The organism is Pradoshia sp. Z3_51, assembly GCF_058215915.1.
In genome coordinates this window covers 57672-288357 of the sequence record NZ_JBZAJC010000002.1, presented here as the reverse complement: position 1 = coordinate 288357, position 230686 = coordinate 57672, and the positions used below count along the sequence as shown (strand labels likewise).

General features: G+C 37.0%; 220 protein-coding genes, 1 tRNA gene, 4 pseudogenes and 2 riboswitches (2 of these 227 only partly in view). Of the genes and pseudogenes, 55 read left to right on the top strand and 170 right to left on the bottom strand.

What is annotated here, in order from left to right:
• The 22 genes from AC4BHA_RS05025 to AC4BHA_RS04920 form a co-directional block, all read right to left on the bottom strand.
• Nucleotides 1-106 carry the 5' end (the start) of a YggS family pyridoxal phosphate-dependent enzyme gene (locus AC4BHA_RS05025; RefSeq protein ID WP_066100674.1) on the bottom strand. 569 nt of this gene lie to the left of the window's left edge, so only the first 106 of its 675 coding nucleotides appear in the window; its start codon is at nt 104-106; the stop codon falls past the left edge of the window.
• Between the two features lie 4 nt (nt 107-110).
• Nucleotides 111-977: a peptidoglycan editing factor PgeF gene (pgeF, locus tag AC4BHA_RS05020; protein ID WP_490558239.1), complete on the bottom strand. Its 867-nt coding sequence runs from the start codon at nt 975-977 to the stop codon at nt 111-113.
• 12 nt (nt 978-989) lie between these two features.
• Nucleotides 990-1241: a YlmC/YmxH family sporulation protein gene (locus AC4BHA_RS05015; RefSeq protein WP_066100677.1), complete on the bottom strand. Its 252-nt coding sequence runs from the start codon at nt 1239-1241 to the stop codon at nt 990-992.
• A 320-nt stretch (nt 1242-1561) separates the two neighbouring features.
• Nucleotides 1562-2338 carry an RNA polymerase sporulation sigma factor SigG gene (gene sigG, locus AC4BHA_RS05010; protein WP_066100680.1) on the bottom strand — a complete coding sequence of 259 codons (777 nt, stop codon included), beginning with the start codon at nt 2336-2338 and terminating at the stop codon, nt 1562-1564.
• A 153-nt stretch (nt 2339-2491) separates the two neighbouring features.
• Complete coding sequence (sigE, locus tag AC4BHA_RS05005) at nt 2492-3211, bottom strand: RNA polymerase sporulation sigma factor SigE (RefSeq protein ID WP_066100683.1); 720 nt, start codon at nt 3209-3211, stop codon at nt 2492-2494.
• Nucleotides 3212-3278: 67 nt separating this feature from the next.
• Nucleotides 3279-4208: a sigma-E processing peptidase SpoIIGA gene (spoIIGA, locus tag AC4BHA_RS05000; RefSeq protein ID WP_490558238.1), complete on the bottom strand. Its 930-nt coding sequence runs from the start codon at nt 4206-4208 to the stop codon at nt 3279-3281.
• 381 nt (nt 4209-4589) lie between these two features.
• The gene (gene ftsZ, locus AC4BHA_RS04995; protein ID WP_066100689.1) at nt 4590-5741 is read right to left on the bottom strand and encodes a cell division protein FtsZ; all 1152 of its coding nucleotides are present in this window, start codon (nt 5739-5741) and stop codon (nt 4590-4592) included.
• A gap of 37 nt (nt 5742-5778) precedes the next feature.
• Nucleotides 5779-7068 (bottom strand): cell division protein FtsA, encoded by a 1290-nt coding sequence (gene ftsA / locus AC4BHA_RS04990; protein ID WP_490551844.1) that lies wholly within the window; start codon nt 7066-7068, stop codon nt 5779-5781.
• A 445-nt stretch (nt 7069-7513) separates the two neighbouring features.
• Nucleotides 7514-8251 carry a cell division protein FtsQ/DivIB gene (locus AC4BHA_RS04985; protein WP_139891297.1) on the bottom strand — a complete coding sequence of 246 codons (738 nt, stop codon included), beginning with the start codon at nt 8249-8251 and terminating at the stop codon, nt 7514-7516.
• A gap of 481 nt (nt 8252-8732) precedes the next feature.
• Entirely contained in the window at nt 8733-9821 is a 1089-nt protein-coding gene (gene murG / locus AC4BHA_RS04980; RefSeq protein WP_490558237.1) for an undecaprenyldiphospho-muramoylpentapeptide beta-N-acetylglucosaminyltransferase, read from the bottom strand.
• Nucleotides 9822-10004: 183 nt separating this feature from the next.
• Entirely contained in the window at nt 10005-11105 is a 1101-nt protein-coding gene (gene spoVE, locus AC4BHA_RS04975) for a stage V sporulation protein E (RefSeq protein ID WP_490551846.1), read from the bottom strand.
• A gap of 140 nt (nt 11106-11245) precedes the next feature.
• A complete protein-coding gene (murD, locus tag AC4BHA_RS04970) occupies nt 11246-12598 on the bottom strand; it encodes a UDP-N-acetylmuramoyl-L-alanine--D-glutamate ligase (protein WP_490558236.1) in 1353 nt (450 codons plus the stop codon).
• Nucleotide 12599: 1 nt separating this feature from the next.
• A complete protein-coding gene (mraY, locus tag AC4BHA_RS04965) occupies nt 12600-13574 on the bottom strand; it encodes a phospho-N-acetylmuramoyl-pentapeptide-transferase (protein WP_140461236.1) in 975 nt (324 codons plus the stop codon).
• A gap of 4 nt (nt 13575-13578) precedes the next feature.
• Nucleotides 13579-15069, bottom strand: a complete 1491-nt coding sequence (locus AC4BHA_RS04960; protein WP_139891300.1) for a UDP-N-acetylmuramoyl-L-alanyl-D-glutamate--2,6-diaminopimelate ligase — start codon at nt 15067-15069, stop codon at nt 13579-13581.
• 216 nt (nt 15070-15285) lie between these two features.
• A complete protein-coding gene (locus tag AC4BHA_RS04955; RefSeq protein WP_066100713.1) occupies nt 15286-17214 on the bottom strand; it encodes a stage V sporulation protein D in 1929 nt (642 codons plus the stop codon).
• A 124-nt stretch (nt 17215-17338) separates the two neighbouring features.
• Complete coding sequence (locus AC4BHA_RS04950; RefSeq protein ID WP_139891301.1) at nt 17339-19543, bottom strand: penicillin-binding protein; 2205 nt, start codon at nt 19541-19543, stop codon at nt 17339-17341.
• Complete coding sequence (gene ftsL, locus AC4BHA_RS04945; RefSeq protein WP_066100720.1) at nt 19543-19893, bottom strand: cell division protein FtsL; 351 nt, start codon at nt 19891-19893, stop codon at nt 19543-19545. Before ftsL ends, AC4BHA_RS04950 begins: the two co-directional genes overlap by 1 nt.
• A 38-nt stretch (nt 19894-19931) precedes the next feature.
• Nucleotides 19932-20864, bottom strand: coding sequence for a 16S rRNA (cytosine(1402)-N(4))-methyltransferase RsmH (gene rsmH / locus AC4BHA_RS04940; protein ID WP_066102300.1), 933 nt, complete (start codon nt 20862-20864; stop codon nt 19932-19934).
• Between the two features lie 31 nt (nt 20865-20895).
• Entirely contained in the window at nt 20896-21327 is a 432-nt protein-coding gene (gene mraZ / locus AC4BHA_RS04935; protein WP_066102303.1) for a division/cell wall cluster transcriptional repressor MraZ, read from the bottom strand.
• A 275-nt stretch (nt 21328-21602) separates the two neighbouring features.
• On the bottom strand, nt 21603-23228 hold the full coding sequence (gene bshC, locus AC4BHA_RS04930) for a bacillithiol biosynthesis cysteine-adding enzyme BshC (protein ID WP_490558235.1): 1626 nt from the start codon (nt 23226-23228) through the stop codon (nt 21603-21605).
• 80 nt (nt 23229-23308) lie between these two features.
• Nucleotides 23309-23698: a DUF3397 domain-containing protein gene (locus AC4BHA_RS04925; RefSeq protein WP_077247941.1), complete on the bottom strand. Its 390-nt coding sequence runs from the start codon at nt 23696-23698 to the stop codon at nt 23309-23311.
• The gene (locus AC4BHA_RS04920) at nt 23699-24598 is read right to left on the bottom strand and encodes a 2-dehydropantoate 2-reductase (RefSeq protein WP_490558234.1); all 900 of its coding nucleotides are present in this window, start codon (nt 24596-24598) and stop codon (nt 23699-23701) included.
• Between the two features lie 417 nt (nt 24599-25015).
• Here AC4BHA_RS04920 and AC4BHA_RS04915 point away from each other — a divergent pair, with 417 nt between their 5' ends.
• The gene (locus AC4BHA_RS04915) at nt 25016-25477 is read left to right on the top strand and encodes an N-acetyltransferase (RefSeq protein ID WP_066100726.1); all 462 of its coding nucleotides are present in this window, start codon (nt 25016-25018) and stop codon (nt 25475-25477) included.
• Between the two features lie 94 nt (nt 25478-25571).
• On the opposite strand, the gene AC4BHA_RS04910 is transcribed toward AC4BHA_RS04915, so the two are convergent.
• From AC4BHA_RS04910 to AC4BHA_RS04895, 4 genes are all read right to left on the bottom strand, one after another.
• Nucleotides 25572-26126, bottom strand: coding sequence for an RsfA family transcriptional regulator (locus AC4BHA_RS04910; protein WP_139891304.1), 555 nt, complete (start codon nt 26124-26126; stop codon nt 25572-25574).
• Nucleotides 26127-26223: 97 nt separating this feature from the next.
• Nucleotides 26224-26982 (bottom strand): enoyl-CoA hydratase/isomerase family protein, encoded by a 759-nt coding sequence (locus AC4BHA_RS04905; protein ID WP_066100732.1) that lies wholly within the window; start codon nt 26980-26982, stop codon nt 26224-26226.
• Between the two features lie 59 nt (nt 26983-27041).
• Nucleotides 27042-27215 (bottom strand): 50S ribosomal protein L32, encoded by a 174-nt coding sequence (rpmF, locus tag AC4BHA_RS04900; RefSeq protein WP_066100735.1) that lies wholly within the window; start codon nt 27213-27215, stop codon nt 27042-27044.
• A gap of 52 nt (nt 27216-27267) precedes the next feature.
• Complete coding sequence (locus tag AC4BHA_RS04895; protein ID WP_066100738.1) at nt 27268-27801, bottom strand: YceD family protein; 534 nt, start codon at nt 27799-27801, stop codon at nt 27268-27270.
• 242 nt (nt 27802-28043) lie between these two features.
• Between AC4BHA_RS04895 and AC4BHA_RS04890 the strand changes: the two genes are divergently transcribed.
• Nucleotides 28044-29255 (top strand): nucleotidyltransferase, encoded by a 1212-nt coding sequence (locus AC4BHA_RS04890; RefSeq protein WP_139891306.1) that lies wholly within the window; start codon nt 28044-28046, stop codon nt 29253-29255.
• A gap of 60 nt (nt 29256-29315) precedes the next feature.
• Here AC4BHA_RS04890 and AC4BHA_RS04885 read toward each other — a convergent pair whose 3' ends face one another.
• Nucleotides 29316-30335 (bottom strand): SepM family pheromone-processing serine protease, encoded by a 1020-nt coding sequence (locus AC4BHA_RS04885; protein ID WP_490558233.1) that lies wholly within the window; start codon nt 30333-30335, stop codon nt 29316-29318.
• Nucleotides 30325-31116 (bottom strand): patatin-like phospholipase family protein, encoded by a 792-nt coding sequence (locus AC4BHA_RS04880; protein WP_066100748.1) that lies wholly within the window; start codon nt 31114-31116, stop codon nt 30325-30327. Before AC4BHA_RS04880 ends, AC4BHA_RS04885 begins: the two co-directional genes overlap by 11 nt.
• A gap of 200 nt (nt 31117-31316) precedes the next feature.
• Here AC4BHA_RS04880 and ylbJ point away from each other — a divergent pair, with 200 nt between their 5' ends.
• On the top strand, nt 31317-32546 hold the full coding sequence (ylbJ, locus tag AC4BHA_RS04875) for a sporulation integral membrane protein YlbJ (protein WP_066100751.1): 1230 nt from the start codon (nt 31317-31319) through the stop codon (nt 32544-32546).
• 63 nt (nt 32547-32609) lie between these two features.
• Here ylbJ and coaD read toward each other — a convergent pair whose 3' ends face one another.
• Entirely contained in the window at nt 32610-33092 is a 483-nt protein-coding gene (coaD, locus tag AC4BHA_RS04870; RefSeq protein ID WP_066100752.1) for a pantetheine-phosphate adenylyltransferase, read from the bottom strand.
• A gap of 26 nt (nt 33093-33118) precedes the next feature.
• Nucleotides 33119-33670 carry a 16S rRNA (guanine(966)-N(2))-methyltransferase RsmD gene (rsmD, locus tag AC4BHA_RS04865; protein WP_066100754.1) on the bottom strand — a complete coding sequence of 184 codons (552 nt, stop codon included), beginning with the start codon at nt 33668-33670 and terminating at the stop codon, nt 33119-33121.
• Nucleotides 33671-34147: 477 nt separating this feature from the next.
• On the opposite strand from rsmD, the gene AC4BHA_RS04860 reads away from it, so the two are divergent.
• Nucleotides 34148-34537: a DUF7147 family protein gene (locus AC4BHA_RS04860; protein WP_066100755.1), complete on the top strand. Its 390-nt coding sequence runs from the start codon at nt 34148-34150 to the stop codon at nt 34535-34537.
• A gap of 33 nt (nt 34538-34570) precedes the next feature.
• Here AC4BHA_RS04860 and AC4BHA_RS04855 read toward each other — a convergent pair whose 3' ends face one another.
• The 5 genes from AC4BHA_RS04855 to AC4BHA_RS04835 form a co-directional block, all read right to left on the bottom strand.
• Nucleotides 34571-34843 (bottom strand): YlbG family protein, encoded by a 273-nt coding sequence (locus tag AC4BHA_RS04855; RefSeq protein WP_066100758.1) that lies wholly within the window; start codon nt 34841-34843, stop codon nt 34571-34573.
• A gap of 347 nt (nt 34844-35190) precedes the next feature.
• On the bottom strand, nt 35191-35628 hold the full coding sequence (locus AC4BHA_RS04850) for a YlbF/YmcA family competence regulator (protein ID WP_066100761.1): 438 nt from the start codon (nt 35626-35628) through the stop codon (nt 35191-35193).
• Nucleotides 35629-35818: 190 nt separating this feature from the next.
• Nucleotides 35819-36058 (bottom strand): YlbE-like family protein, encoded by a 240-nt coding sequence (locus AC4BHA_RS04845; RefSeq protein ID WP_490551851.1) that lies wholly within the window; start codon nt 36056-36058, stop codon nt 35819-35821.
• A gap of 18 nt (nt 36059-36076) precedes the next feature.
• Entirely contained in the window at nt 36077-36478 is a 402-nt protein-coding gene (gene ylbD / locus AC4BHA_RS04840) for a spore coat protein YlbD (protein ID WP_490551852.1), read from the bottom strand.
• Nucleotides 36479-36655: 177 nt separating this feature from the next.
• Nucleotides 36656-37720, bottom strand: coding sequence for a CAP domain-containing protein (locus tag AC4BHA_RS04835; RefSeq protein WP_139063788.1), 1065 nt, complete (start codon nt 37718-37720; stop codon nt 36656-36658).
• Between the two features lie 273 nt (nt 37721-37993).
• On the opposite strand from AC4BHA_RS04835, the gene AC4BHA_RS04830 reads away from it, so the two are divergent.
• Nucleotides 37994-38359, top strand: coding sequence for a YugN family protein (locus AC4BHA_RS04830; RefSeq protein ID WP_066100769.1), 366 nt, complete (start codon nt 37994-37996; stop codon nt 38357-38359).
• 43 nt (nt 38360-38402) lie between these two features.
• Here the strand turns inward: AC4BHA_RS04830 and AC4BHA_RS04825 are convergent, their stop codons facing one another.
• The 8 genes from AC4BHA_RS04825 to cyoE all read right to left on the bottom strand — a co-directional run bounded on the left by AC4BHA_RS04825 (nt 38403) and on the right by cyoE (nt 45646).
• Nucleotides 38403-38900: a hypothetical protein gene (locus tag AC4BHA_RS04825; RefSeq protein WP_490558232.1), complete on the bottom strand. Its 498-nt coding sequence runs from the start codon at nt 38898-38900 to the stop codon at nt 38403-38405.
• Nucleotides 38901-39060: 160 nt separating this feature from the next.
• A complete protein-coding gene (locus AC4BHA_RS04820; RefSeq protein ID WP_490558231.1) occupies nt 39061-39528 on the bottom strand; it encodes a DUF420 domain-containing protein in 468 nt (155 codons plus the stop codon).
• Between the two features lie 108 nt (nt 39529-39636).
• The gene (ctaG, locus tag AC4BHA_RS04815; protein ID WP_066100778.1) at nt 39637-40518 is read right to left on the bottom strand and encodes a cytochrome c oxidase assembly factor CtaG; all 882 of its coding nucleotides are present in this window, start codon (nt 40516-40518) and stop codon (nt 39637-39639) included.
• Between the two features lie 122 nt (nt 40519-40640).
• Nucleotides 40641-40973 carry a cytochrome c oxidase subunit IVB gene (ctaF, locus tag AC4BHA_RS04810; protein WP_066100781.1) on the bottom strand — a complete coding sequence of 111 codons (333 nt, stop codon included), beginning with the start codon at nt 40971-40973 and terminating at the stop codon, nt 40641-40643.
• Nucleotides 40974-40979: 6 nt separating this feature from the next.
• Nucleotides 40980-41612 (bottom strand): cytochrome (ubi)quinol oxidase subunit III, encoded by a 633-nt coding sequence (locus tag AC4BHA_RS04805; RefSeq protein ID WP_066100784.1) that lies wholly within the window; start codon nt 41610-41612, stop codon nt 40980-40982.
• Nucleotides 41612-43492 carry a cytochrome c oxidase subunit I gene (ctaD, locus tag AC4BHA_RS04800; protein ID WP_066100787.1) on the bottom strand — a complete coding sequence of 627 codons (1881 nt, stop codon included), beginning with the start codon at nt 43490-43492 and terminating at the stop codon, nt 41612-41614. The genes AC4BHA_RS04805 and ctaD overlap by 1 nt, the downstream gene beginning before the upstream one ends.
• Nucleotides 43493-43525: 33 nt before the next feature.
• On the bottom strand, nt 43526-44593 hold the full coding sequence (gene coxB, locus AC4BHA_RS04795) for a cytochrome c oxidase subunit II (protein ID WP_066100788.1): 1068 nt from the start codon (nt 44591-44593) through the stop codon (nt 43526-43528).
• A gap of 90 nt (nt 44594-44683) precedes the next feature.
• On the bottom strand, nt 44684-45646 hold the full coding sequence (gene cyoE, locus AC4BHA_RS04790; protein ID WP_175354215.1) for a heme o synthase: 963 nt from the start codon (nt 45644-45646) through the stop codon (nt 44684-44686).
• Between the two features lie 510 nt (nt 45647-46156).
• Between cyoE and AC4BHA_RS04785 the strand changes: the two genes are divergently transcribed.
• The gene (locus tag AC4BHA_RS04785) at nt 46157-47101 is read left to right on the top strand and encodes a COX15/CtaA family protein (RefSeq protein WP_066100791.1); all 945 of its coding nucleotides are present in this window, start codon (nt 46157-46159) and stop codon (nt 47099-47101) included.
• A gap of 115 nt (nt 47102-47216) precedes the next feature.
• On the opposite strand, the gene pyc is transcribed toward AC4BHA_RS04785, so the two are convergent.
• From pyc to AC4BHA_RS04770, 3 genes are all read right to left on the bottom strand, one after another.
• Nucleotides 47217-50654: a pyruvate carboxylase gene (gene pyc, locus AC4BHA_RS04780; protein WP_490558230.1), complete on the bottom strand. Its 3438-nt coding sequence runs from the start codon at nt 50652-50654 to the stop codon at nt 47217-47219.
• A 101-nt stretch (nt 50655-50755) separates the two neighbouring features.
• Nucleotides 50756-51943: an FtsW/RodA/SpoVE family cell cycle protein gene (locus tag AC4BHA_RS04775; protein WP_066100800.1), complete on the bottom strand. Its 1188-nt coding sequence runs from the start codon at nt 51941-51943 to the stop codon at nt 50756-50758.
• 112 nt (nt 51944-52055) lie between these two features.
• A complete protein-coding gene (locus AC4BHA_RS04770) occupies nt 52056-52352 on the bottom strand; it encodes an Fpa/YlaN family protein (protein ID WP_373925453.1) in 297 nt (98 codons plus the stop codon).
• 175 nt (nt 52353-52527) lie between these two features.
• On the opposite strand from AC4BHA_RS04770, the gene AC4BHA_RS04765 reads away from it, so the two are divergent.
• The gene (locus tag AC4BHA_RS04765) at nt 52528-53031 is read left to right on the top strand and encodes an immunoglobulin domain-containing protein (protein WP_490558229.1); all 504 of its coding nucleotides are present in this window, start codon (nt 52528-52530) and stop codon (nt 53029-53031) included.
• 133 nt (nt 53032-53164) lie between these two features.
• On the opposite strand, the gene AC4BHA_RS04760 is transcribed toward AC4BHA_RS04765, so the two are convergent.
• Nucleotides 53165-54496 (bottom strand): PhoH family protein, encoded by a 1332-nt coding sequence (locus tag AC4BHA_RS04760; RefSeq protein WP_175354235.1) that lies wholly within the window; start codon nt 54494-54496, stop codon nt 53165-53167.
• 355 nt (nt 54497-54851) lie between these two features.
• On the opposite strand from AC4BHA_RS04760, the gene AC4BHA_RS04755 reads away from it, so the two are divergent.
• Complete coding sequence (locus tag AC4BHA_RS04755; protein WP_066100812.1) at nt 54852-55052, top strand: YlaI family protein; 201 nt, start codon at nt 54852-54854, stop codon at nt 55050-55052.
• A gap of 98 nt (nt 55053-55150) precedes the next feature.
• Here the strand turns inward: AC4BHA_RS04755 and AC4BHA_RS04750 are convergent, their stop codons facing one another.
• The 3 genes from AC4BHA_RS04750 to typA are packed head-to-tail and all read right to left on the bottom strand — an operon-like array spanning nt 55151 to nt 57641.
• Entirely contained in the window at nt 55151-55438 is a 288-nt protein-coding gene (locus tag AC4BHA_RS04750) for a hypothetical protein (RefSeq protein WP_066100815.1), read from the bottom strand.
• Between the two features lie 11 nt (nt 55439-55449).
• Nucleotides 55450-55770, bottom strand: coding sequence for a YlaH-like family protein (locus tag AC4BHA_RS04745; protein ID WP_139891311.1), 321 nt, complete (start codon nt 55768-55770; stop codon nt 55450-55452).
• A 32-nt stretch (nt 55771-55802) separates the two neighbouring features.
• Nucleotides 55803-57641 (bottom strand): translational GTPase TypA, encoded by a 1839-nt coding sequence (gene typA, locus AC4BHA_RS04740; protein WP_066100821.1) that lies wholly within the window; start codon nt 57639-57641, stop codon nt 55803-55805.
• Between the two features lie 119 nt (nt 57642-57760).
• Here typA and AC4BHA_RS04735 point away from each other — a divergent pair, with 119 nt between their 5' ends.
• Entirely contained in the window at nt 57761-57937 is a 177-nt protein-coding gene (locus tag AC4BHA_RS04735) for a DUF5325 family protein (RefSeq protein ID WP_175354216.1), read from the top strand.
• 91 nt (nt 57938-58028) lie between these two features.
• On the opposite strand, the gene AC4BHA_RS04730 is transcribed toward AC4BHA_RS04735, so the two are convergent.
• The gene (locus AC4BHA_RS04730; protein WP_066100824.1) at nt 58029-58820 is read right to left on the bottom strand and encodes an inositol monophosphatase family protein; all 792 of its coding nucleotides are present in this window, start codon (nt 58818-58820) and stop codon (nt 58029-58031) included.
• Between the two features lie 152 nt (nt 58821-58972).
• Nucleotides 58973-59170 carry a YkzI domain-containing protein gene (locus tag AC4BHA_RS04725; RefSeq protein WP_490558228.1) on the bottom strand — a complete coding sequence of 66 codons (198 nt, stop codon included), beginning with the start codon at nt 59168-59170 and terminating at the stop codon, nt 58973-58975.
• A 180-nt stretch (nt 59171-59350) separates the two neighbouring features.
• On the opposite strand from AC4BHA_RS04725, the gene AC4BHA_RS04720 reads away from it, so the two are divergent.
• A complete protein-coding gene (locus tag AC4BHA_RS04720) occupies nt 59351-59968 on the top strand; it encodes a DUF1054 domain-containing protein (RefSeq protein WP_139891312.1) in 618 nt (205 codons plus the stop codon).
• 57 nt (nt 59969-60025) lie between these two features.
• Here the strand turns inward: AC4BHA_RS04720 and AC4BHA_RS04715 are convergent, their stop codons facing one another.
• The 3 genes from AC4BHA_RS04715 to AC4BHA_RS04705 form a co-directional block, all read right to left on the bottom strand.
• On the bottom strand, nt 60026-60301 hold the full coding sequence (locus tag AC4BHA_RS04715; RefSeq protein ID WP_066100834.1) for a UPF0223 family protein: 276 nt from the start codon (nt 60299-60301) through the stop codon (nt 60026-60028).
• Nucleotides 60302-60313: 12 nt separating this feature from the next.
• Nucleotides 60314-61279, bottom strand: coding sequence for an NAD(P)H-dependent flavin oxidoreductase (locus AC4BHA_RS04710; RefSeq protein ID WP_066100837.1), 966 nt, complete (start codon nt 61277-61279; stop codon nt 60314-60316).
• A 262-nt stretch (nt 61280-61541) separates the two neighbouring features.
• Nucleotides 61542-61655, bottom strand: a complete 114-nt coding sequence (locus AC4BHA_RS04705) for a GapA-binding peptide SR1P (RefSeq protein WP_077247942.1) — start codon at nt 61653-61655, stop codon at nt 61542-61544.
• A gap of 372 nt (nt 61656-62027) precedes the next feature.
• Here AC4BHA_RS04705 and AC4BHA_RS04700 point away from each other — a divergent pair, with 372 nt between their 5' ends.
• A complete protein-coding gene (locus AC4BHA_RS04700) occupies nt 62028-62459 on the top strand; it encodes a DUF1885 family protein (RefSeq protein ID WP_066100840.1) in 432 nt (143 codons plus the stop codon).
• A 313-nt stretch (nt 62460-62772) separates the two neighbouring features.
• On the opposite strand, the gene AC4BHA_RS04695 is transcribed toward AC4BHA_RS04700, so the two are convergent.
• From AC4BHA_RS04695 to AC4BHA_RS04670, 6 genes are all read right to left on the bottom strand, one after another.
• Complete coding sequence (locus AC4BHA_RS04695) at nt 62773-63600, bottom strand: polysaccharide deacetylase family protein (RefSeq protein ID WP_066100842.1); 828 nt, start codon at nt 63598-63600, stop codon at nt 62773-62775.
• A gap of 100 nt (nt 63601-63700) precedes the next feature.
• Nucleotides 63701-65110, bottom strand: coding sequence for a dihydrolipoyl dehydrogenase (lpdA, locus tag AC4BHA_RS04690; protein ID WP_490558227.1), 1410 nt, complete (start codon nt 65108-65110; stop codon nt 63701-63703).
• Between the two features lie 3 nt (nt 65111-65113).
• Nucleotides 65114-66439 carry a dihydrolipoamide acetyltransferase family protein gene (locus AC4BHA_RS04685; RefSeq protein WP_066100849.1) on the bottom strand — a complete coding sequence of 442 codons (1326 nt, stop codon included), beginning with the start codon at nt 66437-66439 and terminating at the stop codon, nt 65114-65116.
• A gap of 85 nt (nt 66440-66524) precedes the next feature.
• Nucleotides 66525-67502, bottom strand: a complete 978-nt coding sequence (locus AC4BHA_RS04680; protein WP_066100851.1) for an alpha-ketoacid dehydrogenase subunit beta — start codon at nt 67500-67502, stop codon at nt 66525-66527.
• Between the two features lie 3 nt (nt 67503-67505).
• Complete coding sequence (gene pdhA, locus AC4BHA_RS04675; RefSeq protein WP_490558226.1) at nt 67506-68621, bottom strand: pyruvate dehydrogenase (acetyl-transferring) E1 component subunit alpha; 1116 nt, start codon at nt 68619-68621, stop codon at nt 67506-67508.
• Between the two features lie 534 nt (nt 68622-69155).
• A complete protein-coding gene (locus tag AC4BHA_RS04670) occupies nt 69156-69821 on the bottom strand; it encodes a YkyA family protein (protein ID WP_066100857.1) in 666 nt (221 codons plus the stop codon).
• A 300-nt stretch (nt 69822-70121) separates the two neighbouring features.
• Here AC4BHA_RS04670 and def point away from each other — a divergent pair, with 300 nt between their 5' ends.
• Nucleotides 70122-70676: a peptide deformylase gene (gene def / locus AC4BHA_RS04665; RefSeq protein WP_066100859.1), complete on the top strand. Its 555-nt coding sequence runs from the start codon at nt 70122-70124 to the stop codon at nt 70674-70676.
• Between the two features lie 151 nt (nt 70677-70827).
• On the opposite strand, the gene AC4BHA_RS04660 is transcribed toward def, so the two are convergent.
• Complete coding sequence (locus tag AC4BHA_RS04660; RefSeq protein WP_066100860.1) at nt 70828-71598, bottom strand: Cof-type HAD-IIB family hydrolase; 771 nt, start codon at nt 71596-71598, stop codon at nt 70828-70830.
• A gap of 668 nt (nt 71599-72266) precedes the next feature.
• On the opposite strand from AC4BHA_RS04660, the gene AC4BHA_RS04655 reads away from it, so the two are divergent.
• Complete coding sequence (locus AC4BHA_RS04655; RefSeq protein ID WP_066100864.1) at nt 72267-72479, top strand: DNA-dependent RNA polymerase subunit epsilon; 213 nt, start codon at nt 72267-72269, stop codon at nt 72477-72479.
• A gap of 3 nt (nt 72480-72482) precedes the next feature.
• Nucleotides 72483-74150, top strand: coding sequence for a ribonuclease J1 (gene rnjA, locus AC4BHA_RS04650; protein ID WP_066100868.1), 1668 nt, complete (start codon nt 72483-72485; stop codon nt 74148-74150).
• A 40-nt stretch (nt 74151-74190) separates the two neighbouring features.
• Here rnjA and AC4BHA_RS04645 read toward each other — a convergent pair whose 3' ends face one another.
• Entirely contained in the window at nt 74191-75180 is a 990-nt protein-coding gene (locus AC4BHA_RS04645; RefSeq protein WP_066100870.1) for a cytochrome d ubiquinol oxidase subunit II, read from the bottom strand.
• A 613-nt stretch (nt 75181-75793) separates the two neighbouring features.
• On the opposite strand from AC4BHA_RS04645, the gene AC4BHA_RS04640 reads away from it, so the two are divergent.
• Entirely contained in the window at nt 75794-76612 is an 819-nt protein-coding gene (locus tag AC4BHA_RS04640; RefSeq protein WP_066100873.1) for a mechanosensitive ion channel family protein, read from the top strand.
• A gap of 42 nt (nt 76613-76654) precedes the next feature.
• On the opposite strand, the gene AC4BHA_RS04635 is transcribed toward AC4BHA_RS04640, so the two are convergent.
• From AC4BHA_RS04635 to AC4BHA_RS04610, 6 genes are all read right to left on the bottom strand, one after another.
• Nucleotides 76655-77773 (bottom strand): N-acetyldiaminopimelate deacetylase, encoded by a 1119-nt coding sequence (locus AC4BHA_RS04635; protein ID WP_066100876.1) that lies wholly within the window; start codon nt 77771-77773, stop codon nt 76655-76657.
• A 72-nt stretch (nt 77774-77845) separates the two neighbouring features.
• Nucleotides 77846-78556, bottom strand: a complete 711-nt coding sequence (gene dapD / locus AC4BHA_RS04630) for a 2,3,4,5-tetrahydropyridine-2,6-dicarboxylate N-acetyltransferase (RefSeq protein ID WP_066100880.1) — start codon at nt 78554-78556, stop codon at nt 77846-77848.
• A 79-nt stretch (nt 78557-78635) separates the two neighbouring features.
• Complete coding sequence (gene ccpC, locus AC4BHA_RS04625; RefSeq protein WP_066100883.1) at nt 78636-79508, bottom strand: transcriptional regulator CcpC; 873 nt, start codon at nt 79506-79508, stop codon at nt 78636-78638.
• 107 nt (nt 79509-79615) lie between these two features.
• Nucleotides 79616-81121, bottom strand: coding sequence for an MDR family MFS transporter (locus AC4BHA_RS04620; RefSeq protein WP_066100885.1), 1506 nt, complete (start codon nt 81119-81121; stop codon nt 79616-79618).
• Between the two features lie 259 nt (nt 81122-81380).
• Nucleotides 81381-81827 carry a cyclic-di-AMP-binding protein CbpB gene (cbpB, locus tag AC4BHA_RS04615; protein ID WP_066100889.1) on the bottom strand — a complete coding sequence of 149 codons (447 nt, stop codon included), beginning with the start codon at nt 81825-81827 and terminating at the stop codon, nt 81381-81383.
• Nucleotides 81828-82035: 208 nt separating this feature from the next.
• Nucleotides 82036-82275: a YkuJ family protein gene (locus AC4BHA_RS04610; protein WP_066100892.1), complete on the bottom strand. Its 240-nt coding sequence runs from the start codon at nt 82273-82275 to the stop codon at nt 82036-82038.
• Nucleotides 82276-82689: 414 nt separating this feature from the next.
• Here AC4BHA_RS04610 and AC4BHA_RS04605 point away from each other — a divergent pair, with 414 nt between their 5' ends.
• Nucleotides 82690-82929 (top strand): glutaredoxin family protein, encoded by a 240-nt coding sequence (locus AC4BHA_RS04605; protein ID WP_066100896.1) that lies wholly within the window; start codon nt 82690-82692, stop codon nt 82927-82929.
• A 59-nt stretch (nt 82930-82988) separates the two neighbouring features.
• Here AC4BHA_RS04605 and AC4BHA_RS04600 read toward each other — a convergent pair whose 3' ends face one another.
• From AC4BHA_RS04600 to AC4BHA_RS04590, 3 genes are all read right to left on the bottom strand, one after another.
• Nucleotides 82989-83627, bottom strand: a complete 639-nt coding sequence (locus AC4BHA_RS04600) for a DUF3993 domain-containing protein (RefSeq protein ID WP_180349914.1) — start codon at nt 83625-83627, stop codon at nt 82989-82991.
• A 228-nt stretch (nt 83628-83855) separates the two neighbouring features.
• Nucleotides 83856-84620, bottom strand: coding sequence for a 2,4-dienoyl-CoA reductase (fadH, locus tag AC4BHA_RS04595; RefSeq protein WP_066100902.1), 765 nt, complete (start codon nt 84618-84620; stop codon nt 83856-83858).
• A gap of 195 nt (nt 84621-84815) precedes the next feature.
• The gene (locus AC4BHA_RS04590; RefSeq protein ID WP_066100906.1) at nt 84816-85025 is read right to left on the bottom strand and encodes a hypothetical protein; all 210 of its coding nucleotides are present in this window, start codon (nt 85023-85025) and stop codon (nt 84816-84818) included.
• Nucleotides 85026-85351: 326 nt separating this feature from the next.
• Between AC4BHA_RS04590 and AC4BHA_RS04585 the strand changes: the two genes are divergently transcribed.
• The gene (locus tag AC4BHA_RS04585) at nt 85352-86140 is read left to right on the top strand and encodes a metallophosphoesterase (RefSeq protein WP_490558225.1); all 789 of its coding nucleotides are present in this window, start codon (nt 85352-85354) and stop codon (nt 86138-86140) included.
• Between the two features lie 64 nt (nt 86141-86204).
• On the opposite strand, the gene AC4BHA_RS04580 is transcribed toward AC4BHA_RS04585, so the two are convergent.
• The 3 genes from AC4BHA_RS04580 to AC4BHA_RS04570 form a co-directional block, all read right to left on the bottom strand.
• Complete coding sequence (locus AC4BHA_RS04580) at nt 86205-86360, bottom strand: hypothetical protein (protein ID WP_175354217.1); 156 nt, start codon at nt 86358-86360, stop codon at nt 86205-86207.
• Between the two features lie 93 nt (nt 86361-86453).
• A complete protein-coding gene (locus AC4BHA_RS04575; RefSeq protein WP_077247944.1) occupies nt 86454-86816 on the bottom strand; it encodes a fluoride efflux transporter FluC in 363 nt (120 codons plus the stop codon).
• Entirely contained in the window at nt 86813-87193 is a 381-nt protein-coding gene (locus AC4BHA_RS04570; RefSeq protein WP_140461227.1) for a fluoride efflux transporter FluC, read from the bottom strand. Before AC4BHA_RS04570 ends, AC4BHA_RS04575 begins: the two co-directional genes overlap by 4 nt.
• Before the next feature lie 180 nt (nt 87194-87373).
• Here AC4BHA_RS04570 and AC4BHA_RS04565 point away from each other — a divergent pair, with 180 nt between their 5' ends.
• The gene (locus AC4BHA_RS04565; RefSeq protein WP_066100915.1) at nt 87374-87868 is read left to right on the top strand and encodes a YkyB family protein; all 495 of its coding nucleotides are present in this window, start codon (nt 87374-87376) and stop codon (nt 87866-87868) included.
• Between the two features lie 27 nt (nt 87869-87895).
• Here the strand turns inward: AC4BHA_RS04565 and AC4BHA_RS04560 are convergent, their stop codons facing one another.
• Nucleotides 87896-88801 carry a chemotaxis protein gene (locus AC4BHA_RS04560; protein ID WP_490558224.1) on the bottom strand — a complete coding sequence of 302 codons (906 nt, stop codon included), beginning with the start codon at nt 88799-88801 and terminating at the stop codon, nt 87896-87898.
• A gap of 229 nt (nt 88802-89030) precedes the next feature.
• On the opposite strand from AC4BHA_RS04560, the gene AC4BHA_RS04555 reads away from it, so the two are divergent.
• Nucleotides 89031-89201 carry a hypothetical protein gene (locus AC4BHA_RS04555; protein WP_175354218.1) on the top strand — a complete coding sequence of 57 codons (171 nt, stop codon included), beginning with the start codon at nt 89031-89033 and terminating at the stop codon, nt 89199-89201.
• Between the two features lie 76 nt (nt 89202-89277).
• Here the strand turns inward: AC4BHA_RS04555 and corA are convergent, their stop codons facing one another.
• Nucleotides 89278-90234 (bottom strand): magnesium/cobalt transporter CorA, encoded by a 957-nt coding sequence (gene corA / locus AC4BHA_RS04550; RefSeq protein WP_077247945.1) that lies wholly within the window; start codon nt 90232-90234, stop codon nt 89278-89280.
• Nucleotides 90235-90401: 167 nt separating this feature from the next.
• On the opposite strand from corA, the gene AC4BHA_RS04545 reads away from it, so the two are divergent.
• Nucleotides 90402-91556, top strand: a complete 1155-nt coding sequence (locus AC4BHA_RS04545) for an aminotransferase A (protein WP_066100921.1) — start codon at nt 90402-90404, stop codon at nt 91554-91556.
• Nucleotides 91557-91620: 64 nt separating this feature from the next.
• On the opposite strand, the gene AC4BHA_RS04540 is transcribed toward AC4BHA_RS04545, so the two are convergent.
• The 4 genes from AC4BHA_RS04540 to AC4BHA_RS04525 all read right to left on the bottom strand — a co-directional run bounded on the left by AC4BHA_RS04540 (nt 91621) and on the right by AC4BHA_RS04525 (nt 95868).
• A complete protein-coding gene (locus tag AC4BHA_RS04540; RefSeq protein ID WP_066100924.1) occupies nt 91621-92502 on the bottom strand; it encodes an NAD(P)-dependent oxidoreductase in 882 nt (293 codons plus the stop codon).
• A gap of 159 nt (nt 92503-92661) precedes the next feature.
• On the bottom strand, nt 92662-94383 hold the full coding sequence (gene ptsP / locus AC4BHA_RS04535) for a phosphoenolpyruvate--protein phosphotransferase (protein ID WP_066100929.1): 1722 nt from the start codon (nt 94381-94383) through the stop codon (nt 92662-92664).
• Nucleotides 94383-94649: a phosphocarrier protein HPr gene (locus tag AC4BHA_RS04530; RefSeq protein WP_066100932.1), complete on the bottom strand. Its 267-nt coding sequence runs from the start codon at nt 94647-94649 to the stop codon at nt 94383-94385. The genes ptsP and AC4BHA_RS04530 overlap by 1 nt, the downstream gene beginning before the upstream one ends.
• Before the next feature lie 475 nt (nt 94650-95124).
• Nucleotides 95125-95868, bottom strand: coding sequence for an SDR family oxidoreductase (locus AC4BHA_RS04525; RefSeq protein ID WP_066100935.1), 744 nt, complete (start codon nt 95866-95868; stop codon nt 95125-95127).
• A gap of 216 nt (nt 95869-96084) precedes the next feature.
• Between AC4BHA_RS04525 and AC4BHA_RS04520 the strand changes: the two genes are divergently transcribed.
• Nucleotides 96085-96588: a sigma-70 family RNA polymerase sigma factor gene (locus AC4BHA_RS04520; RefSeq protein ID WP_066100938.1), complete on the top strand. Its 504-nt coding sequence runs from the start codon at nt 96085-96087 to the stop codon at nt 96586-96588.
• A 64-nt stretch (nt 96589-96652) separates the two neighbouring features.
• On the opposite strand, the gene ykzS is transcribed toward AC4BHA_RS04520, so the two are convergent.
• The gene (ykzS, locus tag AC4BHA_RS04515; RefSeq protein WP_066100941.1) at nt 96653-96847 is read right to left on the bottom strand and encodes a protein YkzS; all 195 of its coding nucleotides are present in this window, start codon (nt 96845-96847) and stop codon (nt 96653-96655) included.
• A 271-nt stretch (nt 96848-97118) separates the two neighbouring features.
• Here ykzS and AC4BHA_RS04510 point away from each other — a divergent pair, with 271 nt between their 5' ends.
• The gene (locus tag AC4BHA_RS04510; RefSeq protein ID WP_066100944.1) at nt 97119-97298 is read left to right on the top strand and encodes a YkvS family protein; all 180 of its coding nucleotides are present in this window, start codon (nt 97119-97121) and stop codon (nt 97296-97298) included.
• 166 nt (nt 97299-97464) lie between these two features.
• Nucleotides 97465-98208 (top strand): type I methionyl aminopeptidase, encoded by a 744-nt coding sequence (gene map / locus AC4BHA_RS04505; protein ID WP_066100948.1) that lies wholly within the window; start codon nt 97465-97467, stop codon nt 98206-98208.
• 104 nt (nt 98209-98312) lie between these two features.
• On the opposite strand, the gene AC4BHA_RS04500 is transcribed toward map, so the two are convergent.
• From AC4BHA_RS04500 to AC4BHA_RS04475, 6 genes are all read right to left on the bottom strand, one after another.
• Nucleotides 98313-99338 (bottom strand): YkvI family membrane protein, encoded by a 1026-nt coding sequence (locus AC4BHA_RS04500; RefSeq protein WP_066100949.1) that lies wholly within the window; start codon nt 99336-99338, stop codon nt 98313-98315.
• A gap of 230 nt (nt 99339-99568) precedes the next feature.
• Nucleotides 99569-100006, bottom strand: a complete 438-nt coding sequence (locus AC4BHA_RS04495; RefSeq protein ID WP_066100952.1) for a MarR family winged helix-turn-helix transcriptional regulator — start codon at nt 100004-100006, stop codon at nt 99569-99571.
• 780 nt (nt 100007-100786) lie between these two features.
• Nucleotides 100787-100960 (bottom strand): aspartyl-phosphate phosphatase Spo0E family protein, encoded by a 174-nt coding sequence (locus tag AC4BHA_RS04490; RefSeq protein ID WP_077247946.1) that lies wholly within the window; start codon nt 100958-100960, stop codon nt 100787-100789.
• 218 nt (nt 100961-101178) lie between these two features.
• Nucleotides 101179-103323 carry a PAS domain S-box protein gene (locus tag AC4BHA_RS04485; RefSeq protein WP_490558368.1) on the bottom strand — a complete coding sequence of 715 codons (2145 nt, stop codon included), beginning with the start codon at nt 103321-103323 and terminating at the stop codon, nt 101179-101181.
• A 179-nt stretch (nt 103324-103502) separates the two neighbouring features.
• Nucleotides 103503-105803 carry a thiamine pyrophosphate-dependent enzyme gene (locus AC4BHA_RS04480; RefSeq protein WP_490551858.1) on the bottom strand — a complete coding sequence of 767 codons (2301 nt, stop codon included), beginning with the start codon at nt 105801-105803 and terminating at the stop codon, nt 103503-103505.
• On the bottom strand, nt 105803-106816 hold the full coding sequence (locus AC4BHA_RS04475; RefSeq protein ID WP_066100961.1) for a 2-oxoacid:acceptor oxidoreductase family protein: 1014 nt from the start codon (nt 106814-106816) through the stop codon (nt 105803-105805). Before AC4BHA_RS04475 ends, AC4BHA_RS04480 begins: the two co-directional genes overlap by 1 nt.
• A gap of 319 nt (nt 106817-107135) precedes the next feature.
• Between AC4BHA_RS04475 and AC4BHA_RS04470 the strand changes: the two genes are divergently transcribed.
• Both AC4BHA_RS04470 and AC4BHA_RS04465 read left to right on the top strand, forming a co-directional pair.
• The gene (locus AC4BHA_RS04470) at nt 107136-108206 is read left to right on the top strand and encodes an acyltransferase family protein (protein ID WP_139891322.1); all 1071 of its coding nucleotides are present in this window, start codon (nt 107136-107138) and stop codon (nt 108204-108206) included.
• A 215-nt stretch (nt 108207-108421) separates the two neighbouring features.
• Nucleotides 108422-110176, top strand: a complete 1755-nt coding sequence (locus tag AC4BHA_RS04465) for a B12-binding domain-containing radical SAM protein (protein WP_066100969.1) — start codon at nt 108422-108424, stop codon at nt 110174-110176.
• A gap of 36 nt (nt 110177-110212) precedes the next feature.
• Here AC4BHA_RS04465 and AC4BHA_RS04460 read toward each other — a convergent pair whose 3' ends face one another.
• A complete protein-coding gene (locus AC4BHA_RS04460; protein ID WP_175354219.1) occupies nt 110213-110368 on the bottom strand; it encodes a protein YkzP in 156 nt (51 codons plus the stop codon).
• 186 nt (nt 110369-110554) lie between these two features.
• Between AC4BHA_RS04460 and AC4BHA_RS04455 the strand changes: the two genes are divergently transcribed.
• Nucleotides 110555-110749, top strand: a complete 195-nt coding sequence (locus AC4BHA_RS04455; RefSeq protein WP_066100972.1) for an alpha/beta-type small acid-soluble spore protein — start codon at nt 110555-110557, stop codon at nt 110747-110749.
• A gap of 70 nt (nt 110750-110819) precedes the next feature.
• On the opposite strand, the gene AC4BHA_RS04450 is transcribed toward AC4BHA_RS04455, so the two are convergent.
• The 6 genes from AC4BHA_RS04450 to AC4BHA_RS04425 all read right to left on the bottom strand — a co-directional run bounded on the left by AC4BHA_RS04450 (nt 110820) and on the right by AC4BHA_RS04425 (nt 118466).
• The gene (locus AC4BHA_RS04450) at nt 110820-112070 is read right to left on the bottom strand and encodes an anti-sigma factor domain-containing protein (RefSeq protein ID WP_490558223.1); all 1251 of its coding nucleotides are present in this window, start codon (nt 112068-112070) and stop codon (nt 110820-110822) included.
• On the bottom strand, nt 112067-112822 hold the full coding sequence (gene sigI / locus AC4BHA_RS04445) for an RNA polymerase sigma factor SigI (RefSeq protein ID WP_225983669.1): 756 nt from the start codon (nt 112820-112822) through the stop codon (nt 112067-112069). Before sigI ends, AC4BHA_RS04450 begins: the two co-directional genes overlap by 4 nt.
• Before the next feature lie 248 nt (nt 112823-113070).
• Nucleotides 113071-113847, bottom strand: coding sequence for a TerC family protein (locus AC4BHA_RS04440; protein ID WP_066100981.1), 777 nt, complete (start codon nt 113845-113847; stop codon nt 113071-113073).
• Nucleotides 113848-113928: 81 nt separating this feature from the next.
• Nucleotides 113929-114024, bottom strand: a riboswitch (yybP-ykoY riboswitch).
• 69 nt (nt 114025-114093) lie between these two features.
• Nucleotides 114094-115638 (bottom strand): aldehyde dehydrogenase family protein, encoded by a 1545-nt coding sequence (locus AC4BHA_RS04435; protein ID WP_490551863.1) that lies wholly within the window; start codon nt 115636-115638, stop codon nt 114094-114096.
• 17 nt (nt 115639-115655) lie between these two features.
• Nucleotides 115656-116753, bottom strand: a complete 1098-nt coding sequence (locus AC4BHA_RS04430; RefSeq protein ID WP_490551864.1) for an SDR family oxidoreductase — start codon at nt 116751-116753, stop codon at nt 115656-115658.
• 129 nt (nt 116754-116882) lie between these two features.
• Complete coding sequence (locus tag AC4BHA_RS04425; RefSeq protein ID WP_066100986.1) at nt 116883-118466, bottom strand: peptide chain release factor 3; 1584 nt, start codon at nt 118464-118466, stop codon at nt 116883-116885.
• Between the two features lie 602 nt (nt 118467-119068).
• On the opposite strand from AC4BHA_RS04425, the gene AC4BHA_RS04420 reads away from it, so the two are divergent.
• Entirely contained in the window at nt 119069-119905 is an 837-nt protein-coding gene (locus tag AC4BHA_RS04420) for a formate/nitrite transporter family protein (protein ID WP_066100989.1), read from the top strand.
• Between the two features lie 60 nt (nt 119906-119965).
• Here the strand turns inward: AC4BHA_RS04420 and AC4BHA_RS04415 are convergent, their stop codons facing one another.
• Together AC4BHA_RS04415 and AC4BHA_RS04410 are read right to left on the bottom strand one after the other, a co-directional pair.
• A complete protein-coding gene (locus AC4BHA_RS04415; protein WP_490558222.1) occupies nt 119966-123496 on the bottom strand; it encodes an AAA family ATPase in 3531 nt (1176 codons plus the stop codon).
• A gap of 3 nt (nt 123497-123499) precedes the next feature.
• Entirely contained in the window at nt 123500-124765 is a 1266-nt protein-coding gene (locus tag AC4BHA_RS04410; protein ID WP_066100993.1) for a metallophosphoesterase family protein, read from the bottom strand.
• Between the two features lie 259 nt (nt 124766-125024).
• On the opposite strand from AC4BHA_RS04410, the gene AC4BHA_RS04405 reads away from it, so the two are divergent.
• The 4 genes and pseudogenes from AC4BHA_RS04405 (at nt 125025) to AC4BHA_RS04390 (ending at nt 128515) form a co-directional block, all read left to right on the top strand.
• Complete coding sequence (locus AC4BHA_RS04405; RefSeq protein ID WP_066100995.1) at nt 125025-125666, top strand: Bax inhibitor-1/YccA family protein; 642 nt, start codon at nt 125025-125027, stop codon at nt 125664-125666.
• 153 nt (nt 125667-125819) lie between these two features.
• Nucleotides 125820-127040 carry an MFS transporter gene (locus AC4BHA_RS04400; protein WP_066100997.1) on the top strand — a complete coding sequence of 407 codons (1221 nt, stop codon included), beginning with the start codon at nt 125820-125822 and terminating at the stop codon, nt 127038-127040.
• 93 nt (nt 127041-127133) lie between these two features.
• A pseudogene (locus AC4BHA_RS04395) lies at nt 127134-127339 on the top strand (zinc ribbon domain-containing protein).
• A 225-nt stretch (nt 127340-127564) separates the two neighbouring features.
• Nucleotides 127565-128515 (top strand): NADP-dependent oxidoreductase, encoded by a 951-nt coding sequence (locus tag AC4BHA_RS04390; RefSeq protein WP_306821536.1) that lies wholly within the window; start codon nt 127565-127567, stop codon nt 128513-128515.
• A 178-nt stretch (nt 128516-128693) separates the two neighbouring features.
• On the opposite strand, the gene AC4BHA_RS04385 is transcribed toward AC4BHA_RS04390, so the two are convergent.
• The 8 genes from AC4BHA_RS04385 to AC4BHA_RS04350 form a co-directional block, all read right to left on the bottom strand.
• Entirely contained in the window at nt 128694-130232 is a 1539-nt protein-coding gene (locus AC4BHA_RS04385) for a solute symporter family protein (protein ID WP_139891326.1), read from the bottom strand.
• Entirely contained in the window at nt 130233-130568 is a 336-nt protein-coding gene (locus tag AC4BHA_RS04380) for a DUF485 domain-containing protein (protein WP_066101009.1), read from the bottom strand.
• Between the two features lie 288 nt (nt 130569-130856).
• On the bottom strand, nt 130857-131312 hold the full coding sequence (locus AC4BHA_RS04375; RefSeq protein ID WP_139891327.1) for a hypothetical protein: 456 nt from the start codon (nt 131310-131312) through the stop codon (nt 130857-130859).
• Between the two features lie 172 nt (nt 131313-131484).
• The gene (locus AC4BHA_RS04370; RefSeq protein ID WP_139891328.1) at nt 131485-132861 is read right to left on the bottom strand and encodes a murein hydrolase activator EnvC family protein; all 1377 of its coding nucleotides are present in this window, start codon (nt 132859-132861) and stop codon (nt 131485-131487) included.
• 426 nt (nt 132862-133287) lie between these two features.
• On the bottom strand, nt 133288-134115 hold the full coding sequence (ku, locus tag AC4BHA_RS04365; RefSeq protein ID WP_490558221.1) for a non-homologous end joining protein Ku: 828 nt from the start codon (nt 134113-134115) through the stop codon (nt 133288-133290).
• 70 nt (nt 134116-134185) lie between these two features.
• Nucleotides 134186-135394, bottom strand: coding sequence for a non-homologous end-joining DNA ligase (gene ligD, locus AC4BHA_RS04360; protein ID WP_490558220.1), 1209 nt, complete (start codon nt 135392-135394; stop codon nt 134186-134188).
• Entirely contained in the window at nt 135391-136332 is a 942-nt protein-coding gene (locus AC4BHA_RS04355; RefSeq protein WP_066101018.1) for an ATP-dependent DNA ligase, read from the bottom strand. Before AC4BHA_RS04355 ends, ligD begins: the two co-directional genes overlap by 4 nt.
• 391 nt (nt 136333-136723) lie before the next feature.
• Complete coding sequence (locus AC4BHA_RS04350; protein ID WP_490558219.1) at nt 136724-137512, bottom strand: SDR family oxidoreductase; 789 nt, start codon at nt 137510-137512, stop codon at nt 136724-136726.
• Between the two features lie 224 nt (nt 137513-137736).
• Between AC4BHA_RS04350 and AC4BHA_RS04345 the strand changes: the two genes are divergently transcribed.
• Nucleotides 137737-138777, top strand: a complete 1041-nt coding sequence (locus AC4BHA_RS04345; RefSeq protein WP_066101033.1) for an AI-2E family transporter — start codon at nt 137737-137739, stop codon at nt 138775-138777.
• Between the two features lie 110 nt (nt 138778-138887).
• On the opposite strand, the gene AC4BHA_RS04340 is transcribed toward AC4BHA_RS04345, so the two are convergent.
• From AC4BHA_RS04340 to AC4BHA_RS04320, 5 genes are all read right to left on the bottom strand, one after another.
• Complete coding sequence (locus AC4BHA_RS04340) at nt 138888-139592, bottom strand: ABC transporter ATP-binding protein (protein WP_490558218.1); 705 nt, start codon at nt 139590-139592, stop codon at nt 138888-138890.
• Nucleotides 139589-140401: an ABC transporter permease gene (locus AC4BHA_RS04335; RefSeq protein WP_066101040.1), complete on the bottom strand. Its 813-nt coding sequence runs from the start codon at nt 140399-140401 to the stop codon at nt 139589-139591. The genes AC4BHA_RS04340 and AC4BHA_RS04335 overlap by 4 nt, the downstream gene beginning before the upstream one ends.
• 69 nt (nt 140402-140470) lie before the next feature.
• Nucleotides 140471-140968: a nitrous oxide reductase accessory protein NosL gene (locus tag AC4BHA_RS04330; RefSeq protein WP_140461220.1), complete on the bottom strand. Its 498-nt coding sequence runs from the start codon at nt 140966-140968 to the stop codon at nt 140471-140473.
• A complete protein-coding gene (locus AC4BHA_RS04325; RefSeq protein WP_139891333.1) occupies nt 140965-142242 on the bottom strand; it encodes a right-handed parallel beta-helix repeat-containing protein in 1278 nt (425 codons plus the stop codon). The genes AC4BHA_RS04330 and AC4BHA_RS04325 overlap by 4 nt, the downstream gene beginning before the upstream one ends.
• A 519-nt stretch (nt 142243-142761) precedes the next feature.
• Nucleotides 142762-143967 carry a helix-turn-helix domain-containing protein gene (locus AC4BHA_RS04320; RefSeq protein ID WP_066101050.1) on the bottom strand — a complete coding sequence of 402 codons (1206 nt, stop codon included), beginning with the start codon at nt 143965-143967 and terminating at the stop codon, nt 142762-142764.
• Between the two features lie 152 nt (nt 143968-144119).
• Here AC4BHA_RS04320 and AC4BHA_RS04315 point away from each other — a divergent pair, with 152 nt between their 5' ends.
• Nucleotides 144120-145388, top strand: coding sequence for an MFS transporter (locus tag AC4BHA_RS04315; RefSeq protein ID WP_490558217.1), 1269 nt, complete (start codon nt 144120-144122; stop codon nt 145386-145388).
• 378 nt (nt 145389-145766) lie between these two features.
• On the opposite strand, the gene cdr is transcribed toward AC4BHA_RS04315, so the two are convergent.
• The 3 genes from cdr to gntK form a co-directional block, all read right to left on the bottom strand.
• Complete coding sequence (gene cdr / locus AC4BHA_RS04310; RefSeq protein ID WP_066101056.1) at nt 145767-147416, bottom strand: CoA-disulfide reductase; 1650 nt, start codon at nt 147414-147416, stop codon at nt 145767-145769.
• A 193-nt stretch (nt 147417-147609) separates the two neighbouring features.
• Nucleotides 147610-149049: an amino acid permease gene (locus AC4BHA_RS04305; protein ID WP_140461218.1), complete on the bottom strand. Its 1440-nt coding sequence runs from the start codon at nt 149047-149049 to the stop codon at nt 147610-147612.
• A 132-nt stretch (nt 149050-149181) separates the two neighbouring features.
• Nucleotides 149182-149382, bottom strand: a riboswitch (Lysine riboswitch).
• A 107-nt stretch (nt 149383-149489) separates the two neighbouring features.
• Nucleotides 149490-151028 (bottom strand): gluconokinase, encoded by a 1539-nt coding sequence (gene gntK, locus AC4BHA_RS04300; protein WP_140461217.1) that lies wholly within the window; start codon nt 151026-151028, stop codon nt 149490-149492.
• A gap of 160 nt (nt 151029-151188) precedes the next feature.
• Between gntK and AC4BHA_RS04295 the strand changes: the two genes are divergently transcribed.
• Nucleotides 151189-151737: a peroxiredoxin family protein gene (locus AC4BHA_RS04295; RefSeq protein WP_490558216.1), complete on the top strand. Its 549-nt coding sequence runs from the start codon at nt 151189-151191 to the stop codon at nt 151735-151737.
• Between the two features lie 84 nt (nt 151738-151821).
• Nucleotides 151822-152043, top strand: coding sequence for a hypothetical protein (locus tag AC4BHA_RS04290; protein ID WP_175354220.1), 222 nt, complete (start codon nt 151822-151824; stop codon nt 152041-152043).
• Between the two features lie 41 nt (nt 152044-152084).
• Here the strand turns inward: AC4BHA_RS04290 and AC4BHA_RS04285 are convergent, their stop codons facing one another.
• The 11 genes from AC4BHA_RS04285 to AC4BHA_RS04235 form a co-directional block, all read right to left on the bottom strand.
• Nucleotides 152085-153149: a lactonase family protein gene (locus tag AC4BHA_RS04285; RefSeq protein WP_181161982.1), complete on the bottom strand. Its 1065-nt coding sequence runs from the start codon at nt 153147-153149 to the stop codon at nt 152085-152087.
• Nucleotides 153150-153287: 138 nt separating this feature from the next.
• Nucleotides 153288-154958, bottom strand: coding sequence for a glycerol-3-phosphate dehydrogenase/oxidase (locus AC4BHA_RS04280; RefSeq protein WP_066101068.1), 1671 nt, complete (start codon nt 154956-154958; stop codon nt 153288-153290).
• A gap of 171 nt (nt 154959-155129) precedes the next feature.
• Nucleotides 155130-156620 (bottom strand): glycerol kinase GlpK, encoded by a 1491-nt coding sequence (glpK, locus tag AC4BHA_RS04275; protein ID WP_490558215.1) that lies wholly within the window; start codon nt 156618-156620, stop codon nt 155130-155132.
• A 60-nt stretch (nt 156621-156680) separates the two neighbouring features.
• The gene (locus AC4BHA_RS04270; RefSeq protein WP_066101072.1) at nt 156681-157520 is read right to left on the bottom strand and encodes an MIP/aquaporin family protein; all 840 of its coding nucleotides are present in this window, start codon (nt 157518-157520) and stop codon (nt 156681-156683) included.
• A 185-nt stretch (nt 157521-157705) separates the two neighbouring features.
• Nucleotides 157706-158257, bottom strand: a complete 552-nt coding sequence (locus tag AC4BHA_RS04265; protein WP_066102330.1) for a glycerol-3-phosphate responsive antiterminator — start codon at nt 158255-158257, stop codon at nt 157706-157708.
• A 108-nt stretch (nt 158258-158365) separates the two neighbouring features.
• On the bottom strand, nt 158366-161350 hold the full coding sequence (locus AC4BHA_RS04260; protein WP_139891341.1) for a YhgE/Pip domain-containing protein: 2985 nt from the start codon (nt 161348-161350) through the stop codon (nt 158366-158368).
• A 283-nt stretch (nt 161351-161633) separates the two neighbouring features.
• On the bottom strand, nt 161634-162248 hold the full coding sequence (locus AC4BHA_RS04255) for a flavin reductase family protein (RefSeq protein ID WP_066101077.1): 615 nt from the start codon (nt 162246-162248) through the stop codon (nt 161634-161636).
• 15 nt (nt 162249-162263) lie between these two features.
• A complete protein-coding gene (locus tag AC4BHA_RS04250) occupies nt 162264-162872 on the bottom strand; it encodes an alpha/beta hydrolase (protein ID WP_066101080.1) in 609 nt (202 codons plus the stop codon).
• 460 nt (nt 162873-163332) lie between these two features.
• Entirely contained in the window at nt 163333-164250 is a 918-nt protein-coding gene (locus AC4BHA_RS04245) for a C40 family peptidase (protein ID WP_490558214.1), read from the bottom strand.
• Nucleotides 164251-164265: 15 nt separating this feature from the next.
• Nucleotides 164266-165348 carry a dipeptide epimerase gene (locus AC4BHA_RS04240; RefSeq protein ID WP_066101083.1) on the bottom strand — a complete coding sequence of 361 codons (1083 nt, stop codon included), beginning with the start codon at nt 165346-165348 and terminating at the stop codon, nt 164266-164268.
• Complete coding sequence (locus AC4BHA_RS04235; protein ID WP_066101086.1) at nt 165338-166276, bottom strand: S66 peptidase family protein; 939 nt, start codon at nt 166274-166276, stop codon at nt 165338-165340. The genes AC4BHA_RS04240 and AC4BHA_RS04235 overlap by 11 nt, the downstream gene beginning before the upstream one ends.
• Before the next feature lie 599 nt (nt 166277-166875).
• Between AC4BHA_RS04235 and AC4BHA_RS04230 the strand changes: the two genes are divergently transcribed.
• Genes AC4BHA_RS04230 through AC4BHA_RS04215 form a run of 4 tightly spaced genes read left to right on the top strand, consistent with a single transcriptional unit; the run spans nt 166876 to nt 169871 of the window.
• Nucleotides 166876-168006: a helix-turn-helix domain-containing protein gene (locus AC4BHA_RS04230; RefSeq protein WP_148629519.1), complete on the top strand. Its 1131-nt coding sequence runs from the start codon at nt 166876-166878 to the stop codon at nt 168004-168006.
• The gene (locus tag AC4BHA_RS04225; RefSeq protein ID WP_490558213.1) at nt 167999-168202 is read left to right on the top strand and encodes a PLDc N-terminal domain-containing protein; all 204 of its coding nucleotides are present in this window, start codon (nt 167999-168001) and stop codon (nt 168200-168202) included. Before AC4BHA_RS04230 ends, AC4BHA_RS04225 begins: the two co-directional genes overlap by 8 nt.
• Entirely contained in the window at nt 168202-169104 is a 903-nt protein-coding gene (locus AC4BHA_RS04220; protein ID WP_148629517.1) for an ABC transporter ATP-binding protein, read from the top strand. Before AC4BHA_RS04225 ends, AC4BHA_RS04220 begins: the two co-directional genes overlap by 1 nt.
• Nucleotides 169101-169871 carry an ABC transporter permease gene (locus AC4BHA_RS04215; RefSeq protein WP_490551879.1) on the top strand — a complete coding sequence of 257 codons (771 nt, stop codon included), beginning with the start codon at nt 169101-169103 and terminating at the stop codon, nt 169869-169871. Before AC4BHA_RS04220 ends, AC4BHA_RS04215 begins: the two co-directional genes overlap by 4 nt.
• An 88-nt stretch (nt 169872-169959) precedes the next feature.
• On the opposite strand, the gene AC4BHA_RS04210 is transcribed toward AC4BHA_RS04215, so the two are convergent.
• The 5 genes from AC4BHA_RS04210 to AC4BHA_RS04190 all read right to left on the bottom strand — a co-directional run bounded on the left by AC4BHA_RS04210 (nt 169960) and on the right by AC4BHA_RS04190 (nt 175887).
• Nucleotides 169960-170556: a DedA family protein gene (locus tag AC4BHA_RS04210; RefSeq protein WP_490551880.1), complete on the bottom strand. Its 597-nt coding sequence runs from the start codon at nt 170554-170556 to the stop codon at nt 169960-169962.
• Nucleotides 170557-170600: 44 nt separating this feature from the next.
• Complete coding sequence (locus AC4BHA_RS04205; protein WP_490551881.1) at nt 170601-171599, bottom strand: glycosyltransferase family 2 protein; 999 nt, start codon at nt 171597-171599, stop codon at nt 170601-170603.
• A gap of 14 nt (nt 171600-171613) precedes the next feature.
• Nucleotides 171614-173302, bottom strand: coding sequence for a DUF6044 family protein (locus AC4BHA_RS04200; RefSeq protein WP_490551882.1), 1689 nt, complete (start codon nt 173300-173302; stop codon nt 171614-171616).
• 322 nt (nt 173303-173624) lie between these two features.
• Nucleotides 173625-174407, bottom strand: a complete 783-nt coding sequence (locus AC4BHA_RS04195) for an HAD family hydrolase (protein ID WP_490558212.1) — start codon at nt 174405-174407, stop codon at nt 173625-173627.
• Between the two features lie 118 nt (nt 174408-174525).
• Nucleotides 174526-175887: an aspartate kinase gene (locus tag AC4BHA_RS04190; protein ID WP_490551884.1), complete on the bottom strand. Its 1362-nt coding sequence runs from the start codon at nt 175885-175887 to the stop codon at nt 174526-174528.
• Nucleotides 175888-176232: 345 nt separating this feature from the next.
• Between AC4BHA_RS04190 and AC4BHA_RS04185 the strand changes: the two genes are divergently transcribed.
• Nucleotides 176233-176409 carry a hypothetical protein gene (locus AC4BHA_RS04185; protein ID WP_175354221.1) on the top strand — a complete coding sequence of 59 codons (177 nt, stop codon included), beginning with the start codon at nt 176233-176235 and terminating at the stop codon, nt 176407-176409.
• A gap of 97 nt (nt 176410-176506) precedes the next feature.
• Here the strand turns inward: AC4BHA_RS04185 and pnuC are convergent.
• From pnuC to AC4BHA_RS04160, 5 genes and pseudogenes are all read right to left on the bottom strand, one after another.
• A pseudogene (gene pnuC, locus AC4BHA_RS04180) lies at nt 176507-177061 on the bottom strand (nicotinamide riboside transporter PnuC).
• 118 nt (nt 177062-177179) lie between these two features.
• Nucleotides 177180-178301, bottom strand: a complete 1122-nt coding sequence (locus AC4BHA_RS04175; RefSeq protein WP_490558211.1) for an AAA family ATPase — start codon at nt 178299-178301, stop codon at nt 177180-177182.
• A 317-nt stretch (nt 178302-178618) separates the two neighbouring features.
• Nucleotides 178619-178969: pseudogene (locus AC4BHA_RS04170) on the bottom strand (tetratricopeptide repeat protein); the annotation flags it as partial.
• 12 nt (nt 178970-178981) lie between these two features.
• A complete protein-coding gene (locus tag AC4BHA_RS04165; RefSeq protein ID WP_490558210.1) occupies nt 178982-179149 on the bottom strand; it encodes a hypothetical protein in 168 nt (55 codons plus the stop codon).
• A gap of 231 nt (nt 179150-179380) precedes the next feature.
• Nucleotides 179381-179917 carry an RNA 2'-phosphotransferase gene (locus AC4BHA_RS04160; RefSeq protein ID WP_490558209.1) on the bottom strand — a complete coding sequence of 179 codons (537 nt, stop codon included), beginning with the start codon at nt 179915-179917 and terminating at the stop codon, nt 179381-179383.
• A gap of 209 nt (nt 179918-180126) precedes the next feature.
• On the opposite strand from AC4BHA_RS04160, the gene AC4BHA_RS04155 reads away from it, so the two are divergent.
• Complete coding sequence (locus AC4BHA_RS04155) at nt 180127-180855, top strand: NAD-dependent protein deacylase (RefSeq protein WP_066101123.1); 729 nt, start codon at nt 180127-180129, stop codon at nt 180853-180855.
• A 191-nt stretch (nt 180856-181046) separates the two neighbouring features.
• Nucleotides 181047-181382: a L,D-transpeptidase gene (locus AC4BHA_RS04150; RefSeq protein ID WP_140461203.1), complete on the top strand. Its 336-nt coding sequence runs from the start codon at nt 181047-181049 to the stop codon at nt 181380-181382.
• Between the two features lie 200 nt (nt 181383-181582).
• On the opposite strand, the gene AC4BHA_RS04145 is transcribed toward AC4BHA_RS04150, so the two are convergent.
• The 4 genes from AC4BHA_RS04145 to AC4BHA_RS04130 all read right to left on the bottom strand — a co-directional run bounded on the left by AC4BHA_RS04145 (nt 181583) and on the right by AC4BHA_RS04130 (nt 184546).
• Nucleotides 181583-182146 carry an NAD(P)/FAD-dependent oxidoreductase gene (locus tag AC4BHA_RS04145; RefSeq protein ID WP_148629509.1) on the bottom strand — a complete coding sequence of 188 codons (564 nt, stop codon included), beginning with the start codon at nt 182144-182146 and terminating at the stop codon, nt 181583-181585.
• 293 nt (nt 182147-182439) lie between these two features.
• Complete coding sequence (locus AC4BHA_RS04140) at nt 182440-182793, bottom strand: VOC family protein (protein ID WP_490551887.1); 354 nt, start codon at nt 182791-182793, stop codon at nt 182440-182442.
• Nucleotides 182790-183824 carry an S-adenosylmethionine:tRNA ribosyltransferase-isomerase gene (locus AC4BHA_RS04135; protein ID WP_139891354.1) on the bottom strand — a complete coding sequence of 345 codons (1035 nt, stop codon included), beginning with the start codon at nt 183822-183824 and terminating at the stop codon, nt 182790-182792. The genes AC4BHA_RS04140 and AC4BHA_RS04135 overlap by 4 nt, the downstream gene beginning before the upstream one ends.
• A complete protein-coding gene (locus AC4BHA_RS04130; protein ID WP_139891355.1) occupies nt 183824-184546 on the bottom strand; it encodes an SDR family NAD(P)-dependent oxidoreductase in 723 nt (240 codons plus the stop codon). Before AC4BHA_RS04130 ends, AC4BHA_RS04135 begins: the two co-directional genes overlap by 1 nt.
• Nucleotides 184547-184700: 154 nt before the next feature.
• Here AC4BHA_RS04130 and AC4BHA_RS04125 point away from each other — a divergent pair, with 154 nt between their 5' ends.
• Nucleotides 184701-185819 carry a GAF domain-containing sensor histidine kinase gene (locus tag AC4BHA_RS04125; RefSeq protein WP_490558208.1) on the top strand — a complete coding sequence of 373 codons (1119 nt, stop codon included), beginning with the start codon at nt 184701-184703 and terminating at the stop codon, nt 185817-185819.
• Between the two features lie 12 nt (nt 185820-185831).
• Entirely contained in the window at nt 185832-186464 is a 633-nt protein-coding gene (locus AC4BHA_RS04120) for a response regulator (protein ID WP_490551889.1), read from the top strand.
• A 142-nt stretch (nt 186465-186606) separates the two neighbouring features.
• Here the strand turns inward: AC4BHA_RS04120 and AC4BHA_RS04115 are convergent, their stop codons facing one another.
• A complete protein-coding gene (locus AC4BHA_RS04115) occupies nt 186607-187800 on the bottom strand; it encodes an MFS transporter (RefSeq protein WP_066101151.1) in 1194 nt (397 codons plus the stop codon).
• Between the two features lie 374 nt (nt 187801-188174).
• Between AC4BHA_RS04115 and AC4BHA_RS04110 the strand changes: the two genes are divergently transcribed.
• Complete coding sequence (locus AC4BHA_RS04110) at nt 188175-188477, top strand: DUF3139 domain-containing protein (RefSeq protein ID WP_066101154.1); 303 nt, start codon at nt 188175-188177, stop codon at nt 188475-188477.
• Nucleotides 188478-188681: 204 nt separating this feature from the next.
• Here the strand turns inward: AC4BHA_RS04110 and AC4BHA_RS04105 are convergent, their stop codons facing one another.
• The 5 genes from AC4BHA_RS04105 to AC4BHA_RS04085 all read right to left on the bottom strand — a co-directional run bounded on the left by AC4BHA_RS04105 (nt 188682) and on the right by AC4BHA_RS04085 (nt 192195).
• Nucleotides 188682-189314, bottom strand: coding sequence for a response regulator transcription factor (locus AC4BHA_RS04105; protein WP_140461195.1), 633 nt, complete (start codon nt 189312-189314; stop codon nt 188682-188684).
• Nucleotides 189311-190348 carry a sensor histidine kinase gene (locus AC4BHA_RS04100; RefSeq protein WP_490558207.1) on the bottom strand — a complete coding sequence of 346 codons (1038 nt, stop codon included), beginning with the start codon at nt 190346-190348 and terminating at the stop codon, nt 189311-189313. The genes AC4BHA_RS04105 and AC4BHA_RS04100 overlap by 4 nt, the downstream gene beginning before the upstream one ends.
• Nucleotides 190345-191076, bottom strand: a complete 732-nt coding sequence (gene liaF, locus AC4BHA_RS04095) for a cell wall-active antibiotics response protein LiaF (protein WP_490558206.1) — start codon at nt 191074-191076, stop codon at nt 190345-190347. Before liaF ends, AC4BHA_RS04100 begins: the two co-directional genes overlap by 4 nt.
• Before the next feature lie 107 nt (nt 191077-191183).
• On the bottom strand, nt 191184-191831 hold the full coding sequence (locus tag AC4BHA_RS04090; protein WP_066101162.1) for a PspA/IM30 family protein: 648 nt from the start codon (nt 191829-191831) through the stop codon (nt 191184-191186).
• Between the two features lie 16 nt (nt 191832-191847).
• Nucleotides 191848-192195, bottom strand: a complete 348-nt coding sequence (locus AC4BHA_RS04085; protein ID WP_066101165.1) for a lmo0954 family membrane protein — start codon at nt 192193-192195, stop codon at nt 191848-191850.
• 874 nt (nt 192196-193069) lie between these two features.
• Between AC4BHA_RS04085 and AC4BHA_RS04080 the strand changes: the two genes are divergently transcribed.
• Entirely contained in the window at nt 193070-197539 is a 4470-nt protein-coding gene (locus AC4BHA_RS04080) for an Ig-like domain-containing protein (protein WP_490558205.1), read from the top strand.
• Nucleotides 197540-197823: 284 nt separating this feature from the next.
• Here the strand turns inward: AC4BHA_RS04080 and AC4BHA_RS04075 are convergent, their stop codons facing one another.
• Complete coding sequence (locus tag AC4BHA_RS04075; protein ID WP_490558367.1) at nt 197824-198858, bottom strand: DUF3626 domain-containing protein; 1035 nt, start codon at nt 198856-198858, stop codon at nt 197824-197826.
• Nucleotides 198859-199082: 224 nt separating this feature from the next.
• Between AC4BHA_RS04075 and AC4BHA_RS04070 the strand changes: the two genes are divergently transcribed.
• Both AC4BHA_RS04070 and AC4BHA_RS04065 read left to right on the top strand, forming a co-directional pair.
• Complete coding sequence (locus AC4BHA_RS04070; RefSeq protein WP_139891366.1) at nt 199083-200306, top strand: NupC/NupG family nucleoside CNT transporter; 1224 nt, start codon at nt 199083-199085, stop codon at nt 200304-200306.
• A gap of 359 nt (nt 200307-200665) precedes the next feature.
• Nucleotides 200666-201634 carry an SMP-30/gluconolactonase/LRE family protein gene (locus tag AC4BHA_RS04065; protein ID WP_490558204.1) on the top strand — a complete coding sequence of 323 codons (969 nt, stop codon included), beginning with the start codon at nt 200666-200668 and terminating at the stop codon, nt 201632-201634.
• A 108-nt stretch (nt 201635-201742) separates the two neighbouring features.
• On the opposite strand, the gene AC4BHA_RS04060 is transcribed toward AC4BHA_RS04065, so the two are convergent.
• The 6 genes from AC4BHA_RS04060 to AC4BHA_RS04035 all read right to left on the bottom strand — a co-directional run bounded on the left by AC4BHA_RS04060 (nt 201743) and on the right by AC4BHA_RS04035 (nt 208199).
• Complete coding sequence (locus tag AC4BHA_RS04060) at nt 201743-203053, bottom strand: C40 family peptidase (RefSeq protein WP_257468963.1); 1311 nt, start codon at nt 203051-203053, stop codon at nt 201743-201745.
• Nucleotides 203054-203411: 358 nt separating this feature from the next.
• Entirely contained in the window at nt 203412-203921 is a 510-nt protein-coding gene (locus tag AC4BHA_RS04055; RefSeq protein WP_490558203.1) for a response regulator transcription factor, read from the bottom strand.
• Between the two features lie 467 nt (nt 203922-204388).
• Nucleotides 204389-204895 carry a DUF1643 domain-containing protein gene (locus AC4BHA_RS04050; protein WP_490558202.1) on the bottom strand — a complete coding sequence of 169 codons (507 nt, stop codon included), beginning with the start codon at nt 204893-204895 and terminating at the stop codon, nt 204389-204391.
• Nucleotides 204896-204993: 98 nt separating this feature from the next.
• The gene (locus AC4BHA_RS04045; protein ID WP_490558201.1) at nt 204994-206268 is read right to left on the bottom strand and encodes a DUF4179 domain-containing protein; all 1275 of its coding nucleotides are present in this window, start codon (nt 206266-206268) and stop codon (nt 204994-204996) included.
• The gene (locus AC4BHA_RS04040) at nt 206261-206779 is read right to left on the bottom strand and encodes a sigma-70 family RNA polymerase sigma factor (RefSeq protein ID WP_148629497.1); all 519 of its coding nucleotides are present in this window, start codon (nt 206777-206779) and stop codon (nt 206261-206263) included. Before AC4BHA_RS04040 ends, AC4BHA_RS04045 begins: the two co-directional genes overlap by 8 nt.
• Nucleotides 206780-207296: 517 nt before the next feature.
• Nucleotides 207297-208199 (bottom strand): AEC family transporter, encoded by a 903-nt coding sequence (locus AC4BHA_RS04035; RefSeq protein WP_140461186.1) that lies wholly within the window; start codon nt 208197-208199, stop codon nt 207297-207299.
• A 170-nt stretch (nt 208200-208369) separates the two neighbouring features.
• Between AC4BHA_RS04035 and AC4BHA_RS04030 the strand changes: the two genes are divergently transcribed.
• Entirely contained in the window at nt 208370-209626 is a 1257-nt protein-coding gene (locus AC4BHA_RS04030; protein ID WP_139891369.1) for an MDR family MFS transporter, read from the top strand.
• A gap of 240 nt (nt 209627-209866) precedes the next feature.
• On the opposite strand, the gene AC4BHA_RS04025 is transcribed toward AC4BHA_RS04030, so the two are convergent.
• Complete coding sequence (locus AC4BHA_RS04025; protein ID WP_066101207.1) at nt 209867-210202, bottom strand: hypothetical protein; 336 nt, start codon at nt 210200-210202, stop codon at nt 209867-209869.
• 106 nt (nt 210203-210308) lie between these two features.
• A complete protein-coding gene (locus tag AC4BHA_RS04020) occupies nt 210309-210584 on the bottom strand; it encodes a DUF2187 family protein (RefSeq protein ID WP_066101210.1) in 276 nt (91 codons plus the stop codon).
• Nucleotides 210585-210774: 190 nt separating this feature from the next.
• On the opposite strand from AC4BHA_RS04020, the gene AC4BHA_RS04015 reads away from it, so the two are divergent.
• Nucleotides 210775-211545: a DUF4931 domain-containing protein gene (locus tag AC4BHA_RS04015; RefSeq protein ID WP_066101215.1), complete on the top strand. Its 771-nt coding sequence runs from the start codon at nt 210775-210777 to the stop codon at nt 211543-211545.
• Nucleotides 211546-211914: 369 nt separating this feature from the next.
• Here the strand turns inward: AC4BHA_RS04015 and AC4BHA_RS04010 are convergent, their stop codons facing one another.
• The 3 genes and pseudogenes from AC4BHA_RS04010 to AC4BHA_RS04000 all read right to left on the bottom strand — a co-directional run bounded on the left by AC4BHA_RS04010 (nt 211915) and on the right by AC4BHA_RS04000 (nt 213156).
• Nucleotides 211915-212253: a helix-turn-helix domain-containing protein gene (locus tag AC4BHA_RS04010; RefSeq protein WP_066101217.1), complete on the bottom strand. Its 339-nt coding sequence runs from the start codon at nt 212251-212253 to the stop codon at nt 211915-211917.
• Between the two features lie 163 nt (nt 212254-212416).
• On the bottom strand, nt 212417-212887 hold the full coding sequence (locus tag AC4BHA_RS04005; RefSeq protein WP_066101218.1) for a lasso peptide biosynthesis B2 protein: 471 nt from the start codon (nt 212885-212887) through the stop codon (nt 212417-212419).
• 31 nt (nt 212888-212918) lie between these two features.
• Nucleotides 212919-213156: pseudogene (locus AC4BHA_RS04000) on the bottom strand (lasso peptide biosynthesis PqqD family chaperone).
• 798 nt (nt 213157-213954) lie between these two features.
• Between AC4BHA_RS04000 and AC4BHA_RS03995 the strand changes: the two are divergent.
• A tRNA-Val gene (locus AC4BHA_RS03995) sits at nt 213955-214027 on the top strand.
• 195 nt (nt 214028-214222) lie between these two features.
• Here the strand turns inward: AC4BHA_RS03995 and AC4BHA_RS03990 are convergent.
• The 6 genes from AC4BHA_RS03990 to AC4BHA_RS03965 all read right to left on the bottom strand — a co-directional run bounded on the left by AC4BHA_RS03990 (nt 214223) and on the right by AC4BHA_RS03965 (nt 220119).
• On the bottom strand, nt 214223-215986 hold the full coding sequence (locus AC4BHA_RS03990; RefSeq protein WP_490558200.1) for a UvrD-helicase domain-containing protein: 1764 nt from the start codon (nt 215984-215986) through the stop codon (nt 214223-214225).
• The gene (locus AC4BHA_RS03985; protein WP_490558199.1) at nt 215976-217979 is read right to left on the bottom strand and encodes an ATP-dependent nuclease; all 2004 of its coding nucleotides are present in this window, start codon (nt 217977-217979) and stop codon (nt 215976-215978) included. Before AC4BHA_RS03985 ends, AC4BHA_RS03990 begins: the two co-directional genes overlap by 11 nt.
• 596 nt (nt 217980-218575) lie before the next feature.
• Nucleotides 218576-218827, bottom strand: coding sequence for a hypothetical protein (locus tag AC4BHA_RS03980; protein WP_490558198.1), 252 nt, complete (start codon nt 218825-218827; stop codon nt 218576-218578).
• Between the two features lie 132 nt (nt 218828-218959).
• A complete protein-coding gene (locus tag AC4BHA_RS03975; protein ID WP_490558197.1) occupies nt 218960-219622 on the bottom strand; it encodes a hypothetical protein in 663 nt (220 codons plus the stop codon).
• A 30-nt stretch (nt 219623-219652) separates the two neighbouring features.
• Nucleotides 219653-219802 carry a hypothetical protein gene (locus tag AC4BHA_RS03970; RefSeq protein WP_490558196.1) on the bottom strand — a complete coding sequence of 50 codons (150 nt, stop codon included), beginning with the start codon at nt 219800-219802 and terminating at the stop codon, nt 219653-219655.
• On the bottom strand, nt 219802-220119 hold the full coding sequence (locus tag AC4BHA_RS03965) for a hypothetical protein (RefSeq protein WP_490558195.1): 318 nt from the start codon (nt 220117-220119) through the stop codon (nt 219802-219804). The genes AC4BHA_RS03970 and AC4BHA_RS03965 overlap by 1 nt, the downstream gene beginning before the upstream one ends.
• Before the next feature lie 336 nt (nt 220120-220455).
• Here AC4BHA_RS03965 and AC4BHA_RS03960 point away from each other — a divergent pair, with 336 nt between their 5' ends.
• Nucleotides 220456-221061: a hypothetical protein gene (locus tag AC4BHA_RS03960; RefSeq protein WP_140461181.1), complete on the top strand. Its 606-nt coding sequence runs from the start codon at nt 220456-220458 to the stop codon at nt 221059-221061.
• A 104-nt stretch (nt 221062-221165) separates the two neighbouring features.
• On the opposite strand, the gene ulaA is transcribed toward AC4BHA_RS03960, so the two are convergent.
• From ulaA to AC4BHA_RS03940, 4 genes are all read right to left on the bottom strand, one after another.
• Complete coding sequence (gene ulaA, locus AC4BHA_RS03955; protein ID WP_066101224.1) at nt 221166-222422, bottom strand: PTS ascorbate transporter subunit IIC; 1257 nt, start codon at nt 222420-222422, stop codon at nt 221166-221168.
• 1 nt (nt 222423) lies between these two features.
• The gene (locus AC4BHA_RS03950; RefSeq protein ID WP_066101225.1) at nt 222424-222696 is read right to left on the bottom strand and encodes a PTS sugar transporter subunit IIB; all 273 of its coding nucleotides are present in this window, start codon (nt 222694-222696) and stop codon (nt 222424-222426) included.
• A gap of 11 nt (nt 222697-222707) precedes the next feature.
• Nucleotides 222708-223157: a PTS sugar transporter subunit IIA gene (locus tag AC4BHA_RS03945; protein WP_181161978.1), complete on the bottom strand. Its 450-nt coding sequence runs from the start codon at nt 223155-223157 to the stop codon at nt 222708-222710.
• A 300-nt stretch (nt 223158-223457) separates the two neighbouring features.
• Entirely contained in the window at nt 223458-223892 is a 435-nt protein-coding gene (locus AC4BHA_RS03940; protein ID WP_066101231.1) for a nucleoside 2-deoxyribosyltransferase, read from the bottom strand.
• 804 nt (nt 223893-224696) lie between these two features.
• Here AC4BHA_RS03940 and AC4BHA_RS03935 point away from each other — a divergent pair.
• Nucleotides 224697-226325, top strand: a complete 1629-nt coding sequence (locus tag AC4BHA_RS03935) for an FAD-binding protein (RefSeq protein ID WP_175354222.1) — start codon at nt 224697-224699, stop codon at nt 226323-226325.
• Nucleotides 226326-226412: 87 nt separating this feature from the next.
• Nucleotides 226413-226868: an SRPBCC family protein gene (locus AC4BHA_RS03930; protein WP_066101234.1), complete on the top strand. Its 456-nt coding sequence runs from the start codon at nt 226413-226415 to the stop codon at nt 226866-226868.
• A gap of 189 nt (nt 226869-227057) precedes the next feature.
• Here the strand turns inward: AC4BHA_RS03930 and AC4BHA_RS03925 are convergent, their stop codons facing one another.
• A complete protein-coding gene (locus tag AC4BHA_RS03925; RefSeq protein WP_066101237.1) occupies nt 227058-227684 on the bottom strand; it encodes a TetR/AcrR family transcriptional regulator in 627 nt (208 codons plus the stop codon).
• A gap of 212 nt (nt 227685-227896) precedes the next feature.
• Between AC4BHA_RS03925 and AC4BHA_RS03920 the strand changes: the two genes are divergently transcribed.
• Nucleotides 227897-228475, top strand: coding sequence for a hypothetical protein (locus tag AC4BHA_RS03920; protein ID WP_139891394.1), 579 nt, complete (start codon nt 227897-227899; stop codon nt 228473-228475).
• A gap of 379 nt (nt 228476-228854) precedes the next feature.
• Here the strand turns inward: AC4BHA_RS03920 and AC4BHA_RS03915 are convergent, their stop codons facing one another.
• The 3 genes in view from AC4BHA_RS03915 to AC4BHA_RS03905 are tightly spaced (at most 17 nt apart) and all read right to left on the bottom strand, a layout consistent with a single transcriptional unit that may run on beyond the window.
• Nucleotides 228855-229625, bottom strand: coding sequence for an ATP-binding cassette domain-containing protein (locus AC4BHA_RS03915; RefSeq protein WP_490558194.1), 771 nt, complete (start codon nt 229623-229625; stop codon nt 228855-228857).
• 17 nt (nt 229626-229642) lie between these two features.
• Complete coding sequence (locus AC4BHA_RS03910; RefSeq protein WP_490558193.1) at nt 229643-230410, bottom strand: ABC transporter permease subunit; 768 nt, start codon at nt 230408-230410, stop codon at nt 229643-229645.
• A 15-nt stretch (nt 230411-230425) separates the two neighbouring features.
• On the bottom strand, nt 230426-230686 hold the end of the coding sequence (locus tag AC4BHA_RS03905; protein WP_066101248.1) for an aliphatic sulfonate ABC transporter substrate-binding protein. It continues 714 nt past the right edge of the window; 261 of the gene's 975 nt are visible here — the last part of the coding sequence; its start codon lies beyond the right edge, outside the window — the gene reads right to left on this strand; it ends in the stop codon at nt 230426-230428.

Here is a 230686-nt window from a genome sequence, read left to right as displayed (position 1 = left end):
ATTTTGTAACAGCAATTATTTGTATATCTTGTGGATTACGACCTGCACGTTTTGCAGCACTCTCAATTTTTTCATGAATGATCTGCAGGTTTTCCGTCACTTCCAATATCCTACTCCTCCTTCCAGCCGATTAACCCCAACATTCGACCAGTTTTCCCCTCATCACGTCGGTGAGAAAAAAAGTAAGAATCATCACAACTTGTACAAAAACCAGTTGTCATAATATTCTCTGGTAAAATACCGGCTTTCTGAAGAATTAAAGCATTCGCCAGCTTTAAATCAAGCTGATATTGATTCTCCGTAATTTGATTATAAGCGGTTTTTGTCTGTTCTTCTAGTATAACCTCTAAATAGTTAATTACTTTTTTGTCGACAGTATAACAGTTTTGGCAAATAGATGGCCCTATTGCAGCATATATCTCTTCAGGCTGTACGCCTTCAGCCTGTCTCCAGATATCAATCATAGATGAACCTATGCCGGCAACCGTCCCCTTCCAGCCCGCATGTACAATCCCAATCAAATGATGGTTTGGCGCCATAAAATATACGGGTACACAATCCGCAAAGCAAAGCGTCAGTAATATTCCGCTTTCTTTTGTATATAAACCATCCGTTGCTTTTAATGCTGTTTTATAATCTAAAGCTCCAAGCCCGGCATGACTTTTTTCAATTTTCATAATAGAAGCTTCATGCGTCTGCTCAGCTCCAACCCATCTTTCAACAGGAAAATGGAGCTGGTCAGCCAGAATACGCCTGTTTTCTATTACTTTTCCATCCAAATCAAAGACGTGAAAAGCTGTATTCATCGAATGAAACGGAAAATCGCTGATGCCTCCGTTCTTCGTAGTAAATCCCGCCAATAAATTTGGATGCCGATCCTTCCAATCTTTTATCGACAATAATGATTCGGAAAAACGAACAAATGGTTCCAAGCTAATACCCCTCGATTTTTCTTTCATTTTATCATAATCCCGCATAATTTTCTTCTTCTATTCATTAAAACTTCCGTATCCCTTGTATTCCACAAGAATCACATCTTCTCCAATCATTTTAATTTTATACCACGGAATGACAGTGTCTTCCTCTTTATTTAAAAACGAAAGCATTTTACTGTTTGCTACCGTTATACTTTCTATTTTCCCAGTACTTAGATTAATTTCAATATCTTCAACATTGCCCAATCGTTTTCCGTCGAATGTATTTACGATATCTTTGACTTGTAACTCAGAAATTTTAATCATACTCTATCTCCTCCACTCGGGATCTGTAGTTACAGGCATTATATGAATGGAAAGAACAATAAAGAACTTCTCTCTGGAACGCCCTCCTATCCATCAAATCTTGAACGTTATAAGAAAAGGATTTAGTTTCTTTCATATCTGGCTATCTACAAAACCATAAAAAACAGATGCTGGTGATGCAAGAATTTTGAGTTCCCCTCTTTTAAATAGGAATGAAGACTCTGCTATAATAAATTGGCCTAATATAAATAAAAACTATCCTGCAAATGAGGATAGCTTAAGGGCAATACATATTTAATTATAAGTTCATTAATCAGCAGCTAGATATTTTTATTCATTTGGCGAATAGCCGCTTTTTCCAAGCGGGATACCTGTGCCTGTGAAATTCCGATTTCCTCAGCAACTTCCATTTGCGTTTTCCCTTGGAAGAAACGTTTCTTAAGGATCATTTTCTCACGCTCATTTAACCTGCGCATGCCATCTTTTAATGCAATCTCATTAATCCATGTGCTATCTTTACTCTTCTCATCACTGAGCTGATCCATTACAAAAATTGGATCGCCTCCATCATTGTAGATAGGTTCAAATAATGACACTGGGTCCTGGATTGCATCTAGTGCGAATACTACCTCTTCATACGTAACATCAAGAGCTTTTGCAATTTCTTCAGATGTCGGTTCTCTCGATGTTTCACTCATCAGTCTCTCTCTGACCTGTAAAGCCTTGTATGCAATATCTCTCAACGATCTGGAAACCCTAATCGGGTTATTATCCCGTAAATAACGGCGAATTTCCCCAATAATCATTGGAACAGCATACGTAGAAAATTTTACATTCTGACTTAAGTCAAAGTTGTCAATCGATTTCATTAAACCAATGCATCCAACCTGGAAGAGGTCATCAACATACTCACCTCTGTTATTAAAGCGCTGAATGACACTTAGGACAAGTCTAAGATTACCGTTAACCAACTTCTCCCGTGCTGATGATGATTCTCCAGATTGCATCTGTTTAAACAACTCTCGCATTTCATCATTTTTTAAAACAGGTAATTTTGATGTATCCACACCACATATTTCTACTTTGTTTCGTGTCAATCCATTCCCTCCTAGCAGGAGCTGCTGTACAAAGTAAAGTATCTCCGCGGGAGGGAATTATATGCATATGAAAATTATTTCCGTATAGTGACTAAATGAAAAATCCCTGATTTCATAAAGCTTTTATACGACTAAATATTTTTTACACCTTCCTTAAACCATTTTATTAAATTCTTTTCTAAGCCTTTTTATAATTCGCTTCTCAAGACGGGAGATATAGGATTGCGATATCCCCAGTAAATCAGCAACATCCTTTTGTGTTTTTTCCTCCCCTCCAACCAAGCCAAATCTTAGTTCCATAATCTGCTTTTCCCGATCATTCAATTGTTCCAGTGCTTTAGCCAAAAGTTTTTTATCAATACTTGTCTCTAAGTTTTTTGTGATGATATCATCATCTGTGCCCAATACATCTGATAAAAGCAATTCATTCCCATCCCAATCAATATTCAGCGGTTCATCGAATGAGACTTCGGAACGTGTTTTACTATTCCGTCGTAAATACATTAAAATTTCGTTTTCTATACATCTTGATGCATATGTTGCCAGCTTTATTTTCTTTTCAGGATTAAAGGTATTTACTGCTTTAATAAGGCCGATTGTGCCAATACTGATTAAATCTTCAATGTTAATACCTGTATTCTCAAATTTACGTGCTATGTATACAACTAAACGAAGATTTCGTTCAATTAGCATAGATCTTGCTGTTTCATCTCCAGCAGGCAGTTTATGAATTAATATTTCTTCCTCTTCCTTACTGAGTGGCGGTGGAAGAGCCTCACTGCCGCCAATATAATACACTTCATCTGACTTAAGCTTTAATTTAACTAAAACTTTTGTCCAATAATAGGATAGTCTAAAGCGGAAATTTCTCAATTGTTTAACCCCTTTCCTAATCCTCAACGTCTATTTTCTTCCTGAAATGAGTATAGTGATTATTACATTAAGAGGCAGATGCTGAATCACCGGCCGGTACCATTTTTGGATGAACAATGGAATCGAAAAGCCCTTCTCCTGATAATTGCTGCATGGTAAAAGAAATTAAACATTTTTGAACCTCACGACATTCATTGGCTACTTTAATGGATAGGACATCTGGTTTAAATGCAATTAACAATTGACTGTCATTCCCAACAACCTTACACGGAATAATTCTCATTTTTTCTTGCCACTCATCAGGGAAATCAGCAAAATCGCCATGCAAATTCTGGATCCCTTTGTCAATTAACTTGGATACAGACGCAGGTATCATTGTTTCCCTTCCATAGAGTGAAATAATTGCTACAGGAGAACCGGATAATGGATCGAGTAATTGATTCCCTGTGTCAACAAGCCCTTCTGATTCAAATGAAACGCCATTAATTTCAACAATCATGGTAACCCTCTGCTCTTTATTCCACTTGGCTAGATCAAGGATGTTAATGTGTTTTTTTGAAAAATGCCATGCCAATGGAAATCCAATCATGACAAAAATCCAACTGACCGGGTCACCGAAGCTGCCTGCTCCACTTGTGAATCCGTTGAAATATTCAGTCACTTCAAAGCTAAAAAAATAGTGACTGCCTAAGAGGATTCCACCAATTGTAAAGGTTACAGCATATAAAGTTACAACTCTTTTAAAAAATGCTCGGATACTTCTAAAACCAAATGCGGTTAAAACCATCAAAATAGAAACCATGCTTTTCAGCCAAATTTGATCAGCTAAATAGGAATAGGGAGTGATATATAGCCAAACAACCATAGATCCCACTAAACCTCCAGCTAACATTCTAATCCATTTAATTTGGTTTTTTAGTAAAACCGCAGTCCACACTAATATACTTGTATCAAAGACCCAATTGAGAAACCAAATGGCATCAATATAAATAGTCATATTGTTTCCCCATACTTTTTTTAATAGAACATATGAGAAATTATAACCTGACATAATCCAAAAGGTTGTCACTTCATGTAAAGAGTGCAACCGTTTTTTATTTATATTTTCATCAGTATTTGTCGATGGTTTACTGCAAAAATTCCCCAGTCATATTTAATTTGAACTATTAGAACTATCGGGGTGGAAAAAGGAATTGAGATAATCAATCAGATTCTGAATTAAAATGTTTGAAATAGAAACTATCTGACTAAATCCATAGAACGAGCTATAAACCCTGCAGCGGGAATCTACAAATCAGCTCATTAAAAATATATACAAAAACAAAAAAAGATGATGAGTAATTTACTATTACATCATCATCTTCCTCTATGAAATATATTATCTACGACGATTACGATTTCTTAAGAATGTCGGAATATCAAGTGTATCATCAGTATTGCTGCTCACTTGATTATTTCTGCTAGGTTCTGAAGTATAAGATTCCTCACGCTTAGGTACTTCGCGCTTGATCGGATTCGTTTGAGGAGCAGGGCGTGATTGGCCAAAGTTCGGTCTTGCCGCCGGACGTTGTTGTTCAATTTCATTGAAGCCAGTCGCAATCACAGTTACTACAATTTCATCTTTCAGATTCTCATTAATTACAGAACCAAAAATCATATTTACTTCCTGATCGGAGGCTGATGCTACAATATCAGCGGCTTCCTGAACTTCGAATAAGCTTAAGTTCGTTCCTCCAGTGATGTTCATTAACACACCTTGAGCACCATCAATTGATGTTTCAAGCAATGGACTGGAGATAGCTTTTTTAGCCGCTTCAGCAGCACGGCTTTCACCTGATGCAACCCCGATTCCCATTAAAGCGGATCCTTTATTGGACATAATTGTTTTCACATCTGCAAAGTCAAGGTTAATTAATCCTGGTACTGCGATTAAATCAGAAATACCTTGTACACCTTGTCTTAAAACATTATCTGCTTCACGGAAAGCTTCAAGCATTGGTGTACTTTTATCAACGATTTCTAATAATCGATCATTTGGAATAACAATTAACGTATCAACAGATTCTTTCATAGCAGCAATTCCACCCTGAGCCTGCGTGGAACGCTTACGGCCTTCGAATGTAAATGGCCTTGTCACTACACCAACAGTCAGGGCACCCAACTCACGGGCAATCTGAGCTACAACTGGAGCAGCTCCTGTTCCGGTGCCACCGCCCATACCGGCCGTAACAAATACCATATCTGCTCCTTGAAGGGCTTGTTCAATTTGTTCTTTACTTTCTTCAGCAGCTTTTTTTCCAACATCCGGATTGGCGCCTGCACCAAGTCCACGTGTCAATTTACCGCCTATTTGCATTTTTATTTCAGCTTTTGATAGATTCAAAGCTTGGGCATCTGTGTTAACCGCAATAAATTCTACCCCTTGTAAGCCATGTTCAATCATTCGGTTAACGGCGTTATTTCCGCCGCCCCCTACTCCGATTACTTTTATCGTTGCTAACGAATCAATATTTGTATCAAATTCTAGCATGGAAAGTCCTCCTATTATTTTCGGTAAAGTGTTTCCCTTATTCGAAAAAAACTCCGAAGAATTTTTTCATTTTTGTACTCACTTTATCTTCCGGATTTTTTGGTGCTTTTTCTTTTGGAGCTGGTTTTTGAGCCGGACGCTTTTCTGTTGTTTCTCTGGTAGCAGCAACAGTATGCGCTCCTAACTTCAAGCCTTGCGATCTGGCTTTGTTACAAGCATATGTGATAAGACCAACAGAAGTTGTGTACTGAGGTTCTCTGACACCTATGTAATTTGGTTCCGCTCCACGAACGCGATTTTGCAGAATATTTTGTGCTAAATCCAGTATACCAGGGGTTTTTACTACTCCACCAGTGAGAACATATCCCCCAAGCAAATCAGTTACACCCATATTCACTATAGCATCTTCTACCATTTCAAAGATTTCTGTTAATCTATCTTCCATAATATCAGATACAATAAATTGATTGCAGGACTGTTGTTTTTCGCTGCCAATCACCGGTACTGTGAATGTTTCTTCTTCCGCATCATCATCAATAAATGCATGGCCATGTCTAACTTTAATTTGTTCGGAAACATCAGTTGGTGTTTTTAACACAATGCTGATATCTTTTGTAATAATATTTCCGCCAAGCGGGATAACTGTAGCTCCTTTTAACTCCCCATCTTCAAATACAGCGACTTGTGTAGAACCGCCGCCTATATCAACTAGGGCTATTCCAAGATTACGCTCATCCTTGGATAAAACAAGTGAGCCGGCCGCCATAGGCTGCAGTGCAATATCAGTTATTTCTAATCCTGCACGTTCTACAGCCCGAAGGGTATTATGTAAAATGGTTCTGAGTCCGGTAATTAATACGCCCCTCATTTCAAGGCGAACTCCAGTCATACCTTTTGGGTCGCTGATTTCATCTATTTCATCCACTTTGTAATGAACAGGAATAACATCAATAATTTCTCGATCAGAAGGAATTGTGACTAATTCCGCCTGTTCTCTAACACGAGTTTTATCCTCTTCTGTAATCTCTCGATTGTCATTGGATACAGCGACTACCCCATGGCATGGCTGAAGCATAATATGATTGGCGCTGATTCCGACAATCACTTTACGAATCTCCATACCTACCATTCTTTCAGCTTGTTCAACTGCTTTTCGAATGGATTTGACAGTTTCATCTATATCAACAATCTGACCTTTTTTCAAGCCTTCAGATGCTGCATTACCCACACCGATTATGTTCAAGGAGTCATTTTCCATTTCTCCTATTATCACTTTCACAGTGGATGTACCGATGTCAAGGCTAACATAAATTTCATTGTTGTGCACCCTTTGGCACCTCCTTTAATAGCTATCTATATTATGTTTGAGCTTTTTGAAACCCTACAAAACAACTATTCGCCAAAACCCTTTATTATCCTGTTATTTCCTGTAAAATATCAGAATGTATAAAGAATGTCTGTTTTTTAAAGATAAGAAATATTTCAGAAAAACAATTTGTTATTTCATATTACCTTATTAACTACAAGTCTACACCAATATGAACGCCTAGAAAAGTCAAATTTGTAGCATATATCATATAAAAAAAGAATTTTCTCACATCTGACCAATTCATTCTGTTTTATTTCAGAAAATTAAGCTACTAAAATAATACGGTATGTCCTAAAAATTCATTTTCTATATCAGTTGACTTAAAAATTACATTCAATGATTCTTTTAATGTTCCTAAATACAATTCTTGGAATTAGATTCATTTTTCACTCTTTGAATCTGACTAATAAGAATGAAAATATGAACCAACTTCGAGATCGATAACCCCTTTGCTGCCTTCCTCCAATTGACTCACAATTGCAGCATAATGCACCAGCTTCTCAGCAAGAGTTTCCCCACTCGCAGTTACTTCAAAACCGTCATTCATGTAAAGAGTTACTTTCGTTTTATCAGTCTTAGATGGATTATGGTGAATCTCAGATATTGAGTTCATCACATCCTCGGACATTTCTTCAAGCTGTCCAATAACGATTGACAATGGTTTCCCCTCTTTAAATGAAACAAGTAAAGGCCCTGAATCAGGAATATGGCTTAACTTCTTGTCCAATATCTTACCATTCGATAATATTGGATAATATTCCTTTCCCTTTTGTACATAGGCGGTGTATTTATATTCACTGACTTCTAATGTTATATGGTTCGGAAATCCTTTTTTTAATTTGACATCCTCAATCTCAGGATGTTTTTTGATCATTGTTTCAATTTTGTCACCTTTAATCTCCCAAATATTATCCTCTACTTCCAAACCGCTTTGCTCAATGATTTCTTTATCTGTCAAATACGCATTGCCTTCGACCTGTATAGATTGGATTCGACTTAATGGAGATTGCAAATAGATAATACTGAATATAAGTAAAAAGAAAATCGTCAACAGCCCGATTAGGCGCCTATTTGCTTTCTTTTTTCTCATCTGTTTCAATTTAGGAATTCGATCTTCAAGAGATACCAAATTCTTATCCAATACAAACACCTCATTTAACCAACAACTAAGAATCTGCATACCCTCGTCGTTTTACATATACATAATAAAATATTCTCACCATGATATATAGGTATTATTGCAAAATTATATCGATGGGTGAAGATTTTATTTTTAAATTTCAAAGAACTCATTTACCAAAAATTGATAGATAACGCATCAATTATGAGAAAATTATAACATATAATCTCTTATTTTTTTCTGCTTTTTTAAAGGAATGAATCAAGAAATCCACTTCCGATTCCAACGGTTAAAAAACAGGACGATTGGATTATCATGAATCGGAAGGGACGAGGTATTCATTTTTCATAGCAGGCCATCAGAAGGTAAAACCAACATATCTAATGAGTCCTTTAATCACAATAGAAAAGAACATAAGTATAAGTCATTAACCGTAAGTCCTGCTTGATATCTTTAGAATCAAGATTTTTATTCCTCTTTGATTTCATTTAGTCCTATTTATTTACTGCAGATCCTGCATCATTTTTAATAAACGCTCAGCCGAATCAGGTATACCCATTTGCTTCGCTGACTTCTTCATAGATTCAATCCTGTCTGTATCGAGCATTATTTCATCAATCGCTTTTATTAAGGTGCTACCATTCAATTCACTTTCTTTTATCATGGTTGCTGCCCCTTTTTGCACTAAAGCCTGTGCATTCTTTTCCTGATGATTATTCGTTACATAAGGACTTGGAATCAGGATACTGGCTATTCCCAATGCTGTTAATTCAGCCAAAGTGGTCGCTCCTGCTCGCGATACAACCAAATCAACTGAAGGCAGTATTTCCGGCATATTGTGTATAAATGGTTTTACAATTACATTATCTGGAGTTCCAACTAAATCAAGCTCTTCTTTTACAGATTGATAATGAACGTCACCAGTTATATATATTACTTGGTATGGTTTATCCTTTAATACTTCAATATTTTTTAAAACAGCTTCATTAATTGCTTTTGCTCCACGGCTTCCTCCAAATATGAGCACAGAAGGAATGCCTTTCTTAATGCCTAACTGCTGAATTGCATTTGAGCCAATATGTGAAACAACCTCTGAACCCCTCGGATTTCCAGTAAAGACCACTTTTTCCTTCGGGAAATATTGCCTAGCCTCTTCAAAGCTTATAGCCACTTTATTAACATATCGACTTAAAAATTTATTTGTTAAACCTGGCACGCTATTTTGTTCATGTATAATCGTTGGAATCTTCATTTTGGACGCTGCATAAACAACCGGTCCACATACATATCCACCGGTCCCAATGACGACATCCGGCTTAAACTCTTTTAATAGTTTTTTGCTGTTTGAAACACCTTTTAAGAAGCGCCATATTGTTTTAACATTTTCCAAGCTTAAAGATCGTTTAAATCCTGTAATCTCAATAGCTTTAAAATCAAGACCTTCTCGACTAACGAGGTCTTTTTCTAATCCTTTTTCGGTACCTATATATAAAAAAGATGCCTCCGGATTTAACTTCTTAATTTCTCTTGCCATGGCCAGTGCAGGATATATATGTCCTCCCGTACCTCCACCACTTAATACTATTTTCATGATTGATTCACCTTTCACTTAACATACATTGTTTCTAACTATATGATTTACCCATATTCTACTACACTCTAAACCAGGTTTACATAGGTTCTTCATTATATATATTACTTAAAAATACCATTATACTTAAATAATGATAATCTGTAAAAAAAAAGAAGCCAAATGGATCAGCTTCATTTCACTCTAATAATTAGAATACCTACTTATATTGAGCAATACACCAACCGCCATTAACATCAAGGTCAACGAAGAACCTCCATAGCTTAAAAACGGCAATGTAATCCCAGTAACTGGCATAAGTCCTGTCACAACACCAATATTGATCATCACCTGTATGGCAATCATAATGATGATTCCAACTGCTAAAAAGGCTCCAAATAAATCAGGTGCTCCAAGCGCGATTCTGATACCTCTCCATAACAGGAGAGAGAATAAGAGTATTACTAGTGAACCACCTATAAAACCCAGTTCTTCGGAGAGAATCGCAAAGATGAAATCTGTTTGCGGTTCAGGCAAATAAAAGAACTTTTGTCTGCTTTGGCCCAGTCCCAGCCCAAACAAACCGCCAGGTCCAATAGCATAGAGTGACTGAATGATTTGAAATCCGCTCCCGAGAGGGTCCTGCCAAGGGTCAAGAAATGATGTGATTCTCTTCATCCGGTAAGGTGCAGATATAACAAGTACAACAAAGCCTGCCACCCCAAGCATTCCAAGACCGACGAAGTGACTTATCCTGGCACCTGCAATAAAAATCATCGCTATACATGTTCCTACCATTACAGTTCCTGTTCCAAGATCAGGCTGCATCATAATTAACCCAAATGCTAAAAAGACAAGACCTAACGAGGGTGCTAAACCTTTCTTAAAAGAAGTTATGTACTTTTGTCTTTCAGATAAGAATTTAGCGAGGAAGACGATCATTGCCAGCTTCATAAATTCAGAAGGCTGAATGGAAAAAGCTCCTACTCCAATCCAACTCCTCGAACCATTTCTTAATGTTCCTATTCCCGGGATGAGCACCACCAACAATAAAATAAAACAAATGATGATTAAAGGTTTTGCCCATCTTCTCCAATTCCAATAATCAATATTCATAATAACCAGCATAGCTACAATTCCTACACCTGCAAATAATAATTGTCTCTTTGCAAAGAAAAAGGTGTCATCAAATTTATAGGTAGCCCATATTGCACTGGCGCTGTAGACCATGATTAGCCCTATTGAAAGCAAGGAAAACATTGCGATGATTAAAATAAAGTCAGGAGTGGTTTTTTTTGCAGGCACTTCCATGCACCTCTTTGTTTTAAATTAGGGAAGTATTTCTGGGCCTGATAAATGCTAACAAAAAGAGACGACTTCAAAATCGTCTCTATTGCATTTGGGCAGCGCCTTTCATGAGAAATACTGACTCTTGAACAAGCTCCCTATTTTAACTTATGCACGGCATCCATAAACATGTCTCCCCGGGCTTCAAAAGTTTTATATTGATCCCAACTCGCACATGCCGGTGAAAGTAAAATAGTATCGCCACTTTCTGAAAGTTTATATGCTTCATCGGCAGCTATAGCTACATTATCGACATGTTTGATTATAGATATCCCTGCTTTCTGTGCAGTTTTCGTTAATTTTTCAGCTGTTTCTCCAAAAACAATCATTGCCTTAACATGAGTGAGAAGCGGAATTAATTCATCAAATTCATTTCCTCGATCCAAGCCTCCAGCTAACAGGATTAATGGACTTTTAAACGAGGATATAGCGGCTGACGCAGCCAAAATATTTGTTGCTTTGGAATCGTTATAAAATTTTCGTCCATTTATTTCTGCAACAAATTGAGTACGATGCTTAACACCGCTGAATGTTTTTAGTACATCTTGAATCGCTTCATTAGCTACACCATATAATTTAACGGCAGCTACAGCGGATAAAATATTTTCCAGATTATGCTTACCAGGCAATACTACCTCATCTATAGCGATAATCTTTTCATTCTTGAACCAAATAAATCCGTCTTTCGTGTAAGCACCCGTTTCATCCACTGCTTCAGTACTAAATGGAACTGAAATAGCGCCTGAGCCCTCTGCAGCCTTTTTAGTAGGCTCCTGGTTGACATTATACACGATGAAGTCAGTTTCTTTTTGGTTTTTGGTTATTTGCGCTTTAGCGAATGCATATTCTTCTTTCGTCCCATGATAATCCAAATGGGCATCAAATAGATTTAAATAGACTGAAATATAAGGTCTGAACGTTTGAATTCCCATCAACTGAAACGAGGACAATTCAATTACTATAACATTCTCCGCCGTTGCTTCCTGAGCCACGCCGCTTGCTACCGTTCCTATATTCCCAGCAATAAGCGGCTTTTTCCCTCCGCGTTCAAGCATCTCATAGATCAATGTAGTCGTAGTTGTTTTTCCATTCGTACCTGTTATTCCAATAAAAGGAGCCTCAGATATTCGATAAGCAAGCTCTACTTCAGTAATAATTTCTATATTCTTTTTCAGTGCTTCCTGTATCATCGGATTCGTATACGGGATTCCAGGGTTCTTTACGATTAATTCAAATCCTTCATCCAATAATTCAATCGGGTGGCTTCCGCAAACGACCTTAATACCTTCTTCCAGTAAACCTTGAGCTTCTGGGTTTTCATTCAAAGGCTTAAAATCATTTACAGTTACAAAAGCACCAAGTTTATGCAAAAGTGAAGCCGCACTTACCCCGCTCTTTGCCAGCCCGAGGACAAGCACTTTTTTTCTTAAATAATCATTTATTTGCTTCATATTATAACCACACCTCTAAGTAGATTCCTAAAATAGCGAAAAGTAAGCCAACCGTCCAAAACGTTACAACTACACGCCACTCTGACCATCCGCTTAATTCATAATGATGGTGTAATGGACTCATTTTAAATACACGCTTACCTGTCGTTTTAAAAGAAGCTACCTGAATAATAACGGATAAAGTCTCAATAACAAAAACACCGCCAATAATAACAAGAAGTAATTCTAATTTTAGCAATATCGCCACTGTCGCAATAGCTCCACCTAAGGCAAGTGATCCCGTATCACCCATAAACACCTTCGCAGGATGAGCGTTAAAAACTAGGAATCCCAACACAGCCCCGACAACAGCTACACAGAATAAAGCAATATCATATTCTTTTAAATTCCAGGCTAATACAGCAAATGCTCCAAACGCGATAGCAGAAGCCCCAGATACCAACCCATCAAGACCATCAGTTAAATTGACAGCATTCGAAAACCCGACTAACCAGAAAATAATAATAAAGATGTAAAACCATCCAAAATCAATGCTGTAATCAGTCAATGGAATACTAATTTCAGTAGACATATTGCTCTGTCTCATAATGAAATAAAAGATACAAGATATAACTATTTGCCCAAGCAATTTTTGTCTAGATGTTAATCCAAGATTTCTCTTCATGACGATTTTAATAAAATCATCCAGGAAACCAAGTAAACCAAAACCGATGGTTACAAATAGCAGTAAATAGGTTTCAGTACCCGGATCTCTAAATTTACCAGTCATTACAAGGGTTGTAACAAGGATTGACAGTAAGAATACAACCCCTCCCATCGTAGGTGTACCTGTTTTTTTCTGATGGGATTTCGGTCCTTCTTCTCTAATACTCTGACCAAATTTCAAACGTCTTAGGAACGGTATAAAAATAGGGGAGAGAAGAACCGTAATTAAGAATGATACGAGTATAGTAAAAAATAAAACTTGCTCCAGCATGGTTCTACTCCCTTTCGTCTCTTCGGTTCAAATTTAATTTCTGTTCAATTGCTTCTAATGCGACTTCTTTATCGTCAAAATGAAGAACTTCCTTACCAATGATTTGATAATTTTCATGACCTTTTCCTGCAATCAGGACTACATCACCAGGTTCAGCACTAAACACGGCATCATAAATTGCTTCCTTACGATCAGCAATAACTTTGTAATCATAGCCGGCGACACCATTTTCCATATCAGAAAGAATGGATAAAGCATCTTCACTCCTCGGATTATCAGAGGTGAATATGGCATTTGAACTATATTCACATGCTACCCGAGCCATAATTGGACGTTTTGTACGATCACGATCACCACCGCAGCCAACGATCGTATATACTTTTTTAGAAGCAAACTCATTGATTGTCTTCAGAACATTTTCCAAGCTATCAGGTGTATGTGCATAATCTACTATAACTGTAAATTCCTGTCCTCCGAAGACCGGCTCAAAACGCCCCGTCACTCCTTTAATATTCTGTAAAGACGATAAGATCTGTTTGATATGAAGACCTGAAACAAGTCCAACAGCAATGGCAGCAAGACAATTGTATACGTTGAATTTTCCAATCATCGGGATTGTTATTGGACAGCTATGGTCTGGCGTTGTCAAAGTAAATTTTGTTCCTTCTGAAGTAATAATAATATCAGTTGCCCTAACATCTGCTTTTTGAATAATTCCATATGTTACCACACTAGCAGAAGTTGATTTTTCAAACATGATGGATGCTGAATCATCAGCGTTTAAAATGGCATACTTCGGCTTATTATCCTGATAAGTATTTCCTAAACGTGAGAATAATAAGCTTTTTGCATAACGGTAATTATCCATTGTTCCATGATAATCAAGATGGTCCTGTGTTAAGTTTGAAAAAACAGCAATATCGTAATCACAGCCAAATACACGCCCCATATCGAGTGCATGCGAAGATACTTCCATAACTGCAGTATGTACACGATTGTTCACCATATCTGCAAATGTTTTTTGTAAGGTTAGGCTATCAGGTGTTGTATTTTTTGTTTCGAACTTTTCAGATCCAATCTTCGTATACATGGTTCCGATTAAACCTGTTGTATAGTTTGCATCCTGAAATATTCTTTCTACCAGATGACTAATTGTTGTTTTTCCATTTGTTCCGGTAATTCCGATTAGATTAAGCTTTTGTGTAGGGTGGCCATAAAAGAAATCAGCCAGTAAAGCCATTAACTTTTGTGTGCTTTTAACAATTACGACAGGTACAGAGAGTGATAGAGGCTTCTCTGCAACAATAGCGACTGCTCCATTTCTAACCGCCTCTTCTGCAAGATCATGGCCGTCGACAGTATATCCCTTAATACAGATAAACAAGCTGCCTTCCTTTACCTTGCGGTGGTCATTCTCAATGGATGAAATAAGAGGGTTGCCATCTCCCTGTTTCTGTTTAAACGGTATTCTAGAGATTAATTCATCGAGTTTCATAAAACTGTTCCTTTCTTTTTAAAGCAATCTTCACTATTGTATCGTAATTTAAGCCGTTTAGAAATAATAAAGTATATAATCTTCTAGTCAGGTAAAAGAATAACCGCTTACACTTTTTTCAGATTACGAAGAGGCAGCTGAAAAGAACTTTTATCAGCTGCCAATTTGTTATTCTATGCAGAAATATCCTGAAAGCAGCACCACTTTTATAACCTATTATTCCTCTGTATCATCCTCTTCCAGATATATTCGGATGGAAGAACCCTCTTTCAATTTGACACCTGCTTGCGGTGATTGCTGCACAATCCGATTTCCGCTCCCAGACTTTTCTACTTTGAAGGTAGAATATTGCTCACCCAAATCCTTTAGTGTCATTCCAATCAAATCAGGAACTTCTTCCATTCTCGGATCTAAATAGTTTTTTTCTTTCTCTACTTGATTTTTACGCTGCTCAATACCAAGTGCCGGCAAACTATCCTTCATGATCCTTCCAACAATAGGAGCTGCTACGACCCCTCCAAATTGAACCGTTCCTTTTGGATTATCAATCGCTAAATAGACAACCAATTGCGGATCATCAGCTGGTGCAAACCCGATAAATGAGACAATGAAATTATTTTCTAGGTATCTGCCGTTTTGAGCCTTCTGAGCTGTACCGGTTTTCCCGCCAACTCGATAACCATCAACAAATGCACCTTTCCCTGAACCTTGTGCCACTACTGTTTCAAGAGCTTCACGAATTTCCTTTGAAGTTTCCTTTGAGATAACATTCCTTTTCGCCTTTGGAGTTTTCTTAATGATGGTATCACCTGTGACAGGATTTACAATTTCTTTTGCGATATAGGGGGTATAAAGTGTTCCGCCGTTAATCGCCGCCGACACAGCCATCACCTGTTGGATTGGTGTAACTGAGACTCCTTGGCCAAAAGCAGTTGTTGCCTGTTCAACCGGGCCAACTCGATTTATATTAAATAAAATCCCTTTCCCCTCTCCCTGTAAATCAATACCCGTTTTTTCTCCAAATCCAAAGTCATGAATATAATTAAATAATTTTTCTTTTCCGAGTCTTTGACCAAGCTCAACGAACCCAGGGTTACAGGAGTTCTGTACTACCTCAAGGAATGTTTCAGATCCATGTCCCCCCCGTTTCCAGCATCTTAAACTAGCTCCGCCTACCTTTGTATAGCCTGGATCATAAAAATGATCATTTTTCAAATCCACTTTTCCTTCTTCAAGCGCTGCGGCCAACGTAATAATCTTAAATGTAGAACCTGGCTCATAGGTACTCCATACAGGTAAGTTCCGATTATAAACCTCAGGTGCCACATTTCTAAAATTCGACGGATCAAATGTAGGCCTGCTCGACATTGCTAGTATTTCTCCTGTATTAGGATTAACGGCAATAGCAACAATACCATCGGGGTTATATGTTTCTTCGGCAATTTCCAGTTCTCTATCAATAATCGTTTGAATTCTGCTGTCAACTGTTAGCTTTAAATCATACCCATTTGCTGGAGCTTTATAGTCATCAGCCATATTCTCCATCCGTTTTCCTTTTGCATCAGCATAAAACTTAACATACCCTTTTTGTCCCTTCAGCTCATCATCATAGGCCAATTCAAGGCCCATCAATCCTTGATTATCGATACCCGCAAATCCAAGAACATGTGCCAGTGTAGATCCTTTAGGATAATAACGAATTGAGTCCTCAGCAATATAGACTCCTTTTAAATCTAAGTTTCTAATTTCTTTTGCTTTATTGTGGCTGATTTTTCGGCCTTCAGGTATCTTTACGATAGACGTATTTGAGGTTATGAGTTTAAAAGCTTTATCCGTCCTCATATTCAGTACTGAGGCTATTTGTTTAGCTGTATCCGCTGGATTCACCACCTGGCGAGGGACAATATAAACAGTAGGGGCGGATTTATTAGTAGCATAAACCACTCCATTACGGTCCTTGATCTCTCCCCGTTTTGGCTCAAATGGAACATTTCTGCTCCACGAATCTTTAGCTAAGCCCGTCAAAAAATCTCCTAAATAAAACTGAACATATCCTAGTCTGATGATGATTACCAGAAATACGAACAATCCGATCAACAATGCTGCGATTAATCGTTTTCTGACAGTAATATTTGATGCTCTCATGCCCATCCCTCCAATGCACGACTCTTTTTCACTGTATGCTTGTACCCTTTGGTTTATGTATGCACATTATGAAAAGAAAAAAAGAGCCTGATAGCTTTAAAAGCTATCAGGCTCTGAAATAAATCTAATCGGATTCTACATCCTCTTCCTTGGTTTTTGAACTATTCTCTTTTGATTTTTCATATATGGTTTTAGGATTCTCAAATTGAACAACTAGGAAAGTATCATCCTTCAATTTTGTTCCTGCTTTTGGTTTTTGAGTAACAGCATACCCGGAGCCTGAAGTATTTAACTCCACCTCCATTAAGGAAGCCGCCTTCATAACATCCCTAATTGACCATCCTGAAAAATTAGGTACTGTTAAGTCGCCATCGGTCAGAAGAAGAACCTTCTCTCCTTGAATAATCTGAGATCCTGCACTCGGCGATTGTTTAGAAACACTCATCCCTTTCCCTATAACAATAGGTGTCAGGCCAAGCTCTTCAACCTTCGCCTTAGCAGTCTCAACATTCGTTTCTTTTAATTCAGGAACTTCACTAGTGGATTTTTTCTTTGTATTATCTGATTTAATATTTAGGTACTTTAATGTATTTTCCATTACTGAGTTAAATACTTGGGAAACTGGGGCTGAACCAGACTCACTAGCGCTGATTTTCGGCTGTTGAATGGCCACATATACTACAACCTCAGGATTATCCTTCGGTGCCATTCCTAAGAAAGAAAATAAATAATTTTCATGACCAGTAGCGTAACCCGCGCCAGTTTGACTGCGAATCTGAGCCGTTCCCGTTTTACCTATAACATCATAGCCATCCAATTTATATGGCTTACCGGTTCCATGTTTAGAGGTTACGACCGTTTCCAATATATCACGCACCTCAGCTGCCGTTTCCTTGGAAATCGGTTTGCCTGCTACAGTAGGTTTCGTTTCCTTCAATACTTTTTTCGTGTTGGAGTCCACAATTTTTTCAACTACATAGGGCTTCATCATTTTTCCGTCATTTGCGACGGCAGTTGCTGCCTGAATCATTTGGATCGGTGTAACAGTTGAACCCTGCCCAAAGGCAGTCGTGATTTGTTCAGATTTATATTTATAAACAAATTTACCGGTCGTTTCACTCGGGAGATCAATACCTGTTTTTTTACCAAAACCAAAGCTTTCAAAGTATGTTAAAAGTTTTTCAGTTCCGATTTTTTCATCAGCCAATTTAGCAAAAGCAACATTTGAAGAACGTTGAACCCCTTCTAGATAGCTAATCGTCCCCCACCCTGCTCCACCATTATGGTCTCTTATCGGTCTAGAACCTTTAATCTTAAACATGCCTGATTTATATTTTTCATTAGGATTAAATACTCCTTCTTCAACAGCAGCAGCCAACGTAAAAATCTTCATGGTAGAACCTGGCTCAAAAGATTCTTCAACCGCTAGATTCTGCCAGGTATCTGCAAGTCCATCCCTTGTGTTTAAATCAAAAGTAGGGCGCTGTGACATAGCCAATATTTTCCCTGTCTTTGGATCTGCTACGACACCAATCATTTTAGTTGGGTTGTATTTCTTATTGACTTCCGACATTGCGTCTTCTAAAAAGATTTGAATTTTTTTATCGAGCGTCAGCTGAACAGAAGCTCCATTCGAAGGTTCGTTCACTACCGTCTCTTTATTAGGAAGAATATTTCGCCATAGGTCACCCTCAAACTTGATAGATCCATCCTCTTCCTGTAAATACTTATCCAATTCTTTTTCTAGCCCTAACGCTCCAGTTGTTTTCCCTGTTTCTTCATTATTCTCAACAAACCCTATTACATGTGAGGAGAAGATTCCATTCGGATAAAATCTCTTCGTATCCTTTACAAACGTAATACCTGGTAAATTTAATCCTTCGATATCATTTTTTTGTTGATGGGTTAAATCACGTCCAGCAGCACCAAATTCAGTTTGATAAAGTCCCTTTTTGTTCAAACGACTTAATATTTCGCTTTCATCCATATCAATGTGCTCAGCCAATACTCTTGCTGTTTCTTCCTTATCTACAACATGTTTTGGCTTTTTCGGATTTTCAGTTACAGATGAATTAAGGAGGGCAATTAGCTTATAGGTTGACGTATCCCTTGCCAGCACCTCACCATTTTTGTCAACAATCGTTCCTCTTTGTGCCGACAAGGTACGGGTGACTTCATACTTATCCTGCGCTTTAGCAGCAAGCTCCTGTCCACCGGCAACACCAGTATACTGAATATACAAAAAGCGAAAAAATACTACACAAAAAAGCAGCCCAAATATTACAAATAAGAGTGCTGCTCCCCTATTGCGGCTTTTTCGATTACTCATTAATCTTGCACTACCTTAACATTTTTATCTTTTAGTGTTAATCCCAATTCTTTTGCTTTTTGCCAGATTCGGTCATATGTACTTAACTCCGCCACTTGATCTGCATAATCTTTATTAAGCTTTTCCTGATTCTCTATCTTGCTTTCAAGAGCAATAATTTCATTATTCGTTGAGTATATATTTGCTTGTGCGGAAATGATTTTTACAGCAAAGAAAGCGATAAACAATGAGAACGTTAAATATAGAATCTTCTCACCAATCGTAATGCCGCCTTTTACTTTAACTTTCTTTGTTGTTGTTCCTACATGACGTTGCTGTTCTTGCTGAAGTTTTCTTGCTAAACTACTCAAGTTTATCCCCTCCCATTAAATAATTTTTCATAATCTATTCATTTCTTTTCTGCTATTCTTAATTTAGCTGAACGCGCTCTTTTATTCGCTTCCACTTCTTCTTCACTCGGTAAAATCGGTTTTCTGGTTATCAACTTTAAATCCGGCTCGAATTCTTTTGGAATAATCGGCAATCCATGTGGCATTGGCGGTAATTCCGAATGTTCTTTAAAGAAGCTTTTGCAAATCCGATCTTCCAACGAATGGAACGTAATCACTGAAATTCTGCCGCCTTTATTGAGCATAGGAAGCACTTTTTCTAAAGATACTTCAAAAACTCTCAGTTCATCATTCACGGCTATTCGTATGGCTTGAAAGATTCGCTTAGCGGGATGTCCGCCTTTTCGCCTTGCTGGAGCAGGGATAGCTTCCTTAATAATATCTACCAAATCAAAGGTTGTACGAATTGGCCCAATCTCTCTGGCTTGTTCGATTTTGCGGGCAATTTGTTTCGAAAACTTTTCCTCACCGTACCTAAAGAAAATCCGGACCAACTCTTCGTATGTCCAGCTATTCACTACATCATAAGCTGTTAAAGGAGATGATAGATCCATTCGCATATCAAGTAATGCGTCATGGTTATAGCTGAATCCTCTTTCCGGGGTATCAAATTGAGGAGATGAAACACCCAGATCGTATAGAATACCGTCTATCTTTGTAATACCTAATTCAGTGAGTTTTTCATCAAAATAAACAAAATTACTATTAATTAATGTTACCTTGTCCATATAAGGCTCTAGCTTCTTCTCTGCATGCTTTAATGCAGTCTCATCCTGGTCAAACGATATTAATCTTCCTTGTCCGGATAAAGACTTCGCAATTAATTCACTGTGTCCTGCGCCCCCAAGGGTACAATCAACATAGATACCGTCAGGTTTTATATTCAGTCCATCCACAGCTTCTTTTAATAGTACAGTCGTATGATTAAACATTTCTTCACCTTCCTGAAAGGAAGTATGCGCATTAAATATCAAAACCAATCATATTTTCAGCAATCTCTGAGAAAGATTCTTCTGATTCCGAGAAATATTCTTCCCATATTGATTTACTCCATATTTCTATCCGGTTAGATACTCCTAAAACTACGCATTCTTTTTCCAATTTTCCATAGTTTAAAAGTGGTCCCGGGATGTTCACACGTCCCTGTTTATCCAGTTCACATTCAGTCGCACCTGAAAAAAAGAAACGGGTAAATGCTCTTGCATCCTTCTTCGTAAGTGGAAGGCCTTTTAGTTTTTCTTCAAGTTGAGACCATTCATCCAGTGGATATCCAAACAGGCATTGATCAAGGCCGCGTGTAATTACAAACATATCGCCTAAACTTTCCCGAAATTTAGAAGGTATGATTATGCGTCCTTTTGAATCAATTGAATGATGGTATTCACCCATGAACATGTCCTTCACCCCACTTCTCCACCTTAGAGTACCACATCGCCCCACTTTTCTCCACAATTTATATAAAAAAACTTTAATATTTGAATAAAATTTCAGACTATGATTCATTGATTTCAGCCAAGCCTAGAAAAACAAAAAAAACTGCCTTTCTAAGACAGTTTTTTCTAGATATTATTATCTGTTTTTTTATGTTCTATTTGGACAAAAGCTTCCATAATTCACTCTTTATTTATTGTCAAACGAAGCAAATCTCCACTTAAGTTCTTACAGCATCTTTATATGGTTACGACATAATGCGACCCATCAAATTCGAGCGGTTCCGCCAAGAGGCAATCGACCCATAATGTCCCATATTGATTGAAAAAGTAAAACGGATTGAGAATTCTTTCCTGCAGGCCGCTTGCCGGATGGAGACTATTTTCGACACGATTGTATTTTGCAATCGTTTCTTCATTTTTTCTCTCTAAATGGCTCTCCACCTTTTTCTGCATAAAAAGGAGCTGTTCTTTAATCAAGTGGCGATTTTTTTCGAAAAGAGGTTCCAATCCTTTATCGAATTCAACCGCTTTTTGTTGCCACGTAAGATGAGCAGATTCCAGATTTTTAATTATACTGCTATATGTATCCGGAGCCTGTTTACGCAATTCTTCCAGATAGAACTCCCTATCCTCTGAACAACCTTTTCTCAAAACTTTTTCCAAGGGAAGATTAAGTTCCTCTAATAATCTTTCAATATTTCCTTCCAATAACGTAAAGGAAAGTCGAGGCCATATCGGTGGCATCTTTTCTCCAGTCATGGCAAACGCAGGTTTAATTTCACTCCAATAGGCAATCTCGCCGGGTCCAGCTATAAATCCTAAGACAGGAAACAGTTTTTCCTGTAAAAGTGGACGAGATACAACATTTGTACTGAAATACTCTGGATGTTTAGATAGTAAACGATCCAGCTCTATTTGGGATAATTTAATTCCGCTTCCCTTCCCAATTAAGTCACTTGAACCTTCTTCACGTTCCAACAGCAGCCGGTTAAGAGTTGAAGGCTCGTAGTAAAATAAGTTCGTACATTGTTCATCAAGATCAATAATCGGATTATATCCGTTTTTTTTCAAAAGATTTTGCTGTTCAATTACGGCTTTGCTAATTCCTGCTTCATAAGCAATTTGCTGATAGACAGGCCCAGCCAGCTTCCTAAAGCCTGGGTCGCCTGAATCCACCATTAAGAGACCATGCATTTTAAAGAGATCATTTATAAGAATAGCGAAAAAATCGGTGATGGTTTCGGATTGATCAATTGCTTTTTCCGCCCAATCCAGCAATTCGTTCGTACGCTCTGTCTCTCCCCATAAGGAAAATACATCCTGCAGCCAATCTTTCGCTATATCCGGATTCATATTAATATCAGATATCATTTTTTTCGATAAAGGTTTTTCCGGGTACACGATTTTTTTAGTTTCATGCCCCTCTTCAGCGTAAACATGATTAATCTCTTGGTAATCATGATCCTCACCAGCAATCCAGAAGATTGGGACTACCCTTTTATTTAATCTTTCACTTTGTTCCTTTGCCAATTTTATAATCGAGATAACTTTATGAATAGAATACAGCGGTCCAGTCAATAACCCTGCTTGCTGGCCTCCAACGATTACTAAAGCATCCTCACGCAAGGCATCGATATTTTCCTTTACTTGCTCTGATATTCCATATTTACTCATGAAGGATTCAATATAGGTTGCCATTTCATCTCGTGGATAAGTTCGACCATCAAGCCAATCCGCCCGATCTTGAATATGCTTCTCATTCTTCCAATCATACTCTGCAAAAGATTTATTTATACTTCCCTTGATATAGTCAGATGCAAAACTATTCATAGCTGGAAGATTCATTTTTATGTATTCCATCATCAATGGTTGTCTCCTTTTGAACAAATTCATATAACAGTATATCATTCCCTTTGAAAGCTTTAAAAGGTATTGCTACTCGCCTATGTAAATACTTTTACTATTCTCTCAAGAATCCCAATTGCGGCCAATAAAAAATAGGCGGCAGAGAATAACAGGAATGAAGCTCTCCAAAAACCAGTGAAAACTCTTTTCAAGTCAACCTCTTCCCTTACTTTGTAATGCATAAACAACACAGCGGAAGCGATTATAATCAAGACAATTAAAATAATCCATAAGTATGAATGTTCAAAAAGAGCGATGATTGCATAATGAACTGCCATAATCAAAAAAACCGTCGTAGCGTCGGCAGAAAGCCTGACTGCCTTTTTGTTATTTTTAAGCATCTGTCGGGAAATTGTATATACGGTCAAATAAACAATAATTGGCATGATTACGCAAATAGCGATAAGGCCTGCTAATAAGCTGTCCACTCACATCTCCTCACTTTCTTCCATACCACGCACCATATTAAACAGCATTTTACATTGAGGTGCTGGGATATCATTCTTATCTGCTTCGCGAATACAATATCCAAGGATTGCCTCTATTTCAGTCTTTTTATCCAACTGAAGATCCCTTAACATAGAAGAGGTATTCTTGGCTGTTCGACCACATATTGTAATAATTCTCTCCAAATAAATCTGATGCTCAGCCTCCGGAATTAATAACGAATGACAAACCTCCTGACAGATGGATTCCACCAGCTTAATGTAATATGTATTTTTTATTAATTCTCCGTTGCGAACCCCTAGTATACTGGTCAACGGGTTTATAACAGAATTAATAATCAATTTTTCAGTATGAATTAATTTGATATCAGGGAGCAATTGCACCGGAAAACCATCCGTATCCAAATATTCCATACCCGGCAGCTTCCTTCCTCTATATAAGCCCATTTTTATCATTCCAATTCCTGTATGGTGAACCGTATGATTATTTTCCCGAATGGCACCATGCTCAACAATCCCAGTATAGATTGTGGAAACCAGCAATGCAGGTAAATGAGCGAAATGACTCATACCATTTTGCAAAAAGACAACTGCAGATGCATTCTCTTCTAGTAGAGACCATAGATTTATGAGAGCGGTCTGCTTTACGGTTAGAATGATGATTTCTTGTCTTTGAATTAATTCTTCCGAATCATTAATACATACCGCATTAATATTTTTATAATTATGCTCACCCTGCATGTCAATCAGGGTGATTCCTTTTTTATTGATTTCGTCCGCTTGTAATGATGTGTGCGTGAATAGCGTAATTTGATGGTTATCACTCAGCTTGGAAGCTGCCAATAATCCAATTGCCCCTCCTCCTATTATCCCAATCCTCATGTTCTCCTCCAAGTGATCTTTTGCAATAATTGTAACATTTGCTATGTATGATGAAAAGATAACTCATCCTGTTTTGAGTCAATCGTCATTTAGCTGAATTATCGATGGCTTCCGCTCTATTTCCTTGTAGTTTGGAGGAATAGCATAACTTATACGGCTGGATTACCCATCGCTTATCAACCACTTCATTCTTGTGGCTGGATTAATCATGAACTCCGCTCTATTTCTTTGTCGATTGGCCAGATAACCTACTTATTCGGCTGAATTTCACACTTATTCACACTTATTCGGCCGATCCTCATTCAACAAGTGTTTCAGTAGCCGTCCTGACGACTAAAAATTATGATTTTTCTATATATTTAGCTATAATGGAAATATAAGTATAAACTTTTCACATACATTTAAGGGGGCTATGAAGTGAGTGTAAAGGTTGAAAAATTACGCGTTAACTACCGCACGCTTGAAGAATTCAAGAAATTTAAGGAATATGGTTTGCAAGAATTATCCATGCTTGAAGATCTGCAGGCAAATCTTATTGAAGATAATAGCGAATCACCTTTTTACGGCATCTATTTTGGGGATAAATTAGTTGCCAGGATGAGTCTTTATAAAATCGATGCCAGGTTTGATAAATATTTTGACCCTCCACAGGATTACTACGAAATATGGAAGCTTGAAGTTTTACCGGATTATCAAAAAAAGGGATACGGCTCCATGCTCGTCCAATTCTCCAAAGATCTTGGCCTACCAATCAAAACAAACCCAAGAGTCCATTCACGTAATTTTTGGGAAAAACAAGGCTTCGAACCTGTAGAGTATGATATGGAAAGAGATTTAGGAGAGAACCCACTGATTTGGCAGCCTAATAATGATAAATAGATTGACTTTAAGCTTTCCAGCGAGAAAGCTTTTTCTTTTCATCAAACATTAATAGAAGCACACCTTTTAAAAAGGCATGCTCCTGTAGCAATCATCATTTTTCCTCCGATAATTGACGTGCCCGATTCAGTAAATCAAGCAATCCACGGTAATCCTTCTCCATCTGCTTAAATCGTATTTCTACTGTATCTCTCTCTTGAACTAAATAATCTGCGTGCTTTTTTAACTCTGAGTATTCCAGCAGTAATTCTTCAGGCGAGCGGAATGATCGTTCTTCCAACCTACTCTTTAAGTTGGTTAAATAGGCAATAACCGTATCTAGAGAAAGATTGAGCTCAGCATCCCCAACTATTCCGACCGAGATTTTTTGTTCCTCACACTGCGGCTGCTCCACCTCCAATTCCGCAGTCCCTAGCGATTTTTTAAGATCTTTACGTACTTTTTTAGCCAGCTCTATCCCTTCCGAATATTGCTTACGGACATAAGAATTCCATCTAAAGCCACATGCAGCCGGAGTTCTCGACAACCCTTTACCAACCTCTTCAAATGCTTTTAATTGTGTGCTTCCCTCACGGATATGGCGTAATACCACCTCCGCCAAATATACATCCTCGTCCTGCGACCATCCATCCTGCCTTGAACCTGTCATCCACTCTTCCCCCCAATAAGCATTCATAATATTCAATCATATGCGTCTAGTAGGAAAGATAGAATAAACAAGATTCTATTAACATGATAATCGCTTCTTATTGAGACTTTTTCTGAAATCGTTCCACAGTCTCCATATGGAATGGTAATACCCATAACTCTGAACATCGTTTAATCTCTTCTTGCATCCGTTTATACAAATCAGATGCTTTCTTTTTGCGGATAGTCATACTTTTATACGCCATCAACGCATTAATATCATTTTTAATAATAGGCTCAATAATCCCTACTATGGTTTTCTCATCTATATTTGACACAACGCCATTTGCAAATCCATACAAGCTTGCCTCTTCTTCAGTAAATTTTCTCCCCGACATCAGCCATTCCAGTCCCTTGGATTCTGCCACCCTCTCAAGTAAAAGAGCTCCACCGCCCCAACCGGTGGTAATTCCCTGCTGAATTTGAATAAAGCCCATAAAAGATCCTTTTTTTACATATCGAAAATCACATGCTGTAGCCAGTTCCAATCCACCGCCGACAGCCGGTCCATTTAAAAAAGCAAAAACAGGCTTCGGCAAAGTAGCTATTTTATATAAAATTTCTCCCATACGCGATAACATTTGGTAAGCATCTTTTTGATTATCAAGAAGATGAAAGACTTTTAAATCACCACCCGAACAAAAAACATTACCAGTTCCTGTGATCACCATGGCCTTACAATTTCCATCCGTTTTCACTTGTTCGATGGACTCTTCCAATAAATCCATAACCTCAAAATTTATGGCGTTCCTAACATGCGGCCGGTTTAGCGTAACAAGCAAATATCCTTCTTTTTTCTCCACAATCACTTCTTTCACCGTGAATCCCCCTTAAAAACAAAAAAGAACACAGGTTTCCCTGTGTTCTCTCGAGTTGATTATTTATTTACAACTTCTTTTCCTTTGTATGTTCCACATGCTTTACAGATACGGTGAGATAATTTCATTTCACCGCAGTTTGGGCATTCAACCATACCAGGGACTTGAAGTTTGAAATGCGTACGACGCAATCTCTTTCTAGTTTTCGAAGTTCTTCTGAAAGGTACAGCCATGTTTTACACCTCCTTAAAAAACGATGGTTCTATGGAAGACTTATGTAGTCTTTCATTTTTCACTGTTATCATCATTGTTGTCAAAAAAATGGGCCAACTTTGCCAGTCTTGGGTCAACTTTTTTAACTTGTTGGTCCTCTAAGATTAATTCCCAGTCATCTCCAGCTAGCGGAGCAGCACCTACAGGATGATCCGTATCACAGAATACCTGCAATGGAATCTCCGTGAGAATTATTTCTTTGATTACCGGCGTAAGATCCACTACATCACCCTCAGCCACATGATATTCTCCATCCTCAGTCTCCATACCTTCATATTGATTAAAAAGGTATGTCTCTGTTGTTTGAACATCGATTGGGAATGGGACATCAACTAAGGTTCTTGAACATGGTAATGTCAATGTACCAGATATTTTCAAATGAAAAGTAACTCGATTGGAACTCAAGTCAGCTTTCCCAAATACACGAATTGGTGAAATATCACGAATTTGCGGATCTGCCTTTTTCAGTTCAGAAAGATCTGCTGTCTCATCTACATTAAAACCATTGTCGCGAAATTTTTGCAGTTGTGGAATTGTCCATTTCATATTATATCACCTCAAGGCAACAAAGGTAATTATAGCTTTGGTAAATTCATTTGTCAATGTTTTTTCTTTACAGCCATATGTGATACCCTTATGCAAATTTTAAGCGCTTATCTATTTATTTTACCCGAAATGTTTCATTTTGAAAACAGAATTAATCAAGTGCAAGTTTAGGGAATGCTTGCTTCCTGATTCCTCCATCATATACTATAAAAAAAACAACCATTTATCAGGAGGTGTACAATATGAATGCCCTGGGACTTGTAGTAGAATATAATCCTTTTCATAATGGACATTTATATCATTTACAACAAGCCAAAGCTATTACAAATGCTGATGTGACCATAGGCGTGATGAGCGGAAATTTCCTTCAGCGGGGGGAACCAGCCCTGGTGGATAAATGGACAAGGACTTCCATGGCCTTAAAGGCTGGTATTGATCTAATCATCGAACTTCCATTTGTTCATGCTGTTCAAAAGGCTGAATATTTCTCCGAAGCATCTATCCTATTATTAGAGGAAGTTGGCTGTCAGTCTGTTTGTTTTGGCAGCGAGCAAGGAGAAATAGAACCTTTTATACATACATACTCAATTATTCAGGAAAATTCTAAGGAAATCGATCAATGGATACAGCACTATAGCAAGGAGGGATACAGCTACCCCAAGGCTGCCTCTCTGGCCTTTTCGGAACTACAAGCGCGTCATCCTTCTATGCTTTCTTTAGACCAGCCTAATAATATCCTTGGATATCACTATGTATCCGCGATTTTAAAACATAAATTATCCATCGAGCCAGTAACCATTAAACGAACAGGTTCCGGATATCACGATCCAACTCTCATGCCAGGTACAATAGCAAGTGCAACTGGTATACGGAAAGAATTAATGGAAAGCGGTAAACTGGATGCTATCTCTTCCTTTGTTCCGGATACAACATTTGCCCATCTAAAAGCATATCTAACAGAGCAGCGCACTTTGCATAATTGGGAGTTGTATTGGCCATTTTTAAAAGTTAAATTAATCACGACGCCCGCAGAATCTCTTGCCCAAATTTACGAAATGAAAGAGGGCTTAGAGAATCGATTAATTGAAGCCGCTGAACGCGCCAGTAATTTCATGGATTTTATGTCATTAATTAAAACGAAGCGTTATACCTGGACTCGGCTACAAAGAATACTAACCTATACGCTGTTAAATTTCACAAGAGATGAAATGCCAAAAGACCTGACTCCGCCATATATTCGCGTATTGGGATTTACAGCTGCCGGGCAGCAATATTTAAAAAGCATAAAAAAAGAAAAGGGAAATCAGATCGTATCACGCCTAGCAGCCTGTAAAAATCCTTTAATAAATATTGATAAGAGGGCTGCCATTGTTCATGCTGCCGCTCTTCCCTCAGCTATTTCTATGAAAGCTCAAAAACGTGAATATATGTCACCCATTGTATTAACTGATTAAAAAACGAAGCCATTGATTCACCGTACGAATCAATGGCTTCTGCTTTAAATCAAGCAGCTCTTATTTCATGCTTTTTAAATAATCCAGTGCATCATCAACTGTGTCCACAGGAACAATAATCATATCTGTTCCAATCTCTTCTGCTGTTTTTACAGCAATTTTATAATCCGATTCCTCAGCACCTTGTTGATTGGGTGCAAAAAACACTTCCGCATCTGCACGATCAGCTGTTACAATTTTCTGATCAACACCACCGATAGGACCGACTGTTCCATCATCAGAAATGGTACCTGTTCCTGCTATTTTCTTCCCTTTCGTGTAATCCTCTTCCGTTAATTGATTAAAGATCTCCAATGTAAACATTAACCCAGCAGAAGGCCCCCCAATGCTATCTGCGTTTATCTCGATATCTCGGTCTGTTTCAACACTTCGATCCTCAACCAAGGTAATGCCGACGCCAACTCGTCCAGTTTCCTCTAGCATCTCCAATTGAAGTGTCTTAACAATATTTTTATTATCACGCTTTATTTCTAATTTCACTTGGGCCCCAGCTTTTTTCGAGGAGATATAGTCTATGAAAAATTCACTTGACTCAATTTCACTTCCATCGACTTTAATAATTCGATCTCCAGGTTTCAATACTCCGTCTGCAGGTTTACCCTTGGCAATCTGCAGCACATATATGCCTTCTACTTTTACTTTGGCTTCATAGCCTGCTTTTTTATACCCGTTCAGGATAGCGGATGTTTGGGAATCATCCATCAATTTCAATTGTCTAACCGTATATTCTTCATCGGTTTCATCCTGACTTCTAATTTGTTCCAGTTCATAAATCCTATGATAATCTGCTATTTTAGCCCATGCATATGTATAAATATTCGCTCTGCCCATTCGGATCGTTGTCAGCATAAAAGAGCCATCTGCTTCACTTCCATTTTCAACCTCTACAAATTGCTCCAATGTCTCCGCCGACCCAGGGGTGGAAACATAATAAGGCAATTTATAAAATGCAGCCAGAAATGCCAGCAATAGAACTGCAACCCCAATTTTGCCTATATTAAGTTTACGCTTATGCTTCATCTTTTTTCTCCTTCCAATGCTGTATGGCCTCTTTAATCTCCGGCAGTTTTTTTCTTGCTTCTTGCTCCCCAATCATAATAATTTCAAGAATGTTTGTAAATGCCAATGAACTAAATGATTCTACAGCAGGCTGAATCATTACGTCAGCGTTAATCCCTTTCATTTTGACAATTTCCATTTGCAGTATATCTAAACTTTTAAAAATAACATCGTATATAGATTCAATATCCGTATCTCCTCTTGTTGCAGAGACATCGCTTGCAATCACAATATCCGCTCCCATTTCTTTCACAACCGAGACAGGGACCCGATCCATTAATCCTCCATCTACAAGTAATTTCCCATTGATCCGTTTAGGCACAAAAATGCCAGGTATCGATATACTAGCTCTTACCGCTTCATAAACCGGACCTTCCGTAAAAATAACTCTCTCTCCTTTTTCTATATCCGTTGCCACTATAGCCAATGGAATTGAAAGATCCTCTATATTTTGATTTTTTGTAAATAATCGAATGTATTCCTCAATCTTTTTCCCGGCTACAAAACCTAATCTCGGTACAGTCAGATCCATAAAGTATTTTCTTTTAAATTGCAACGAAACTTTTTGCAGCAGTTCTAAATCTGATCCACTTGCATAAAAACTGCCTATTAAAGCTCCCATACTGCTCCCGGCTATGCAGTCGATATTTATACCTTCACTATTTAGCACTTTTAATAAACCAATATGTGCAAATCCCCTTGCACCACCAGAGCCAAGCGCTAATCCAATTTTAGGTTCCATTTCTTTTGACTCTCCTTTATCCGTACTGATTTAAGGCATGTTCCCTTAATAGGAGTCTTAGTTCTAAATTATTTTACTTTGAGTATATTTTGTTATTGGGGACAACCCAGCTATATACAAAACTTCTTTTGATTTTACTAAATATATTTTAGCACCAGATTATTTACCACGCTTAAATTTAATAAGGGAAGGGATATAAATTGGATAAATCAATCTTAAAATCAATGCTTTTTGCGTTAATTGCAGTTATTATGGCAGCTGCATTGATCTTGATGCCACAGGAAGCCTTCGAAGCCTCTGTTCGAGGGTTGAATATATGGCTTGAAATTGTCTTTCCTTCCTTATTGCCTTTTTTAATTATTGCAGAAATGTTGATTGCATTTGGTGTCGTAAAACTACTGGGTGTCTTTTTAGAGCCACTAATGCGTCCATTGTTTAAGGTACCAGGAGTAGGAGGATTTGTATGGGCAATGGGACTTGCATCCGGTAATCCTTCTGGAGCAAAACTAACAGCTAGGCTGAGAGATGAAGGTCAGCTATCCAGAATAGAAGCTGAACGGTTAGTGTCGTTTACCAGCTCATCGAATCCATTATTTATTTTCGGTGCTGTATCTATCGGTTTTTTTAATAATGCTAAACTTGGAATACTTTTAGGATTAACTCATTATGCAGCGAATATTTTCGTCGGTTTAGTAATGAGGTTTTACGGGAGAAATGAAGAGAAAAAAAATCTTAACCGCAGTAAAAAAGATACAAGTATTTTCCCAATCATGACAGCTTTAAAAAGTATGCACCGTACCCGTCTAAATGACCAGCGGCCATTTGGAAAAATATTAGGAGACGCAGTTAATTCCTCCATACAAACCCTTTTGATGATTGGAGGATTTATCATTATTTTTTCCGTGATCAACAAGCTATTGTTTCACTTACATATTACCAGCTTCTTTGCATCCATTTTCAGCAGCCTGTTCCACACGCTTCATCTGCCATCTACTTTAAGCATCCCTTTTATTTCGGGGTTATTTGAAATCACGTTGGGATCGCAATTAACAAGCCAAGCTGGCGGTGCAACACTATTGACACAAGCAATCATAGTCAGTGCTTTACTCGCATTTGGAGGATTCAGTATACAAGCTCAAGTTGCCAGCATCTTAGCCGAAACAGATATACGCTTTAAACCATTCTTTCTTGCACGCCTCATCCATACATTTTTTGCTGCGATACTTACATTGATTTTGTGGAAACCTGTATATCTGCGATTATCTACTTCTGAAAATACATCAATCACCGAATTTGTTTTTTCAATGGAAACGCAGGGATTATCCAGCACTATCTTCAGTTTCTTCCTTAATTACGGTGCATTGATTACTATTCTTTCTTTGGCTGGCTACACCCTTTTATTATACATACAGTATAGGAAATCCATATAAAAAGCCAATCCCTAATTTAAGTAGGATTGGCTTCTTTTTAACAGCAATATAAATGAGTACATTTTATTCAGACATCTTTATTCTCAGCCGTTTTTGTACACATTCAGGAACAAGCTCTGAAACATCTCCACCGTACTTCGCTACTTCTTTTACGATCGATGAGCTCAAAAAAGAATATTGATTATTTGTCATGATAAAGAATGTTTCAATTTGATCGTTTAATAAGCGATTCATAGAGGTGATTTGCATCTCATACTCGAAGTCAGAAACGGCTCTCAACCCTCGGATGACTGCATTTGCATTTCTTGCCTTAGCATAATCCACGAGCAACCCCTGAAAGCTATCCACTTTCACATTTGGTATATGGGCAGTTGCTTCTTCAATGATTTGCACTCTCTCCTCCACAGTAAATAGAGATTTTTTAGCAGAATTATGAAGGACACCGACATATATTTCGTCAAATATGTTTGCTCCTCTTTGAATAATATCAAGATGTCCATATGTTATAGGATCAAAACTTCCAGGACATACAGCTATTTTCTTCACTATTCTCCCCCCATTTCTATAAATATTTAACGCTCAAAAAAGGACACAGCCGTAATGCCATACTTTTCAACACGGAACTTAGTAAAATTACCAATCTTTTCAGGCAACGTTAATTCTTCTCCATGTTCGCATATTATCATACCGTCTTCTGCCAATAATTCAGCACTTTCGATTTCTTCAATAAGAACAGGTATCATATTAGCTATTTTATAGGGAGGATCCATAAAAATGAGGTCAAATTGAGCTTTTCTCTTTCCAAGAGCTTTTAATGATCTTAAAGCATCACTCCTATGTACCTCGGATTGACTTTCGAATTTACATGAACTGATATTCGTTTTAATAATTTGAATAGCTTTTGAGTCCTTATCAACAAAAACTCCTTTTTCCATTCCTCTGCTCAAGGCTTCAAGCCCAAGGGATCCGCTTCCTGAAAATAAATCCAGAACCGCTCCACCTTCAAAATATGGTCCTACAATATTAAATAAAGATTCTTTTACTTTGTCCGTTGTTGGCCGGGTTGTCATGCCTGGAACAGCCTTTAATGGCCTTCCTTTACAAGTACCTGAAATGACTCGCATAATCTGTCACCAAATTTCATATGTATTCAACTTTCTAAAATATCCTACCACAAAATCTTGATTTCACAAATAGAAATCAAATTTCTGCGATCAGTGAATAGTTCAGGTTGATTTGGTCATACTACTAACAACAACATCTTCAGAGGTGTTGTTGCCAACCGCGGAGAAGACTTACGTTTCCCCATAAGTTCTTCCTCCGGTTTCTCCTCTCCCTTTGCCTTCTGCGTTTGTAAAAGCGCGTAGAAGGAAGCCCTGGCGCCTATGTGTGCCAGGGCTTTTCTTTTAGGTGATTTAACTACAGATCAACCGACACCCATTTTTTCCACAGTGAACAAGGTGGACAGTTTCAAAAATAACTAATTTGATTAATAGAACAGTTGATTCGAACACTTTATTGGGATACATTTATATTCCTGATGAACTAGACCGGATTATGATACACTTATCAATATCCGATTTACAGGAGGAAAAACAAGAATGAATCAACGTTTTATAGAACTAGGCCCCGGATATTCTGACCTTTATGAGCTATTGGAATTAGCAAAGGCTAATCAATATCGAATCAATTATTTTTTATGCTTACAGTCAGAGGGACCTAGCGGCAAAGTCATGTCGTTTGTATTGGTTATGAAAAAATCAAGCTATGGCGACTTCATCCCACTTTATATTTGCAGAGAAGGAATACCTGTTTTAGTTAATAAGCCAAGCAAGCGTTATGAACTTTTTGACCAAGCAGCCAAGGAGCAAGGTAAAGAAATTATATCGTTGGAAGTTAGGCATTCATCTACTTTTGCTGACCCTGACCTTTATTATCAGTATTTAATAGGTATCCTGCGCATGAACCGTTTTTTACCCCCATGGCAATAAAGAAAAACCGGACCCATTAGGATCCGGTTTTCTTTAAATGCCTATTCTATATTCTTCCTTTTCTTTTTCATGCTTTTTACTCTCAAATTCAGTTTTAATAAAAGGTTTTTGAGAAAATTCAACTTTTTTGACAAAAGCATAGGAAGATAATTTTTCTGAAACTGCTTCTATTTCGTCCATATTTACATATAATACGGCATATTTTAATTTGCGGGAAACATAATGCAGATTGCCTGTTTTACGCAGAGTTTTCACTTGTTTTAGACTATGCAGCCAAACAATCAGGCTTTGCCTTTCTACAAACATATACATACCCCTTTAGGATGCAATTTATATTTAGTGTACCATATTACTAAAAGATGTATCAATATTTAGAAATGCTATGCAGAATTAGTGAATAAATCTAGAGATTGCAACTAACTCGATTATCTCCTTGGATAGGTCTGCACAATCAGAGTTTATATCAAAAATGATAGGAGTACTTTAAATGAAACTGCATAATAGAAAAGATATCGATCCCACTTTCCTATGGAGAATCGGATAGGTTTATCATACAACCTCAACGTTTGTATTAGTTGCTACAAAATCTAATTTCGGCCATATACCAAAAGGCAACCCCATTTGTTCTGGGATTGCCTTTTTTCTCGTTCCTATCAGGAACATCCACAGCTTCCTCCGCTGCCACAGCCTCCGCTACAGGATGATTCAAAAAACGGATTTCCTGTCGGGACTTTTATATGAGGGGATACTGAATGACCAATCAGCATACTAATTTCATCAAGTAATTGCTGTAAGTTTGTTTCAGCCTGTTTATATTCAATAACAGATGGATGAAGGTCCATTTCTCTTTTAGCCTCACGAATTGCTTTAGAGACAGTACGATAATCCGGATGGTATCTTCCGAAACGCTGTACTTCTTCGTAAGCGTCCTTTAAAGAATTAAACGCTTGAATTTTTTTCTGGGCCGTTTTATCCTTATACATCTGAGTTAAACTTAAAAAGTATTGCTTAGCTATATCTGAGTTCATTATATCTTTAGCCAATTGTTCAGCATGGTCAATGATTTCAACCGTTTCAATAGTAGCAAGCATGAAAATACTCACCTCCAACTTTATCATACCATGTAATATCCAAGGATGCTATAACTTAGAAATATTATCCACCTATAAAAGATATATGGCTTGTCCCCTATTACTTTGGTAAGTAGAAGAAGTAATTCGCTGCCAAACACCCCTTACTTCATCTACTCTTACAGAACGTCCTCATTTTTTTTAGGAACCGTTATTCACCAGTATTCATTGACTGAAACATCGAAACCATCATAGAAGCCATTTGAACGCTGTTTGAAAGCTGATGAACACGATCCGGAATCGTTTTTTTAAAAAAGTACTTAGATTCAGTATCAAATTTCGAAAAATCCTGTGGATTTCTGCTCAAACGTCTGTACCAGATTGGTTGTTGCCTCAAAAAACTCAGTAAATCTTCATCTGCCTCAATTAATTCATAGATATCTTGTCTCAAGCTCTCACTCCTACCTAGCTAATCTTGCCGAAATTTGAAAGGATGATTATTCTGGACGGGAGGTGGTGCACTTTCTGATTGTCCGGAAGATTGAAATTGAGAGATGACTCCCTGAACCACTCCTAAAACCTGACTAAAATTCCCAATTTGTTTTTGAATTTGATCAGGGTCCATTTTTTTAAGTTGATTTAAAAGCTGCGAAATAAACTCGCCCTTATCTGTTTTTTCAGTCTCATCCTTTTCCTTTTTTTCCTCTTTATATTCATTCCACACTTCATCCTGATCACCCAGCAAAGACCAATCTTCATAAATTTCCTGCCATGTTTTCTTACCCATTCTTACATCTTTTACGATTTTCGGATTACTCTTAAGAAAAAGCTTAAAATCCTGGACAGAAGGATGCAATTTGGAATCATCCATTTAATTTCACCTCACCACATGACATACGCCTAGGGTAGTATATGTTTCGATATATAGAAAAGTGATGCATATTTCCAAAGAATTCCGCACATAGACTTCCTTTATACAAATAATATTTACACACAAAAAAGAGCACTGAGGAGAAATACTTTCCTTCAGTGCTCTTTTTTGTATCATTTAATCAGATAACGCAACAAAGTTTTGAGTATAGTATCTTTTATATACTCCCACACCAAGGCGCGTAAAATCTTCATTTAACATTATATCTCTGTGCCCTTTACTATTTAACCATCCTTCAACAGCCGCAATTGCATCTGTATACTGAGCAGCTATGTTTTCGCCAGCTGAGTAGTAAGAAACACCGCCTTCCTTCAAACGATCACCAACATCTTTATCATCGGGTGATACATGATCGAAATACTCATTCACCATCATGTCTTCGCTATGTTTAAATGCCACAGCTGAAATTTTTTCATCAAATTCAAGGGTACCTAAGTCAAAACGTGTTCGTATGATATTTGTCAAATCAAGAATTTGCTGCTGACTTCCTTCTTCAACCAGCTTCCATTCTTCATCCGTTAACTCTTCAGGTTCATCCAATTCTCCACGGTATGTCAGCTCATATGGCTTATGCATAATCAATGTCTTTGCATCCATAAACCTCACACCTGATACCTGACCGAGAATTTTATCCAAATAAACCTGAGCATACATATCGCCAAACTTTATTAGAGGGCGATAATGAAGATCTTCTTCCGACAACTCGAAACGATATTCAGTGCCTTTCCAATTCAGTTCTATATAACTATTCATATTCAATTCCTTATACAAGGACTCCACTGTTTGATCAATAAAGAATGGATATAAATTAATATCTTCTGCTGAACTGTATAGGGTTACAATTTTTTTATCTTTTTCGTTTACGCCAAATTGTATATACTTACTTAATGTATCATTATAGATCCACCAGTTATATCCATAAGCTGAAGGATCAATACGGTCTGGCTCCCCATATTCATCCAGTAACTGATTACTGGTTTTACCAATCCATTTAGATACACCCTGTTCAGGTCTGGATTCGTTATCTGTTAATTCTTTAATCTTATCCGAAGTTTCCATTGTATTTTCATTAACGGAATTTTGATCAATGATAGCTGTATTTTCTTTGACATCATCTTTAACCGTTACATAGATGCCGAAGATGGTGATTAAAATTAAACTAAAGAAAACCCTAAAGACCAATTTCAGAGGTGGTCCCTCCTGTCATTCTTACTTTATATTTTTTTATTATACCATTAGAATTCAAACAAACCTATCACTTAAATGTAAACAATGAAAAATAAGTATAATATAAACATATTGGATAGCAAAATGAACGAATTTACCTTTCTGCCTCTATAAAAGAACAATTTATTGCAGATAAGGTAAAATAATACTAAAATTAAAATTGAGAATTTCCAAAACTTGTTTCATACCGAACAAAGCATTTTCTAAAAGGGGATAGGAGGAAATAAGATGAGATTTGAAAATACAGGACTTGAAAAATACCAAGTTAACCTTAACAGGCTAGATGAGGTTATGAGTGAAAACGGTTTAGTCAGAGCCGAACAATGGGATTACGAACGCGTATCCTACGATAAGAAATATGAATTAAGGGATGGCACTTTTTATTTACGTGTCTTTGGCTATGCGGTTGAAGGTGACGTAGGTGCACATCGGGCAACTATCCAACTCATGACACCAGTCCTAGGTAAACACTATTATCCACATGGTGTTGAATATGGTGAAACAGAGCATTTTCCTACATCTCTTCAAAAACAATGCGAGACAGTTCTTGCGGCAGTTAAAGCTGAACTGGATATATTTGTAGAAGTGGAATAAAGGATTATTAAATAAGCCTGCAGATTGTATGATCTCCGCAGGCTTATTTTATTTTTTTTCTCATTAAACAATAATCCCCCTCCACTCCCACTGCTTTAAATCCATACTTTTTTAAGGTTTCCTTATAATAAAAACGTTTATCTGCTATTTCTGTTTGGATCATTTTGGCAATCCCTATTTTATGAATATAATAGAAAAAACCCTCCATAACTTCAGATACAAATTCTTTTTCTGTCTGAGCATTTGTAAAGGTTAAGGAAAAGGTTAATTCTTCACCTTCTCCCTCCAACTCCAACTCTCCGATGAATTTTTGGCTTTGCAAATCAATAATAAAACAGATCCACCAACCTACATCCCCACCCTCCAATTCATATAATTCTATTAAAAGAGGGAGTATACATTTTACGCGATCAGATGGGAAAGATTCAGGAACAATTACCGGCGATACCATTTTGAAATCATACGGGTACAAAATAAGAGACTTAGCCAATGAGATGGAACAAGGGAAGATAAGAATGCGATTAGTCCTAATTTGTTTCATTACCGCACCTCCGATTAATTGCCTCTAAATAAAGCCTATGATAAACATCAGCCAGTCCTGACAGAATCCATTCCTAAGCCGTCATGTAAAAGTAAGAAACGAAAAAAGGTCATCTCTAATTCTATGAGACGACCCGTTTTCCCTATGCAACTTTTATTTTTTATGAACCAATAATCGCTTTAAATACACTTGTTGTTTTACCACCTTCGTATATTACATAAAGCAATAAATATACCGTGACACCAGCAACCGCGTTCACCATCCAAATGATGCTAGTAGGCGGAGCGATTTTTCGATGTTTCTCAATCTTCCCTTTAAAACCATAATACAGACTGATAATCCCCATTATGGCTCCAATTGTAGCCAATGTAATATGTGAGATTAAAAAGATTGTATAGTAAATTTTAATTGATTCAGGTCCTCCAAATGCCGTGTTCCCTATAAATAACGTTCTACTTGCATAAATAATGAAGAACACAACTGCAAAAACAGCTGCCCAAAACATTAATTTTTCGTGGACCTTTATATTCCCCTTTTTTACTTGCCATACTCCAAAGCCTACAAGGATTGCGCTGATTACGATACAAGCCGTGCTGATCGTAGGCAGGACTGGTAATGAACTGCTCATAATGGTGGAACCTCACTTTACTTATTCTGTTAACTCTATAATTGTAAAATACTAAATTTGAAAACTCAAATTATTATACAGTATTCACTAAAGTTTCACTATTATTAATTAGTTCCCTAAATGCGGATTTGCCTCCATAAAACGTTTTGTTTCTGCATCCGCATGTTTGGTATCTTCTTTAAACCAAGTGAAGAAAGTTGTAGCCAGGATAATTCCATATACTATTTCTTGAATTATTTTCATAATTACACCGCCTGTTTGCTGATCTTCAACAGCCGGCATATTTATAAACATTTGAGGACTGCTTAAGTCCAAAGTGGATAAGGTACCGGCAGGAACACACAATTTCATCGCCTCCATCCATACAGCTGGATCTGCATAGGTTGCATACATGGGATCTTTAGAAAAGATGATAAGCGCACAGGCCGGTGTAATTAATATACCATTGGCAAAGATATAGCCAATTTTCTTTAATCCTGATAATCGCTGGCTTTCTTCGATTTTATTAACTAGATGCCACCACATGAACAGCGAGGAAATAAACAATACCACTGTGAAAAGCCCATGAAGCAACATATTGACTTTGACGATATCAAAAATTGACGGAACATGGTAAAAAGAAAACAGTCCATTAAAGAAAATCAATGTTATTAATGGTTGTGTAATCATTAAAAACCATTTTTTAAATACGAACTTTTTTAGTAACCAATCCGGCAATCCCAATAGAAAAAATGGTGGAATAACTAAAAATAAAAAAGCCATTTGAACCATATGAACCGTAAAAGAAAGATGTCCCAATAAATCTATTGGCGACCCCTTTATCATGTATAAAAGAATCATAGCTATCGAGAAGTATACAGCTTCTTTCTTTTTAAATTGGTCACCTGCTTTAAAATAGGTGATATAAAAATAGAAGGCTATGATCAATAGTGTCACGAGGAACAGGTAAGGACTCCATAGGGCCCTAAATCCAAATATATCTAATTCCATTTATCTCACCTCATAATTAGTTTTCCTGCCCAGAAATTCACAAGAAAATATCAAATAACCCAGAAATCATATAGTTTTAGTTTCTAAAAAAAATCGGCTTAACAAGTTAAGCCGATTCCATCTTAAATCCACACAATTAATACAAATGCAAGGATAGTAGTCACACCGATCAGTAACCCGGTATACATAAATCCTGCCATCGTTCCATGACCTTCTTTATTCATATGCATGAAATAATAGAGCTGAAAAATGACTTGGATTACCGCAAGCAACAAGATGAATGGTAAAACGAACCACTTGGAAAATCCATCATAACCTACTGCAAAGAACGCAATTAAGGTTAGAAAGATCATCATAATAAATGTAATAACCTGCATCTTCATATCTTCCGCATTTTTCTTACGTCTATATTTAAGAGCTTCTTTACTAAGATGTGTTTTAGGTTGATTTTCCATTTATCATCACCCCACCATTCCCATTAAGTAAACGACTGTAAAAATGAATACCCATACAACGTCGATAAAATGCCAGTATAGGCTCGCAACATAAAATTTCGGAGCATTATACAGATTTAAGCCACGTTTCGAATTACGGAGCATTAACGTAATAATCCACAATAGTCCAAAGGTTACATGGGCACCATGGAAGCCGACTAATGTGTAGAAGGCGGATCCAAATGCAGAACCTGTAAATGTGTGATGATATTCATGCACATAATGATTAAATTCATAGATTTCTAAGCCCAGGAAAGCAGCCCCTAATAAAACAGTGATTAACAGCCAAAACTGCATTTGTTTAAAATCGTAGTTTCTCATATGATACATCGCATAAACACTTGTTAATGAGCTGGTTAACAGCAGCATAGTAGCAATAAACGCCAGCGGCATATCAAATAAATCTTTGGCTAGAGTCATTTCCTTATTAGGCGGTACACTATCTTTCAGAGCTAAGTATGTTGCAAATAATGAAGCAAAAAGCACTGTCTCTGCAGCGAGGAAAAGCCAAAAACCTAAAAATTTATGCTTTCCGTCATCTGTATGTTTCTCAGGGTGAGATGGCCATGTTTCTGGTGTGAATTTTTGCCCTGCATTCATTACACCTCAACCCCCTTATCACTTTTAGCATTAGAAGATACCAAATCTTCTTTATGGATATGATACCCATGATCATCTTTAACGGAACGGATGAGCATAGCTATAAAGGTAATCAACAAACCAATCACCATTACCGGGACTGTCCATTCTTTATCCGTTGCATTATAAAGTGCTCCAAATGCAGCAACAAACAATCCAAAAGAAATAATAACAGGAAGAATTGAATTGTTAGGCATATGGATATCACCAAGAGGTTCAGCCGGTGTCATCGCATTTCTACCTTCCATTTTTTCAAGCCACCATGCATCATATCCTCTTACTAATGGTAATCTTTCAAAGTTGTATTCAGGAGCCGGGGAAGAAATTGCCCACTCAAGTGTACGTCCATCTTGCCATGGGTCATTACCGACTTTAACATTTTTAACTGAAGTAACTACGATATTAACCAATAATATAATGACTGCTACAGCCATCATGAATGCACCGACAGTAGATATTAAGTTGCCATTATCCCATCCCTGTCCGTCCAAATAAGTGAAAACACGTCTAGGCATTCCCATTAATCCAAGGAAATGTTGAACAAAGAATGTTAAATGGAATCCGATTAGGAATAACCAGAATGTGATTTTACCCATGAATTCATTCAATACTGTACCGAATATTTTTGGCCAGTAAAAATGTGTACCTGCCAACAAGGCCAGAACTACTCCACCGACGATAACATAGTGGAAATGGGCAACAACGAAATAGCTATCATGATACTGATAGTCAGCCGGAGCTGCAGCATTCATAATTCCCGTTACTCCACCCATTACAAAAGATGGAATAAATGCAACGGCGTATAACATAGGGGTCGTAAACGTAATCTGACCACCCCACATCGTGAAAATCCAGTTGAAGATCTTTATACCAGTCGGAACAGCTATCGCCATTGTTGCTACTGCGAATATCGCATTTGCGACTGGCCCAAGACCAACCGTAAACATATGGTGAGCCCATACCATGAATCCTAGGAAACCGATTAAAATGGTTGCAAAGACCATAGATGAGTATCCAAATAATCTCTTTCTCGAGAATGTTGGAATAATTTCAGAGAATATTCCGAATGCCGGAAGAACCAAAATATATACTTCCGGATGTCCAAAGATCCAGAATAAATGTTCCCAAATAATTGTATTTCCACCCAAAGCCGTTACAAAGAAACTGGAACCAAACATACGGTCAAACATCATTAGTGTCAAACCAACTGTAAGCGGCGGGAAAGCAAATAGAATTAAGGCAGATGCCACAAATGTTGTCCACGTGAAAAGCGGCATACGCATAAACGTCATTCCAGGTGCTCTCATATTAATAATTGTGGCCAGGAAGTTAATTCCCCCTATTAACGAGCCCATACCTGATATCTGAAGTCCAAGTATGTAAAAATCTATACCGTGACCTTCAGAAGCCAATGATAGAGTTGCATAAGATGTCCATCCGGCATCAGGCGCTCCGCCCATAAACCAGGATAAGTTTAAAAAGACTCCTCCAAAGAAAAACAACCAAAAACCTAATGAATTTAAAAATGGAAATGCTACGTCTCTAGCCCCGATTTGCAGCGGCATAATCGCATTCATAAATCCAAGCAATAAAGGCATGGCGGCAAGGAAAATCATGGTTGTTCCATGCATGGTAATAATTTGGTTAAACATTCCACCACTGATAAAATCATTTTCTGGCTTTACAAGCTGAATTCTTATAAACATTGCCTCAAGCCCACCTAGCAAGAAGAAAAATCCACCTGCAAAGATATAGAGCTTGGCAATTTTCTTATGGTCAACAGTCGTTAAATAATCCCAAATGACACTAAGAAACCCCTTTTTTTGAGCAATAGTACTCACGTTTTAACCTCCCCTTTGAAAACTAGCAAACTCTTATTTTTGCGATAAGGTTTCCAGGTACTTAGTAAGCGCATCGATTTGTGAATCAGAAAGCTCTCCGTAAGTGTCAGTCATTTTGTTTCCTTCTTTAACTGACTCCGGATCCTTAAGCCACTTCTTCACATTTTCTTCATTATTTTCCAAATAACCCGCTACTACTTCACGATCAGCAAAATTTGATAGATTAGGTGCTAATCGAGCCTGCTCCGGTCGCTGATCATTGGAATCGATCGCATGACATCCGATACAGCTTTTATTGAAAATTTCCTGGCCTTCACTTGCTGTTGCATCAGTAAGTTTTACTTCCGTGTGCTTTGTTTCTTTCATGCTGGCTACCCATTGGTCAAATTCATCCCTTGGCAAAGCTTTCACTTTGAAATCCATTAATGCATGGGAAGCCCCACATAATTCAGCACATTTTCCATAAAAAATCCTGCCGGCTTCTTCACTTTTTCCATCATCAAACTCAAGCCAGAAGCTATTTTCTCCCTCTGTGTTCGTATCAAGCTTACCCCCAGCTGAAGGAATCCAGAAGGAATGCTTTACATCTGACGCTGTTAAATTAAAGTAAACCTTTTCATCAGTTGGAACAACAAGTTCTTGCCCTGTCATGATACCTTCGCCAGGATATTCAAACTCCCACCAGTAATAATTAGCCCTTACATTTACAGTTAAGGCTGTAGGATTCCCATCCTTATCCTTTTCATCCTTGGCAGATACATCTGCAAAATCAAATGTATAATAAATCGTTGGAACTGCAAGGATGATTAATAAAACAATCGGGATAACCGTCCAAAGTATTTCTAATTTGTGGTTACCCTCAATTTGCTTAGGGATTGTATTATCTCCCTTTTTACGACGAAATTTTAAAATTGCAAGTACAAAAAGAATAACAACAACAATGATTACCAATACCATAATGGCAGTACTGAGTATCATTAAATCATACTGTTTCTTCGCTACCTCACCTGCTGGATCCAATGCTGATAGATACGGCTTTCCACAACCCGAAAGTATTAGCATCAAAACAGCAATTAAGGATGCAATGCGCCATTTTTTCATAGCAAATAATTACCCCTCTTTCGTAAAAAATTTCTTCTTTCCAAAGGAACATCTTATATATTGAATTTCTTTAAGAAAGAACCCCCAATGTTAAAAACGATTAATTAAAGAAACAATGACCATTGCCACAAAAGAAATAGTCATATAGTTTAATGAATAAATGAACATCTTATTGGCCCACTTTAAATCTTCTTCTTTGGAAAACTCCTTTTTTAATGAGAATCCCTTTAAAGTTAATATAAGCCAACCTATATTTAAAATTGTTGCCAAAACTACAAAAGAAACCCCGATTGGTTTCAGTATAAATGGAATTGGAAACAATAAAGCTACCCATATAAGCATATGAATCTTAGTTTCTTTAAATCCTTTTACTACAGGCAGCATAGGAATTCCAGCCGCTCTGTATTCCTCCGTCCGCTTCATAGCCAATGCGTAGAAATGTGGAGGCTGCCACACAAACATTAATAGAAATAATCCCCAGGCAATCGGATGTAATCCTGGGTCAACGGCGGCCCACCCAATTAGTGGCGGTATAGCACCAGAAAAACTGCCGATAACAGTATTTGAGACAAACCGTCTTTTTGACCACATTGTATACAGCAATACATAGGCCAATACCCCAAGTAACCCCATAAAAGCTGCCATTGGAGTAGCCATTAATAGAATCAATAATCCAGTTACCACCAGTGCCAGGCCCATATACAACACTTTTATAGGGTTCACCTTCCCAGTAACTGTCGGACGCTTCTTTGTACGAGACATAAACACGTCGATATCCCGGTCTATGTAATTGTTTAAGCTGCCAGCGCCAGCTATGATCAGTGCTGACCCTATAACACCATATAGAACGAGATCAAGATTCCCTAGGAAACTCTGGTCAGTAAAATAAAGACCGAGCCAAATACCTGCAAAAACAGTGATTAAATTTGAATTGACGATGCCTACCTTTACTAATACCAAAAAGTCCTTAAATGCTGTACTGTTCATATCCTTCTCCACGTCTAGTCCCTTCTGGTTTTCATACGAGGTCTGCGATGCCGGTTTAGGTTTCATGCTGTTACCTCCTATCTGAATAGTAGATTTCCAAACTTTTAGTTTCAAGCGATATATTCACAAATTATAACAGTGATATTTATATAGAAAAATTTGCCTAATATATATTTAAACACAGATTACACTTCTATTGTGAAAATAATTTGTCCATTTTTTGTCATAAGTGTGACCTAATCATTATATAGTGGTAATTTTATCCTGTAAATATATTTTTGTAACATTGAAAGTATGAAAACCTTATTTAACCAATTAAATCCCCTCTCTATTTCTAACAAACTCTTCTTTAAGTTTCAACTATAAACAATTACATGAATTTTCAATTATCACTAAATAAATAATTTCTTTGACTATTTAGAAACTTTTCTTTGTAATTATTGTAAAAATTATTTATGATATGTTAGTAATGATTATCAAACTTTGTAATATTTACCTCATTATACGGTTCCAGTTATTAGGAAACAAATGTTTAAGCTTACTATTTTATAAAAACAAAGCAGGTGTTAGATTTACATGCAAAAATCTTTGAAATGGTTTGCCGTTATGACATCCTTTGTCATGCTTGTAATCTTAATCGGCGGTGCGCTCGTCACAAAAACAGATTCTGGTTTAGGATGTGGACGCTCCTGGCCGCTTTGCAACGGAGAATTGATTCCCACGGATATCACGCCCGCACTACTAATTGAATTCGCACACCGTCTTTTTACCGGCCTTGGATCCTTCATGGTAGTTGGATTAGCGATCTGGTCATGGAAAGCCATTGGACATATTAGAGAAACCAAATTTCTTGCTCTCCTATCTATTGCATTTCTAATCATTCAAGCATTGCTGGGAGCTGCCGCCGTCGTTTGGAGTCATTCTGATTTCGTGCTGGCTTTGCATTTTGGGATATCACTCATCTCTTTTGCCGCCGTTCTACTTTTAACTCTACTGATTTTTGAAGTTGATAAAAAGTTCGATGCGGAAAAGCTGATAATCCCGAGGAAAATGTCCATTCACATTATCGCTCTATTTATTTATTCCTATATTGTTATCTATACCGGTGCGCTGGTACGTCACGCAGAAGCAAGTCTCGTCTGTCCTGAGTGGCCCCTTTGTTTTAATGATGGTACTATAGTCCCTCATAATATGTATCAGTTTATTCAAATGGGGCATCGCGCTGCTGCAGGCCTCATCTTTATCTGGATTTTATATATTTTCGTCTATACTTGGCGCAATTATCGCCATATAAAAGTTTTATACTGGGGATGGACGCTCTCCCTTATTCTTGTCAGTTTACAGGTTATAGCAGGTGCTTTTATCATTTATACCCGTTTAAACTTGTATGTAGCCCTCTTACACGCCATATTGATTTCTTGTTTATTTGGAGTTTTTTCCTATTTTATCCTTCTTGTAACGAGATCACGGAAAAGCAAAGCTGCAGAAGCCTCGAATCCGTCTGTTAGGAAAACAAGCTGATTAGAATGTATAAAATCATCCTTTTGCATCACATAATACAAACCAGGGAAATAATCCAATACATAAAAAGGAACGTGAGTTAAAAACCCACGCTCCTTTTTATTGTGTTTTAGTTTTATTTATCAAGCACAATCAACAAATCGCCCGTCTGTATGGCTTCTCCATCATTAACATAAATCTCTTTGATGACTCCGTCAAATGGTGCCTGAACTGTTGTTTCCATTTTCATTGCCTCCGTTATGATTAAATGGTCTCCTTTTTTGACTTTTTGTCCATGAGACACTAATACCTTCATCACGGTTCCAGGCATTGTTGCACCAATATGGTTTGGATTGGAAACGTCCTGCTTTGGTTTCGACTGAATAAGAGTTTTAACACTTTCGTCCTTAACTACCACTTCTCGAGCCTGTCCATTGAGTTCAAAATAAACCATTCTTGTGCCATCTATACGTGGCTCACTAATTGAAATTAGTTTAATAATTAAGGTTTTTCCCTTTTCGATTTCCACTTCTATTTCCTCTCCAATGGAAAGTCCATAGTGGAACGTTGGTGTATCTAACTCTGTTATATTGCCATACTCACTATTCGAGTTCACATAATCAAGGAAGACTTTTGGATATAGTGCATAAGCGAGTGCATCAAACATCGTAACTGGACGTTTGATTTTCTCAAACAACTCTTCCTTTATCTTCACAAAATCCACGTCCTCAAGCAACTCACCTGGGCGAACTGTAATAGGAGATCTATTTTTTAGAATTACCTTTTGAAGTTCTTCAGGGAAACCGCCATATGGCTGTCCTAAATATCCGCTGAACAATTCAATAACTGAATCAGGGAAATCGATCAAATGGCCTTTCTCCAACACACTACTTTCTGTCAAATCATTTTGTACCATAAACAAAGCCATATCGCCTACTACCTTGGACGATGGTGTTACTTTGATAATATCACCAAACATCATACTTACTCGATGATACATTTCTTTTACTTCATCCCAGCGTTCACCTAAACCAACTGCTTTCGCTTGCTGCTGAAGGTTGGAGTATTGACCGCCTGGCATTTCATGTACATAGATTTCTGTATGGGGGGACTTCATTCCACTTTCAAAATCAGCATAGTAACTTCTGACCCCTTCCCAATACTCTGATAACTTTTCGACTGGCTTAATATCGAATTGCGGCTGCCTCTCATGACCCTCCAATGCATAATAAAGAGAATTTAAGCTTGGCTGTGAGGTAAGTCCAGCCATTGATCCAAGTGCCGTATCAACGATATCCACACCGGCATCAATCGCTCGTGCGTACTGATAGATACCATTCCCGCTCGTATCATGTGTATGAAGGTGGATCGGTATGTCAACTGCATCTTTTAACTCTGAAATCAGGCGGTAGGCTGCTTCCGGCTTCAATAAGCCTGCCATATCTTTAATAGCTAATAGATGTGCTCCCTGTGCCTCTAGCTCTTTAGCAAGATTTCTATAGTATTGCACATCATATTTTTGCCTGCTTAGGTCGAGTATATCACCTGTATAGCAAATCGCTGCCTCGGCAATTTTTCCTGATTGGCGAACATAGTCAATTGTCTTCTCCATTCCCTTAACCCAGTTAAGGCTATCAAAAATTCGGAATACGTCTATTCCCGCATAGGCAGATTTTTCAACAAATTCCCGGATAACATTATCAGGATAATTCTTATAGCCAACTGCATTAGATGAGCGCAGGAGCATCTGGAATAATACATTAGGGATTTCCTGTCTAAGTAATAATAATCTTTCCCATGGATCTTCCTTTAAGAACCGGTAGGCTACATCAAATGTTGCCCCGCCCCACATTTCAAGTGAAAACAGATTCGGCATAAGCTTTGAGGTTGGTGCAGCAATCTCTTGTAAATCCTTCGTTCTCACTCTGGTAGCTAAAAGTGATTGGTGTGCATCCCTGAATGTAGTATCTGTGATTAACACATTTTTTTGTTCTTTAACCCATTGAGCCAGCCCCTCTGGTCCCAGTTTATCTAATAATTGCTTGGTACCTGTCTGAGATGCTAAGTAATCGTGAGTTTGGGGAACTTTTGGTTTTTCGAAAACCGGTTTCTCCTTAACACCTATGCCCGGAAAACCATTGACAGTCACATTAGCGATATAATTCAGCATTTTGGTTCCACGATCTTGTCGGTTAGAGAAAACAAAAAGCTCAGGTGTTGTATCGATGAATGATGTATCGTATTCTCCTGCAATAAATTTTTTATGCTTTACCACATTTTCAAGGAAAGGAATATTTGTTTTAATTCCTCTGACACGGAATTCTCTTAAATTACGCAGCATTTTTATAGCTGCCTGATCGAATCTGGTAGCATGAGTGGATACTTTAACAAGCAAGGAATCATAATATGGTGTAATAACCGATCCATGAAAAGCATTTCCAGCATCCAGACGAACACCAAAACCGCCGCTAGAACGATAAGCTGCAATTCGGCCTGTATCCGGCATAAAATTATTTAAGGGATCTTCCGTCGTCACCCTTGCCTGAATGGCATACCCATTGATATGTATATTGTCTTGTTTAGGTATGTTTAATGAAGTACCGTGTAAACTGTGTCCCTCAGCAATCTTGATTTGAGATTGAACAATATCAATGCCCGTAATCATCTCAGTGATTGTATGCTCAACCTGGACACGAGGGTTTACCTCGATAAAGAAAAATTCATCTCCAGAAACAAGGAATTCTACCGTACCCGCATTTACATATTCTACATTCTTCATTAATTGAACTGCAGCGTCACATATCCTTTCTCGTAAGGAATCGGTAAGTGACACACATGGAGCTACCTCGACTACTTTTTGGTGACGGCGTTGCACAGAGCAGTCCCTTTCATACAAATGGACAATATTTCCGCTTTGATCACCCAGTATTTGAACTTCAATATGCTTGGGATTCTCAATAAATTTTTCTACGTAAACTTCATCATTGCCAAAAGCAGCTTTTGCCTCTGATTTTGCCCGGTTATAGGCTTCTTCTACTTCCTCTGGGTTACGAACAATGCGCATACCCCTTCCGCCGCCGCCGAGAGAAGCTTTTATAATAATCGGGTAACCATTGATTTCTCCAAACTTCGTAACTTCTTCCAAACCAGAAACTGGTCCTTCACTTCCTGGAATAATAGGAATACCTGCCATTTTCGCTTGCTCTTTTGCCTTTACTTTATCTCCAAACATATCGAGATGATTTGTTTTAGGACCAATAAAAATAAGTCCCTCTTCTTCACATCGTTTTGCAAATTCGATATTTTCAGAGAGGAAACCATATCCAGGATGTATAGCATCTACATCACTCATCTTAGCAATCTCAATAATTCCTTCAATATCAAGATAGGCATCAATTGGCTTTTTACCGGCACCAACTAAATAGGCTTCGTCTGCTTTATATCGATGATAGGATTTGTAATCCTCTTTTGAATAAATAGCAACAGTTTTAATATCCAATTCATTGCAAGCTCGAAAAATACGGATAGCAATTTCTCCACGGTTGGCAGCCAATACTTTTTTAATTTTTCTCATCCTGAGCACCTCACAACTTCCCAAAAATTATGACAATATAGTAATTTTTTAGTAAAAATAATGAGTAAGAAGATTATTCTTACTCATTATTTTAAGCCAGCTTATCCCTGGAGTGTCTCCCCTTTTTCAACTGGTTCTTTTTTGTAGGCTGCATCATATCTCGTCATCATAGAGACATTGACCAGTAATCCGACAGATATCAAAAGAATAATTAAGGAAGAACCACCATAGCTGATAAATGGTAAAGTAACCCCAGTAATCGGTATTAGCCCAGCTACTCCACCTAAGTTAACCATAGCTTGAATTCCAATCATACTGGAAATACCTACTGCTAGCATACTCCCAAATGGATCATTCGATTTTATCGCGGTATGAATCCCTTTTAATACAATCGTAGCCAAGCATATAATAACAAATCCTACCCCAATAAGTCCTAACTCTTCAGAAATCACAGACATTATAAAGTCAGTGTGCGGTTCAGGCAGATAACCATATTTCTGCGTGCTTTGTCCAAATCCCACTCCGGTAATGCCGCCATTGCCAATTGCCACATAAGAATTGACCAACTGATATCCTTCATACTTCTCACTGGAAAACGGGTCTAAAAATCCAACGAAACGTTCAAGCCTTTTTGGAGTAAAGATCTTGTCTTTAAAAAGAAAAATGATTGGTGTCGCAACAAGGATAGCTCCGAACAAAATCGATAGCAGCTTACCTAAACTCTTAAAATTCATACCAGAGCATAAGATAATAGTACAAGAACTCATAAAAAGAATGAATGCCGTCCCGATATCCGGCTGCAAAACGATCAATAAACAGATAACTAACAAGAATAATAGTGGTGGTACTACACCCTTATTAAAGACATTGATATATTTTTGTTTATTCGAATAGACTGCGGATAAGTATATAATCATACCTAACTTAATAAACTCTGATGGCTGCAAACTCCCTAGCGCTCCAAGCTTAAACCAGCTCTCCGCATTTCCGGCGGTGTGGCCAATAAAATTTAAAGCAACGAGAGAGATAATCGAGCCTAGTACGATGATCACCAAAAACTTTTTATTTTTAAAAACCGGATAAGGTATAGCAGCTACAATGAAAAACAGGATAAACCCGATGATTAAATGCCTAAATTGTTTTATGTAGAAAAAATCGCTCGGAAGTCCAAATCTTGACACAGCCGTTACCATACTGGCGCTATAGACCATTACAAGACCAAAAATACTTATAGCGATAATGACAGCGATGAGGGTAAAATCATACGATTTTAAAATACGTTTTATCATATAGGTCTCCTTGAATAAATTTCATTTTAAAAAATATGCTTGTTTAAAAATTATATAAAGAAAAACAAAAAAACTCAAACAACATCGGCATCGTTTGAGTTTCGACTGCTACTTATTTTCTTAAGGAAGCATCATGAAGAGCAGAAAGTTCTTGTTCAAGGAATCCCAATAGCTCTTTACCGTCTTTCTCTTCTATTAATCCTAATCGAACGGCAAAGTCAATTTCTCTGGAGAGACCAAACATTTGGGTATCTAAAACTTCTTCATATAACGGACACTGAGGCATAGTCAAATTGTCCATTTGCACCTTTATTAGTTTAAATATTTTATCAGCGTCAGCCTTTAACAATGCGTAGGCCTTTTCTTGATGATTGACAAGGATATCAGATGTCAATGTGCAACCCCCCATTATGGCCCAATGAACCAATCTATTATAAAATTCTACCCTTAAAATCGTAAAATTGCAAGAAAAGGTAATGTCAAGGAGTTTAGTTTTTTCTAAAAAAAGATAACCTTCGTGCAGCGAATTACTGTACATACTCATTCAGCAGCTATAAGATTAAAATTGGAAAGGAGAGTCAATTATGAAAGATATTCTACAAATAAAAGGGAATGTAAAATTCCCGATATATCTCGACCCTGGCACTTGGATATTTGATGACAGGAAATTCGATCTTGATGCTTGGCATCCAGAAAACAATCAGAAAGAAAATCCTGAACAGGAGACCTATTTAAAACAGATATCATCACAATGGGATAAAGAGATCATTGAAGGGGCATCCCCACCGCCAAGTAAACCTGTAATAAAAACAAAGAAACAGCAGCTTACTGAAAACAGTTTCGGGATTGTATTAAAGCCTTTTTTCTTGAACACTGAACCTGGAAGTACTTCTGCAGCTGTTATTGTACATACAGAAAATGCTAATTTCACATTCTCTTTTGAGGAAGCGCTTCAACTGGTTGCTGGCTTTTCTATTAAAGGGCGACCAATCAAAGCGGATGAGGGTGGACCCATTCATATTTACCACGGCGATGGCTCCAACAGGCAAGCACCCATTAAAAACGTAACAGGTTTTACAATTCAATAAAGAGTTCAGGAGCCGTATAGACGCTATATGGCCCCTGATAACTACAAGCTACTAATACACAAACACTCTAAATGATTTGGAGCAGGAAGTACACTGACCCATTCCTGTTAGGATAATTAGATAGAAGATTCACTCATAATAAATCTGCCGCTAATTGAGCTAATCCGGAACGTTCCCCCTTCACTAAATTCACATGGCCTGCAATGGCTTCATTCTTAAACTTTTCCAAAACATATGTCAGCCCATTGTTCCATTCATCCAAATAAGGATGATCAATTTGAGCAGGATCCCCCAGTAAAATAATCTTACTGCGCTCACCTACACGTGTCAGTATGGTTTTCACTTCATGTTTGGTAAGGTTCTGAGCTTCATCCATGATAATAAAGCTATCCGGTAAGCTGCGTCCTCTTATATATGTTAAGGCCTCCACCTCAATAGAATTTATACCAGCTAAAATAGAGTCCAATTCACCTGGCTTTTTTGTGTTAAATAAAAATTCAAGATTATCATAGATTGGCTGCATCCATGGACGCAGTTTTTCTTCTTTTTCACCAGGCAGGAAACCCAAATCTTTCCCCATTGGTACAATTGGCCTTGCTACAAGTAATTTATTATACTCCCCCAAATCCTCTGTTTGAAGCAAACCTGATGCGAGTGCTAAAAGTGTTTTCCCTGTACCTGCTTTTCCAGTTAATGTGACTAACTGGATATCACTTCTTAATAATAATTCGATTGCCATATGCTGCTGCACATTTCGCGGCTTTATACCCCAAACATGCTCCTGATTATATCGAAGCTTTTTTATTCTTTTTTCATGTCCGCTAATAATTCCTAAAGCAGAAAGCGAAGTTATTTCTGTGCATTTCATAATGACAAATTGATTTAAATGAATCCCCTCTGCTACATCAGCAGGAGCTGCTATCTCTCCCTTGGAATAGAATTCATTTATATCAGCTCGCGAAACAAATATCTCGATAAAGCCGGCGTACATCTGATCCTCATGGATAACTCGATCACTCAAAAAATCCTCTGCTAAAAGTCCCAGTACATCCGCTTTTACCCGCATTAGAATATCTTTACTTACTAATATTACGCTCCGCCCATTTTCTTTTGCCTGTTCTTCCAGCGATAAATTTTTGGCAATTGCCAATATACGATTATCATTTGTTTTTTCTGCAAAGTATTCTGCGACATTGTGGGGTGAGCGATGATTCATCTCTATTTTTAACACCCCACCATTCGACAATGGGATTTTATGATGAAGCTTACCTTTTGTACGCAGCTGATCAATAAGTCTTGAAACATAGCGGGCGTTTTTCCCTACTTCGTCCAAGTTTCGTTTTTTTGAATCCAGTTCCTCCAATACTACTGCCGGGATGATGACCTCGTTATCCTGGAATGAAAAAATAGACATTGGATCCTGCAATAATACATTCGTATCTAGAACATAAATTTTGCTCAAAATATATCCTCCTGTGTCATAATTTCATTACCTATCCAGAGCTTTACAACACGCTGATGACTTATTGAAATACAACATTTAATAAGCAAGAGTTGCATTTTTCACGTTTAATCAAAATAAGCCGGATGGAATTTTGTTTTTAATAGCTGGACAAATCTGATGCTCAAATATATGTATTTACATACAAAAATAGAAGAAAATAACCCATTTCCTTTAAATTGTTTTATTCTTAAAGTTTGATAAAAATTTTAATCATTCATCTTATCCGTTTCAAATAACCAGACCATTCCATAACCATGTATGGAAAATCCTTATATGGTATAATGACTTTACATGCAATAGATTGGGGTGTCCTGTAATGCGAGTTAAATGTGTAATCTGTGATAAAATCGAATCAATTGATGATGAAACGTTAATGGCTAAACGACTTAGAAATCGTCCAATTCATACATATATGTGTCAGGAATGCAATAAACGTATCGAAGAACGAACAATTGCACGAAAAAGCACTGGAAATTTCAGATTATATCGGGCGGCTAAAGAAGAGGACACGTGGTAAACTACATATACCTGAAAGAAATCGGGCTGTTTTACCTGTAATCTTCAAATAAAAACAAAAAAACAGAGAAGAATGAGATACTCATCTTCTCTGTTTTTTTATGATGGATAATTACGGTAATGATCCGGATTCTGGAGTATTTGATTGAGCATAACCTCAATCATATCCTCCGGAAACCTGAATTCATTTACAGACTCTTCATTTTTATAGGTGACGATATACCAACCGCCACTTTTTTTATAGTGATAGTCTGATATACCAAACTTCTCCTGCAAGGTATTTTCGAACCAGAGGACTGTTTCATTTGCTGCGGTATCTTCAGGTCGATAATCAATGACAACTTTTATCGTTAACCAATTATAGATCGCATCCTGAACAGAGTTCATTCGCTCACTCCTTATTCCGCATTTACCTCATTTTTCATTTCCTTACGGAGTCTATATTTATAAATTCCCAGAAAAGCAGCAGCCACTACCAGTACTTCTGCTACAGGCAAGAATAGTGCCAAAAAGGTCAAAAAGCTGCATCCAAAGGCCATAATGGCATAGACTACTATGCTTTTTCCAAGACTTAATTTTCTAGCAAACCCCAGTTTATACACTATTCCGCAAAGTACTATAATCGTCAAATATAGAGCCCACACCCCTATTTGTGAATATTGTGGGTCTCCTATTCGATACAAGTCTGCAAAGAACGGCAGGTTATTTGTAATATCCACTTTAAAACGCTCCCTCTCCCCAAAGGTAAAAGTTATTCAGCGAATTTCTTTTTCTTAGCTGCTTTTTCACGTTCGTTTTTATCCAAAATCTTCTTACGTAAACGAATTGATTCTGGTGTTACTTCGCAGTATTCATCATCATTTAAATATTCCAATGCTTCTTCAAGTGACATGATTCTAGGTTTTTTCATAGTAACTGTATTATCTTTTGTAGCGGAACGAACGTTTGTTTGTTGTTTAGCACGAACAATATTGACAGTTAAGTCATTTTCACGATTATGTTCCCCAACAATCATACCTTCATAAATTTCAGTACCTGGCTCTACAAAAATAACGCCGCGGTCTTCAATTTGAATGATACCGTATTGAGTAGCTTTACCTGTCTCAATGGATACAAGAACACCTTGTCTTCTTCCTCCAACCTGACCTGCCTGCATAGGTTGATAAGAATCGAATGTATGGTTCAAAATACCATAACCACGAGTTAATGTTAAGAATTCAGTTGTATACCCGATCAATCCACGGGAAGGAACGTTAAACACTAAACGTACTTGTCCGCTTCCGTTATTGACCATATCCAGCATTTCGCCTTTTCTTTCCCCTAATGATTCCATGATTGCACCTGTGTATTCCTCAGGAATATCAACTTGTACGCGTTCCACAGGTTCACATTTAACACCATCAATAACACGGATGATTACTTCAGGCTTAGACACTTGAAGTTCATATCCTTCACGGCGCATATTTTCGATAAGAATGGATAAGTGTAACTCTCCGCGTCCGGAAACAATCCAGGCATCCGGAGAATCAGTAGGATCCACACGTAAACTTACATCTGTTTGGAGCTGGCTCATTAAACGCTCCTCGATTTTACGTGATGTTACCCATTTACCTTCTCTGCCGGCGAATGGACTGTTGTTTACTACAAATGTCATTTGTAATGTAGGCTCGTCTATACGCAGAACTGGAAGCGGCTCCTGAACATCTACTGGGCAAACTGTTTCCCCAACGTTAATGTCTTCCATACCGCTAACAGCAATCAAATCACCCGGTAAGGCTTCTTCTACTTCCACACGTTTCAATCCTTGGAAGCCGAATATTTTAGTTACACGGAAATTTTTCGCAGTTCCATCAAGTTTCATTAAGGATACTTGTTGTCCAACTTTCATTGTGCCACGGAAAACACGGCCAATTCCTATTCTTCCTAAATAATCACTATAATCCAGCAAAGCAACCTGGAATTGCAGCGGTTCTTCACGATTGTCAACAGGTGATGGAATATTTTCTACGATTGATTCAAATAAACACTCCATATTTTCTTCTTGATCAGCCACATCAGGGCTTAAAGAAGCGGTACCGTTAATTGCTGATGCATAAACAACTGGGAATTCCAATTGTTCTTCAGTAGCACCCAATTCAATAAACAAATCAATAACTTCATCAATTACTTCCTCAGGGCGAGCAAAGTCACGGTCAATTTTGTTAACAACAACGATTGGCGTAAGTTTTTGTTCTAATGCTTTTTTTAGTACAAAACGGGTTTGCGGCATACAACCCTCATACGCATCAACGATTAAGAGAACACCGTCTACCATTTTCATGATACGTTCTACTTCTCCGCCGAAGTCTGCGTGTCCCGGTGTATCCAATATGTTAATACGTGTATCTTTATAGTTAACGGCAGTATTTTTCGCTAAAATTGTAATACCGCGCTCTCTTTCAAGATCATTGGAATCCATTGCTCTTTCAGCAACTTGTTCATTAGAACGGAATGTACCTGCTTGTTTTAACAATTGGTCGACCAAAGTTGTTTTACCATGGTCAACGTGAGCGATAATCGCTATATTTTTGACGTCATTTCTGTATTGCAAACTATTTCAACTCCCAGATTTTATGCTTATCGAAACCAACCTTGTCATTATAACATACTGAAACTAGAAAGCTGCTATCGTATTGTGTACAATGAATATGAAGATTGGGGTGATTACATATGAATATTAACTTTATATTTATGCTGCTAGCAGTTCTCGCTGTGACAAGCTTATGCGGAATTGCTATATCCATCGCTGAAGGAAGTGTAGTGGCCATTGTCCTATGCTTGTTAGCTTTTATCGGCATTATGGGAAGCGGCTTTACACTAAAAAAGCGTTGGAGAGAAAAACTTTAGACTATTCTTTTAACTAAATAATTTTACCGCAATATCATATTTTAAGCAATAAAAAAGCATCAGTACTGATGCTTTTTCTCTTTTATAGCCATCAGGATGATAAATACTGCTCAAGAATCACTCCATGTAAAGCTGGCGATGACACTAGGAATGAGCTCTTCTTTAGATAATGAATCGGGTTACCTTGCAGATCAGTCACTTTTCCACCCAATTCTTCAATAATCACGGCTCCCCCCGCAAAATCCCATGGCGCCAATCTCATCGATATATAAGCGTTCATTCTCCCAGTAGCAACATAGGCAATTTCAAGGGCAGCAGATCCATAGGACCTGGTCCCTCTTATATCTTTGACAAGTCTGCCCGTCAGATTCTTATCAATTTTTTTATTGTCCGTCAGCCAAATTGGATTTAAACCTATAATAGATTCGGGAAGTGGAACTTCCTTTATCTTAGGAATCTCGCTATCATTGAGAAAAGCTCCTTTTCCCTTTATACAGTGATACAGTTCATCATGGACAACATCATATATTAGCCCAATCTTTCCAATACCATTTTCTATTATACCTATTGATATCGCAAAATTTCTTTGCTGGTGCACAAAATTCATTGTTCCGTCTATAGGATCGATAATCCAAACTACTCCATCCAGTGACTGCAAATCATGGCCAGAACCTTCTTCACCGAGAATATGATGAGTAGGAAATTGTTCAGATATTTTTTCTTTAAAGAATTGCTCTATTTCCATATCCATATTAGTGACTAAATCATTTACATTTGATTTTGTGTTAATATCTAAAATTGATTCAAATGAGTTAATAATCTTTACCCCTGCTTCTTTAATCCATTGAACCGCCATCTCGTGAATGTTGGACCATTCCGCCATTTTTCCCACCTCAATTAAAATCTTTTCTATAGTATGTATATTAATTCCAGTTTAATTCGAATGACATTAAATAACAAGAAAAGACGAACATCATGAACGAGAACATGCAGTTCGTCTTAATCAATCAAAAAATCATATAATAATATCCACTATTAAAGTGCTTTTAAGCGCAGAAGTTCTTTTCTTATTCTTTCAAGTTTTTGTTTTGAAGAATTTTTTTGTTTTTCATCATCCTGCTGAATAGCTTCATATAAGGTAGCCAATTCATAATCCAGTTCCATCCGGAGAACTACTTTTCTATGTTTCTCGACTTCTTGAGCTTTCAGTTTGTGATTAACTACCTGTTTCATAAAAATCCTCTCCTTGCATTTATTTTAAGAAAATTCAGAAATTTAATTGTACTTTGTACTATAGTATGTTCTTTCTGGATTATTGCAACCAAAATAGACAAGCGCCTAGTTACATATGCATAATATTATTTGGCCTCTCTATTCTTATGCTAAAATAAGAGAGAATAGGAGGTAATATATATGGTTATAAAAGGTTTCACAAATGAAGACTTTAATGTATTTACAATAGATGGTCTCGACCAACGAATGGATGCAATCAAAACCTTAATACGTCCCAAATTTGAAACATTAAGTCAGATTTTCACAGAGGAATTATCTGTTTTAACACAAGATCCAATGTATCCCCATATTGCAAAGCATGCTCGTCGTACGATTAACCCGCCGAATGATACATGGGTATCTTTTTCATCCAATCCACGCGGTTACAAAATGCAGCCACATTTTCAAATCGGTCTGTGGGAAACCCATTTATTTATTTGGTATGCAATTATTTATGAAGCCAAAGACAAAGCGCAAAAGGGACAACGTTTGGCTAGCCAAACTGAATCGATAAAAAATCTTATCCCATCTGATTACGTGTGGTCTATTGATCACATGAAGCCGGAAGTTATTCCTCACAGTACATTATCAACCGATGGCTTAAACGATATGTTTAATCGTTTACAAACAGTCAAAAAAGCTGAATTATTATGCGGCTATCAAATTCCACGCGAGGAAGCTGTTCAGCTTTCCGGTGATCAATTAGTTGAAATTATTCATGATGTATTTGTACATTTAATACCCCTGTACAATGTCTAATAAACTCGAAAAAGACATTAACCCCCATTAGCACTATGCCAAGGGGGTTAATGTCTTTTATCGGCTTAATTTTATAAATCCTTCATTAGCACTGTTTTTTGCTCGCTTAATTGCTTGATAGGCAGAGTAGCCACTCACTTCTTCAAACTCATTGCACAATTTCTTTTCCTCAGATTTAGAAGGAACAATTCGCTTAAACTCATTGTAAAGGTTCATTAACTGTTCCCTTTCTATCCCGTTCTCATAAGCTTTCTCGATTCCTTGAAAAAAAGATATAACCTTTACGATCTCATCAGTAGACCATTCATAATCAATCGGATATTGATAATCCATATGTACCACCTCTTATGTTGTAATTGCTTTCCAGCGTTCTCTTATAGCTGCTGCTTCCGCTAGCATTCTACTGAACAATTGCTCTACTGTTGGCTCATCCTTAATTATACCAACAACTTGACCAGCCCAACCAAAACCAGCTTCTGAATCTCCATTATATATAAATGCTTTGTTTCTTACACCACTAATATAATCTTTTAAATCCTCATATGTACAATTATTATCCTCCATTCCAAGGATAATATCCGTAAGCGGATTATGAATGGCACGTCCTGGAGCACCTAAGCTCTTTTTAATCACTACCGTATCCTTTTCAGAGCTATCTATGATTGCTTGCTTATAAGCGGCATGAGCATGTATACATTCTTTCGTAGTAATGAATCGTGTACCCATTTCTATACCTTCAGCACCCAGGGCCAGCGCTGCCATTAAACCTCTTCCATCTCCAATACCTCCAGCAGCAATAACAGGAATGGAGACATGATCAACTGTCTGAGGCACCAGGACCATTGTACTCAACTCATCTCTTCCTATATGGCCTCCACCTTCATAGCCAACCACCATAACTGCGTCTGCTCCAAGTTCTTCAGCTTTCATAGCATGCCTTACCCCTGCAGTCAATACGAGTGTTTTTACTCCAGTACCCTTAAACATCTCTAAAAATTCTTTCGGGTTTCCCCCTGTAACAGAAACAACTTCTACTCCTTTGGAGAGTACCACTTGTACAAATTCTTCATAAGGTTTACCGTGGTTACCAATAGCAAAATTAACTCCGAATGGGGAAGAAGTCATAGAACGTACCTTATCAATTTCACTAGCTAAATCCTCAGGACTGCTCAATGACATAGCTGTAATTTGACCAAGTCCACCAGCGTTTGAAACGGCGGCAGCCAATTCAGCATAGGCTAGATAAGCCAGCCCCCCTTGAATTATTGGCAGCTCTATGCCAAGCAACTCTGTTACACGCGTTTTCCACATAAAACACCCTCCTTTGTCGTTAGGATTGCTTTTACACAATGGCAATATATGATTCGCTTCTTAATTGAAAAGTGAAACCAATCATTTGTGTATCATTAATTTATCATATAAAGAATAAGTAAAGAATACACCGTGTTCTTGCGAGTAAATAAAAAAGACAACCCCTGGAAAATTGAAGGTTGTCATCGCTAATGTTAACTTTTTATAGTTTTCAAGATTAAATGATTATAGTTTTTGAAATGAACCGGTTTTGGTCTAGTGACTATTCTTGTTCACAACTGTGGCAATCAGTGCATGTTGCATACAATACTGTTACTTTTTCGTCTTCAAAATGATCGATTGTATTGTTGCATCCTGTACATACGATTGTACCCATTCATTTCATCTCCTTTTCTAAATGTAAACGCCTTCCAAGAAAGCGTTTTAATTCCATAAATCAATAATAGTATAACTCATTGAATATTTCAAGCCCAAATTGTATAACACATTAAAATATTTTTCGTTAAATTGTGTATAATATATTATTAATATGACAATCAGACACTCTTATCCTGCAAATGTATCAGTAAGTGTAATATCAATATTTAAAAAGTTAAATTGGCTATTATTCTAATGATTTTATCCATGAATTCCTTCATTAATGAAATTAAATACACTTAACCAAGAAAAGCGTTTTCATTATCACCCTTGTTATCCATTTTCAGGTAATGATAAACTAATTAAAATAAATTAATTCAGGGAGGTTCCTATGACTTTATCAACGTTTATAAAAATGAAGGGATCCATAAAAGATGACATAACTATTGAGGACATTAAACAATTGATCAATCAGTATAGACAATCAATCTCGCATACTTCCGAACAATTAGCATGGGATTATAGTAAAACTGCATTTCCTTATGTTTTGAAAGTAACAGACGAAGGGAAACATAATTGGTTTTATTTATACTCAGAGGAAAAGGACTATCACATGATAGCCATTGGAGTGGATTATGAATATATACAAACCCCTGATGAAAATAAACAAAGAGTCCCTTATATCCAAATCAGTCTATCTCAACACTCTACAATTGGTGATAAATCGAAGGCTAATGAGTTTGCTAAATTTTTATCAAAGAAATTAAAAGGGGAACTTCATTTATTTAACGGGAGAATCATCCATTTTAATCTAAAAAAGTAGAGCCATACTTTATACTTTAAATTGGTTTATTTAGAGGGCTTATAACCTATATGTACCTAATAGTGATGATCAAGCTACTGGTTGAATAGCTATCTAGAAAGTCGTCAAATCATGAATCATCTACCGAGCAAGGACAGATCTAGTTTTGCCAACACATATTAACTCAATCCGGAGGTTTCCCCTTAAGCAGGCGCTAACCATACCAAAGGATTTCTGTACAAACATATTACCCACCCATCCACTCTTCAACTAGTTACTTAAAAATAGTATTGAAAAAGGCAGCCTAATTACTGAGGCTGCCAGAACTCTTCCATTAAAAAGATTTTATTTCACGAGGATTTATCACCCTATAACCCTTTGCACGTAATCCTTCAACTAATTCTGGCATTGCATCATTAGTCCATTTACGGTCATGCATAAGCAGGTTTGCTCCCGGATACAATTCTTTGCTAGTAAGCATAACTTTCACTAAAGCGTCCTTATCTTGGTACTGTTTTTCCCAATCGTATCCTATTGTCCAATTCATTAACTGCATTTTTTCTTCTTTGGCTATTTGTTTTGAGAACTCTGTGTTTTGCCCATATGGAGCTCTAAAAAATCTGGGCCTTTCACCGGTTATAGTTTCCACCATATCATTCACTTTAATAATTTCTTCTTTTTGCGCCTCTTCATCCAATTCTGGCAGGACGGCATGGCTATATGTATGGTTACCGATTTCAAATCCCATATCATAGATTTGTTTCAATATCTTTTTTTGCGCATCCGATTCCAAAAAATGTCCGTTAACGAAAAATATAGCAGAGGCATTCATTTCTTTTAATTTTTTTGCCATTGCTAAACTATATCGATCCGGTGCATCATCGATGGTTAATAGAGCTACTTTCTTTTCACCATCTTCTATAGGCTCAATTTTCCAATTTGTTAGATTGACCTGATAGTTTTGTGAAATCTCCTCTATCGGCTTCGCTGCTGTTTCTTTAGGTACCTCTTTGTTAATTTCAGCTTTATTAGGCTTTGTTCCCTGATTTGATTGTGTCTGTTCTACACTTTTATTAGGTGTATCTTCTTTCGCCTTCTCTTCTTCTCCGCAACCAGATAGCAACAGAACCATAGATGTAAGCAAAGCTATAGCATATCTCATGAAATTCCACCTTTCGACAACCTTATCCTATATTTTACCACTTTACCGACAAAATAAAACACCCCTGTCCAAAAAGGATAGGGGTGTAAAAAATAATTAATTATTTAATAATGTGGATTGGGCTTCCCATCGCAACTTCTGCTGCTTCCATTGTGATTTCTCCCAATGTAGGGTGAGCATGAATAGTCATAGCGATGTCTTCAGCAGTCATTCCTGCTTCAATTGCAAGGCCTAGCTCTGCAATCATATCAGAAGCACCAGGTCCAGCAATTTGAGAACCGATTACTAATCCGTCTTCTTTACGTGTAATTAACTTCATAAATCCTTCTGCAGAATTTAATGCTAAAGCACGTCCGTTTGCTGCAAATGGGAATTTAGCAGCAACGATATCTAAACCTTCTTCTTTTGCTTGTTGTTCAGTATAACCAACTGTTGCAAGTTCCGGTTCGGAGAATACAACTGCAGGAATACCTAGATAATCAATCTCAGCTGCATGTCCTGAAATAACTTCAGCAGCGATTTTACCTTCATAAGAAGCCTTATGAGCTAATTGAGGGCCAGAGATGATATCACCAATCGCAAAAATATTACTTACAGATGTACGGCATTGCTTATCTGTTTTAATGAAGCCTCTTTCATCTAGTTCAATACCGACTTGTTCTAAACCAATTTCATCAGTATTAGGTTTTCTTCCAACTGTTACCAATAGATATTCAGCTTCAACTTTTTTCTCTTCGCCTTTTTCTTCGTAAGTAACAATTACACCATTTTCAGTTTCTTCCACGCCTTTAGCTTTAACTTTAGTGAAGATATCTACATCTTTCTTCTTCAAGTTACGTTTAACGATAGAAGACATTGGTTTTTCGAAAGCAGCCAAGATTTCGTCCATACCTTCTAGAATGGTTACTTTAGTACCAAAGTTAGCATATACAGAACCAAGCTCAACTCCAATTACTCCACCGCCGATAATAGCCATGCTTGCAGGGATATTATCAAGGTTTAAAGCACCAGTGGAATGAATGACACGATCAGAATATTTAAATGTCGGTAATTCAATCGGTCTAGAACCTGTTGCGATAATAGCGTTTTTAAATGTATATGTTTGAGCGCTATTTTCAGTCATAACACGGATGTTATTAGCGTCTACAAAGTAAGCTTCACCTTTAACGATGTCTACTTTGTTACCTTTAAGTAATCCGCCAACACCACTTGTTAATTTTTCTACTACAGTACCTTTCCAGGCTTGAACTTTAGAGAAGTCCACTTTTACGTTTTCAGCAGTGATACCAAGATCTTCAGAATGTTTGGCATCATGATAACGGTGACCTGCAGTAATTAAGGCTTTGGATGGAATACATCCAACGTTCAAACATACGCCACCAAGGTCTCCTTTTTCAACGATTGTTACTTTTTGTCCAAGTTGCGCAGCACGGATTGCAGCCACGTAACCTCCTGGACCAGAACCGATTACTATAGTATCTGTTTCAATTGGAAAATCTCCAACTACCATGTCTTATCCCTCCATCAATAATAATTCTGGGTCATTTAATAAACGTTTAATGTGATTTAATGCATTTTGACCAGTAGCTCCATCAATCATACGGTGGTCAAAGCTTAAAGATAATGATAATACAGGAGCAGCTACAATTTCACCATCACGAACGATTGGTTTTTCTGCAATACGTCCGATTCCAAGAATCGCAACTTCTGGGTGGTTAATAACTGGTGTGAACCATTGTCCACCGGCAGAACCGATATTTGAAATTGTGCAAGAAGCACCCTTCATTTCATTAGGAGCTAATTTACCATCACGAGCTTTTCCGGCAAGTGTGTTGATTTCATTAGAGATAGCAAACATAGATTTACGATCTGCATCTTTAACTACAGGTACAAGAAGTCCTTTTTCAGTATCAGCTGCAATACCGATATTGTAATAGTGTTTATGGATAATTTCTTGTGTAGCATCATCAAGAGATGTATTTAATGCTGGGTACTCTCTTAATGCACTTGTTAAAGCTTTAACAACGTAAGGAAGGAATGTTAGCTTAATTCCTTTTTCAGCTGCAACTTCTTTGAATTTCTTTCTGTGAGCAACCAATTTAGTCACATCTACTTCGTCCATCAATGTAACGTGTGGAGCTGTATGTTTAGAGTTAACCATCGCTTTAGAAATAGCTTTACGAATTCCACTCATTTTTTCACGAGTTTCAGGATATTCTCCTGCAGGAATAGCCGCTGCAGCTGGTTTAGAATCTTCTTTGGCAGCAGGAGCTTCTTGTACAGGCGCACTTTCTTGTCCACCATTCATAAATGCTTGGATATCTTCTTTTAATACACGGCCATTTTTGCCTGTGCCTTTAACCTTGTGAATATCCACACCGTTTTCTCTAGCAAATTTTCTAACAGATGGCATTGCGATTACACGGTCACTTGCAGTTTCTTCTGCTTGTGGCTGTGAACCTGCACCAGTTGGAGTATCAGAGTTTGCTGGAGCTGCTGCTTCTTTCTTAAGGTCTTGTCCGCTTTCTAAAGTAGATTGAACTTGAGCTTCAGTTTTTTCTTCACCGTGCTCATCACCTTTAAATTGTACATCTTCATAACCTGGTGCATCAAAAGTTACAAGTACATCACCAACTACTGCTACAGTACCTTCTTCAACTAATACTTCTTGAACAGTACCTTCTACTGGAGATGGAATTTCAACAACAGATTTGTCATTTTGCACTTCACACAGTACGTCATCTTCCTGTACTTTATCACCTGGTTTAATAAACCATTTTACTATTTCACCTTCATGTATACCTTCGCCGATATCCGGGAGTTTAAATTTAAAAGCCATGGCTTTTCTTCCTCCTCTTTCTTTTCAGTTTTTAAAGTTATGGTTGTGTTAGTCAGGAAATGCCACGAAAGCATCTCCTGTTATGTTAAAATTCTAAAACTTTTTTTGCAGTTTCAAGTACATCTTTATGATTTGGCAACCATATAGGCTCAGCTTGAGAGAATGCAAATACTGTATCAGGAGCAGTTACACGCAATACTGGTGCTTCCAGGCTTAGAATGGCACGGTCGTTGATTTCAGCAACAACTTGAGCAGCAATACCTGCTTGTTTTTGTGCTTCTTGTACAACAATTGCGCGTCCAGTTTTCTCAACAGATGCAATAATTGTATCAATATCAAGCGGGCTAATTGTTCTTAAATCGATTACTTCTGCAGATACACCTTCTTTTTCAAGTTGCTCTGCAGCTTTAAGTGATTCCTGAACCATTGCGCCATAAGTAATAATAGAAAGATCAGTACCTTCACGTTTCACATCAGCTTTACCTAATGGAATTGTATATTCCCCTTCAGGTACTTCTTGACGGAAAGAACGGTATAATTTCATGTGTTCTAAGAAGATTACCGGATCGTTATCACGGATAGCAGAGATTAACAAACCTTTTGCATCATAAGGTGTAGATGGAATAACCACTTTTACACCTGGTGTTTGAGCCATTAAACCTTCAAGGCTATCTGCATGCATCTCAGGTGTATGTACACCACCACCAAATGGTGAACGGATTGTAATTGGTGAAGTATAAGTACCACCGGAGCGATATCTCATACGAGCCATTTGACCAGCAATAGAGTCCATAACTTCGAATACGAAGCCGAAGAATTGGATTTCAGGAACAGGACGGAATCCTTGCAATCCAAGTCCAATTGCCAATCCACCAATACCAGATTCAGCTAAAGGGGTATCAAAGATGCGGTCTTCTCCAAACTCCTTTTGTAATCCTTCAGTAGCACGGAAGACACCACCGTTTACTCCTACGTCCTCACCAAAAACGAGAACTTTAGGATCATTACGCATTTCAGTACGTAATGCATCAGTGATGGCTTGAATCATCGTCATTTGGGCCATGGCTTATTTCGACTCCTTTTCTTTGTAAATTTCATATTGTTCTTCTAGGTTGTATGGAAGCTCTTCATACATATTCATAATTAAATCAGTTACTTTTTGTTTTGGAGTATTATCCGCTTCTTTAATAGCAACTTTGATATCTTCTTTTGCTTGTTCAATTACTTCATTTTCTTTCTCTTCGCTCCATAGTCCTTTTCCTTCTAGGAATTTACGGAAACGAACAAGTGGATCTTTTTTCTCCCACTCGTTATCAAGGTCAGCTGTACGGTAACGTGTTGGATCATCACCAGCCATTGTATGTGGACCATAACGATAAGTTAAAGTTTCAATTAAAGTAGGACCTTCTCCATTAATTGCTCTTTCGCGTGCCTCTTTAACTGCAGTGTAAACAGCTAATGGATCCATACCGTCTACCTGAATACCTGGGATACCGGCAGCCATTGCTTTTTGAGCGATTGTTTTAGCAGCTGATTGTTTTTCAACCGGTGTAGAAATCGCAAAACGGTTATTTTGAACGATAAAGATTGCAGGAGCTTTAAATGCACCAGCAAAGTTGATTCCCTCGTAGAAATCACCTTGGGAAGCACCGCCGTCACCTGTATATGTGATTGCAACAGATTTCGCTCCATTTTTCTTCATACCAAGAGCTACACCTGCACATTGGATATATTGTGCACCAATGATGATTTGCGGAGAAATCACATTAACGTCTGCAGGAATTTGATTTCCAGCAAAATGGCCACGAGAGAACAAGAAGGCTTGAGTCAATGGAAGACCATGCCAAATCATTTGTGGTACATCTCGGTAACCAGGTAAAATGAAATCTTCTTTTTCCAAAGCAAATTGAGATGCCAATTGTGAAGCTTCTTGTCCAGCTGTTGGAGCATAAAAACCAAGACGACCTTGTCTATTCAAAGAGATAGAGCGTTGATCAAGAATACGAGTGTAAACCATTCTTCTCATTAATTCTTGAAGCTGTCCATCGCTTAAATCAGGCATAGCTGATTTATTTACGACTTCTCCCTCTTCATTTAAAATTTGCAACGTCTTGAACTGGTCGCTAACGCTTTCCAACTGCTTCTCTGCCTCAATAAGGACTTTCTGTTGTTTAGAAGCCATAGGATTCACATCTTCCTTTCTATAAATGGTTAAATATCCATCTTTAAATTATCATAATGCCAGTTTTCCACACCTAAACCATTAGATAACTGTATTAGTTTCCTCTTGATAAAAAGTAGTACAACTGTATCAATGGTTAAAGTTTACACGATTTAAATAATTGCCGTCAACTTATATGATTCGAGTATGTAAACATTTTCACAAACTTTCTTTAACGACAAACTGTTATACATTAATATTTTTTTATACTAATACAGAATGTGGAAAAAGCGCTTACAAAGATGAACTTTCTGTATTTATAATCCCCTAAACTAAAGTAATATGGGCAAAATAACTAACCTTATTAAACATGCAATACTAAATGTATAAAACCTAATAACCATTTTTAAATTATAATAAAAATAATCATACTCGATACTGGTCAAAAATCAATTAGGTTTTACTACTTAACAAAACATACCAAAACTTATCGAATTGATTATCGACAACCTGGAATTTCTATAAAAAAAAGCCATCACTCCTGATGGCTTTTTCTTATTCTGTATCAACATCTAGTTTTGCCCTTTTATAGAAAGCAATCTTTTGTTCATTATATTCATTCGTTAAGTCATTAAATTTTTTGTTTGAGTTCATCAGTGAATTATACGTTTCATTGATTTTCTCAATTTGTTCTTGTAAATCTTCTTTGGTCACATCCTCTTTTTTAAAGAGTGTGTATAACTCATTCTCCTGTGTAAGACTCTTTGTATAATGTTTATACAGTTCATCATACTCATCATATCTTTTCGTCATTGTATCCTTTAATTCATTCGCTTCTGCTTTTAAGGATGAGTCTTCAAGATCGTTTATATGACCATTTAAATCCTTAAATTGTTCCTTAGCTTTATCGATAGCTTCTTTTTCCTTCTTCATTAACGCTTGTCTTTCTTCTATTCCTTTAATAGCATCATTTGATAATGATTGTATTTCTTCTATTTCCTTCATACCCAATTGTATAATCTTTCCATACAGTTCATTATCTTCTTCCTCCAGCTTTTGAAGCGGCTCTTGTTGTTTTTGGAAGTCTTCCTCCAATGCAGCCACTTCCTCCAGAGTATCATAAATTTTCTCTTCTGGACTGCTATTGTTTAGACATCCTGTTAATGCAAGGATTACTACTAACATACCTGTAAGTGTAATAATTTTTTTGTATTTTTCCATGATTAGCACTCCTATCTATCCCTACTTTACTATAACGAAATGGAAATATTTTGACAACAAATAACATATATAATAGGAGTAATACCCCCGAAATTACTTAGTAATCTAAATATAAGGTAATATATTGTAGTATGATTGCTATTGATTAATTCCTAAACTTAAAATACGCTACTACGTAAAGATAAGTAAGGCGTACAGACCCCTTATATGTTTGTTAAGATTACAGAAGTCATAATTAACTTTTTATGCAAGGTTTGATAGACTATAGAGTATAAATGGACAGTTTTATGAGGTGAAATAATGATTACAATGCAAGATATTATCAGAGAAGGGCATCCCACTCTACGAAAAAGAGCGGGGGAAGTACAAATTCCGCCTTCCAAAGAAGACCAAGAAATTCTCAAAAGCTTAATGGAATATGTACAAAACAGCCAGGATCCAGTAAAAGCAGAAAAATACGGTCTACGTCCTGGGGTTGGGCTGGCAGCTCCTCAAATTAATATTTCAAAACGAATGATTGCCATTCACGCTACAGACGATAAAAATAAGCTCCATAGCTATTCTCTCTTTAATCCAAAAATTATTAGCCATTCTGTTCAGAAGGCTTATTTAAGTACCGGAGAAGGCTGTTTATCAGTAGATCGTGCCATACCAGGCTATGTTCCCCGTTACAATAAAGTAAAAGTACAAGCTTATACGCTTGAGGGGGAAGAGATTACTTTAAGATTAAGCGGCATGATGGCCATTATTATTCAGCATGAAATTGATCATTTAAATGGAGTCATGTTCTATGATCATATAAATCCTAAAGATCCATTTGCCCATTTAGACAATGCGGTAGCCATTGAAAAATAAAAACCGGTGATTAATCACCGGCTGTGACTGTAGACATTTTCCCTATTTAGGTTGGTCTACAGTCTTTTTTTGTTCACTTATTTATAGAAACTATGTGGCTAAACCGCTCTGCCCTATTTTATGACTAGTCAGTTGCTGATTACTAACAAATTTATATAAGCTTTAATTCCTTTAATCCGTAATAAATCCCATCTGAATCTACGCTTTTTGTAATAAAGTCCGCTTCTTTCTTTAACAGCGGTACACCATTTCCCATGACCACACCCGTACCTGCTGCCTTAATCATTTCAAGATCATTTAATCCATCACCAAATGCATAAATTTCATCCATAGAGAATCCCTTGCGCTCAATCACATACTCAATTCCTTTAGCTTTTGACCCTCCATTTGGTACTACATCCATTGCATATGGATGCCAGCGTATGAATTGCAGATCCGAATAGTTTCCTTCATAAAGAGACGTATGATGTTCCTCACAAAATAAAAGAGCTTGGTAAATTTCATGATTTTTATAAAAGTCTCCCTTTTCCTCGGGATGTGGAAAATGAAGAGATCCCATACTCTCTTCTATAAAGGGATCATGTGTAACGTTGGCTTTCATTGTTTTCTCATTCATATAGATCATGGAGTGACCATTCGCCTTTGCTTCTCTCGTTAATTTTTCTAATTGTGATTGAGATAGAGGGTTTTTATAAATCATCTCATGCTCAAAAACAACATATTGACCATTAAAGCTGACAAAAGAGTCGATTTCCAGCTCATGAATAAGATGGCTGAACATAAAAGGTGCCCTACCTGTCGCTATTGCAACGTATGTCCCATTTTTTCTAAGTAAATGGATTGCTTCCTTAGTGGATTCCGGTAATTTCTTTTCAGAATTTAGAAGTGTCCCATCAATGTCAAAAAATACAATTTTACCCATAAACATTTCCTCCCAGATGCGCAATACTATATATAACGTATTATTGTCTACAATCATACTATCATAATAAATAGTAAACCTCTGCATGAGGAATCTCATACAACAGGAAAACAGCTATGATTAGTTATCTTGACTCTTCAGGAAAAATAGTAACGGTTAAAGATATTAGTTATACTTAGATTATGAATCAGACGCGATTGTAAATAAATTACAATATAAGCTTTTGAATCCAAGCATATACTATTTATGAGTGGGACGATAAATTTATTTTTACGTTTAGGTACTTATATCCCTCAAGCATATTTACCAAATGCTTAATTACCATTAAAATAATAGATAAAGGAGATGGTCAGCCATGTTAAAAAAGCTCAGAAAAAAGCTTCTCAAACAATGGAAAGACCTGATGGGCAGGAAATCAATTGCATAATTTTTTGAAAAGCCCTTCAAATATCCTTGCGGAGGGCTTATTCTATACGGTAAAGTAGATAACAGTCCTTAAAGAAAATTGTTTAAACATGCAAATGTTAGGAAATTTTCTTATAATAGAGATGATGAACTGTTTAGACCGACAGTCTAAGATGAATATCAATAGATAAGGTGGCCTGGTTGTTGCTCCTTGCCACCTCTTTATTTATAAATTTTACAAGAGTAAGTTAGGAGAGATTTACATGATTTTTAAAGTTTTTTTTCAGGAGAACGCAGCTGAGACACCCGTTCGCGAAAATACTAAATCTATTTACGTTGAAGGGGAATCGGAAAGAGATGTCCGCCAAAAGTTAAAAAGCCTTCCATACAATATTGAATTTGTTCAAGTTCTTAAAGATGAATATTTGGAATTTGAAAAACAGAATCCAGATTTCCATATTACGGAGACCAAATAATATATGAAATTTGTCAAGAACGACCAAACAGCTGTTTTCGCCCTCGGAGGGCTAGGCGAAATCGGCAAAAACACATATGGCGTTCAATTCCAGGATGAAATTATTCTAATTGACGCCGGAATAAAGTTTCCGGAAGATGAATTACTTGGCATTGATTATGTCATACCGGATTATTCCTATATCGTAAAAAACGCGGACAAGATTAAAGGTTTGTTTATTACTCATGGTCATGAGGATCATATTGGCGGGATACCTTATTTACTAAAGCAAGTGAATATTCCACTTTATGGAGGCAAATTGGCACTTGGATTAGTAAAGAAGAAATTAGAAGAACACGGTTTACTAAGACAAGCCATTATCCATGAAATTAAAGAGGACGATGTGATCAAGTTCCGGAAAACCTCTGTTACTTTCTATCGTACCACTCACAGTATCCCGGATGCATACGGCATTGTGGTTAAAACACCACAGGGCAATATTGTACATACCGGTGATTTCAAGTTCGATTTTACTCCGGTTGGAGAACCTGCCAATTTAACTAAAATGGCTGAAATTGGTAAAGAAGGTGTTCTATGCCTTCTCTCAGACAGTACAAATAGTGAAATCCCTAATTTCACTATGTCTGAGCGTAAAGTTGGCGAAAGTATACATGATATATTCCGAAAAGTAGAAGGACGCATTATTTTCGCAACCTTTGCTTCGAATATTCATCGCCTGCAGCAAGTTACAGAAGCAGCTGTACAAAACAACAGGAAAGTAGCCGTTTTTGGTCGCAGTATGGAAAATGCCATCGAAATTGGACTTCAACTTGGTTATATTACCGCACCAAAAGAAACATTTATTGATACTCAGCAATTAAATAGATTACCGGCAAACGAAGTAACGATTCTTTGTACTGGTTCACAGGGTGAACCGATGGCTGCCTTATCTAGAATTGCAAACGGTACTCACAGACAAATCCAGATTAATCCTGGTGATACAGTTGTATTCTCATCATCACCAATACCAGGTAATACGGTTAGTGTATCACGCACCATTAATATGTTATTCCGTGCTGGAGCCGATGTCATTCATGGTCCTTTAAGTAATATTCATACATCTGGCCATGGTGGACAGGAAGAACAAAAATTAATGCTCAGATTGATGAAGCCTAAGTTCTTTATGCCAATCCATGGAGAATACCGCATGCAGCGAACACATGTACAAACAGCTGTGGATTGCGGTGTCTTGGAGGAAAATTGCTTTATCATGGACAACGGTGAAGTGCTGGCACTTACTCAGGATAGTGCTACCGTTGCTGGCAAGGTACCTTCCGGCAATGTCTATATTGATGGAAGCGGAATCGGGGACATTGGAAATATCGTCCTTCGCGACCGTCGTATTCTTTCAGAAGAAGGTCTTGTGATAGTTGTTGTCAGCATCAATATGAAAGAGTTCAAAATTGCTGCTGGGCCGGATATCATTTCTCGCGGGTTCGTCTATATGCGTGAATCAGGAGATCTGATTAACGATGCTCAAAACCTAATCACTCAGCATTTAAATAAAATCATGGCACGTAAGACTACACAATGGTCTGAAATTAAAAATCAAGTTACAGACACACTCGGACCTTTCTTATACGAAAGAACCAAAAGACGTCCGATGATTCTGCCTATTATCATGGAAGTATAAAAAGCACAAACGCGAGTACCTTAACAGGTACTCGCGTTTTTCATTTTGTTCGGAATAACATTTTATTGATCAATAGAGTAAATGGAGTCAGAAGCAATAATCCGATTACCAATAAGCATCCTAATGTTAACCATAAGTGGCTCCCATTAAACGAGTCCAATGTAATGAACGGATCAAGTATAAAAGGCAAATGTGAAATACCATATCCGTAGAAAGCAAACAAAAACTGAAGTAATACAAATATAAATGCTAAACCATGTCTTTTATTTCGAATGATTAAGTATAGGGCAGCCATAAAGCTAATTAAAGAAAGCGCAAATAACCACCAAATCTCCAGAGCATTTTGAAAATGACGCAAATTATGTCCCCTTAATGAAATAGTCGCTAAAGCAACTGCAATGATCGTAGGAACACTCCAAAAAAGAGCATAGCCTCGCACAGTCATACTTGCCTCCTTATCATTAGACTTTTCCTTATAATAGAGCAAGAATACGGCGCTTATAAACAATACACTTACAATTGTCAGAAACACGACACTCCAGGAATAAGGACTGAGGAACAATTTTTTTACCAGGAGAAACACTCGTTCTCCTTCTTTTTTTATAAAACCTCCCTCAGATATCGTAAGCCCAATGGATAAAGAGGCAGGAATAAGGATCCCAGTCGAAACATAAACGAACAAAAATGACCAGCTTGTTTTGTTCCCTTTTTTATACAAAAAATGTGCCATAAATCTGATGACTACCAGTAATAAAACGACCAGCCCTGGTAGAACCAATGCTCTGCCAAAATAATTAAATGTATCCGGAAAAAATCCAATTAATCCTGCCACAAAAAATATAAAGAAAATAATCGTAATATGCCAGAGTCGTGGATCATAATGACCTGTCGATTTAGGAATTCCCACCTGCTTACCTTTAAAACGACCATAATATGTAAAAAAACCAACCCCAAACTCAATGGAAGCAATTATGACATATACATAAAGGAAGGACCATAATACCGTTATTGTCAGCAGTTCAAAATTCAAGGTTACGACGCCTCCTTTTTAGTTTTATAAAGTGATTATTACCTATCCATACTATTTACCGGAAAGAGAGAACCGCTCTTCATTCTTCACATGTTTCTTGAATGTCCCACGGAACTATTAATCACCGATTGATTTCCAATCAACGAACCCTCTTTTCGCCTAAAATTCCAATATATATCCAAAATAAATATCACATATGCAAATAATACATAATCCGGTTAAATGTTTACAGTATTTTCAACCAAACTTTTTGGGAAAATAGTAAAAGTGGCTATGAACACACCAGTAACATAACTCAAGGGTCAATATTTAAAATGTGTAGAAATTGATAAAAGCAAGCTTTATTATCTATAACTTTATCATTGTATCAGTTTATGTTGAATAATGATTATGTCTTTTCAAACATTTTACCTTTCACTTGGCAAATCATTCAACTTCCTTTATGGTATATCTATATTATTCTATTATGATAGTAAAAGGCTGCATACATTTTCCTTCAAGATGAAGGTTATAGTATACCAAAAAAATTGTATCTATCATAATTGAATACTTCCGTTTATATCAATAAAGAAGTTGTTAGGAAAGGATTGGTTTAATGGAGAATTCGTTCATAATGGGTTTTAAATTTTCAGATCTCAAGTGGGAAACCTGGCTTTTCGATATTGGAATTTGGGTTCTAAAAATCTTTTTATTTTATTTAATCTATAAAGTAATACGCACGTTTACTTTTAAAATCATTGAAAAGATTTTCTCGCGCATGCAGGCCAAAGAGAATCTTTCTGAGAACCGTACGAAAACATTGGAATCCTTAACGAAAAACGCTTTTGGGTACGTCTTTATATTTATCTTAATAGTCACCATCCTGGAAATGTTAGGAATCAACGTTAGTGCGATTCTAGCCGGTGCCGGAATCGTTGGTTTAGCGGTCGGCTTTGGGGCCCAGGGATTAGTGAGTGATGTAGTAACCGGCTTCTTTATCCTGCTCGAAAAACAGATTGATGTTGGGGATGAAGTGACAATAGGAGTTATTAAAGGCGTTGTAGAAGTAGTCGGACTTAAAACAATCCAAATAAGAGGTTATGACGGAAGCCTCCACTATATTCCCAATCGACAAATTGCCATACTAAGCAATCATTCACGTGGAGCTATGAGAGCTATGGTGGAAATTAAACTTAAAGCAGAAGATAATTTGGAGGAAATCACAAAATCAATTAAAGAAATATGCCATACAATGGCCGAAAAAGATGAAGATATCCTAATGGGACCCGAGATTCTTGGCATCCAGGATATGGGTACAGCTGATTATACAATTCAAATTGTAGCCCGAACAACAAATGGACAGCAATACCATGTTGAACGTCAGCTGCGCTCTAGGATTAAAATAGCCATCGATCAAATAAGGCTTCAATACGCTGCTGAAGGAACAGAATAATATAGAGAACCCGGCTGCTATCTCTTTAGCCGGGTTCTCTTTTTATATTGATTTCATTCGAATATAATCTGTTATAACCGATACAGCAAAGGGTAGTGCCTTTTCATCAGGATTTAATTTAGCATGGTGCAATCCATACGATGACTGAACACCAAGCCAGAACATAAAGCCTGGAATCTCCTTAATCATGTATCCAAAGTCCTCACCCGTCATTGCTTCCTTGCAATTGACGAATGTCGTATCCTGCCGCTGATACAGAAATTTCATAAACTCTTCTGTTAGATTAGATTCGTTATATACTTGATAGTAGGAAGAACCAAAATCAACATTAATCTTACAATCAAGAGCCACTTCCATTCCTTTTGCCATTTCCAGTATTCGATTCCGGATCAATAGCATAGAATCCTCAGATAGCGTCCGAATCGTCCCTTCTATCCGCGCATTTTCAGCAATACTATTTTGGACAGTCCCTCCTGTTATTTTCCCAATTGTAACAACAGCCGAATCAAGTGGATTAATATTTCTTGCTACAATAGTCTGAAGCTGAGTAACAAATTGACAGGATGCAATCACCATATCATTCGTCAGATGCGGATAAGCAGCATGTCCACCAACCCCTTTAAAATCTATAAAGATCTCCGAGGTATTAGCAAAGAGTAAACCTGTTTTGGTAGCGATTGTTCCTACCGGATATTCCGGAGCTATATGCAATCCAAAAATCAAATCAGGTCTCCACTTAGAAAACTGCTCAGCAGCAATCATCTCCTCTGCTCCTCCAGGGCCCTCTTCTGCGGGCTGGAACATAAATAATACATGGTCATTGATTGGATTTTCCACTAAATCTGTTAATACACCAAGGGCGATGGTCATATGAAAATCATGGCCGCATGCATGCATATAATCTGCATGCTCGGATTTAAAGGGAAGCTCCGTTTCTTCTCGAATCGGCAAACCATCAATGTCAGCACGGTAGCCTATGGTTTTCTCAGGAGATAGCCCTTTTACTCGAACAAAAATTCCTGTTCTCCATTTTTCCCATTCTATACGATCCTGAGGAAGATTTCTTATGTAATCTATCAAATATTGTTGCGTCTTAAATTCCTTATAACCAGGTTCAGGGATCCTATGCAAATCTCTTCTTATAGAAATTAACTTTTCCAAATTGCAGCTCACCTCATCTCCAATTTAAAAACAGGCGCGGAAATCATCATCTCTACGCCCCTTCCATTTTTATTATAGCTGACGAAGCTCATCCTTAATTTCAATTTTGGATTTAGTCTTTTCATCAATTGTTTTAATTACTTTAGCCGGAACTCCAGCAACTACTGTATGAGCAGGAACATCTTCTACTACAATTGCTCCAGCCGCTACTACAGCTCCCTCTCCTACTCTGACACCTTCTAAAATAACCGCATTAGCACCAACAAGTACATTATCTTCGATTACAACAGGATTGGCAGATGGAGGCTCTATTACGCCAGCCAACACTGCTCCTGCTCCAATATGGCAATTTTCACCGACAGTTGCACGTCCGCCAAGCACGGCATTCATATCAATCATAGTCTTATCTCCGATGCTTGCACCAATATTAATGGACGCTCCCATCATAATCACCGCATTATTTCCAATATGAACCTGATCACGGATAATCGCCCCCGGCTCAATACGTGCATTAATCCCTTTTAAATCCAGCATTGGAATTGCGGAATTTCGACAATCATTTTCAATAACATAATCTTCTATTTTCGCCTTGTTTTCCTCTAATGTTGGTTGAATATCAGACCATTCTCCAAAAATCACCCCTGTGTTACCGGTAATAAATGTTTTAACCTCAGGATTAAATACCAGCTCACTGATTTCTCCCTTTATGTATACTTTAACCGGCGTTTTTTTCACACTGTTTCCGATAAAGGATATAATTTCATTTGCATCCATCATTTTCATAGTATATTTCTCTCCCCTAAATAATTTTCTATTACTTTATCAAACAAGAGTAGGAAAAACAAGAATAGAGATTTCATTTCTATTCAATTAACATTTCCTCAATCAAACTTACAAAAGCCTTAACCTGTCTTAATTCTAAGGAAGCATCGTAGCTTACAAGCCATGTCTTTCTTTCAACAGACTGCCCCTCCAAATCATACAAGGGATGTTTAAAATACGAGGCTTCACCTTCTCTTAAAGAAATACCGGGCAATATGGCATACCCAATTCCATTCATCACCATTTGTTTACAGGTTTCAATTTGATCCACAAGAATGGTACGTGTCGGTGGAATTCCATAATGGCGGATCCACCAATTTTGAATCTCTCGATAATAGTTCGAATCACTTTTAAACAAGATAAATGGGCGTTCTGTAGTTAACGCATCTGATAATTGGTTAAGCTCGGTATCCACAAGGTATAAGTGATCACTGAACAATAGCTTTTTATAACCATGCCAGTCAGGAACCCCTCTCAATATACCAATATGAGACTCTCCATTATAGATATTTTCGATCATTTCACTGCTCCAGCCTGTCACAAGTGAGATCTTAACATTGGGATATTTGTTAACATATTTCTTTAAAATCATCGGGAGCCAATATTGGCCGACTATAGAAGCACTCGCAATTTTTAATGTACCTTGTACATTATGATTGAGAGCATCTACTTTTTCTCGTGTTTTTTCTTTTAATTTCAGGGATTCCCTGGCATATTGAACGACAATTTCTCCCGCCTCCGTCAACGTCATTCCTTTTGCTGATCTAATAAAAAGCGGTGTTCCCCATTCTCTTTCTATTGATTGAAGACGTTGTGAAAGTGCCGGCTGAGAGACAAACATTCTTTCGGCAGTCTTACGTAAATTCAGTTCAACAGCAAGAGTATCCAATAATTCAAAATCAGTTATAACCATTAGTTCTCCTCACAAACCAATCTCTTCTTAATCAGACATTCATTTTATTTTACCTTTATATTCTGCTGAACTGCAAATATTACAATATAGCAGATTTAATGAGGCTGTTACGATTTCTCTTTTGGCATTTTCAATATCAAGAACAAGCTCAGTATAGCCAGTAGTAAGACAATGAAATACACAATACCCAATGAATGTGTTAATCCACTTTGGATCTGTTCCAATCTTTCCGGCTCTAAAGAAGATCGAATCTCAGTGTTAAGCAATTCGTTTACCGAATTTAAATCTATATTTTCATTTTGTGAATAATAAGCGTTTAAACGATTATTCAATATACCTCCCAATAATGCGGCACCGATTGTGTTTCCCAGATTTCTCATGAACATGTTTGCAGCTGTTGCAGCACCTCTTTGTTCCCAATCCACAGTAGATTGGATGGACACGATAAAAGCAGTGCTTGTAAGCCCCATTCCCACACCAAGCAAGAAGGATCCAGAAGCGGCCAAAAACACATATCCATGGGAGGGCAAAAATGTAAAAGCCAGTGCACCCAGTATGATAAAGATTCCACCTGTTATACAAGTAGTACGATACCCTATCTTCAAGATCATATTGCCTGATATAAAGGATGCTATCGGCCACCCTATAGACATGGCAGTAAGAGTAAATCCTGCTATCATTGGGGATTCCTCCATTACTCCCTGTACAAATGTTGGTAAATAGCTTGATACTCCAATTAAAACAATACCGGTTGTAAGAGAGGTTAAATTAGCAAACAATATTGATTGATTCTTCCAGATAGAAAAAGGCATAACGGGCTCTACAGTTCTGTTTTCATGCTTCACAAAGCAAAACACCAAAATTAGCAGGAGTATAATTAACAACGAACTTTTTAAAGAAAGCCAGGAAAATGAAATCCCTCCTTGCACAAATAAAAACATTAAAAGCGACAAAGAAACAGCAAGCATTGCTGAACCCATATAATCTACCTTTTGTTTTTTAACCGTCTTTTGCTCATGGAAGAAAAATAGCAAACCTCCTAAAGAGAGAAATCCTAACGGAATATTAATCCAAAAGATCCAGCTCCATGATATGTACTCGATTAATAATCCGCCAATAGCAGGTCCCAAAATAGCCGATATTCCCCAAACACTTGATAAATACCCCTGAACTTTTGCTCGTTCTTCTTTCGTATATATATCCCCCACAATTGTCATTGCAACGGGCGTAATGGCTCCAGCTCCAAAACCCTGTATTAAACGAAAAAAAATTAAGCTTTGCATGGACCATGCATATCCAGAGCCGAGGGAACCAAGCAGAAACACTGTAATCCCAAATAACAATACTGGTTTTCTGCCAAATAAATCAGATAGCTTCCCATAGATCAATACCGTTACCGTATTCATTAGCAAATAGGCTGAGAAGACCCAACTATACAGGGAGAAGCCTCCCAGATCACCAACGATCTCAGGCATTGCAGTTGAAACGATAGTACCCTCGATGGCACCCATGAATAAAGCCAATAGGATTGAAATTAATACTAAAGGGCGTTTTGTCTTCTTCTTTGCCCTTTTGAAAGACTTTTTTTCTATGCTTGAATCGATTGAATTCATTTTTCCACGCCCCTCCCTATCATTTTAACGAAGTTCCTATCCTGGATAAAGTTAATTTGGAATATTATATCTATTAAAAGTTTTGTTGAGTTATTAGCATGTCTTAGAGTGTTTTATTGATAACATTGTTTAAAGTCACTTTTAAATTTAAGTTATACAACTTTATAAACCATGTAAAAAACGCCTGGATCTTTATCCAGGCGTTTTAAAAAATGTTTATTTTTTAATCCACTCATCATTATCGATTGAGATACTGATATTAATTATATTTAATGATTTTTATTAAACGATTTGTATGCTTCATAACCTGCCTTCTGGTCAATATACCTTCGAAAGCTCCCTCAGTACCTACCACACATACAAATGGATGATCAATGAGAAGTTCCATTGCTTTTTCAATTGAATCACTTTCTTTAAGACATGGAAGATTGGGATCCATCACTTCTGCAACCTTCATCTCTTCCAGTTTTTCAAATTCAATTCGCTCCAAGCCCAATATTGCATCCATTATCTTTGGTGTACTAATTAATCCATGCAGCTTATAATCATGTCCCAGAACTGGTATAGCAGTATATCCGCTTCTAGTAAGAACCAATAATGCATGTTCGAGATTATTTTCCTGCTGTACATGAGCAACACGTTCAGACGAAATCATTAAATCCTTTACAGTCAGTTCGAATCCATCTAATTTTTGCATATCTAACATGGTTAAGAACCCCTTATATAGTTAGTTCCTGGTTATCCACTTTTGGTTTTATTCGGAAGACTTAACTGTTCGATTTGTCAGTAATTATCTTCCCTTCCCCACTTTAAAAATTTAAGTTAGAGATTTTCAGAAGCATAACCTACATGATTAGGAACAAATACCTTCATCATGATAATGGAACATAACCAAATCATCTCAAATTTCCAAATTAGCTATAAATTAACTCAAAAATTTCAATGGCAATCATATCAATATTATCAAATTGATACTTCATAGTTTTTCCTTTATCCTGAAAAATCTCTAATTCGAATGTTTCAGTTTTATCGAAATAAGATACTTGACATTTAACTTGACCTTCAACTTCAAACACACGTTGTGCTGTATCTGATACTTTCCCTTGCTCCTGTAAGTTTTTCAAACGTGATAAAATTCCTTGTAATCGTGACATATCTAATATATGCTCCTTTCATGACTTACCAACAAATAAAATATATTGTCGCTTATGGACTGGCCATTAGTAACAGAATAGAGGAATAGGCATCATTTGTATACCCAAATTCATTATAACGTATTTGATGGTTACACCTTTTATTTCATCTCTTTTTTTAGAGACTTCATCATTTTATCATAAAAACGTTCCAAGAAAAATTCCAGCGCCATATTTTTCACTTTAAAGCAGACTCAATCAAAATAAATTGACAAGATCTCTCTGGTGTTGGCAATTCTTTTTCTCTTTCTAGTTCTTTAATTTGATAAAAGATAGCCCTGCCTGATATCCTACTTAAAATTTGTACTATAGTAAACAAAAAAGTTTCATGTATACTGGTAGATACAAATTAAACAAAAGAAAGGATAGAAAAAAGTGGAACCAGTTCTTTTTTTTACGCAACCAGGCTGTCCGCCATGTGCTTACGCCAAAAATTATTTTGATGAGCACAATATTCCCTATACCTTAAAAGATATTCAGAAGGATGCAAAAGCAAAAAAAATACTTATGACCAAATATGATTCATATTCTACCCCAACGTTTGTCATTGGTGATCAAGTAATCATTGGATTTAACCAGGAACGAATTATGGAATTGTTAAATATTAGAGATTAATACAAAAAAGCTAATCCTCATTCAAGCAGGATTAGCTTTTCCATTCATGCCATCAGTATCTAGAAAGCAATCATCCCAAACCAATGAGACATATGATTAATGAACCCGTAGCTAATATAATCTGTCAATCTGTTTATGAAAGTCGGATTGGATGGCTCCTTATCCACACTCGAATTTTGGGCTATTTCTTGACTGTCATCAAGTGTTTTCGGATCGAAAGCAATTTGGTAATCATTAATTACCCATTTATTATGGTCATACATCAGCCCGATTGCCTCGTAATGCCCTTCATAGCTGACTGGTCCATCTGTATTGCCTGGAAACCATTCATACACATACCATTGATCATTAGCAGAACTATATCCTAGTTTAGTATGTTCACTATATGTAAAAAAAGGAATATAATAAAGGGCTATATCCGTACCATAGGTTTGATAGCCACTACCATCCACACTTTTTTGTACATTCATGTTTATAAAATCCTCAGTGTATTCCTCTGAGAAGGAATTTTTTAATAAATCTCGAATATTGTCCATTGATCTTGGTTTTTCTGAAAGAGATACCTGCAATTGAAATGCGCTATCTAAAAGATTAAATGCATCTTGTTTATCCAGTGTACTTTTAGCATCTACTTTGACAAGAGGAGAAACCGCTAATACAAGCATGGTAATAAACAACGAAGTTAAAACCTTTTTCATTATGATCCTCCTTTTTAAGTACATATCTCAAGGCCTTTATTAGCTTATTCCCCTTTTTACCAGAATAAACACTTTTTACTGAAAAATAATACAAGGATAGTGAAAACTAAAATATCATCTTAAACAGCTAGTCAAATGAACGCACAAAAAACAGTTCAATTAAATCAGCATATTGAACTGCTCTTTAAAGATTTCAATTCTTATTAAAACCATTCATCCATCCTATGCCTAAAACGGAAATTGATTGAGATGAGCACCGCCATCCATTGTAATACAATCACCATTAATATAGTATGCCCGATCAGACAGTAAATACAGGGCTAAATCTGCAATTTCCTCTGGTGTTCCTAATCTTCCAAGCGGAACACTTTCAAGCGTTCTTTGAGCTGCTTCTTCCGATTGAAATAACTTATCTGCTCCCCCAGTTCTTTCAATCGGCCCGGGAGCTATCGCATTTACGCGGATTCCATATTTTTTACCCCATTCCACAGCCAAAGTTCTAGTCATTGTCAGCACACCAGCCTTTGCTGAGGCAGAGTGAATGACATATGGACCTGCATCCCACGCATAGGTAGCGACCATATTGATGATTGATCCTTTAATGCCATTTTCTATCCAATACTTGCCGATGAGGCTGCTGCAGTAAAAAGTACCATTCAAAACAATATCAATGACAGATTTCCAGCCATTCGGTGATAGATCCTCTGCCGGACAAATAAAATTACCTGCTGCGTTATTAATCAAATAATCGATTGTACCAAATCTGTTAACCGTCTCTTCAATGGTTCTTTTAACATCCTCCACATTTCGAACATCCATCTGAACAGCCAGTATATTCTCCTGATTTTCTGCAAATTCTTTAATGGTGTTATCCAGTTTTTCTTTATTCCTTCCGGTAATGACTACTTTAGCCCCCTCATTTGCAAAACGTTGAGCCATAGCCTTTCCCATTCCACTAGAACCACCAGTTACAATCACTACTTTTCCCTTCATATGAGCCCTCCAAATAAAATGAATGATTATTCACTTTTATTATATCACAAAATTCTGTCAATAATATCCAGAAATGCTGAATTAGCAAAATAGATGAAAAATATAGATATAACGGGATTTTTAAATTTTAGCCAATCAAATTAAATGATAAAAGGGCCGCCTAATGGCCGCCCTTAAAAATTTTATATGTTTTACTTATGATTGATTGATTAGTTCATTAAGTTTAGAAAGAGTACTAATCAATGTTTCCTTTTTATTCGTACCTTTGCCATTTACTTTTAAATCATTAAGCATAACAAATACTCTGCCGGGATCTCCTTTTTTATGGAATCCATACATATATACTTTTATCATTCCTATTTTTGCAGGAAGATAGATCATTTCATATGATTTGGCTTTATTCATCTGTAACACCCTCGTCCTCAGAATGAAACATCCCATTCAGTTAACTAAATATATAAATCATTATTTCTATAAATCTAAATACCTATTGTATTTTAATTTTACCTTATTTTAGGTAGTTAATCTATAGACCAAATAGCACATAAATTTTGTAATCAAAAAGTAATACTCATACATCTTAACAATTTTCTTAATGAATGATAGGATTAGACTGACTATTATGAGATAGGAACTTTATAATGAAGAAAATAACCAGAAGATTCTTTTTAAAAAAATCATTTGCCTATATAGCTACTATTCTTTGCTCTCTTATAGGAGGGCGATTTTATATGAAAGATATTGAACCCTCCTGGGTTGATATAACACGTTTTTCCTATTCCCACCCACTTATTCCAGACTCCTTTCAAAATATTAGAATTGTCCAATTCAGTGATACTCATTTGGGTTTCCAATATAATTTGTCAGATTTAGAAAAAACGGTTGAAACCATTCATTCACTTAATCCCGATATTATTTGTTTTACAGGTGACCTGATGGATAATCCGAATGAATATAGAATAACTCCTAAGCTCAATCAATTATTAAGTCGGCTGGAGGCACCTCTTGGTAAATATTGCGTTTTTGGCAATCATGACCATGGCGGTTATGGTACGGAAATTTACAAAGAGACTATGGTTAGTAATGGATTTACCCTGTTAGTAAATGAATCAAACTTTATAACCCTGCAGAATGGCCGTCAAATCGTAATAAGCGGGGTAGATGATGCAATGCTCGGCAAGCCCAACCTGGATGTAAGTATACCGGTACAATCCAGTGATTTATTTACCATTCTTCTATCTCACGCTCCTGATTATGCTGATTATGCCGCCAGTTACCCAGTTCATTTACAATTAAGCGGACATAGTCATGGAGGACAAATTCAGTTTCCTCTTTTGGGTGCGATTGTGACTCCTCCTTTTGCAGAAAAATACAGGGAAGGATCCTATAAAGTTGGCCCTTTATCCTTGTATGTAAATCGTGGTTTAGGTACAACCCGAATTCCATACCGGTTATTTTCACGTCCTGAAATCACGGTCATTGATTTGCAGAAAGGCCAAGAAGGCTTAAAAAAACGATAAAGGCAAACGAGCAGACCCTACATTCTGCCCGTTTGCCTATTTTCTGGCTGTTTTATGCCATGTGTTATTTCTTCTTTTTCAGATACTTCTCTTCAGCTTCAATAGCAGGAATTGGTCTTGAAAAATAAAAACCCTGTGCTTTTTCACATTGTATATCTAACAGAAAATCTACCTGTTTATTACCTGTATAGCTTTTAATGTTACTCTTTAAAGTTGTCATAGTCAGGGCACCTAATAGTTCATTTTTTGAAATAAATTACATTCCTTTCGATTATTTTATAATACATTGTCGAATTTTCATAGAGACGAGCGGTTAATGTCCTATATTTTTCATAAGATGATAGCACAACATACAACAAACTGACGTTCCTGCCAAAGAAAAACTTACATAAAGCAATAACTTGCGGTGTTCCCGGCTCAGCATTAAATCCAAGGCTTCAATTGCAAAAGTTGAGAATGTAGTAAAAGCCCCCAAGCTTCCTATCACAGTAAACATATGCATACCGCTTCCCCGCTCTATTCCTATCCCGGCCGATATACCAATTAAACACGAACCAATTAAATTAATAACAAGAGTAGCTAGAGGAAATGAATGATTATATTTTTTTAACCAGCCAGTCATTACATATCTTAAACATGCTCCGAGAAAACCACCTAATACAATTAATATAATCAACGCGCTTCCCTCTTTATCCAACTAGACATAATAAACCCTAACCATGCCATTAAGAGACCTGCAATCATACTCAGAAAAAAATAAATAAGACTATATAGGGGATAAGTTGCTGCGAGATTGGTTATTTCCAATGCAAAGCTACTCATCGTTGTAAATCCTCCACATAAACCAGTTCCAAAAAATAATTTTAATCTTTCATTTCCCTCATTTTTAAATAGCGAATAGGTGAGATAGGCTAAAACAAAGCTTCCAAAACCATTTATGAATAAGGTGTTAAACGGAATAGGACTGCCAGATGACGGGATCAATAAACTTATCCCGTATCGAGCTAACGCACCCATTGCCCCTCCGCAACCAGTAAGTAGCAGCTTTTGCAAGGTATCACACTCACTTTCATAATTCTTTTACCTTCAATTTCTCAATAGTCTGTTTTGAAAATTAATTCGTTCAAATAAGATATGAAACGTTTTTCCTTTTATCCCATAGCAGAACACGTTATAATCAGTTATATGCTTTTACTTATTATCATGAAATATTCTTAGAAGAAAGGAACATTTATGAATCAAAATAATGGGAATCTTCCTAATCCCGCCTGTTTTACTGCCGATGACCTGGGAGAAGCGATTTATTCTGTGAATAGACATGCAAAAACTGCATCAGACCCTAAATTTCTATACAATCTAAAGAAAAAAACGATTATTAAAATGCTTGAAGAAGGAAAGGCAAAGAAAATAGGCCTTCAATATTCAGACCATCCTCATTTAAGCTTCCAACAATCAGATGTACTGATACAATGCGGAAAGTATACATTCCATATTCCGCCCTCAAAGGACGACTTTCAAACATTAACACATCTTGGTCATTTATCAAAAGAGGTAAGAAACCCCTCTTCACGTCTTTCTTTATCTAAAGCAAAAAAACTATTGATGTCTTATACAGGATGCAAGGAAAATTCAGATAATGATCGCGCTAAAGACTATAAAAAGAAATACCAAAAACCGACTTTTACGCGTCTTGGTGAATCCTATCCATATCAAAATTGGAAAAAGTAAAGCTGCTGAACAAAGGGTTCAGCAGCTTTACTTTTGTAAAAGTTTGTCTAACTGTTTGACCAGTTCAACTATTTCAGGTTTACTAATTTGTGCATCTGCTCCTACCAACTCTCCCTTATGCCTTAAATCGTCCGTAATTAATGATGAAAAAATGATAACAGGCAAATCCGACAAGGTAGGATTTTCTTTAATTCGTTTGGTTAGATGGTGACCATCCATTTGTGGCATTTCTATATCTGTAATTACCAAATGTACATCATTCAGTAAGGTTCCTGCTAGTGCCTTTCCCTCTATAAAGGTTAGCGCTTCCTTGCCATTTTCAAAGAAATCGAGTTGTTCATAACCGGCTTCTTTTAATGTCTGCATCAACAGCTTCCGCAACAGCGGTGAATCCTCAGCAATTAATAAATGCTTATTAGATCGTTCTCTAACTCCTAATTTTTGAATCTGATTAATGGTTATTCCTGATTCCGGATTGATTTCCAAAATAATTTTTTCATAATCAAGCAGTAAAAGCATTTCATTATTCATTTTAATGACACCAGTAATCTGACTATCCAATCCCTGGTACATATCAGATGGTTTTTCTATTTGGTTCCATGAAATCCTATGGATTTGGGTAACGGTATGTACATGAAAAATGACCTTCATTTTATTAAACTCAGTCACTATATATTTATCTTTTTCAGGAGCTTGGGATGCTGGGAGATTCAGTGCACTGGCAATATCTACTACAGGGAGTATCTCTCCACGAAGTTCAATGATTCCTTCAACATGATGATGTGTTTGTGGAACACCGGTAATCCGTACTGGGTTAATAATTTCTTTAACTTTGATAACATTAATTCCAAATTTATGCTCGCCAATACCAAATTCCACGATTTCCAACTCATTTGTTCCGCTCTCTAGCAGGATTCCTTTTTGTTCATCCATTTTTAACAGCGCCTTTCCATATCTCTTACGATTAATTGCAGTAAGATAAAGCCTTCTTTCTAGTATCGGCTTAAATTAATGTTTTTTTATAAATATTTAAATTCTAATCGATAATCGTGTTTATTTTGTGAAACTTTGCTCAATGATATAGACGCTTTAACAAATGAGGACTATTATACAGATAAAAGCATAACTTAAATCAATATGCTGGAAAGAAGGGGTCCGACTTATGAAAGGTACTGCCATTTTATATGAAGATAACCATGTTATTACTTGTTTAGAGAATATTCAATTTAGCGAAGTTGAAAAATACACACATAACCAAACTGATGAATCTTACGCAACTCCTCAGCTTACTATGTGGCATCCAGAAGAAATCGATTGGGATTACGGATATTAATATAAATAAAGGACCCAGTCCTGTAAACATGACCTAAGCGGCTTTAGTTCTAAATACAATAGAGCTAAGCCGCTATTTATTTTTCATTTCTGTACAGCCTTCGGAATAACCAACCTTTCAGCATAAAGAGAATCATCATTATAACTGTGATGATGATCATAAAAAGAAGAACATACCAAAAACCATTGCGAAAACTTAAACCAGGCATTTCAGAAAAATTCATACCATATAAACCTGCAATAAATGTTAATGGCATGAAAATAGTCGTAATAATCGTCAAGGTCATCATTGTTTCATTCATTTTATTTGAACTGACCGCCATATAACTATCTCTCAGATCTGTCGAGAACTCTTTGTAGCCATCAACCAATTCTTTTAATTTCAATAAATGATCATACACATCATTAAGGTAATGATGATGTTCAGAAAGAGCACTGATTCTCTCAGAATGAATAATCCTGTACATCAAATCATTCATGGGCAAGATAATTCTTCTTAGTCGCGAAATCATCGTTCGAATTTCGTATAACTGACTCATTGGATCATTATTAAGAGAATGCTGCAGGTGATCTTCCAAGACATTTAATTGCTCCTCTATTTGATAGGCCTTTGGAAGATAAGCATCTACTACTGCATCAATAATTTTATGCAGGACATGGATAGAAGTATCCAATTGATCTGTTACTCCCCATACTTTATCTATTTCCTCTATATGATCTTCATGAACGGTTACGATTGCTTTTTCATTTACGTAAATATCAATCTCATTTCTTTCGAAGTTTTCATTTAAGGAATGAATGATAAAAAACATATAGGATTGATAAAAATCCACTTTAGGTCTCTGGTTGATTCGATCAAGACAGTCCTCTATAGTGAGAGGGTGAAAATTAAAATACGTACGGAGTATATTAGCCTCATATTCTTGCGGTGCGAGGATATCAACCCATACCAGGCTATAATCACGCTTCTGTAAGTCCTCCAAAGTCATTTCCTTTATACCATCAGTTTGATCCTTAACAAGTATTCGGTACACTATCTTCCCCCACCTAAGCAAAACGAATTACCCATAGTATTCCAAACCAAGTATGCATCATTCACCCAATCTTGCATACAACCATTTAGAGTAGGATAGTGTACACTTTCCTAAAGCAACCTTATAATAATAAAGATAAGAACTGTAATTAGGAGGTATGACCTGGAATGGAACACTTAATTAATCCTCATGTAAAAGAGATAGAAATATCCGGTATTCGGCAGTTTTATAATATGGTATCTGATATTGATGATGTCCTGTCCTTTACAATAGGATTACCTGACTTCCCAACACCCTTACATATAAAAGATAAAGCAATAAACGCCATTCAAAAAGATTGTACCACCTACACCCACAATGCCGGTTTACTCGATCTCCGGCAAGAAGTATCAAAATTTATGTATAGCCATTATTCACTTAAATATAATCCGGATGATGAAATTTTGATTACTGTAGGAGCAAGTCAGGCGATTGATATTGCCTTCAGGACTATTTTAACACCTGGAGATGAAGTCATTCTGCCTGGCCCTGTTTATCCCGGTTATGAACCATTAATTCACTTAGCAGGGGGAAAAGCAGTCCATGTTGATACAAGAAGCACCTCCTTTAAATTGACTCCACAATTAATCACAGAAAGTCTAACCGAAAAAACAAAATGTATTGTTCTTCCCTATCCGTCCAACCCAACAGGGGTATCATTAACGAGAGAGGAACTGGAGGAAATTGCTGACCTTGTTAGAGGAAAAAATATTTTTATCCTGGCTGATGAAATCTATAGTGAATTAACTTTGGACAGAACTCATACATCGATTGGTTCCATTATAAGAGAGCAAACCATTACTATAAATGGTCTATCAAAGTCACATTCCATGACCGGTTGGAGAATCGGCTTTCTGATGGCACCAAAAGCAATCATTAAACATATGATAAAGGTTCATCAATATAACGTATCCTGTGCCTCCTCTGTCTCACAGATGGCTGCACTCGAGGCTATGAGGAACGGTGAACATGATCCAGCTGCTATGAGAGAGGAATATAAAAACCGTCGTGATTATGTTTTTAATAGACTTGCGGCGATGAATCTCCAGACTGTATTACCGGATGGCGCATTTTACTTTTTCATTAAAATACCAGATGCCTTTAAAAATTCACTCGATTTTGCCCTCAAGCTGGTTCAATTTGAAAAAGTAGCTGTTATACCTGGATCTGCTTTTTCAAAATATGGAGAAGGATATTTCCGATTATCATATGCTGTTTCCATGGAGCAGCTTAAAGAAGGATTAAACAGACTTGAACATTTCCTAATTCAGCAGATAAAATAACAAGAGGCATTTCGTTAAAGGCATGATACCTTTTCGAAATGCTTCTTTTTTTAATGAGACTAAGTTACTGATTGGATGCCTCAGTATAATATTTATACAAGGCTTGTGTTCCACGGTTCTCTTCTCCCATATCCGCCAATTTTTCATACATAGCTTTGGCTAAAGTTAGCCCTGGAAAGTCAAGACCTAACCGTTCGGATTCTTCTAATGCAATTTTTAGGTCTTTTAAGAAATGTTTGATATAAAATCCCGGTTCAAAATCACCTTTTAATATCCTAGGCGCTAAATTGGTTAAGGAAAAACTTCCAGCAGCACCAGTTGAAATGCTTTTCAAAACTGTTTCAGGATCCAGGCCAGATTTTTCGGCATAAACAATCGCTTCACATACACCAATCATATTCGTAGCAATGGCTATCTGATTGCATAGTTTAGTATGTTGGCCCGAGCCAGCATCGCCCTGATGGATAATATTTGTCCCCATTGCTTTAAATACAGGCATCATGCTCTCAAAATCAGATTGATCACCGCCAACCATAATGGCAAGATTAGCATTTTGTGCACCAATATCTCCTCCGGAGACAGGTGCATCAAGGACATGCAATCCTAATTCCTTACCAGCAGCATATAACTTTTGTGCTAAAGACGGAGCTGAAGTGGTCATATCAATTAAATAAGTACCCGGCTTGGCATATTTTAATAAGCCTTCCGCCCCTAGATATATCTCTTCAACGTCAGAAGGATAGCCAACCATCGTAATAATAACATCGGCTTCCTCAGCGATTGCACGAGGGGACTCCTTCCAATCTGCACCTTCCGAAAGCAAAGGCTCACATTTGGACTTTGTTCTGGAATAAACACTGACAGGGTATCCCGCCTTCATTATATTCAATGCCATACTTTTACCCATTACACCAATACCGATAAAACCAATATGTAAATTCATCATAACGCTCCCTCCTATACCTCTATAATAGCAAAAAAAATCAACTGGAAAACCAGTTGATTAAGAAAGGGGGGTCACTAAAAGCATGTTGCTGTTTTGTGTCCACCTTTAATGTACCCCTCCGTTCAAATAAATAAACCTGTATATCTATTTTTATTGAAACTATTTTTGAGCTGTAGCTTTTTTAACCATTTCAACAATCTCTGCTGATGTTTGCATTTGTATAGCTTTTTCAGCCAAGTCTTGCATTTCGGTTCTAGTAAGTGTTTTAATTTGGGAACGTGCACGCAGAACAGATGTTGCGCTCATTGAAAACTCATCCAACCCTAATCCAACAAGCAACGGAATCGCCAGTTCATCCCCAGCCATTTCTCCACACATTCCAGCCCATTTGCCTTCTTTATGTGCAGCTTCAATCACCATTTTTACTAAACGTAAAATAGCTGGATTATATGGTTGGTACAAGTAAGATACACGTTCGTTCATTCTATCTGCAGCCATTGTATATTGAATCAAGTCATTCGTACCAATGCTGAAGAAATCTACTTCCTTAGCAAATTGATCTGCGATTACCGCAGTTGAAGGGATTTCCACCATGATTCCCAATTGAATAGAATCTGATACTTCAATACCTTCTTCAATTAATTTCGCCTTTTCTTCTTCAAGAACCTTTTTGGCGGATCTGAATTCATCTAAAGTGGCAATCATCGGGAACATAATTCTTAAATTCCCATACACACTTGCCCGTAAAAGTGCTCTAAGCTGCGTTCTGAAAATCGGTAGTTCCTCAAGGCATAATCGAATAGCACGGAATCCAAGGAATGGATTCATTTCTTTCGGTAGATCTAGATAAGGAAGCTCCTTATCTCCACCAATATCCAATGTGCGTACCACAACCGGCTTACCTTCCATACCTTCAAGTACAGCTTTATAGGATTCAAACTGTTCTTCTTCTCCAGGAAGATTATCTCTTCCCATATACAAGAACTCTGTTCTATATAAGCCTACAGCCTCAGCACCATTTGCTTTAACACCTTCAAGATCTTTAGGAGTGCCGATGTTCGCTGCTAATTCTATGTGATGGCCATCTGCTGTTACCGTTTTTTCGTTAACAAGCTTAGCCCATTCAAGTTTCTGCTGTGCATAAGCATCAGCAGCTTTTTTGTATTCTTCAATCAATTCAGGTGTCGGATTAATATGTACTTCACCTTTAAGCCCATCAAGTATAATCATATCGCCGTTTTGAATAGTTTCAGTTGCCTGTTTAGTCCCAACAACTGCTGGAATTTCAAGCGAGCGTGCCATAATTGCGGAGTGAGAAGTACGCCCTCCAATATCAGTTGTAAAGCCTTTAACAAATTCTCTGTTTAATTGAGCTGTATCTGAAGGAGTTAAATCCTCGGACACAACAATCACTTCTTCAGCAATCATACTTGGATTTGGTATTTGTACCCCAAGAAGATGACTGATAACCCGTTTTGTTACATCACGAATATCAGCTGCTCTTTCTTTCATATATTCATTATCCATTTGTTCAAACATAGTGATGAACATATCAGCAATTTCGCGCATAGCAAATTCAGAGTTGATTTTTTCAGACTTAACTTTCTCCTGTACAGCACCAAGCAATTCAGGGTCATTCAAAACAAGTATGTGAGCATCAAAAATGGCTGCTTTATCTTCACCTTGTTCTGTTTTGACTTTTTCACGAATTGTTTCCAATTCGGTCTGAGCCTTATTAACCGCCTCTTGAAGACGAGTTAATTCGGTATCCACTTCATTAATCGTGCTTTTTGTTACAGTTAAGTCAGGCTCCATTAAACGATAAGCTTTTGCTATGACAATTCCATTAGATGCCGCTATCCCGTTTAACATCGTTGTCATTACTTAGCCAATCCTTCTTTTGTTAATGTTTCCTCAATGGCATTTAATGCATCTTGTTCGTCATTTCCTTCAGCGATAATTGTAATATCTGAACCACTGCCGATTCCTAAAGACATAACGCCCATAATTGATTTAAGATTAACTTTCTTTTCTTTATATTCGAGGTTGATATCAGAGTTGAATTTACCTGCTGCTTGTACAAGCAATGTTGCTGGACGAGCATGAATTCCTGTTTCTGCAGTTACATGAAAAGTTTTTTGTACCATAAGTAATCGAGCTCCTTTATTAATAATTATTTTGTTTTAGCTATACGAATTCTAGCTGCTTACATCTTATGATTTTACCCAGTTTCAACCGGTCCTATGTATAAAAGGATGAACAGTCGAAATTATGTAGCTTTTCTCACAATATAGAGTAAAACCCTATAAGAGAAATGTACCTGAAAAATTAAAATTGTTCAACTGCTTTTATAAATTAAGAACCATAAATATATCTCACCTGTAAGATTGATTGAAACATAGTCTTTCAATAAATATAAGATTCATTTCTAATATATACCAGAATCCTATATACAATGAATTTATTCAGTAAAGTGTTTGCACACAGATAAGCAATTCTACAACTAAATTTCACATAGCTTGGAGAAATATCTATATATTGTATTTCCTATCGATTTTACAACAAAGGTATTTCTAATGACAAATTTGAAGAACCTTTCTATTCTGTTTTTTATTCATATTTTCAATCTTCATAAATCATTTTCCTTGTCATTCCACCATCAATAACCAGATTCTCTCCATTAATAAAATCGTTCTCTGGATCACTTAGGAATAAACATGCTTTTGCTATATCTATTGGCTTACCTACCCTACCCGAAAAATGCTGGGCGTGATCTATCTCACGTAAACCAGTGTAATCAGTCGTTTGAATCCAGCCAGGGCTAATACTGTTAACTCGAATACCTTTTTTGGCTAATGATGCGCCAAGAGCGTGCGTTAGAGCTAGGATTCCACCTTTGGATGCAGCATAAGCTTCAGAATTCGGTTCAGATTGTATGGCTCGGGTTGATGCTATATTAATGATAGAACCACCCGTTCCAGTCATCAGCTTAGCTCCTTCTCTTGCCAAAATAAATACACTTCGTAAATTGGTATTGATAATGCGATTCCAATTCTCTGTTGTCATTTCAAATAATGGAGTAAATTCACTTATGCCTGCATTATTTACTATAATATTTAACCTACCCCATTCACCTCTAATTATTTCCATTATATGAAGGCAATCATCCTCTTTGCTGAGATCGGCCTCAGCAAATAAAGCAACTTTTCCCATTGCCAATAGTTCAGCTTCAATTTTCTTTCCAGCTTCCACATCTATATCGGTTAAAACAACTTTCGCGCCTTTATTTGCATATTGTATTGCGATTTCTTTACCAATCCCATTTGCAGCACCTGTTACTAACACAACTTGATCCTGAAAATTCATTGTATCCAATCCTCTCTTTTAAATTAAATGGTTAGATTTTGTTATAGGAATCCATATTTTTTAAAATAATGATTATTTTAATAGAATTTATCCTCATTTTTCGCTAAAAACTCAACAAATTTTCAAATTTGCTTTTTTTACAGAAAGAATCTTTAAGCGTACTTTAAAGGTACCCGGGAATATAGAGGTCGCTCCTCATAGGGCAGGATTACGAGTATGGAAGACTTCGAATCATTAGTTAACCAATATAATCCATTAATACATCATATTATGAGAAAGCTTAATATTATTTGTGAAAAGGATGAATTTTACCAAATAGGATTAATTGCACTTTGGGAGGCCAGCCAAAATTTCAACCCTGAAAAAGGACAGTTCCTTTCCTATGCCTATAAGTCCATACAAGGTAAAATGCTTATACAGCTTTGCAAGTCCACTAAAATAAATGGGAGAGAATTAAAAAAATCACCTGAGTATTGGGATTTATTAAAGGTTGAAGAAGATGTTTCCTTCCTTGAATGGTACTTCCCTAAACCTTTTCTAACTTCCTTAACAAACAACCAATATATTTGGTTGGCTGAATACATTCAATTTGGTAAAACCATCACAGATATCGCATACGAATACCATACAACGTATGCAACGGTGAAATCTTGGAAACGGATGGCGCTAAAAAAACTAAAGCATTACCTTGAAATACATCCAGATGTGTTTATCAAATAAGGACAATACTGATTAAAATGTTAACAAACCCAATTACTTTATAATTGGGTTTGTTGATTTCTATTCAGCTTCTAGGCTCCTCTAAATAATGATAGGTCACACCCCCGCCTATATGAGCAGTTCCCCGAAAATGTTTAAAATCTTCCCTTTCTACAAGCACAGATCGAAACGCCATGAAATCCTGCTTTGCAACTTCAAGTTTATCTATTTCTCCATTTTTTAATTGATCAAATATGGATTGGATCTCTTCTTTATTCATTCGTAAAACCTCCTATATATACAAAACATGATACTCTCAAACCCCTACATTAAACAAGTATTCCATAGGAGCGAAAATATAAAGACTATTTATTCTTTTAACATTCCAATTAATCACAATTTATACTATAATTACAATATTATTCTGCATAAGCTAAATAGTAGGGATAATTTCTTTATAAGCGGACTTACGAATCCCGAAATTGCAAGGATATTAGTTTACTAATCAAGATCTGTTGATAACTTTAATAAACTGAAAAGGTGTGAACATGATGAAAAAGGCTGATGTAGGCAATATAATTGAATTCCGCGATGGATTGCGTGGGATTGTAGAAAAAGTAAATGAAAACTCAGTGATTGTTGATTTAACTTTAATGGAGAACTTTCATGATCTTGAATTAGAAGAAAAGACAGTCGTTAACCATAAAAATTATAAAATCATATATGAATAATTCGAGAACGGGGCTACTTGCCTCGTTCTCTTCTTGTCCCATTAATTTCCCTTACTTTAAATTTGTAAAAAACTTAGATATAATAGTGAGAATCGATTCCATCTGGAACCTTTCCACTAAACTTTTTATACTAATGAAGAGCATTACAGAAAGCAGGTTTAGTATCATGATTGTAAAAAACGAAAAAGATTTAGAAGGATTAAAAGCAGTAGGTGCAGTTGTTTCACGTGTCAGGGAAGCAATGAAATTAGCTACCGTTCCCGGTATTACAACACTGGAGCTTGATTTAATCGCAAAGAAAATATTTGAGGAAACCGGAGCTGTTTCTGCACCTAAAAATGAGTATGATTTTCCCGGGTTTACATGTATCAGTGTAAACGAAGAAGTTGCTCATGGAATACCAGGAAAACGTATAATTAACGAAGGCGATATGGTAAATATCGACGTCTCTGCAGTATTAAATGGATATTATGGGGATACAGGAATTTCGTTCCCGGTTGGCACTACAACTAGTGAAAAAGAAAAATTATGCCAATGCGCAGTTGATGCTTTTTATCAGGGAATCAGCAAAGCTAAAGCAGGCTCCAAGAAAAACCAAATTGGTAAAGCTGTCTTCAATACAGCAAAACAAAATGGATTCACTGTCATCAAAAATTTAACCGGCCATGGAATAGGTAGAAGTCTGCATGAAAAACCAGATCATATTTTAAACTATTTTGACCCATGGGATTCAGAGCTTCTTCATGAAGGTACAGTATTGGCCGTTGAACCGTTTATTTCTACAAAAGCAACCATGGTTACAGAAGCCGGTGATGGATGGACATTTATCACGAGTGACAAAAGCTTGGTTGCACAATGTGAACATACTATCATAGTGACAAAGAATGAGCCGATTATATTAACATTATAATGTGCCTACGGCATTGACCTTATAAAGAGAGGGGACTATCCCTTCTCTTTCTTTTTGTCATTTTTATAAATCTTTCTAGAAACAGCATAAATCGTAGCTGACACTTACTTTTTGACAGTTATTAACAGCAAAAAGATTAAACTAATATATCCAAAAATCGGATACAATATAGAGATCAAAGGACCATATTCAATTTGGCCAATTATTAAACTTATGGCAAAAATCCCAACATATAGCGACCAGGAAGGCAGTTCCGTTGCTTTTTTTAGTTGCCTTTCGAGTCCAAAGGCATTTCCAATTAAGGTTGAAAAAATTTCTCCAAAAATAATGAATAAATAGAGCCCATATAAAAAAGGTGCTATTTGTTTCATTACATAGGCAGTAGGAATGTTAATCTGTTCAATTCCTGGTATGGAGGATAAGGAAATATGGCAGCTTACCAAAACAACGGATAAAATAAATCCTCCTAAATTTGCACCTTTTCGAATAATATCTTCATCCTTTATTTCGGCAGCCAATGGAACCAAAACAGCCTGTGTCAAAGCAAGGTTAAATGCCGTATAGGAGAAGGGCGATAAGACCATCTTCCAGCTTACTTCATCAGGAATGGTTAGCAGATTTTGAACAGGATTCATATGGAATAATGAAGCAAACATCAGGATTAAATTAAACATAATCATTGCAGGTACCACAAAGGTGTTAATAGATAATAAACCTTTAGTCCCCCAGCTCATGACAACAATTGATAGAAATGTAGTAAAAAGCATGCCCCCTATTTTAGAAAATCCCAATTGCTCTTCAAATAGACCGCCAACTCCTGACATCATAACACCTGTAACCCCAAACAACATGCCCATAGAGATGATATTAACAAAAAAGGATATACGTTTACCAAATAACCAATCATTAAATTCCATATAATTTTTAATATTTCTATGTAATGCTACAATCATTATTTTTCTGCCAATCCGAATAAAAATAAATCCCGAAAGAAGAATCCCTAATAGGCCATAAAGTCCATATTGGGTAAAAAATTCATATATTTCCTTTCCAGTTGCAAAACCCGCTCCAATAACCGTTCCAACATAAACAGCTGCAACTTGAAAAATATTTACATATTGACGATTCACCCTTGTCCCTCCCCGCTTACTACTCACTGTATGCGGGCTGATTGTCTTTATGACAAATTATTATTCTGGTGAATACCGGTTGCTTCTTACCACCTTGTTTCATTAATGAACGAGTGACATCTTATTTCCTCCTCAGCTTTTAGACAAAAAAAATAACTGCCGGTTAACGACAGCCAGTCCATCTTATTCTTCTATTTCATTTTATTCATTAATATATAGGTATTAATGGATTATTTAGTTAACGGTACGGATTTACCAATTCTTTTCAGAAGCTCAATCACCGTTTCCTTCTCTTCGACTGTTAACCCATCCATTAAATGCTCAATTCGTTCCTGATGCTCCGGGAATATCCCTTCCAGGAACTTCTTTCCCTTTTCCGTAATTTGCGCATATGTTACTCTTCGATCATTGGGACATGCAATCCTTTTTAATAATTGCTTTTTTTCCAGCTTATCTACTACATACGTGATACTTCCACTGGCAAGCAGGATTTTATCCCCTATATGCTGCAATGGTTGATCACCTTTATGGTAGAGTAGCTCAAGGACAGCAAATTCGGTTGGATTTACACCTGAGGCTTGGATATATTTGTTGGTATAGTCACTGATAGCTCGAAAAGCCCTCGACAGAACTATAAATACTTTTAAAGATTGATTTTGTTCTTCCATATTTAATCACCCACAATTAACGGATAAAATTCACTATTATCATCCGCGTAATTATACTTCTTTCCTATTAAAAAGTAAAACTTTATAATCATCCTGATAGTAGTAATAACCTAGTATTTAACCTTTATTTATTTTTCACTTTACAATTCTTTTGCAGAACATCCTAATATTTTGAGCACTAATCCTTTATTGATGATGTATAACCTTATGCAAACGAGGAGATTATTTTTCCTAAGGTACAAAATGAATCTTCTAATGTCTTCTAATAGGTATTGCTCTATATAAATAGACATCATATAAGGAATATCCTCTGGATGCAAACAATCATTTCATCTATTCGTAGGATGAGATTCAGTCATCCAAATCGTGCTGTATTGATGGATTTTTTAAGTATGAGCTTTTCAATTCCCAGAAAAAGTACTGCGCACTTAACCTAAAAAAATAGGATTTATAACGAATATGGAGAAGGTCTCGCCTGAGGATAGGTGACGGAAGTGTATGGTATACCTATTCCTTCCACTGTGATCATTTAGAAAAGGGGTTATTCATGCATTCATAAATATGGCCTAAAATCGCGTATACTAAAGGAGTATATAAATCGACCTGGGCTAAAATGTACTTGCCGACCAGGTAGAGATATCTTTTTCAGAACTGATTATACCTATCCTAGTATTAAATTGTTACTTTGCTTTTATCCACAAACCATATGTAAATAGTAAATGGTAAATACGTTTTATGTCATAAAATCCTAGTTTTCACCTTTACGCATTCCTTGTTTATTTAATAATTAGTTATTGAGTATTTCATCCTAATATGTTCAAGAATTAACTGGTCAAGCTGCCGACTCAGATTTAATGTACCTTCATCCAGAAGGCCATTGTTCTTGGCATGGCTAATCATTTGTTCTCTTTTATTTCTTATGGCAGTTTCCAGCCAATCTTTTTGATTCTGCAAGAAAAGCTCCTCCTTCTTATTCACTAAAAAAATAACATTAAGTGGTATTATGTCAGAATTTTAAAATAATGTAAATACAATCGCAAAAAAAGACAAAAAATAATAATTATTTCATCTTCTTATTAAAGAATCTGTCTAACACTTCCAGCAAACAAAAATAAGAAACCCTTATAAATCAGAAGAGTTTCCATTTTACCATCCTATTCTAATTTTTTCTCTCAAGTGAACTCATGATTAATAGGCAGATAGATTTGAAACAGGGTTCCTTTCTCTTCTTCACTGGCAACTTCAATCCAACCGGCGTGCTCTTCAATGATTTTGTAGGTAACCATCAAACCTAGACCCGTCCCCTTTTCTTTTGTTGTATAGAATGGTTCTCCCAATTTATCAAGAACAGTCTCAGGGATTCCGGTTCCATAATCCTGTATCGATATTAATACATGGCTATCAAAAAATAATTCTGTTGTGATATCAATAAACCCTCCTGTAGGCATAGCCTCTATAGCGTTTTTGATTAAATTTATAAAAACTTGTTTAAGTTGGTTACTCTCACAATGGATGGGTGGTATTTTAGAAAAATGTGTGTGGAATTGAATATTATGCATAGATGCCTGCGCACTTAGCAGATCCAACGTATTTTCGATTGTGTTATTTACCTGTTTAATTTGATAGGAAACTGCCTGTGGTTTTGCAAGAATTAAAAAATCTGTAATGATTGTCTCGATTCTTTGTAATTCTGAAGAAATAACCTGGAAATAGGTTGAAAATTCGCCATTCAAGCTGCCTTCCAGTAATTGAATAAAACCTTTCAAAGCTGTCATAGGATTCCTGATTTCATGAGCAATACCAGCTGCCAGCTCACCCACAACATTCAACGTATCTGATTTTTTTAATTGTTCCTCCATTCGAATCTTATCTGTTACATCTCTAAAAATGGTTAGATTCTTACCCGGTATAACATCCAGTCTGGAGGAAAAATCCAGCTGTTTATTTTGCCCATCCCTGCAAGTAAGCTCACACACAAAATGATGATGCTTATTTTTATTGATCAAGGAAATATGCCTTTGTAAATGTTTCATCTGATGTTCAGTCAGTTCGAATATTTCATGGAAGTTTTTGTTTTGGATATGATCAATAGAAGCCCCTATAATTGCAGCACCAGGTTCATTAATATCATATATTTCCCCGTCTGCTCCCCAAATCATAATTCCATCAAAGGTACCGTCAAAAATTTTCTTGAATTTATTTTCCGAGATAAGAAGTTCCTGCTCCATCACCCACTTTTCACTAATATCTTTACAAATTAAAAGAGTATAAGGACTACTGCTAATCTGACTTTTTGTTAATTCTATAATCTTCTTTTTCCCACTCGATGAACTGAAAATAAGCTCATAACTCTCTTGTTCTTCCAAGATAAAAAGCGTATTTATCTTTTCGCCCGTAATTTTCTCTATATTCGTATTAATTAATTCCACCTGCGTTTTCTCAAACAATATGCAGGCTTGCTCATTAGCCTGTACGATGATTCCTTTAGAGTCCAGCATGATTATTCCATCCACGGATTGACAAAAGACATTTTGAATTCCTTCTATTAAATAGTGATTTTGCTCTGATTCTTCAAAACAATCGTAAATAATTGTATAGTACAAACCACTGTAAAAATTAAATTGTGTAGTATATTGATATGTAATCTCTTTTGAATCAAGACAAAGCTGAAATAAATTAAAACGGGAATTTCCGGATGATAGATGCTTGATAACAGTATCAAATTTATCTTTATCGGCGGCAGTAATAAATTGATAAATACTTTTGCCTAGAATTTTCGATCTCTCAATTTTGACCAACCCACAAAAGGCTTTATTACCATCCACGATGATTCCTTCTTTAGTATGGATAACAATATAGCACTTTAAATCATTAATAATATCTACATATAAATTATCCTTTTTTACATGATCCCTTGTACTCTCTGTTTTTAATGGGATTAACACATAGATAATTTTTTTTGAATATGAATCCAAAAGTCCATTAAGTTCAAGCTCAACTGAGCAGGTGTAATCAGAATTCCTTACTGAATATATATAATTTGAAAAACCATGCTGTTTCACGTTTCTGAGTTGATCATCAACCACCTCTTTTGAAACAGAGATATAAAAGTCCCGAAGATTTCCTGGTTTACCCTCTCGCCCTAACTGATGGTATAACTTGATTGCCTGTTCATTCTGAGATATGATTTCCATTTCCAAATCAGTAACAATAATTGCTTTTGTAAATGAGTTTAAAAAATGCTCCCATGTCTCGTAATCAGTTTTCAAGGCCGTATTTTTTTCTATAATCTTTACTTCCTTATCATTCAAATCCATATCAGCCAAGGGGATCCTCCTAATACCTGTGACATAATAAGATACTTATTCTACAAAATTATGGAAAAACCTTTTTAAACAATCAGAATCAGACTAAATACCTCCTTATGGTATAGATTAAAATATAAAAAAACCTGAAGAGATATCTTATAGAATCTCTTCAGGCTTTTAAAATACTATTAAAGGGATGGATTTTCATGCTTAGCCAGCAATCGGTTCCATCTTCTATCCACTTCTTGTTCAAATTCCTCAAGCATACCTGCATTTTCTTCCTGCAGCAGATGCTTTGTTTTCCCCATATATGTTAACCATTCAGATAGTTGAATACGTTTTTTCCTCGTTTCCGGATTATAAGTAATGGTAGTTTCACCATTCTCAACTTCGTATAGAGGGAAGAAACATGAGTTTACTGCCGCTTCCATAATCTTAGTACCATAACGTTCCTCTGCCTTCCAATTCAAAGGACAGGTGATTAATATTTTGCCATAAACGGTACCTACATTCTGCGCATACCATTGTGCCTTCACCGCTTTCTTAATTAAATCCTGCGGGAAAGCTTCCGATCCTGTAAATACATATGGTATTCCAGTGGCAGCCATGATTTGAGCTGTATCCTTATGATGAAAAGCTTTTCCTTTTTGTGCTCTTCCTACACCTGTTGTACTTGTCATATGACCAAGCGGAGTAGAGTAGGACATTTGCGAGCCTGTATTCATATATCCCTCATTATCATACTCAAGCATAATGAGTTTGTGATTGCGCAGTGCAGTTCCAATAGCTGAACCCATCCCTATATCCATGCCACCATCACCGGTGATCATAACGAAGGTCGCATCATCACTGATAGAGATTTCACCACGGCGTTTTTTCTCCAAAAATGCTTCAAGTGTACCTGATAAAGTTGCCGGCCCGTTTTGGAATAAGTTGTGAATCATCGTTTGTTTGTGAGAGCTATATGGATATGCCGTTGTTACCACATAGGCACAGCCTGTTTGGAACAGAACAACAACATCCCCCTCGATTCCTTTAAAGAACAGCTCCAATGCTGGAAAAATTCCGCATCCTGGACATGCTCCATGACCGGAAGCCAAACGTTTTGGTTTGCTCATTAATGAGCGTAAAGGAGGTATACGTACCTTTAATTTTCCACTCTCCTCATCAGGAGTTACCTGAATAAGCCCTGTCTTATATAAATCTTCGTTATTCGGCTTTAAAAGTGGCTGTGGTTGGGCTTCAGGCAATCCCGGATTGACACCGTAATAATCAAATACTTTTTCAATTTGGCCATTATTTAATGTTTGCAATGCCATATCAAAAAATGCCCTTGCATCCTCCGGATAAAAATCCTTTCCTCCTAAACCAAACACACGGCTTAACACAGCAGTATGATTATCCTGATCTTCCTGTAAGGCAGATTTCACTTCATGTGTAAGGTTGGGACCATTGGCACCATAGGAATCTGCTCTCTCGCCAACCAACAGTACTTTAACATTCTTCAGAGCCTTTCTGATTTCTTCTGCCGGGAACGGACGAATTATGTTAGGACTGATCACGCCAGCTTTAATTCCTTGTTTTCTTAAATCATCGACCGTATCTTTAGCTGTCTCGGCAGCTGAATTTAACAGGAATAAGGCAACTTCCGCGTCCTCCATCTTATATAGATCCAATACTCCATATTGGCGACCTGACAGTTCAGCATATTCACAAGCTACCTGAGTAAAAACCTCTCCGGCTTTATACATCGCTTCAGACTGCTGATAGTGATTATTGATCAAATCATCCCCATTCATATGTGCACCAATCGTTACCGGGTTGTGAATATCTACGTGCGGAAAATGAGTTGGCATTTCACCAATAAATTTTTGCACAATCTCTCTATCTTTAAAGTAGTTTACTTTTCTCTTTTGATGGGATGTAAAGAATCCATCATAAGCGACTATAACAGGTAAACGTACATCGGAATGCTCCGAGATTTTCAACGCCATTATATTCATATCGTAAACAGCTTGAGGTGTTCTGGCTGTCAAAATGATCCAACCTGTATTTAAGGCAAAATATAAATCAGAATGGTCGCCCCGAATGTCGAGCGGACCACTGATTGATCTAGTAACAAGATTCATAACCATTGGAAATCTTGTACCTGATTGAACAGGTAGCTGCTCTAGCATATACATAAGTCCATTTGCGCTTGTGGCATTAAAAACCCTGGCTCCTGTCACGGCAGCACCATAACAAATACCTGCCGAACCATGTTCTCCATCAGCCGCAATTAATTGAATATCATGTTCTCCTCTGGATTTCATAATATCTAAATACTGAGCTATTTCAGTTGATGGGGTAATTGGAAAATACCCCATTAAGTGATAATTGATTTGTGCTGCAGCCATTGCGGCCATTTCATTACCTGATTCAAAGGTAGTCACTTGTTCAGCCATTGTATCCTTTACCAATTCAGTTAGTTCTACTTCTGATATCGCCATTATTTCATCCCTCCTGCTACATAAGGATTACGTTGTTTCACTGTATTTTCCTCAGCAAAACCTAAGATTTCCCGCATTTCCCGAAGGGCGCTAGTCGGACACGCTTCAATACATTTCAAGCAGCCTTTACAGTATTGATAATCAATCCCTGTTAAAAACATTTGCTTGCGTCCACGCTTATCTTCTCCCTCTTCCCAGACAAAACAAAAATCCGGACAAGCTGTATCACAGGCAGCACAATGTATACATTTTTCAGCATCCCATTCAGGTAAAAAACCCTGTCTGGAACCGGACAAGTCTTTAAGTATACTGTTACCCTGAGCAATGATCGTGCCGCCAATAACTTGGGTTTCGTATCCCAATAAAGGTAATGCTCTTTTAAAACTTTTGCCCTCTGCATCTTGAGGTACCTCAAAATGTTTAAACGTCACTTCATGATAGCCACGTTCAAACGTACGGATATTTGGCTCAACTAAATGTGGATATTTCTTTTCGAATGTTTTTCTAATTACGTCTTTCATGGACTCGGGATTGAGGAAATCACATATACGGAACAAAGCTCCAAGCATAGCTGTGTTCACTTTTGTTTTTTCTTCTACTGCAATACCAAGTGCATCGACGATTGCAAGCGTTCCATACTGAAGATTTAAGTCATTTTTTATTTCATCGAACTGACGAGTTGAATTAACAAGAACGATACCATCCGGACGTAAACCACTCACCACATCAACCATTTTATAAAGTGCTTCATGAAAAACACCAATAACATGAGGCTCTTCAATTGGACTATGATCACGTATTTCAGTTTCGGCATCGCAGAAACGAACAAAGCTCTTTACAGGAGATCCCTTTTTTTCCGAACCATAGGAGGAAAAATTGGATCCATTTAAACCATGCCCCAGAACACCTGATTCAGCCAGCATTTTTCCGGCTAGATTTGCCCCTAGTCCTCCGATTGACTCTAGGCGAATTTCATAAAAACCTTGCTCATTCTTTTTCGGAAGAATTGTCATTATTTTCCCTCCCTATTTCATAACGAAAAAGTTTGTTTAGTTTATCTTTAAATATTATTTAAATACTGATGAATACAGTTTTTTAATTGGAATTATTTATATATTGAAACCAATAGCTATTCTGCATTTAAACTATATATAACAGATATCTATATTCTTATAGTACAGATACATAGATTATAGTACGGAAATACACGATTATCACATTGTTAATAATGGTTAAAATGGATGGTTTTACCAATTCATCTCTCAATTGTTTGATTACCATTATAAAGGGGAATAATAGAAAGAATTTTTCCGGAAATAATAGGAGGCAGCTATGAGACAGAGGGAAAGTTATTTTGACAACGCAAAAGTCATATTAATGTTTTTTGTTGTCTTTGGTCATATTTTACGAACATATATTGATCAAAATGAAACGATTTATGCTTTATACACTACAATCTATACCTTCCATATGCCTGCTTTTATACTGTTATCAGGCTTTTTTGCAAAAGGCTTTAACAAAAAAGGCTATATAAAAAAGCTAAGTACTAAACTGATTCTTCCCTATTTACTTTTTCAGGTTATCTATACGATTTATTATTATTACCTATTTGATAAATCAACACTTAAGTTCGAAGCATTGGAACCCAATTGGTCCTTATGGTTTCTGTTAAGTCTATTCTTTTGGAATTTAATGCTTTTCGTCTTTACAAAATTCAAACCTTTAGTAGGGATTGGATTAGCAATAGCGCTTGCTTTACTTGTGGGATATATTGATACAATCTCTACTTATCTGAGTTTATCCCGAACATTTGTCTTCTTTCCATTTTTCCTGATTGGTTATCACAGTCAGAAGGAACATTTTCAAAAAATAACAACAGTGAAAAGTAAATTTTACGCTTTGGCATCCTTTGGTGTAATTTTTATATGGTTTTCATTTTTCCCGGAAATAGACTCCCAGTGGCTGCTCGGTTCAAAGCCTTATTCGGAAATTGAGACAGTATCGTTCCTTTCTATGTTTAAGCGCCTTGGATTTTTCATCGTTAATTCTCTTATGATCGTCAGCTTTATGGCCCTTGTACCTAGGGGTAGCTATTTCTTTACTAGATGGGGCACTCAAACCCTTTATGTATATTTATTGCATGGCTTTTTTGTCCGGACCTTTAGATTTACAAGTTTAAATGAATATTTCACTACTGCAGAACACTATATACTATTAGCAGCAATTTCATTGATTATTACAATCATCCTGTCGAGTACATTAGTCAAGTCAATTACACAGCCAATGATTGAGTTTAACACCCGTCATACTAAAATGATGTTCTATAAATTAAAAGGCTTATTACATTTTTATAAACAAAAATATGATTTATCTAAATCCATGAATCGCAGTCCTTCGGAATAATGAATATTCCGAAGGACTTTTTTGTACCGCTATATTTCCCAAAACCTTTTACCCATACACTCCATTATTCCCTTGGTCATCTCTCATTTTTAACTACTGAAAATTAAACCGTACCATCTTAGAACCCATGTAAAATATCGCCAATACTGTAAACCCATACTCAAATATGATAATATGAATTGTTAGCAAACGGTGAAAGGAAGTATGACAAATACATGAGAATTATTGGAACTACTTTAAATGCCAAATATATTCATACCAATTTAGCCCTTCGTTATTTAAAAGCGTATGCAGCACCCGAGTACAATGTAGAAATTATTGAATACACCATTAAAGATCCGGTTATGAACATCGTTACAGATTTGTATAACCAAAAGCCAGATGTAATCGGCTTTAGCTGTTATATATGGAATATGGAAGAAATTAAAAAAGTCATTACCATACTCAAAAAAATCAATCCGGACATCTATATTGTTCTTGGAGGTCCAGAGGTAACATACGATCCATTTTTCTGGCTCAAAGATATCCCAGGCGCTGATTTCATCGTAATAGGTGAAGGAGAAGCCACATTTAAAAATCTTATAGCTGAAATAGATGGCAATAAAGACTTTCACACTGTTCAGGGAATTGCGTATCTTGAAGGTGAAAAACCTATCCTGACACCTGCCGCTCCAAAGGTAGATTTAAAGTCTATTCCATCACCATTTAGATTTGAAGAAGATATCCCTAACTTGTCGAAGAGAATCACGTATATTGAAACAAGCCGCGGTTGTCCTTTTAACTGTCAATTCTGTCTCTCATCCATCGAAACCGGCGTACGTTTCTTTAATAGAGAAGATATTAAAGAAGATATCCGTTTCTTGATGAAAAATGGAGCAAAAACAATTAAATTTATGGACCGTACTTTTAATATCAGTCGTAGCTATGCTCTCGACATATTTGAATTTTTAATTAAAGAGCATGAACCAGGTTGCGTTTTTCAATTTGAGATTACAGCAGATATTATGAAGCCTGAAGTAATTGAATACTTAAACAAAGAAGCTCCTCCCGGCCTATTTCGCTTCGAGATAGGAGTCCAATCAACCAATGATTATACTAATGAACTAGTCAAAAGAAAACAGAACTTCGATAAATTAAAGCGTACAGTCACCATGATTAAGGATGGCGGGAAAGTGGATCAGCATCTTGATCTTATTGCAGGACTTCCCGAAGAAAATTATAGCTCCTTCCGAAAAACATTTGATGATGTGTTTGAAATGCGGCCAGAGGAACTTCAATTGGGCTTCTTAAAAATGCTTCGCGGCACAGGCTTGAGAACTCAGGCTAAACAATGGGATTATCAATATATGGATCAAGCCCCATACGAAATTGTCAGCAATAATGTAATGCCGTTTTCCGATATTATTAAAATTAAGCAGGTTGAGGATGTACTGGAAAAGTATTGGAATGATCACCGAATGGATCTTGGAATGGAGTATATAGTAGGCACTGTTTATAGCTCCCCTTTTGATTTCTTCCAAGAATTCGGAAGTTATTGGGAAGAAAAAAAATGGTCACGCATTGGACATCAGCCTGAGGATCTATTTAAGCGCCTCGTCGAATTTATCGGTGTAACGAATCCCGATAGCCTTAAAACACTGATTGCCTTACTAAAAGTGGATTATTTATCACAACTTACCTTTAAACCACGTAAACCATGGTGGGAATATTCCATGACAAAAAATGAGAAATCTCCAATCTATCAGGCCGTTTTGGCTAATCCTCATCTGGTTGGTGAGAAATTTAAGGCACTGAATTTAAACGAAAAAGAACTGTACAAGCATGTTCTGATTGATGAACTATCTATTGATATGAATCATTATTTAGAAACTGGCGAAATAATAACGGCTCCGACCTTGTTGATTGCATACTTCCACCCAAAGCATGGTGGGTCCAAGCTGTTTTATGTACCTTCAGCAGTATTTTCATAAGAAATAGAGCTCGACTAACGTCGAGTCTCTATTTTTTTATTCTCCCTGTTTACCACGCTTAGAATTACGGTTAGCGCCCTTCATTGGGTTCTCACCATGTGTAAATTCCGCAGAAAACTCAGTTTCCTGTAGATTTTTTTTAGGGGTTTTACTCAGTTTATTAACCGCATTCATTTCTGCCTTACGTTTCATTTTACACACTCCTTTATGCGGTTAGTATTTGTTCAGGAATCTATTTCATGCAATATTTCATACTTTATCAAAAGGGAAACCATGCCTATTCCTCCATACTTTAAACTGCATTAGATCATGTTTTTCATCCATATTAATGGTGTGGAGGAATCAAAAATCCACAGTATATGTAGTGAGGTGAATGAAATGTCCAGCAGTAATAAATTATTGGTACCAGGTGTACAGCAAATGCTTGATCAATATAAATATGAAATAGCCGCTGAATTCGGCGTTACGTTAGGGTCAGATACGGTCTCACGAGCGAACGGATCAGTAGGAGGAGAAATAACCAAACAGCTCGTTAAACATGCACAAGCGCAAATGAGTGGAAAAACTAAATAACCTTATATGGCAAAGAAAATGTCCGGTATTTTACCGGACATTTTCTGATTAGTTATGTAAATGATTGAATTTATTGATACATTCCTTTTCTTTTCTGATTCTGATTACGTTCATCTTGCTTCCCTCTTTGATGCTGCGGTTTCCGGACATCACGCTTGTCCACCTGATCTTGTTTCCGGACATCTCGCTTGTCCACCTGATCTTGTTTCCGACTTTTATAAGGTTGCTTATTTGGTTTATTTCGCTTATCTACTTGTTGTTTGTTTCGGTCAGTATCTCTTTTATTTTGATTGGTTTTCCTTTCTTTCTGGATGGTATCCTTTCTTACCTCTTTGTTTATAGGCTGGTCTTTAGAGGGTGGCCTCTGCTTTGAATTGTTATCCTTATGTTGTTGTTTTACAGCCTTCTCTTCTGTAGTATGTATAGCTTTAGCATCTTTTGTAACGGTGCCCGCCTTTTTAGGCACTTCAACAGATCCTTGCTTATTTTCCTGAATGACTGCAGACTTATTCGGAATTTGGGTTCGGTCACTACTGTTACTGGTTTGCTGTTTTATTTCAACTTTTTCCACACTTGAGCTTTTATGATTGCTTTTTTCTTCTGTTACTTTAATTTTATCATTTTTCTTTACTCCAGTTGAAGGCTGATTCTTGGTTTTCTTATTGGTTTGCTCTAGGTATGTACCCGTAGAAATCCCTTTATCTGTTGCTTCCTGTCTATCTTTAACAGAGGCCTTTTTCATTTCAATGTTCACGGAATTATCAATTTGCGGGATATCCTGAGTATCAGTTAATTTTTTCTGTAAGGAATATTCAAAATTTCGATTATCCTTTTCAATCATTACGGTGGAGAACAAGATATTGGAATTGGTTTTAAGATGCCCGGCACTGCGATTTAAAGTAACCATTTCACTGATAACATCGTCCATATCTCTGCCCTTCCATTCCTTAAGTCTTGCTATAATTTCTTTCCCTTCTTCGTTAATTCCCTTTACTTCAACCACTTTTAGTTCGTCTGTTATACCAAGTTCGATACTTGATTTAACATCCATACTGACATAAGCTGATACCTTTGAATTAGTTAAAAACGCAGGAAAGAAACAAACTATTAAAAAAACAGCTGCTGCTAATGCTGGAACCAGTATTTTTAATTTCCATCCATTCTTCTTGCTGAATATTGGTTTTGAGTTTGTAACATCAATCCTGACTTCTTCACCGATTTGATAGTCTTTGCGTTCTTTATTCAATTTAATGAAATCGCCTTCAGGGGTCAATACAGTAATTTCCGTTGATGATATTTGCATAATGATTCCACACTTCAATTTGAAAGAACCCCCTTCAAGTAATCCTTTAAGAACAAATAATCTCCCGTTAAAATCAAAACCATAGCTATTATATAAATGCGGTTGCGTTCAATTGTCTTTCTTGAAACCTCAACTTTTTCTTCCATCATTTTGATAGGCAGTTTTTTCTTGTCTATGACATATTGAAGCATCAAAGGCTCATCTGCTATTGTTTTAGCGATTTTTATGGCATTATTCCTTGCATCCACATGCTTTGGTGTATGTTTGACTAATTGGTCAAAGGTTATATGAAAGATTTTTAATAATTCAGTATATCGAATAATCTCATCCTTTAAATTTTCGGAGTTTAATTGTCTCTGATGGTTTTCAATTGATTTTTCTATATCTAATGGACTTTGTATGTATTCATCTTCTGAAACATGTTGGATTTCAAAAGACAGTTCATTCATTTTTTTTGATTGTGACCTTATATAATCTATAACTCTTCTTCGGATTACCGTATCTGCAAATGGCAATAAGCCATTTCCTTTATCAGGTGAAAACTTATCTATTGCATCGTTAAAAGCAATTAGACCAATACTAAATTCATCATCTGTTTCTCGGATATAACGCCGGCATACAGATGAAACAGATTTTTTAATAAAGGGTTTGTATTTTTTAAGCAAATTATTTCTTAATTCCAGATCCCCTTCTTGTATTAAGAGTACGGTTTCTGTTAAATCCTGCTTTTTTCTCAGAATCGGAAAAAGCATACCAAGCATTATGTTCACCTCATCCCTGCACAAATTATACCATATGTTGCAATGTATGGTCTTTGTGGGATGTTTTCACTCTTCATTTGTTATAAATAATGCTTGGTCGGTTTATTTATTATGCTATATCATACGTACACAAATTTCCGTATATAGGGGTTATAACCAAATTTTATCCAAGTGGTTGCAAAAATAAAAAAACCGGAACGCACATAATCATGCATCCCGGGTCTTCACTTAATCTATTAATTTATATCTTTGTAATTTTACATTTCCTGGTCAATTTGATTTTTAGCTTTCAAATCTTTACCTGATACGAGGTATCCAATAACCACAATCGATACTAAGACACCCCAGAATATGATTTTCCAAGTTGTAGACTCTGGGAAATGATGGTCAAGAATTCCAACACCTGGATGTGCTAATGTCATGACAGCCAGCTTAACCCCCACCCAGCCGACAATTAGAAAAGCAGCTGTTTCCAGAGATGGTCGCTTGTTCAATAGTACAACAAATTGTGTTGCAGCAAACCTCATAATAACTAATCCAATAAATCCTCCAAGGAACATAACAATAAATTGCCCACCATTGATACCGCCGATATTAAACGACCCTACCGCCGGTAGAGTTACAGCTAAAGCAACAGCTGCAAGCATGGAATCTACTGCAAATGCCAAGTCTGCTACCTCGACCTTTAGAACAGTCATCCAGAAACCGGATTTCTTTTTTTCCTTGACCGCTTCATCTTCAGATTTCAAGAAATAGTGTTTCACTAAATAATTAATCATAATGTAGAGCAAATATACAGCTCCAATTGCTTGTATTTGCCATAAATCTACAAGTAATGAAATCAGGAACAGGGAACCGATCCTAAAGACGAACGCACCAATTAGTCCATAAAACAAAGCTTTTTTCTGTTGTTCCTTCGGAAGATGTTTAACCATTACAGCCATTACGACTGCGTTATCGGCTGCAAGAATTCCTTCAAGTCCAATTAACACCAATAATACCCAGGCGTACTCTAAAATTATTGCCCAATCCATAAGTAAACCTCCTTTTATTTTCCAAACCAACAAAAAAGACCCATGCCAAAAAAGTAATTCTTTTTTGACAAAGGTCTTGCTAGACATTGTAAAAATGCCAACAAAGCCGATGGTAAAAACCACGTACTGACGACTTTGTTTTAGGTTTCCCTAACGCTACTCCCCTTTGAAAGGTTTGTATGAAGTTTGTATACCTATTATATTGGCTTCTGGATACAAGCGCAAGTATTAACTCATAGATAGTATTTATTTTGATAGTTTTATTAATTTCAGATATTCCTTGATTACCTTCATCATCGATTTCCTTTTGCCAAAGTAGGCTGTTAACAGTGCATGGAAATGTTCATATTTCCCTTCATAAGGATACCACTGAATCTCCGATTTTTTGAGGCCCATATCTTCCATTACTGCTTTTTCATGACAAAATATACGAAGACCCTGATCCCCATGATACCTGCCTATTCCGCTTTCTTTAACTCCGCCAAATGGAAGATTATTATTGGCAACTGTTATTAAAACATCATTAATTAACACAGCACCTGACAAAAGCTTCTTAGCTGTCAGCCGTCCTTTTTCCTTATTTGTTGTCCAAACACTTGCATTTAATCCGTATTTGGAATGATTAGCGGCTCGTATAGCTTCATCTTCTGTTTCAACAGTCAGTATAGGCAGAACCGGACCAAATGTTTCCTCCTGCATCACAAGCATATCCTCTGAAACATTTGTTAAAACAATCGGCTTAATAAACATGGAATTTTCATTCCATTCAGAAGGCGGATCACCAGTCAGGAGAGTGGCGCCTTTTAATAGGGCATCTTCAATATGCTCTCTTACAATAGATATTTGCTGTATTGAGGTCATAGAACCGATATCTGATTCTTTTCCATTTCCTTGCTTTAATTGATTAACAATTGGAAGTAACTCCTGTAAGAATGGCTCAAGCGCCTCTCTTTGGATAATCAATCTCTCTACACTCATACAAACTTGACCGCTATTTGTAAATGCTCCCCAAACAGCCCCCTTTGCTGCACGCTTATAATCAGCATCACTAAACACAATCATTGGATCCTTTCCACCGAGCTCAAGAGTGGTTGGGATAAGATCTCGTGCTGCTATTTCCTGAATAATACGTCCCGTACCTACAGACCCTGTAAAAAAGATATAATCAGGCTTTTGCTTCGTAAGACTGGCACCAAGTTCCTTACCGCCATGGGCTACTTGAAAAACATGATCAGGAAATCCAGCTTCTTTAAACAATGTTTCAATTAACTTACCCACTGCCGGAGTAACTTCTGATGGTTTCAAAATAACCGTATTACCGCCTGCAAGCGCGGATACAACAGGAACCATAGCCAAAAGGAATGGATAATTCCATGGTGAGATAACAAGCACAGAGCCTCTTGGCATATAATGAATACTCGATTTATGACCCATTAACAAAAAAGGTGTACGAACCTTTTGTGCCTTAAATGTTTTTTTCGCATGTTTTTCAATATGACTAATAGCATCGAGGGCAGGCATGATATCAGCCACTAATGCATCTGTTTTGACTTTCCCTGTATCCTTTGAAATGAGCTCAGCAATTTCATCAAGTCTATTCACAATCGTATGCCGCAACTGCTTTAGATAGCGTAAACGTTCGTCTATATCTAATTGTGACCACGAAAGAAAAGCCCCTTTGGATTTATTCATTATTTCACCAGCTTGACTAGCCGGCATCTCCTCATACTGCATAATCAGTTCTCCCGTTGCAGGAGCATATACATTTACCATTTCTTTCAAGGCTTCCAACTTTGTTCCTCCTCTAATTATGTAATCTCTATATGAAACGCCCGATTGTTCTTATTGGCTCTATAATATTCAACCATTGGCACTACACCTTCCTTAAAATCAGGACATACAATGCCTCCTTCAGCTAAATCAGCCTGTGCCTGTACACAATCAAATTCTCCTTTCCAGGTGAAATAATCAAGTGATTCAACTTCCACACCCAGAAACTTTCTTATTGGCTTGATTGATAAAGCCATTTTCGTCAGCCCGAACGGCAAATACCCAATTGGTCGTTTTCCATTATACCCTTTCAAAAACAACTTATAAATATCTGTAACCGTATATGGATTAGGATCCGTTAAATGATATGTTTTTCCAGCACCTTTAGGGCTTAAAGTTAAATAAGCTGTTGCTTTTATTATATAGTCAACAGGAACCAAATTGATCACACAGGTTGACTTAGTTATATTAGGGATAATTGGAAGGTATCTGATTCTGTCGAGGAAATTTAATATAAAATATGGGCCGTCAAATTTAATGGTTTCTCCAGTTAGGGTATTTCCTTTTACGATACCCGGCCGAATGACTGTAACAGGAACATGATCCATAATCTTTCGAACAAGGACTTCTGCTTCATATTTGGTTTCTTCATAATAATTTTTAAATTTATCTGGTTTAATTAATTCATGCTCATACAGCTTTCCTTCACGTCTTCCAGCTACATAAGCTGTACTAAAATAGGTATACCTCAATAGGTTAGGAAGGGTCAATACATAATCATTTACATTGTGTGTTCCATCGACATTCACCAAATAGGCTATATTTTTTGGAACAGCTAAATCATAAATCGCAGCTAAGTGAAAAAAATGGGTAATTTCTCCCTTTTTGAAACCGCTTTCTTTTTTACTGATGTTTAAACCGGGTTTGGTGATGTCTCCTTCAATAAGGATAAACTGATTTTCATCTAAATTGAACTCGTTTATAATTTTTAATCTTTCACTGACAGCCTTATGCCACACAGACGGCAGTACAATAGCAATCACTTTATTAAATAACTGATCCTGTTTTTTTAGCTCTCTTATTAGTTGATTTGAAATAAAACCTGGAAACCCGGTAAAAAAATAGACATGTTTCATTGTTTCACTCTCCTAATCTTCTTTCCACTATTGTAAGAATATTTAGAAAAATATGTCAACGGTTAATTGTTATATAACAGAAAAAAGCAGGATTTAACCCTATATAGGCTAAATCCTGCTTAAATTTAGTTAACGTTCGTGCTGATCCATTGGATTATATAGTTCTATAGAAGGATTTTTTTCCTGGAACCAACGCAGTGCAAAGTCATTTTCGAATAAGAAAGCATATTGATCATAGCGATCGCGTACCAAAAGACTTCTTGAACTTGAAAGCTTTTCATCGATTTTTTCATTCGTTGTCCAACGGGCAATCTTGTCACCCATTCTTTCCATGATAACTTCTGTATTATACTCATTTTTCATACGGTGCTCAAATACCTCAAACTGTAACTGTCCGACTGCTCCAAGAATATAGGATTCAATCCCAACTGTTTTAAATAATTGAATGGCACCTTCCTGTACAAGCTGATTAATTCCCTTGTGAAAATGCTTTTGTTTTAATACATTTTTAGCGCTGACACGTACAAACATTTCAGGTGTAAATTGTGGCAGACGTTCGAAAGAAAATGCTTCTTTTCCTGAAGTTAGCGTATCACCAATCTGATAGGTTCCTGTATCATATAATCCGATAATATCTCCTGCTACTGCTTCAGCAATATTGTTTCTTTCCTCTGCAAGAAATTGTGTTGAATTATTAAGTTTCATAGGCTTGCCTGTTCGGCTTAATTGAACAGTCATCCCACGTTCAAACTTACCTGAGCAAATGCGCAAAAAGGCAATTCGGTCACGGTGCATCGGATTCATATTTGCTTGGATTTTAAATATAAATCCTGAAAAAGTATCCTGAACGGGTTCAACCGGCCCCACGGATGATGGTCTTGGCTGAGGCTTTGGCGCAAACTCTAAATACGTATCCAAAAATGTCTGAACGCCAAAATTAGTAAGGGCACTTCCAAAGAATACAGGAATTAATTCACCATTTCTGACTTTTTCACGCGAAAATTCATTTCCTGCTTCATTTAACAATAACACTTCTTCCAATGTTTGCTCATATAAAGGAGACTCAACAATAGAGTGATTTTCATCTTCTACTTCGCCTTCTTCATTCAATTTTAAGTATCTCTCTTCATCTTCAGCCTTAAACATTTCAATTCGGTTATAATAACGGTCATAAATACCGAAGAAGTCTTTACCCATCCCGATTGGCCAGTTCATTGGATAGGATTCTATTCCAAGCACTTCCTCCAACTCAGCCAATAGCTCAAGCGGCAATTTACCTTGGCGATCCATTTTATTAATAAATGTGAAAATAGGAATTCCTCTCATGCGACAAACCTTAAATAATTTCAATGTTTGTGCTTCAATCCCTTTGGCAGCATCAATAATCATAACTGCGCTATCAACAGCCATTAATGTACGGTACGTATCTTCACTGAAATCTTGGTGTCCAGGTGTGTCGAGGATATTAACACGGGTCCCATTATAGTCAAACTGCATAACACTAGAGGTTACGGAAATTCCACGCTGCTTCTCAATTTCCATCCAGTCGCTTGTCGCATATTTACCGGTTTTACGTCCTTTTACAGTTCCAGCGTCACGGATTGCGCCACCAAATAAGAGCAACTTTTCTGTTAACGTCGTTTTACCTGCGTCAGGGTGAGAAATAATTGCAAAGGTTCTTCTTGATTCTATCTGTTCTTTTAAATTTGTCATGTAAGCCATCCTTTTATATATAGTAAAACTTCATAAATCTATTCATCTTGGATCTACATCTCCAATGATACTTTGATGTTGTAAAAAGAAAATAACCACTTTAACAATTCTTATTAAAATCAAAATCCATCTTATCAAATATACCATGTAAAAAAATAATATGTGAATAGGCGAATCATAAGTTTTAATCAAACAGTCATATTTTCTCATATGTAGTGAATTACAGTCAATTAGTGTCCGTTTAAGTATTTCGCAATTCTTTGGGGCAAGGTAAGATAACATAAAAAAAACGAGCATTATTGCCCGTCCTTTAAGCTACTTTTTTCTTATTGGTTAATTTTTTTGTAATATAGCTGATCACGAAAGGTGCAGCTGCTGCAATAACTCTTTTTAAGATTTTACTTTTCAAGATAATCACCATCCTTATACTTACCTTACCCGTATTCGGTGGAAGATAATCACAAGATTTACGCAAGTTTACCTTATTTGAATAAAAGAGGCTATCAGAAAAGTGAATAATTTCACAAGCTTATTGATTAATTATAGAAGTCATAGTAGTTTATTTAGTAGACGTTTTTTCAGCATAGGAGGAATTTAACATCATGGAAGAACAAGGATTACAGTATTTAGTTGCCCTTGCAAAGAAAAAGAAAAGGCTGTTAGACCATTTTCCTCTTCATTATTTCTTAAGAGCGATGATGGCAGGAATATTTGTAGGGTTTGTAATCATTACCTGCTTTAGAACAGGAGAATATTTCAGGGTAGCCGACTCACCTTTTGCATACCTATTCCCGGCACTTTTCTTTGGTATCGCATTAATACTCATTATTTACGGTGGGGCAGAGCTATTTACCGGTAATACCGCTTATTTCACTGTCGCTTATATGCGTAATGAGGTAACTCTCAGAGATTTAGGCCGAAACTGGGGCGCTTGTTATCTTGGCAATGCTGTTGGGGCAATCTTCTTTGCCATTTTATTTTACCTTACAGGCATATTCAGCCACATTCCAAACGAGCATTTAATGCACGAAATTGTTTCTTATAAAATGCATGGATCTGTTTCAGCTTTATTCTTTAAAGGAATCCTTTGTAACTGGCTTGTTTGTTTAGCTTGTTACTTGCCTAGCCAAGTAAAAGGTGACGGAGCTAAAATGGCAATGATGATTGCAGTTGTATTTTTATTCTTCTCATCAGGCTTTGAACATAGCATTGCAAACTTATCATTATTCTCAATTGCATTAGTATCACCACATCCTGATACCATTACAATCGGAAATGCCATCTACAATTTGATTCCTGTTACTTTGGGTAATATTGTCGGTGGAGCAATATTTGTAGGAATGTTATATCAGTTCTTAAGTAAATCAAGCACAAAGCTTCAATTACAGGACAACATGAATAAAATCTCTGAAATCACTGAGAAAGAAAATACAAAATAATAAAGTGAACCAAGAAAAAGAAGACCAATTCATAAAGTTTGAATTGGTCTTCTTTTAATTTCAGCTCATGACGGCCTCTTTATGAATGTGAATCAATTGATACTCCTCATGCGACAATGTTTCCTCCAACAAATCCAATAAATGATAATGATGAGTGAAAAAGATAACTTGAGTTTTTTTCGATAATTCTTTTAAGATAGATAACGTAATTTTTGAACGTTCATTATCAAAGTGAACAAGAATATCATCGACAATAAATGGAATAGGTTCATTTTCCTCACAATATTTTTCTATGCTTGCAACTCTTAAGGATAAATACAATTGATCTTTTGTTCCATCACTCATCGCGTCTATTCCAATTTTCTCGTTATTTCTTAAACCCAGTAGTACTTCTTCATCCTTTTCATTATAATCAACAGTCAATCCTTCAAAGGAGTTCAGTGTTAATTTTGCAAACAGTTTTGATGCTTTTGTTAAAATCGGATTTTGATTTTCGGAACGGAAATATTCTATTCCCTTCTGTAATACAAATGTAGCTAATTTTTTTTGGACATATTGATCGGTCAATTCTGCGAGCTCAGCCAGGATACTTTCTCTTTCTTCTGCGGCCTGAACAGCTGCATATGAATTTCCCTTAATCTTTTCTTCATATTCTTTTCTGCATACACCAAAGATTTGGTTCTGTTCCGTTCTTTTCTCTTCCAAATCTGCAAGCTCTGCCTTTAATTCTGCCATTTCACTTTCCATAAAATCTAAATCAAGCTTGTCTATTTCATCCTTCATTTCTTGAATCGATAAGCCATTGCCAATCTCAAGTAACACCTTCTCCAGATTGATCAGTTCTGCAGACAGCTTTTGCTTTTGTCGATATTTATCTTCAATAATTTGCATTTCCTCGATGGTCTTTACACTTGCTGTCTGTAACAATTCATCAAGACGATTAAGCGCCATCTCTTTCTTATCCTTCGCTAACCGATATTCTTTTTTCCGTTTATCCAATTGTCCTTGCCATTCGAGTTGATTTTGCTTACACTTTTTCTGCTCCTGCAACTGATTCGTTAAATCATAGATAAAGGATTGGATATTTATTGGTTCAGGTAACTGTAACGTGTTAGCTACAATTCTGATATGATCTACATAATCCTGTACAAATAACATGCCAGCTTTTGCTTTGCTATTGATATCTGCCCATTCATCATACGTAGTAGTCAATTCATTGTACTTATCAAGCCTTTCCATTGTGTAATCAATCGGAGCCTGACTTTCAACTTGCAAGGGTTTAGTAGCATCCTCCCATGCTTCTCTCCAATTGACTAATTCACTTTGCTTGCTCGCCAGCTCCTGCTCGATTTGTTTAAGATCAGCAGCCTTGCTCTTCCACTCTTTTTCCAATGAATTCTTCTCATTGAAACGCTCTGTTGCTAAATGGACTACTCTATTTGCTTCTCTTATTAAGTCTGTGAGTGTCCATTCTGACACTTGAGTATCTAGATCATCGATTACTTCTGACAGGGCAAGGTATAAACGGCTTTTGATAGCCAATCGTTTTTCTGTCAGCTCATCCCAAAGTTTCTGTTTCTTTTTATATTCGCCTTGATTCTGCTTAATAACCGTGTATTTTCTTACCCATTCTTTCATTTCAGTTGGCGATAATGGCTCAATACCGAACGGCTGCCATAGCTCATTCCACTGTTGAAAAAACAGATTCATCTCATCTTTAAGGAACTGCAGCTGTGTCTCTGCAGCTGCAATTTTGGTTTCAGATCTCTTTATATCCTGCAACGACTTATTCTTCATGCCCACCTTTGCAGATTCTTTCCACATAGTATCTGAAAGTTCATCCGTTGTTTTTAAATCATGCTCAAATTTTTCTTCTACCTCTTGCTGACTGCAGTATTCCTTAATTGCTTCACGATCAATGTCTTCACCTTTAAGTTTATTCTTAATTAAGCTCCAACCATGGTCGCGAATCTGACGGGTTCTCTCTAAATCATCTTCTGTAGGAATAACAGACAAGGCTTCTAATTCAGCAATCGATTTCTCCGCTTCCAAAATAATCGTTTTTTCAACCTTAATACTGCGCTCTAAATTTGTTTTATCTTCATTAAATCTTTCAAGTTGCCCGATGTACTGATTAATAGTTTCTTCTAAAATGGAAATGTAAAAGGAATCAAACTCCTCTACCGAACCATCCCATAGTGGTAAATAGTTTAGCTCTTCCATTGATTTGTCTTTAAGATCCTTCATTTCCTCTGATAAAACATCTATGGTTTTTTCAATATTTCCTTCTATCTGGGCATGGTCAAGCACAAGTTTAAGCTTGGCAATATTCTTTACTTCTCCAAAACCTTCCAATTCCGCACGCTTTAAAGCAACAGTTTCCTTTAGACTTTCATGTCGTTTATTTATTTCTTTTATCGTTTCATGTAAAATCCCATATTGCTTATAAAGCATACGGATTTTTTCTTTGCGAGAAATGGCAATTCTAAAATCCTCAATATTGACACTATCTACCCTACTATAGCCCAGCTTAAGGAGAATATCGTTCATCCGATTGAGTGCCTGCTCAGCCTTTGCCTCATTTACATGTAAGTCTTTATTCTCTTTCTCGTATGCACCAACTTGGCTGAAAAGAGATTGAATCCTAGACTCACATGTTAAAAGTTTTTCATCGATATCCAGTTTGGCTAACTTCTCTTCAAGCGCCATTATTTCTGTATTGGATATTTTGGCATTTTCATCAGCATGTTTTAATTCATTTAATACATTTTCTCTTTGTAAATTAAAATCGTTGGGTAAATCCGGAACTTCAGTGAAGCTCTTTTGTTGCTCTATTAATCTGTCTCTTTCAATAAGAATAGGAGCAGCTTGGTTTAACTTCGATAATTTTTTTAGAGTTGCGTCTACCTGGAGGTAATGCTCTCTTAATTCATCCAGCTGTTTCTTACCATGAAGATAATCATCCTCCAGCTGCATCCATTGTCTGGCGAGCATTTGCGAATCATTAAGTCGGCGAGTTAACTCTTTTTCTTTCTTTAATAATTCGTTTATTTTTGGTTTTGAACCACCTGATTTATATAATTCTTTACTTGCCGAATCAAATTCCTGCATAATTTTCTTTACTGTATTTATCCCTGAAGCTGCAGCAAATAAGCTCTCTCCGACGCTTCCATTTGACTCAAGCAAAGCTTCTCCGCCTTCTCGCAAAGTTTCATGATTGAGTGCAAACATATTTCGGAATGTTTCCTCTGACAGCACATTTATATACGGTAATAAAACATTATCTGGTAATGCTTCTCCCGCCTCATTAAGAATGGTCTTTGACTTTCCTTTCCTTCGTATGAAGGACAGAGTATTACCCGATGAATTGGATAGGCGGGCCTTTATACGTAAATTGGAATTGGGATGTAAAAATGAATCCTTAGAATTATGCGGAATGCCATACAAGAGTTGAGTAATAGAACGCAGCATAGTACTCTTTCCAGCTTCATTATTTCCATACACTACGTGTAAAGATTGATTTGGCTGAAAGTTAACCGGGTAATCAGTAAAATGACCAAACGCAGTCAGATTTAACTCTTCAAAACGCATGCCTTATTTACCTCCTTCCATTTGTAACTCAAGGCTCACCAGTTGTTTAACTTCCTCCAGTTTTTCTTCCAGCATGGCAACTGAATCAGGAATAACCATATTCTCTCCTCTTTTTAAATCGGTCGGTAATACGTTAGTAATCGCAGAAAACTCTTTTCTTACATCTTCGAGCAATTCATCCATATCACTTTTCTCAAGCCAGTTAAAAATGGAGGTCACTGGGTTATTTTCATCAGAGAAATGATTGGACTCTAACGGTGGAGCCGTTTTATTCTTTATTTTCTCTATCCATATTTGCCCATGTCCAACGGCAAAAGCTGCAGATCTAATGTCATTTAATACTTTTTCTTTATTTTTCATAAGCTCCTGATATAAAGAAGTATTGCCACTGACGACTACTCTGGCTGCGAGCATTCTACCATCTGCAGTATCTAGGTAATTTTCCAGCTGCTCTTCGATTTTCTGGAGAAATTGATCGTAATCACCAAGGGGGGTCGCATCTATCTCAATGATCTCCCAGCGTAATACATCCAGTGATATATGATTTAATTCCTGTATCTGACCATCGCTAACTTTAATCAAGGAACATCCTTTTGGACCTGTCTCTTTGCTGTGCCGGCTTTGAATATTGCCTGGAAAGAGAATGACTGGGTTTTTCTCACATAAAAACTCCCGTTTATGAATATGCCCAAGAGCCCAATAGTCATATTCTTTCCCCTTCATGTCCTCTATGGAACAGGGGGCATAATTCTCATGTCCTTCCCGGCCTACTGCCGATGTATGCAAAATCCCAATATTGAAATATCCATCTTCCTTTTGCGGATAGCTTTTAGCAAGATTATCTGTTACAGCACGTGTTGAAAATCCTTGACCATGTAGGGCCACTCCAAGTTCATCTATAAACATACTTTTGCATTTTTTATCATCAAAAATATAAACATTATCAGGAAGTTTTATTTCTTTAGTAATGATACTTGCTGCATCATGATTCCCTTTAATCATATAAACAGGGATTTGATGCATTTTTAGCCTTGCCATTTCGTTTGCAAAAAAGAGACCTGTATTGTAATCCTTCCAATCCCCATCATATAAATCACCTGCAATAATGATGAAATGCACTTTTTCTTTAATAGCAAAATCAATCATATTTTTAAATGCATCTCTGGTAGCACTGCGCAACTTTTCGACTGGTGCTCCTTCATATCTTGATAAACCTTTTAATGGACTATCTAAATGGATATCAGCAGCATGGATAAATGTAAAGTTCACAAAGTCTCCCCCTTTCCTCATCCTCATAATCATAGAATAGCATAAAATGGTATACACTAGAGCCCTGAACCTAACACTCCCAAATATTCACAGCTATATACAACACCTACCAAAAAGAACAAATGTTCTTATTTTTATTATATAAAATCCATTTGTATTTGTCTCTACTATTTCTATGTAAAAATCAGGATATTCCTTGAAACCTTTGATATAGTTAATCGTAGATACATATATGATAAATAAAAGGAGAGGTAAATAAATGAATTCATATACGGAAACCAATAAATATCACATTCCAGCCGTTATCAGAACTTTCGCTTTATCATTAGCTATTTCTTTAATTGGCTTTATTGTAGGTAATTTTGTTCCTCCATCCTTGTTCTTGCCACTGATGATTATAGAATTCGGTATGCTTATTGCGGCGTTTTTTGTGAGAAGAAGGAAAATTCTCTCATATAGTTTCTTATATGCGTTTACTTTTATATCAGGCATCACCTTATATCCTGTAATCGCAAACTATTTAGTAACAATAGGACCGCAGCCCATTATCATGAGCTTGGCTGCTACAGTAGTTGTATTTGGCGGACTCTCTCTCTACGCCGCGACAACAAAGCGGGATTTAACATTTTTAAGCGGATTTCTGTTAGCCGCATTGCTCGCAATCCTGGTTATTGGGATTTTCAATATTTTTTCACCTTTATCTTCTACTGCCATGCTTGTCTATTCATTTATAGGTATACTCGTATTCAGCGGATACGTATTATATGATGTGAACCGTATGAAACAGTACGGAGTACCTGAAGATGAAATCCCATTGGCTGCACTCAATTTATATCTTGATTTTGTTAACCTGTTCCTTTTTATCCTTAGATTTATTGGTATTTTATCTTCGGATGATTAGGCAAAAAAGAACTGTGAATAACCTTCACAGTTCTTTTGTATATATATTCCAATCCATTTATGATAAGCATTTAAAAACACTTAATGTACATAATTTCTCATCCTGTGTGGCAAAGTAATTGCATAGAACTGCTTAGAGAGATGAGGGAATTAAATGAGTTCACAAACGGATACCGATAAAATTAGTTTTTGGTGTTTGGCCAGTATAGCAGCAGTGCCACTAATAATGACATTAGGTAATTCAATGCTTATCCCTGTTCTACCTATTTTAGAAAAGAGAGTTGGAATCTCCTCTTTCCAATCCAGTTTGATTATTACAAGCTATTCAATCGCCTCCATCCTTTTAATACCGATTGCAGGATATTTATCCGACCGTTTTGGGAGGAAAATGATCTTACTGCCTAGTTTAGTTTTAGCTTTTATCGGCGGGCTAGTATCAGGCTTTGCCTCTTGGAAAATGGAAAATCCATTTATGGTCATTATAATAGGACGGATCATTCAAGGAATAGGATCATCTGGTGCTTTTCCAATCATATTACCCTTAGTTGGCGATCTTTTTAAAGACGATGATAAAGCAAGCTCTGTTCTGGGAATTGTGGAAACATCCAATACCTTTGGAAAAGTTTTAAGTCCCGTACTTGGAGCTGCATTAGCCATTTCTCTATGGTTTCTTCCTTTCTTTGCTATCTCTTTTTTAAGTTTAGTCACATTTTTTATGATTCTTTTTTGTATAAAGTTGCCAAAGAAAACAGAAGAACCTCCTACACTAAAAGAATTTTTAAAGGATACCAAAAAAATATTTAAGAAGGATGGGTCATGGTTATACAGTGTATTCCTGACAGGGGCATTCGTCATGTTAATATTGTTTGCCATCCAGTTTTATTTATCTTCCATACTTGAATCCAAGTATGATATTCATCAAATTAAAAAGGGACTTGTGCTTGCTGTTCCCCTATTTTTCTTGTGTGTTGCTTCATTTATCACCGGAAAAAAAATAAAAGATAATATTAAATTAATGAAAATCCTAATTCTGGCTTCTATCATTGTTAGCGCGATTGCCATCACCTTTACAACTTATTTCGATAATATCTATATATTAATCGGAGTATTATCGATTTTTGGTGCCGGCCTTGGGACGATTTTACCGTCACTGGATGCAATTATTACTGAAAACATCGATAAAAAACAAAGAGGAACAATCACATCTTTTTACAGCTCGGCACGATTTTTTGGTGTAGCAGCAGGTCCTCCACTCATGTCTTATTTTATGAAGCATAATCAATCTTATCTTTTTTATAGCTTTGGTGCTATTTCATTGATTTTATTCTTTATTGTTCTCAAATTTATAAAGAGTGATGAAAAAGCAGCTACCTAAAAAACATGTCCCACGCCTATATAGGCAACTGGGACATGTTTTTTAATGTTAAAATTATATCGGAAATTATCTTCATAAAAGGAGTGATTTGCTTTGTCACAATCAGGATGTTTAAATGTGGAAGCCTTGATGCCAGCCAAAAAGAAGTTTCTATGACAGGAACCGGTCTGTCAAAAATGTTTGATATTCAAAATAATCAATTTCTCGTAGTTTAATGCAATCATTGTGGCTATTCGGAGTTTTATAATAAAAAGTCCTCTGCTAGCAGCAATGTTTTAGACATTTTCTTTAGAGGATGATCATCCCTCCCTTCTCCTCCGTCTTACTTATGGCAGTAATCCATACCTTCCTCAAAATTAGATAACTCAATCCTCCATTTATAAGATAAAAACTCAATTAATCCTCTTAGGATAAATTTCCTGTTTTTTATTCATTACACGTTAAAAACGGTTACCTTCTTTTGTACAGGGAATGAACATAATAAGGATTTCCAAAGCCTTAATTACCAGTCAAGGAGGAATTATATGCAAAATACCAAGATGAAAGCAATAGTAATAGAAGAGTATGGCGGACAGAATGCTTTAAAAGAAAAAGTAGTTGAAAAGCCGCCTCTATTAGATAATCAGGTCTTAATCGAAGTAAAAGCTGCATCCGTCAATCCAATTGATTGGAAATTAAGAGAAGGCCATCTTGCTGATCAATATGCATTCGAATTCCCTATTATATTAGGCTTGGACGTTGCAGGAATTGTTAAAGAGGTTGGTAAACACGTCGTTGATTTTACAAATGGAGACAGGGTTTTTGCACGTCTCGATACAACTCGTTATGGAGCCTATGCTGAATACACAGCTGTTGATGAATTACTAATTGCGAAAATCCCTGATAATTTATCTTTTAAGGAGGCTGCATCCGTCCCATTGGCTGGAATGACGGCATATCAGTGTTTATTTGATGCATTGGAAATTATGGAAGGACAGAAAATTCTTATTCATGGTGGTGCAGGAGGTGTTGGTTCGTACGCAATCCAATTAGCTAAACTTAAAGGAGCCTATGTAGCCACCACAGCCAGCAAAAAAAACCATGGATTTCTAAAGGAATTAGGAGCCGATCTATGCATTGACTACCATACCGAAAATATAGAAGATAAATTGACAAAATACGATGCTGTTTTAGATACAATTGGGACATCCGTTCAAACTGCCAGCATGAAAATCCTACGTCGAGGCGGCAGATTGGTATCCATTGTAGACCCGCCAAACGAACAATTAGCCAATCGTTATGGCATTACGGAAGAATTTGTATGGTTAAACCCAAATGGTAACCAGCTAAAAGAATTGGCTAAGCTTCTTAGCGAGGGAAGATTGAAACCAGTAGTTGGTGAAACCTTCCCTTTAAATGAAAAAGGTGTTAAAAATGCACACGAATTAAGTGAATCCTCTCATGCGAGAGGAAAAATAATCTTAGTAGTTGATTAATATTTAGTTATTTCTTGGGAAATGATAAATAAAGCAGGCAGAGGAGTCACGTGTACGTACCTTTGCCTGTCTTTTTCATTGGCTCAATTGCATGTAAAAAGAGGCCGCTGTAAGTCATTAAATAACCTACGAACAGCCCCTTCCCTAATTTATGCTTGACCTAAAAGAGGTCATACCACTATTTTATAGTATCTAAACCCGTATTAGATTTAACCAAAATTTCATCGAACTTCGCTTCATCTTCCTTCTTACGAGATAATAATGTCCCTACAAATCCAGCCAGAAACCCTAGCGGAATGGATACCAGACCAGGTGTTGACAAAGGAAATAAAGGGTCACCAACCAGTATCGCCGCTCCAGCTTCCGGATTAAACACGTTAGGGCTGACTAAAACAAGTCCAACTGAAGTGATTAAACCTACTACCATTGCACTGATAGCACCAGTAGTGTTAAATTTCTTCCAGTAGATTGTATAAATAATTACAGGTAAATTTGCACTGGCAGCCACGGCAAAGGCTAATGATACAAGAAAGGCGACATTTAAATTTTGTGCTACTAAAGCCAAAAGAATCGATAAGACGGAAACACCAACAGATGCATATCTTGCCATCTTAACCTGCTCTTTTTCAGTTGCCTTTCCTTTTCTCAATATTTCATTATAAAAATCATGGGCAAACGCAGATGCCCCAGTTAATACAAGACCAGCAACAACGGCCAATATTGTCGCAAATGCAACTGCCGAGATAAAAGCAAACAATATATCCCCACCAATAGCCTTGGCTAGTAATGGTGCTGCCATATTCCCTGCTGCATTCGCGTTTACTATATCAGCATTACCCACAAAAGCTGCTGCTCCAAATCCAAGGAAAATGGTCATGACATAAAAAATCCCAATGATCCAGGTAGCATATACAACTGAGCTTCGCGCTGTTTTAGCATCCTTTACCGTAAAGAATCGTACAAGGATATGTGGCAAACCAGCGGTTCCAAGAACAAGTCCCATTGTTAGCGATAATGTATCTAGGCCATCAGTGTATTTTACCCCCGGATTCAGGAACGCCTCCTTTAATGGAGTAGCTGTACTCATCTGTTCAAACATACTTGCAATATTAAAATTAAATTTGGCAAAAACGATGAATGAAATGATAAAGGTCCCTGCCATCAGTAATACAGCTTTGACAATTTGAACCCAGCTAGTAGCATGCATGCCACCAAAAATAACGTATATGGTCATGAGAGCTCCAACAATTAAAACGGAGGTGGCATATTCTAAGCCCAGCAATAATTTAATCAGTGCTCCTGCCCCTACCAACTGAGCAATCATATAAAATATAGAAATAGACATCGTATTAAAAGCAGCTACACCACGTATTTTTTTTGCATCAAACCTTGCTGCCAGCATGTCTGCCAATGTATATTTGCCCAGATTTCTAAGTGGCTCAGCCACCAAATAAAGTACAACCAAGTAAGCGACCAAAAAACCTATACTATAAAAGAAGCCATCAAAACCTGTTAAAGCGACTGCACCGGCTATTCCCAAAAACGAAGCTGCAGACATATAATCACCCGCTATTGCTAAGCCATTTTGCCAACCGGTCAGACCACCTCCTGCTGTGTAAAACTCACTCGCATTGTTTGTTCTTTTAGAAGCCCAATAAGTAATGAGCAAAGTAACAAATACAATAGCGAGAAACATAAAAAAAGCCGTATAATTCATCTACTGTTTACCCCCTATTTTCAACACCTTATCACTTAAGCGGTCAAATCTGGTTGCTCTTTTAGAATAGATCATACATAACGTCCACGTCATAATAAACTGTGCAAATGCAAATACCCACGCCCAAGTGATATGTCCATAGAAAGAATTATTCAGCACCGATGAATAGGATGTCATTATGGGAAGTGCAAAATAAAAGATTAGGAAAAACAAGGTTAAGGGTATTATAAATTTTTTCTTTTCATTTAAAAGTTGTTGAAACTCTGGACTTTTTACAATAGCCGAATAATCCCTTTTCCCCTTTTGTTCCTCCTTGGATAACATTTTTTCTTCCATCTTAATCCCCTTTCTAATATTTAATTGAAACGCTTACAAAATATTCTAAATATTATAAACACTATTAGTATACTTCATTCAGAGCCTTTGGTAAATCAATATTTAGGCTTATTTTTATACAAGTTAAAATGAGGTTTGAATATGGGAGACCGTTTATTGAAAAAGGATTTACATACAGCAATTCCAGTCAACTAAACACTACAAAAAAGAGTTATTTAAGTAAGGATGTTGCTAATAGCATATAAAAAAGAGATAGCTTTTTGCTATCTCAGTGGTTGAAAGAAGTATTTACCTTTTATCCAGATGATTCTTTAGAATTTTATAAATGAGAATACCAGCTAAAATCCCCACCAATGAAAAAATAATCCCTTTAAGGATGTCTTGTGGTTCATTTAAGTCTTGTTTAAATTCATATTCTTCTCTTCTATCTGCTTTCACATATTGACCATCGGATTCTTGTACGACTAACGCTTCCTCTGTACTAACCTCTTTAATAGTAAAGTATTTAGTACCTTTCGGATAAGCATTAGAAAAATTACCCGATTGCGGTTCCATATCCGAATACTTTGTTACTTGTCCAATTTCATCCCCAATTTCGGTCACAGATTCTTCACTTACCTCATAGACATACCCGCCCCAAACCACAAACGGATATAACCATTTAGTTGCCATTGCTTTTGCTGGTAAAAATGAAGTAAGTAAAACAAATAAGACTGTAATCAAAAGCAGATATTGTTTTTTCAACTACATTCCCCCTTTTTCGGGATTATCACTCATTATTCAAGTTTCATTGGTAGTATTGTCGAACTAGCCTACCACAATCTTTAGTTAATTATCATCATTTTTATAATACTACAAAATGGAAATTCTTTTTTTCAAGAGCAACAAAAAAAGAGGCCATTGGCCTCCTTTAAAATCAATTTATATAATTCGTAGGATTTATAGCATTGGCTTTACTTTGTGTCCAAGGTCCTTTATGAAGCTCAAAGTGTAAATGCTGGCCTGTTGAACGTCCAGTATTCCCCATCAAACCGATCTGTTGACCCTTGCTGACAGTTTGTCCAGTACTTACTCTCATACTATTGTCTCTCATATGCGCATACACAGTTGTGTATTGTTGTCCATTAATATAGTGAGTGATAAATACTACATTACCATAACTGGAAGATTTGTAAGCTCTAGATACAACACCGCTTGCAGCTGCCACGATTGGAACAGTACCAGATGTTGCAATATCAACTCCGCCATGTGATTTTCCCCATCTTGGACCATATCCAGAAGTATAATACCCTGCAGATGGTTTCATGAACATGCCAGATGAGCTGCTTGAAGCTGGTGCACTGTATGTTGGTTCACTGACTTTTGGTGCACTAGATTTTTTAACAGATGAACTTCCTGTAGATGCACTAGAAGAGGATTCACTCTTTTTAGCTTCCTCTGCTCTTTGTGCTGCAAGTTCAGCCTGACGTTTTTTTTCTGCAGCCGCCTCAGCCGCTTTTTGTCTGGCAACTATAGCCTGACGTTCTTTTTCCTGCGCAATCGCTTTGCTTAAAGCTGTTTCTTGGCCAGCTAAGATAGAAGATTCTTCTTCCATACTTAATTTATGCTCTTCCAAGTGTTTCTCTTCAAGTTTAAGCTTTTTCATTAGTTTATTTTTTTCTTGCTTCTGATTTTCTTGTTTTGCCTTCAAATCTGTTAATTCTTTTTTCATAGATTCTAAACTTTGAAGCTTAGTTTCTACTTCTTGCTTTTTCTTCTCTAAATCCTTTTTATCTTTTTCTTGTTCAGCGATTAGATCATTATCAGCTTCCATTATTGTAGATACGGCATTCACCCGTTCAACAAAGTCGCCAAAGCTGCTCGCTCCCACTACAACTTCCAGATAATTCATCTTACCGCCTGTAACCTGATAGGATCTAGCACGTTCTTTTAATAATTCTGTTCTTGCTTCAATCTTCTCTTCAAGTACTACGATATCTTTTCTTAATTGTTCAATATCCTTTTTTGTGTTATCAATTTTTGTATTTATCTTGTCAATTTTTGAATTCGTTTCAGTAATCTCTGATTCCAGCTTTTTAAGTTGTGCTGTTAAATCAGTTTGCTGATCTACTACATGACCGATAGATTCGTTTGTTTGATTAATATCTTGATTTACTTTCTCTTTTTCGCCTCTAATTTGATTCTCTTTTTTCTCTAATTCTGATAAGGATGCAGCCGTAGCATATCCTCCTGATAATAATGACCCTGCACCAACTGCTAAAGCAATGTTAAACGCAATAAATGACTTCTTCAAGCAATGATCCCCTTTCAATGTCTCACATGTTAGTTTGTATCTTGCTTCTCTCTATATAAGTGACTATTAAAATAAGCGACTATTAAAAATTCATATATATAATTGCCAATCAAACCAATGATTGGTACTGCCTTATTATATCAATCTGACAATTTTTTTCTACCATTCAAACATTACATTTATATTTCGCGGAATTTCGATCTTGTAATATATTTAATAAAGTCCATTTTTCTAGTAATTTCGACATACTTTTTGCTAATAAAACTACAATTCGCTATTAAAAATGAATCTTTTCACCCATAGAAATAAACCTGGTCTTTCAAAAGGAAAACAAAAGTTTATATTTTCTGAATTATTGGATAATAATAAAAAGCCTGTTTCTTTACAGAAACGGCTTCTAAAACAAGCTTATCTATTCAAAATAAATCAGGAAGTCTCTTTTTTCCTGCGTGGGGCTCTTTTTCTGGCTGGCTTTGTTGCTGGTTTTGTTTGGTCAATAGATGCCTGGAGTGCTGCCATAAGATCAACAACATTTGATGCTGTTTTCTTTCCAGCTGTAGGTGTGACCGTATCGGATTGTTTTTTCTGCTCAATCAATTCAAGTAAAGCTGTCCGGTATTCATCATGATATTTAGATGGATCAAATGTGGTAGTCAACTGATCGATTAATAAAATAGCTGTATCCAATTCCTTCTGTACAATTTCTTCAACAGCGGGGATATTGGGTACATCTGCAGCTTTTCTTACCTCATCAGGAAAATGAATGGTCTCCATTAGTAAAGTATTTTCTAAGATTCTGACCACAGCGAGCGACTCCTTTGCACGGATCGTAATTTTCGCCAGCCCAACTTTTCCTGATTCCTCCAACGCCTTCCTCAACAGGGAATAAGCTTTTGTACCGCCCTCATTTGGTGACATATAATAACTCTTATCAAAATAAATAGGATCGATTTCATCTATTTTGATAAAATCGATAATTTCAACTGCCTTGTCCTCTTGCTCTTTCTTCAATTTTTCCAGTTCTTCATCATCGAGCACAACATATTTTCCTTTCACGTACTCATAGGCTTTAACAATATCCTCTTGGCTCACCTCTTCTCCGCAAACTGAACATACTTTCGAATATTTGATAGGCGCATGGCATTTATTATGTAAGGTGCGCAGGGATATATCTTTATTCTCCGTTGCCGCATGAAGCTTTATTGGTATACTGACAAGACCAAAACTAATGGTTCCCTTCCAAATTGTATGCATAAATACACCTTCCTTTTTTTGTATATTATATCCAAACTAATTAATTTTAAAATGATTATTCAAGGTGATGTTATGGTTTATGTTCTTTTTTAATGAAGTCTATGATTTTTTTCATTTGGTTCGATTGATCAACTGTAAAGTAATTTTCAAACGGATTCATTCCCTTTACTAATCTATCCTTAACAGTTTTCATTGAGTAATGCTCTGTCTGCAACCCGCTCTTTACTTCATCCCAAAACAATGGCGCTGCAACAGAGGGGAAGGCTGTTTCCCTCGGTGAATACGGACAGATAATCGTCTTGTCTTTGTCATGTTGAATATAGTCTATATAGAGACGATTTGCTCTATTTTTTTTCATCCGTTCTATTGTAAAATTGTCCGGAAAACGATTAATTAGATAGAGAGCAATGAATTCGGTAAATATACGTGTTTCCGCATAACTGATTGTAGCTCCCTTCAATGGAAGATGAATTTGAATCCCCTTTCTGCCTGATAACTTCACGAAAGCCGTTAACTGAAATTGATCGAGTATTTGTTTCATTTCCAGTGCAGCTTTTACAGCCAAGCGTAAATCGCCTAGTTCAGGTGGATCAAGATCAAACACGATTTCTGCCGGATTTTGTTTTTTAATATCATTAAAGGGAATATGAAATTCAATGGCTGCCTGATTCCCGAGCCATAAAAGAGTTTCGATATTATTACATACGGTATAGTTAATATCATGGTTCATATCCGTTTTTACAAAATCAGGTGCATAGTCAGGTGTTGCTTTTTGATAGAATCCCTGAGAATCGACACCTTCTGGATATCTTTTAACTGTTAAGTGCCTGTCCTTTAAAAAGGGCAGCATAAAGTCTGCGACAGTAAGAAGGTATTCCAAATACATTTCTTTGGTCACTGATTGCTCTGTCCAGATGATTTTCCATGGATTCGTAATGGCTACCTGTTCATATTGGGACAGTACTAATTTCGTCCATGTACAGGCTGTCCAATTCTCAGTCACCGCCAGGCTTATATAGACCGGAGAATTTAATTTATAATTTGTTACTGCCTTGTATGCCACTTGAATGCAAATACCAGGAGGGACCTTATAAATTTGGTTTTGCTGTGCTTTCCCAGTTTGATGTAAAATACCTAAAATTGCCTCGCGCTCTTCATCAGTAAATGCTTCTTTTACTTCAGCAACCTCAATGATTTTTTCTTCATGAAGAACTGCCACTGTACAGACTTTATTTTCACTATCATATTTAGTTAAAAAACATAGACCTGTATATCTCATATCTCAAGCTCCAATAAACATTCCTTTGGATTACGGTCGACAAATGATTCTAATAAAGGCTGCCTTAATGTCATAGATTCTGTCCATTCCAGATAAGAGACCTTCACTGTATAAATGGGTTGTATCCAGTGATACTGCTTTGTATTTCCCACTTTTGAGGTGAAAGGATTTTCAGTTTGTAAGGCTTTTTCCATAAATTCTTTAATCACCTTCCACTCATCCAGCTTATAGCGTCCTTTTCCTGCACGACCAATATACTTGAGTCCTCCCGAGGAGTCATACAATCCCAGTACTAAGGATTGCAGTTCACTCCCCTTTGTCACATATCCCCCAACTATAGCAATGAGGTCTTTATAAAATTTCACCTTCTGCCACCGACCGTCTTTCCCATTCAAGCTATAGGGTTTACGCAAATCCTTTGCAACGATACCCTCTAATCCCTGCTCCTTGATGGCCTCGTATAATGCCTCTCCATTCGAAAAGCTTTCTACAACCTGTACATTCTCTGTTGGCGTAATTATAGATGACAATAATCTTTGACGTTCTGCAAGTTCGTCATCAATAACCCATTTTCCATCCAGGTAAAGAATATCAAAAATCATATAGATGACAGGTCGTTCCTTTATGGAAAGATGAATCAATTCTGATCGGTTCATCCGGTCCCGCTTCATTACCTCATGAAAAGATGGCTTTCCATCTTGCATAGCGATAATTTCGCCATCCAAAATTACAGAGGATGCAGAACAATAGCTGCCTAAATCCGTAAACTCCGGATATTGCTTTGTTCTATTATTTAAATTACGATTAACCAGCTCTACTTCATCATCTATTTTGTAAACTAACATCCGCACACCATCCCATTTAACCTGGAAGATCCATTCCTCCCCTATTGGTATAACTTCAGCGGAAATCGGCTCAAAGGGTTTTATAGGGTCCATATTTTCACCTTCCATCTAATAGTGCAACAGCATTCGACATTTCATATTTATAGTATGGGAATAAAAACAAAGAATATGTCAGAGAGTGAATGAATTCCGCCGGAATCGTTGTCATTATTTTATGAGGCAGTAGTATCATTAGAGGATTATAAAACCTCCAACGAACTAAGTAACTTGGCTTCAAAAATTTTGGAGGCATCTGAAGAGACAAAACATATGATCCATTACGGTGTTTAAAAGAAATCCTTGCTAAAGATACAAAAAAGATAGCCATTGCCTTGGCTACCTTTTGAGTGCTATCTATTAAATGATGATTACTATAATTACAGAATCTTTTATCAAATAACCGTATCTTATTTACTGGATGTAAATTAATCTACAATAAACTCACTTACAGTAATGATTCAGTTCCATCGACATATATTTCGGTACCGGAAACATGACTTGATTCGTCAGATGCAAGGAAGTATACCAAATTCGCTACCTGTTCAGCTGACCCCGGACCATCTGCCAATGGCTGCATTCCCTCAGGATATTCGATTGGTATTTCGATTTCCTTTAAACTTTCAGACTTAGTTGTGCTGCTATCTATATTTGTTTCAATTGCACCAGGACAAATAGCATTAACCCGAATTTTATATCTGGCCAACTCTAAGGCTGCCATCTTCATAAATCCAATTTGTCCGGCTTTTGAAGTACTATAGGCTGCCATACCAAAACCAGCGAACCGTCTATTTCCATTGATTGAGCTTGTGATTATCATGCTGCCACCTTGCTCTTTCATATAAGGAATGCAGTATTTAACAAACAAGAATGTGCTTCTAAGGTTCGTTTCAATTACTTCATTCCAATCCGAAATTTCAAATTCTTCAATAGAAGATAAGGTCCCGTTTATACCAGCGTTACTGAAAAGAATATCAAGCCTTTCCCACTTATTCATGACCTGTGAAATTCCTTCACGAATTTGGGCTTCATCACGGATATCAACCTGATAAACACAGGCTTCTCCTCCTGCATTTGTGATTTCTTCCTTTACTTTCTCTGCATTATCAAGATCTATGTCCATAATACAGACACGAATGCCATTGTCCGCAAACTTCTTAGCTGTGGCTGCGCCAATCCCAGAACCTCCACCAGTAACGATTGCAACTTTACCCTTTGATTTTTCAGATAACGCCATACGTTTCATCTCCCATGCACATTTCTATTTATCTACTTATTTATCCATTAAGCACAATATTGAAACGTATGCCCGAACAGTTTATACATATATTCATAGAACATTCCCTATATTCCACCAATTTTTTAAAAATTATTTTCAAACCCTCTTATAAACCGTACTACTAACAGATATAATTAACATATCAAGCATACGGTGCTGCCGAAAGGAGAAACAACAGGTTTATGTTTTCACTCAACCAATTTATAAAAAGCAGAGGGTTCGTCCGTTTTCTCACCATCTTATTTTTGATAGGGATTTTCTATGCCCTTAGAGGTATGATGAATTTAGTTCTATTCACTTTTATTTTTATTTTCTTAATGGGCGGTTTGGAGAGAATCATTTCATCGTCCCTATCAAAATTCAGCCCAATACGAGTTAAACCACAAATAATAATTTTCCTGCTCTACACAGTCATAATTTCCTCTTTGGTTATGATCGTATATAAATACATACCTATCATTACAATGCAAATAACCGACCTTGTAAAAGTAATTATTGATTTTTATAAACACCCGCCTGATAACACAGCAATCGATGTTGTGATCAGTGCAATGCAGAAATTTGTATCACCTTCTGAAATTGAGGAAAATGCAGTGGCACTGTACAGTTATGCTGCGAATATCGGTAAATTAAGCCTGCAGTTATTTTTAGCTCTGCTGCTAAGTTTATTCTTTCTTTTGGAAAAGGAAAAAATCAAACGATTTACCGGTTCATTCAAGAAAAGCAAACTGGGCGTTTTATTCACTGAATTAGAGTATTTAGGTAATATCTTTGTAAATTCATTTGGTAAAGTTATTGAAGTTCAATTTTTAATTGCATTTGTTAATGCTATATTATCGACTATTATTCTATATTTCTTAGGATTTCCACAGCTATTAGGGCTCGCATTTATGATTTTCCTATTGGGACTTATTCCTGTTGCGGGTGTTATTATTTCCTTAATTCCTCTTTGTACAATTGCCTATAATATTGGCGGAGGAGTGCATGTTTTATATATAGTTATCCTAATAGCAGCCATACATGCTTTGGAAAGTTATGTACTAAATCCTAAATTCATGTCGGCCAAAACTCATTTACCTACGTTTTTCACATTCCTGGTATTGGTGTTCGGTGAACATTTCCTTGGAATATGGGGCTTGATTTTAGGTATTCCTATTTTTATCTTCTTATTAAATATGCTTGATGTTCCAGATGCTGAAGTGACTGAACCTAAGAATATATAATGGATCGTAAAATAGGCATGAGTTTCGGAATCTTTCGAACTCATGCCTATTGTTATTCTTAAATATAATTCAACCGTACGTCTTACAGAGCACGGCTGCAGTCCACCCTTTTATATTCGTTGTCTGTACAAGGTTGATAGCTCTTTCGTAAAACCATCAATATCAGAAAAATCATTTTCAAGTGATTGAGCCAGCTGCCCCTTTTCAATGAATAACACCCGGTCGGCAAGTTCTGCGGCAACATCCATCATATGAGTAGAGAAAATCGTAATCGTGCCTGCTTCTTTAAGCTTTTTAATCATTTCTATAAATTCATTAATCCAGTAAGGATCGAGCCCATTGGTCGGCTCGTCCATAATTAAAAGTCTTGGTTCAGCTAAAATCGATTGGCCGAATAACAACCTTTGTCTCATTCCTTTAGAAAGATTTTTTACGAGCTCTTTCCGCTTGTCGGTTAATCCCAAACGATTAATCACCTCTCTCACTCGTTCATTGGAAATCTCTCGGATAGCTGCATAAAAAGACATAAACTCTCCCACATTCATGTCGCCCTGAGCATAAAATTCATCAGGCATATAACCGATCAATGATACATATTCTTTATTTTGTGCAGTCATATTGACCCCATCCAACAGAACGGTTCCGGCTGAGGGGGAAGAGATACTGGCCAAAATATTCAGGATAGTACTTTTTCCAGCACCATTCCCTCCGCATAAAGAAACACATTGCCCTTCCTTCACTGCCAACGAAAATGGCTGCAACGCTGTATTGGTTTTATAGTGTTTTGAGATATCAGTCACTTCTAACCCTGTCATTGTGCTCTTCTCCTTTTTAAATACCAAATTGCAATAAAGCCTAACGCAGCAATAAATACAAACGCATATAAGAATAGTACACCCCATACAATTCCTTCATTAAATAGCGGAACCAATCCATCATAGGCTTGGCCGAAGATAGAACCGCCGTCCAATCTAATCACCAAGAAAAAGCGTAAGAATTCTGCTGGATTTATGATCATCGCAATTTTCATAAGCACTCCTATCATTGAATAAGGTAAAGCACCTAAAATAGCAATTAACGCAGTCGGCCATATCATAATAAGAAGAAACCAGACTGCAACAGATAGAGTAAGTGCCTGCCATTTCGTGCTTACAAATGATCCTATAAAAAGGCCAAGTGTCAGGAAAAACAAGATTAACAGCATACTAAATAGAAAAAGCACAAGCATCCAAGTTAACGAAATATCAATCCCAGTCAGCAACCCAATTACCATACTCAACCAATACGCCAGTGAAAAACACACTGCCTGGGCAGTAAACTGGCCTCCAAGTTTACCAAAGAAGTAGGAGACGATATCTAATGGATACGTACATAATAATCTCCATTGGCCATTTTCCATTTCATTAGCTATTGAAAAAGAGCCAAAAATCAACATAAATAATGGCAATATATATAACATAATATTAACGACTGTTCCCGTAATATTTGTATATCCTGAGATTGCTCCATTTGTCCGCTCCAATGCCAATAAAAGAGAAATGACAACAATCCATAGAATGGCGATTGAATAATACGAACGGCCCCGTGATGTCATTCTCCATTCAGAGCTCCATATGTTCCACATTCTTCTTACCTCCCGTGACGACATCTAAATAAAAGGCAACCATGCCGGCTGCCTTGTTTTTTTCACCTGTTAACTATGGCTATGACTGTCCGTTTCCTTATGATTCATCTCTTTATGCTGTTTCCAATCATGTTTTTGTAAATCTTCATAGGATAATAAACTTCCCCCTGATTCTTCAGCAAATTCTTCAGCACTTGATTGGTCTTCAAAAGAAATTACATTGTATGACATTGGCGTCTTGATTTCTTCTCCATATACGAAATAGGATTTTTCAAATTCTATCCATTCTTTAGAATGATAATCACGTACAAAGGTCTTCTCAATTTCCTTATTCTCGTTTTCATCTGTCCAATTAAACATGCAACCGATATCATCAAAAACAAATGTTTTACCATCAGTTAAGATAATTTCTGTTGCATGCTGATTATCCGCAACCGACATATTACAGTTTGCGCATGTGTCAGTCTTCGAATCAATTTCCACTGGCTCAGTCGATTCATTACCGCAAGCAGACATAAGCATAACTGCAATTCCGATTAACGCAATTTTCCATAATGATTGTTTCATCGTTGTTTCCTCCCTTTTATGAATAGAAATAAACTGCCTATATACAATAATCCGCTGACTATCCATACTGGCAGATCAGCTTGATTGTTTTGATTGTTTGATTGGATAGGGTCCATTAAGGGACCTGAGTCCGTTAATAGCTCTTCATCGGTACTTTTCAGCATTTTTTGCAGAATTGTCATGCCCGGTGCCTGAAAAAAGAGTTGATACTCAGGAACTTCCTCTGTCAAAGCCAGAAAATAAGGATCGGCTCGGTAGATTAAATTACTTATACCATCTCCGTCTGAATCTATTTTCGCTGATGCGTCCCAGTAGTTCCCATCCAATTGATTCCCTTCACTTTCAATAGCCTGAGCGTCATTTACATTACCCAGAAAATCATTTTGATAGATTCGATTATTCTCTGATTCTTTAAACTGAATACCTACAAAATTTGATTGCAGCCTGTTATCCTTAACGGTATTCACATTGGCCTTTTCAATAAATATGCCAATCCGGTTATTGTGAATCTCATTTGTTTCAACAGTAACATTCCTAGAGTCATATAGTAACAAACCCTGAGAATTTACATTTTCATTATTTTCGGTGAATGTATTCTTACGTACCATTGCATCTTCAGCCCCCATAATCATGGCGCCGGTAAAGTTATTGAATGATTCATTTTCTTCAATCAAACAGGAATTGGAATACATTAAATGCACCCCATAATGGGCATCCCAAATTTTATTATTTTTAAATGTATTATGGTGGCTGTATTCTACATAAAATCCATCCTGAACATTCCGTATTGAATTTTTACCGAACGTGTTGTAATTTGACTCCCACAGATTAATAGCATGGCCTTCAGATGTCCCTGTAAATGAACTTTCTAGCACACTTACATGATTCGCCTTATCCAGTTTAATACCAGTCCCAGCTGACTTGATTGTGAGATTGTTAAGTTTATGATAATTTCCAGCCAGCACAATTGCAGATTCCTCAATTGGTAGGCGTGTTGCCTCTATTTCAATATTTGATATTTGTACACCCTCACCAGAAATGTTTATAAAGGATCCCTCTCCTGTATAACTCAGCACTGTATTTTCTGTTCCTTTAATGGTCATTGGCTTATTAATGGAAACCGGATCTTCATAGGTACCGCTTTTAACAATCAATGTTCCTCCAATGGGCGTTTGGTCAATTTGCTGCTGCAGAGTTGATTCTGCGAAACTACTCGGTTCATATATAATCAATAACGCTACAAACACTAAAAAGATGCGTAACCTTTTCATCATTAACCCACCTTTTTCTATCAATCGTTTGCTCCACTTTAAGCAGTTGATGGTATGATCATATTCATTATAATTTATATAATTATTTTACTTGAAAAATAATTATATTTTCCAGCATAAAGGTATCAAGCCCATCATCATATTGTATTAGGAGCTATTTTATGGAGAATTTTATATGTTTCAGCATAGAAGTTTAATAGGTTAAATTTACAGGCAACTATTATTGCAGAAGATTATTCTTGTGCAGGGGAAGTAACCAGGGAGATATTAGAGGGATAGGAAGAGTTCTTGCGAAGCAATGACCGAATAGGGTAAGTAAACTAACCGAAAATCTTAATAGACATTTGAATGCCAGATATGAATGGATTGGAACATAAAATAAAAGCCCACTACCATCTGTCAACATTATTATCACCACTGTGTCCTAACGACATTGTATATTTAGGTGAAGCGTTTACAAACGTTAACCTAAATCTTTGAAACAAATGGAAAAAGGAACTGAATGAACAGCCACACATAATTTCAATGTACAGTTCCATTATCATTTAGCAATGTTTCTTTAACCTCAACAGCCCTTTTATAATAAATAGATTTCGGCATATTCTTTATTAAATCACATGTTTTGTTAATTTGCTCCAGGGCTTCATCCTTGTGGCCCTGTTGATTTAAACAAAGAGCAATATAGATTCCTGCAGACTGTACCATTCCTACATCGATTGGATGCACCAACGCACCGGATAGATGACATTTAAGCAGATTTTCCAAAGCTCGATCAATTTCTCCCAGACCATATAGTGCTTTCCCATATTCCAGATAATAAAGTTCGTCTATCTTTTCCGGATTTATCGCAAATTCTTCTAGGTAGTGAATAGCTTTTTTGTAGTCTTTTGTTATTTCATTATGATAAACCGCATATAAAAGTGGAAACATCATCAATGCAATCTTATTTTCCGAAAAAATCGCATATTGACGAGATTTACTGATTAATCTAAGAAACTCCTTATCATCCTTCATCACAAGCGGATAATTGGAAGCAATCCTGTATATATCATCCATACGATAATAGACATTCGTCTCTTTGGACAATGCGATGGCTTCCTGCATTCTTGTATGGGATTCTTTATATTCTTCCAACGCTAATAAGACGATTCCTTCATCCAATAAAAGCTTTAATTGAAATACCGTATTTTCTTCAAGTCCATTACCAGAGTAGAATTTTCTAATTTCATTCAAAATGGATAAAGATTCATCCCAATTTCCATGAGACAAACGATACTGATGATAAATCCATAATGTTTCAGCACTGTCTAAGAATAAAGAATTCATCTTAAAATAGGAGGCTGCCAATTCGATATATTTCTTCATGTTTGGTTTATCTAAATAAAGGCCTGCTTCCGCATAAAGGCTGTATAACTTCGCCTCCATTACTCCCTGAGGCATATTTTCAGAAACCACATGGGATAATTTATCGTAAATAGCTGAATAATTCTCTTGTTTTTTATCATTCTTTATCTCATTTAATAAAGGTAGATAATCCTCTTTCTCATTCAGAAGATCACTAGGTTCACAACCAAGCTGTTGAGCAAGATATTCAAGTGTGCTCATCGATGGGGTTGCTTTACTGTTTTCAATTTGGCTCAGCATTCCTTTTGTCAATCGATTTCCAGCCAACTCGGATTGGGTCATCCCTAAAGCTTTCCGTAACGTTTTAATTTTATTGCCCAGCATGGTTATCCCCTCCTTATGGAAAGTATACGGTAAATAATTCTGATCCACAAATTAAAGTTTAATTATTTTAAACTTTTTGTTGACTTCCAAAAATTAGTATTTATATAATAAGTTTAATGACATTAAACTTTTAAACTAAAGGAGAAAAGCCCATGAGTGTACGTTATACCGAAGCAGAACAAGAGAGATTAAGCGCAAGGAATATTTTATTGTTTTTTATTGGAAAATTTATTTCATTATTTGGTGCAAGCATCTATTCATTTGCCATCGGATTATACATTTTAAAAATTACCGGTTCGGGTACAAGTTTTGCACTTGCTCTTGTGTTTGCCTCTGTTCCCCGAATTATTTTTGGACCAATTGCCGGAACCCTTGCAGATCGCTTTAACCGCAAAACAATCATTATATTGACGGAAATTCTTAGCGGAATACTCATGTTTTTTATGATTGTCTATTCTCACTTTTCGGGGCTCTCACTTGCATTGTTATATACATCAGAAGTACTGCTAGGGATTTTTTCTACTTTCTTTTCTGTGACTGCATCTTCAACCATTCCCTCAATGGCTGGGGATAAATCTATACAAAAGGCTGGCTCTTTAAATCAATCCGCATCATCGCTTGCCGGTATACTCGGTCCAATCATAGCTGGTATTTTATACGGGTTCTTAGCAATTGAGGAAATCATTCTGCTAACTGGAATCACCTTTATACTTGCCGGTATAATTGAATTATTTATTATTTTCAACCTGTACACTGAGAAAGCGGCACAACAGGAAAAGACGCAATTCATGAAGAGTTTGGCTGAAGGCTTCTCCTATTTAAAAGAAAACGATTTTTTATTCTCCCTGCTCAAAGTATCACTTTGGATTAACTTCTTCTTTGCGGGTATAAATGTTGCAATCCCCTACATCCTGAACACATCACTGAATTTTTCTTCTCAATCATACGGAATTGCTGCTTCGATGGTATCTGTTGGAGCACTTATCACATCATTGATCATTTCACAACGTCTTGAAATGAAAGATAAATTAAAGAAAATTAGATTGGGCTTAATTGGTTTAGCAATACTTGTCATTATGATTGGCTTGCCTCCTATGCTCCAAATGACTTCTGTGATTGCCAATGTCAGTTACTACATCATCGTCCTTGGAATGATAGGTTCCATCGTCATGGTTGTAAATATTCCTATTCATGTATTAATACAGCGTACAACCCCGAGCCACTATCTTGGTCGTATTTTCGGATTAGTTGAAACGATTGCATCTGCAATCTCACCGCTTGGGATGATTCTTTTCGGTGTCTTGCTTGACTACATACCAGCTTTTTATATACCTCTCATCACTGGATTTTCACTGCTCTTAATTAGCTTTCTTGCCATGTCAAAAGTAAAAGAACCAAAGGAATCTGAATTGGCAAGTTAATGATAAAGAAGTATCGCCCGGCTTGGGTTATATCCAGCCGGGCATTTTTATACTCCCCTAATTGTTTTTACTCGATTATAGGCGTATCTTGCAGATTCCTCTATAATGAATTGATTCTGATTGAATTTCTAGCTGGTTACTGTCTGTATCGACTTCGATTCGAGCCGAATCGGGCTAGATTCCGGCTGATTCACTGCTTTAATACAGCCGATTCCTCTTCGAATCCAGCCAATCTGAGCTTGAATCCGGCCGATCGCCCCTTGAATCCAGCCAAGCTCTAAATCAAGCATGACACAAACCGTCTCAGCAATTCAAAAAAGCCCCTTTATGCGATAATCTAAACTATCGCATAAAGGGAGCTCCAACTCTCATTTACTATTATTTTTCTTTAGGAAATGCCTTAGAATACAAATTATATCCGCCATCAAGGTTCTTAACTTTAATGCCGTTTCCTTCAAGTATTCTGGTAGCTAAGTAACCCCTCATACCTACCTGGCATGTAAGATATAAATCTTTATCAGTCGGTATCTCTGATAATCGCTCTCTCAGTTCATCAACAGGAATATTGACCGAGCCGGCAATTGCTCCTTTAGCAACCTCAGCAGGTGAGCGGACATCAATTAAATAACCTCCGTTTTCCACAATCTCATCAATTTCATGCCATTGCACTGTGCTGACCATTCCCTCAATAATATTGGTTGCTGCGTAACCAGCCATATTTACAGGATCTTTAGCTGAGGAATATGGAGGAGCATAGGCAATCTCGATATCCGGAAGATCCAATACAGTTAAGCCACCTTTGATAGCTGTCGCGATAACATCAATACGTTTATCTACCCCATCCTTTCCAACTGCCTGCGCTCCGTATATTTTCCCCGTTTCCTTATCGAAGATCAGTTTCAAATGCAATTGGGAAGCACCTGGATAATAGCCAGCATGGCTGCTTGGTGCAACATGAACAACCTCATATGGTATACCTAAACGCTTCAGCATCTTTTCATTGCTTCCTGTTGAAGCAACGGTCAATTCAAACACCTTGGCTATGGAAGTGCCCAATGTACCGTTATAAACACTTTCTTTCCCGTGAATATGATCCGCTACTAAACGCCCTTGACGATTGGCAGGCCAAGCGAGCGGCACATAAGTATCCGTTCCGTTAATATAATCCTTTACTTCAATGACATCACCGACCGCATAAATAGATGGGTCTGATGTTTGCAGATGCTCATTGACTTTTATCGCATTCCGAACCCCAAGCTCGAGGCCGGCATCTTTCGCAATGGTACTTTCAGGTTGAACACCAATCGCTAAAAGTATCATATCCGTTTCTACTTCTTTGCCGCTTTTCAAGCGAATGATACGACCATTCTTTTCAAAAGATGATACACCATCCTCAAGTATTAAATGAACTCCATTGTCCCGCAAATGTGTGTGGACCATTTGAGCCATCTCCAAATCAATTGGCGCCATCACCTGATTTCCCATCTCAATAACTGTTACATCTATGCCGCGCTCCCGTAAATTTTCAGCCATTTCAATCCCAATAAACCCGCCGCCAATGATAACAGCCTTCTCAGGTTTATCCTGATCTACCTTTTCTTTGATACGGTCCGTATCAGGAACATTCCGAAGCGTATAAACAGATTTAGCCTCATCGATTCCCGGAATGGCTGGCCTAACCGGTTTTGAACCCGGAGATAGGATTAGCACATCGTAGGATTCCTCATATTCCTCGCCTGTCATTGCTTTTCTGGCTATGACAGTCTTCTGCTCCCGATTGATTTTGATAATTTCTGTCCAATTACGTATATCTAAATTATAGCGTTGCCCCATTCCTTCAACTGTTTGAACAAGCAGTTTATTACGGTTTTGGATAACTTCTCCTATATAATATGGAAGACCACAATTCGCAAATGAAATATATTCACCTTTTTCAAACATGATGATTTCATCTTTTTCGCTTAGACGGCGCAGTCTTGCCGCAGCAGATGCTCCGCCTGCCACACCGCCAACAATTAAAATCTTCATTTTAATAGACCTCCATTAGTTCATCGATTAGTCTAATCGTAATATACCCTATTGGGTATGTCAATTTATCAAACTCACATGATTACACTCTATCATTGCTCCCGATAACAGTTTTCATAACACCGTTTTACTTTTAAATAATACCCAAAAAAAGCAAACCCACTTTTAACAATGGGTTTGCTTCTTATTACAGTTAAAAAGATTTTTTCAAATAATAGTTCTCGTGTTGTTTAACTTCCTCCATATTTTTAGGCAGTAAACGATAGAATAGGATTCCGCTTGCCAGAAGGATAACACCGAAAATAAATGTTTTTAAATCAGCCGTTCCTTTGATGATCACCCAAATGGAATATGCCGTCGCCAATATGGCTATGGTACCATCAATAATTCGTGAACGCATTTCATCAGATTTATATGTCTCGCCAGTCCAAACTAATTTCAGTTGGAATGAGGAGGAAATTAAATATGGCACTAAATAAGAAAGTGTCGCGATATAAATAATAAAGTCAAATGCATGAGCAATTGAATTTGAAATAGTTGAGAAAATAAATAATTGACCTAAACCATTTGAAACAATCATAGAGAAATTAGGAATCCCACGCTTATTGACCTGTAAAAACTTAGGGATAAATAAACCTTGTTTTGCTGCCTGATACGGGATTTCAGCGCTTAACAAGATCCAGCCAATTGTTGAACCAAATAAACTGATCAATCCAATGACCGCCAATGCTTTCCCACCAACAGGTCCCAGCACCGTTTCAATTGCATCGATTAATGGTTTTTCTGAATGGATAAGTGCATCCTGTGTTAATAATCCCATAACAAGTGTACTGATTCCCATATAGATAGCCAGGGCAATCAATAGCCCTAAAATGGTCGCTCTCTTTACATCTGCCTTTCTCTTCGCCCTTGATGCGAATACAACAGCAGATTCAACCCCTACAAAAGCCCATAAGGTTGAGACGGCAGCAAAATTTACCTGGCTGAGTAATCCCCGACTCTCACCATCAATTATACGAGTTTCCGCAAACGGTACAATATTAGATTGTTCAAAGGCAAATAGCCCAATTACAATGAATAATCCAAATCCAAGTACTTTTGCCGCAGTCGCCACAAAGTTTAATTTACCAGCATTCTCTATGCCTCGCATAATAAAGAAATGAACGCCCCAGAGCATGATTGTGCAGACAAGGAATGTTAAAGCATTGCCAACTTTTAGACTAAAATTCCCTATACTGAACAATTCAGCCGTACTAGTCAAACTTGGGAAGAAGGTAGATAAATACCCTGCAAACGTAGTGATGATGGCAATATTACCTGCAAAATTACCAATCCAGTATCCCCATGTAGACATAAACCCGGATAATCTTGAGGCTAAAGAATTTTCCTTGAACAATTCCTTAGCATAAATCTGAGGGCCACCTGTTAAATGTGGCTTACGAACAGCCAGATTCCCAAAAACCAGCGCAATAGTTAGTACACCCAATCCTGTTAATCCCCATGCCATAATTACTCCGGCAGGACTAGCTACTTCTGCCAGCGTACGCGGCAACATAAAAATACCAGACCCAACCATATTGCCGACTACAAATGCCGTTAAAATCCAAAAACCCAGTTGCTTCTTATTGTGCACGATAATTCCCCTTCCAAAGCTGTCATGTTACTCTCTATTTTTGAATTATCCATTTCTGTGTAAATAAACTAAATAAAAAACACACCTTATTGTTAAGGTGTGCAACATTTTATGATTAGCCACACCAGACAATAAATGGATAGTTCTCCATGGTCTATATACATATCGCGATGTATATAGACCATGACAGTCCTGCACCTATTCGGATACAGTCCCAGCTGCTCTCTTCGGAAAAAAAGAGCGCTTCGGCAGATTTTCCTTTCAACTAAAGTCAGCAAGCTTTCCGGCTCTCTTTTTAGTTTACTAATAAAATCTGCGACCTCTACCTCATCTTTTAGTCCGATGAGGATTTGTATTAAATTAAATTATTCCTGTATAAAGGATACAGTGAAAACGCGAATGCTGTCAATATTATTCGACAATGTTATTTTCAAATCAACTTATTTATGATTAATCCATTTGTTTTGGAAAGCTGCTATACTGCTATATTCAGTCTCCAATTTTCTGTATATATTGATGTAAATTGGCAGTAATTCCTCGTATCTTTCTACATTTGCTTTAACCGGCGTATGGACATGTGTAGTTCCCACATAATTTGATACAACGGATAGGTCTTCAATTTCACCGAGTGCATATCTGCCGAGTACAACTGCTCCTAAACAAGAGCTTTCAAAGCTTTCTGGCACATCTACTTCCTGATTAAAAATATCCGCAAGCATTTGCCTCCATAACTCTGAGCGCGCAAATCCCCCCGTTGCCCTGATTTTACTTGGCACACCTATCAATTCCTGCAAAGCTAATAAGACTGTATAGAGATTAAAAATGACTCCTTCAAGCACCGCTCTGACCATATGTTCCTTTTTATGATGAAGTCCCAAGCCAAAGAACGATCCTCTGGCATCAGGGTTCCAAATGGGCGCTCTCTCTCCAGCTAAATATGGGTGGAATAGTAGTCCATCTGCCCCCGGCGCTACTTTTGATGCTATCTTGGTGAGTACTTCATATGAGTCAATTCCGAGGCGTTTAGCTGTTTCTACTTCCGCTGAAGCCAGCTCATCTCTTAGCCATCTAAAAGTCATACCTCCATTATTAACTGGTCCGCCAATCACCCAATGCTTATCCGTCAATGCATAACAAAAAATTCGGCCCTTTTCATCCGTAATCGGCCTATCTGTTACCGTACGAATGGCTCCGCTCGTTCCAATCGTGACTGCTACAATCCCTGGATCAATCGCATTGACACCCAGATTGGAGAGAACGCCATCACTGGCTCCTATTACAAATGGAGTATCCGGCAACAGCCCCATATCCGCAGCATAGGCGGAGTCCATGCCAGATAAATAATATGTAGTTGGTACTGGTTTAGACAAATGGGTCTCTGTAATACCCGCGATTGCCAATGCCTCAGAATCCCATTCTAAATTTTTAAGATGAAACATTCCTGTTGCTGAAGCAACCGAATAATCAATCACATATTGCCCAAATAATTTATAAAAAACATATTCTTTAATGGAAATGAATTTATATGTCCTACCCGCTAATTCGGGATAATCATTCATCAACCAGGTGATTTTTGTAAGAGGAGACATTGGATGGATTGGCGTTCCAGTTCTCCGATAAATTTCTTGTCCATTCCTCTCATTTTTAATATAGTCGGACCACTTCTTTGAACGGCTGTCAGCCCATGTAATGCATTGAGTTAATGGATTTCCATTTTCCTCAACCGCAATTACGCTGTGCATAGCCGAGCTAAAGGATACTAACGACAGTTCATCAGGATTTATTTGGCTTTGGACCATTACTCCTCTTATTGCATTAAGTACAGCATGAAAGATCTCATCAGGATTCTGCTCTGCTGTAAGTGGAGTCGGGCTATATAATGGGTACTCTACATGATAGGTGCTGAGCACAGATGCGTCTCCCGAAAATAATACAGCCTTTGTACTCGTGGTTCCTATATCAACTCCTATATAAAACATCTATCTTCCCTCACTTCCCTAAAAGCTCAATACTAGATTCTTACCTTTATTCATATTTTTATAAACAACTTAACACAATTTGATGCCCATTGATTAATTTTTTCACGACTGGCAAATACTTTCTACTAAATAAAAACGACATCAGGAGGCCTCATCCAAATTGAAGAATAAAACAATTGCCATTCTTGCTCCATTCTTTTTATTCATATTTCTATTTATTTACACGCAGACACAAAAAGAGTCTATTACAGAGGAAACTAGACCTGTTTTGACTCAAACAGGAATTAAAGAAGGTCAATCTGCACCTGATTTCGAATTAAAAACTCAGGACGGAAAAAGCATAAAATTATCTGATTATCGCGGTCAAAAAGTTTTATTAAACTTTTGGGCAAGCTGGTGCCCTCCCTGCAAAAAAGAGATACCAGACCTCAATGAATTTTATAGTGAACATAGTATGGAGAAGATTACTGTATTAAGCGTGAATATGACCTATTCAGAAAAAAACAAGCAAACCATACAAGCATTTCAAGATATGTATAAGATCGGGTATCCTGTATTACTGGACCAAACAGGAACTATTGCAGGATTATATAAAATTATAACAATCCCAACCAGTTATTTCATTGACTCCAACGGTATCATACAAAAGCGAATAATCGGACCCTTGCAAAAAGAAACGATAAAAAATCTGATGGACTCAATAGATTAGCGTCCAAAACATCTACGGAAAAATATAACAAAAAAGACAAAATTATACTTAATTTTATACCTAAACCATAGTAAAATAAAATATATGAAAAAGATCAATTACGAATCAAGGGGTGTTGTTTCACGAATGAAAGCATACAATATTTTAATTACATTGATGCTTATGTTGATCAGCGTGTTGTCTATTAAAAATTTATATACTGGCCATTGGGACTTGCAATACTCCCTATTAAACGGTGGAATGGCTATTATTGTTTTAGGTATCTTTACGGCTTATACACAATCTTTAAAAGAACAATCTAATTAAATAACAGCTGGTTTGGAAAAATCCAAACCAGCTTTTTTGTATCATTCTTGATTTCTTACTATCGCTTGAACACAAACGGGTTTCGAAAGAGAAATCGTATTCCCTGTATAGGTTGGAATACCCTCTTTATTAATTTCAAATAAAACTAATGAATCACTTTGCTCATTTGCTGCAATAAGTACTTTTTCTTCGTCTATTAACTCGAAATTTCTCGGTCCCTTTCCTTCCGTATGTGTAAATGCGATAATTTCCGGTATACCTGATTCTGCCACTTTGTACGTTGCAATACTGTCATGCCCTCTATTTGAGGCATATAAGAATTGGCCATCCTCTGAAATATGCAAATCGGCTGCTGTATTTTCCTCTTTGTAATCATCCGGCAATGTAGTAACCACCCCTAGAAGAGAATCCGGTATATGTTGGTCATTTAATTCAAATACTGCGATTGTATTGCTTAATTCCTGGATGACATACATGATTGGCAATGTAGGGTGAAAGGCAAAATGTCTTGGACCCGATCCAGGAATAGTAGACATTTTAGCCAAATTGGCAAAATCCTTATCATCGTATACATAAATTTTATCAGTACCTAAATCTGCTGCAACTACAACGGAGGAATTCGGTACCGGTACGATTGAGTGAGCATGCGGTGCATCCTGTCTGTCTGCCCAAACCCCTGATCCAACATGTTCATTTGTTGTCGTATGTTCTCCAAGTGTTCCGTCCTCTTGTAGTTCTATCCTAGTTACCGTGCCACCATAATTACTAATGTATAAACAAGATTCATTTTCACTAAGACTGACATAGCAAGGTGCCATCCCATTCGTAGATTTGCGATTTAACTCTCTAATCTGTTCGGATTGCCGATTGATTGCATAAGAGACAACCATCCCATACTCAACTTCACTTACCGCGTATAAATGGGTCTGAGCTTTATTTATAACAAGAAAGGAAGGATTTTCAATACCCGTATATTTCTCAACTAAGTCAAGTTTTTTTTCTTTCACGTTCAATTTGAATAGATGAATACCCGTACTTGTTTCTTCTGCATAAGATCCGGTATAAATCATCCATTCATTTTTCTTATTTCCTTGAATTTCATTCATCTTGACTGCCCCCATCCCGTGTTAAATAAACTAATAGTTTCTGTTTCATTTCTATTCCCCTTTTTAAAGATATTGAATCTTAAAAAAAAACCCACAACCTATATTTCAAGGAAGTGGGGTCATTTATCCGTATTTATATTAATTCGTAACCAGCTCGGATTGTGGATACGCAGCATCATGCAATTCAGTTTCAAGCTCTTTAGTATACATTTCTGTTTGCTGTTCAGTCCAATGCAGTACTTTTTTCATATACGAAATCACTTGATCTTTGTATTCATGAACATGCTTAATATCAAATAGGACCATGCCAGTTCTGCGATTAAAGAAATCAAGCGGCGTATAAGCCAATTCATATTCAATTGCATAGCCCAATTTAGCCAATACTGGTAATGGCAGCCCTATTTCGCTCGCTTTTTCTTTGTTTTTTCGGGCTATTTCAAACAGAAGCGGAGCATTGGATCCATATGTTGAAATAATCTCTCTTGCTTCTGTATCTGATAACCCGGTTCCGATTGCTTTTTCTTTAGTTTTGCTTATATATGAACTAAATTTCGTTGAGCCTCCAACACGGCCGCCGGATATCGGCATTTTTTCAGTATAGCAGCTACCGAAATGTTTATATCCTTCATCTCTGAATTGTTTAGCTACTAAATCCAAAACGGTTTCAGCCATTTTACGATATCCTGTCAATTTTCCGCCTGCAATCGTAATTAACCCAGAATCAGATACCCATGTTTCATCTTTCCTGGATATCTCAGAAGCACCTTTCCCCTCCTGGCTGATTAATGGGCGCACTCCAGCCCAACTGGATTCCACATCCTCTTTAGTAACGTTTACTGAAGGGAACATATAGTTAATAGCATCCAATATATAATCTCTGTCTTGATCAGTCATTTTTGGATTGATTGGATCTTGACCATAGAATGTATCTGTTGTCCCAACATAGGCTTTCCCTTCACGCGGAATCGCGAATACCATTCTTCCATCAGGGGTATCAAAATAAACCGCTTGTTTCAAAGGGAAACGGGATTGGTCAATCACTATGTGTGCACCTTTAGTAAGCTGAAGCACTTTACCTTTTTTAGAATTGTCTTTTTCACGTATAAAGTCTACCCATGGACCCGTTGCATTTATAATCTTCCTAGCTTTAATTTGGAAGGAATCCTCATCCAATATATCCTTAACATTTACACCTACTATTTTTCCATTTTCATAGATTAAATCCTCGACCTTGGCATAATTCAGTAAGCTTGCTCCTTGTTCAAACGCTTCTTTCATGACTTCCATCGTCAGGCGGGCATCATCGGTTCTGTATTCAACATAGTAGCCCCCACCCTTTAAGCCATCTTTTCTAACCAATGGAGCTTTTTCAATTGTTTCATCTACTGTAAGCATAGTGCGGCGTTCTTCCTTTTTCACTCCAGCAAGAAAATCATACATCTGTAAGCCAATGGAAGTAGTAAATTTACCAAATGTACCGCCTTCATGGAAGGGTAATAACATCCATTCAGGTGTTGTAACATGAGGACCATTTTCGTAAACAATAGCCCTTTCTTTCCCAACCTCTGCAACTACTCCTACTTGCAATTGCTTTAGATAGCGCAATCCACCGTGAACCAGCTTGGTTGAACGGCTTGATGTACCGGCTGCAAAATCCTGCATTTCAACTAGGCCCACCTTCATCCCTCTTGTAGCTGCATCTAAAGCAATCCCTGCTCCGGTAATTCCTCCACCAATGACAAGCACATCGAAATGTGTGTTTTGTAATTTATTTTTATATTCATGTCTATTTAAACTATTTAAACCCATCCTCTTGTTCCTCCTCTGTTGATAAGTGCTATTGAGATAATAAAAAGAGACCACAAAATACATTACCCTTATTTAAAGGAATGTACTCGCGGTCTCTTAAAATCTCTAACCTTATATTAACTTATTTTCATTATATCATTTTTTGAGTAAAACTCATACAAAATTGAATTATCATTTAAAGGTTCTGGTACTTGCCACAGCTCTTTCCCAACCATCAACTAATTCATTACGTTTCTCTTGTTCCATAGTTGGTTCATATGATTTATCAATGATCCATTGGGCAGCAATTTCATCCTGGCTTTCCCAGAATCCAACAGCCAGCCCAGCTAAATAAGCAGCTCCAAGGGCAGTCGTTTCATTAATTTTTGGTATTTCAACCGGCACGTTTAAGATATCACTCTGGAATTCCATTAAGAATGAATTCTTAACGGCCCCGCCATCGGCACGCAATGTTTTCAATTCAATTCCAGATTCCTCTTCCATTGCATCAATAACAGCTTTTGTTTGGTAAGCTAAAGATTCAACTGTTGCTCTGATAAAGTGATCTTTTGTAGTCCCTCTTGTCAGACCGAAGACCGCTCCTCTTGCATCACTATCCCAATATGGAGTACCAAGACCTACGAAGGCTGGAACGACATATACTCCATCTGTAGAGTCAACTGCCCGGCAATATGTCTCGCTATCAGCAGCATCCTTAAGCATCCTTAATCCATCTCGGAGCCATTGAACAGCAGAACCCGCTACAAAGATACTACCTTCCAATGCATATTCAACTTTACCATTTAATCCCCAGGCTAAAGTCGTCAATAATCCTTTTTCCGATTTAACCGGTTTTTCACCAGTATTCATGAGCATAAAACAGCCTGTTCCATATGTGTTTTTAGCCATTCCTTTTTCAAAGCATGCCTGGCCAAACAATGCTGCCTGTTGGTCACCAGCAATACCGGCAATTGGGATACTCTTACCAAAGAAGTGATAATCAATGGTTTGTGCATATACTTCAGATGAAGGACGCACTTCTGGAAGCATGGATTTCGGAACATCTAATATCTCCAGCAATTCATCATCCCATTGCAGGTCATAAATATTGTACATCATTGTTCTTGAAGCATTGGAATAATCAGTTACGTGAGCTTTACCGCCGGATAGCTTCCAGATTAGCCATGTATCAATTGTCCCGAATAACAATTTTCCTTCATTGGCTAAATCACGCGCACCTTCTACATTATCGAGGATCCACTTAACTTTTGTCCCAGAAAAATAGGCATCTATTAATAAACCAGTTTTGGAATGAAAAAGATCATTGTGGTCAGCATTTTTCAATTCCTCGCATATATCTCTTGTCTGGCGGGATTGCCAAACTATCGCATTATAAATAGGTTGACCTGTTTCTTTATTCCAAACCACCGCTGTTTCACGCTGATTTGTAATTCCGATTCCTTCAATATCTGTTGCCTCTATACCTGATTCTGAAAGACAGCCCGCAATAACAGCAAGCACTGAACCCCAAATTTCGTTGGCATTATGCTCCACCCAGCCCGGCTTTGGAAAGTACTGTGTAAATTCCTTTTGAGCACTATGTACAATTTCCCCTTTTTTATTGAATAAAATAGCTCTGGAACTAGTGGTCCCCTGATCAATTGATAAAATATATTTCTCCATTTTTTTCATCTCCCATCTACTAATTTTTATATTATAATCGATTTCTCTAAAGTTAGTAACTTATAACCTTGCTTTTGCTGGATCATTAGCTTGTCGTAGTGCTTGTTCTGAATCTTTATTAGTCATAAAATAAGCGATTACCAAGATAACTACAGTGCCAGCTAATACTGCCCAGAAAGCGCCTGTCAACGTATTATTGAAGACCGCTTTATGGAACAAAGCCCCCAAGGATCCGCCGAGAATAGGACCTACAACCGGAATCCAAGCATATCCCCAATTAGATGGGCCTTTCCCCGCTATCGGAAGAATCGCATGTGCAATACGCGGACCTAAGTCACGTGCCGGATTGATGGCGTAACCAGTTGTTCCCCCAAGAGCCATACCGATTCCTACGATTAAAAGACCGACTGCGAATGGATTTAGGCCTTCCGTAAAATCATTTGCTCCAATAAATTGCAGACCAAGCAATAAAATAAATGTTCCTATAATTTCACTAAGTAAATTTGAAAATGTATGAGGAATAGCCGGACCAGTTGCGAAAACCCCTAATTTTGTCCCTGGATCTTCAGTCGCCTTCCAATGTGGTAAGTATTGTAAATAAATAAGAGTTGCCCCAATCATTGCTCCAATCATTTGCGCCAAAATATATCCAGGTACATCTGCCCAAGCAAAATCTCCGCTAAACGCAAGACCAAATGTAACAGCAGGATTTAAATGAGCACCGCTAATGCCGCCGACTGCAAATACGCCTAATGTAACACCAAGCCCCCAAGCTATAGTGATAACAATCCACCCAGCATCCTTTGCATAAGATTTAGTTAAGTTGGCTCCAGCACACACTCCTGCTCCAAAAACAATCAAGATCATCGTGCCTACTAATTCACCCCAAAATGGTGTCATTCCTTCCATCTCCCTATCATATAATTTCAAAAAAAAATGAAGAAACAAGCACTAAAGTATTCCTACTTATTAAGGAATACTGCCACCTGTGTCTCCATGTCTTTCCACATACTTATTAACTTAAACACAGTGTAAAACTTTTTGTAAACGCTGTCAAATAAAAAGAAATAAATAGGGAATTCGACTCATTCCCCTGCAAAATACTGCCAAAGTTCTCGTTTAGACGAGGTTATCGAGACAGCACCAGCTTCAAGTGCTTCTTTCGCTTCCTCAACTGTTCGGATTAAACCACCCGCAAAGATCGGCAGCTGAATTTCCCCTGCAACTTCTTTAATCATATTAGGAAGTGCGCCCGGTAGTACTTCAATATAATCAGGCTGTGATTTTTTGACCATCTTATAGCTGCGTTCGAGCGCATGGCTATCAATCATAAAGATTCGCTGCACAGCTATTGCCTGATGTTTTTTTGCTTCTTGAATAACCGCTGATTTTGTGGATATGACACCAAATGGTTTAAACTCCTGACATAAATATTGAGTACCATATTCATCATTTTTTAATCCATTGATTAAATCCACGTGAAAAAACAGTTGTTTATCTGCCATTTTGGCCATTTGAGTAATATGTTTGATTTGCCCAAGATGAGTCTCTAAAATAACACCTGTTTTAAATCCTGATTGTAAAAACTTTTCAAAGTCCTTCATAGTTGAAGCTGCCGGTAATATTTTCTGATTCAATCTAATCTCTCCCATTCGGACCCCTTATTCATAAGTAAAAATCCCTTTCAATATAGAATACAATTAATCTATGCATTCTTCTACTAAAAGGGATTTATATAATTATATTTACCTTACTATTTCTGCATCTCCTCCTGATTCATTTTTTTTGAAAAAGGATAATCCAACGGACAGTCCAGCAAACAGGAGCAGGAACACAACTAGTATCGTTGCATTCGCAAACATCATACCGATGTCATCCAATGATACTAATGCTCGGAAGCCTGCAATCGAATAAGTCATCGGCAAGAAATTGCTTAGAGTACGTAAATATTCAGGCAGCATATCAATTGGCAATGCAGATCCGGTAGTAGATAGCTGCATAATCAGAAGTGCCACGCCTATAAACAAACCAATGTTGCCGGCAAGCATAGTCAGGAAGAACACAATGGACATAAATGAGATACTCGCCAATACAGCAAACAAGATAAGCAACAGGCTATTCGCAAATCCTGAATTAACAAAGAATATGGTAAAGCCAGAAAGAAGGATGGCCTGACCAGCTACCAATAAAGCAAGCAAACCAAATCTTTTTGAATACCATGCGAAGCCTGAACTAGCTTCATCCATTGGTTTTCTAACCCCAACAACTAACATCATTAATAAAACACCCACAAATAATGCTAACGATAGTACATATGGTGCGTTTGCGTAACGATAATACGGATAACTATTAATTTTCGAATCGATCAGCTCAACCGGCGAGGAGAACATGCTAATCGTTTCATCAGTAGCATTTATACCGGCCGTTTTTTCAGCTCCGTCACCTAAGCCGTTGGATAATTCAAGTGTACCATCTTTGATTTGACCGACACCTTTATCAATTTCAGTTACCCCTTCCTTCATCGTACCCCAGCCAGTATTAACCGTTGCGTTACCATCGGCTACTTGCTTAGATCCATCAAATAGCTGCTTAGATCCATCAACAGCTGTTTTCCAGCCTGCATTCACTGTGGCATTACCACCAGCCACTTCAGCAGCACCATTTTTCAACGTATTCAAAGATGTTGATAATGTACCCCATGCGCTATTCACTGTTGCTGTTCCATCGGCCACTTGCTTGGAACCATCATAAAGCTGTTTAGAACCTGCTACTGCGGTTTTCCAGCCATCGTTTACCGTAGCATTACCGTCTGCCACTTGCGCAGCACCTTTATTTAGCGTGTCTAAAGATGTTGTTAACGTACCCCATGCAGTATTAACTGACCCTGTGCCTGCTGCTACTTGTTTGGATCCGTCATAAAGACGTTTGGATCCGTCTACTGCAGTTTTCCAACCTTCGTTAACTGATTGATTTCCGGCAGCTACTGTGGTAAGACCGCCATTAATTTCACCAACACCATTAGTGATTACTCCCCAATTTGTTTTTACTGAATCCGTACCAGATTTTATTTGTTCAGCACCCACTGTTAATTCTGATGCTCCTTGAACAATATCCTTTTGACCCGGTATTATTTGATTTTCAAATGCACCATTTAATTGTTCTATACCTGGTTTAAGCTTTTCAGAAATACCTGAAGCCAATAAAGCTGCACCTGCATTGAGACCATTTTCTCCCTTTATACCTCCATTTACCAGAGCAGTTCCTTCAGCTACAGCTTTTGCACCTTTTAATAACTCTTGATAATCTGGGTTAAGTTCTATCCCAGGAATTTTCTCAGCTAATTTTTCTATACCTGCCGCAACTCTGGCAGCTCCATCTGCTAAGTCAGGTGTTTTCGCTGCTAATTGATTTAAACCTCCAGAAATTTTAGCGCTTCCATTTTCCAGTTCAGGCATACTACCATTTAATTGTTTGACTCCTGTTTGAGCTGATTGTAAACCAAGCAACATATCAGAAGTACCTTTTTTCAACTTTTCAGTCCCATCATAAATAGCTGCTCCACCATTAGCCAACTCCTCAATCTTACCTTTATTGCCATCAAGCTGGGAATAAAGATAATCTGATCCATCTTTAAGTTCTTTGGATCCTTTTGCAAGAGCCTCAATATCCTTCTCCTTCGCACTAAATGTTCCTGACAAGGTCCCTAAACCGTCTTCAATTGACTTTGATCCATCTGCTAGTTGTTGAATTTCAGCGGCCTTACCGCCAACGGTTGAATAAATTAAACCTGAGCCGTTTCTGAGATCAGCTGCCCCATCAGCCAGCATGGCAATACTAGCTGAACTTCCTGCCATTGTGCCATTCAACTGGCCTAACCCATCCTCAACCTGCTTCGACCCACTTGCAAGTGTATTGATATCGCCGGTCTTACCACTTACTGTTGAATGCATAAGGCTCGACCCATCACTGACCTGAGCTGCTCCATTTGCCAATCTTGCGATATCAGCTGATTTTCCAGCCATTGTTCCATTCAATTGACCGAGTCCCTGTTCAAGTTCCTTTGAACCGTCTGCCAGTTTTTGAATATCTCCTGATTTTGTCGTTAAAGAATCCAGAAGAGTTCCAGTACCATCCTTCAGTTTAACAGAGCCTTCATGGAGCTTTGTTGAACCATCCGCACCGGATTTAAATCCTTCTGCTACATCACCAAGCTGGGCAAAAACTGTACTGGTATAGGTAGCGGTGATTGTATCAGCAAGCTGCTCTTTAATTGTTCCTATAGCTGTTTTCGTTGCTGTTGCAGCTATAAAATGCAACCCTTCATTCTGCGTATACTTTAGTTCCGGTTTTTCCGGATTTTCATCCATTACGGTTGCTACCTTTTGGGAAAAGTCTTCAGGAATCTCAATTACCATATAATATTCATTATCATTAAGTCCGCGATTTGCTTGTTCCTTACTGACAAATCTCCATCCCAGGTCATTCCCGTCTTTCAGTTTCGCTACCAAATCTCTACCAACATTAACTTCCTTACCGTCTGTTACAGTACCTGAATCATTATTCACAACTGCGACCGGCAAGTTTGAAAGATTATCATATGGTCCCCAACTTGGCGTTAGCATAATCAATCCATAAACTAACGGTACCAGTAATACAGCAATTAATGAGATCCAAAAACCTCTCCTGCGACCGAGTTCTGACATCCGATTCCCATTACCTAAAGCGTTCATTCATTACCCCCACTTGTCTGATTTATCTATATTAAGGTGGTTATGAAAGCGCAACCACTCGTATACTGGTTATATATTCTGAATATTTAGTGAAAGTCCTTCTAGTAATTTAACAAATTTGTAATTTAATTAGATATTTTGTACCTTTTTTTAATTTTTAATAAGAAAATCTTATGACTTAATTAAAGAAAAACTTATCTTTTATAGTCTTTTAGACCTTTTCTATTACCAAAAGAACCCATAAAAAAACCTCCCTACTTGAAGTGGGAAGTTCTGTACGCTATTATTTTGGTCTTTCCAGAATAAATTGTTCACCAATCTTCATAAAATTTTGGCCAGCAAGCCGGGAAACAGGCTTGAGTAATTCTGTACTGATTGTACCATCCTTGTAGATGGCTTCATCTATATGATAAAAAACAATATTACCGATTAGTAGATCACAACCTGCATCTTCTGCGGTATGGCCTCCAAGCGGTATTACTTTATGTACGGTACATTCCATCCGAATCTTCGCAGGGCTAAGCCCTGGGACTCGTACATGAACACTATCTACTGTTTGAAAGGGAGATCCTTCTAGTTCACTTTGGTCCGGAGGCAATTCAGCTGCTGTCCAATTCGCTCCCTCCACGTTTTCTTCATCTGTAATATGGAGGACAAATTCTCCCGAATCGATTGCATTTCTTGCAGTATCCTTTCTTTCGCCATTCCGTCGCTGGATTGATACAGCAATCAGCGGGGGATTTGAACTAACGATCGTAAAATAACTAAAAGGTGCAATATTCATAATTCCTTCGTTAGAAATGGTTGAGATAATGGCAATCGGTCTAGGAACGACTGCCCCTGTTAAAAAGGTATAATTCTCTCGTTCACTCATTTCGGTTGGATTTAGCGATATCATCTAATCATCTCCAATTTATTTAAATTGCTGAGAAAACCATAATCCTGCAGCCTCTACCTCTGATTGTGTCAGCTGGTGTCCATTTTGTTCCCAATAAACCTCTACTTTGGCTCCGGCAGCCTTCAGTATTTCACTCAGTTCTTTTGTTTCTTCCGGTGAACAAATTGGATCGTTTTTGCCGGCACCTATAAAGATTGGCAGACGTTCCATTTCTGGCAGCTTTATTCCTCTTAAAGGAACCATAGGATGATGCAAAATAGCTCCTTTTAATACATGTTGGTAGTGAAAAAGCATACTGGCAGCTATATTAGCTCCATTTGAATAACCGATTGCCAACACATTGTTTCGGTCAAACCCATACTTGACTGAGGCTTCGTTTAAATAATCGTTTAGTTCCTTTGTACGAAACTTTAAATCTTCAACATCAAAAACACCTTCAGCCAATCTTTTAAAGAACCTTGGCATTCCATTTTCCGAAACGTTGCCTCGGACACTTAAAATGGAGGACTCAGGTGAAATTAATTTAGCAATCGGCACTAAATCATGCTCTGTTCCACCTGTACCATGCAGCATAAAAAGTGTTGGAAGTTTCATATTTGTTCCCTTTATAAAATAGTCTCTCATGCATATTCCCCCAATTGATCGCTTGAAACGTTCCAATTTATCCCTCGAATTCTTGAGATTCTTACCTCACAGGATTTCAATTCTATTAAGATCACTTTAAATTTATCTTGAAACTAGTATATTATACAACTTTATTTATTACAAAATTGAGTAGCAAGAGTATTACCTCTATTAAAATAATCGATTAGCATAAAGGGTCATTATAGGGAATGACCATTAACATTATTCAGATAACCACTCAATACAAAAAGGTCCCGATCAGTATGGAAAAGCTCTGATCAGGACTAATCATTGATACCGATAATATGGTTCCACATTGTTTCTTCTAACCTTTCTTTCCATCATGGTTTTGTCTTTTTTGGTACGAATCATTTAAACTATCTTATTAAGCAGTTAAACTATATGTTTGGAGTCTTTCGATAAAATAGGGACAATATTAAATACATACATGCTTTGAATTCTACTTTTCTAAACATCTCATTGCCATGCATAACTCTTTTTCATATATAGTGCCTTCAATCGGGATAATTTCAATTGATTTACCCGTATGCGGTGAATGAAGAAGTTTACCTTGTCCATAATAAATCCCGACATGATGAATGGCTCCTTTTCCATTATCATATGCAAAGAAAAGCAAGTCCCCCCTTTGTATCCCATTCAGCGCAATCGGCGTACCATATTGCGCCTGCTCACTTGCATCACGTGGAATACTATAGCCATTTGCCTTATAAATTGTATAGGTAAATCCTGAGCAATCATACCCATAACTGCTCAGTCCACCCCACAAATAGGGTAAGCCGACGAATTGCTCTCCAGAAGTGACAATGTCTATATCACTCCCTGGCTTCCCTCTCTCTTTACAGTTAAATAAAGCTATATCATCTCTGTGTAAATTTCCAATACCTAAGGGGGTGTCTACAAGTATCCGTCCATCTTTTTCACCAAGGTATGATAACTTCGTTTGATAGCTTAGCACTAGGGTATCTTGTGTTTTTTCCAGTGTAAGCAAAGCCTTCCGACTTGTAATCAAGGCAAAAGTGTCATTGGATGCAGGTTCATAATTCTCCAGCTGGCATAGAGGTACCCAGCCTGGATATCCTCTGGAATCTTTCTTTGAAGACTGCTCGATGGCAATGATATGGGCCCATCCATGTTTACATTCGAGCAGCAGGACCTGTTCACCAAATAATAATTGGGTCTGGATTCTATTGGATTCGCATAAATCAAGCCGCTCAGCCTCATTCATAAATAGAAGCCATTCCTCCAATCGGACCGGATGGCTAATCGCTGGACGATCAAGCTCTCTATAAGACTGATTTGTAGTCCAAACGGTCGCTACAGTTACATTAACGGTCATGATTTTGTGAGTAAATCCCACTTTTTGATCCTCCTCTCACTTGAGCTGAATATTCCTTATACCTAAGCCTTCTATTTCGGGTAAAGTAAATTTACTACCCTTATATTGTATGCCGCCTTCAATCAGGGAGCGGGATAACATGAGAGGGGCATCAAAATCATAGCGGGTAATATTACGTTTACTTGCAGCAAAGTGAGCAGCAGCTGTTAAACCTAAATGTGTTTCAATCATACTGCCCATCATGCATTCCATCCCTGCCGCCTCAGCTAATTGGTTAATGTACTGGGCGTAAAAAATCCCTCCAGTTTTCATCAATTTAATATTAATCATGTCTGCACTCCGTGTACGAATGACCTCTAAGGCTTGCCTTGGGGTAAATACACTTTCATCTGCCATAATAAATGTATTTACCTGATTAGTTACTTGTCTGAGCCCTTCCAAATCATCTGCCTTGACCGGTTGTTCCACCAATTCAATTTGTAAACCCATTTCCTCCATACGGCGGATTGCCTGAATCGCTTCCTTCGCAGTCCATCCTTGGTTAGCATCCAGACGTATCGTAATCTCATTCCCCACACACTTTCTAATTTCTTTCACTCTCGCAATATCCTCATTTATATTACCGAGACCTACTTTAACCTTTAAGGTTGTAAAACCGCTCTTTACATATTCCAATGCCTCCTCCCCCATTATGTGAGGGATATCCACACTTACCGTAAAGTCTGTTTCAAGCCGAGAGCTTCTGCCACCTAAATACTGATAAAGGGGCAGCTTACTATTTTGGGCCAGACAATCATAAATAGCCATATCAATTGCCGCTCTTCCGCTTGAATTTCTTGTCATAATAGCGGATAGGTCATGAAAAATCTCTTCGAAACACAAAATATCTTTTCCTATTAAACTGGGTTTAAAAAAGTCGTGAATAGCTGTTTCTATTGATTGTAATGTATCACCAGTAATAACAGCAGTTGCGGTTGCTTCTCCCCATCCAACCAAACCATTGTCACATTGAATTTTGACATAAACAGAGTCAGCTGTATTTACAATCCTTAATGCTGTTTTAAATGGTTTAATTAAAGGAACTTGTATTCGATAGGTTTCGATATTACTAATTTTCATCTGCAATTCCGCTTTCAATAGTAAGTGTCTTCTCTGCAGTGCTGATTTTGGCTTTCACGCCGAGTGGTATTCCAACATGTGGGTTGCAATGACCAATTTTAAATCCACTCATAGCTGGCTTATTAATCAGTTTTGTATAGTGAGTCAATACCTCATCGAGGGTGAGTGTCCGTCTGCTTTTGGGATCGCAATTGGCAAAATCACCGATGACAAGACCGGCAATATCACTTAACTTTCCAGCCAACCATAAATGATTTAAGAAGATATCAATATTCCTAGGCTCTTCATAAATATCTTCTATTAAAAGGAGCTTTCCTTTCGTATCTATTTCGAAAGGAGTCCCCAAGGTCGTTGTGATCAAGCTTAGATTTCCTCCTACTAATTCACCCTCCGCTTCTCCCTCAATAAATGGGTGTAAAGGGGAGATATCCTCTTTATAATTCACTTCTTCTGATTGAAAAAGCTGTTTAAATGATTCCTTAGAGCGAGGATGTATATCATCATTTCCTAAATCAGATGCAAGCATAGGACCGTGAAAGGTAACCAAGCCAGTCTTTTGTCGAATTGCCGTATGTATAAATGTAATATCTGAATATCCCCAGAAAATCTTTGGGTTATTCCTAATGACTTCATAATTAATGGCATCCGCAATTCGCGCCGTCCCATATCCCCCACAAGCACAGATAATGGCTTTTACGTCTTCGTCCTTAAACATCGCTTCAAGATCTTCCACCCGTTCTGCGTCTTCGCCTGCAAGATAGCCATATTCCTTATAGATATGACTGCCCATTTTTACGGTAAGACCTAAATCCTGTTCCAGAAAAGACAGTGCTTTTTGAAGGGCCTCCTTCTTTGGAGGACTGGCAGGAGCAATGACGCCCACTGTATCTCCCTTTTTAATCCGTTTTGGTTTAAGTTGTTCTAACATCTTCTCACTCCCTGATTATGTAATAAAGGATTCTCTATTGAACATCCATAAATTAGCTGAGAACTATAGGTTCATTTCTTTATAGGAATCTTTAATATTAATAACTTCTTTGCGATTCCTACTTAATAAAGAGCCAACTAAAATAAATGTATGTAAAATAAATCAGTCCTATTCAGTTCTATAACTAAAAACATATCCACATGCCCTTACCTATTTTCTAAATTATCAATCAATTAATGCTATAAGAAATCTTAGAAAACCCATTTCTTCAAAAGAATACAAAAGTACTTTTACTATCCCTTATTCATAATAACAATAACCCCCTTAATTTACATAAGTAAACAACGATTTAGAGGAACGATTTTTTAATATCAACAGGCAAAAAAATATCATAGGTAAGCCACTTGGAGATTGGATTTATGATTGGAGTTGCCGTGAACTGACATTCATTGGATCACCATAACAAGATCCTGAGGCTTATTTATTATTGACTGTTTAACGTAAAGTTTCTCGTTAGTTGATTTTGTATCGAAAAATATCGTATTGCTCCATTTAGCTTTACAGCATCTATGGTTACAATAGTTATAGGAGGTAGTTGTATGTACTCATTAAATTTTTCACATAACCTTGCTAACCTGCGCCGTAAAAAGAAACTCACCCAAAAGGAATTAGCGGATTTTATCGGTGTTACGAAGGCATCCGTATCTAAATGGGAAAATAAACAGAGCTTGCCGGACATCTTACTATTACCCCAGCTCGCATCTTTTCTAGATGTAAGTATAGATGAATTGCTGGGCTATGAAGCACAGTTGAGTCGGGAACAAATCCAAAAGCTATATGTGGAGCTTGCTTCTGACTATACAAGACTGCCCTTTAATGAAGTGATGAATAAATCACGAGAACTGGTTCGCCGCTATTATTCCTGTTATTCCTTTTTACTCCAGATCTGCATCCTTTGGCTGAACCATTTTCCTCTTGCAAAGGACCATGATGAGCAACAAAGAATTTTGCACGAAGCTGTAACACTTTGTGAGCATATAGAGGAAAATTGTAAAGTAATAGATATTTGTAATGATGCTATCACTGTGAAAGCTGTATTCAACCTCCAACTCGGTAAAGCTGAAGAAGTCATTGAAGCATTGGAGATGATAGCAGATCCAACTCGCATCTATCACCAAAGTGATTCAATTTTGGCACAGGCCTATCTGACCGTCGGGGATTTAGACAAAGCCAAAAGCTATACACAAATCAATATGTATCTACATGTGATATCGCTGATTACAACTGCGGTCCAATACCTAGCCATTCATATGGATGACCCTGCAGTATGTGAAAAAACGATTAAAAAAACAGAGGGATTGATTCGGCTATATGATTTAAACAACCTGCATCCCAATAGCGCAGCACAATTTTTCTATCAGGCAGCACTTGTCTATATCACACATGGAGAAAAAGAAAAGGCGCTGGGAATGCTAAATCAATATGTTCAGGTAGTTCGAGTGCTTTTTACCCATGAGCACGCGTTGCTCCACGGCGATGCTTATTTTGACAGGCTGGATGAATGGATTAGCAAACTTGACCTAGGAGCATCACCGCCACGAAATATGCGCCTTGTGGCAAAAAGTGTACTGGAGTCTTTTAAACATCCATTATTGACAGCACTTCAAGACGATCTAGAATTTAAGAGAATACAAAGAGAACTTACGGAAGGAGTGAAATATTATGAATGAAGTCAAAGAATTCTTACCCTTTATTATTCCTTTGGTTATTGCAGAATTTACATTGCTGGGTTTTACCATACATCATATTTTGACTCATAAGAACTATAAGCGCGGCAGTCGTACCATATGGCTAGTTATAGTGATAATCGGCATGCAATTTATAGGACCTATTCTGTATTTTCTGCTTGGAAAAGAGGATGCATAATGAATATGTTAACTTTATCTCATGTAAAAAAGCGATTTGGAGATAAAACAGTATTAGAGGATGTCACTTTTTCTGTAGCGGAGCATACTGTTTTTGGTTTTGTGGGTCAGAATGGTGCTGGGAAAACTACGACTATGAAAATCATTCTTGGCTTGCTGGAGGCAAACAGCGGGGAGATTACTGTTGGCGGAGAAAAGGTTCGCTACGGCGATACTCCCACAAATCGGCTTATTGGATATTTACCTGATGTACCTGAGTTTTATTCTTTTATGACTCCTAAGGAATATTTGCATTTTTGCGGTGAGCTCACAGGGATGTCATCTTCGAGTATCAAGGCTCGTACCAAGGAGCTTCTGGAGCTTGTGGGACTCTCCAATGAGAAACGGCGAATCAAAGGTTTTTCACGCGGCATGAAGCAACGGCTCGGAATTGCACAAGCGCTTTTCAACCGACCTAGACTGTTGATTTGCGATGAACCGACCTCCTCTCTCGATCCTGTTGGAAGAAGGGAAATTCTAGATATTCTTACCGCAGCAAAGGAACATACAACTATTCTCTTTTCCACGCATATTCTTTCCGATGTTGAGCGTATATGTGATGAGGTCGCATTCCTTCACGAAGGACAAATCGTATTGCAGGAATCAATGGAGAAGTTAAAAAGAGAACATGCAAGCATCGGGTATGAAATTGAGTTGGAGTATCCAGAAGATACGGCAAAACTGCTTTTAGCTTTTCCAAGCATCAAAAAAAGCAATGAAAATCATCTATTGCTGGAGCGAGCTGATCAGGTACAGACAGAAGCTGTCTTACGTTTTATCTTGGAGCATCATATTCCTTTCCGCCGTTTCGAAAAGCAGGAGCTATCGCTGGAATCTCTGTTTATGGAGGTCGTCAGTAAATGAAATCTTTTCTAGCTTTTTTCAAAAAAGAGTGGATGGAATGGAGTCGAACAGGACGAGTGCTCATTCTACTGCTAGTATTTGTACTTTTCGGGATTATGAATCCAGCTATAGCAAAGATAACTCCATGGATGATGGAGATGATGGCAGACTCTTTGGAGGGAACAGGCCTTGTCGTTACAGAGGTTACTGTAGATGCCTTGACCTCCTGGACACAATTTTATAAAAATATTCCAATAGCACTGATTATTTTTATACTGATGTGCAGTGGATCCTTTACTTCAGAATATCAAAAAGGAACACTCATCCCTGTTCTGACAAAGGGTCTCTCGCGCTGGAAATTCGTTATCGCAAAGAGCATGATGATATTTATATCGTGGACAGCTTGCTATTGGATTTGCTTTGGTATTACTTATGCTTATAATGCTTTTTATTGGGATAATAGCATCGCCGTGTACACTAGCTTTGCAGCAATGTGTTACTGGCTTTTCGGGCTTTGGGTGTTATCATTTATGGTGCTGTTTTCTACACTATCCTCTAGTAATACCACTGTTTTACTCGGAACTGGGGGTACTGTACTGGCGGTTTATCTCATCGGACTTTTCCCAAAGCTAGAATCTCTCACACCGATGAAGCTAACCGAAGCCATGAGTCTCCTGACAGGGCTCAAAGCACCGGGAGAGTATGTCACGCCGATTGCAATATCTGTCGGCATGGTCGGAATATGCCTAGCTGTTGCGGTTACGATTTTCAAAACAAAAAAGATATAAGATATGTTAAAACAGAAGCCGCTGTCAGTTCATCCTAACAGCGGCTTCTGTTTCTCTACATTATAATGAACAATATGTAAAATATTTTTTAAGAGCTAACTTTACTTCTCGCAGGAGAAAACCAATTTTTCCATGCAAGTACTACGATGAAAATTAAGAAAAAAATGACCGCAATGAAGCTTAAATACTTGAGACCAATCATATTTCCGAAATAAAATCCAATCGTCATATAAAGGGTTGTCCATAGTAAGCTTGCTAAAAATGCGAGTGAGAAAAATTTTGCATATGGTAATTCACGTGTTCCTGACATATAGGGAGTTAGCTGTCTAAGTCCCGGTAAAAAATATCCTATAACAACCATTTTATTTTCAAATTGATCAAACCTAGTATGCATACTCTGCCAGCGTTTCGGTGTGATTTTCACTAGATTTCCATACTTCTGGATGATGGATGTCCCAAGCTTCCTTCCAATCATATAGGTAAAAAACATACCCATATTAGCACCCAATAGTGCAGCGCAGATGGCCCATAGAAAATTAAGGTTTTGTTCAGCAATGACAGCACCGATAAAAATAACAAATGTTTCTTCAGGTGCAGGAATTCCTACAATCCCGCAAAATAAAACTAAGATAATCACCCAGTATCCATACAGCTGTATATAATATGTAATAGCATCAAGCGTCATGTAGTTTCCTTCCTGTTTTCAAACCAATGATACATATATTCCTGTTAGCGAGATTTATATTGATTTTTCTGGTTCGCCTGGTCTTTTTGATCTTCAGTATAGTTGTCCACATCAATGGCATAAATCGGCCTTTGTTTAACCTCTTTAAAAATCTTGCCAATGTATTCACCCACTATTCCAATACCAATCAACTGCAAGCCACCAATGATCCACAGAGAAATCATGATGGAAGTCCAGCCAGATTGTGTATTCCCCAGTGTTTTTTGAATTAGAGCATAGCTGCCTGCGACCACACTGATAAATAGCGTCAAAAAGCCAATGTAGGTAACACAGCGTATCGGCGCAACACTAAAGGAGGTAATCCCATCAAGCGCAAAAGAAATCATTTTCTTTAACGGATATTTAGACTCTCCCGCTTCTCTTTCCTTCCGATCATAAAAGACTTCAGCGGAGGAAAAGCCAATCATTGGAATCATACCTCTTAAGAATAAATTCCGTTCCTTATATTTTAAGAGTTCTCCCAATGCACGCTTGCTCATTAATCTAAAATCTGCATGATTAGGAATTAACTTGATTCCCAATTTACCCATCATACGATAAAAGCTAAGCGCTGTGGTCCGTTTGAATATAGTATCCTTCTTTCGCTGATCTCGAACTCCATAGACAATATCATATCCCTGATTGTATTTTTCAACCATCTCTTTTATGACCTGAATGTCATCCTGTAAATCAGCATCGATGGAGATAACACAATCGGAATGCTTTTGGGCCGTTGCCAGACCAGCGAGCAATGCATTTTGATGACCCACATTGCCCGCTAATTTCAGACCCTTGACTAACCTATTCTGTACACTCTCCATTTGTATTAAATCCCAAGTATCATCAACACTGCCATCATCCACAAATAAAATAGCACTTCTTTCTGAGATTACACCGGAGTCCAATAACTCTTTTAGAATGGATGAAAGCTCTTCAGATGTTTTAGACAATACCTCCTGTTCATTGTAACAAGGCACAACGATTGTTAATACAGGCAGATTCATTATGAGTAACTCCTTTACATGACATGATATAGATAGATCTTCCACGCTGAATCTTCATGATCAAAAACATCCATCAATTCAAGGTTATTCTCATCTGCATTCACAATAGGTACAGCTGAGATTATATATTGACCACCCATTTCTTTCAGTACCTTCGTATTCAACTCTAAATTTTTTATTGTTTTGGATGAATTTTTTTCGTAATCATATTTCTTACCAAGCTCATCCACGAAAATATAACAACGCCCGCCCCATTTATCAAAATATTTTTTAAGCTGAGCGTTCTTATCCAGCTCCTTCTCAATAATTTCTCGAAACTGATGCTTGTACGCCAATGGATAGTAATTGTTATACGTATCCAAAGTATAAAAGCCATTATATTGAGCAATAGCTGGATGTAATCCTATACTTACCACTCTGTACGTATCCTGAGGTTTTCCAATATAATCTTTAATCTCAGTAAATTGGTCAACAGCATAAAACTCCTTAAAAGTCGGTGCATCCAGCCTTCCATAATACACTTCCGGATTGTACATAAATAAGACAAGCAGCTGAGCGACAATGACTCCTTTTGAAAACTGCCTCCATCCCCCTCCATTTTTCCAAAGAATACGGCAGGACAGGGCAAACAATAAGTACAAAACTAACGGTCTCAGGAAATGAAAACGGGCAAAATTAAAATTATTTAAAAGTGAAATTTGTTCTTTCAAGGATGCCCATCCCTCATAAAACCAAAACGCATACCATGCAGATAAAATAAAATTCAAGATAAACAGCTGAACATAGCGTTTCTCACTTTTCCAAAGCTTATTCCGATAAATAAACCATAAAGCTATAAATGACACAGGCAAAATAATATATTGGTGAAGCGTTAATACATGATTATGTCCAATTATGTAATTTTTAAATATGAGACGGACAGATCGCGCAAATCCTAATGCAGAGCTGAAATATTCATCCCGGCTGTTAGGCTCTTCAGGAAATACCAAAGAATAAACCAAGCGATATTCGATCAACAGGTAAATAAAAGTCATTAAAGCAATACTGCCAAAGAATTTCCAATTAGGGTCTTTTTTCTTGATCCAATCATAAAGCCAAAGCAATCCCATAGCCACCAGGAAGAAAAAGAACCCCAGTACAAAGCTCGAATAAAAAGGCAAAAGGATTAGAATAAGCCAATCCGTCCATTTACTATCTCTGCCTCTAATATTTAAAAAGGCATACAAGGCTAATGGATGCCCCAATGTGGCAAGCATTCCGGATGGCCAAAAAGGAGTCAAAGCAAAGGCCAATGCAACGAATACACGTATAAAGCCATGTTCCTCTTTTCTAACAAAATGCTTTTTAAGTAAGAGATACATTCCAATAAACGCAAAGATTCTAGTAATCGCCTGACTGATTGAATATGCCGTCATGGATGGTAATAAATAATGGAGCCATTCAATTCCGCTGAATTCAGTTCCAATTGAATTCCTCGGCAAACCATTAATGATTTGTGGAATAGTCTCATTTATCGGTCCAAACAGCATTTGATTATCCTTCAGAACCTTGTACCAAGCGATATTGGAATCTAAGTTATCATGCACCCGTATATGAGAATCTTCACCAAGTATAAACATCGGAGCCAAATAAATGATCAACAACACCAGCGCAGCTATCAATAACTTAGTTTCCTCAGTCCATTTATTTCTTAATTCCCCCACTGCTATACACCGACTTTTCAAGATATATTTAAATCAACCCACCAATAATTGTAAAATTATAATGTACTCATGGTAGCTATTTATATACCCCATGTCAAGGAGCTATTGGGTCAATATGGATATTACAAATCTTCACCCTCAACCTTTTTTAATGTAAACTAGGTAATTTTCAAATATAGGCTTATTGTTGTATGTAAAGGCAAATCATCATTACGAAAACAGTCAAAAATAAAAAACCAATTCAACCTGGGGTACTTAACCCCTTAAGGATGAATTGGTCTCCGCGACACTTCTTGAAATTTCTTTCACAAGATATTCATAATTATATTTCCTTCAGCAATGGTAGTAAATCCGCCAGTTTCTTAATCTCATAGGTAGGCTTCACTTGATCCGTTACTTTATGATGGCGGTTTACCCAAACAGATTTTATTCCTGCACGATTGGCACCGAGAATATCCGTCATCAGATTATCTCCAACCATCAGGACTTCTTTTTTTTCAACCTCTAATAATCCTACAGCATGTTCAAAGAGTTCGGGAGCCGGCTTACCTTGTCCAAAATCCCCTGAAATGACAATATGATCGAAATAGGGAGCTATTTCAGGTGTTATTTCCAGCTTTGTTGTTTGCAATTGCGGGGAGCCATTTGTCAGTAAAAGAAGTTTAACACAACCCTTTAATTGTTCCAGCACTTCAAAGGTATCCTCATAAATAAAGGGATGTTTTCTTCTTTCTTCAGGAAACTTTTCTGCTAATTCCTGTCCTAACTCTGCATCCTCTATTCCCAATGCTTTCAACCCATTCGTCCACGCATCCTTGCGATAGAGCGGCATAATTTGAGCCATCTTTTGAAATTGCTCATGTTTGTCCTGAAAATCCCCCCATAATCCCTCAAATGGATTTATCCCAATCATTTGTGTAAAAGCGAATGTTTCATAGGAGCTATACAGTTTAGTGGCTTCCTTTCTAACTGATTCTTCTAGCTGCACTGGGTCAATCTGATATTTGTTTATAGACAGCCCGCAGGTTACCCTGAAAGCTTCCTGAACACTTTTTTGATCCCATAACAATGTATCATCGAGGTCAAACATGATTGCCTTTACCATATCGGTTCCTCCGTCCCTGCATCAACCACTCCGGTTTGAATCCTATTAATATAGAAAAGTTTTGTTTTTCGTTAATGACATCATTGAACATTTCTATTATTCGATTTACCACTTTTCCTTACACGCTTACACTGGTAAAAAATTCATTGTAAAGAGCAGCCACTGCTCGGTTTTCCTGAAGTTCTTTCACACCAAACATCATACTGACTTCAGAAGACCCTTGATTGATCATTTCGATATTAATGCCGGCATTTGCCAAAGCCTTGGATGCCCTCGCAACTGTACCAACATTCGAACGCATTCCCTCTCCCACAATCATAATCAAGGATAAATTGTGTTCAATTTTCACCTCGTCAGCCTCTAATTCCTCTATAATCCGGTTCCTAATAATCTCTTCAAGCTCAGAGTCCATTTGATTCTGTCTTAAAATGACAGTCAAATCATCAATTCCCGAAGGAACATGTTCATAGGACAACTTTAAATCTTCAAGGATTTGAAGAAGTTTACGTCCAAAACCTATTTCTCTGTTCATTAAATATTTGCTGACATAAATGCTGCAAAAATCATTGTCACTTGCAATACCGACAACCGGACCATTCGTTAACTCTTTTTTATTCACGATCATGGTACCAGGTGATAACGGATTATTCGTATTTTTAATATTTACTGGAATCCCTGCTTTAAAGGCGGGAATTAATGCTTCATCATGCAAAACACTAAAGCCTGCATAGGAAAGTTCACGCATTTCTCGATACGTCAATACACTGATTTCCTTTGGTTTATTAATAATCGTTGGATTAACAGAAAATACGGCATCAACATCTGTATAATTTTCGTATAAATCAGCTTTAACTGCATTAGCCAGAATCGAACCGGTAATATCCGAGCCGCTCCGAGGGAACGTCATCACCTTTCCATCCGTTGTATAACCAAAGAATCCTGGAAATATGACAATTCCTTTTTTATTTCTTAAATGATATAGATTGGCATACGATTCTGCTAAAACCTGAGCATTCCCCGGCTCATCACTGACTATTAGTCCTGCCTCACGAGGATTCATGTATTCAGCCTCTACACCTCTGGCTTGGAAAAAAGCAGCTACCAATTTGGCATTATTGTCTTCTCCACTGGCTTTAACGGCATCCATAAACTGACCCTTATCGCTCAGGTCTCCATTAAGAATTTCCATTAAATCAGCTCTAATTCTTTCGACGACAGAGCCTGAAACGGATAAATCCTCTGCTATTAATCGGTATCGATCAATAACCATATCAAATAAATATTGATCACAAGCCCCATTTAACCAGCTTTCTCCACAGGCAATGAGCAAATCTGTCACTTTAGTATCGGATGAAAATCGTTTACCTGGTGCCGATACTACCACAATTTTACGCTGTGGATCTGATACGACAATCTCAAAAACTTTACTCAACTGCTCACCGGATGCAAGAGAAGTTCCCCCAAATTTCACTACTTTCATTCTGCATATCTCCTATGTTTTAATTTTTCAGATAATATTAACTATTATCACTTCTCAGCGCTAAAGTTTCAAGAGAAAATATGAAAAATTTCAAATAATATCCATCGGGACTTCTATTCTTCGGAAGTAAGTCTCATTCACCAAAGAATTAGAATGGCAGGATGACTCATGAAGGCGTAAATATTCTAGTTATCGATTAATTTTTGATACCACGGAAATGAATAAATGGTACATTTTAAACTTGTCATTTTTAGACACTAGTCGAAAGTATATTTTAAAAAAACAAAAGATCATGGGGAAAAATACGGTAAAATAATTATAAAATATAGTTTGGAGGGTTTACTTATGATGGCAGCATCCTTATTTGGATTAATTTCTATATTGGTATACTTAGGTATTATCGTTTTTATTATTTATGTAGCACTTACTATCTTAAAGTTAATGAAACAAAAAAATGAATATCTAAAGGATATTCGTGACGAAATCAAGAAAAGTAATAGCATCAATCAGTTAAATCCATAATCTTAAAACAGTGTTTGATTCTTTATAACTTGTACCAATAACTATAGAAGGGCCGTCACTATGACTGACCCTTCTTTAAATTCTTGATTAGGAACTATTATTTTACTTCTTCTTTATTTAATTTACTCCAATTGTACCAACCGTAAATCGCATTGATTGTCCACGAAACATACATGGCAACCATAGACCACTGTCCAAGCATAATGAACATAACCAAGCAAACAAGGTCAATTACAATCCATACGAGCCATTGTTCTCTATATCGTAATACCATGAGGATTTGAGCTACTATTGCCATTACATTAGTAAATGCATCATAGTAAGGCAGAGTATTACCGAGATAATTTTTACCGATATAACCCAGTGCGATAGTACATATAACAATTAACACAGCTTAAATGATCATCTGCACTGACTTAAGACTTTTTGCTTTTACTTGCATTGTTTCCTCGGTCATATTCTTCTTCCAAATAAATACACCGAGAATACAAGTTACGAAGTAGAAAATATTTTCGAAGAACTCAAGATACAGCCCCAACCCCCATACGATATACATATAGGTTACAATCTGTATAAAGTTGAAGATATAAGACGACAGTTTGCCTTTCGCTGTCAAAACAACACAGATTACACCTGATACTCCGCAAATCATACCGATAGGAGAATCAGGAACAAAGCAATATACAATGATTTGAAGCAGTACCATACTTATCATAAATATTTTTTCAAAGAGATTATAACCGTTCCAAAATTCGTTTTTTAGATAATTTTTAATTCTTTCCATTTTCAATGATTCTTTTCACATCACTTACAATAGTTTTGAAGTTGTTCCAATAGCCGCCATTTAGAACCGTTACCTTGTCCCAATTTCCCGAACTTTTAATATTGTTGCAAAGTATGTTGAATAACTCATTGCGTTCCTCCATTCCAGAATGAGCCATAAATCGCTCGTGGTCATCCACAAACTCGCCGCAAGGACATAGTAAATAAATTTTATCCCACCGACATTTTTTTGTGATTTCATCGGCCACTATAGTAACTTTTTCAAATTCTTCCTCTGTTAAGTCACATTGGCTGTCTCTGGAATACCCCTCTGCGTACATTCTTGTTACCATCGAGTCGGAGTCCGCAAAAAAGATTCCTTGATTGGAGGGTGAGTTAATTAATTTTTTATTGAGATTATACTGCCCTTCAAGAAAAGCCATATAGTCCGTTCCGTTTAATTCCCATTCGGCTATATTACTTTCTTGCATGTAGCCTCTTGCGAACTCATAACTGTACGGCGCATTGAAATATTTGCCCAGGTCGGCGGTTAATACTGATTTTCCTTCCGAAGCAGTACCGCATATAAGAATGTTTGTACTAAAAACTCTCCGGAATGGATACGTTATTTTATCCCAATGCTTTATGGGGTTTTCCCTTATCATCGTTGCTGATATTGGAGTTAATGCAAGTCGGTCAACCAAGATTGAGGTTTCATTAAACTTTCCGATTAAGTCCTCATGGTAATTCCTATCCCCGACATACCAAATTCTGTCGGTATCTGTAGGTATTTCTACCGCCTTGCGATAAATAGTTTCAAACTCTTTAAGCCAACCGTTCCAACCATTAGGATAATTTTCAATACCAATTTCATTTTCATTGATTGCATATACAGCAACCAAATCATCATCCGAAAAAAACTCTCTCACGTAACGATATCGCATTTTATGAGGCATAAGTGGTTCACCCTTGTCCCCGTCATATCCACATACAATGACAATACAACCGCCGTCGTTTTCTTTTTTTGCTTGCATAATTAGATCCAAATGCCCTCGATGAAGCGGAGCGAATGATCCAAATACAATACCAACTTTTTTTCCTTTAAGGGGTTTTTGGTAAGAGTTTAACACTTTTCTTCTCCCTTCTTTTTATTCTTTAAATATAATAATTAAAAGAAACTACGCCCTCGACTGAACCTCTATTTCTCTCATAGTACTACATGTAAATTTAGCTAGTTCTTTATTTTATTATACTAAAATAATATTATGAAAGAGGTAAGATTTACTGAAAGCATACAGTTATATCAGAGAAAAAGAAACACAAAAAAGGAAGATACACATTTTGAGTGAATCCTCCTTTTTTCATTGCTTTCATATAGAATGTTTCTTTAAGTAAAAAGGTTATATACAGTTAGCTTATTCAACCTACAGGATGAGGTAATTACGATTTAAGGATTGTCTAAATCTATAGTTTCATCAAGATGCTGGGCATAATAAGAAATACCACTCTTAAAGTACTGGAGTATTTCATCATTTGTAGTTTCCATTAAATTCATTAAGACAATTTCCATAGCCCTTTTATATTCCCCTGTATTATATAAAGCCATAGAATAAAAGACTTGCAGGGCTCGATGTTCAGGAAATTCAGTCACACCGCGGCGAAGGACGTCAACAGACTCTTTATAATGCCCCAAAATGCGGTAACTGCTTCCTAAACCAAGGAAACATCTTTGTAAATCAGAACCGGATAGACCTAGTTCAATTGCTTTAACATAGTAAGGAATTGCTTTGTTACATAACCCAGAATTATCTTAGGCAATCCCAATCTGATAATTTATTTCTGCATTTTCCAGATCATTTTCTGATAGATTTAACAGAAGATTAAGTGCATGATTTAAAATAACCGGATCCTGTTTCTCACGACCATCTTCACGCAGCGCAATAGCATTATCCAGAAGTTCACGTGGATTTTTATTCATTTATTCCCACCTCATTGTTTCTTGTAATTTACAATCAGTCGCATTCCTTGTTCCCTACATTCGACAATATCGAATAAACCCCCTTTTTAGAAAAGTACAATTAAATCCAGATTTCTAAAGGAGTTGTTAATGTTATGAGTCACGCAGAACGACGGGGCAAGAAATATTTTGATGAGATTTTGTTAAGAGTTCTAGCTAACATGTTTACTAAATTACATCCCTCTTTTATTTTTACGGTTGCGCCTCCAAAAACTTAACGGGTACTGTTTTTGTTAACCAAACATGATTTTTCGAACGGTAAAACACATATCCTTGTTTCATCATTTCACCACTTCGTACACGATACACAACCGGTTTCCCATGCCGTTTTCCTACATTGATTGCTGTTTCTTCATCAGATGATAGATGAACATATAAACGACTCTTTGGAATTAGTCCAATACGTTCAATGGATTCTGTATACTTTTCTCCCGTACCATGCCATAAAAACTCTGGTGGTTCCACGATTTCCAGCTCTACATCAACCGAAATGGAATGTCCTTGATTGGCTCGAATAAGTGACTTGTCCTCATTAAAAGCGTATCTCTGTTTATCATCGGTTCGCACAATTTCCTCTAGGATGTTCATATCAAAAGGATATTTTTTAGAAATACCCTTAATCAATTCCTCGACATTCGCCCATCCATGCTCATCCAGAGTAATTCCGATGGATTCTGGTTTATGACGAAGAATCAAACTCATAAACCTGCTCGCTTTAATCAAACTCATTTTTTGGAATCCTCCTTTATAACATAAAAATGAAAAGAGAATAGAAGCTCCATGTTCGAAGCTGATTCTCGATTATTCGAATAGTTTCTTCTATTTTCTCATATAATACATCGATTTTCGCGAAACCAATGATTTAGAATAGCTAATCGGCTCGTGATATAATGATGAATAATTATGTACAGAGGACCCTAAAACAGGAGGCAGGTATTTTGTCCAAACTAGTAACTTTATTAAAAGAATCTAACTACACCGTTATCTTCACTGGTGCAGGTTTTTCGACTGAAAGCGGGTTACCTGATTTCCGCTCAACTAATAACGGATTGTGGAAGAAGCAAGATCCAGGCACTATTGCCAGTACAGATGCACTTAATCAAAATGTCAAAGAGTTTTTTGAATTTTATCGCCAGCGTGTGGTAGGAGTGAAGGAACACGGCCCACATAAAGGCCATTCTATTCTCGCTAAATGGGAACGTGAAGGTATTATTCAAAGTATTATTACGCAAAATGTAGATGGTTTCCACCAGGAAGCCGGCAGCAGTCGGGTAGCAGAGTTGCACGGAACCTTACAAAAGGTACATTGCCAAACATGCGGTAAGGAATATGGCAGTGAAATGTATTTAAATGAATCCTATCAATGTGAGTGTGGCGGCAAGCTTCGTCCATCCGTCATTTTATTTGGTGAAATGTTGCCTGAAAAACCATTCATGATGGCTGAGGCTGAAAGTGAAAAAGCAGACCTGTTTATTGTTCTCGGATCATCGTTATCAGTGACACCTGCTAATCAGTTCCCTTTAATTGCTAAGCAAAATGGTGCGAAACTGGTTATTATTAATTTAGAGCCTACTAATTTTGATTTTTATGCAGACCTCGTGATTAATGACCGTAAAGCCGGCGAGCTTTTAGCTGAAATAGATGCCGAGTTAATTGAAAATTATTAATAGATTCAGGCCAATCTTTGAGAAGGAGATTGGCTTTTTTATATGCAGTTATCTTCCATCTCAGTACCTGAAAGCTGTACAAATTGCAACTAAACAAAAGGCTCTGTTCGTATATATTGCTGATAATGTCTATTAATTAACAAATCCCTATGTTACTTCATACAATATATTAAAAAATGGAGTTGTTATTTGTGGCGAGATGGATTGACATATCAACATCGAAACATCAATTAAAACTTTTTGATGGAAATAGGCTGATAAAAGCTTACCCAATTGCAGTTGGGAAAATATTATCACCAACACCTACTGGGACATACAAGATAATCAATAAACAACGTAATCCTGGAAGACAATTCGGAGTTCTTTGGATGGGTTTGTCAAAGCCTCATTACGGTATACATGGAACAAATACCCCAGCTTCAATCGGTAAGAATGTCTCACATGGTTGTATTAGGATGTTTAATCATGATGTTCTAGAATTATCATCTAGAGTACCAATTGGTACTAGGGTTGTTATTCATAAATGACTCTGTTAATCTAGCTCCTCTTACTGCATAATTTTGGTCAAATACGACATAAAAGTATCGCTTCTCTTATTCAACTAATCTTCGCCTTAGTTGAATAAGAACGGGAATTCAAAAACGAACATTATCTACAAACAGAGTCAAACAAAAAAACGACCCACTCATGAGCCGTAACGATATCATTCAACTATTATTCATTTAATTTAAGATTTTAGAATATCATGGTCAACATAACGTTCCCCATTCAGAGAACTGATTACATTTATCGCGACTCTTGCTCCGTCCCCTGCTGTTATAATTGTATGCATGCTCACACCAGCAACTGTGCCGGCTGCCCAGACATGATCAAGATAGGTTTTACCGGAATCATCGACATCAATTACTTTTTTAATACGTGGTTCAGTACCGTCCTTTGTTTTGATGCCTGAAGCTTCAGCGAGGTCAACTAACATACCGGAAGCCAAGATCACTTCACTTGCCATATAGTTGGATTCTTCTGTTTGAATCATCACTCCATCATTTTCCACTTCGATTTTTTCAGCGGTTGCAACCTTGAATTCAGCGCCAAATTTCTCCGCCTGTTTTTTACCGACTGCAATAAGGTCAGGTCCGCTGATTTCTTCTACACCATAATGATTTTCAATCCAGGCACGTTTAGTGACACTTTTATCATTATCCAAAACCAACGTTTTTTTACCTGCTTTGGCAGTGAATAATGCAGCACTTGCACCGCTTGGTCCTGCTCCAATAACTATAACATCATACATATCCTCAAACCTCCCCCAACCAATTATAAAATCCCTCTTATTATAACGGGAATAATTACCAAATTCTATTGAAGTGATTTTTCCATCGATACCTGACCAATCGTTTCAGTGAAACCAAGTTCTTTTATAATAGTCACCATTTCTTAGCCAATGGTAGGTTAATAAAGAATCTGCTGGATACCTCAACTGACTGGAAAACATGTTTTAAAAGAACATACCTATATTCCAACCAGCGTTATGTTTAATCTACATCTGTACTTTATTTATACGTAAGTTGTTCGCTTGCAGAAAGCCTAAATCCTCTTTAATAACTCAATTCTTTCACCATTATTCCCCTCAATAAAAACAATTGTCCAGCCATTTCCCATCCTTATTGGCCCCTCTAAAATAGATACATCCTTTTCATTTAAAATTTGTAAACAATCCGTTTCAAAACATATATGTGCCTCGTATAATCCTTTTTCATCAATCATTCCATTTTCAATCAATTCAATCCTTAATCGGTCATTCACTAAGAATACGATCTTTTCTCCATCCAATTCCATGTATTGTTCAGTGCGAAATCCTAGATATTTTTCAAAAAAGAACCTTGTAAGCTCCAGGCTTCTCACCTCAAAACCGACGTGATGGATATTCAACTTTTTCATATAATTAAGTTCACATCTCCAAACTCATGCCATAAATACTCCTTTAGTACGGCTTCCTCATACGTTTTAAAAAGGAACTCCGAATCAATAAAAGCAGTGAGCATATCCAAATGGCTCGCCTCAGGTTCATGAAAACCGGTTAGGATACCATCAACTGCTTTCATTTCGTAATCAGGTCCTATATACAAATGGGTGCTACCCTTGAGCTTTTCAGTTAGTCTAGCCGTCTCCAAAGCACGAACGACCGTGGTTCCGACAGCAATCACTCTTCTCCTCTCTTTTTTCGCATGCCGAATCATATCCATTGTCTCACTGGGGATTTCATAGAGTTCAGGATTGGTTTCCGGTTTTACTGGCCAGTAGTCATCTAGTAAATAGCTCAAGCCTGTGTGAAGCTGAATAAACTGAAGCTTAACTCCCTTTCTTTGAAGATTGAAAAGCATTTCCCAGGTAAAGGCTCGGCCAGCAGATGGCATTTCAACGGAGCCAGGGACTGAAGCATAGACCGTTTGATAGAAGTTTAAATCAAGTGCCTGTTTCGCATATTCATACCGAATGGGTTCTCCTTTCTGATATAAATAATGTAAAATACGATCCTCTGATTGAGAAAAACAAACACTCCACAAAGGGGTAGCTTCTACCCTGCCACTTATCTCTCCTTTCAATTGTCCTTCAGAAAAAATGAGCACATCTCCAACTTCTATATCTTCATGCAGGGCCAGCACTTCCCAGGCGTTATTCTCAATCTTTTTTGCAAACCTTATTTCTACAGCTTCGGCTTTAACGATCCCTTTTCTAGTAATTGTTGCCCTTGCTGAGGCAGGAATTGTCCTGCTATTATTTAAAACCAGAATATCACCTTTCTTCAGATACCGATCTAGATGGGAAAATTGAGTGTGTTCCATTGTTCCAATCCCTTTATCTGTCACCATTAGCTTGACTTGGTCCCTTCTCATACCTCTGAACTCGGGAGGTTCGGACGCATTTAATTCTTGAGGCAGAAAAAATTTTTTCCTGAGAGGCAATGCCATTATAATCCCTCCTGTTCAAGCTCGAACTTCTGTGCTTCAAACCGTTTACCGTTAATATGCCGTGAATGATTCGAGGCTAAATAAACAAAGGCACCCAGTACCTCCTCCGGTTTAGCCAGCTCCTCATTATGATTAGGGTCTGCCAATGCATACATGTCCGTATCCATACTGCCGGGGTCAATCATATTGATTCGTATATTCGTTTCCGAGAGCTCATCTGCCCATGTTTCGGTCAGTCCTTCCAGTGCAAACTTCGAAATTCCATAGGCTCCCCATCCCGCATATCCTTTTTGCCCTGCTTCTGATGTCACATTGATAATAGAGCCTTCATTACGCTGAAGCATTCCAGGCAGAACACGTTTTGTGACCATAAATGGACTTAGGCTGTTTGCCTTTATAACATTCATGAAATCAACCTCTGAATAATCCAGTAAGAGTGGCATCGGGCTAGGCCCCAATACAGCAGCATTATTAATTAAAACATCAATTTGACCAAATCTGCTTTCTGTCATGGAAATAAAGGCTTCCACATCACGCTGATTTGTAACATCCGCTTTTACTGCCAGAACTGTACTACCCAATTCCTCAGTCATTCTTTTCACTTCCTGTAACCGCTCTTCTCCCCGCGCACAAATTGCGAGATTGTATCCTTGTTTTGCAAAAGCAAGGGCTAATGCTTTCCCTAATCCTTTAGATGCTCCCGTTATAACAACTGTTTTCATGATTTATACCTCCTATAGAAACTTATACTTATAGCGTATTGCAAAAAAACAGCCATGCCCTCGGAGGATGGATGGAGTTTCAGCTACATCTTTAGTAGTACTCCACCATAAAAAATGTATAATAATAACAAAACATTTATTAAGGAGACTAAAGGTGGTCCGTAAAATTTTTCTCTCAGAGATTCATATATTGAAAGAAATCGCTGAAACATTAAACGAAGGCACTGATTTAACAGAAGTTTTGGCTCAGGTATTAAAGAAGCTTTTAAAAATAACCTCTTTGGAAACCGGCTGGATCTTCCTTATTGACGAACGGGGCAATTACAAATTAGCCGCTTCTGAGGGACTGCCGCCCGCTTTAAAAATTTCAGACTATGAACCCATGTGTACAGGTGACTGTTGGTGTGTGAATAAATTTTTAAAAGATAATCTACATAAAGCTTCGAACATTATGGAATGCAAGCGGTTGGAAAATGCAAGATTGAATCAATGGGGCGATACGTATGGCCTTGTTTACCATGCTACTGTTCCCTTATCAGCTGGGGATGAAAAATTCGGCGTATTAAACGTAGCCGTAACGAATAAAGAAAGATTCGAAGCAGAAGAGTTGGGTCTCTTAGAATCCATTGCCTATCAAATCGGCAATGCCCTGAGACGAATCCATTTAACAAAACGGGAGCAGGAACTGAAAGTTGCAGAGGAACGAAATCGCTTGGCACGGGACCTGCATGATTCTGTAAATCAATTACTTTACTCTATTAATGTGACATCAAAGGCCGGAATCAATCTATCAAAAGAGGATTCAATCAAACAGATTTTTGCTGATATTGGGAGGATGTCACAGTATGCACAGGCTGAAATGAAGGCATTGATCTGGCAATTACGGCCAGATGGACTAAAGAACGGACTCGTTTGTGCCCTCAAATCATATGCTGAAATACTCGGTTTACAAGTTATTGTTCAGGTGAAAGGGACAGGATCTCTCCCTTCAAAAATCGAAGGAAATTTATGGAGGATTGGGCAGGAAGCCTTCAATAATGCCATTAAATATTCCGGTCAAAAAGAAGTCTTACTTTCTCTTGAATACAAACAAAATCATATTATCATGTCGGTTGAAGATGGCGGAGTAGGATTCGATATTTCATCAGTAAAGGGATTGCCGAGTCTTGGGCTTAAGAGTATAGAAGAACGCGTAACAGCCCTGCAAGGGAAATTAAGCATAATTAGCAAAAAGAACTCCGGCACCAGTTTAACGGTTGAATTGCCATACTAAAGGAGAATTTTAATGACGATAAAAATTGTTTTAGTGGATGATCACCATGTCGTTAGGAAAGGACTGGCATTATTATTAAATAGCCATCCTGATATGAGCGTAATTGGAGAAGGAACAAACGGTAAGGAAGCAATTGAACTGGCCAAAAAACTGACTCCCGAGATTATGATAATGGACTTACTAATGCCTGTAATGGACGGAATCGATGCAACAAAACACATTGTGGAAACCATACCGAATGTGAAAGTTTTAATCCTCACCAGCATGTCAGATCAAGACCATACCATTCCTGCCTTGGATGCGGGAGCCAGTGGCTATCTATTAAAGGAAAGCGACCCAGAGGAACTAATCCTAGCTATTAAAAAGGCAGTAAACGGAGAAATCTATATTCATTCCAAAATTACCGCAGAATTAATGACAGTTCTGCAAACGAATAAATCCAAGCAGAATTCGTTAGAATCATTGACTCAAAGAGAAAAGGAAGTTCTCAAGGAAATCACCAACGGCAAAAGCAATAAAGAGATTGCTTCAGCACTTTACATAACCGAAAAAACGGTAAAAACTCATGTATCCAATATCCTGTCTAAGCTAGAGCTGCAGGACCGTACTCAGGCTGCTCTTTTTGCGATACGAAATGGTTTTTAATTGATTTGGATTCGCTGTTATTTTATTGGGGATTTATGTACTCTTCCATTCAATTCATCCGGTAAAAAAAAGAGAATAGAAAATCTATATAAAAAACCAGGTGAGTCATGACTCACCTGGTTTTTTATACGTAATTAAGCAATTAGCGAACTGCTTTCTCACGGGTTATAAGTACGTAAATAACCATCGACATGAATACGGACACAGCCGCTGTCATATAAATACTGCTGTAGCCAAATGAATGTCCAATCTGTCCGAAAATCATAGCTCCTATCCCTATACCTAAGTCAAAGAACGAGTAAAATGTAGCATTAGCCATTCCTTTACGATTTTGGGGTGCCTGATCAATTGCCCATGCCTGTAAGGCTGGCTGAACGCTTCCAAATCCAAATCCATAAAGGAAAGCCGCAAATAACATCATGCTGGTGCTAGGCAGCCAGGATAGTAATAGCATCGCAATAAACACCAACAATGTTCCCGGTATAAATACAGCCTTGTGCCCTTTACGGTCATATAATTGTCCGGCAAACGTTCTTGTCAACATAACAGATAATGCATAGATAACAAAATACCACTGGATTCCATCGATTCCCTTTTGTGCTGTATATAAAGGAAGAAAAGTAGCTATTCCCCCAAAAGTAAATGTGATGAAAAATGCCAGTATGGATGGTTTTAACGAGCTTTTTTCATATAGATCCAGTATCTTCTTACCAGTTGGCTGCACAGTCACTTTCTCAGCTTTCTTGAACTTAATCTGCGTTGCTACCAGAAGAGCAATAACTCCTAGAATAGCACAAATTAAGAAAAACTGATTAAATGGTATCATAACAACCAAAGCAAGACCAAGAGATGGCCCAATAGCCATCGCAATATTTCCGGACAGCCCAAAGTAACCCATTCCTTCACCCCGTCTTGATGCCGGAACCAAGTCTGAAGCAACCGTACCAGTAGCTGTAGTTAATGCTCCCCAACCCAATCCTTGAATAATCCGCATCATGAACAGCAAAGCAATACTTGCCATAAAACCAAATGACCCGAGGGTAAGGATAACAACAATTAAACCTCCGAAATAGACAATTCGTCTTCCCTTCGTTTCCAATGCCTTGCCGGCAAAGGGCCTAATCAGCAAAGCTGAAAATGTAAATATCCCCACAACTGCTCCTATTAGCTGGTCACTTCCACCGAGATGTTTAACGTACAACGAAATTGTCGGCAAGGTCATTTGAAAACCTAAAAAGATCAGGAAGTTTGTAATACAAATGAAGACAAAATCTCTTGTCCATATTTTTTCCTTCTTTATTTTTTGTTTAACTCCTTGTTGTGCTTGATCAATCATTTTATACCTTCTTTCTGCTCCTTTACATTATTTATATTACCCGAATACGAAACTATCTTTCTATGGAAATTTAAAAAATACACAAAAAATCCCTTCTTTTGTAGGCAAGGGAGTAATATATTGTTATTCCCATTTGATAGTATCCTACACCTTTCTGTATTAAAGACTACTTGCTTAAAATGTATTTATAAATTAACTTCCTATAATGTTGAAAGGTTCCACATCTGAATCTACCAGCATACTATCAAACAATTTTTATAATATCATTTTTATTTGAAATGACAGATACTTATGATAGCTCATGCTTGTAAAAGTCCAGTGTGTAGTCTTTATTCTATTAAATTTATTAATAAATTTTTATTAGGAGGTTGTAAATGAGAAAAATAGGAGCGACTGTATTAATTTTGTTAACTTTTATCGGAATTGGATTAGGCTATATTCAATATAAAAAGTCAACTGTTGAACAACGTGTAATTGAGTATCTGACAACTGAAGAGAACATTTCAAAGAATGACATTATTTCCAGTGAACCATTTATTGCAAATTTACGAGGAGATAAGAATTGGATGGTTAGTATTCGACTAAAAGATGATAATAAAACCTACTATTATTACAAAAATAAAAATGAAGTAATTTTAGAATCGTATGTAGAAAACGGAGTAGAACACGTTCAATAAAAGGTAGTAAGGGGAAAATCCTTCATAAATAGGATTTTCTAAATTAATTGGATATAATTAACACTTAAGTTTAACATATCCATAAATAAAAGAGCTCAAATCCATTTGAATTAGAACAGTCGGAGTTGAGCTTCACTTTATTATTAAAATTATAATGATAATTATCTTAACAAAAGTGATTACCATACTCATGCAATCGGTAATCTATTTTGTTAATTTATGATGGAAAGCATAAATTACTGCTTGGGTACGATCCTGAACTTGAAGTTTACCTAAAATATTGCTCACATGTGTTTTAACCGTTTTAAGTGCAATAAATAATTGATCTGCTATCTCTTGGTTCGTCTTTCCTTCCGCCATTAATAATAAAATTTCCATTTCTCGTGATGTTAAATCTTCGTGCAAATCTCTTTTATTTGCGTTCCTAAATTTAGACATGAGTTTATCTGTCACTTCCGGTACCAGAACGGATTGCCCTTTATAGGTTTCGCGTATCGAATCTGCTATTTCACTTGCTTTCGAGGTTTTTAACATATAGCTGATTGCACCTGCTTCAAGAGCCGGGTACACTTTTTCATCATCAACAAAACTCGTCACAATGATTATTTTTGCCTCCGGCCACTCCGCTAGAATCTGCTTGGTTGCCTCAATCCCATCCATTTCAGGCATTACCAAATCCATCAATATTACATCAGGCTTTAGGCTCAATGCCATTTCGACACCCTTAAGTCCATTTTCCGCTTCCCCTACCACTTCAATGTCGGATAAAGAAGATAAATAAGCAGAAACACCTATACGAACCATTTCATGGTCATCTACAAACAATACTCTTATCATACTTTCTCACCTACATTCACTAATGGTACTCTTACTTCGATTCGCGTGCCTTGCTTTGGTACCGAAACCACCTTTAGAATGCCGCCAATTTCTATCGCCCGCTCTTTCATATTTTGTAACCCGTAAGAGCCAGCCTTCGCTTCATCTGCGGTAAATCCAACACCATCATCAATCACTCTCATAATTAAAGAACGTTCATGCTGAATAATATACACTTCCAATAATTGTGCTTTAGCGTGCCGTAATGTATTCGAAACGGATTCCTGCAGGATTCTAAATAAATGATCCTCAATCCCCTTCTCCAATTCCAGATCTTCTACCTTCCATTTTACCGTAAAAGGGATTTTTTGTTTGAGTTCGCTCAAAAGATTATCTACGCCTTCCTTCAAACTTTTATCCTTTAAATGTACAGGACGGAGATGTAAAAGTAAGGCTCGCATTTCTAATTGGGACTGTTGAATCATACTTTCAACCATCCTAAGCTGTTTTTTCTCACTTGCCTCTTCATCCCCACCTGATTCATTGATGGCTGACATAAGCATAGAAGCAGCAAAAAGCTGTTGGCTGACAGAATCATGGAGTTCTCGGGCCAATCTGTTTCTCTCCTCTTTAACCATTGCCTGAACTCGTTTTTCCTGTTCCACTGAATTTTCAGTAGCCAGTGCCTGAGAACGTTTTGCCTGATCAAGAAGGACCGTTTGGATTTGTTTTACTTTCTCGACAGATTCAGATAACTCCCTTGTCTTAATCTCTTTTTCCGAAAGATTTTCCCCGAGGTTTACACTTCGCAAAGTATCATTCAACTGATTAATTTCAGATTTATAGAATAACCCGCTTGCAATTCCGAACAAAACACCAAACAACAGGGAAATACTTAGCGCAAATAACAGAAATGGCACATTAAAGATCTTCTTCTCATATAGAGGAGTCCAATCAGAGGAGAAAAAGATTACATAATAACATAAGAATATAGTTAAAAATAGCAGTAGAGAGATTGATATACAGATCAGTAATTGGCGTTTTAGTATACTCATATCCACTTCACCACCAAATTGCCAGCACCGATCGAGGTAACGACCTTTATTTTATAGCTAGCCTCGTTATATCCTTCTGACCTATACATAATTTGCTGATTTCTAAGCTCTTTTTCCTTTTCATCAAATAAACGTACTGTTCCAAATAAACAAGTGTGGGAAATTTGCACACCCACATCGTACGGTACAAATATTTCAATGTCCCCAATACCATTGCGAATCGAAATGACTGATATTTCCTTTGGCAAGACTGTATTGCTCAAATTGATATGAGTATCTCCGTATACGCTTACCACATTCAGATCATTCCATTCGTATACGTACTCAGGAGTATTCTGACTTCCAAAAATTCTATTCGTAATCACAGGCTTAGATATTTCACCATTCTGTTTTTCCTGCTGTTCAAACGATTCTTTAGGTTTGATTTGAATAGGTTCACGTCTCTTTTGAAGATGTTGTGAAATATAATAGAGAAGAATAATAAAGAGTAGGAGCCTGACAATGAATAGATTAATTAAGCCTATAAGACCTGATATTATACCAATCCAAAATATCATTTTCCCAAATAGTTTAGAATAACGGGAATAGCCGTAATAAATACAAATTCCCGAAAACAATACGGTATAAAGAATTTCATGAAAGCGAAAAAAGATAATTTCAATTAAAGCAACAATTAAAATAGCAATTAATATTTTTTCTGCCCAATGCCCTTCTTTATATCTCTGCATATTCCTACCCCCCTATCCGTAATTCATCATAGATGATCACCTGCTGATTACTAATCTAAAACAGACGCAGCAAAATACTGCGTCCTACATACTAGAATACCATTTTTTTAATTCACTGTTTCCTTCCTTTTTAAATCTTTTTCAATTTCTGCAATGCGGGTATCAATCGTTGCTTCATAATAATTAGCTTTCACTCGATTTTCTATTTGCATCATATAATCATCAATTTCTAAGGATTGTTGCCCTTCACCCTCTACAGCGTCTTTACCGGACTCCATTAACTTATCCATTTTATGATGAACCTTTGCAATATTTTCCCGCCCCATCAGCTCAAGTCTCTTTATATGCATATCTTTCAGCTTTTGCTTCATTAAAGTAAACTTCTCTTCAAGCTGTTTTAAATCAAGACCAATTTGCACAAGCAGATGTTCAATTTTGGCTGAACGGTCCTCATAAACCGCCTGTTCCTTAATGGCAAATTCGTATAATTCACTCACATCGCCTGCTTCTTTAGCAATATAAGCCTGATGTTTACGTTTATCGGCCATTTCCTTAGCAACCGCTAATTCACGCTTTATTTCCTCTTTCAATCGATATTGACGTTGTATTAATTGTTGAACCTGTTCAACTTCTCTTTCGGATTGTCTCAAATATTGATTCAATTTTGAAATTGGATTCCTCTCCTCCTGCTTATCGATTAAATCATGAAGATCTGCTTCTACCGAATTTTTCATACGAGTAAATAAATTTGCCATGTTTCCTGCACACTCCTCATTTAAAATTTTTATTTAATTGTTCCCATTCTTTTTCAAAGTTTGTAAATGGATCATCATGACTCACATAGTCCTTTTCCTTCTTATGCTCCTTATATAGATAATAAAGAACATACATAGCCACCAAGCCAATTAACGCAGGTATATTACCAACTGAAGCCAATAATGTAATAACCGCAATTGCTCCCCAAACCACTTTCGACAAATTTATATCCGACTTCATGAATCCTTTCACGGCAAAATACAAAATAGCTAATGTAATGGCCAATGTAATAATGGAACCAATATTACCGATAACGATTAGACCAGCCACCAGCACAATCAAGATCAATCCGAGATTTTTCATTGATATTCCCTCCTTATGTCTTTAGTTTAACTTGGAAGAATATTCTTTATAACGACCCTGAGCTTGATTTCCACCTAGGTCTTGAGGCGTAGCTAAACTAAGACTATTAAAAAGCTCTGCAGTACTGCTTCCAAAAAAATAGCGCAAAAAATAATTAGAGAATCGAGTATTGCACTAGGAGAAGAAAATCCTATCCAGCTAGTGCTGAGGTGACTGTACAGGCCCGATAAGCATAAGAAGAGGCGCGCCAGGGGCGATTTCTCCTACCGTAGTGGCTATCCTTATGACCTCGAGGGACTAGGAGTCGAAGCCGAATCACACCATATATTAAGTAAAGTAATAATGGAAAATCTAACAGACTATCTAAATAACCATCTGCCCCGGGGAGCATACGTAAGTTTAATAGTTGATTCCCCAGCTGATAAGCTTTATGAGAAATTCGATTTTGAATATAACGCTCCCCAATCTGTCGGGATGTATCGAAATTAATATAGTTTTAAAGAATACATACTCAGAGCCAAAGAACGCTGAGTTTTTGGTTGTCATTCAAGTTTTCTAATAATGTCAATATCTCTTCTTTTTTGCTACTTACCAGTTAGGATGGCCTTGTATACTTAAAAAACACACTTTTCTACTCATCTTCCTTCTGTGTGTTTCTACCCACTCTTCTCTGTTTTTCGAGCATAAACCCCATAATTAGCTAAGTCGTATTTACTATTTTTTGAAAAATCAAAAAATTAAAAAGACTATTTATAATCGTGGTGGTAAATTAATAGTGTGGTAGATAGTAAATTATTTACCTAAACTTTCATTTTCAATTAAGGGGTGATTTTGTAGATTTCAGATATTGACAAATAAAAAGGAGGTTGGAGCTTTGCATTTCAAAAATACTAAGAATGTCGTTTTTGTTTTACTATCACTGGTATTACTATTATCTAACTTATTAATCGGTATAGGTACAGCGAGCGCTAATACATATGAAAACTCTAAACTAAAGCCCTTTAGCAACACAGTAAAAAAGAAACTGGATGTAAGTAAATATGACCCAGATGAAAAGGTGCGCGTTATTGTAGAACTCGAAGGTACTCCTGCAATTGATTACGCCACTAAACAAGGTGTTATGTTTAAAGAACTCTCCAAATCAAAACAATCGGAATTACAAGCAAACGTTAAAGACCAACAATCCGATTTCCTATCATCTATTAATAAAAAACGTGTAAAATTCGACGTTGAAAACTCCTTTACAGTAGTCGCAAATGGGGTCAGTGGTGAAGTAAAGGCTTCAGACATATCAAAAATTGAAAGTATCTCCACTGTTTCATCTGTATATATCGCTAATGAATATAAGCGACCGGAAGTAAAACCTGAAATGGTATCCAGTGGTGATATCGTTGAAGCAGAAGAAACATGGGTCAAAGGATACAATGGTACAGGTACAGTTGTTGGTATTATTGATACTGGAATTGATCCCAGCCATAAAGATATGGTTCTAACTGATGAAAGCAAAGCAAAGTTAACAAAATCGGATGTAGATGCAAGCATTTCTAAAAATAAATTACCAGGAAAATACCATACAGCGAAGGTTCCATACGGATACAACTATTATGATAAGAATCAAGAAATTCTTGATCTTGGCTCTGATGCATCCATGCATGGTATGCATGTTGGTGGAACGGTTGGAGCAAATGGATCCAAAGATGCTGGAGGCATTAAAGGAATTGCTCCTGAAACACAATTATTAGCTTTAAAAGTATTTGGTAATGATTCAGAAATGCCTTCTACATGGGGCGATATTTACGTTAAAGCAATTGATGATGCCATTTTGCTTGGTGCAGATGTGTTGAATATGAGTCTTGGATCAACTGCAGGATTCCAATCTCCTGAAGATCCTGAGCAAAAGGCGATTGAAAGAGCTGTTAATAACGGTGTATTAATGGCCATTTCAGCGGGTAACTCTGCTCAGATCTCTGATGGATACGCAGATCCTTTTGCAACGAACCCTGATATCGGGCTTGTAGGATCACCAAGTGTTTCCAAAGATTCCATCTCAGTTGCTTCTCTTGAAAACACACATGTATTTGTAGATAAATTTGAATTTACGATTGGTGGAACGACATACTCAGCTGGATATAAAACACAATCCTCTCCTCTACCATTAGATGTTTTCGGTACAACTGAAAAAGATGTTGTTTATGTTGGTAATGGTCATCCAGATCAATATCAAGGAAAGGATGTAGCTGGTAAAATAGTTTTTGCTGTCAGAACAGCTGCTACTCCAAACTACGGTGAAATCCAAAAGCAAGCCGAAGCTGCCGGAGCCATCGGTGTTATTATCAGGGGAACTCCTGCACATGGAGATTTTGTCAGCATGGCTCTAAACAGCCCTACTATCCCACTGGTTTCACTGCGAGTAAGCGATGGTACTATGTTTGAAGAAAAAATTAAAGCAGCTGGTGATGTAGGTAAAGTTAAATTCACCAGGGAAATGATACAACTAGAAAACGGTACAGCCGGACAGTTGTCTACCTTCACTTCATGGGGAGTAACACCAAACTTAGATTTTAAACCTGAAATCACAGCACCAGGTGGAAAAATCTATTCAACATTAAATGATGATAAGTATGGAGTTATGAGCGGTACATCCATGGCTGCACCGCATGTAGCAGGCGGATCTGCCCTTGCGTTGGAATATGTAGAGAAAAATTTTCCAAATCTTGAAGGCAAGGATAAAGTCCAACGTGCGAAAACTTTATTAATGAATACATCTGAAACTATTAAAGATCCTCTCGGTACAACCTATTATTCACCACGTCGTCAGGGTGCCGGGGTTATGAAATTAAACTCAGCAATTACTTCCCCAGTTTACGTGGTAAATAAAGGAACGGATGATGGAAAAGTTACATTAAAAGAAATTTCCAACGATAAGTTCTCTTTTACACTGACTGCTACTAACTTCAGTGAGAAAGATGCAACATACACAGTTGATACAACTGTACTATCCGATGCTCTGTACGAAGCAGGTGGATATACGTTCAATGATCTGACACCACAGGAAATCAAAAAAGCAATTGTTACATCCGATAGTGAAATTACTGTTGCAGCTGGTAAATCTAAAGATTTTACAATCACAATTGATTTAAAAAATGCAAAAGCTGATTTAGAAAAAGCGATGAAAAACGGATACTTTGTTGAAGGCTTCGTATTCTTAAAAGCTAAGAATCTCGAAGACTCTCTACCTACTTTATCCATACCATTTGTTGGATTTAAAGGTGACTGGAATAAACCAAACATTATCGATCCAATGAATAATTCCGTCGATTCATTCTATGGATATACAGGTCTTGCCGATTCTAATACCGGTGAATTTTTAGGAGTTAGTCCATTCGATAAGAATCAAATTGTTGATCCATCTAAAATAGCTTTTTCACCAAATGCTGACGGTCATTATGATGCAGTGGCCCCTGCCCTATCATTTTTACGAAACAGCAAAACGGTGGAATACAGTATTACCGATACAGATGGTAAAACATTGCGTAAAATAACTACTGATAAGTACCAAAGAAAGAACTATGCAGCAGACTCTATCGTAACATTCGAGCCATACTTCACTGAATGGGATGGTAAAGTAAATAACAAATCTGTTGAAGAAGGACTGTACTATTACCAAGTCAAGGCAATAATCGATTACGAGGGCAAGGAACCTCAAGTATTTAAAATGCCAATCCTAGTAGATAATACAGAACCAACTGTGTCTGATCTTAAATATGATGATGCAACAAAGACAGTTACATTTAAAGCTGAAGATACAAATTCAGGCGCAGGACTTCAATATATCGAGCTTTCCGTTAACGGTAAAGCACTGAAAGATTATGTAGCACCAAACAGCACCAACACATACAGTGTCAAATTATCCGACCTGAAGTATAGCGATGATACACCAGTAGAAGTGAAAAACGGTGACAATATCAACGTAGTTGCCCATGACTATGCTGGGAACCGCGGTGCTAAATCATTATTGGATAAGACAATTCCTTATATCAGTGTCATAGAACCTGCACCACTTGGAATCTACAATGAACTTGAAGTATTTGTCTTCGGATATATAACTGACGATTCTGAGATAGATTATGTATGGGCTGAATATGAAGGGAAACGCCAGAACCTTATAATTGAGTTGGATGAAGAAACTAAGGAGCCTTATTTCTTTGATATTTTTGAGTTCTCCAAAGAAGGTAAACATGATATTCGATTCTATGGAGCAGATGTAGCCGGTAACAAGATTGATTTCAACAGAGAAATCTTTATTGATACTAAAAAGCCAACAATTGAAGTTGACTACAAGGCATTCTCCACAGGTGATAGCCAAAAAGTTAAGGTCAAAGTTGGTGATAACTACAATGCTCTTCGACTAGTCGTTAATGGAAATGAAGAAATAAACACATTTAATGATTTGGGTGACTTACCTGTTTACGCACCTTACTCTGTAACTCAGGAAATTGAACTTCCATTAGCGGAAGGTGTGAACGAGTATGAATTCGTGCTTGAGGATATAGCAGGGTACCAAGTTAAGAAGAAAATTGAAATTAATAAGGTGCCAATTCCTGTTAAGCCATCCGTAAATGCTGTAACGGATGCCAGCACAAAAATTACGGGAACTGCACCAACCGATTCAAAAGTAACCATTACAGATAAAAAGAACTTAACACTAACAACTACAGCGAATGATGGTAAATTCTCGATAGATTTAAAAACGAAGCTGAAAGCCGGTACTAAATTATACGCTACTGTTACAGATCCGAAAACTGGATTAGTGAGCGAAGTAACAACGATCACAGTAACGGATAAAACAGCTCCTTCCGCTCCTTCTGTCAATGCTGTTTCAGACAAGTCTACAACTGTAACAGGTAAAACGGAAGCTGGTGCAAAAGTAACAGTTAAGGCTGGTTCTAAAACTCTCGGTACAGCTACTGCTAATAGCAAAGGAAACTATACAGTCAAAATCAAAAAACAAAATGCTGGCACTTCCCTTTCTGTAACTGCGAAAGATAAAGCTGGCAATACGAGCAAAGCAAAAACAGTAAAGGTAGTAGATAAAACTGCTCCATCTACTCCTTCTGTTAATCCAGTAAAATCAAGTTCTACAAAAGTGACAGGAAAAACAGAAGCCGGGGCTAAAGTAACGGTCAAAGCCGGTTCTAAAACTCTTAGCACTGCTACGGCCAACAGCAAAGGGAACTATACCGTTAAAATCAAAAAGCAAAAAGCCGGTACGACTCTTTCTGTAACTGCCAAAGATAAAGCTGGCAATACGAGCAAAGCAAAAACGGTTAAAGTGAAAAAATAAGTAAAGCAAAAAGGTGCCCTGGCTTGTCGCCCAGGGCACCTTTTATTTTTACCTAATAATCTGTCTTTTAAAGCTTCGATTCATTCTGATAGAAGATGAAACTACTGTTATACCAAGAGGGATTTGTTCATGTTAGATATGTTCTTATATAATTGGCAGGTTAGAGATGAGTGGTTTAATTGGTGTAACAGTACCCAAAGAAGAACTGACAAAAAAACGCATGGGTGGAATGGGTAGTATTCCACATAATTTATATCATGTCATCGATTGCGAACAAATTTGGATTAATATCTCACCAATACATGCCAAAGGAGCTTTAACTCCTGTAGCACCTCTTTGACAGTTCCATAATCAGACCAATTCTCAGGATAACAGCACAGGTCTTTTGCTGCTGAACCAATTACGCTTGCATCAATATAATCACAATTAGTTATTCGTTTTGCCAGATGAGGCATTTTCGCTCCTCTGAAATCTGAAGGGACGTCCTTGCTATTAAGTTTAAAGCCCTTTCTCCAATATAGGCTGATTGAATACTGTCCGCAAAGCTGCTCTAGCATATTTCCGATTTCAGTAGCTTGAAAAGAATCATCAGCCACAAGTGCATCAACATCCTTTTCAAGCGATACTTCCCCGTGTACTTGTGCTTCAATGTAATAATCCAGATTGCGATTAGGTTTTCGTTTCACAAGGTCTGATTGTATATTATATAGGTTGGCCAAATAACTTATTAGCTTAGGTGGTCGTAATTCTGATTCGCCAAGTACAATTTCTCTGGAAAATGACTCTTCTAAAAGCGCTGCCAAAATTAAATCGAATTCTTGATATATCCCTTTTTCCTTTAATTCGAGGTGTGAGTCCATATATGTGTAGGTAGAACGATAGGAGACTTTCGGAGAAAGCAGAAAACAACAGGAACCAAAACGTGGTGCAGGTCCATCAGAATGTAACATAACATTCAATGCCCCATATTTAGGATGTTCTTTATGGCTTGTGCCTTTAAACTGATAAGCTCCTCCAAACATTCTTGTCTCCCAAAGATCACGCTCACCCCCTTGATAGGCAGAGACACTTCCATTTGAAATGAATGTTTCAAATTGACTCTTGTATACACCCTCATTGAATAAAGATTCAGCCACGCTTATCCGGTTGTGAGTGAGCCGATCCGGATGAAAATGCAAGCCAATTCTTGCGTTATTCTTCATATTATTAACCGCTTGCTCAAATACTTCTGTTGATATATTTGACATCGTCAGTACATGATTAAGAGTTCGTTTTGCATCTTTTTGTAGTTTTTTTGAGTATGCTTCAATATACTGAATCGCCTATCGTTGAAATGCTGTTAACATCTATTCCCCTACTTACCAAAACATAATTACAGTGCATTTTGACAAATATTTTGGCTATTTTAACTCCATACTATAAAAACAATGGATAAAATATACTTCACTTGCAAATTATGCATCCAATTGATATATTAAGTTTTTGTGTAAAAGTAACTTTTTTACTATTCTCAGACAGAAAAATACTAACCAGAGGTGACATAATGAATTACTTATGGGGAATGCTCGGGATTATCTGTATTTTAGGAATCGCCTTCCTTCTATCAACCAACAAACGAAATATTAATATTCGAACTGTAGTTGTAGCATTGGCTATTCAAATTTCTTTTGCTTTTATTGTTTTAAAATGGCCACTTGGACGTGCAGCATTTCAGAAAATAACCGATGTTGTGAATAACATAATCGGTTACGCAAATGAAGGAATAAACTTCCTGGTTGGCGGTCTTTATACACCACAATCAGGCATTACAACCGTTTTCTTATTTAATGTTTTAGGAATCATCATTTTCTTCTCTGCTTTAATCTCTGTTTTGTATTATTTGGGGATTATGCAATTTGTCATTAAATATGTAGGTGGCGCTCTTGCAAGACTATTAGGCACAAAAAAAGCCGAGACATTTAATGCAACAGCTAATATATTTGTTGGGTGTACAGAAGCACCTTTGGTTATAAGGCCGTTTATAGATAGATTGACCAATTCCGAATTATTTTCTGTTATGGTCTGTGGGTTGGCTTCAGTATCAGGTAGCGTACTTGTAGGATATTCTTTATTAGGTGTTCCCTTAGAATATTTGCTAGCAGCAAGTATTATGTCTGCACCGGCAGGACTATTACTTTCTAAGATCATGATACCTGAGATGGAACACAGTCAGGAAGATGCGACAGGTTTTGAAATGGAAAAGGATGAAGAGGCAGCCAATGTAATAGATGCAGCTGCTAACGGAGCATCAACTGGGCTTCAATTAGCACTGAATGTTGGAGCCATGCTGCTTGCCTTTATCGCTTTAATTGCTCTGCTGAACGGTCTGTTAAGTTTCGTTGGTGGATGGTTTGGATTTGATCAGTTATCAATTGAATTACTATTAAGCTACATATTTGCTCCATTAGCTTTTGTCATTGGTGTACCTTGGAATGAAGCCTTGACAGCTGGGAACTTCATTGGTCAAAAGCTTGTTATAAATGAATTTGTGGCATATAGTAATTTTGCTCCAATGATTGACTCCTTATCAAATAAAGCCGTTGTCATTATTAGCTTTGCACTCTGTGGATTTGCAAATCTTTCTTCTCTTGGTATCTTACTTGGAGGACTTGGAAAGTTATCTCCAAAGAGGAGACCTGATATCGCACGATTAGGCATTAAAGCGATCATAGCAGGTGCACTGGCATCCTGTTTAAGTGCTGCAATTGCAGGAATGATTATTGGGTAGGAAATAATCCGGATTTTTAAAGCTTAGGATATTAAATACTATGGCCTCAAGTGATTTTAAGACTTGAGGCTTTAATTTTTATGAAGCACTAGCAAACATCATATACCTGTTCTCAAATCTCTTTTTAATTCTATATCCCCGATATTTTCCATATCGCAAGTGAAATACATTATTTTAACAAATTCCCCACATCCAGTATAGATGAAATAGTTACGGAGAATGACAAATATACCAATGATTTTTCATATTGTTTTACCACCTTCTTCCATGTATATTTCTAGTTAATAGTTAAAATCTTTGTTGATACAGCATGTTATACAACCATGATTAATAACCAATAAAAAGGAGGCATTCTAGATTTGAAAAAAAGATGGTTCTCTCTATCTGTACTATGTGGAATTATGTTACTAACTGGAACCTATGTAGGTGCAAAAGGATGGTATGAAACAAAGCCTGTACCAAAAGGAGAAAGACATCAACTTTCTGAAATTATTCCCCCAAAAGCAAAATGGGAAAAAATCGCAAAAGGCGATGAAGGGTTTATTGAAGGAATAAATTTCGACCGCAAAGGAAATATCTGGCTGGTCAGTCCAACAACCGGTGAACTTCTCACTATAAAAAAAAATAAAATAGAAGTAGTAAAACAATTTCCCAGTCCTGTTGGTGCAAAGTTCCATAAGGACGGAAGGTTATTTATAACAGATTTAACCGGGGTTATACATGCCTATAATCCTAATACGAATGAAAGTACAGTCGCAGTAGATTCTTTTAATGGGGAACCTTTAAAAGGGCTGAATGATTTAGTATTTGATGAAGATGGGGGCCTGTATTTCACTGAACCAATGGGTTCTAGTGCAACTCACCCCGTCGGTCGCGTTTTTTATCTTCCTCCAAATAGCAATGAAGCGCAACTGTTTGCCGAAAACATAGCTTATCCGAACGGGATCGCTATCTCCGCAAATCGCCAACGTGTTTATATCTCTGAGTTTAATAAAAACAGAGTACTCTCTGTCCCTTCCAAAAATGCCCTTTCTTCACCTGAAACTGCTTTTATCTTTGGGCAATTTGAGGGCGGAATCGGTCCTGATGGCTTAGCAGTCGATACTGAGGGAAATTTATATATAGCTCATTTTCAAGCCGGTGAAATTGTAGTCCAGGACTCAGATGGATTTAAATACGGGGTTATTCGTCTGCCTGTCGGTGCTGGAACATTTATAACTAATCTAGCCTTTCATGACGGGTACTTGTATATTACTGAATCCTCAAAAAATGAAGTGTGGCGAATTCCTGTAAAAAAAGAGGAATCACAACCATATGGATTACAATAGAAAGTAAGTAGCCCATAGCTGAGCTTTTTAACACACAATTTCAAACCTAGTTCAAATACAAAAAGGAACGCCTTAGATGGGCGTTCCTTAAAAATTTTCTATTGATTATTAATGAACGCGCACAACACGTCCGTTAAATTTTTGTTTCCAGTATCCTGTTTTAAGGCTGGCAATTGCTACACCAGTAGAGCTTTGGGAACCGATGAATTTTCCACCGCCAACATAAATGCCGACGTGACCGTCTTTTTTATACGTATCGAAGAAAACCATATCTCCCGGTTGCATTTGGCTTGTTGGAATCTGTCTTCCAGCATGTTTCAGAGCATCTGTGCTCGCTGGTACAGAATATCCACCTTGTTTAAATGCCCAGCTAACAAAACCGGAGCAATCAAAGCGTCCTGCTGCAATATCAGCTTGAGTTCTTCCACCGCCGAATACATAAACAGAGTTCCCAATATATTTATTGCCTGCAGTAATAACGGTTTGAATATTTTTATTTTGGGTAGAACTATTAGTAGAACTTGGCTTCTTATTAGAAGAGTTTGAATTAGCTGGTTTAGAGCTAGTTTGTTCGTTCTTCGAAGTGCTTACAGCTTCTTCTTTAGAGCTGGAATTCACTTTATTTGTTGTTTCATTCTTAGTTGAAGAGTTTGTTTCTTCTTTTTGAGTATCAGCAATCTTCTCAATTTTCTCTTTTACATTGGAAGATTCTTTTACAACAACTGGCTCCACCACAATGTCGATATTTCTTGCTTTAGCATCTGCTAATTGACGTTGACTTTCTTTTTCCTTAGCTTTAAGCTCTTCCTTTAAGGAATTTGTTTGATCTTGTTGTTGCTTAATATCCTGCTGCATACCAACAAGCTCAGTTTTCATATCCTTTAAACCAGTAAGCTTTTCTTCTACTGTTGCTTGTTTATCCTCAAGTTGGGTCTGATCCTCTTGAATTTCATCAATTAATTGACGGTCCGCTTTAACAATTGTTGATACGGCTCCGATTCGTTCAATAAAATCTCCAAAACTAGTAGATCCAAAAATTACCTCTAAATAGCTGACGTTACCATTTGTTTGTTGGTACGTAATAGCACGCTTCTTTAAAATTTCTTGGCGTTTTTCATTTTTTTCTTCCAGTTCGGTAATTTCATTATCTAAAGTCTCTACTTGTTTTTCCGTTTTGATAATATCATCTTCTGTTTTATTAATCATGTTCTGATTATCTTTCACAGCCTGGTTGATTTGATCAATACGAGTATTCAGAGTAGAAATTTCAACTTGTACCTCATTTAGAGCAGCTTGAGCTTTATCAACCTCAGCTTGCCTAGCTGGGTCTTTTGCAGCACTTGCTGATGGAGTGCCTATGTAACTGCTGAACCCAAGCAATAAAGCCGTACTTAGCGCAATAATTCTTTTATTCATCATTAAAGTATTACCTGCTTCCTAGTTTTTTAATTTATCGGGTCTTTCATACCATTTCTATTTATCTATTTATCTAACATAGATAAGTATATCATGCTAATTTAACAAATAAGTTATAGTAATATTACAATTATATTTCAAAAACATGTTACTAGTTTTTAATTTGTAATAATAGGGCATAAATAACTTCGATTCTATAAAAAAACTTACAAAAAGTAAGTTTTTTAGTAAAATAATTGTAAATTACTTTTAACAGAAGGAGAAAATTAAGCTAAAATCCACTTAAAAATCCCGTGATTATTGGCGAATAAAACATCTAAACTATCTAAGTATTTTCTTTAATCCTCTTATTTCCATATTTCTAATCTATAATTCCCATTCTAATAGCCTTTACAGCTACTTCTGTTCGATTTTTGGCATCCAGCCTTCTCATAATGGTTGAAATATATTCTCTGACCGTATACTCACTTAAATAAAGCTGAACAGCTACCTCTGTTGTAGAAGCTCCTGCAGCCAATAACTTAATAATATCAACTTCATGAGAAGAAAATGATAGTTTACGATTTAAATCATTCTGTGTTACAGAATTTTCAGGGTTCGTAAACCTAAGCAACAGCTCTCCTGCACTTTGCCCAAATTTCATTAATGCGGGATACAAGCTCCTATCTCGCTCAAATTTCCGCCCTGGCCCTTTATCTAGTAAAATGCCGCCAATCATCTTACCTTCTTCCGGAACATAAATAGGGACAATTAACATGGATACGAGATTAAATTGCTTAATAAATTTTTCAGGAAAACCGTATGTGGCATCCTCTATAAAAATAGGCTGAAAATTACGCAGCTCATTTCCTGCTGGTTTTAATTTATTCAAATAATGTGTCAGTGCAGGAATGTTTATGATTTGTTCCTGATTATCTATATGGTGGGCGTATACTCCTATTGCTCAGGTGTAGGTGGTCAGATGGAAGATAGCAGTGAAGAGGAATTAAAGGATATTATTAAGAGTTTACAAGAGGGGACTAAGAAGAAACAAACAAGTCAGAGGAGCAAGATAAAGAAGAAACCAATAAAGAGGAAGAATCGGACAAACCTTCGGGCGATCAGCCTGCAGCTGAACCTGAAACACCGGAAGCTGAGACACCGGCTACCGAACCTGACCCGGATCCTGTGAACCTGAAGAGGAAGAAGACGGTGGAAATCCGGATGATGGGATAGAAGAACCTGAGCCTCCTGTGGACGATGGCACAGACGAAACTGAAATACCAACTCCGCCACCTGCTTCATAAACTACTTATCTATCTAAAAAGGAGCTGTCGAAACGAATCGACAGCTCCTTTGTCATGACGGTTTAAACGAACTTACATTTGGAAAGAGATAGGGTTGAACGGTCGTATCACTTCTTACAAACAACGGATGCAGAGGATGCCCCTCTCTTGTTGTACCCAGGCAGTTAGGAACATATCCCTTAAACCAATCCGATAATTCCTGATAATCTTTGTGATGGATGGTACAGTTTTCTCCCCAGCCAACGATAATTTCAGAACCGCTGTGTAAGGCATTCTCTAAATAGAAACGGTTCTCAGGACCTGTAGCCTCCTCCAAGGACAGATTCCTGAGATCTCTCCAGTCCCTGCTCCGATAGGCAAATACATTCACCAATTCCACAGAACCGCAATCTAATTTCTTAGCAAACGACACACAACGCATGGTCGTCCGGTCATCCACTCTGTCATCAGCCTCGCTTGGGTGTAAAAGAACAAAGACAGCTTTTCTTAAATTGTAATCATCCCATTCCCTCTTTAGGGAATATCGATAATTTCCTTTTATGATGGCACTCCTCTTCAATCGATTTCCCCCTTTCCGTTCCTATTATTATGTATAAGCTCCTCAGGTGACTTTTATGATAAAACCGGCCAACAATCATTGAGGACAATTTTGTTCCATTATTTTATTTGGAGCTTGACTTGCTGTTTGTGGGTAAGTGGGTAGGTGTCTAATTCAATATTAAGAGGACCCTTAATGATTTCTTCTGGTTTATAGTAGAAGCTTATAGCGTCTAAACCGTCTATTTCCCAGTACTCCGCTTCCCCTGTTGAAATTTCTTTACCTGTTCCATCAGTTATCATTCCACCACTAGAAACAGTATCTTTACTCTTGGGGATTTTCATGAAAATAGACACCTTATTCTCTTCTATCTTTGAAGATTTCACAAATCCATCCGATGGATATTTCAATAGCCTGCCTGTTTTTTCATCAACTTCAATGATTAACTCATCCTTATTTAGAGCATGAATACCATCGAATAGTAGGTACAGCTTCTCGGGTTTCCGAAAATAATTACTTTCTATATAGATTTTACTTTCTTCCTCATTAAAATGACTGCCAGTAGATCCCCATATCTCACCTTTATCATCCATTAGCCTAACATGATTCAAATGAAATATTTTTTTTGTATTATTCGGATCATATTTTACGTCAACCCTGACACTTAGTGGATCAATTTCTACTTTTCCAAACGTAATCCGCTGATTGTCTATGGTCACTGTTTCATCAATGGCCATCTGTTTATGCTGACCTTTATACAAGGAATGATCTATTTTCAAAGGGAACTTAAATGGACCTATTAAGCTAGTGTCATTTTTCAGATGGACTTTTAGTTCTATTTCTTCTCTATCTTCAAGCTGATGCACTAGATTAAAATCTAAGGAGCCGAACCCATTTTCATGAGCTGAATAGGATATGGATTGCTCGACACCGTCTCCGTCAATCAATAGATCGGGAAATTCTATTTGTATTTCATCCCCTGCTCCCTCTATATGATAAAAAACAACCATCCTATGCCTATCAACAATTAAGGATTCAATCGTTACCTTATACCCATCCTTCTCTTGCGTCTGTCCAACTGACTGTAAAAAATCATTCTCCACTGCAGACATATAGCCTTTATCGTTTCGGATTAGATTGATAATTTTTTCTGCGCCCGGTATAGAAGAAAGGGCATTTGCAAAGGACGGTGACACTCGTACCAGGCTAATGCAAAACAGGAGTACAATAGCAGCCGCTGCTAATCCTGTATATTTTATAAGTCTTTTTCTCTTCTTGTGTTTGGCTTTACTAAAGCCTGACTGAATGGCTGCGGAAACTTTTTCGTTTGGTACAGGCACATATTCCATTTGTTTTTTTAAATCCAATAATTCTTGTCTCTCTTTTTCATACATGGCGGGTACCTCCCGATTCCTTCATTAGTTCCTTGAGCTTCCGAAGGCCTTTGTAAAGTCTTGTTTTAACCGTACTTTGTGGGCATTCACATATATCCGCAATCTCACTTATGGATAGGTCCCGTAAATACTTTAATACGATGATTTCACGTGATGGTTCATCCAGGAACATGAGCGCCTCTTCTATTTCAAGCTGACCATAATCATCCGTATGGACCATTTCCTGTCCAATGAAATGATGGTGTATTTTTTTGGCCTTCAATTCATTTGAACAAACGTTTAATAAAATTCTTACAAGCCATGTAGAGAAATAGGATGGCTCTCGCAGCTTTTTAATTGAACGGTATGCTCGAAAAGTCGTTTCCTGGATAGCTTCCAGAGCTTCTCCTTCATTTTTTAAATAGACAATGGCCATTCGATACAGCTGTTCCTTATGAAGATCTAATAAAGTTAAAAATGCTGTATCATCCCCTTTTATAGCCCTTTGTACTAAAGAAGCATCTTCATGCATGCGGCTCCCCCCTGTTTTCTCTCTACTTATTAGACTGTTTATCCTAGAAAAAAGTTTCAATATATTATAAAAAATACCATAATTTTATAGTTTTAAGATTTATAGCATAAATAAAAGACCTCAAAATCAAGAGGTCAATAATTAAGAATCTAATTAGAGGACATAAAGTATAGAAGTGTTATCAATGGAAATATCATAAATAGTATATTTAATATCTGAGTGAACCATAGAAACAAAGTCTTTTTTTGGGCGGTTTTATTGATATATAGAAAAGAAGCTGCACCTATAACACAGGGGATCAAGCCTAATAATGGATATCTTTGAGGAGTTGAGTTGATCGATTGGATAAGGGCCATTATACATACCACCAAGCTTACCCCCATTAAAAGCGCTGGAATCCATACTTTGTTTCTTTTCATTCCCAATACCATCCTTTCTGCGGAACAACTAATATTTCATATAAATTGATTCGTTTAATCCCATTTTATGTACTTCACTTTCTAATAAATCCTTCTCACTATAAAACAAAATAAAAAATGATTGGTAAAGTGATTAAGCTAAGTACTGTACTTATAAATGTACAAACCGAAACAAATTCCGGCTTTGTATTAAACTGAATGGCATACATCGTCGTATTTGCAGCAGCAGGCATTCCGGCCATGATAATCATTAATTGTTTAAGCAAGGTATCGATTGGCAAAAGGGCTGAAATTCCCCACGCTACAAGGGGCGCCACTGCCAATTTAATGATTAGTGCATACGTAACCTTTTTATATTCAATATTCTTAAGACTGATTTTGGCTAATTGCATACCTAAAACAAGCATGATTGTCGGAATAGCCGCGCTTCCAACTAAATCAATGGTAGTCATTAAGGAATGGCTGATGGTAATACCCGTGTACTGAAATAACAGTCCAAAAATCGCTCCATATGCAACAGGCATACGTAATACAATTGCAAGTGTATCTCTAATCCCTCCGCCTATATCACTTCCTCGCGCCGCTACATATACCCCAATTGTAGCCATCACGATACTTTGGGTGACCATTAAGATGATGGCGTAATCAAATCCGGCAGCGCCAAACAATAATAACGCAACAGGTGTTCCATAATTACCATTGTTCATAAAAACCGAACCAAGAATGAGCCCACAGGTTTCCTTTATGTTGTATTTATTTATAAAAGCGATAAAACATACAAAGATCATAAGTGCTAAACAAAGCCCAAACGCGTAAATAACAATATAAAGATAATCTAAGGTCAGTTCATTAGTATAAAACGTTTGAAACACCAGTAATGGTGTCATTAAATAAAGGGACATCGTTGAAATCGTTTTTGGATCAAATCCTATCTTCTTCTCGCCTATATATCCTAAAGCAAATATAACAAATACCGGAATCAATACATTAAAAAACTCCATCTGCTTACCTTCTCTCTGGTTGAAGCTATCATCTTTCACACACCATTATACCAATTCCTTCCTTTAAAATTTCAAAATATTTAAAATTTTTTAAACAAATATTCTCTTTTACCTATTTATCTATTAAAATAGAAATTATTGGAATTTAATTAAAGGAATCAGGAGGCATTATGCAGTTTTTTAAAAATTTATTTAGTCCATATCGGGGGTTACCCAAAGAAATTTATATTATATTTTTTGCTCGAATTATTAATAGTCTGGGAGGGTTTGTACATCCATTACTTGTTTTAATCCTCACTCAGAAGATCGGCATGGATAGTGCGCAAGCAGGGCTATATGTTACTTTAGTCAGTGTCATTTCTGCACCAAGTATGATTTTAGGCGGAAAGCTGGCTGATACCTTGGGGAGAAAATTTATTATTGTAGTTTCGCAAGGTCTAGGAGGCATAACCGTTATATCCATAGGTTTAATAGAGCCTTCGATGACCATGGCTTATTTGCTCATGCTATCATCACTCTTCTTTGCTTTGTGCTCACCTGCCTACGATGCACTATTGGCGGATTTAACTACCCCCGAGAATCGGAAAGGTGCTTATTCATTAACCTATATGGGTTTTAATTTAGGTTTTGCGGTTGGTCCAATCATGGCCGGTCTACTATATAAAAATCATTTAGATCTTGTTTTCATCATTGATGGAATTGCTACGCTCTTAGCAACAACATTAATTTTCATTTTTATAAAAGAGACAAAAACCAAACATATTTCAGTAACAGAGAAAACGGAAAGAAAGCTTGAGGAGCATGTAGAAGGATCTGTTTTTAAAGTGCTGAGGGCAAGACCAATATTAATTATGTTCGCTTTTATTCTATTATGTATCGAATTTGAATACGCTCAATGGGCATTTACCATACCGCTGCATTTAGAGGAGTTGTTTAATGATTCTGGCGCAGCCTATTACGGAACACTTGCCGCATTTAACGGTATATTGGTTATCTCGTTTACGCCGATTATTACGAAACTGACAAATAAGATAAGGCCTATAAAAGTGATAGCCACCGGAGCCTTGTGCTATGCTTTTGCCTTTGGTATGCTCGCCTTCACCACGATACTTCCCTTCTTCTATGTATCTATTTTCATCATGACCATTGGAGAAATCATGATTGCAATCAATGCTTCGACCTTTATAGCTAATCAAACACCAGCTTCGCACAGAGGCAGAGTCAGCAGTATTCTCCCACTGATAATTGGCGCCGGATATGCAACAAGCCCAATGATTATGGGAAGCTTTATTGCAGCATACTCGATTACATCTGCCTGGATGGTAATTGGATCCCTCGGATTCATTTCAGCAGGACTCATGTGGCTGCTTCAGAAGAAAGATTTAACCAATCAGCCTGACACCGACCATGTGAAGGTTGGTGCTTAATCTAATCTAATAACAGAGAGGGGGCAATCACATTCTCTTTTCATGATGTGATTGCCCCCTTAAATGAATAATAGTTTCTCCCCCATTACCGGATTCTCTTCCTGAACTGACGTTTAATTTTACAGACCATCAAACTCCTTTCAAAAGAAACCAACAGGCCCTGAGATAAAAATTAGATTATAAATGATTAAAGGACCAATCGCGGTCCTTTGATTCAAGATGTCATAATATGTATAAAGATCATAGTTGAGATTGAGATTTAGCCATTGATATATCCTCTTTTGAAACGATTTCCCATCCATTGGCTGTAAGCTTATTTATATAATCATCGAATCTAATTTCCTCTAATTCAATTGCCATCGGACTAAGAGATACATAGCATTCATTCTTCTCATAATTAACCGTCACCTTCACAACCTCATATCCGTTGTGAAATCCCTGATCAAATCCAGGATCTTCAATAATGTCTCCTATTACCGGACGGAAAGATGACTCAACTGTTTTCATCATCATTTCGCTTCTACTATTTTCTTTATCCTTGGTAGATGTTAAAAAGACGTATAATTTAATTTTCATTTCTTCTCTCCTTCCAAATTTGGTTTAAAAAACTTTAAAGGCATATTCAATGGTGATTTCATTGCACGATTGGTACTTTTACAATCACTCCCTACGAATTGTAAATTTAATGATAAACTTGTGTACTGAATGGATCGATTTGTTGCTCACTTACTCTTGCGCGAACTTTTGAGGTCTCAATAATTTTATAATTACCATGTCTGACAACTGTTCTCGTTGTGTTGAGTTTCAATTCGTCTGCATATTCTTTAGAAATTTCCACAATACACGAAGCTTCCCTCAGTATTATAATTTCTCCAAAGATAAATAAATTTCCTCTTTTAAAATAAATCACATCACCTATTTCTCCCTGTACATATTGATCCCTATACTCGAAATCCATTTCACTACTCACCGTCCATGTTTTTATAATCAATCAATTAAAGATATATGTCATTGTTACTATCGACATTTTATTATGTATTTTTACACTTTTTTTATTTCTATAATATGGCTAAAAATATACAATCGTACATATCTTTAATTTATAATAAACATATCGAGTTTTAACAGTTAACAAGGTAGGTGCAAGTATGGATCAGCAACAATTATATTTTTCAAGTACAATTGGCAGTCAAAAGCCTGAAACTATCCGTAATAAAACAGCAGCCTGCCCCTTTTGCCAAAGAGATGAGCTTACCGATATTCTTGAGACAAAGGGAGATATTATTTGGTTGATGAATAAATATCCCACTCTTCTGGATACCTATCAAACGGTCATTATTGAAACCAATCAATGTCACGAAGATATAAGGGGATATGAACAGAAGCATATGCGTGAATTAATTCGCTTCAGTATTGCTAAATGGCTTGAAGTGGAGAAGACTGGTGAGTATGAGTCCGTTATCTTATTTAAGAATCATGGTCCCTTTTCAGGCGGCAGCATTCAGCATGCCCATATGCAAGTGATTGGAATGAAACATGTAGATTACCATAAGAATATGGCAATGATTGATTTTGAAGGCACAGAGGTATACAAGAAATCCGGTATTGAGTTAAATGTATCAAAGTATCCAGTTATCGGTTTTACTGAATTCAATTTAATATTGAACACATTAGATGAGATTGATGATTTTGCTGATAAACTTCAAATCCTGGTCCGTTATATTTTGGATGGTTTCCATAAGGGATGCACCAGCTATAACCTTTTCTTTTACCATTTTCATGACTTGATTATTTGCAAGGCCATCCCACGCTTTGTTGTATCTCCCTTGTTTGTCGGCTATAAAATTCCACAGGTACTTATGGAAGATCGGCTTGATATCATTAGGAAAGATTTATCCAGATTACTCACCCAGACTTAGGCTATCGCAAGGCTCCCTCCCGTCATAACCGGGAGGCTTTTTGAATTCCATTATTCATTACTGATATAGCAACCAAAATACGACCTGGAAATTTGGCTTTTTCAATCCTAAACCTCCCACAGAATGAGTTAGATGACGACAAACGTAAAAGCACTCTTCCAGAGCCAACTCCCGTATTTATAATGCATGTAATCCAATTTCCACAGCAAATAAGGTCGAGTCTCAAGCCTATGGCCATCAACAGCGACCGGCCACTGATTATCACCGATTTTTAACTGATCTATACTATGCATTCCATCCTGCGTATAACCATAAATTCTGATCCATCATTGGCTAGGATGATTTCGATATTTTGGTAGGGTTGGGCAATTATTTTACTTTGCTTTTCCACATAATATACTCAATTAATGCCCGATACTCATCCATTTGTTCTTTATCAATTACGGTTGTCTTTAATTCCTCGATTAGGTTGATTAATTCCTGATTCATATTTTGATTGGTTTCAACACCTTCTTGTACGCGCAATAAAGTTTTTAAATCTGCATTTAAAACAAACGCTAGCCTTTTCAATACTTCAATTGAAGGATTTTGATTCACTCCCCTTTCAATATTGCTTAAATAGGATTTAGATATTCCGGCATTTGCAGCTAGCTGGGTCAGTGTCATTCCTTTACGTTTACGTATTTCCTGTATATTTCTTCCTATCATTTTCTCTACCTCTTTAGCTCAGATTATTTACTTCATTAAGACCATCTGCAAACAGTTAATTACTTTTTCCATATCCTCTTCTGCCATGTTGGTACCTTGCTCAAGGCGAACATTAGGTTCAGCTCTTTGGAAAAACCGGTCACGTGCAAAGGTTGTCTATCCATCATTTTTTCTCCTTCTGATCCCCCATTCTTTTAGCAAAGGTTCCCACCACTGTGTATCCTTCCTTCCCATTGGCTCCAGTTACAAAATATAATCCACTCCGCAGCCAGGCATGAGCCTTCATCTTTCCTTCCTTATCTCTTGCTGTTGCCATATAAAGAGTACTTTCAATGCCACGCCGCTCGAGCATTCTCATTCCTGCAATCGCCATAACAAGACATTTACTTTCCCAAAACGTATATCTACTCATCGTCTCCAAACTTTTGGACACTAACTCCAGGATTTCAGTATGGGCTGGCACATAAGTTAATGAGGTCTCTTCCATCTTTCTGCCCAATTTAGGCGCAATTTTAGAAAAGGGCAGACTCTTTTGTATCCGGGCCACTCCCAAGGAACAATAAGCTTCTGCATACATCATGAAGGTTTTACTATCTATGGACAGCAAGGTTCGAGCTTTCTGAATGAGGTTCATAAACATAACTCCTTAGGAAGTAATGGTTTAGTCAATTAATTCTTCTTTTTTCAACATATCCAGGAAATGAACGAACCTGACTTTCACATTCTTCAGGGCTTCCGTCATACTCTTCTGTTAATCGATCCACAAGCTCATCGATACTTAGGTTCATTCATTAGTTCCCAGGTTAAGCCTCCGACTTCACCGAGATTATAATATTTAACATTATGGACGCTTAACATCACTTTCTCCCCATCCATATCACTGACTACATTCCTTTTGGACATAATAAAAGTTGATATATTAAGATTTCTATCCTTCAAGCTAAATTAACTCTGGCAACTTCACTTTTGATTGCAAATCCAAACGCCTGGTACACCATCTGCTTCAATACCTGAATCAACTTCATCACTCCAATTTTAAAAAAAGCCCTATACGATAAATTTGTATAAGGGCTTTTTCCTTCTCTACACAATCAACTTCCTCTGTGACCACCGTTAACTTGCCCACCATCAAAAGTTATTTTCACATGAAGAACCTCAACTCAAGATTCGTTTTTGACATACTTTTTTCTCCTTCACCCCTGATGTATCGTTCTTTATTTAGAACACACGGAGCAAAGCAGGCCCTTTTCATCCTATTATTGTATTGAGTTTATCTATCTTTTATAGATATAATCCTAAACTACAATCAGTTCTCTCAAACTTATAGATATAATTCATAGATCAATAGTCACTAGTTCTCTATAAAGAACTGATGTATACTAAAAATATCATTTTTAGTAAATTATGTCAAACAAATTTACTAAAGATTTTATAATTTTTAGTATGCGCAAAAAGATCAACTGAATGATAAATTTGCTTTCAAAATCGCCAATTATTAGACAGATCTTGGTGATGATTATTACAGACTTTACTCTGAAGAATGTCAGACAGATTCATGAGGACTAAAAAGGCTATGTTCCTTCTCTAATTTAAAGGATCGCTTTGTGTATTTATATAGAAGAAAGATCCTACAACAAAAATTCATCTTGACTTTAACTGACTTACCCTTTATATTAAATATTGTTAATTACATAGTATTCTGATTCCGTAGCTCAGCTGGGAGAGCACCACCTTGACAGGGTGGGGGTCGCTGGTTCGAACCCAGTCGGGATCATACATTAAGGAAGGCTCAAACCCAATGGTATCAAGGGTTTGAGCCTTTTTTTCATGTAAACATATCTCCAAAAATTTCTCATTTAAATACCAATTGGCGACGGATTGGCGACCAAAACTCTTGGTCGCCAAAAGAGCACAACTCTTGCTCGCCAAAAGAGCACAACTTCTATTAAGATATGCGATTCTATAAAAATTATTTATCACCTTTAATTTCTCTTATACTCCAGTGTTTTTGGAGTTTTTCAAGAGCGTCATCTGTAATATTATTTTTTTGGATGGCAAATACAGATAAGTATACTGCCCTACTCATTGCCACATATAATAAATTTCGGTAAGTGAATGAATAGCTATTTTCATCGGTAATACCATATTTATTAAATAATATATCTGTAAGAGGACCGTTAAAATTGACAATTAGAACAGAACGTAATGTCTCACCCTTAACAGAATGAATTGTATAAATGTCATCGAGGTCTGAATTTACGTCCTCATCTACAGCAATAGAAGTATTTATTAACTCTTCAATTTTCGAAAAAAATCTATTATTTATGTTTATTCCTCTAATTTCTTTTTCAAACAGAATTGTATTTATTATTTCTTTAAGGATAATTTTTATTGGATCAGTAACCCCAAATTTTAACACATCAATTAGTACACTATTCAATTCATTAATTTTTTCATGATTATTAACCCATTTTTTAATATCACTAAAACTTTCATTATGAACTATACTAATTTTAGTGTAGATAAATTCTATTATTTCCCGTTTTAATTGAACAGCAAGTGAATCAGATTTTTTTGATTTTTTTTCAGTGTAATTTACTCCTTCTTTTATTTTTGAAGCCCAAGCTTTAACTAATACAAGGACTTTATCTCCAAACTCACATTCTCTAAACGATTTATCGAGAAGATTGTGTTCTTTAATTATTCTTATATATTCCGGATAAATATCTTTTTCGTTCTGATAAATTAAAGCAATAGGTTTGAAGGAGCGTTTTTCTTCTTTCACTTGAATATTAGCCTCAGGCACTATCATATTTAAAGGTTGAGAAATTTCCTTGCCAAAACGATTGGTTAAATTTAATTCAAACACTATCCTCTCATCGTATATCGGCATGGGCTGGTTATACATAATAGTTTGATAAGGATCACCTATCATTTGTATTACGTTTTCACCAGTGTCAAAAATCTTATTAATAAGCTCTAAACCTTCAAGAGTTGTATCTTGAAATTCATCTATAAACACATATTTAAAACGTCTTTGCAATAATTCCCTATAGTATTTATCACTCGAAAATTTTTTCGAAAACAGAAATGTATCATCATACTTTAAATAACCATTAATTTTACGTGTAAGTTGTGCTTGCAAAATATCAGACTCATACTTTTCAAACTTATCCCACCCACTAGAATTTAATACTTCAAATTTTCCAACCGATTCATTAAAGATTAATTTACTGTCATATACTCTTTTAGCAATAGCTTTTCTTATTTCTTTTTTAGACTCTTTCTTTAAATAGGAATATTTACGCGCTAAAAAATCCTCGTAAAACTTTATTTCAGCGGTCGTATCTTCAATAAAATAAATGGAATCCTTCTTGAGTTGCTTAAAAAAAGGGATTACGCAAAATTTATTGAAAAATTCATGAATTGTTCCAATAAAATGGGGATGAGTTACAATACCAACTCCTGCTCTTTGCAAAGTATTATTGATTTCTTTAACACCTACATTTGTATAGGTAATAATACAGACTCCATCTTTAATTTTCATTTTATTTATATACCTAAATAACAAAACTAGTTTTGCTGCTAAAGCTGTAGTTTTTCCTGCCCCTGGTCCAGCAATAATTATTTTCTTCTCAAAAAGTTCAATAAATTTCCTTTGCAGTTCATTAAATTTTCCATCACCCAATAAGATACTTTCTACTAATTCATATTCTTTTTCATCAAACTGCAACATCATCTCCTCCTGTTACATGTTTGATTGCTTGTACTAAATGCTTTAATGATTCGTCTTCTAATAATTTATTTTTAAAATTTTCCTTATTATCTATAAGTAATTTGGAAAATTGTTGGGCAACAATAGATTTAGATATTTCTTTGTTCAATAAAAAGGAATATATTTCAGTCGCTCTTACAGCTTTATCATCAATTTCTGACCAAATTCCCTTTTGTTTCACTTTATAACTCTCTGTAACGTAATTTATCTTTAACAATAAGTCTTCAAATTCTTCATACAAAAAACTACTAGCGATAGAATGTTCTAATGTCCAAGGTCGAGAAATAAATACTTTCGTTTGTTCAAAATCATCAAAGTATCTTTCTCTAATTTGTCTCTCCCGCTCTTGCTTATATTCATCAAAACTAGGTTTAACAGTCATTAACAAAGCTTTAATAGATGTTGCTATCTCTTCAAATCTTTGTTTCTTTTCTTTATCATTAGTAATAGTTTTTTTTATTTCTTTTCCGTAGGCTTCTTCTGTTTTGCTTATTAAATCTTTAAATTGTATAAATATAGTATTATTTAAATCACTGCTTAAATCATCAATATCATACAGTTCAGCGATTTTTCTATTAACCTCTTCATTAATTTTTATATAACAGGGCTCCCCATAATATTCTAAGGGTTTTAAATCTAGATCCGTAATGATAGCAATAGGAAAATTCATCTTTTTATTTTGGTCTGACCTTAAAAATATAGATGAATATCGTTTAAATGCTAAACTACCTACATTAATTATTGAGGTACCATATTTATGTAAAGGCCTGTCAATAACTTCTGCAATGGCTGGCAATAATAGATTTTCTGCGTCACCTTCTACAAAAATAACTCCTCTTGCAAAAAACAAGTTTGCTTTTGTTGCGTCTAGAAATCTTTCTAAAAATTCATAGTCCTCATTTTCCAACATAGTCTGACCTTGTTTCATCGGAAACGCCTGATTATTGTATACAAAGATTACATTTTCCAATGAAACAGAGGCGGCTAAAATTGGACTATGTGAAGTAAAAATATATTGAATATTTGTTTCCTCAACATTTTTTTCAAAATGTTTTATTACACGAAGTTGTGCTTGTGGGTGTATATGTGCTTCAATTTCTTCTATTAATGCAATCTTCGGTCCAATTTCAGTTTCACTTAAAAGTAGAAGTTCAACAGCCATAAATAGTAAATTTGAACTCCCTAGTCCTGTGCTTGTCTCTCCTAGATTCATTTCTAACTTTCTCAATATTTCCGAAAAGTCCATTTTTCTATTTCTGATTTCAGGTACCTTTTTATTATTTTCCTCAAAAAATTGGTCAACAGTAATACCAATTTTGCTTAAAACTGGCTCATTTAGAACTTCCTTCAGTTCATCAAAAGCAGTAGAGAAGCTCCCGATAACTTTTTCTTTTTCTGCGCTATCCTGAGAAAAATCCTTTAAACTCTTGATAACTTGAGCAATTCTCGATTTATTGCCTGGGCTTAATTCTGTATTTGCGTCCCGCAAAGGTTTCAAATACGTAACTGCTAATAATTGTCTGATAGAATCATCCATTGCCATTTCAAGATTCTCTGGTCCCGCTTTAACACTTCTCTTAATTTTTTTCTTCATATTAATGTCTTCATATTGTTCTGCTTCTAAAACAATGCGAAATTCTGATTTTTGTGATTTAATCGTTAACCATTCATAAAAATATGACTCTTCTCTTTTACTTAATCCACGAAAAACACACTCAATTTTTAATAAGGAACTTCCATCATGGAAATCTAACTCAGTTACCCAATTTATATCATTGCTATTAGTACCTAAAATCATTTTAATTGCGTCAATAATCGCGGTTTTTCCAGAGTCATTTTCTCCAACTAATATATTCAGACCTTCTTTAAATTCAACTTCAATTCCAGCTTGACCATTAGGACTTTGACCAAACTTGCGCCAATTCCACAATCTAACACTATGTAAGTACATTAATATTCCCCTTTCGAACTTTACTCACACAACATATTTTACCATTAATTTACACATCTCTCCTTATTATTCGAATTTTAGTCCTCATAATATACCTATACTTATTAACCACACTCCTATGAATCTTCTAATAAAATTCATAATTACCTCATAAAATTAAGAGAAGTAAAAAAGCACGTTTTGAAAATTCTCAAAACATGCTTTCTAAGTTCTTATACTTTTATTGAAAATCTTAGCGGAAACCCATCCTACTTTGAATAGTTATATATGAAACCAAACTAACATTGGATATTTATGCTTAATTACTGGCGACCAACGATTTTTATGTGGTGGTGACGAGTGGTGGCAATGGCGACCAAATTGGCGACGAAATATATCAAGATAGTATCTAGTCATTTTGAAAACTACGAAAATCTGGCTCTCACAACCATGCTCGATATGATTAGGTACTAACTTACTATATTAGTATACCTAATTTGCCCTGACACATTCTTGACAGGGTGGGGGTCGCTGGTTCGAACCCAGTCGGGATCATACTTTTCAAGAAGGCTTAAACCTAAGAGTATCAAGGGTTTGAGCCTTTTTTCTGTTTTTCGTTAAATGTCCGATTTTTCCTGTATATTTATACATTGCCCAAAGACTGCACAAAAGCTGCACACGACACTGCACGATCCCCGTCTTTCCATGGGTTCAGCTGTCTCCATTATTTCCGTTAAATCCAAAATGTTCACCAAACCGATCCGCTGTCCGCTTCTGCATTTCCTCATTGTATAGGAATAGATATCGAGTGTTATCCCAACTCTGGCATGTCCCAGACGCTCACTAACCACTTTCGGATTCTCACCCATCCTCATTCATATCGTTGCATGAGTATGTCTGAAATTGTGGAATGGCATATAAGGAACCTTCGCTAGTTTGATTAGACGTTCTTTGCCTTGGTCTGTGCTATTATTGATGGTATGTTAAATACAAACCTATTTTTATAAAAGTATACTATTATATGTCTTTTTATGAGCTCTGGTATAAAGAATTACTTCGGAATCACTTAGCCATTCTAATTTTTTCATATAATAACCTAATTCATCCAAATCAGGCTTTGTTACGGCAATCTCTTTAGTCGCTATTATTTGCTTTCTTCTATCTTCTACAATAAGTGATACTTTAAATTCATTTAAATCTAAGTGAACTAATGGATAAGCTAATTTCCTTTTATCAGGTGATAGCTTTCCTTTCCACGCTTGAAAAGTATGTGTTAATTTTTTTTCATACATTCTTTCTATTGATTGATCAACCTTCTTTATATCCCAATCCTTAGATTCAGCTAAATAAGTCATCCCCCTCTGCAAAGCTAACGTTAATATCTTCTTTTTACCAAAGTCAGTTGCTTTATTATACTTTGATAAGTCTAAAGGTAATTGAACATCATAACTATTTTTAGGGACCAGAACATCGTAGCCTTCTTGTTCTTCTTTAATGACCCGGACATTTTCATAATCACCACATTGAAAGAAAATGGCTTTACAATCTTCTGTTTTAAATTTCTTACCTAGATACCATAAAAACATTTCAGTTATACATATTGCATCTGTATATATATTTGTTTTATCACTCTCATCTAATAACTGAATATCATTTAAAAACAAGTACATCCACCTCTTTATACAAAAAATAATTTAATTTACATTTTCCCATGGTCTGGAATGCTTAGACATTCGCTTGTTTTTACTAGCTTTCTTAACAGCCCTTACTTTTCCTCTTTCCCATTCATAAGTTAAACCTTTAATTGCATTAATTTTGGCTATTTCATTTTTATCTGATGTCATTATATAGCACTCTGATTCATGAGAATTAGTTGCCAGCCAGTCCTCACCTTCTTTAAAAAATGATAAATCTTCAGGTAAGTCAGGGAAAACCCAACCAAATAAAGAATTGGATAGTTCCAAGACTGTTTTTTTGCATATTCATCTGTGGAAAAATAATATACTTTTGCAGTTTGATTATCTCCTAAAATGTTACTTGCCCATTCAGATTGCTCTTTCATAAGCTTAAATGATGGATCAAACTTTCGTAGAATGGGGGCAAACTTAGTTAAGTCTCCCATATCCTTTCTAAGAACTAAATGCCAATTCAATAAGCTCACGGTATGTATTTCCAGACGGATTCTTTGTAATTTTGAACATAGATATTACCCCTCACTATTTTTTGAAAAGAAGAATATACCTAACCCCTTCTTCCATTTATTTAACCACATATTTACATTAAATTTCACTACTTCTCTATGATTCTTAACTAGTTGTTATACACTGGTGATTCTCTCAAAGAATCAGTTTATTAGTAATATTTTGTCTCTATACAAAACGATTAAGCAGAAGGTAAAGTAAATATATAACCTTTCTTTTTTGATACATACTTATAAAACAAATTTACAATATAGCTGCTATCCTATCCAAAACCTACATGAAAGAAGGAATGCAAGATGGAGAAGCTTGAAGTGATAGTGGAAATGAAAGAGGGAAACCTGATTCGTCTCTATGCCAATAAAGTATATGATACTTTAGGAGAGACCTATCACGGGGATATCTTCACGACAAAAAATGAATTGTTAAAGCATTACCCAGATTGCGAAGTGATGAATGGATATGGGTTAGCAGACCCGCAAACCAGCCTTTTAATCTCCGGAATAAATGATTGGTTTGATACGATTGAAGAAGCGGTGACAACACTCCAAGCATTACATCACAAACAAGAGCTGGACGCTTTATACGAGGCAACAGCAAGCTATTATAACCTGCTCAAATCAAACACTAATTTAGCAAGGATAATAGAAGAACTGGACAATCGTGATACAACATCATTCCCCGAAAAAGTAATTTCATTATATATGATTACAGGGTTCGCAAATGATTGGTTCCCAGATGAAATCGCAGAAGATAAACGGCAAGAGGTCAAGAATGTACTAGATCAAGCTTATATGAAATGCTCAAACATTGTAATGGCACATCAACAAGCAAAGAAAGCTCAAATGATGATCACGGCAACAGAATACCTGGGTCTACGCAGAAAATTTTATTCAAAACATTAAAGAAAGCAACTACAAATTATGATGTAGTTGCTTTTTTTGCGTTAAAACTCATTTAAAACTAAAATATTTATCACTTCTTCTGTTGTTCGATGCTTTTCTAGCATCTACATAAATAGTTTCATTAAATATCCTAAGAAAATACCCACGATCGCGAAATCGGTATCGCCAAATGTTGTACCTTCAAAACCTAAGTCTCCTAAGACCGGTAGTAATAATGCTGGCAAGAAGCTGATCAGAATACCGTTAACAAATGCACCTAACATAGCTCCTCTTCTGCCGCCGGTAGCGTTTCCGAATACACCAGCTGTTGCTCCGCAAAAGAAGTGTGGTACTAGACCAGGAACAATTACTTTCAAGCCAAATAACGGAAGTAAAAACATACTTATAATACCTCCGAGAAAGCTAAAAATAAAACCAATAATGACTGCATTTGGGGCGAAAGGGAACACCACTGGTACATCCAATGCCGGTTTAGCATGAGGAACAACTTTGTCCGCTACCCCTTTGAAGGCAGGAATGATTTCTGCTAATAATAATCGAACACCCGCTAAAACGATATAAACACCTGCAGCGAACGTGATTGCTTGGATAAGGCAAAATACAATAAAGTTTTGACCGCCGCTCAACTCATTTTCAATGTAAGCTGGACCAGCAGCAATCGAAACGATAAAGAACATAACTAACATAGTTAAGGAGATTGCTACGGATGTATCTCTAAGGAATCCTAAACTTCTTGGCACTCGAATATCTTCTGTTGACTTAGCTCTATTCCCTGCTCCTTTACCTACTAATCCAGCAACCCAATATCCGAATGAACCAAAGTGACCGATCGCAATGTCATCATTACCTGTAATCCTTCTAACAAAGGGCTGTAGCAGGGCTGGACTTAAAACCATTAATAATCCTAGAATAATAGACCCAATTATAATTAAAGCTGCTCCATCTAGTCCGCCTGTCGATAATACGACTGCTAACAAACAAGCCATAAACATAATATGGTGTCCTGTTAAGAATATATATTTAAATGGAGTGAAGCGAGCTAAGAGGATATTAATAATCATACCTAACAACATGATTAAAGCTGTTTCAGTACCAAAAGCATTTTGAGCCATCGCAACGATCGCTTCGTTGTTCGGGATAACACCATCTATATCGAAGCCCTTCTCTAACATTTTTCCAAAGAAATAGAGTGAACCCGTAATGACAGTTGCACCAGCACCAATAATCAGGAAGCCCATAATTGTCTTTAATGTTCCAGATACAACCTCAGTAGCTGCTCTTTTCTGCAGCAATAAACCAATCAGAGCGAATAAACCAACCAAAATCGCCGGAGTACTTAATATGTCTACTATCAAATCCATGTTATATATCCTCCAGATGTTTTTCTAAAACAGTTTTGATTTCTTCGACATTGAATAAATTAATGAGCGGAATGACTTTCCTTCCATCTCCCTCTAACTGCTCCATGATTTCAGGTGAACCAATATAGTAATCTACTGTCTCCGCTTTGGCGGATGTTAAATCGGTATGCCCTACTTCTGCCTCCCGATTCATTTCACGCAAAGCTTTCTTTACATTCATTTCTGCAATAAAACTACTTCCTAAACCGTTCCCACATACAACTAATATTTTCATCTTGCTGCCTCCTATTGTATAAATGAAAATAATTGCTCTAAAAAATCATCTTTGGATTTGGAATGGATTAGTTGTTTCACATTCAATTCTTCACCTAAGACAGCTGCCAATTCAGATAGTGCTTCTAGATGTGATTGATTATCCACCGCTGCCAGTACAATAATCAGCTGAACCTTATGGTGGTCCTTATCCGAAAACCATACAGGTTCTTTCATAACTAGAAAGCTTAATCCCATCTGTTTTACACCAAATTCCGGTCTTGCATGAGGCAAAGCAATGTTTGGGCCAAGTACATAATAAGGACCTAGTTCCTTCGTATTACTGATTATTTTATCTACATAAGTCTGTTCAATAGAATCATTTTCTATCAAGGGAGCAGCCGCTAATTGAATAGCTTCTTCCCATGTATTCAATTGATCCTTGAACTGGATTAGCTGTGTATTTAAAATCTGATCTAACAAGACCCACCCTCTCTCTAAACTTTCCTTCATTTATAATTCATTCATATAAATCTACTTGTAGATTTATTCCCTCTATCTTTTTGAAATTTATTTTTAGGACATCATGTTAATACTCCATATAATCATCTACTACCTGAAAATTAACGATAATGCAGACATAAGTTTCATCTTTTTCTTTCAAATGTCTTGGAAAAATAGAGAATGATATTTTTGCTTCATAAATAAAAAAAGCCAGTCTTAGACCGGCTTTTAATTTAATGATATTCATATTATTAATAGTTTACTACTTAGCAAAAATGCTTATTCTACTTCTCCTTCAAAACGAATCAATGGGCAAGTAGTCCAATCATAGTTCTGCACTTCTTCCCACGTTTTAAAATAAGCTTGCAATGATTCTGTGATCATTAAGTTGCAATATTCTTCTTTCTCGTGGAAGACAAAGATGGGTTTACCAATTGAATAAGCTAACCCAATCTCAAACATTGTCCCAGAATCTGTTTCATCATATATCGCGAAAATGAGATCTGCATCTTTTACATGGTCTACATCATTCTTAAAAACTACATCTCGCCAAGGCTGTGTATTATACACATATTCCTTAAATTGATGCTCTCTTGGACTAAATACGTCAAAGCCCATATTTCGCAGAACTTCTTCTGCTTTGGAAAGTCGCTGTGCCTGATTATCGTTAAACCAACCACTTGCTAAATAAATCTTCTTGCCTTTTAAATTCATGTTGTCCTCCGCAAAACTTATTTTTTAACAGAGGAATTATAGTTGAATATGAATCAAATGACAAGCATTGATCAACTACTAATTCATATATATATATTGGAAAAATCACTCTACTATTCATAGATTGTCCTGAAAAAACTTCTAATCGGCACTGGCTTGGTCGAAGATATGATCAGCTAATTGAGTAATAATTACCGTTGTTCAATGAGTTTTTATTTATTAATAGTAAATAAAACTCGCTATAATATAGTAAATATAAAATAAAAAACTAATTGTAATTAAGAATATAGAACAAATATTTATAAAAGTTGAATGTCCTCTCCTTTTAACTGAACGAGAGATAAGATAGAAAAGAACTTGAATCATCAGCTGTGCACAAAATGTTATAGAGATATAAGTTTTTAATAATCCTTCTCCTGGCAATCCAACATCACTCTATCCGGTTGAAACAGTAAAATTTAAGAGTCCTACCACCATTAAGCATATCAAAATATGTAATAATATGATAAAAAAGCTACCCCTCTCCTTCAATTTAAAACTCCCCTATTCACCATTTAAACAACTTAGTTCATGTTTATACCACTTACCCTTTTAATATTCTCTCTACCACATAGTCCAAAAGACATATTCCGATGGTTCTATTGTTCTTATCCCACTATTGATAAGGTTGGAGTTTTGCATTCTAGAAACATAATAAATTATTTTTTTCACAAATTAGACAAATAACTTGAAATAATTAGAATTATCGGTGATAATCAATTTATTGATAGTGTCACTATCAAAAATGGCAAAGGGGATGATTTTTTGTCTAGTAAAATACCTACTAATTGGGACAAAGAAGTAGATGTAATCGTTTTAGGGACTGGTGGCGCCGCTTTGACAGCTGCTGTGGCCGCTTCTGAAAGCGGTTCCAAGGTTCTTGTGTTAGAAAAGACCCATCAAATCGGTGGAACAACTGCTTTTTCAGGTGGAGTTCCTTGGATTCCACTTAATCATTATATGAAAGAAAAAGGGTATGAAGATAATCGTGAAGATGCTATTAATTTCATAAAACGCTTAGCACTTGGCCGAGCAGAAGATTCTATGATTGAAACTTTTGTAGATAAAGGACATGAAATCATTAAGTTTTTAGATGATCATACTCCTGTCAAATTTGTTTCTCCAAAATCTTATCCAGAATATTATGCACGTATGGATGAGGCATTAAAACATGGGACACGTTCATTAGACCCTGCTCCATTTGATTTAAATGAAATTGGAGAATGGGGTTCATTAGTCCGTCAAAACCCAATTTTCCCTCCTCTGACATTAGAAGAAGGCGGAGCCGTTGGAGGAATTGACTTCCAGTTAGTGGCTGAGCGTATGCAAAATAATATTGTTACTATGGGTCGCTCATTAGTCGCTTCTTTATTTAAAGCATGCTTGGATCGCGGCGTCGAAACCTTAATCGAAACAGCTGGTAAAGAGCTAATTATGGACGAGGATGGACAAGTAGTCGGAATTGTCGCTGAAACAAAAGATGGAGAAATTTTACGTTTCGCTGCACGCAAAGGAGTAATTCTAGCATCAGGCGGATTTGAATGGAATAAACAATTAGTCAAAGCCTTCTTAAAAGCTGAGTTCACTCATCCAGTTACCCCTCCTGGTAATGAAGGAGACGCACTCTTAATGGCTATGAAGGCTGGCGCTGCACTTGAAAATATGAGTGAAGCATGGTGGTATCCAGCAATGGTGGATCCAACATTTGAATATGAAGATAATGTAATGGCGCAGCTAGGTGGTGGCCGTAATGGTCCAAACTCTATCATCGTGAATAAATACGGACGCCGATTCGTCCATGAAGGAACAACCTATAACGATATGCCAAGAGCCTTCTTTAATTATGATCCAGTAAAAGTAGAGTTTCCAAACAAAGGACCAAACTGGATGATTTTTGACCAACAGCTAAAAGATAGCGAACTCATTATTACTATGGCACCTGGTGATCCTGCACCTGAATGGGTAGATCAAGCTGATACTATTCGCGAGCTAGCTGAAAAAATTGGTGTTGATCCAGACGGTTTGGAAATGGAGATTCAAAAATGGAACGAATATTGTGAGCAAGGTGAAGACCCTGATTTCCACCGCGGTACGATACAGTTTGAAGCCTTAACAAATGGCGGCGGAAGTCCTGAGAAAAACCTAGGCAAAATTGAAAAAGGTCCATTTTACGCATTACCTATCTATTTAGGTGCACTCGGTACGAATGGCGGACCAAAAATCAATGAAAATGGACAAGTTGTTAACTTTAATGGTGAACCAATTAAAGGTTTATACGCTGCCGGAAATGCTTCAGGAAATCCACTTGGCCCAATTTATCCAAGTGCCGGCGGAACAATCGGGCCTGCTATGGTATTTGGCTTCTTAGCTGGACAGCACGCAGCCAATTCATAATAAAAAAACAAAGACTTTCTTAGATAATGACTCATTTGCGTCAATAACCATATAAAACAACCATACAGAAACGGGAAGGTGCAGATCATGCCACAAGGAACACATACAGTTGAAGTACCATTAGATATTCAAACAATTTGGGAATTTGTTCATGACATGAACAAATGGGCTCCACTTGTTCCAGGATATATCGACCATGAAATTTTAAGTGAACGCCAATCTACTTGGGCATTCAAGGGTGACTTAGGGTTTATGAAAAAGACAGTTAAGCTCCAAATCGATATTAAAGAATGGAATGAACCATCCGAAGTAATTTTTGATCTAAAAGGTTTGTCTGATAACTTTAATGGCGGAGGCTATTTCCGTGCCGAAGTCATTGACGAAAAGACAACTAAAATGTCAGGACATCTTGATATCACTGCTGGCGGTATGATGGGTGCAATGGTCAATCAAATACTAACCAAATTTGTTCCACAGACAGCACAGGAACTAACAGATGCAATTGTAGATAAATTACTTGAAATTAATACAGTAAAAAAATAATAGAAGCGATCTACCCATATATAAAGTTCTATTTAGGATTGTTTATCATAAAAAGATAGAAAAAAAGACGTGTAAATTACGCGTCTTTTTTTCTTCTTTCATAGTTTGAAACCATGATGACAATATTTATTGTGCAGTATTTTATAAGAAAAACTAATAAATCATACATCTCAAATAACGGAACCCTTATTACTTCCCTTTTTGTAAGTATGATAGAATTATATCCTTTACTATAATTAAATTTTCCTTTTTAGGAGCAGAGATAAAAACATCCTCTGGTATTAAAGAATATAATGAATATTTCTTTACAGCAGTTCCGAACATATTCATGATCGTACTTATAATCACTTCATTGGTTTGTGAAAGCTGTATGCTTCCATCCTTCTTACCTTCATTAATAATTTTTAAAATTATGCCGCTAATTTTCCCGTAGGCCTTATGTATTTCTTCTAGCAATCCAACTTCAATTTGGATAAATGCAATATAAACTTCGAAAGCTTCCAAAAGTTTTGATGATATGCTATTTTCTTCGTTTATATACATAATATAAGCAGTTAGCACGTCATCCATTTTTTCTATACCCGTTTTGTTAGATTCTATAATTTTCTCAAAAATTGGTACCTGTTGTTCTATGACTTCTTTTATAACTTCAATAATTAAATGCTCTTTTTTCGGAAAATAACGAAATAGAGTTGCCACACCTACACCAGATTCATCTGCAATTTTCTGCATGGTTGTTTTTTCAAAACCATGCTCTGCAAATAATTCTTTAGCAGCTTTAACCATCCTCTTGCGTCTCTCCAATTTTTTATCCATTTCATCACCCACCAAACAATATTATACTACTTTTATTAAAAGAAGGCCGTTAGTAGGTTATATACACTCCATAACACTATGCCATAAAGTGTAATAACAACTAGCTTGAAATGTTTAATTAAATGTTGAAACAAGCAGTTCAGAAATAGTCGAAAGTGATGAGCAAAACATCCCCTAACTGAATAACGTATTTTCAGAAGGAGGAATATAGCTTGAAAAAACTGATTCTTTTTGCTGGTCTTGTTGGTCTGTTGGTTGCTTGTGGTGAAGAAGAGGTAGTTAAGCCGAAGGGAGAGCCTAAAGAAGAAGTTCCTGCAGCAGTGGAACCTAAAGAGGAAGCTCCCTCAGTAGAAGAGCCTAAAGAAGAGGCACCTGCAATTGAGGAACCTAAAGAAGAAGCTCCCCCAGCCGTGGAGCCTAAAGAGGAAGCCCCTCCCCCAGTACAAAAGGGGTCCATTGACCCTCAAGTCGCTCTGTCAATCCTTCAAGACGCATACCAAGGAATTGCCAAGGTGGAGTACAACGCAGAATTAAAAGCCTTCCTGATTCTGCCGACCGATCCGAACTTTATTGTGGAAATGGAAATGATTTTAACCGGTAAAATGTCGAAGGACGACTGGAACTATCTGGCTGACTCAATAGCTAAACTTAGTGGTGAACTGGGACCAGAATACCTTGTGTTCCTGCTCAACCCTGCAAATCCAGATAATTATATTCTAATGGCAGAGAACGGAGTCATCAAATACGATGCACTTAATGAGGATGTAAAGAGTCAGGATAAAGCCCTTTAACTCTTTAGGACATAGCAACAGATTACTGCATAGTAATTGGTATACAGTGCTTGAAGATATACCGAATATACACACCAGTTAAGAACCTGTTTTTCTGATATTCCACGTTTTATACTGAATTACCGTGAGTAACCGCAACATATAACTTCTGGTTTAAGTTACTTCACAGATCTTACATGATGATACAAGATAGTAGAAGAAGACCTCTCCAAAAAAATGACCCCCAAAAGTTAGAATCCAACTTTAACTTTTGGGGAGATCCATCAAATAGCAATATAATTTCATTTTTATAAATTCTTTATTGTTCTACATTTTAGTTGTTTGATTATACCGTTTATCTCTTCAAGTTTATTCCCCAAAATAATGACGTGCTTTATTTCTACTCCCCCTGCATAATTCGCTGCAGGACCTTATCCTCCAATAACGTTAACTTATTGTCTGTAAATTGTCGCGGTCTAGGTGCATCGACTTTTACATTCATTGATACATAACCATCCTGTATAAGGATTATCCGGTCTGCCAGACGAATTGCTTCTCTTACGTCATGAGTGACGAGTAAAGCAGTAAATCCAATTCGTTGCCAGAGGGTTTCGATTAAATTTTGCATTTCCATCCTTGTAAATGCATCAAGAGCGCTTAATGGTTCATCCAGCATGAGCAAAGATGGTTCATAAATGAGCGCACGCGCTAAAGCGACACGTTGTTTTTGTCCTCCTGATAATGTAGACGGCCATTGATCCTTGAACGATAATAAGCCAACTGCGTCCAACACTTCCTCTGCTTTTGCTTGCCAATTCCCATCAAGACCGAGCCCTACATTATCAACAACGTTTTTCCATGACAACAATCTTGAATCCTGGTACATCATCGTCACATTGGCAGTTGATTGATTGGATGCTACTCCATTAAATAGCAGTTCTCCGCTTGTTAAAGTCTCTAGTCCTGCGACAAGTCTTAAAAGCGTACTTTTTCCACTTCCACTTTTCCCAATGATGGCTACAAACTCTCCTTTTTCAATGGTTAGCTGTATATTTTTTAATACCTCTTTGTCACCGAATTGCTTGCTAACATCATTGATTTCAATCTGAATCGCCTGATCATTAACTATTTCTTTCTGACTCTCCCACTTTACAGCTGCCAGCTTACTCACTCTTACCACCTCCTCCTTCATTTGTTGTAGCTTATGTTCCACTTCAGCGCTTTTTTCTCACCTAATTGGGCAATGATATCTGCCAGTTTACCCAGTAACGCATAGATTACAATACTTAATATAATGATATCCGTTTGCATAAATTCCCTTGCATTCGTTGCTAAATAGCCAATTCCTACTTGTGTTGGAATTGTTTCAGCAACGATTAAGGTTAACCACATTACACCGAGAGCATATCGTAAACCAACGAAGATGGAAGGAAGTGCACCAGGCAGAAGAATTTCCTTAAATAATCTCCATCCCTTTAATTTATACATTTTCCCCATTTCAACTAGTCCTGGATCCACATTACGAATGCCGTGGAATGTATTAACATAGACAGGGAACAACACACCTAATACAACCAGAAATATTTTTGCACCTTCGTCAATTCCCAACCAAACAATGACGAGCGGCAATAATGCTAAGTGCGGTATATTGCGTAGCATTTGAATGCTCGTATCTGTTAAACGATAGGAGCGATCTGAAAGGCCATTAAATATACCAAGTGCAAAACCGATTAGTCCGCCAATCACCATCCCAACAACAGCGCGCCCTAAGCTTGCCCCAATATGAGTGACCAATTCACCGCTCGCGAGTAACTCCCAACCACTAATTAATACACTGATAGGGGCAGGAAAAAGGGAAGCATTAACAATTTCTAATCTGGCGACGACTTCCCAGACAATCAGGATGATAACTGGAATAATCCAGGGCTCAATATTCCTAACTATTTTATGATTCATTGTCTTCATTCCTTTTTAGTTGATTGGCATATCTTTAGAAACATCGAGTTCTTTCGGTATCAAACCAATTTCAAAATATTTATCAGCTTGTTTTTGCTGTGTATCCACAATCTCCTGAGTTAATTTCGTTGCTCCGAATGTTCGACGATCCAACTGCTTTTTCACGATCTTTTCGTCAATCCCCAATGCCTTGGACATAATCTTGACTACTTCATCTTTATTTTCATTTGCCCATTGGTCTGATTTATCCGTAGTTTCTAAAATAAGATCAACTAA

Coding starts and splice junctions, on each gene's coding strand:
- pgeF (WP_490558239.1), bottom strand. CDS start 977: ATGCGGGATTATGATAAAATGAAAGAAAAATCGAGGGGTATTAGCTTG.
- AC4BHA_RS05015 (WP_066100677.1), bottom strand. CDS start 1,241: ATGATTAAAATTTCTGAGTTACAAGTCAAAGATATCGTAAATACATTC.
- spoIIGA (WP_490558238.1), bottom strand. CDS start 4,208: ATGACTATTTATATTGATGCCATTTGGTTTCTCAATTGGGTCTTTGAT.
- ftsZ (WP_066100689.1), bottom strand. CDS start 5,741: ATGCTAGAATTTGATACAAATATTGATTCGTTAGCAACGATAAAAGTA.
- murG (WP_490558237.1), bottom strand. CDS start 9,821: ATGAAAATAGTATTAAGTGGTGGAGGTACGGGAGGACATATATATCCT.
- murD (WP_490558236.1), bottom strand. CDS start 12,598: ATGAAGCAAATAAATGATTATTTAAGAAAAAAAGTGCTTGTCCTCGGG.
- mraY (WP_140461236.1), bottom strand. CDS start 13,574: ATGCTGGAGCAAGTTTTATTTTTTACTATACTCGTATCATTCTTAATT.
- AC4BHA_RS04960 (WP_139891300.1), bottom strand. CDS start 15,069: ATGAAACTCGATGAATTAATCTCTAGAATACCGTTTAAACAGAAACAG.
- AC4BHA_RS04955 (WP_066100713.1), bottom strand. CDS start 17,214: ATGAGAGCATCAAATATTACTGTCAGAAAACGATTAATCGCAGCATTG.
- AC4BHA_RS04950 (WP_139891301.1), bottom strand. CDS start 19,543: ATGAGTAATCGAAAAAGCCGCAATAGGGGAGCAGCACTCTTATTTGTA.
- rsmH (WP_066102300.1), bottom strand. CDS start 20,864: ATGTTTAATCATACGACTGTACTATTAAAAGAAGCTGTGGATGGACTG.
- mraZ (WP_066102303.1), bottom strand. CDS start 21,327: ATGTTCATGGGTGAATACCATCATTCAATTGATTCAAAAGGACGCATA.
- bshC (WP_490558235.1), bottom strand. CDS start 23,228: ATGATGGAATACATAAAAATGAATCTTCCAGCTATGAATAGTTTTGCA.
- AC4BHA_RS04920 (WP_490558234.1), bottom strand. CDS start 24,598: ATGAGGATTGGGATAATAGGAGGAGGGGCAATTGGATTATTGGCAGCT.
- AC4BHA_RS04910 (WP_139891304.1), bottom strand. CDS start 26,126: ATGACAGGTTCAAGGCAGGATGGATGGTCGCAGGACGAGGATGTATAT.
- rpmF (WP_066100735.1), bottom strand. CDS start 27,215: ATGGCTGTACCTTTCAGAAGAACTTCGAAAACTAGAAAGAGATTGCGT.
- AC4BHA_RS04895 (WP_066100738.1), bottom strand. CDS start 27,801: ATGAAATGGACAATTCCACAACTGCAAAAATTTCGCGACAATGGTTTT.
- AC4BHA_RS04890 (WP_139891306.1), top strand. CDS start 28,044: ATGAATGCCCTGGGACTTGTAGTAGAATATAATCCTTTTCATAATGGA.
- AC4BHA_RS04885 (WP_490558233.1), bottom strand. CDS start 30,335: ATGAAGCATAAGCGTAAACTTAATATAGGCAAAATTGGGGTTGCAGTT.
- AC4BHA_RS04880 (WP_066100748.1), bottom strand. CDS start 31,116: ATGGAACCTAAAATTGGATTAGCGCTTGGCTCTGGTGGTGCAAGGGGA.
- rsmD (WP_066100754.1), bottom strand. CDS start 33,670: ATGCGAGTCATTTCAGGTACTTGTAAAGGAAGGCCATTAAAGGCTGTT.
- AC4BHA_RS04860 (WP_066100755.1), top strand. CDS start 34,148: ATGAATCAACGTTTTATAGAACTAGGCCCCGGATATTCTGACCTTTAT.
- AC4BHA_RS04855 (WP_066100758.1), bottom strand. CDS start 34,843: ATGTTTGTAGAAAGGCAAAGCCTGATTGTTTGGCTGCATAGTCTAAAA.
- AC4BHA_RS04850 (WP_066100761.1), bottom strand. CDS start 35,628: ATGCTTGCTACTATTGAAACGGTTGAAATCATTGACCATGCTGAACAA.
- ylbD (WP_490551852.1), bottom strand. CDS start 36,478: ATGGATGATTCCAAATTGCATCCTTCTGTCCAGGATTTTAAGCTTTTT.
- AC4BHA_RS04830 (WP_066100769.1), top strand. CDS start 37,994: ATGAGATTTGAAAATACAGGACTTGAAAAATACCAAGTTAACCTTAAC.
- AC4BHA_RS04825 (WP_490558232.1), bottom strand. CDS start 38,900: ATGAAACAAATTAGGACTAATCGCATTCTTATCTTCCCTTGTTCCATC.
- AC4BHA_RS04820 (WP_490558231.1), bottom strand. CDS start 39,528: ATGAGCAGTTCATTACCAGTCCTGCCTACGATCAGCACGGCTTGTATC.
- ctaG (WP_066100778.1), bottom strand. CDS start 40,518: ATGGAATTAGATATATTTGGATTTAGGGCCCTATGGAGTCCTTACCTG.
- ctaF (WP_066100781.1), bottom strand. CDS start 40,973: ATGGAAAATCAACCTAAAACACATCTTAGTAAAGAAGCTCTTAAATAT.
- AC4BHA_RS04805 (WP_066100784.1), bottom strand. CDS start 41,612: ATGAATGCAGGGCAAAAATTCACACCAGAAACATGGCCATCTCACCCT.
- coxB (WP_066100788.1), bottom strand. CDS start 44,593: ATGAAAAAATGGCGCATTGCATCCTTAATTGCTGTTTTGATGCTAATA.
- cyoE (WP_175354215.1), bottom strand. CDS start 45,646: ATGAAACCTAAACCGGCATCGCAGACCTCGTATGAAAACCAGAAGGGA.
- AC4BHA_RS04785 (WP_066100791.1), top strand. CDS start 46,157: ATGCAAAAATCTTTGAAATGGTTTGCCGTTATGACATCCTTTGTCATG.
- pyc (WP_490558230.1), bottom strand. CDS start 50,654: ATGAGAAAAATTAAAAAAGTATTGGCTGCCAACCGTGGAGAAATTGCT.
- AC4BHA_RS04775 (WP_066100800.1), bottom strand. CDS start 51,943: ATGATAAAACGTATTTTAAAATCGTATGATTTTACCCTCATCGCTGTC.
- AC4BHA_RS04770 (WP_373925453.1), bottom strand. CDS start 52,352: ATGGGGGGTTGCACATTGACATCTGATATCCTTGTCAATCATCAAGAA.
- AC4BHA_RS04765 (WP_490558229.1), top strand. CDS start 52,528: ATGAAAGATATTCTACAAATAAAAGGGAATGTAAAATTCCCGATATAT.
- AC4BHA_RS04755 (WP_066100812.1), top strand. CDS start 54,852: ATGCGAGTTAAATGTGTAATCTGTGATAAAATCGAATCAATTGATGAT.
- AC4BHA_RS04750 (WP_066100815.1), bottom strand. CDS start 55,438: ATGAACTCTGTTCAGGATGCGATCTATAATTGGTTAACGATAAAAGTT.
- AC4BHA_RS04735 (WP_175354216.1), top strand. CDS start 57,761: ATGAATATTAACTTTATATTTATGCTGCTAGCAGTTCTCGCTGTGACA.
- AC4BHA_RS04730 (WP_066100824.1), bottom strand. CDS start 58,820: ATGGCGGAATGGTCCAACATTCACGAGATGGCGGTTCAATGGATTAAA.
- AC4BHA_RS04725 (WP_490558228.1), bottom strand. CDS start 59,170: ATGAAACAGGTAGTTAATCACAAACTGAAAGCTCAAGAAGTCGAGAAA.
- AC4BHA_RS04720 (WP_139891312.1), top strand. CDS start 59,351: ATGGTTATAAAAGGTTTCACAAATGAAGACTTTAATGTATTTACAATA.
- AC4BHA_RS04715 (WP_066100834.1), bottom strand. CDS start 60,301: ATGGATTATCAATATCCGATTGATTATGAATGGTCTACTGATGAGATC.
- AC4BHA_RS04710 (WP_066100837.1), bottom strand. CDS start 61,279: ATGTGGAAAACGCGTGTAACAGAGTTGCTTGGCATAGAGCTGCCAATA.
- AC4BHA_RS04705 (WP_077247942.1), bottom strand. CDS start 61,655: ATGGGTACAATCGTATGTACAGGATGCAACAATACAATCGATCATTTT.
- AC4BHA_RS04700 (WP_066100840.1), top strand. CDS start 62,028: ATGACTTTATCAACGTTTATAAAAATGAAGGGATCCATAAAAGATGAC.
- AC4BHA_RS04695 (WP_066100842.1), bottom strand. CDS start 63,600: ATGAGATATGCTATAGCTTTGCTTACATCTATGGTTCTGTTGCTATCT.
- lpdA (WP_490558227.1), bottom strand. CDS start 65,110: ATGGTAGTTGGAGATTTTCCAATTGAAACAGATACTATAGTAATCGGT.
- AC4BHA_RS04685 (WP_066100849.1), bottom strand. CDS start 66,439: ATGGCTTTTAAATTTAAACTCCCGGATATCGGCGAAGGTATACATGAA.
- AC4BHA_RS04680 (WP_066100851.1), bottom strand. CDS start 67,502: ATGGCCCAAATGACGATGATTCAAGCCATCACTGATGCATTACGTACT.
- pdhA (WP_490558226.1), bottom strand. CDS start 68,621: ATGGCTTCTAAACAACAGAAAGTCCTTATTGAGGCAGAGAAGCAGTTG.
- AC4BHA_RS04670 (WP_066100857.1), bottom strand. CDS start 69,821: ATGGAAAAATACAAAAAAATTATTACACTTACAGGTATGTTAGTAGTA.
- def (WP_066100859.1), top strand. CDS start 70,122: ATGATTACAATGCAAGATATTATCAGAGAAGGGCATCCCACTCTACGA.
- AC4BHA_RS04660 (WP_066100860.1), bottom strand. CDS start 71,598: ATGGGTAAAATTGTATTTTTTGACATTGATGGGACACTTCTAAATTCT.
- AC4BHA_RS04655 (WP_066100864.1), top strand. CDS start 72,267: ATGATTTTTAAAGTTTTTTTTCAGGAGAACGCAGCTGAGACACCCGTT.
- rnjA (WP_066100868.1), top strand. CDS start 72,483: ATGAAATTTGTCAAGAACGACCAAACAGCTGTTTTCGCCCTCGGAGGG.
- AC4BHA_RS04640 (WP_066100873.1), top strand. CDS start 75,794: ATGGGTTTTAAATTTTCAGATCTCAAGTGGGAAACCTGGCTTTTCGAT.
- dapD (WP_066100880.1), bottom strand. CDS start 78,556: ATGAAAATGATGGATGCAAATGAAATTATATCCTTTATCGGAAACAGT.
- ccpC (WP_066100883.1), bottom strand. CDS start 79,508: ATGGTTATAACTGATTTTGAATTATTGGATACTCTTGCTGTTGAACTG.
- AC4BHA_RS04620 (WP_066100885.1), bottom strand. CDS start 81,121: ATGAATTCAATCGATTCAAGCATAGAAAAAAAGTCTTTCAAAAGGGCA.
- cbpB (WP_066100889.1), bottom strand. CDS start 81,827: ATGTTAGATATGCAAAAATTAGATGGATTCGAACTGACTGTAAAGGAT.
- AC4BHA_RS04610 (WP_066100892.1), bottom strand. CDS start 82,275: ATGTCACGATTACAAGGAATTTTATCACGTTTGAAAAACTTACAGGAG.
- AC4BHA_RS04600 (WP_180349914.1), bottom strand. CDS start 83,627: ATGAAAAAGGTTTTAACTTCGTTGTTTATTACCATGCTTGTATTAGCG.
- fadH (WP_066100902.1), bottom strand. CDS start 84,620: ATGAAGGGAAAAGTAGTGATTGTAACTGGTGGTTCTAGTGGAATGGGA.
- AC4BHA_RS04590 (WP_066100906.1), bottom strand. CDS start 85,025: ATGAATAAAGCCAAATCATATGAAATGATCTATCTTCCTGCAAAAATA.
- AC4BHA_RS04585 (WP_490558225.1), top strand. CDS start 85,352: ATGAAAGATATTGAACCCTCCTGGGTTGATATAACACGTTTTTCCTAT.
- AC4BHA_RS04580 (WP_175354217.1), bottom strand. CDS start 86,360: ATGACAACTTTAAAGAGTAACATTAAAAGCTATACAGGTAATAAACAG.
- AC4BHA_RS04565 (WP_066100915.1), top strand. CDS start 87,374: ATGAATCAAAATAATGGGAATCTTCCTAATCCCGCCTGTTTTACTGCC.
- AC4BHA_RS04560 (WP_490558224.1), bottom strand. CDS start 88,801: ATGGATGAACAAAAAGGAATCCTGCTAGAGAGCGGAACAAATGAGTTG.
- AC4BHA_RS04555 (WP_175354218.1), top strand. CDS start 89,031: ATGAAAGGTACTGCCATTTTATATGAAGATAACCATGTTATTACTTGT.
- AC4BHA_RS04545 (WP_066100921.1), top strand. CDS start 90,402: ATGGAACACTTAATTAATCCTCATGTAAAAGAGATAGAAATATCCGGT.
- AC4BHA_RS04540 (WP_066100924.1), bottom strand. CDS start 92,502: ATGATGAATTTACATATTGGTTTTATCGGTATTGGTGTAATGGGTAAA.
- ptsP (WP_066100929.1), bottom strand. CDS start 94,383: ATGACAACGATGTTAAACGGGATAGCGGCATCTAATGGAATTGTCATA.
- AC4BHA_RS04530 (WP_066100932.1), bottom strand. CDS start 94,649: ATGGTACAAAAAACTTTTCATGTAACTGCAGAAACAGGAATTCATGCT.
- AC4BHA_RS04525 (WP_066100935.1), bottom strand. CDS start 95,868: ATGAATTTTCAGGATCAAGTTGTGTTAGTAACAGGTGCTGCAAATGGG.
- AC4BHA_RS04520 (WP_066100938.1), top strand. CDS start 96,085: ATGGAAGACTTCGAATCATTAGTTAACCAATATAATCCATTAATACAT.
- ykzS (WP_066100941.1), bottom strand. CDS start 96,847: ATGAATAAAGAAGAGATCCAATCCATATTTGATCAATTAAAAAATGGA.
- AC4BHA_RS04510 (WP_066100944.1), top strand. CDS start 97,119: ATGAAAAAGGCTGATGTAGGCAATATAATTGAATTCCGCGATGGATTG.
- map (WP_066100948.1), top strand. CDS start 97,465: ATGATTGTAAAAAACGAAAAAGATTTAGAAGGATTAAAAGCAGTAGGT.
- AC4BHA_RS04495 (WP_066100952.1), bottom strand. CDS start 100,006: ATGGAAGAACAAAATCAATCTTTAAAAGTATTTATAGTTCTGTCGAGG.
- AC4BHA_RS04485 (WP_490558368.1), bottom strand. CDS start 103,323: ATGGATTTGAATGATAAGGAAGTAAAGATTATAGAAAAAAATACGGCC.
- AC4BHA_RS04480 (WP_490551858.1), bottom strand. CDS start 105,803: ATGGCGATATCAGAAGTAGAACTAACTGAATTGGTAAAGGATACAATG.
- AC4BHA_RS04475 (WP_066100961.1), bottom strand. CDS start 106,816: ATGACAATTCTTCCGAAAAAGAATGAGCAAGGTTTTTATGAAATTCGC.
- AC4BHA_RS04470 (WP_139891322.1), top strand. CDS start 107,136: ATGAGACAGAGGGAAAGTTATTTTGACAACGCAAAAGTCATATTAATG.
- AC4BHA_RS04465 (WP_066100969.1), top strand. CDS start 108,422: ATGAGAATTATTGGAACTACTTTAAATGCCAAATATATTCATACCAAT.
- AC4BHA_RS04460 (WP_175354219.1), bottom strand. CDS start 110,368: ATGAAACGTAAGGCAGAAATGAATGCGGTTAATAAACTGAGTAAAACC.
- AC4BHA_RS04455 (WP_066100972.1), top strand. CDS start 110,555: ATGTCCAGCAGTAATAAATTATTGGTACCAGGTGTACAGCAAATGCTT.
- AC4BHA_RS04440 (WP_066100981.1), bottom strand. CDS start 113,847: ATGGATTGGGCAATAATTTTAGAGTACGCCTGGGTATTATTGGTGTTA.
- AC4BHA_RS04430 (WP_490551864.1), bottom strand. CDS start 116,753: ATGAAACATGTCTATTTTTTTACCGGGTTTCCAGGTTTTATTTCAAAT.
- AC4BHA_RS04425 (WP_066100986.1), bottom strand. CDS start 118,466: ATGACAAATTTAAAAGAACAGATAGAATCAAGAAGAACCTTTGCAATT.
- AC4BHA_RS04420 (WP_066100989.1), top strand. CDS start 119,069: ATGGAAGAACAAGGATTACAGTATTTAGTTGCCCTTGCAAAGAAAAAG.
- AC4BHA_RS04415 (WP_490558222.1), bottom strand. CDS start 123,496: ATGCGTTTTGAAGAGTTAAATCTGACTGCGTTTGGTCATTTTACTGAT.
- AC4BHA_RS04405 (WP_066100995.1), top strand. CDS start 125,025: ATGAATTCATATACGGAAACCAATAAATATCACATTCCAGCCGTTATC.
- AC4BHA_RS04400 (WP_066100997.1), top strand. CDS start 125,820: ATGAGTTCACAAACGGATACCGATAAAATTAGTTTTTGGTGTTTGGCC.
- AC4BHA_RS04390 (WP_306821536.1), top strand. CDS start 127,565: ATGCAAAATACCAAGATGAAAGCAATAGTAATAGAAGAGTATGGCGGA.
- AC4BHA_RS04385 (WP_139891326.1), bottom strand. CDS start 130,232: ATGAATTATACGGCTTTTTTTATGTTTCTCGCTATTGTATTTGTTACT.
- AC4BHA_RS04380 (WP_066101009.1), bottom strand. CDS start 130,568: ATGGAAGAAAAAATGTTATCCAAGGAGGAACAAAAGGGGAAAAGGGAT.
- ku (WP_490558221.1), bottom strand. CDS start 134,115: ATGCATACAATTTGGAAGGGAACCATTAGTTTTGGTCTTGTCAGTATA.
- ligD (WP_490558220.1), bottom strand. CDS start 135,394: ATGAGATATACAGGTCTATGTTTTTTAACTAAATATGATAGTGAAAAT.
- AC4BHA_RS04355 (WP_066101018.1), bottom strand. CDS start 136,332: ATGGACCCTATAAAACCCTTTGAGCCGATTTCCGCTGAAGTTATACCA.
- AC4BHA_RS04350 (WP_490558219.1), bottom strand. CDS start 137,512: ATGGCGTTATCTGAAAAATCAAAGGGTAAAGTTGCAATCGTTACTGGT.
- AC4BHA_RS04345 (WP_066101033.1), top strand. CDS start 137,737: ATGTTTTCACTCAACCAATTTATAAAAAGCAGAGGGTTCGTCCGTTTT.
- AC4BHA_RS04340 (WP_490558218.1), bottom strand. CDS start 139,592: ATGACAGGGTTAGAAGTGACTGATATCTCAAAACACTATAAAACCAAT.
- AC4BHA_RS04335 (WP_066101040.1), bottom strand. CDS start 140,401: ATGTGGAACATATGGAGCTCTGAATGGAGAATGACATCACGGGGCCGT.
- AC4BHA_RS04330 (WP_140461220.1), bottom strand. CDS start 140,968: ATGAAACAATCATTATGGAAAATTGCGTTAATCGGAATTGCAGTTATG.
- AC4BHA_RS04325 (WP_139891333.1), bottom strand. CDS start 142,242: ATGATGAAAAGGTTACGCATCTTTTTAGTGTTTGTAGCGTTATTGATT.
- AC4BHA_RS04320 (WP_066101050.1), bottom strand. CDS start 143,967: ATGCTGGGCAATAAAATTAAAACGTTACGGAAAGCTTTAGGGATGACC.
- AC4BHA_RS04315 (WP_490558217.1), top strand. CDS start 144,120: ATGAGTGTACGTTATACCGAAGCAGAACAAGAGAGATTAAGCGCAAGG.
- cdr (WP_066101056.1), bottom strand. CDS start 147,416: ATGAAGATTTTAATTGTTGGCGGTGTGGCAGGCGGAGCATCTGCTGCG.
- gntK (WP_140461217.1), bottom strand. CDS start 151,028: ATGTTTTATATAGGAGTTGATATAGGAACCACGAGTACAAAGGCTGTA.
- AC4BHA_RS04290 (WP_175354220.1), top strand. CDS start 151,822: ATGAAAAAGATCAATTACGAATCAAGGGGTGTTGTTTCACGAATGAAA.
- AC4BHA_RS04285 (WP_181161982.1), bottom strand. CDS start 153,149: ATGAATGAAATTCAAGGAAATAAGAAAAATGAATGGATGATTTATACC.
- AC4BHA_RS04280 (WP_066101068.1), bottom strand. CDS start 154,958: ATGGGTTTAAATAGTTTAAATAGACATGAATATAAAAATAAATTACAA.
- glpK (WP_490558215.1), bottom strand. CDS start 156,620: ATGGAGAAATATATTTTATCAATTGATCAGGGGACCACTAGTTCCAGA.
- AC4BHA_RS04270 (WP_066101072.1), bottom strand. CDS start 157,520: ATGACACCATTTTGGGGTGAATTAGTAGGCACGATGATCTTGATTGTT.
- AC4BHA_RS04260 (WP_139891341.1), bottom strand. CDS start 161,350: ATGAACGCTTTAGGTAATGGGAATCGGATGTCAGAACTCGGTCGCAGG.
- AC4BHA_RS04255 (WP_066101077.1), bottom strand. CDS start 162,248: ATGATATCGCTAAATCCAACCGAAATGAGTGAACGAGAGAATTATACC.
- AC4BHA_RS04250 (WP_066101080.1), bottom strand. CDS start 162,872: ATGAGAGACTATTTTATAAAGGGAACAAATATGAAACTTCCAACACTT.
- AC4BHA_RS04240 (WP_066101083.1), bottom strand. CDS start 165,348: ATGAAAATTAGTAATATCGAAACCTATCGAATACAAGTTCCTTTAATT.
- AC4BHA_RS04235 (WP_066101086.1), bottom strand. CDS start 166,276: ATGTTAGAACAACTTAAACCAAAACGGATTAAAAAGGGAGATACAGTG.
- AC4BHA_RS04230 (WP_148629519.1), top strand. CDS start 166,876: ATGTACTCATTAAATTTTTCACATAACCTTGCTAACCTGCGCCGTAAA.
- AC4BHA_RS04225 (WP_490558213.1), top strand. CDS start 167,999: ATGAATGAAGTCAAAGAATTCTTACCCTTTATTATTCCTTTGGTTATT.
- AC4BHA_RS04220 (WP_148629517.1), top strand. CDS start 168,202: ATGAATATGTTAACTTTATCTCATGTAAAAAAGCGATTTGGAGATAAA.
- AC4BHA_RS04215 (WP_490551879.1), top strand. CDS start 169,101: ATGAAATCTTTTCTAGCTTTTTTCAAAAAAGAGTGGATGGAATGGAGT.
- AC4BHA_RS04210 (WP_490551880.1), bottom strand. CDS start 170,556: ATGACGCTTGATGCTATTACATATTATATACAGCTGTATGGATACTGG.
- AC4BHA_RS04205 (WP_490551881.1), bottom strand. CDS start 171,599: ATGAATCTGCCTGTATTAACAATCGTTGTGCCTTGTTACAATGAACAG.
- AC4BHA_RS04195 (WP_490558212.1), bottom strand. CDS start 174,407: ATGGTAAAGGCAATCATGTTTGACCTCGATGATACATTGTTATGGGAT.
- AC4BHA_RS04190 (WP_490551884.1), bottom strand. CDS start 175,887: ATGAAAGTAGTGAAATTTGGGGGAACTTCTCTTGCATCCGGTGAGCAG.
- AC4BHA_RS04185 (WP_175354221.1), top strand. CDS start 176,233: ATGATGGCAGCATCCTTATTTGGATTAATTTCTATATTGGTATACTTA.
- AC4BHA_RS04165 (WP_490558210.1), bottom strand. CDS start 179,149: ATGAATAAAAATCCACGTGAACTTCTGGATAATGCTATTGCGCTGCGT.
- AC4BHA_RS04160 (WP_490558209.1), bottom strand. CDS start 179,917: ATGAGTTTGATTAAAGCGAGCAGGTTTATGAGTTTGATTCTTCGTCAT.
- AC4BHA_RS04145 (WP_148629509.1), bottom strand. CDS start 182,146: ATGTATGATGTTATAGTTATTGGAGCAGGACCAAGCGGTGCAAGTGCT.
- AC4BHA_RS04140 (WP_490551887.1), bottom strand. CDS start 182,793: ATGAAAAAGTTGAATATCCATCACGTCGGTTTTGAGGTGAGAAGCCTG.
- AC4BHA_RS04135 (WP_139891354.1), bottom strand. CDS start 183,824: ATGGCATTGCCTCTCAGGAAAAAATTTTTTCTGCCTCAAGAATTAAAT.
- AC4BHA_RS04130 (WP_139891355.1), bottom strand. CDS start 184,546: ATGAAAACAGTTGTTATAACGGGAGCATCTAAAGGATTAGGGAAAGCA.
- AC4BHA_RS04120 (WP_490551889.1), top strand. CDS start 185,832: ATGACGATAAAAATTGTTTTAGTGGATGATCACCATGTCGTTAGGAAA.
- AC4BHA_RS04115 (WP_066101151.1), bottom strand. CDS start 187,800: ATGATTGATCAAGCACAACAAGGAGTTAAACAAAAAATAAAGAAGGAA.
- AC4BHA_RS04110 (WP_066101154.1), top strand. CDS start 188,175: ATGAGAAAAATAGGAGCGACTGTATTAATTTTGTTAACTTTTATCGGA.
- AC4BHA_RS04105 (WP_140461195.1), bottom strand. CDS start 189,314: ATGATAAGAGTATTGTTTGTAGATGACCATGAAATGGTTCGTATAGGT.
- AC4BHA_RS04100 (WP_490558207.1), bottom strand. CDS start 190,348: ATGAGTATACTAAAACGCCAATTACTGATCTGTATATCAATCTCTCTA.
- liaF (WP_490558206.1), bottom strand. CDS start 191,076: ATGCAGAGATATAAAGAAGGGCATTGGGCAGAAAAAATATTAATTGCT.
- AC4BHA_RS04090 (WP_066101162.1), bottom strand. CDS start 191,831: ATGGCAAATTTATTTACTCGTATGAAAAATTCGGTAGAAGCAGATCTT.
- AC4BHA_RS04085 (WP_066101165.1), bottom strand. CDS start 192,195: ATGAAAAATCTCGGATTGATCTTGATTGTGCTGGTGGCTGGTCTAATC.
- AC4BHA_RS04070 (WP_139891366.1), top strand. CDS start 199,083: ATGAATTACTTATGGGGAATGCTCGGGATTATCTGTATTTTAGGAATC.
- AC4BHA_RS04060 (WP_257468963.1), bottom strand. CDS start 203,053: ATGATGAATAAAAGAATTATTGCGCTAAGTACGGCTTTATTGCTTGGG.
- AC4BHA_RS04045 (WP_490558201.1), bottom strand. CDS start 206,268: ATGTATGAAAAAGAGAGACAAGAATTATTGGATTTAAAAAAACAAATG.
- AC4BHA_RS04040 (WP_148629497.1), bottom strand. CDS start 206,779: ATGCATGAAGATGCTTCTTTAGTACAAAGGGCTATAAAAGGGGATGAT.
- AC4BHA_RS04035 (WP_140461186.1), bottom strand. CDS start 208,199: ATGGAGTTTTTTAATGTATTGATTCCGGTATTTGTTATATTTGCTTTA.
- AC4BHA_RS04030 (WP_139891369.1), top strand. CDS start 208,370: ATGCAGTTTTTTAAAAATTTATTTAGTCCATATCGGGGGTTACCCAAA.
- AC4BHA_RS04025 (WP_066101207.1), bottom strand. CDS start 210,202: ATGAAAATTAAATTATACGTCTTTTTAACATCTACCAAGGATAAAGAA.
- AC4BHA_RS04020 (WP_066101210.1), bottom strand. CDS start 210,584: ATGGATTTCGAGTATAGGGATCAATATGTACAGGGAGAAATAGGTGAT.
- AC4BHA_RS04015 (WP_066101215.1), top strand. CDS start 210,775: ATGGATCAGCAACAATTATATTTTTCAAGTACAATTGGCAGTCAAAAG.
- AC4BHA_RS04010 (WP_066101217.1), bottom strand. CDS start 212,253: ATGATAGGAAGAAATATACAGGAAATACGTAAACGTAAAGGAATGACA.
- AC4BHA_RS04005 (WP_066101218.1), bottom strand. CDS start 212,887: ATGAACCTCATTCAGAAAGCTCGAACCTTGCTGTCCATAGATAGTAAA.
- AC4BHA_RS03985 (WP_490558199.1), bottom strand. CDS start 217,979: ATGTACTTACATAGTGTTAGATTGTGGAATTGGCGCAAGTTTGGTCAA.
- AC4BHA_RS03980 (WP_490558198.1), bottom strand. CDS start 218,827: ATGGGTGAGAATCCGAAAGTGGTTAGTGAGCGTCTGGGACATGCCAGA.
- AC4BHA_RS03970 (WP_490558196.1), bottom strand. CDS start 219,802: ATGACATCAGATAAAAATGAAATAGCCAAAATTAATGCAATTAAAGGT.
- AC4BHA_RS03960 (WP_140461181.1), top strand. CDS start 220,456: ATGGAGAAGCTTGAAGTGATAGTGGAAATGAAAGAGGGAAACCTGATT.
- ulaA (WP_066101224.1), bottom strand. CDS start 222,422: ATGGATTTGATAGTAGACATATTAAGTACTCCGGCGATTTTGGTTGGT.
- AC4BHA_RS03950 (WP_066101225.1), bottom strand. CDS start 222,696: ATGAAAATATTAGTTGTATGTGGGAACGGTTTAGGAAGTAGTTTTATT.
- AC4BHA_RS03940 (WP_066101231.1), bottom strand. CDS start 223,892: ATGAATTTAAAAGGCAAGAAGATTTATTTAGCAAGTGGTTGGTTTAAC.
- AC4BHA_RS03930 (WP_066101234.1), top strand. CDS start 226,413: ATGCCACAAGGAACACATACAGTTGAAGTACCATTAGATATTCAAACA.
- AC4BHA_RS03925 (WP_066101237.1), bottom strand. CDS start 227,684: ATGGATAAAAAATTGGAGAGACGCAAGAGGATGGTTAAAGCTGCTAAA.
- AC4BHA_RS03910 (WP_490558193.1), bottom strand. CDS start 230,410: ATGAATCATAAAATAGTTAGGAATATTGAGCCCTGGATTATTCCAGTT.